At 61.8% G+C, this 219,760-nt stretch carries 180 protein-coding genes, 2 pseudogenes and 2 riboswitches (1 of these 184 cut by a window edge); of the genes and pseudogenes, 98 read left to right on the forward strand and 84 right to left on the reverse strand.

Annotation, left to right across the window (positions count from 1 at the left end; genetic code table 11):
• Nucleotides 1-587 carry the 5' portion of a hypothetical protein gene (locus tag BANT918_RS04250; protein ID WP_233430343.1) on the reverse strand. It extends 241 nt beyond the left edge of the window, so 587 of the gene's 828 nt are visible here — the first part of the coding sequence; the start codon lies at nt 585-587; the stop codon falls past the left edge of the window.
• Between the two features lie 176 nt (nt 588-763).
• Between BANT918_RS04250 and BANT918_RS04255 the strand changes: the two genes are divergently transcribed.
• A complete protein-coding gene (locus tag BANT918_RS04255; protein ID WP_233430344.1) occupies nt 764-1,402 on the forward strand; it encodes a homing endonuclease associated repeat-containing protein in 639 nt (212 codons plus the stop codon).
• Between the two features lie 86 nt (nt 1,403-1,488).
• Here the strand turns inward: BANT918_RS04255 and BANT918_RS04260 are convergent, their stop codons facing one another.
• Nucleotides 1,489-2,658: a pyridoxal phosphate-dependent aminotransferase gene (locus BANT918_RS04260; protein ID WP_101619086.1), complete on the reverse strand. Its 1,170-nt coding sequence runs from the start codon at nt 2,656-2,658 to the stop codon at nt 1,489-1,491.
• A gap of 83 nt (nt 2,659-2,741) precedes the next feature.
• A complete protein-coding gene (locus tag BANT918_RS04265; protein ID WP_101619087.1) occupies nt 2,742-4,196 on the reverse strand; it encodes an NAD(P)/FAD-dependent oxidoreductase in 1,455 nt (484 codons plus the stop codon).
• A gap of 199 nt (nt 4,197-4,395) precedes the next feature.
• Here BANT918_RS04265 and BANT918_RS04270 point away from each other — a divergent pair, with 199 nt between their 5' ends.
• The 3 genes from BANT918_RS04270 (at nt 4,396) to BANT918_RS04280 (ending at nt 7,125) form a co-directional block, all read left to right on the forward strand.
• Nucleotides 4,396-4,851 carry a cupin domain-containing protein gene (locus tag BANT918_RS04270; RefSeq protein ID WP_101619088.1) on the forward strand — a complete coding sequence of 152 codons (456 nt, stop codon included), beginning with the start codon at nt 4,396-4,398 and terminating at the stop codon, nt 4,849-4,851.
• Nucleotides 4,852-4,942: 91 nt separating this feature from the next.
• Nucleotides 4,943-5,734 carry an SDR family oxidoreductase gene (locus BANT918_RS04275; RefSeq protein WP_101619089.1) on the forward strand — a complete coding sequence of 264 codons (792 nt, stop codon included), beginning with the start codon at nt 4,943-4,945 and terminating at the stop codon, nt 5,732-5,734.
• 200 nt (nt 5,735-5,934) lie between these two features.
• Nucleotides 5,935-7,125, forward strand: a complete 1,191-nt coding sequence (locus BANT918_RS04280) for a pyridoxal phosphate-dependent aminotransferase (protein WP_101619090.1) — start codon at nt 5,935-5,937, stop codon at nt 7,123-7,125.
• A 61-nt stretch (nt 7,126-7,186) separates the two neighbouring features.
• On the opposite strand, the gene lgt is transcribed toward BANT918_RS04280, so the two are convergent.
• On the reverse strand, nt 7,187-8,104 hold the full coding sequence (lgt, locus tag BANT918_RS04285) for a prolipoprotein diacylglyceryl transferase (protein ID WP_324761552.1): 918 nt from the start codon (nt 8,102-8,104) through the stop codon (nt 7,187-7,189).
• A 263-nt stretch (nt 8,105-8,367) separates the two neighbouring features.
• Here lgt and BANT918_RS04290 point away from each other — a divergent pair, with 263 nt between their 5' ends.
• The 5 genes from BANT918_RS04290 (at nt 8,368) to BANT918_RS04310 (ending at nt 15,220) form a co-directional block, all read left to right on the forward strand.
• A complete protein-coding gene (locus BANT918_RS04290) occupies nt 8,368-9,288 on the forward strand; it encodes a LysR family transcriptional regulator (protein ID WP_167389376.1) in 921 nt (306 codons plus the stop codon).
• Between the two features lie 121 nt (nt 9,289-9,409).
• Complete coding sequence (locus BANT918_RS04295) at nt 9,410-10,723, forward strand: MFS transporter (RefSeq protein ID WP_233430345.1); 1,314 nt, start codon at nt 9,410-9,412, stop codon at nt 10,721-10,723.
• Nucleotides 10,724-10,896: 173 nt separating this feature from the next.
• Nucleotides 10,897-12,288 carry a M20 family metallo-hydrolase gene (locus tag BANT918_RS04300; protein ID WP_101619092.1) on the forward strand — a complete coding sequence of 464 codons (1,392 nt, stop codon included), beginning with the start codon at nt 10,897-10,899 and terminating at the stop codon, nt 12,286-12,288.
• On the forward strand, nt 12,285-13,859 hold the full coding sequence (locus BANT918_RS04305) for an amidase (RefSeq protein WP_101619093.1): 1,575 nt from the start codon (nt 12,285-12,287) through the stop codon (nt 13,857-13,859). Before BANT918_RS04300 ends, BANT918_RS04305 begins: the two co-directional genes overlap by 4 nt.
• Entirely contained in the window at nt 13,835-15,220 is a 1,386-nt protein-coding gene (locus tag BANT918_RS04310) for an amidase (protein WP_101619094.1), read from the forward strand. The genes BANT918_RS04305 and BANT918_RS04310 overlap by 25 nt, the downstream gene beginning before the upstream one ends.
• Nucleotides 15,221-15,596: 376 nt before the next feature.
• On the opposite strand, the gene BANT918_RS04315 is transcribed toward BANT918_RS04310, so the two are convergent.
• Together BANT918_RS04315 and BANT918_RS04320 are read right to left on the reverse strand one after the other, a co-directional pair.
• Complete coding sequence (locus BANT918_RS04315) at nt 15,597-17,021, reverse strand: purine-cytosine permease family protein (RefSeq protein ID WP_101619095.1); 1,425 nt, start codon at nt 17,019-17,021, stop codon at nt 15,597-15,599.
• A 260-nt stretch (nt 17,022-17,281) separates the two neighbouring features.
• Nucleotides 17,282-17,785 (reverse strand): CaiB/BaiF CoA transferase family protein, encoded by a 504-nt coding sequence (locus BANT918_RS04320; protein ID WP_233430346.1) that lies wholly within the window; start codon nt 17,783-17,785, stop codon nt 17,282-17,284.
• 247 nt (nt 17,786-18,032) lie between these two features.
• On the opposite strand from BANT918_RS04320, the gene hutU reads away from it, so the two are divergent.
• Nucleotides 18,033-19,754, forward strand: a complete 1,722-nt coding sequence (gene hutU / locus BANT918_RS04325; RefSeq protein WP_101619096.1) for a urocanate hydratase — start codon at nt 18,033-18,035, stop codon at nt 19,752-19,754.
• 244 nt (nt 19,755-19,998) lie between these two features.
• Here the strand turns inward: hutU and BANT918_RS04330 are convergent, their stop codons facing one another.
• A complete protein-coding gene (locus BANT918_RS04330; protein WP_101619097.1) occupies nt 19,999-20,877 on the reverse strand; it encodes an SDR family oxidoreductase in 879 nt (292 codons plus the stop codon).
• Between the two features lie 213 nt (nt 20,878-21,090).
• On the opposite strand from BANT918_RS04330, the gene hutI reads away from it, so the two are divergent.
• The 5 genes from hutI (at nt 21,091) to BANT918_RS04355 (ending at nt 27,570) form a co-directional block, all read left to right on the forward strand.
• Nucleotides 21,091-22,392, forward strand: a complete 1,302-nt coding sequence (gene hutI / locus BANT918_RS04335; protein ID WP_418904410.1) for an imidazolonepropionase — start codon at nt 21,091-21,093, stop codon at nt 22,390-22,392.
• A gap of 87 nt (nt 22,393-22,479) precedes the next feature.
• A complete protein-coding gene (hutH, locus tag BANT918_RS04340) occupies nt 22,480-24,165 on the forward strand; it encodes a histidine ammonia-lyase (RefSeq protein WP_101619243.1) in 1,686 nt (561 codons plus the stop codon).
• Between the two features lies 1 nt (nt 24,166).
• The gene (locus tag BANT918_RS04345) at nt 24,167-25,384 is read left to right on the forward strand and encodes an allantoate amidohydrolase (protein ID WP_101619098.1); all 1,218 of its coding nucleotides are present in this window, start codon (nt 24,167-24,169) and stop codon (nt 25,382-25,384) included.
• A complete protein-coding gene (locus tag BANT918_RS04350; protein WP_101619099.1) occupies nt 25,381-26,817 on the forward strand; it encodes an amidohydrolase family protein in 1,437 nt (478 codons plus the stop codon). Before BANT918_RS04345 ends, BANT918_RS04350 begins: the two co-directional genes overlap by 4 nt.
• Before the next feature lie 3 nt (nt 26,818-26,820).
• A complete protein-coding gene (locus BANT918_RS04355) occupies nt 26,821-27,570 on the forward strand; it encodes an IclR family transcriptional regulator (RefSeq protein ID WP_101619100.1) in 750 nt (249 codons plus the stop codon).
• A gap of 362 nt (nt 27,571-27,932) precedes the next feature.
• On the opposite strand, the gene BANT918_RS04360 is transcribed toward BANT918_RS04355, so the two are convergent.
• Nucleotides 27,933-29,588 carry a BCCT family transporter gene (locus BANT918_RS04360; protein ID WP_101619101.1) on the reverse strand — a complete coding sequence of 552 codons (1,656 nt, stop codon included), beginning with the start codon at nt 29,586-29,588 and terminating at the stop codon, nt 27,933-27,935.
• 227 nt (nt 29,589-29,815) lie between these two features.
• Here BANT918_RS04360 and BANT918_RS17325 point away from each other — a divergent pair, with 227 nt between their 5' ends.
• Nucleotides 29,816-29,977 (forward strand): hypothetical protein, encoded by a 162-nt coding sequence (locus tag BANT918_RS17325; RefSeq protein WP_167389377.1) that lies wholly within the window; start codon nt 29,816-29,818, stop codon nt 29,975-29,977.
• 84 nt (nt 29,978-30,061) lie between these two features.
• Here BANT918_RS17325 and BANT918_RS04370 read toward each other — a convergent pair whose 3' ends face one another.
• The 9 genes from BANT918_RS04370 to BANT918_RS04405 form a co-directional block, all read right to left on the reverse strand.
• Nucleotides 30,062-30,427, reverse strand: a complete 366-nt coding sequence (locus tag BANT918_RS04370; RefSeq protein ID WP_101619103.1) for a type II toxin-antitoxin system death-on-curing family toxin — start codon at nt 30,425-30,427, stop codon at nt 30,062-30,064.
• Complete coding sequence (locus tag BANT918_RS04375) at nt 30,424-30,627, reverse strand: CopG family transcriptional regulator (protein WP_101619104.1); 204 nt, start codon at nt 30,625-30,627, stop codon at nt 30,424-30,426. Before BANT918_RS04375 ends, BANT918_RS04370 begins: the two co-directional genes overlap by 4 nt.
• A gap of 82 nt (nt 30,628-30,709) precedes the next feature.
• Nucleotides 30,710-31,090 carry a VOC family protein gene (locus tag BANT918_RS04380; protein WP_101619105.1) on the reverse strand — a complete coding sequence of 127 codons (381 nt, stop codon included), beginning with the start codon at nt 31,088-31,090 and terminating at the stop codon, nt 30,710-30,712.
• A gap of 247 nt (nt 31,091-31,337) precedes the next feature.
• Nucleotides 31,338-31,628 carry a hypothetical protein gene (locus BANT918_RS04385; protein WP_208618007.1) on the reverse strand — a complete coding sequence of 97 codons (291 nt, stop codon included), beginning with the start codon at nt 31,626-31,628 and terminating at the stop codon, nt 31,338-31,340.
• Nucleotides 31,629-31,642: 14 nt separating this feature from the next.
• Complete coding sequence (locus BANT918_RS04390; RefSeq protein ID WP_101619106.1) at nt 31,643-32,164, reverse strand: hypothetical protein; 522 nt, start codon at nt 32,162-32,164, stop codon at nt 31,643-31,645.
• A 108-nt stretch (nt 32,165-32,272) separates the two neighbouring features.
• On the reverse strand, nt 32,273-32,896 hold the full coding sequence (locus tag BANT918_RS04395; protein ID WP_233430347.1) for a class I SAM-dependent methyltransferase: 624 nt from the start codon (nt 32,894-32,896) through the stop codon (nt 32,273-32,275).
• 26 nt (nt 32,897-32,922) lie between these two features.
• Nucleotides 32,923-33,054 carry a hypothetical protein gene (locus tag BANT918_RS17920; RefSeq protein WP_267892065.1) on the reverse strand — a complete coding sequence of 44 codons (132 nt, stop codon included), beginning with the start codon at nt 33,052-33,054 and terminating at the stop codon, nt 32,923-32,925.
• Between the two features lie 182 nt (nt 33,055-33,236).
• Nucleotides 33,237-33,596, reverse strand: coding sequence for a DoxX family protein (locus BANT918_RS04400; protein WP_069599312.1), 360 nt, complete (start codon nt 33,594-33,596; stop codon nt 33,237-33,239).
• Nucleotides 33,593-34,243 carry a TetR/AcrR family transcriptional regulator gene (locus tag BANT918_RS04405; protein WP_101619107.1) on the reverse strand — a complete coding sequence of 217 codons (651 nt, stop codon included), beginning with the start codon at nt 34,241-34,243 and terminating at the stop codon, nt 33,593-33,595. The genes BANT918_RS04400 and BANT918_RS04405 overlap by 4 nt, the downstream gene beginning before the upstream one ends.
• 92 nt (nt 34,244-34,335) lie before the next feature.
• Here BANT918_RS04405 and BANT918_RS04410 point away from each other — a divergent pair, with 92 nt between their 5' ends.
• Nucleotides 34,336-35,595, forward strand: a complete 1,260-nt coding sequence (locus BANT918_RS04410) for an Nramp family divalent metal transporter (RefSeq protein ID WP_083248624.1) — start codon at nt 34,336-34,338, stop codon at nt 35,593-35,595.
• On the opposite strand, the gene BANT918_RS04415 is transcribed toward BANT918_RS04410, so the two are convergent.
• The 7 genes from BANT918_RS04415 to BANT918_RS04440 form a co-directional block, all read right to left on the reverse strand.
• Nucleotides 35,564-36,469, reverse strand: a complete 906-nt coding sequence (locus BANT918_RS04415; protein ID WP_101619108.1) for a metal ABC transporter permease — start codon at nt 36,467-36,469, stop codon at nt 35,564-35,566. The genes BANT918_RS04410 and BANT918_RS04415 overlap by 32 nt on opposite strands.
• Entirely contained in the window at nt 36,466-37,209 is a 744-nt protein-coding gene (locus BANT918_RS04420; protein WP_101619109.1) for a metal ABC transporter ATP-binding protein, read from the reverse strand. The genes BANT918_RS04415 and BANT918_RS04420 overlap by 4 nt, the downstream gene beginning before the upstream one ends.
• Nucleotides 37,206-38,111, reverse strand: coding sequence for a metal ABC transporter substrate-binding protein (locus BANT918_RS04425; RefSeq protein WP_101619244.1), 906 nt, complete (start codon nt 38,109-38,111; stop codon nt 37,206-37,208). Before BANT918_RS04425 ends, BANT918_RS04420 begins: the two co-directional genes overlap by 4 nt.
• 217 nt (nt 38,112-38,328) lie before the next feature.
• Nucleotides 38,329-39,927, reverse strand: a complete 1,599-nt coding sequence (locus tag BANT918_RS04430) for a lipase maturation factor family protein (protein ID WP_101619110.1) — start codon at nt 39,925-39,927, stop codon at nt 38,329-38,331.
• Between the two features lie 176 nt (nt 39,928-40,103).
• Entirely contained in the window at nt 40,104-42,176 is a 2,073-nt protein-coding gene (gene betT, locus BANT918_RS04435) for a choline BCCT transporter BetT (protein ID WP_233430348.1), read from the reverse strand.
• Between the two features lie 6 nt (nt 42,177-42,182).
• A complete protein-coding gene (locus tag BANT918_RS17670) occupies nt 42,183-42,377 on the reverse strand; it encodes a hypothetical protein (protein WP_233430349.1) in 195 nt (64 codons plus the stop codon).
• Nucleotides 42,378-42,562: 185 nt separating this feature from the next.
• Nucleotides 42,563-43,690 carry a hypothetical protein gene (locus tag BANT918_RS04440; protein ID WP_101619111.1) on the reverse strand — a complete coding sequence of 376 codons (1,128 nt, stop codon included), beginning with the start codon at nt 43,688-43,690 and terminating at the stop codon, nt 42,563-42,565.
• A gap of 170 nt (nt 43,691-43,860) precedes the next feature.
• Here BANT918_RS04440 and BANT918_RS04445 point away from each other — a divergent pair, with 170 nt between their 5' ends.
• Nucleotides 43,861-44,586, forward strand: coding sequence for a metal-dependent transcriptional regulator (locus tag BANT918_RS04445; RefSeq protein WP_101619112.1), 726 nt, complete (start codon nt 43,861-43,863; stop codon nt 44,584-44,586).
• A 45-nt stretch (nt 44,587-44,631) separates the two neighbouring features.
• On the opposite strand, the gene BANT918_RS17165 is transcribed toward BANT918_RS04445, so the two are convergent.
• The 3 genes from BANT918_RS17165 to BANT918_RS04455 all read right to left on the reverse strand — a co-directional run bounded on the left by BANT918_RS17165 (nt 44,632) and on the right by BANT918_RS04455 (nt 47,003).
• Complete coding sequence (locus BANT918_RS17165) at nt 44,632-45,054, reverse strand: hypothetical protein (RefSeq protein WP_145996930.1); 423 nt, start codon at nt 45,052-45,054, stop codon at nt 44,632-44,634.
• Between the two features lie 33 nt (nt 45,055-45,087).
• Nucleotides 45,088-45,199, reverse strand: a riboswitch (SAM riboswitch).
• Nucleotides 45,200-45,345: 146 nt separating this feature from the next.
• Nucleotides 45,346-46,470, reverse strand: coding sequence for a TM2 domain-containing protein (locus BANT918_RS04450; RefSeq protein ID WP_233430350.1), 1,125 nt, complete (start codon nt 46,468-46,470; stop codon nt 45,346-45,348).
• 92 nt (nt 46,471-46,562) lie between these two features.
• Nucleotides 46,563-47,003, reverse strand: coding sequence for a hypothetical protein (locus BANT918_RS04455; RefSeq protein ID WP_145998059.1), 441 nt, complete (start codon nt 47,001-47,003; stop codon nt 46,563-46,565).
• A 301-nt stretch (nt 47,004-47,304) separates the two neighbouring features.
• Between BANT918_RS04455 and BANT918_RS04460 the strand changes: the two genes are divergently transcribed.
• From BANT918_RS04460 to BANT918_RS04480, 5 genes are all read left to right on the forward strand, one after another.
• A complete protein-coding gene (locus BANT918_RS04460) occupies nt 47,305-49,245 on the forward strand; it encodes a hypothetical protein (RefSeq protein WP_101619115.1) in 1,941 nt (646 codons plus the stop codon).
• A 1-nt stretch (nt 49,246) separates the two neighbouring features.
• Complete coding sequence (locus BANT918_RS04465; protein WP_101619116.1) at nt 49,247-50,845, forward strand: type I restriction-modification system subunit M; 1,599 nt, start codon at nt 49,247-49,249, stop codon at nt 50,843-50,845.
• Nucleotides 50,842-52,008 carry a restriction endonuclease subunit S gene (locus BANT918_RS04470; RefSeq protein ID WP_208618008.1) on the forward strand — a complete coding sequence of 389 codons (1,167 nt, stop codon included), beginning with the start codon at nt 50,842-50,844 and terminating at the stop codon, nt 52,006-52,008. Before BANT918_RS04465 ends, BANT918_RS04470 begins: the two co-directional genes overlap by 4 nt.
• 150 nt (nt 52,009-52,158) lie before the next feature.
• Nucleotides 52,159-53,982, forward strand: a complete 1,824-nt coding sequence (locus BANT918_RS04475) for an ATP-binding protein (RefSeq protein WP_101619118.1) — start codon at nt 52,159-52,161, stop codon at nt 53,980-53,982.
• Nucleotides 53,979-57,221 carry a type I restriction endonuclease subunit R gene (locus BANT918_RS04480; protein WP_101619119.1) on the forward strand — a complete coding sequence of 1,081 codons (3,243 nt, stop codon included), beginning with the start codon at nt 53,979-53,981 and terminating at the stop codon, nt 57,219-57,221. Before BANT918_RS04475 ends, BANT918_RS04480 begins: the two co-directional genes overlap by 4 nt.
• Nucleotides 57,222-57,309: 88 nt before the next feature.
• Here the strand turns inward: BANT918_RS04480 and BANT918_RS04485 are convergent, their stop codons facing one another.
• The 8 genes from BANT918_RS04485 to BANT918_RS04520 form a co-directional block, all read right to left on the reverse strand.
• Entirely contained in the window at nt 57,310-58,545 is a 1,236-nt protein-coding gene (locus BANT918_RS04485) for a hypothetical protein (protein ID WP_101619120.1), read from the reverse strand.
• Nucleotides 58,546-58,956: 411 nt separating this feature from the next.
• The gene (locus BANT918_RS04490) at nt 58,957-60,459 is read right to left on the reverse strand and encodes an inorganic phosphate transporter (RefSeq protein WP_101619121.1); all 1,503 of its coding nucleotides are present in this window, start codon (nt 60,457-60,459) and stop codon (nt 58,957-58,959) included.
• A gap of 659 nt (nt 60,460-61,118) precedes the next feature.
• On the reverse strand, nt 61,119-61,715 hold the full coding sequence (locus BANT918_RS04495) for an HdeD family acid-resistance protein (protein WP_009883466.1): 597 nt from the start codon (nt 61,713-61,715) through the stop codon (nt 61,119-61,121).
• 47 nt (nt 61,716-61,762) lie between these two features.
• A complete protein-coding gene (locus tag BANT918_RS04500; RefSeq protein ID WP_101619122.1) occupies nt 61,763-62,791 on the reverse strand; it encodes a slipin family protein in 1,029 nt (342 codons plus the stop codon).
• A gap of 104 nt (nt 62,792-62,895) precedes the next feature.
• Nucleotides 62,896-63,702 carry a glutamate racemase gene (locus BANT918_RS04505; RefSeq protein ID WP_101619123.1) on the reverse strand — a complete coding sequence of 269 codons (807 nt, stop codon included), beginning with the start codon at nt 63,700-63,702 and terminating at the stop codon, nt 62,896-62,898.
• Nucleotides 63,699-64,271, reverse strand: coding sequence for an HAD domain-containing protein (locus tag BANT918_RS04510; RefSeq protein ID WP_101619124.1), 573 nt, complete (start codon nt 64,269-64,271; stop codon nt 63,699-63,701). The genes BANT918_RS04505 and BANT918_RS04510 overlap by 4 nt, the downstream gene beginning before the upstream one ends.
• A gap of 244 nt (nt 64,272-64,515) precedes the next feature.
• Nucleotides 64,516-64,914, reverse strand: a complete 399-nt coding sequence (locus tag BANT918_RS04515) for a VOC family protein (protein WP_101619125.1) — start codon at nt 64,912-64,914, stop codon at nt 64,516-64,518.
• Nucleotides 64,915-64,937: 23 nt separating this feature from the next.
• Entirely contained in the window at nt 64,938-65,339 is a 402-nt protein-coding gene (locus BANT918_RS04520) for an acyl-CoA thioesterase (RefSeq protein WP_101619126.1), read from the reverse strand.
• A 247-nt stretch (nt 65,340-65,586) separates the two neighbouring features.
• Between BANT918_RS04520 and BANT918_RS17675 the strand changes: the two are divergent.
• Nucleotides 65,587-66,506, forward strand: a pseudogene (locus BANT918_RS17675) (CoA transferase).
• Between the two features lie 109 nt (nt 66,507-66,615).
• Here the strand turns inward: BANT918_RS17675 and BANT918_RS04530 are convergent.
• The 4 genes from BANT918_RS04530 to BANT918_RS04545 form a co-directional block, all read right to left on the reverse strand.
• The gene (locus BANT918_RS04530) at nt 66,616-67,677 is read right to left on the reverse strand and encodes an electron transfer flavoprotein subunit alpha/FixB family protein (RefSeq protein ID WP_101619127.1); all 1,062 of its coding nucleotides are present in this window, start codon (nt 67,675-67,677) and stop codon (nt 66,616-66,618) included.
• On the reverse strand, nt 67,674-68,462 hold the full coding sequence (locus BANT918_RS04535; protein WP_101619128.1) for an electron transfer flavoprotein subunit beta/FixA family protein: 789 nt from the start codon (nt 68,460-68,462) through the stop codon (nt 67,674-67,676). The genes BANT918_RS04530 and BANT918_RS04535 overlap by 4 nt, the downstream gene beginning before the upstream one ends.
• Before the next feature lie 3 nt (nt 68,463-68,465).
• Entirely contained in the window at nt 68,466-70,979 is a 2,514-nt protein-coding gene (locus BANT918_RS04540) for a GcvT family protein (RefSeq protein WP_101619129.1), read from the reverse strand.
• 115 nt (nt 70,980-71,094) lie between these two features.
• Nucleotides 71,095-71,874, reverse strand: a complete 780-nt coding sequence (locus BANT918_RS04545) for an IclR family transcriptional regulator (RefSeq protein WP_101619130.1) — start codon at nt 71,872-71,874, stop codon at nt 71,095-71,097.
• A gap of 120 nt (nt 71,875-71,994) precedes the next feature.
• On the opposite strand from BANT918_RS04545, the gene BANT918_RS04550 reads away from it, so the two are divergent.
• On the forward strand, nt 71,995-72,744 hold the full coding sequence (locus BANT918_RS04550; RefSeq protein WP_101619131.1) for an IclR family transcriptional regulator: 750 nt from the start codon (nt 71,995-71,997) through the stop codon (nt 72,742-72,744).
• A 47-nt stretch (nt 72,745-72,791) separates the two neighbouring features.
• Here BANT918_RS04550 and BANT918_RS04555 read toward each other — a convergent pair whose 3' ends face one another.
• Both BANT918_RS04555 and BANT918_RS04560 read right to left on the reverse strand, forming a co-directional pair.
• The gene (locus BANT918_RS04555) at nt 72,792-74,378 is read right to left on the reverse strand and encodes an FMN-binding glutamate synthase family protein (protein WP_101619132.1); all 1,587 of its coding nucleotides are present in this window, start codon (nt 74,376-74,378) and stop codon (nt 72,792-72,794) included.
• Between the two features lie 209 nt (nt 74,379-74,587).
• Complete coding sequence (locus BANT918_RS04560; protein ID WP_101619133.1) at nt 74,588-75,451, reverse strand: methylenetetrahydrofolate reductase; 864 nt, start codon at nt 75,449-75,451, stop codon at nt 74,588-74,590.
• A gap of 155 nt (nt 75,452-75,606) precedes the next feature.
• Between BANT918_RS04560 and BANT918_RS04565 the strand changes: the two genes are divergently transcribed.
• Nucleotides 75,607-76,911, forward strand: a complete 1,305-nt coding sequence (locus BANT918_RS04565; protein ID WP_101619134.1) for a glycine cleavage T C-terminal barrel domain-containing protein — start codon at nt 75,607-75,609, stop codon at nt 76,909-76,911.
• Between the two features lie 416 nt (nt 76,912-77,327).
• On the opposite strand, the gene BANT918_RS04570 is transcribed toward BANT918_RS04565, so the two are convergent.
• From BANT918_RS04570 to BANT918_RS04590, 5 genes are all read right to left on the reverse strand, one after another.
• A complete protein-coding gene (locus BANT918_RS04570; protein WP_101619135.1) occupies nt 77,328-78,782 on the reverse strand; it encodes an APC family permease in 1,455 nt (484 codons plus the stop codon).
• A 144-nt stretch (nt 78,783-78,926) separates the two neighbouring features.
• A complete protein-coding gene (locus BANT918_RS04575) occupies nt 78,927-79,223 on the reverse strand; it encodes an antibiotic biosynthesis monooxygenase family protein (RefSeq protein WP_101619136.1) in 297 nt (98 codons plus the stop codon).
• Nucleotides 79,224-79,394: 171 nt separating this feature from the next.
• Nucleotides 79,395-80,645, reverse strand: a complete 1,251-nt coding sequence (gene fmdA, locus BANT918_RS04580) for a formamidase (RefSeq protein ID WP_101619137.1) — start codon at nt 80,643-80,645, stop codon at nt 79,395-79,397.
• A 44-nt stretch (nt 80,646-80,689) separates the two neighbouring features.
• On the reverse strand, nt 80,690-81,022 hold the full coding sequence (locus BANT918_RS04585) for an FmdB family zinc ribbon protein (RefSeq protein WP_101619138.1): 333 nt from the start codon (nt 81,020-81,022) through the stop codon (nt 80,690-80,692).
• A 44-nt stretch (nt 81,023-81,066) separates the two neighbouring features.
• A complete protein-coding gene (locus tag BANT918_RS04590; RefSeq protein ID WP_101619139.1) occupies nt 81,067-82,275 on the reverse strand; it encodes a site-specific DNA-methyltransferase in 1,209 nt (402 codons plus the stop codon).
• 57 nt (nt 82,276-82,332) lie between these two features.
• On the opposite strand from BANT918_RS04590, the gene BANT918_RS04595 reads away from it, so the two are divergent.
• Nucleotides 82,333-83,844, forward strand: a complete 1,512-nt coding sequence (locus BANT918_RS04595) for an FAD-dependent oxidoreductase (RefSeq protein ID WP_233430351.1) — start codon at nt 82,333-82,335, stop codon at nt 83,842-83,844.
• An 85-nt stretch (nt 83,845-83,929) separates the two neighbouring features.
• Here the strand turns inward: BANT918_RS04595 and BANT918_RS04600 are convergent, their stop codons facing one another.
• Entirely contained in the window at nt 83,930-85,381 is a 1,452-nt protein-coding gene (locus BANT918_RS04600; protein WP_101619141.1) for a helix-turn-helix transcriptional regulator, read from the reverse strand.
• 177 nt (nt 85,382-85,558) lie between these two features.
• On the opposite strand from BANT918_RS04600, the gene aceA reads away from it, so the two are divergent.
• Both aceA and aceB read left to right on the forward strand, forming a co-directional pair.
• Nucleotides 85,559-86,869 (forward strand): isocitrate lyase, encoded by a 1,311-nt coding sequence (gene aceA / locus BANT918_RS04605; RefSeq protein WP_101619142.1) that lies wholly within the window; start codon nt 85,559-85,561, stop codon nt 86,867-86,869.
• 261 nt (nt 86,870-87,130) lie between these two features.
• Nucleotides 87,131-88,735, forward strand: a complete 1,605-nt coding sequence (gene aceB, locus BANT918_RS04610; RefSeq protein WP_009883443.1) for a malate synthase A — start codon at nt 87,131-87,133, stop codon at nt 88,733-88,735.
• A 101-nt stretch (nt 88,736-88,836) separates the two neighbouring features.
• Here the strand turns inward: aceB and BANT918_RS04615 are convergent, their stop codons facing one another.
• A complete protein-coding gene (locus BANT918_RS04615) occupies nt 88,837-89,433 on the reverse strand; it encodes a DUF664 domain-containing protein (protein ID WP_096162452.1) in 597 nt (198 codons plus the stop codon).
• Nucleotides 89,434-89,521: 88 nt separating this feature from the next.
• Between BANT918_RS04615 and BANT918_RS04620 the strand changes: the two genes are divergently transcribed.
• Both BANT918_RS04620 and BANT918_RS04625 read left to right on the forward strand, forming a co-directional pair.
• On the forward strand, nt 89,522-90,520 hold the full coding sequence (locus tag BANT918_RS04620; protein ID WP_101619143.1) for a helix-turn-helix transcriptional regulator: 999 nt from the start codon (nt 89,522-89,524) through the stop codon (nt 90,518-90,520).
• Nucleotides 90,521-90,636: 116 nt separating this feature from the next.
• Nucleotides 90,637-91,026 carry a universal stress protein gene (locus BANT918_RS04625; RefSeq protein ID WP_009883440.1) on the forward strand — a complete coding sequence of 130 codons (390 nt, stop codon included), beginning with the start codon at nt 90,637-90,639 and terminating at the stop codon, nt 91,024-91,026.
• Between the two features lie 2 nt (nt 91,027-91,028).
• On the opposite strand, the gene BANT918_RS04630 is transcribed toward BANT918_RS04625, so the two are convergent.
• Nucleotides 91,029-93,959 carry an FAD-binding and (Fe-S)-binding domain-containing protein gene (locus tag BANT918_RS04630; protein WP_101619144.1) on the reverse strand — a complete coding sequence of 977 codons (2,931 nt, stop codon included), beginning with the start codon at nt 93,957-93,959 and terminating at the stop codon, nt 91,029-91,031.
• A 416-nt stretch (nt 93,960-94,375) separates the two neighbouring features.
• Between BANT918_RS04630 and BANT918_RS17330 the strand changes: the two genes are divergently transcribed.
• The 6 genes from BANT918_RS17330 (at nt 94,376) to BANT918_RS04655 (ending at nt 100,164) form a co-directional block, all read left to right on the forward strand.
• Nucleotides 94,376-94,531 carry a hypothetical protein gene (locus BANT918_RS17330; RefSeq protein WP_009883438.1) on the forward strand — a complete coding sequence of 52 codons (156 nt, stop codon included), beginning with the start codon at nt 94,376-94,378 and terminating at the stop codon, nt 94,529-94,531.
• Between the two features lie 441 nt (nt 94,532-94,972).
• Nucleotides 94,973-95,938, forward strand: coding sequence for an inositol monophosphatase family protein (locus BANT918_RS04635; protein WP_096146948.1), 966 nt, complete (start codon nt 94,973-94,975; stop codon nt 95,936-95,938).
• A gap of 160 nt (nt 95,939-96,098) precedes the next feature.
• A complete protein-coding gene (locus BANT918_RS04640; RefSeq protein ID WP_069599351.1) occupies nt 96,099-97,091 on the forward strand; it encodes a siderophore ABC transporter substrate-binding protein in 993 nt (330 codons plus the stop codon).
• Nucleotides 97,092-97,121: 30 nt separating this feature from the next.
• On the forward strand, nt 97,122-98,192 hold the full coding sequence (locus tag BANT918_RS04645; protein ID WP_233430353.1) for an ABC transporter permease: 1,071 nt from the start codon (nt 97,122-97,124) through the stop codon (nt 98,190-98,192).
• An 8-nt stretch (nt 98,193-98,200) separates the two neighbouring features.
• Complete coding sequence (locus BANT918_RS04650) at nt 98,201-99,412, forward strand: iron chelate uptake ABC transporter family permease subunit (RefSeq protein ID WP_233430354.1); 1,212 nt, start codon at nt 98,201-98,203, stop codon at nt 99,410-99,412.
• Nucleotides 99,409-100,164 (forward strand): ABC transporter ATP-binding protein, encoded by a 756-nt coding sequence (locus BANT918_RS04655; protein ID WP_096162449.1) that lies wholly within the window; start codon nt 99,409-99,411, stop codon nt 100,162-100,164. The genes BANT918_RS04650 and BANT918_RS04655 overlap by 4 nt, the downstream gene beginning before the upstream one ends.
• Nucleotides 100,165-100,176: 12 nt before the next feature.
• Here BANT918_RS04655 and BANT918_RS04660 read toward each other — a convergent pair whose 3' ends face one another.
• Nucleotides 100,177-100,668, reverse strand: a complete 492-nt coding sequence (locus BANT918_RS04660) for a hypothetical protein (RefSeq protein WP_009883432.1) — start codon at nt 100,666-100,668, stop codon at nt 100,177-100,179.
• Nucleotides 100,669-100,795: 127 nt separating this feature from the next.
• Between BANT918_RS04660 and BANT918_RS04665 the strand changes: the two genes are divergently transcribed.
• Entirely contained in the window at nt 100,796-102,745 is a 1,950-nt protein-coding gene (locus BANT918_RS04665) for an amidohydrolase (protein ID WP_233430355.1), read from the forward strand.
• 76 nt (nt 102,746-102,821) lie between these two features.
• Nucleotides 102,822-104,135, forward strand: a complete 1,314-nt coding sequence (locus tag BANT918_RS04670; protein ID WP_009883430.1) for an acyltransferase family protein — start codon at nt 102,822-102,824, stop codon at nt 104,133-104,135.
• A gap of 85 nt (nt 104,136-104,220) precedes the next feature.
• Here BANT918_RS04670 and fabG read toward each other — a convergent pair whose 3' ends face one another.
• The 3 genes from fabG to BANT918_RS04685 form a co-directional block, all read right to left on the reverse strand.
• Entirely contained in the window at nt 104,221-105,018 is a 798-nt protein-coding gene (gene fabG / locus BANT918_RS04675) for a 3-oxoacyl-ACP reductase FabG (RefSeq protein ID WP_101619146.1), read from the reverse strand.
• 51 nt (nt 105,019-105,069) lie between these two features.
• Nucleotides 105,070-106,233, reverse strand: coding sequence for an acyl-CoA dehydrogenase family protein (locus BANT918_RS04680; RefSeq protein WP_101619147.1), 1,164 nt, complete (start codon nt 106,231-106,233; stop codon nt 105,070-105,072).
• 73 nt (nt 106,234-106,306) lie between these two features.
• Entirely contained in the window at nt 106,307-107,536 is a 1,230-nt protein-coding gene (locus BANT918_RS04685) for a CaiB/BaiF CoA transferase family protein (RefSeq protein ID WP_101619148.1), read from the reverse strand.
• A gap of 139 nt (nt 107,537-107,675) precedes the next feature.
• On the opposite strand from BANT918_RS04685, the gene BANT918_RS04690 reads away from it, so the two are divergent.
• Nucleotides 107,676-108,575, forward strand: coding sequence for a LysR substrate-binding domain-containing protein (locus tag BANT918_RS04690; protein ID WP_009883426.1), 900 nt, complete (start codon nt 107,676-107,678; stop codon nt 108,573-108,575).
• On the opposite strand, the gene BANT918_RS04695 is transcribed toward BANT918_RS04690, so the two are convergent.
• Complete coding sequence (locus BANT918_RS04695) at nt 108,522-109,097, reverse strand: DUF1990 family protein (RefSeq protein WP_029417090.1); 576 nt, start codon at nt 109,095-109,097, stop codon at nt 108,522-108,524. The genes BANT918_RS04690 and BANT918_RS04695 overlap by 54 nt on opposite strands.
• Before the next feature lie 120 nt (nt 109,098-109,217).
• On the opposite strand from BANT918_RS04695, the gene BANT918_RS04700 reads away from it, so the two are divergent.
• The 10 genes from BANT918_RS04700 (at nt 109,218) to BANT918_RS04745 (ending at nt 122,033) form a co-directional block, all read left to right on the forward strand.
• Complete coding sequence (locus BANT918_RS04700) at nt 109,218-110,018, forward strand: SDR family oxidoreductase (RefSeq protein ID WP_069599355.1); 801 nt, start codon at nt 109,218-109,220, stop codon at nt 110,016-110,018.
• A 304-nt stretch (nt 110,019-110,322) separates the two neighbouring features.
• Nucleotides 110,323-110,444: riboswitch (glycine riboswitch) on the forward strand.
• Between the two features lie 116 nt (nt 110,445-110,560).
• Nucleotides 110,561-113,512 carry an aminomethyl-transferring glycine dehydrogenase gene (gcvP, locus tag BANT918_RS04705; RefSeq protein WP_101619149.1) on the forward strand — a complete coding sequence of 984 codons (2,952 nt, stop codon included), beginning with the start codon at nt 110,561-110,563 and terminating at the stop codon, nt 113,510-113,512.
• A complete protein-coding gene (locus tag BANT918_RS04710) occupies nt 113,512-114,795 on the forward strand; it encodes an aminomethyltransferase family protein (RefSeq protein ID WP_101619150.1) in 1,284 nt (427 codons plus the stop codon). The genes gcvP and BANT918_RS04710 overlap by 1 nt, the downstream gene beginning before the upstream one ends.
• 92 nt (nt 114,796-114,887) lie before the next feature.
• Nucleotides 114,888-115,286 (forward strand): glycine cleavage system protein GcvH, encoded by a 399-nt coding sequence (gene gcvH, locus BANT918_RS04715; RefSeq protein ID WP_009883420.1) that lies wholly within the window; start codon nt 114,888-114,890, stop codon nt 115,284-115,286.
• A 115-nt stretch (nt 115,287-115,401) separates the two neighbouring features.
• Complete coding sequence (locus tag BANT918_RS04720) at nt 115,402-116,880, forward strand: L-serine ammonia-lyase (RefSeq protein ID WP_101619151.1); 1,479 nt, start codon at nt 115,402-115,404, stop codon at nt 116,878-116,880.
• A 641-nt stretch (nt 116,881-117,521) separates the two neighbouring features.
• Nucleotides 117,522-117,944, forward strand: coding sequence for a diaminobutyrate acetyltransferase (gene ectA / locus BANT918_RS04725; protein ID WP_009883418.1), 423 nt, complete (start codon nt 117,522-117,524; stop codon nt 117,942-117,944).
• 167 nt (nt 117,945-118,111) lie between these two features.
• Nucleotides 118,112-119,404, forward strand: a complete 1,293-nt coding sequence (gene ectB / locus BANT918_RS04730) for a diaminobutyrate--2-oxoglutarate transaminase (RefSeq protein ID WP_101619152.1) — start codon at nt 118,112-118,114, stop codon at nt 119,402-119,404.
• Nucleotides 119,405-119,559: 155 nt separating this feature from the next.
• A complete protein-coding gene (locus BANT918_RS04735; RefSeq protein WP_101619153.1) occupies nt 119,560-119,952 on the forward strand; it encodes an ectoine synthase in 393 nt (130 codons plus the stop codon).
• 315 nt (nt 119,953-120,267) lie between these two features.
• The gene (locus BANT918_RS04740; RefSeq protein ID WP_101619154.1) at nt 120,268-120,981 is read left to right on the forward strand and encodes a hypothetical protein; all 714 of its coding nucleotides are present in this window, start codon (nt 120,268-120,270) and stop codon (nt 120,979-120,981) included.
• A 236-nt stretch (nt 120,982-121,217) separates the two neighbouring features.
• The gene (locus BANT918_RS04745; RefSeq protein WP_101619155.1) at nt 121,218-122,033 is read left to right on the forward strand and encodes a glycerophosphodiester phosphodiesterase; all 816 of its coding nucleotides are present in this window, start codon (nt 121,218-121,220) and stop codon (nt 122,031-122,033) included.
• A gap of 6 nt (nt 122,034-122,039) precedes the next feature.
• On the opposite strand, the gene BANT918_RS04750 is transcribed toward BANT918_RS04745, so the two are convergent.
• On the reverse strand, nt 122,040-122,498 hold the full coding sequence (locus tag BANT918_RS04750; protein WP_101619156.1) for a pyridoxamine 5'-phosphate oxidase family protein: 459 nt from the start codon (nt 122,496-122,498) through the stop codon (nt 122,040-122,042).
• Between the two features lie 234 nt (nt 122,499-122,732).
• On the opposite strand from BANT918_RS04750, the gene BANT918_RS04755 reads away from it, so the two are divergent.
• Both BANT918_RS04755 and BANT918_RS04760 read left to right on the forward strand, forming a co-directional pair.
• Nucleotides 122,733-123,521 (forward strand): SDR family NAD(P)-dependent oxidoreductase, encoded by a 789-nt coding sequence (locus BANT918_RS04755; protein ID WP_208618011.1) that lies wholly within the window; start codon nt 122,733-122,735, stop codon nt 123,519-123,521.
• A gap of 54 nt (nt 123,522-123,575) precedes the next feature.
• Entirely contained in the window at nt 123,576-125,927 is a 2,352-nt protein-coding gene (locus BANT918_RS04760) for a thioredoxin domain-containing protein (protein WP_101619158.1), read from the forward strand.
• Between the two features lie 30 nt (nt 125,928-125,957).
• Here BANT918_RS04760 and BANT918_RS04765 read toward each other — a convergent pair whose 3' ends face one another.
• The 3 genes from BANT918_RS04765 to BANT918_RS04775 form a co-directional block, all read right to left on the reverse strand.
• Nucleotides 125,958-127,724 (reverse strand): ABC-ATPase domain-containing protein, encoded by a 1,767-nt coding sequence (locus BANT918_RS04765; protein ID WP_101619159.1) that lies wholly within the window; start codon nt 127,722-127,724, stop codon nt 125,958-125,960.
• A gap of 120 nt (nt 127,725-127,844) precedes the next feature.
• Nucleotides 127,845-128,633, reverse strand: coding sequence for an amidohydrolase family protein (locus BANT918_RS04770; RefSeq protein ID WP_101619247.1), 789 nt, complete (start codon nt 128,631-128,633; stop codon nt 127,845-127,847).
• Nucleotides 128,634-128,881: 248 nt separating this feature from the next.
• Nucleotides 128,882-130,219, reverse strand: coding sequence for a M18 family aminopeptidase (locus BANT918_RS04775; RefSeq protein WP_167389378.1), 1,338 nt, complete (start codon nt 130,217-130,219; stop codon nt 128,882-128,884).
• A 176-nt stretch (nt 130,220-130,395) separates the two neighbouring features.
• Here BANT918_RS04775 and BANT918_RS04780 point away from each other — a divergent pair, with 176 nt between their 5' ends.
• The gene (locus tag BANT918_RS04780; RefSeq protein ID WP_233430356.1) at nt 130,396-131,907 is read left to right on the forward strand and encodes a DUF1684 domain-containing protein; all 1,512 of its coding nucleotides are present in this window, start codon (nt 130,396-130,398) and stop codon (nt 131,905-131,907) included.
• Nucleotides 131,908-132,103: 196 nt separating this feature from the next.
• On the opposite strand, the gene BANT918_RS04785 is transcribed toward BANT918_RS04780, so the two are convergent.
• Complete coding sequence (locus tag BANT918_RS04785; protein WP_101619162.1) at nt 132,104-134,050, reverse strand: M13 family metallopeptidase; 1,947 nt, start codon at nt 134,048-134,050, stop codon at nt 132,104-132,106.
• A gap of 95 nt (nt 134,051-134,145) precedes the next feature.
• Here BANT918_RS04785 and BANT918_RS04790 point away from each other — a divergent pair, with 95 nt between their 5' ends.
• Together BANT918_RS04790 and BANT918_RS04795 are read left to right on the forward strand one after the other, a co-directional pair.
• On the forward strand, nt 134,146-134,661 hold the full coding sequence (locus BANT918_RS04790) for a low molecular weight protein-tyrosine-phosphatase (RefSeq protein ID WP_101619248.1): 516 nt from the start codon (nt 134,146-134,148) through the stop codon (nt 134,659-134,661).
• Between the two features lie 32 nt (nt 134,662-134,693).
• Nucleotides 134,694-135,341, forward strand: coding sequence for a copper resistance CopC family protein (locus BANT918_RS04795; RefSeq protein WP_101619163.1), 648 nt, complete (start codon nt 134,694-134,696; stop codon nt 135,339-135,341).
• Nucleotides 135,342-135,465: 124 nt separating this feature from the next.
• Here the strand turns inward: BANT918_RS04795 and BANT918_RS04800 are convergent, their stop codons facing one another.
• Both BANT918_RS04800 and BANT918_RS04805 read right to left on the reverse strand, forming a co-directional pair.
• Nucleotides 135,466-136,857 (reverse strand): MFS transporter, encoded by a 1,392-nt coding sequence (locus tag BANT918_RS04800; RefSeq protein WP_101619164.1) that lies wholly within the window; start codon nt 136,855-136,857, stop codon nt 135,466-135,468.
• Complete coding sequence (locus BANT918_RS04805) at nt 136,850-137,275, reverse strand: MarR family winged helix-turn-helix transcriptional regulator (RefSeq protein ID WP_009884603.1); 426 nt, start codon at nt 137,273-137,275, stop codon at nt 136,850-136,852. Before BANT918_RS04805 ends, BANT918_RS04800 begins: the two co-directional genes overlap by 8 nt.
• Nucleotides 137,276-137,474: 199 nt before the next feature.
• Between BANT918_RS04805 and BANT918_RS04810 the strand changes: the two genes are divergently transcribed.
• Nucleotides 137,475-138,458 carry an LLM class flavin-dependent oxidoreductase gene (locus BANT918_RS04810; RefSeq protein WP_069599368.1) on the forward strand — a complete coding sequence of 328 codons (984 nt, stop codon included), beginning with the start codon at nt 137,475-137,477 and terminating at the stop codon, nt 138,456-138,458.
• A gap of 28 nt (nt 138,459-138,486) precedes the next feature.
• On the opposite strand, the gene BANT918_RS04815 is transcribed toward BANT918_RS04810, so the two are convergent.
• Nucleotides 138,487-139,356 carry a type IV toxin-antitoxin system AbiEi family antitoxin domain-containing protein gene (locus BANT918_RS04815; protein ID WP_101619165.1) on the reverse strand — a complete coding sequence of 290 codons (870 nt, stop codon included), beginning with the start codon at nt 139,354-139,356 and terminating at the stop codon, nt 138,487-138,489.
• Between the two features lie 24 nt (nt 139,357-139,380).
• Nucleotides 139,381-140,334, reverse strand: a complete 954-nt coding sequence (locus BANT918_RS04820; protein WP_101583884.1) for a LysR family transcriptional regulator — start codon at nt 140,332-140,334, stop codon at nt 139,381-139,383.
• A 77-nt stretch (nt 140,335-140,411) separates the two neighbouring features.
• Between BANT918_RS04820 and BANT918_RS04825 the strand changes: the two genes are divergently transcribed.
• A complete protein-coding gene (locus tag BANT918_RS04825) occupies nt 140,412-142,169 on the forward strand; it encodes an FAD-binding protein (protein ID WP_101619166.1) in 1,758 nt (585 codons plus the stop codon).
• A gap of 55 nt (nt 142,170-142,224) precedes the next feature.
• Here the strand turns inward: BANT918_RS04825 and BANT918_RS04830 are convergent, their stop codons facing one another.
• Together BANT918_RS04830 and BANT918_RS04835 are read right to left on the reverse strand one after the other, a co-directional pair.
• Nucleotides 142,225-142,521, reverse strand: coding sequence for a hypothetical protein (locus BANT918_RS04830; protein WP_096162434.1), 297 nt, complete (start codon nt 142,519-142,521; stop codon nt 142,225-142,227).
• 179 nt (nt 142,522-142,700) lie between these two features.
• Nucleotides 142,701-142,901, reverse strand: coding sequence for a hypothetical protein (locus BANT918_RS04835; RefSeq protein WP_069599371.1), 201 nt, complete (start codon nt 142,899-142,901; stop codon nt 142,701-142,703).
• Between the two features lie 30 nt (nt 142,902-142,931).
• On the opposite strand from BANT918_RS04835, the gene BANT918_RS04840 reads away from it, so the two are divergent.
• The 7 genes from BANT918_RS04840 (at nt 142,932) to BANT918_RS04870 (ending at nt 151,462) form a co-directional block, all read left to right on the forward strand.
• Nucleotides 142,932-143,558, forward strand: a complete 627-nt coding sequence (locus BANT918_RS04840; RefSeq protein ID WP_096162432.1) for a hypothetical protein — start codon at nt 142,932-142,934, stop codon at nt 143,556-143,558.
• Between the two features lie 56 nt (nt 143,559-143,614).
• Complete coding sequence (locus BANT918_RS04845; protein ID WP_096158127.1) at nt 143,615-144,286, forward strand: GntR family transcriptional regulator; 672 nt, start codon at nt 143,615-143,617, stop codon at nt 144,284-144,286.
• Between the two features lie 38 nt (nt 144,287-144,324).
• A complete protein-coding gene (locus BANT918_RS04850; RefSeq protein ID WP_233429392.1) occupies nt 144,325-145,587 on the forward strand; it encodes an MFS transporter in 1,263 nt (420 codons plus the stop codon).
• Between the two features lie 86 nt (nt 145,588-145,673).
• Nucleotides 145,674-147,017: a replication-associated recombination protein A gene (locus tag BANT918_RS04855; protein WP_101619168.1), complete on the forward strand. Its 1,344-nt coding sequence runs from the start codon at nt 145,674-145,676 to the stop codon at nt 147,015-147,017.
• Between the two features lie 88 nt (nt 147,018-147,105).
• A complete protein-coding gene (gene dld / locus BANT918_RS04860) occupies nt 147,106-148,815 on the forward strand; it encodes a D-lactate dehydrogenase (RefSeq protein ID WP_101619169.1) in 1,710 nt (569 codons plus the stop codon).
• An 87-nt stretch (nt 148,816-148,902) separates the two neighbouring features.
• Nucleotides 148,903-150,027 carry an epoxide hydrolase family protein gene (locus BANT918_RS04865; RefSeq protein ID WP_096162427.1) on the forward strand — a complete coding sequence of 375 codons (1,125 nt, stop codon included), beginning with the start codon at nt 148,903-148,905 and terminating at the stop codon, nt 150,025-150,027.
• Between the two features lie 247 nt (nt 150,028-150,274).
• Nucleotides 150,275-151,462: a Cmx/CmrA family chloramphenicol efflux MFS transporter gene (locus BANT918_RS04870; protein ID WP_101619170.1), complete on the forward strand. Its 1,188-nt coding sequence runs from the start codon at nt 150,275-150,277 to the stop codon at nt 151,460-151,462.
• Nucleotides 151,463-151,545: 83 nt separating this feature from the next.
• On the opposite strand, the gene BANT918_RS04875 is transcribed toward BANT918_RS04870, so the two are convergent.
• Entirely contained in the window at nt 151,546-152,784 is a 1,239-nt protein-coding gene (locus BANT918_RS04875; protein WP_101619249.1) for an MFS transporter, read from the reverse strand.
• A gap of 245 nt (nt 152,785-153,029) precedes the next feature.
• On the opposite strand from BANT918_RS04875, the gene BANT918_RS04880 reads away from it, so the two are divergent.
• From BANT918_RS04880 to BANT918_RS04890, 3 genes are all read left to right on the forward strand, one after another.
• The gene (locus tag BANT918_RS04880) at nt 153,030-154,076 is read left to right on the forward strand and encodes an LCP family protein (RefSeq protein WP_101619171.1); all 1,047 of its coding nucleotides are present in this window, start codon (nt 153,030-153,032) and stop codon (nt 154,074-154,076) included.
• Nucleotides 154,077-154,580: 504 nt separating this feature from the next.
• The gene (locus BANT918_RS18055) at nt 154,581-155,630 is read left to right on the forward strand and encodes an RNA-directed DNA polymerase (protein ID WP_418904411.1); all 1,050 of its coding nucleotides are present in this window, start codon (nt 154,581-154,583) and stop codon (nt 155,628-155,630) included.
• Nucleotides 155,618-157,753 carry an RNA-directed DNA polymerase gene (locus BANT918_RS04890; protein ID WP_145996931.1) on the forward strand — a complete coding sequence of 712 codons (2,136 nt, stop codon included), beginning with the start codon at nt 155,618-155,620 and terminating at the stop codon, nt 157,751-157,753. Before BANT918_RS18055 ends, BANT918_RS04890 begins: the two co-directional genes overlap by 13 nt.
• Before the next feature lie 266 nt (nt 157,754-158,019).
• Here BANT918_RS04890 and BANT918_RS04895 read toward each other — a convergent pair whose 3' ends face one another.
• The 3 genes from BANT918_RS04895 to BANT918_RS04905 form a co-directional block, all read right to left on the reverse strand.
• Nucleotides 158,020-158,478, reverse strand: coding sequence for a hypothetical protein (locus BANT918_RS04895; protein WP_101619174.1), 459 nt, complete (start codon nt 158,476-158,478; stop codon nt 158,020-158,022).
• Nucleotides 158,479-158,881: 403 nt separating this feature from the next.
• On the reverse strand, nt 158,882-160,024 hold the full coding sequence (locus tag BANT918_RS04900; protein ID WP_208618012.1) for an MFS transporter: 1,143 nt from the start codon (nt 160,022-160,024) through the stop codon (nt 158,882-158,884).
• Nucleotides 160,025-160,086: 62 nt separating this feature from the next.
• A complete protein-coding gene (locus tag BANT918_RS04905) occupies nt 160,087-160,722 on the reverse strand; it encodes a helix-turn-helix domain-containing protein (RefSeq protein ID WP_101619176.1) in 636 nt (211 codons plus the stop codon).
• A gap of 60 nt (nt 160,723-160,782) precedes the next feature.
• Between BANT918_RS04905 and BANT918_RS04910 the strand changes: the two genes are divergently transcribed.
• Nucleotides 160,783-161,910, forward strand: coding sequence for an aminotransferase (locus BANT918_RS04910; RefSeq protein ID WP_233430357.1), 1,128 nt, complete (start codon nt 160,783-160,785; stop codon nt 161,908-161,910).
• Nucleotides 161,911-162,071: 161 nt separating this feature from the next.
• Entirely contained in the window at nt 162,072-162,404 is a 333-nt protein-coding gene (gene fdxA / locus BANT918_RS04915) for a ferredoxin (RefSeq protein ID WP_009884581.1), read from the forward strand.
• A gap of 28 nt (nt 162,405-162,432) precedes the next feature.
• On the opposite strand, the gene pgm is transcribed toward fdxA, so the two are convergent.
• Nucleotides 162,433-164,073 (reverse strand): phosphoglucomutase (alpha-D-glucose-1,6-bisphosphate-dependent), encoded by a 1,641-nt coding sequence (pgm, locus tag BANT918_RS04920; protein WP_009884580.1) that lies wholly within the window; start codon nt 164,071-164,073, stop codon nt 162,433-162,435.
• A gap of 108 nt (nt 164,074-164,181) precedes the next feature.
• Nucleotides 164,182-164,508, reverse strand: a complete 327-nt coding sequence (locus BANT918_RS04925; protein WP_101619177.1) for a rhodanese-like domain-containing protein — start codon at nt 164,506-164,508, stop codon at nt 164,182-164,184.
• A gap of 227 nt (nt 164,509-164,735) precedes the next feature.
• Between BANT918_RS04925 and BANT918_RS17980 the strand changes: the two genes are divergently transcribed.
• From BANT918_RS17980 to BANT918_RS04955, 6 genes are all read left to right on the forward strand, one after another.
• A complete protein-coding gene (locus tag BANT918_RS17980) occupies nt 164,736-165,530 on the forward strand; it encodes a pyridoxamine 5'-phosphate oxidase family protein (protein ID WP_324761557.1) in 795 nt (264 codons plus the stop codon).
• A gap of 73 nt (nt 165,531-165,603) precedes the next feature.
• The gene (locus tag BANT918_RS04935) at nt 165,604-166,836 is read left to right on the forward strand and encodes an FAD-dependent oxidoreductase (RefSeq protein ID WP_101619179.1); all 1,233 of its coding nucleotides are present in this window, start codon (nt 165,604-165,606) and stop codon (nt 166,834-166,836) included.
• Between the two features lie 76 nt (nt 166,837-166,912).
• Entirely contained in the window at nt 166,913-167,764 is an 852-nt protein-coding gene (locus tag BANT918_RS04940) for an ABC transporter permease (RefSeq protein ID WP_226984360.1), read from the forward strand.
• The gene (locus tag BANT918_RS04945; protein WP_069599379.1) at nt 167,757-168,560 is read left to right on the forward strand and encodes an ABC transporter ATP-binding protein; all 804 of its coding nucleotides are present in this window, start codon (nt 167,757-167,759) and stop codon (nt 168,558-168,560) included. Before BANT918_RS04940 ends, BANT918_RS04945 begins: the two co-directional genes overlap by 8 nt.
• Before the next feature lie 127 nt (nt 168,561-168,687).
• Nucleotides 168,688-168,846, forward strand: coding sequence for an alcohol dehydrogenase catalytic domain-containing protein (locus tag BANT918_RS18060; protein ID WP_009884574.1), 159 nt, complete (start codon nt 168,688-168,690; stop codon nt 168,844-168,846).
• 123 nt (nt 168,847-168,969) lie between these two features.
• Entirely contained in the window at nt 168,970-169,560 is a 591-nt protein-coding gene (locus BANT918_RS04955; RefSeq protein WP_101619180.1) for a zinc-binding dehydrogenase, read from the forward strand.
• A gap of 247 nt (nt 169,561-169,807) precedes the next feature.
• Here the strand turns inward: BANT918_RS04955 and BANT918_RS04960 are convergent, their stop codons facing one another.
• The 4 genes from BANT918_RS04960 to wecC all read right to left on the reverse strand — a co-directional run bounded on the left by BANT918_RS04960 (nt 169,808) and on the right by wecC (nt 176,361).
• On the reverse strand, nt 169,808-171,649 hold the full coding sequence (locus BANT918_RS04960) for a DUF5635 domain-containing protein (RefSeq protein WP_101619181.1): 1,842 nt from the start codon (nt 171,647-171,649) through the stop codon (nt 169,808-169,810).
• 217 nt (nt 171,650-171,866) lie between these two features.
• A complete protein-coding gene (locus tag BANT918_RS04965) occupies nt 171,867-173,864 on the reverse strand; it encodes an acetoacetate--CoA ligase (RefSeq protein WP_101619182.1) in 1,998 nt (665 codons plus the stop codon).
• A gap of 249 nt (nt 173,865-174,113) precedes the next feature.
• The gene (galU, locus tag BANT918_RS04970) at nt 174,114-175,016 is read right to left on the reverse strand and encodes a UTP--glucose-1-phosphate uridylyltransferase GalU (protein ID WP_101619183.1); all 903 of its coding nucleotides are present in this window, start codon (nt 175,014-175,016) and stop codon (nt 174,114-174,116) included.
• 85 nt (nt 175,017-175,101) lie between these two features.
• Nucleotides 175,102-176,361, reverse strand: a complete 1,260-nt coding sequence (wecC, locus tag BANT918_RS04975; RefSeq protein ID WP_101619184.1) for a UDP-N-acetyl-D-mannosamine dehydrogenase — start codon at nt 176,359-176,361, stop codon at nt 175,102-175,104.
• 301 nt (nt 176,362-176,662) lie between these two features.
• Between wecC and wecB the strand changes: the two genes are divergently transcribed.
• The 3 genes from wecB (at nt 176,663) to BANT918_RS04990 (ending at nt 181,457) form a co-directional block, all read left to right on the forward strand.
• The gene (wecB, locus tag BANT918_RS04980; protein ID WP_101619185.1) at nt 176,663-177,829 is read left to right on the forward strand and encodes a non-hydrolyzing UDP-N-acetylglucosamine 2-epimerase; all 1,167 of its coding nucleotides are present in this window, start codon (nt 176,663-176,665) and stop codon (nt 177,827-177,829) included.
• Between the two features lie 155 nt (nt 177,830-177,984).
• Nucleotides 177,985-180,225, forward strand: a complete 2,241-nt coding sequence (locus BANT918_RS04985; RefSeq protein ID WP_101619186.1) for a glycosyltransferase family protein — start codon at nt 177,985-177,987, stop codon at nt 180,223-180,225.
• Nucleotides 180,225-181,457: a glycosyltransferase gene (locus BANT918_RS04990; protein ID WP_101619187.1), complete on the forward strand. Its 1,233-nt coding sequence runs from the start codon at nt 180,225-180,227 to the stop codon at nt 181,455-181,457. Before BANT918_RS04985 ends, BANT918_RS04990 begins: the two co-directional genes overlap by 1 nt.
• Here BANT918_RS04990 and BANT918_RS04995 read toward each other — a convergent pair.
• Complete coding sequence (locus BANT918_RS04995; RefSeq protein ID WP_233430358.1) at nt 181,445-183,337, reverse strand: glycosyltransferase family protein; 1,893 nt, start codon at nt 183,335-183,337, stop codon at nt 181,445-181,447. The genes BANT918_RS04990 and BANT918_RS04995 overlap by 13 nt on opposite strands.
• A 335-nt stretch (nt 183,338-183,672) precedes the next feature.
• Here BANT918_RS04995 and BANT918_RS05000 point away from each other — a divergent pair, with 335 nt between their 5' ends.
• From BANT918_RS05000 to BANT918_RS05055, 14 genes are all read left to right on the forward strand, one after another.
• Nucleotides 183,673-185,610 (forward strand): nucleoside-diphosphate sugar epimerase/dehydratase, encoded by a 1,938-nt coding sequence (locus tag BANT918_RS05000; RefSeq protein WP_167389380.1) that lies wholly within the window; start codon nt 183,673-183,675, stop codon nt 185,608-185,610.
• The gene (locus BANT918_RS05005) at nt 185,610-186,647 is read left to right on the forward strand and encodes an MraY family glycosyltransferase (protein WP_101619189.1); all 1,038 of its coding nucleotides are present in this window, start codon (nt 185,610-185,612) and stop codon (nt 186,645-186,647) included. Before BANT918_RS05000 ends, BANT918_RS05005 begins: the two co-directional genes overlap by 1 nt.
• The gene (locus BANT918_RS05010) at nt 186,644-188,005 is read left to right on the forward strand and encodes a glycosyltransferase family 4 protein (RefSeq protein ID WP_101619190.1); all 1,362 of its coding nucleotides are present in this window, start codon (nt 186,644-186,646) and stop codon (nt 188,003-188,005) included. The genes BANT918_RS05005 and BANT918_RS05010 overlap by 4 nt, the downstream gene beginning before the upstream one ends.
• The gene (locus BANT918_RS05015) at nt 188,002-189,747 is read left to right on the forward strand and encodes a glycosyltransferase family 4 protein (protein ID WP_101619191.1); all 1,746 of its coding nucleotides are present in this window, start codon (nt 188,002-188,004) and stop codon (nt 189,745-189,747) included. The genes BANT918_RS05010 and BANT918_RS05015 overlap by 4 nt, the downstream gene beginning before the upstream one ends.
• Nucleotides 189,744-190,625 (forward strand): ABC transporter permease, encoded by an 882-nt coding sequence (locus BANT918_RS05020; protein ID WP_101619192.1) that lies wholly within the window; start codon nt 189,744-189,746, stop codon nt 190,623-190,625. The genes BANT918_RS05015 and BANT918_RS05020 overlap by 4 nt, the downstream gene beginning before the upstream one ends.
• Complete coding sequence (locus BANT918_RS05025) at nt 190,612-191,919, forward strand: ABC transporter ATP-binding protein (protein ID WP_101619193.1); 1,308 nt, start codon at nt 190,612-190,614, stop codon at nt 191,917-191,919. The genes BANT918_RS05020 and BANT918_RS05025 overlap by 14 nt, the downstream gene beginning before the upstream one ends.
• On the forward strand, nt 191,916-192,797 hold the full coding sequence (locus BANT918_RS05030) for a DUF6270 domain-containing protein (RefSeq protein ID WP_101619194.1): 882 nt from the start codon (nt 191,916-191,918) through the stop codon (nt 192,795-192,797). Before BANT918_RS05025 ends, BANT918_RS05030 begins: the two co-directional genes overlap by 4 nt.
• A 366-nt stretch (nt 192,798-193,163) precedes the next feature.
• Nucleotides 193,164-193,463: a hypothetical protein gene (locus BANT918_RS17170; RefSeq protein WP_145996932.1), complete on the forward strand. Its 300-nt coding sequence runs from the start codon at nt 193,164-193,166 to the stop codon at nt 193,461-193,463.
• On the forward strand, nt 193,463-194,776 hold the full coding sequence (locus tag BANT918_RS17175) for a DUF6270 domain-containing protein (protein WP_145996933.1): 1,314 nt from the start codon (nt 193,463-193,465) through the stop codon (nt 194,774-194,776). Before BANT918_RS17170 ends, BANT918_RS17175 begins: the two co-directional genes overlap by 1 nt.
• A gap of 460 nt (nt 194,777-195,236) precedes the next feature.
• A complete protein-coding gene (locus tag BANT918_RS17180; RefSeq protein WP_145996934.1) occupies nt 195,237-196,751 on the forward strand; it encodes a hypothetical protein in 1,515 nt (504 codons plus the stop codon).
• Between the two features lies 1 nt (nt 196,752).
• On the forward strand, nt 196,753-199,383 hold the full coding sequence (locus tag BANT918_RS05045; protein WP_101619197.1) for a bifunctional glycosyltransferase/CDP-glycerol:glycerophosphate glycerophosphotransferase: 2,631 nt from the start codon (nt 196,753-196,755) through the stop codon (nt 199,381-199,383).
• 200 nt (nt 199,384-199,583) lie between these two features.
• On the forward strand, nt 199,584-200,261 hold the full coding sequence (locus BANT918_RS17185) for a hypothetical protein (RefSeq protein WP_167389381.1): 678 nt from the start codon (nt 199,584-199,586) through the stop codon (nt 200,259-200,261).
• Nucleotides 200,251-201,408 (forward strand): hypothetical protein, encoded by a 1,158-nt coding sequence (locus tag BANT918_RS17190; protein WP_145996936.1) that lies wholly within the window; start codon nt 200,251-200,253, stop codon nt 201,406-201,408. The genes BANT918_RS17185 and BANT918_RS17190 overlap by 11 nt, the downstream gene beginning before the upstream one ends.
• A gap of 478 nt (nt 201,409-201,886) precedes the next feature.
• Nucleotides 201,887-203,278: an IS1380 family transposase gene (locus tag BANT918_RS05055; RefSeq protein WP_101619199.1), complete on the forward strand. Its 1,392-nt coding sequence runs from the start codon at nt 201,887-201,889 to the stop codon at nt 203,276-203,278.
• Nucleotides 203,279-203,454: 176 nt separating this feature from the next.
• Here BANT918_RS05055 and BANT918_RS05060 read toward each other — a convergent pair whose 3' ends face one another.
• The 7 genes from BANT918_RS05060 to BANT918_RS05085 form a co-directional block, all read right to left on the reverse strand.
• The gene (locus BANT918_RS05060; protein ID WP_101619200.1) at nt 203,455-203,916 is read right to left on the reverse strand and encodes a hypothetical protein; all 462 of its coding nucleotides are present in this window, start codon (nt 203,914-203,916) and stop codon (nt 203,455-203,457) included.
• A 526-nt stretch (nt 203,917-204,442) separates the two neighbouring features.
• Entirely contained in the window at nt 204,443-205,621 is a 1,179-nt protein-coding gene (locus BANT918_RS17195; RefSeq protein WP_145996937.1) for a hypothetical protein, read from the reverse strand.
• A gap of 224 nt (nt 205,622-205,845) precedes the next feature.
• Nucleotides 205,846-207,864 carry a CDP-glycerol glycerophosphotransferase family protein gene (locus tag BANT918_RS05065; protein WP_145996938.1) on the reverse strand — a complete coding sequence of 673 codons (2,019 nt, stop codon included), beginning with the start codon at nt 207,862-207,864 and terminating at the stop codon, nt 205,846-205,848.
• Nucleotides 207,865-208,763: 899 nt separating this feature from the next.
• Nucleotides 208,764-209,687 (reverse strand): LCP family protein, encoded by a 924-nt coding sequence (locus tag BANT918_RS05070; protein ID WP_101619202.1) that lies wholly within the window; start codon nt 209,685-209,687, stop codon nt 208,764-208,766.
• A 113-nt stretch (nt 209,688-209,800) separates the two neighbouring features.
• Nucleotides 209,801-210,637 carry a hypothetical protein gene (locus BANT918_RS05075; protein WP_145996939.1) on the reverse strand — a complete coding sequence of 279 codons (837 nt, stop codon included), beginning with the start codon at nt 210,635-210,637 and terminating at the stop codon, nt 209,801-209,803.
• Between the two features lie 244 nt (nt 210,638-210,881).
• Entirely contained in the window at nt 210,882-211,715 is an 834-nt protein-coding gene (locus BANT918_RS17985) for a YceI family protein (RefSeq protein ID WP_101619204.1), read from the reverse strand.
• A 41-nt stretch (nt 211,716-211,756) separates the two neighbouring features.
• A complete protein-coding gene (locus tag BANT918_RS05085; protein WP_009881685.1) occupies nt 211,757-212,938 on the reverse strand; it encodes a YbfB/YjiJ family MFS transporter in 1,182 nt (393 codons plus the stop codon).
• 237 nt (nt 212,939-213,175) lie between these two features.
• Here BANT918_RS05085 and BANT918_RS05090 point away from each other — a divergent pair, with 237 nt between their 5' ends.
• Entirely contained in the window at nt 213,176-214,768 is a 1,593-nt protein-coding gene (locus BANT918_RS05090; protein ID WP_101619205.1) for a hypothetical protein, read from the forward strand.
• 660 nt (nt 214,769-215,428) lie between these two features.
• Here BANT918_RS05090 and BANT918_RS05095 read toward each other — a convergent pair.
• Nucleotides 215,429-215,878, reverse strand: a pseudogene (locus tag BANT918_RS05095) (cation:dicarboxylate symporter family transporter); the annotation flags it as partial.
• A gap of 106 nt (nt 215,879-215,984) precedes the next feature.
• On the opposite strand from BANT918_RS05095, the gene BANT918_RS05100 reads away from it, so the two are divergent.
• The 5 genes from BANT918_RS05100 (at nt 215,985) to BANT918_RS05115 (ending at nt 219,536) form a co-directional block, all read left to right on the forward strand.
• Nucleotides 215,985-216,308 (forward strand): hypothetical protein, encoded by a 324-nt coding sequence (locus BANT918_RS05100; protein WP_193078820.1) that lies wholly within the window; start codon nt 215,985-215,987, stop codon nt 216,306-216,308.
• Nucleotides 216,309-216,473: 165 nt separating this feature from the next.
• Nucleotides 216,474-217,556: a type IV toxin-antitoxin system AbiEi family antitoxin gene (locus BANT918_RS05105; RefSeq protein ID WP_145996940.1), complete on the forward strand. Its 1,083-nt coding sequence runs from the start codon at nt 216,474-216,476 to the stop codon at nt 217,554-217,556.
• 40 nt (nt 217,557-217,596) lie between these two features.
• Nucleotides 217,597-218,397 carry a hypothetical protein gene (locus BANT918_RS05110; protein WP_096161071.1) on the forward strand — a complete coding sequence of 267 codons (801 nt, stop codon included), beginning with the start codon at nt 217,597-217,599 and terminating at the stop codon, nt 218,395-218,397.
• A 168-nt stretch (nt 218,398-218,565) separates the two neighbouring features.
• Nucleotides 218,566-218,709: a hypothetical protein gene (locus tag BANT918_RS17340; RefSeq protein WP_167389382.1), complete on the forward strand. Its 144-nt coding sequence runs from the start codon at nt 218,566-218,568 to the stop codon at nt 218,707-218,709.
• A gap of 419 nt (nt 218,710-219,128) precedes the next feature.
• A complete protein-coding gene (locus tag BANT918_RS05115) occupies nt 219,129-219,536 on the forward strand; it encodes a hypothetical protein (RefSeq protein WP_133066580.1) in 408 nt (135 codons plus the stop codon).
• Nucleotides 219,537-219,760 lie beyond the last annotated feature (224 nt).

A 219,760-nucleotide genomic window follows, 5' to 3' on the forward strand; every position in this document is an offset into this window, starting at 1 on the left:
ACGTCCTTGGGCAGGTCCTCGGGGTTGAGACCGTGGACGACGACGGATGCTCCGCCATTCTTGATGGCATCAGCGGTCTTGTCATCGAGGTCGATGGTGCGCTCGTAGGTGGCTGAGCCACCCTTGATGCCGGCGTGCTCGACATCGACAGCGGCAGCGGCGCTGGTGTCACCGGAGTCCGTCAGAGTCGTGGCGACCTCGCCGTAGGCGGCACCACCTTCGGGGGTGTTGACGATTCCATCGCCGTCCTCGTCAGCCGAGGCGGTGGGGCATGTGCCATTGCCGCCTGCTTTGACGTGGATGTGCTGGACGTGGGGGTACTTCCCGTCCTGGAATGTCTCGGCCAGTCCTTCGACGTGTTCCGTGACCATCGCTTTGTTGCCCTTGAGGGTGATCATGATGTCGCCGGAGGCTCCGCTGTCATTAACCTCGTTGAGATCGGCCTGGTACGTCCAGTTTTCTCCGGAGTCGGTGTTGCCGGCTGTTGCCGCGGCTGCCGGGCCTGCTGCAAGACCGAAGGCGGTCAAGGCGAGGACTGGAGTGAGCATGAGCTTCTTCGCTGTGCGCATGGTGTCTTCCCTTCGCATTTATCTTTGTGTAGACAGTCCCGTTTGGGGCCGTACACAGAGGATTCGTAAGGATTGCCGCAGTGGATGGGTCATTCGCAAAAGTTTTTTTACTGCACCCGAAGACTGGCTGCTTCGCCGCCTCGTTATCGCCTGGAGACACAGAGCTGCAAAGCATCCCACGTAAGATGAAGCCGATGACTGACTCCGGTACCGAGAAATCCCACACCGCATCGCCCGCACTCATCGGGGCGCTGCTCCATCTTGCCGCCAGAGACGCTGAGCTCACACCCGGTGGTTCGGCCGCACCCGTGCTTGGTCCTTCCGATCAGGAGATCCTCGCCGAGGTTGAGGTCGCCCTCCGCAAGCAGACGCAGGACGAGCGAGGTGTGAAGAAGACTCTCGCCGAGGTGGCCGCATCCCTATCGAGCCTGCGGACCACCTCCGCAGACGTGTCTTTGACTGCCGCGAAGTATGAGAAGCAGCGCATGGCATTGCTCACTGAGCTGGGCATCGCCTCAATCAAGGGTGCCAGCGTGTGGCCGCCGACCAGCCAGACCGCTGTGCAGCGCTTCGGCTCTTGGAACGAGGCGCTTAAGGCCGCGGGATTGGCCACGAGTTCGGTTGGCCGTGCACGCGGCCAGCTCCGATTCGATGCCGCGGCGTATGACAAGGCGATCGCCGCATTCATCGCAGACTGCGAATCCCACGGGGTTGGCGCCACGTACAAGGCCTACGGCGAATACGCTTCCGAGCACAAGGGCGAGGTGCCCTCTGCAGCGGCCGTCCGGAAATTCTACGGAAGCTGGAACGCGGCGCTGGCCGCGCTCGGCTGATACCGGCATCTCATGGCTATCTGAACCTGCAAAAGCGCGGCTGCGTACGAGAGCGTATGCGGGTGCAGACGTGACGAGGCCGGACGCTACCGCGACTTGGCAAATGCCTCCAGGCGGTCGCAGGCGGTCTCGATGGTCTCGGTGCCGGCAGCGAAGGTCAGTCGCAGGTAGCCTTCTCCTGCGGGCCCGAACGCCGAGCCGGGAATTGTGGCGAGGTTCTGGTTCTCGAGCAGCGCGATCGCGAGCTCCCAGGAGCTTAAGCCCCACTCCTTGACGTTGACGAAGGCATAGAAGGTCGCTTCGGGGCGGATGACGCTGAGTCCGTCGATGGCGTTGACGCGATCGATGAGGATCTCGCGCCGCTGCGCATACGACTTCACCATCATCTCGACGTCGGTCTGGGGCCCCTCGATCGCGGCGACCGCGGCCTCCTGGACGAATCCCGGCAGGCTCGAGGTCAGGCCCTCCTGGAGCAGAGACATCGGTGCGATGAGGTCCTCGGACCCGATGACGAAACCACAGCGCCAGCCCGTCATCGCGTAGGTCTTCGAGAAGCTGCCGATGGCGAGGAACCGGTCGAAGTCCGGGCGCACCTCGGCGATGGAGGTGAACACGGCATCGTCGAAGACCATCTCGTCATAGACCTCGTCGGAGATGACGGTGAAGCCGTGCTCATCGGCGAGGTCGGCGATCTGCTCGAGCTCGGCCCGATCCATGACAGAGCCCAGAGGATTCGAGGGGCTGTTGATGAGCACGGCTGCTGTGTTGTCACTGATGGCGGCTCGGATGTCATCGGCGCGGAGCTTGAAGTCGTTGTCCTCGCGGACCGGAACCGGGACGGCGACCCCGCCGAGGCGGTGGATCTGGCCCCGATAGTTCGGGAAACTCGGATCGGGGATGATCACTTCTTCGCCAGCTGCGACGGTGACCTCGAGGGCGAAGGTCAGGGCCTCCATGGCGCCGAAGGTGACCATGACGTTCTCCGGGGCGATTCCGCGATCCCAGCGGCCTGAGTGTTTGCGGGCGATTGCGCTGCGCAGTTCGGGCATGCCGGCATTGGCGACATAGCGGGTGTTGTTGTTCTCGATGGCTCGGATGCCTGCGGTCTTGATGTGTTCCGGTGTGTTGAAGTCTGGTTCGCCGACGGTCAGCTTCACCGCATCAGGGAAGTCGAGCACAAGATTGAATATCTTGCGGATGTCTGAGGCCGGATAGTTCTCAGCCACGGGGGAGATGCGGCGGTACTGGCGGGTCATCGTTTTCCTCTCGTATGTCTGTAAATTTCTTCATCGCGCCGGTGGCGGGTGGTGCGCAGCGCGTGTGGTGCGGTGGCGGGTGCCTATTCGTGGAGACCGGCCAAACGAGATCCGAATTGGGCGAGCAGGCTCGTCCTCTTCGCCCCGGTGATACGTTCCCAGTCGTCGGCGATGTTGAAGATCCGGTACATCGAGCGGATGCCCAGCCAGCGGATCGGCTCAGGCTCCCACTGACCGGAGAAGTGGTCATTCCAGGGCAGTGCTGTCAGCGGTGTCGAGGCACCCGAGGCGCGATCGAGCAGAGTCTTCGCCGCCAGGTGTGTGGCAGTGACCCCGTGCCCGGCATAGCCGCGCGCGACACCGATGTGCTGCTCGGCATCGAAGAAGACGCCAGCGCACCAGTCCCGGGTGACCCCGAGCGCGCCCCGCCACGCATGGGCGACCTCGAACTCGAGGTCGGGGAAGAGCGAGGACAGTCGCGTACGCAGCAGTTCGACCACCTCGGCCGGTACCTGGCCGTCGCCGGGCAGACGCGAGCCGAACTCGTAGGGTGCACCGCGTCCGCCCAGCGCGATCCGATCGTCGGCGGTGCGTTGGGCGTAGATGAAGGTGTGCGCCGTGTCGCCCAGGCACTCTCGACCGTCCCAGCCGATGTTCTCCCACGCTTCAGCCGGTAGCGGATCGGTCGCGATCATCGAGGAGAACACCGGGATGACCTGGCGTCCCTCCAGCCCGGGCAGGTCGCCGGTGACCGTGTCCGAATAGCCTTCGAGGCAGACGAAGATCGTGTCCCCGTTGACCGGACCACGGTTCGTCGCCACGACGCCCTTGCTGATGTGGCCCGCCGAGGTGTCTTCGCAGATTCTCACACCCTGAGCCCGGAGCACCTTGGCGAGCCCCTCCACCAGGAGTGCCGGGTCGATGCGGGCGGTGCCGGGAAAGAACAGACTGCCCTGAGCGTTGTCGACGTTGATGCGGGCCCGAGTCTCCTCGGCGTCGAGGAACTGCATGTCCTCCGGGCCGTACCCGAACGTCTCATTGCCCGCGAAGAGCTCGCGCAGCCTCGACATTCCGGCCTCGGACTGCGCGATGTCGATGTGACCACCGCGGACCTGATGGGCGTCGATCTCCCCACGGTCGAGGATCTCGAGGACCTCGTCGATCGAGTCGAAGAGCGCCGATTGGAACGAGCTCACCGATGCCACGCCGTCGAGCCCGGCTGACCCGACGGGGCCGGTGGGATCATCGGTGCGGGCGCGATCGACCGCCTCGACGTACTTGGTCCTGTTGCCCGGCAACAGTGTCGAGAGCCAGCCGCCGTTGCGGCCCGAGGCCCCGTAACCGATGTGCTTGGCTTCAATGATTGTGATCTGCCAGTCGGGGTGGGAGCGTCGCGCACAATAGGCCGACCACAGCCCGGTCATACCGCCGCCGACGATGACGAGATCCTGCTTCTCGGTGGGCAGCGGAGAAGGGGTTGTGGATTCAGCGGGCGACTGGGCCAGCCAGTGTGAGGCCTCACCGTTGAGGTAGGACATTGGACATCTCCTGATCGTGGGTACGCCCCGCTCGTCGGTGGATACGGATGATGAGCGCGTACGAAATCAGTTCTATCTCACGGCCGAGGTGAAGTAAATGGTTGCGGTGGGGCGTATTGCAATGTGAAATCCGCGAGGTGGGGTTCTGATTCCAGTTTCACTGCCGCGCGATGGTATCGGCGCTGGCTACACTGATCCTATGAGCGCAACGGAGCCGATTGACACCCACGAATTCCCTCTCGACCACGAGCCCGTCGAGAACTGGCAGCGACTGGAACCGGCCGCCTCGGCGCAGGAGGATTCGCCGACGGATCGGACACTTAGCGAGACCACCACTGCCTTCGCAGAACTCGGCACCATCGCCGGTGCGGAGTACGGGTTGTGGGAGATGAGCGCCGGAACCATGCGCGATGTCGAAGGTGATGAGGTATTTCTCGTCATCAGCGGCACCGGCCGCATCGAGTTCGACGAGCCGAGCCGAACAGACATCGAACTCGCACCCGGGTCGCTGGTGCGACTCGAGGAGGGGATGAAGACGCGGTGGTACACCGATGACGCCCCGCTGCGGAAGCTCTTCATCGCCCCGGGGGAGGACGGGCGTGTAGCACCGTCGCCGGCCTCCGATGGTCAGCGTGCGCTCCGACAGGACTCCTAGACTGAGAGTGGGCGGGAAGGCCGCCCGAGCTCGCACGCAACAGTGCACAATCGGGCGCTCGCCCCCGAGCGGGCACCCTCGGGGAGGAATCATGGCACGCACAATCGTCGTCACCGGAGCAGCATCGGGAATCGGCGCTGCCACCGCAGAAGTCCTGGAGCAGCAGGGAGACACCGTCATTCGAGTCGACCTCAGAGAAGGCGACGTGACCGGTGACCTCGGAGACCCCGCATCGATCGCACAGGTCGCACAGACGATCGCCGAGATCAGCGGCGGACGAATCGACGGTCTGGTGGCCAACGCCGGCGTTTCGATGCCGAATCCACTCTCACCGAAGATCAACTATCTGGGCACGGTCGCCCTCATCGAAGCCCTGCTCCCACAGCTGACGGCATCCGACGCGCCGCGGATCAGCGTGACCACCTCGGCGGCCACACTGCAGGGCAACGATGAGAGGCTCGTCGATCTCCTCCTCGCCGGAGACGCCGAGGCGGCACTGGCCAGGGGTGCCGAGCTAGCCGAAGCGGGTCCCGAAGCCGGCTATGCGAACTACTCGAGTTCGAAACGGGCCATCTCCCGGTGGATCCGCCGCGTGGCCCCGACCGATGAGTTCGCAGGTGCCGGAATCGGCATCAACGGAGTCGGTCCGGGACAGGTGCGCACAGCGATGACGAAGGAGCTCTTCGACTCGGAGGAGGGACGGAAGCAGGCCGCCTCGGCGATGCCCACTCCATTCAACGGTCCCGCGGATGCCGAGGACATCGGTGCCGTGCACGCCTTCCTCGTCTCTGCTGCGAACTCGCGAATGACCGGGCAGATAATCTTCGTCGACGGAGGCTTCGACGCCCTCCGCCGCGGTGATGACATCTGGACGGCAGTGTGAATTCCATCGTCTGAGGTCTATCGGCTGGGTTGGATCGGGCTCTGCGGCCTGGGCACATCGCTCTGGTGGCGGGCCGAGGTTTCCGCACACTGCTGACATTATGACTCGGCGTGCTCTATCGTGAGGGAAACGATGCGGGTCGTCGGGCCGTCAGATACCGTCGGCCCCGTGCCCCATCCGTCCCGATGAAGGAGCCGACGATGAAGACTGCTCGACGCTTGGAAAAACTGGGCACGGAGACCGCGTTCCGGGTCGCTCAGGCCGCCGCCGATTGGAAGGGCCAGGGCAACCAGGTTTATCCCTTCCACCTCGGCGATCTGAATTTCCCCATGGCCGGTCATATCGTTGAGGCGATGGACAAGGCGATCAGGGATGGCAAGACCGGGTATTGCCCGGGCCCCGGAATTCCTGAACTGCGCGCGACCCTGGCCGAAGACATCGGAACCCGGAGGGGCCTGACGATCGACCCCAGCGAGGTCATCGTCACGACCGGCGGTAAGCCCGTGATCACGAAATTCCTCCAAGCCGTCATGGATCCAGGCGATGGAGTGCTCTACCCCAACCCAGGGTTCCCCATCTACGAATCCCAGATCGAATACCTCGGCGGAACTGCGTTGCCGTACCGGTACGTCCCCACAGATGACGGCTTCGCCATCGACCTCGACCACATGCGAGCCTGCATCGACGACACAACTGTGGCCATCATCTACAACGACCTGCAGAACCCGATCTCGGCCGAATCCACCGATGCCGAACGCGAGGCGATCGCGGCGATCGCGGAAGAGTACGATCTCTGGGTACTCTCCGATGAAGCCTATTTCGAGATGCGCTACAAGGGCCGTTCGAAGTCCATCGCCGCACTTGACGGCATGCGCGAGCGCACGGTCATCCTCTACACCTTCTCGAAGAAGTTCGCGATGACCGGGTCGAGGCTGGGCTGTGCCGTGGCACCACCAGAGATCGCCGAGGCGATTTCGACCATGAACACCAACGACGAATCCTGCACCACCCACTACGTCCAATGGGCAGGCATCGCCGCCCTGCAGGGACCTCAGGACTCCGTCGGACGGATGCTCGAGGTGCTGCGCAAGCGCCGCGACGCCACGTGCTCGATCATCAACTCGATCCCCGGCATGAGCGTGGCGACTCCGGGATCAACCTTCTACGTCTTCCCCGACGTCACCGAGGCGATGGAGTCCAAAGGCATCGCCTCACTGTCTGACTTCTCCACCGAGGCACTCCACACCACCGGAGTCTCCTTCTGCACCCGTGAGCACTTCGGGCGTCGACAGGGCGGTGAGGACCGGCACTACATTCGTCTGGCCTATTCCGGCATCGGTGAGGACGACATCACCGAAGGTCTGGGCAGGCTGCGCGACTGGATCGGGTAGGTCTGAGCAGGTAGTCAGCGGACAGGCACACCCGTCTCGCTCGGCAGCCGTGCAGACCCGGTCAGTCGGTGCGCACGGCTTCCCGGCCGGGGATGAATGGTGACTCCTCCGGTTCCGGGTGTCGCATTTTCTGGACGATGATGATGGCAAGCCCCAGCGCCACAGCCCCGATCGCCGCCCACACATTGGTGCGCAGACCGAGGACCACGAAGCTGGGGTCGAGGCGGATGGACTCCCACACGATACGGCCCGCGCCGTACCAGATGAGGTACATGCCGAAGAGGCGTCCCCACTGGAAGAACAGGTGCCGTCCCAGCCACAGCAGGGCCAAACAGCCCAAGCTGTTCCACACCACTTCGTAGAGGAACGTGGGATGGAAGAGAGTGTCGGCCGGCAGGCCCGCTGGGAAATTCGCGTTGCTCGGGTCGATCTCCAAGCCCCAGGGCAGCGTCGTCGGCAAGCCGAAGAGCTCCTGGTTGAACCAATTGCCGAACCGTCCGCAGGCCTGGGCGAGGATCAGTCCGGGGGCGAGGGCATCGAGGAGTGCTGAGAGCTTGATGTTGAGCCTGCGGCACATGATCAGGGCACCAAGGGTGCCGCCGATCAGCGACCCGAAGATGGCGATCCCGCCCTCCCAGATCGCCCACACCGAGCCGGGTTCGAAGATGTTCCAGGGATTGCGTCCCGGACCGAAGTAATCGGTGTAATGCGTGATGACGTGATAGATCCGTGCGCCGATGATGGCCATCGGGACTGCCAGGGTGGCGATGTCGAGCACCTGCCACTCAGGCACTCCGCGCTTGGTCAGATGGCGATTGGTGAGGATGATGGCGAGGACGATTCCGGTGAGGATGCACAGCGCATAGAAATGGATCGTCAGGGGGCCCAGTTGGAAGCTGGAGACGCTTGGGCTGGGAATCGACGCCAGAACATCGACAGAACTCGTGGGCAGGATCTCGACCGCAGGATTGGCTAGCACGGGCCCAGTCTATTTGCTTGGTGCCCCGATGAGACATTTCGGCGCCGGTGCACCCGCTGGGAGGTGCAGGTGCTGTGCAGCTGAGCGGAGCCGTTGACGCCTATGCAACGGTGACTCGGTTTGCAGACGGCAGCGGCTCGGTTTGCAGGCGGCCGTGACTCGGTTTGCAGACGAGGGGCCCGTCTGCAGACAGGTCCCTCGTCTGCAAAGCGAGTAACCGCGACGAAACAATACTGGGCGCCTGCGGTGAGATGATGATTCCTATGGCACTCGACTTCACTCTCGTCCAACTGGCGTACTTCCAGGAGGTTGCCCGCCGCGAGAGCATGACCGAAGCGTCCAAACGCCTCAACGTCACGCAGTCGGCGATCTCGACGGCGATGGCCCAGCTCGAGCGGACTCTGGGCATCGATCTGTTCATCCGTCAGAAGAACCGCTCTGTTGTGCTCTCACCTGCAGGCAGGCGCTTCCTTGCAGAGGTCAGTCCGTTCCTCGAATCCTCCGATGCGTTGGGCGAGATCGCGCACGGCTTGGCTCATTCGCTGACCGGGAATCTGACGGTCGGCGTCTTCTCCCCGATTGCACCGACTCGACTCCCACTCATCCACGACGAGTTCGAAAAGCAGTATCCGGGCGTCCGGGTCAACTATCTCGAAGCGGACCTGCAGGAACTGCAGCGCGCCGTGACCGTCGGCGAATGCGACATCGCCCTGACCTATACGCTGGGGCTGCCGGACCGGTTCGACTCGTTTCTCATCGACGTCGTCGAACCGCACGCTCTCGTCTCACTCGACCATCGCCTCGGCGGGGGAGGAGGCAAGCCGCAGCCGATCCACCTGCGCGAGCTCGCCGAGGAGAACTACATTCAGCTCGACCTGCCCTTCTCCCGGCAGTACTACGACGAGCTCTTCCGCATCGCCGGCATTGTGCCGAAGCTGCGGCACCGTTTCTCCGGCTATGAGACTGTTCGGTCGTTCGTGGCGATGGGGCACGGGTACTCGCTGCTGAGCCAGAGCGTGTCTTCGGGAACGTACATCGGGTTGAGGACGGTCGACGTGCCGCTGCTCGACGACTTCCCGACCGTCGACCTGTCAATGGTCTGGCCCAAGGAGCTGCGACTGAGCCGGCGTGCGCGGGCGTTCTGCGAACTGACTCGCGAGATCCTCCGCTCTGACGACGTGTGAGGATGCGGACCAGCCGCCTCATAGATTTGATGAATGCTGGATCTAAACAGTATCTGTTGGACTGATGTGACGTAGGCCGCAACAATGGTGTCCACACTGGACGACACAGCGAAGGAGCTTCATGTCCGCGACGCAGGTACAACGGCCCGACAAGGGCATGAGCAAGACCACGAGCATGCAGAAGAAGGTGCTCGTCGGCGGGAGCATCGGCCAATTCGTCGAGTTCTACGACTTCACGCTCTACGGGCTCTCGGCGGTCATCCTCGCCGACTGTTTCTTCCCCGCTGGGGACAAGGTCACCGGACTGCTCGTCATCTTTGCGACCTTCGGCGTCGCCTTCGTCATGCGGCCCCTGGGCGGGCTCTTCTTCGGGGCCCTCGGCGACAAGGTCGGCCGACGCAAGACGCTGACGATCACGATCTTCCTCGTCGGCTGCTGCACCGCGCTCATCGGCATCCTTCCCGGCTTCGATCAGATCGGCTGGTTCGCTCCCATCCTGCTCATCCTCGCCCGCCTGGGTCAGGGATTCTCCGCTGGCGGCGAATCGGTCGGCGGCCCCTCCTTCGTCTACGAGCACGCTCCGGTCGGCAAGCGCGGGCTGTGGATCAACATCACCCTCGCTGCGACCGCACTGCCCTCGGTCTTCGCCGGCGGTCTCATCCTGCTGCTCTCGACCGTGATGAGCGATGCCTCGTTCGACTCCTGGGGCTGGCGGATCCCATTCCTTCTCGCCTTGCCTCTCTCAGCTGTGGGACTCTGGATCCGGTCGCGGACCGATGAGTCCGAACTGTTCAAGAAGACCGCCGCGGAACGCCCTAAGGAATTCAGCCCGATCCGGGAGTCCTTCCGGGAGAACTGGGTGGGGATGCTGCAGGTCTTCTTCGTCCTCGGCCTCACCGCGCTCGGCTTCTACATGCTCTCGGCCTACTTCGTCACCTACATCCAGACCACCGGTGACCTCACGCGTGAACAGTCGCTGCTGACCAACGCCATCGCGATGGCCAGCTACACGATCTTCCTGCCGATCGCCGGAGCCATGGGCGACAGGGTCGGCCGCAAACCGATGCTCATCGCTGGCGCCATCCTCCTGGCGGTCACGTCGATCCCGGCATTCGGGCTGGTCACCAGCGGCAACATGGGTCTGGCCTTCATCGGGCAGACGATCTTCGTCATCTCCCTGTGCTGCTACGGCGGTGGTTGCTACACCTTCTTCTGCGAGCGCTTCTCCACGAAGACCCGCTTCACCTCGGCTGCGATCAGCTACAACATCTCTTACGCGATCCTCGGCGGGACCGCACCGTTCGTCGGCACCTGGCTCGTCGACGTCACCGGTGTGAACACAGCTCCTGGGTTCTACATGACCGCGGCCGCCGTCGTCGTCCTGGTGCTCATCTTCGTCACCCGCCTGCCCGAGACCCGTGGGCGTCTGGGATGAGGCTCGTCTTGCGGACATCGCTACCTCGGTCTGCGGACGAGAAGCCTGTCTGCAAACAGGCTTCTCGTCCGCAAAGCGAGTAGTCGACGCCTCACCAGCCTCAGCCCACCAGCCTCAGCTCACCAGCCCCAGCCCGCGCAGCCTCAGCCCGTAGCCACAGAAAGAGACGCACCATGACCGCACCGACCGCCGCCCCCTCGAACGCGGCCCCCTCGAGCGACCACACCTTCCTCTCCGACTTCCACCACGTCGCCACCATCGGTGCGACGAACAATGACGGCGTCGACCGGCAGACACTGACGTCTGAGGACAAGCAGACCCGTGATTGGATGCGCAGCTGGGCCGAAGGCAATGGCTTCGAGGTCCGCGTCGACGCCATCGGGAACATGTTCGCCTGCCTCGAATTCGTTCCCGACGCCCCCTACGTCCTCATCGGCTCACACCTGGACTCCCAGCCGCTGGGCGGTCGCTTCGACGGCGCCTACGGTGTCATCGCCGCGCTGTTCGCGGCCTTGCGGGTCAAGGAGAACGTCGCCGAATCCGGGCAGACTCCCCGGTTCAACCTCGCAGTGGTCAACTGGTTCAACGAGGAAGGTGGCCGCTTCGCACCCTCGATCATGGGCAGTTCCGTCTACGCGGGCCTGTTCGATCTCGAGGAGATGCTCGCCGTGTGCGACCTGGAGGGAACCTCCGTCGCCGAGGCGCTCGCAGCCATCGGATACAACGGCGCAGACACCCCGCCTGAGGCGATCTCCTACGCGGAGATCCACATCGAACAGGGCCGCATCCTCGAACGCGAGTCCACCCATTTAGGCGTCGTCGAATCCAGCTGGTACACGCAGAAGCTCGACATCGATGTCCTCGGTGAACAGTCCCACACCGGAGCCACGGCGATGGCCGACCGCCACGACGCCCTGGTTGCCGGATCCAAGGTCGTCCTCGCCGTCCACGACATCACAGCCGAATTCGACGACGAAGCGCTCGTGTCCTCCGTCGGTCACCACGTCGTCGAACCGAACTCGCCGATCGTCGTTCCTCGCCGCGTGCACATGGTCGCCGACCTGCGCTCCTCCGACCCAGCTGTCGTGATTGCGGCCCGCGACCTCCTGCGGAAGCAGATCGCCGACATCGCCCGCGCCCACGACATCACGATCAACGTCGAGGACTTCGATATACGCGAGAAGCGCTACTTTCCAGAGGCCGGGGTCGAACTGGCTGAGAAGACCGTGGCCAACGAGGGGCTGTCCATCCGCCGCCTCGAAACCATGGCCGGCCACGACTCTGTGGCGATGAACCATCGAGTCCCGGCCGTCATGATGTTCGTGCCCAGCGTCGACGGCGTCTCCCATTGCGAGCGCGAATTCACCACCGACGAGGACATGGTCCGCGGCTTGGGCGTCCTCACCTCGGTGGCGACCGAACTCGTGGGCGGTGAGCTCGGTGACGAGCGCGACGGTGAAGTGTGGGTCGGCAGATCCGTCGCCGAGGCGCGAGGAGCCTCGACCTCGCAGTCCTCCACGTCGTCGTTCGCGTCATCGTCCGCGTCATCTCAGGTGAACGCATGAGTTCCACATCCAATTCCGCGGGCACTGGCACCTTGGCTGGGTCAGCGTCGAATGAAACCTGGGCCTTGACCGCCACCGAGGCGCTCGCGAAGTTCCGGTCGCAGGAACTTTCCCCGGTCGAGTACCTCAGCGCACTCATCGGCCGCATCACCACCGAGGACGAACGCATCAACGCGGTCACGGAAGTCGTCGAGGAGGCGGTCACCTCGGCGAGGGAAGCGGAGCGCTTCTACGCAAACGCCACGACCGGTGACCTCGCCGAGGCGCTCGCCTCACGGCCGCTGCTCGGACTGCCCGTGATCGCCAAAGAGAAGCACGCGATCGCCGGCCGCACACTCACCCAGGGCCTCGTCCACGAACGCGACACCGTGGCCGCGGCCGATGCCGCAATCATCGGCCGCATCAGAGGCGCCGGAGGATACATCCACGCGCGGGCGACGTCCCCGGAGTTCAGCTGCGCGACGGTCACACACTCGCCGATGTGGGGTGTGACCCGCAACCCGTGGAACACCGAGCTCTCCCCGGGAGGATCCTCGGGTGGCTCGGGCGCGGCCCTGGCCTCGGGCTTCGCACCTTTGGCGACGGCCTCGGACATCGCCGGATCGACGCGACTGCCCGCGGCATTCACCGGCACCGTGGGGTACAAGGCGCCCTATGGTCGGATCCCTGGTGTTCAGCCCTTGGCCGCCGACTGGTACCGCGGGGACGGGCCGATGGCACGCACAGTCGCGGACACTGCGCTGCTGGCCCGAGTCATGGTCGGCACCGACGCCAGCGACCACGCGACGATCGACTCCACCGGATTCCTTGACGGCTTCGACGCCTCCTTGGCTGAAGCGGTCGATGGTGTGAAGGGGAAGCGCATCGCCTTGTGTCTGCGGCTGGGGGACTTCCCTGTCGGGGAGGACATCATCGGCAACACCCGGGCGGTCGCCTCGGCGCTCGAAGCCGCCGGTGCGATCGTCGAGGAGATCGAACTGCCGTGGACGACTGAGCGGATCTTCGAGACGGCCTTCACCCATTTCGGGAACATTCTGGCACCGGCGATGCGGGCCGCGACCCGCGGCCACGAGGACACGCTGGCCGACTACACACTCCAACTGATGACAGACGCCGAGGCGGTCGCCGCCCGGCATACCCAGTACGAGGGACTGAGGATGGAGGCGCAGATCCAGGCGGAGCTCGCGAGGGCAATGGACGGGTTCGATGTGCTCTTGGCACCCACCTCGGCGGTGGCGGGGCTCGAAGCCGACGGCAACTATCTGGGTGGGATCACGATCGATGACAACGGGGTGGGGCGCGATGGCCTTGGCTCCGGCGCTGGACCGGGTTCGGCCGGCGGGACGGATACTGGGGGAGTGCACCTCGAGCACTACTGGCAGGGGCACATGACGATGCCGTTCAACATCTGCAATCGGGTGCCGATCGTCAACGTACCCTCCGGCATGGCTGACTGCGGCATCCCGACAGGACTCCAGGTCATCGCGCATCCCTTCGACGACCGCAGCGCCTTCGACGTCGCGGCCGCAGTGGAGCAGCTGGTGCCGTGGACAGGTCTGGCGCCGGGGTGAACTCAGCCGCGAGCCTCGAACAGACACTCGATGCCGTTGCCGGCACCGGGCGAGACCTCAATGCGGTCACCTCGGTGATGGAGCGTCGGGCACGCGCATTGGTGTTGACGTCCGCCGATCGTGCTGCTGCGGGCACACCGGCACGCAGCCTGGAAGGAATCCCCTTCGCGGTCAAGGACGTCATCGACGTGGCGGGAATACCGACGACGATGGGTTCGAAGGTCAGCAGCGGGCCGGATCCGAGCACCACTGCCCCGGTCGTGTACCTGTTGGAGCAGGCCGGAGCCATGCCTGTGGCGAAGACGAACTGTCAGGAGTACTCATACGGCATCCTCGGCGATGAGAGCGCCTTCGGTAGGGTCGTCAATCCGATCGACATGGCGTTGTGCACCGGGGGCTCGAGCTCCGGGTCAGCAGCGCTGGTCGCTGCCGGGGTGGTGCCGCTGGCCCTGGGCACGGACACCGCGGGCTCGGTGCGCGTGCCCGCAGTGTGTCAGGGCATCATCGGGTTCAAACCCTCGTTCGGCACAGTGCCTATCGAGGGGGTGTTCCCGCTGTCGCCGTCCTTTGACACGGTCGGGCTGCTGGCTCGGGACCTCTCGTTGCTGGCCTCAGCGTTTGCCGCGATCACGACCAACGGTCGAGGCTCCGCAGCTACCGGTCGAGGCTCCGCTGAAGAGGGACCTGGGCCAGAGGAAGTGCAGCCAACGGCAAAGGCCCGGTCAGGTTCGAATACGACGACGGTCGATCTCAGCCTCCTGGACTCAGCCGGTGATTCTGCGAACGGGGCGCGCAGGTGGACCAAGCAGCATCTCTCGGACTGTGCGGTCGCCTCGGCGAGATCTCGCGAACTGACGGAGATCTTCCACCGGTGCACCGAGATCTACGACGTCGTGCGCCGGTACGAGGCCTTTGTGCTGCACAGCCAGCTAGCGGATACTCAGGGCGAGCTCTATCAGCCCGGAGTGTGGGCCAAGATCATGTCGGGGCGGGCCATCACAGACGCCGAATACCACGAGCAGGTGGTGGCGTTGGAAGAACTCCGCGCCTCGGCGGCATCGATCTTCGACGATGTCGACTTCCTCATCACTCCGGCAATCGACTCAGACGTGATCCGCTGGGATGAGATCGGCCCGGATTCTGCCGCACGATTCATGCGTTACTCGATGCCGTTCAACGTATTGGGGTGGCCGGCGGTGACGCTGCCGGTCGGAGCTGTGGCCAACCTGGCCGAGGCGCGAGAGACCCCCGAAACAGAAAATGCATCGACCCGAGCGGCGAAGCCCGAGTCGGTGCAGATCGTCGGCCCTCCGCACAGTGATGAGAGGCTGCTGGAGTTCGTGTCCGGTCTCTGTCCCTGACGGCAGACGTTGCGGCCGACTCGACTACGTGGACTCCGAAGTCTTTGGTGTTGCTGCGATGGTCATCGACTATCTGGTCATCGCGCGTGTGGACGCTGCGCGACAGTCTTCCGTCAGTGGGATAGAACCGTCCTCACCCGCCGAGGCTGACCGACGTCTGCCGATGATGTCAGCGTCCGTGGAGCACACATCTCGTCGCCGTTGCGCTCCATGCACAGTTGAAGTCAGGGTGGGCAGGTTTAAACCTGCCCACCCTGACTTCAACTGTACATCGATGGAACTGAGTTCATTTCGCAGTGCTTCGCAGCGGTGCGGATCCGGGTGCGCATCGGGTTTCCGCTTTACGCACGCAGCGCCCCGCCTGCGCGCTTGAGCCTCAGCGCCGCTGTGCGTCGAGCGCCTCGACGTCGGGGTAGATAGTCTCGCTCGGGGCAACACTGCGGTTGCGGACGAGGAAGTAGTAGAGGAGGAAGGTGACGGCGATGCCGACGATCCACGAGACGTCGGCCCCGCCCAGCTTCTCGACCATCGGCCCGGTGTAGAAGGACTGAGCAAGGAATGGAATCTGAACCACGACGCCGATGCCGTAGGAGGCGAGGGCGCGCCAGTTCCACCTGCCGTACCGACCATCGAGCTTGTAGAAGGCAGGAATGTCGAAACGGTCCTTGGAGATCAGGTAGTAGTCGGTGAGGTTGATGATGCTCCACGGTGTGAACACCATGAGCAGGGCGAGGACGAAGTTCTTGAAGTTCGCGAGGAAGTCTGAGGACGCCACCAGCGCGACGAGCACCGTCAACGTCACGATGCCGATGACGAAGACCGCCCGCGTCCAACGGCGAATATTCGTCTTCTCACCGAAGGTTGTGAGAATGGTCAGCGTGCACATGAAGGCACCGTAGGCATTGAGCGTGTTGACGGTGAGCTTGCCCAACAGGATGACGATGAAGATGAGGAAGGCGAAGATGCCTCCGCCGACGATCTCGCCGACGAAGCCGACCTGGTTCTCGACGAAGGAGTTTCCGGTCTCCGTCATCGCGGCGGCACCGATGAGCGCACCCAGGGTCATCGACCACTGCGAACCGACGACGGAGCCGCCGAATGTGAACCAGAAGGTCTTCGACGACGGAGTCGACCTGGGCAGGTAGCGCGAGTAGTCAGCGACGTAGGGGCCGTAGGTCAGCTGCCAGCCCACTGACAGGGCGATCGCGGACAGGAATGCGGGGAAGGCGAAGGACGAGCCGGAGATGAGTCCGGGAACATCGATCTTCGTGAAGACGCAGTAGGTGATGAACAGGAAGCCCAGCAGACCGGTCACCGAGGAGATGCGGCCGAGCACGTGAATGTATTTGTACCCCAGCAGTGCGACTGCCGCTGTCAGTGCACCGAAGATGACGATCCCCACTGCTGGAGTATCGACACCGATGATGAGGTTGACGGCCTGACCGGACAGCACAGCACCGGTCGAGGCGAAGCCGATGTACATGAGCACGACGAGCACCAGCGGAATGATCGCTCCGATGATGCCGAACTGCGCTCGGGAGGAGATCATCTGCGGCAGGCCCAACTGTGGGCCCTGGGCCGAGTGCAGTGCCATGACGATGCCGCCGATGATGTTGCCGATGATGGCCCATAGAGCATCGGCGCCGAAGACGACGGCGAGAGCCCCATCGACGATCGCAGTGATCTGGGTGTTGGCGCCGAACCACAGCGTGAACTGGGAACGAGGGGTGCCGTGTCGTTCGTTGTCGGGCACCATCTCGATGGATCGTTTTTCGATCCCCGAACTGGACGATCTCGCCATGGGTTTCTCCTTTGAAAGTTGAATCAGTGACAGTGTGGCGCCATCGCACAACTCGTTTCGAGGTTCAGATCACACGTTTCGTCCGATATTTCGGAAATGTTGGGTAGGCGGTGCTTGGGTGACTCAGCGCCGAGGCTGCTCGCCGTGATCGCGCACGCGGGCCCTGCCTCGGCGTCTGGTTGCTCACTTTGCGTGCAAGGACGACTCGGTCTGCAAACGAGAGGCCTGTCTGCAGACGTGCCTCTCGTTCGCAGACCGAGTCATGGCGGGGCGTTGGTGGGGGAGCCGTCGGGGAATCCGGTGGCCGACATGAGGCCGCTCAGCGCCTGGATGACGGTGTCGTAGGCGGGTCGCTTCGCCTGAGTGCCGGTCTGTCCGAAGCCGGAGATCGAGGCGTAGACGACGTCCGGCTTGATCGCTTTCAGGTCCTCGTAGGACAGGCCGAGTTTCGCAGCGACCCCGGGCCGGAAGTTCTCGACGACGACATCGCAGGTGCGGATGAAGTCGAGCAGCTGTGCGTGCGCACTGGGGTCCTTGAGGTCGGCCTCGATCGAGAGCTTGCCACGATTGAGCGAGGTGAAATAGGTCGATCCGGTATCCGTGAAGGGACCCAGATGCCGGGAGTCGTCACCATGGCCGGGCATCTCGATCTTGTACACTTCGGCGCCCTGATCGGAAAGCATGGCCGTGGCATAGGGTCCGGCGAGGACGCGCGAGAAGTCGGCGACCCTGACCCCGTTGAGAAGTTGCTTCGTTGCAGTCATGAGGTCAATCCTCGAGGCGGGTCTGCCCGAAGACAACGGTGTTCCGATGAGATTCGTCCGATATGTCGGATGGTCAATTGTCCGAAATATCGGACAGAACTTGATTCAAAACACTTTCACATTTCTCTTCACGCGTCAGAATGGATCGTGTAGTCAGAGAAGACAGCGCAGGGGCCGATGGTCTCGCGCCACGATCGATCTCCATGGACGATTCTGCTCCATCGGACACGACGACAAGGAGAGCCGTATGACCACCAAGCCAGGCTTCACCCAGCACGACCCCAGCCGCGTGATCCGCGCCGACCGCGGTACCGAGATCACCGCCAAGAGCTGGCAGACCGAAGCCCCCAAGCGCATGCTCATGAACAACCTCGACCCCGAGGTCGCCGAACGTCCCGAAGACCTCGTCGTCTACGGCGGCACAGGCCGTGCGGCGCGCTCCTGGGAGGCCTATGACGCAATCGTGCGCACCCTCGATGACCTCGAGGACGACGAAACCCTCCTCGTCCAGTCCGGCAAGCCGGTCGGCGTCATGCGCACCCACGAATGGGCGCCACGCGTGCTCATCGCCAACTCCAACCTCGTCGGCGACTGGGCCAACTGGGAGCACTTCCGTGAGCTCGAGGCCGAGGGCCTGATGATGTACGGACAGATGACCGCCGGGTCCTGGATCTACATCGCCACTCAGGGCATCCTCCAGGGCACCTACGAGACCTTCGGGGCCATCGCGCAGAAGCGCTATGGCGGCACGCTGGCCGGCACCCTGACCATCACTGGTGGCTGTGGCGGAATGGGTGGAGCCCAGCCACTGTCCGTGACGCTCAACGGAGGTGTCTGCCTCATCATCGATGTCGACAAGACTCGCCTCGATCGTCGCAAGTCCAAGCGCTACCTCGACGAGGTCGAAACCGATCTCGATACCGCACTCGCCAAGGTCATCGAGGCCAAGAAGAACAAGCAGGCCCTGTCGGTCGGGCTCGTCGGCAATGCCGCAGAGATCCTGCCGCTCATCCTCGATCGCGACGAGGCCGCAGAGGTCGACATCGTCACCGACCAGACCTCGGCCCATGACCCGCTGTCCTACCTGCCTATCGGCGTCAGCGTCGATGACTGGCGCGAAGAGGCCGAACAGGATGCGGAGAAGTTCACCATCCGCGCCGAGGAGTCCATGGCCAAGCACGTGCGTGCCATGGTCGAATTCCAGGACCGCGGCGCCGAGGTCTTCGACTACGGCAACTCGATCCGCGATGAAGCCCGCAAGGCCGGCTACGATCGTGCCTTCGAGTTCCCCGGCTTCGTCCCGGCCTATATCCGCCCGCTGTTCTGCGAAGGACTCGGGCCCTTCCGCTGGGTGGCACTGTCCGGCGACCCGAAGGACATTGAGGTCACGGACAAGGCACTCAAGGAGCTCTTCCCGGACAACGAGCACCTGGCCACCTGGCTCGACGCCGCGAACGAATACGTCGAGTTCGAAGGTCTGCCGGCCCGCATCTGCTGGCTCGGATACAAGGAACGCCAGCAGGCCGGTCTGCTGTTCAACCAGCTCGTCGCCGAGGGCAAGATCTCGGCCCCGATCGTCATTGGCCGCGACCACCTCGACTCCGGATCGGTCGCCAGCCCCTACCGTGAGACCGAGTCGATGCTTGACGGCACCGACGCCGTGGCCGACTGGCCGCTGCTCAACGCCATGGTCAACGCCTCATCGGGTGCCACTTGGGTCTCCATCCACCACGGCGGCGGCGTCGGCATCGGCCGTTCCATCCACGCCGGACAGGTCTCCGTGGCCGATGGCACCGAACTGGCTGCCAAGAAGCTCGCCCGGCTGCTCACCAACGACCCGGGAATGGGCGTCATCCGCCACGTCGATGCCGGCTACGACCGTGCTGCCGAGGTCGCCGAAGAGCGTGGCATGCGAGTGCCGATGATCCCGGAACTCGACAAGCGCGACGAGGAGTCCGCAGCACAGTAAGCCCACGGGGTGGCGTGGCTGTTCTGCGGAAAGGCCACGTCCCGTCCGTTGCTGCTCGGTCTGAGTCTGAGTGATCGCGTTTGAACCCGATCACTCAGACTCAGACCGAGCTCTTTCGTCCAGCGGCGACGTGCGTGGTATGGGGCCACCGGTGTCTCGCACCCCAGGGCTCAGGACTCAGGGCACTCAGGGCACTCAGGGCCCAGGACTCAGGACTCAGGGCCCAGGGCTCAGGACCCAGGGCTCAGGAGTCGAGGAAGAGGTCGAGTTGCAGGTCCTCCTCATTCGCCGCCCCACTGTAGACCGAGAGATCAGTGATCCCCTCCTCACGCAGAGCCTCCTCGTCGATGAAGAAGTTGCCCGTCGTCGTGCGGGGATCACGTGTCAGGATCGCCCACGCCGCGTCCGACATGATCCGCGGGCTGCGGCTGCGAGCCATCACCTCTGCCCCGCCTAGGAGATTCGCGATCGCGGCGGTCCCGATCGTGGTCTTGGGCCACAGGCTGTTCGCAGCGATCCCGTCTGCCTTGAGCTCTTCTGCCAGGCCAAGAGTCACGAGCGACATTCCGTACTTCGCCATTGTGTATCCGAGGTGCTGCCCCGCCCACCGCGGGTTGAGGTTGAGTGGTGGGGAGAGCGTGAGGATGTGCGCGGCGCTCGAGGACTTGAGGTGAGGCAGTGCGGTCTTGGCCAGCATGAACGAGCCGCGCGAGTTGATCGACTGCATGAGATCGAACTTCTTCATCGGCAGATCCTGCGTCGACGACAGGTCGATTGCGCTGGCATTGTTGACCACGATGTCGATCCCGCCGAAGGTCTCCGCGGTCTGCGCGACCGCCTCTGCCACGGAAGCATCGTCACGGACATCGCCGATGATCGGCAGGGCTTTGCCGCCAGCGGCCTCGATCTGTTCGGCCGCCGTGTAGACGGTGCCCTCAAGCTTCGGATGCGGCTGTGATGTCTTCGCGAGAATGGCGACGTTGGCCCCATCCGCCGCCGCGCGCAGCGCGATCGCCAGGCCGATTCCGCGGCTGCCGCCGCTCATGATGATTGTGCGTCCGGCCAGTGAGCGTGTGGATTCAGAGGGGGATTCTCCCGCGCCGAGGTGGCTGTCAGTGCTCATCGTTGGTCTCCTTTGTCCGTGGTTCGATGCTGAGGGTGTGTGTTGCAGACTACTCGTCGGGCACATCGTTTGCCTATGCTTCTTCCCGGGCGGGTGCATCGAAGGAGGCCGAGTCGCCGATCACTTACTGTCCGAAATATCGGACAAATTTTGTCGATCTCGGTTCAGCAGCAAGCTCACCCGGTCCATACTGAAACTGAACTACTCTCGACCGTGAAGGACACTCCCTTGCAGCTCATCACCGGGATCAGCGAACTGGTCGTCAATGACCGTGCCGACTTCGGCGCCCTCGGCGTCGTCGAGGACGCCGCCGTGCTCATCGACGAGGGCCGGGTTCTGTGGTCGGGGCCGTCCGCTCAGGCGGACAGCGCTGTGCAGGGCCACCTCGGCGATGCCCGATCAGACTCGTCTGCGACCGCGACCCTCGACGATGATGACATCGAAAACGGCACCCTCACCTCAACCAGAGGTGGGGTCGAGCTCGAGACGATCGATGTGGGCGGCAAGGCCGTCATCCCCGGCTTCGTCGACAGCCACAACCACCTCATCTTCGCCGGCGACCGCTCGGCGGAGTTCGCCGCGCGCATGGCCGGGCAGAAGTATTCGGCCGGTGGCATCGCGACGACCGTCGCCGCCACCCGGGCCGCCAGCGATGAGGAGCTCGAGGCCAACCTCGTCCACCTCCTCGACCAGGCGACCAGGCAGGGCACGACGACCTTCGAGATCAAGTCCGGCTACGGGCTCACTCTCAAGGACGAACTTCGGGCGCTGACGATCATCAACCGGCACACCGAGGAATCGACGCTCATCGCCGCCCACGTGGTCCCACCCGAATACAAGGAGAACCCGGGGGGCTATGTCGACCTCGTCATCGACGAGATCATCCCGGCCGCGACGGGTCACGCCAAATGGATCGACGTGTTCTGCGAGAAGGGGGCCTTCACCGAGGACCAGACCCGGCGCATCATCGAGGCAGGCAAGGCCGCGGGAATGAAGCCGCGACTGCACGCGAACCAGCTCACCGAGGGTGGAGCTCTGCGACTCGGTGCGGAACTCGGCTGTGTCTCCGTCGACCACGCGACCTTCGCCTCGGATGAGGACCTTGCGGCTCTCGCGAAGTCCGAAACCGTGGTCACGCTGCTGCCGAGCATCGAATTCTCCACCCGTCAGCCCTACCCGGATGCGCGCCGCTACGTCGAGGCCGGGGTGCGTCTGGCGATCGCCACGGACTGCAACCCTGGGTCAGGTTTCTCCAACAGCGTCCCCTTCGTCATCGCCATCGCTGTGCGCGACATGCACTTCACGCTCGAGCAGGCCGTCTGGGCGGCAACGGCAGGAGGCGCCAACGCCCTGCAGCGCACCGACGTGGGCCACCTCGGCGCCGGCGCCCGGGCAGACCTCGTCATCCTCGACGCTCCCAGCTACCGCCACCTGGCCTACCGGCCCGGCGTCCAGCTCGTCGAGCGGGTCATTCGCGGCGGCGAGCTCGTCGCCGACAACCGCCCGCGAGGCTGACCCAGCAGGCAGGCTGCCGGCCTCCTGCGTCCCCGCCGTCCAATTTCGCCACACGAACATATGAATCTCTCAACCGAAAGGTCCCAGATGTCAGTCTTCATCGATCTTGATCCCGATACCCTCACCTTCGCCCAGGTCGTCGACGTCGCCCGCCATGACGCGAAGGTCGCCCTCAGCGAGACCACCCTGGCCCGCGTGAACAAGTACCGTGAGGCCATCGACGCTCTTGCCGCCGCGGAGAAGCCCGTCTATGGAGTCTCCACCGGATTCGGGGCACTCGCCCAGCGCCACATCCCCGCCGAGCTGCGCACGCAGCTGCAGAAGTCCCTGATCCGTTCCCACGCGGCCGGCGTCGGCGAACCGGTTGAGCGCGAGGTTGTGCGAGCCCTCATGCTCCTGCGTGCTCGCACCCTGGCCACCGGCCGGGCGGGTGTGCGCGCCGAGGTGCTCCAGACTTACGTCGACCTGCTCAATGCCGGCATCACCCCGGTCGTCCACGAATACGGCTCGCTGGGCTGCTCGGGTGACCTCGCACCACTGTCGGCCTGCGCGCTTGTCGTCATGGGCGAAGGTGTGGCCGCCGGACCTGACGGAGTTGCCGGACCTGCCGACGAAGTCCTGAAGAAGGCCGGCATCACCCCGGTGACCCTGGCCGAGAAGGAAGGACTGGCGCTGGTCAACGGCACCGACGGCATGCTGGGCATGCTCATCATGGCCCTGACCGACCTGGAGAACCTGCTCACCGCCGTCGACGTCTCTGCGGCCATGAGCATCGAGGGACTCTTCGGCACCGACGCGGTCTTCGCCCCGGAGCTCCACTACGCCCTGCGCCCCCACGACGGCCAGTCCGCCGCGGCCGCGAACATGCTCACCGCTCTCAAGGACTCCTCCATCACGGCCAGCCACCGCGACTCCACTCACCTGGTGCAGGACGCGTACTCGATGCGCTGCGCCCCGCAGGTCAACGGCGCCGCCCGAGACGCCGTGGCCTTCGCCACCGGCGTCGCCGAGCGCGAACTGCGTGCGGCCATCGACAACCCCGTCGTCCTCACCAACGGCATGGTCTCCTCCAACGGCAACTTCCACGGCGCACCCTTGGCCCACGCACTGGACTTCCTCGCCATCGTCGCCGCCGATGTCGCCTCGATGTCCGAGCGCCGCACCGACCGGATGATGGACGTGACCCGCAACCAGAACCTCACCCCGTTCCTCGCCGACGACGCCGGCGTCGACTCGGGCCTGATGATCGCCCATTACACGCAGGCCGCGATGGTCTCCGAAGCCAAGCGAGGCGCCAGCCCGGCCTCGGTGGACTCGATTCCGTCCTCAGCGATGCAGGAGGACCACGTCTCCATGGGCTGGTCGGCCGCGCGCAAACTGCGCAAGGTTGTGGACAACCTGGCCAGCGTCATCGGCATCGAGTTCTACGCCGCCTCCCGGGCCTGCGATATGCGCGAGGCCGCCCCTGCGCCGGTCACCGGAGCCGTGATCTCCACAATCCGCGAGACAGTGCCCGGTCCCGGCCCGGACCGCTTCCTGTCCCCTGAGCTCGCCGAGACGATCGCCAAGGTCAAGGACGGCTCCCTGGTCGCTGCCGCAGAGTCGGTCACGCCGATGCAGCACACCGTCACCGAGGCTGCCGGAACCTGGCTGCCAGAAGGCGGATCACCTGCCGTCAACGACCCCGAGTTCACGTCGTTGGGCAACCTCAACGCAGCGGCCGAGGCCTCAGGCACGGACGCTGCCACGACCCATCAGGACGGAGCGAACTGAGATGAGCGACGTCGTCTCCCTCCTGTCCCAGATCGAGGACACCGGCCGTGACACCCGCGGACCCGGATACCAGCGGCCCGGGTTCTCGAACACCGAACGTGAACTGCGTGACTGGTTCCTCGCCGAGGCGGCCCGTCGCGGCCTCGACACCGAGATCGACGCCAACGGCATCACCTGGGCGTGGGCGACGCCGCCCGGTGAGAACGCCGTCGTCACCGGCTCTCATCTGGACTCCGTTCCAGGTGGCGGTGCCTTCGACGGGCCCCTCGGTGTCGCCTCGGCGCTGGCGGCCTTCGACGACCTCAAGGCCTCCGGCGCACTCGAGAGGGCCCAGCGGCCGCTCGCGCTCGCTGTATTCCCCGAGGAGGAGGGCTCACGCTTCGGTGTGGCCTGCCTGGGATCACGTCTGCTCACCGGCGCCATCGACGCGGACCGGGCACTGGGACTCAAGGATGCCAACGGTGACACGTTCGCCGACGTCGCGACGGGCTACGGACTCGACCCGAACCGCATCGGCACCGATCACTCGCGACTGTCGACAGTCGGATCCTTCATCGAACTCCACGTCGAACAGGGCATCGGGCTCATCAACACCGACCAGGCGGTGGCGATCGGATCCTCGATCATCGGCCACGGCCGCTGGCACTTCGCCTTCTCCGGCCAAGGCAACCACGCCGGCACCACCCCGATGAGCCACCGGGCCGACCCGGTCGTCGCCGGCAGCCGTGTCATCGGCGACATTCCGGTCCTCGCCGCCAGCCACGATCAGGCGGTGGCCACCGTCGGCCGCACCCTCATCCACCCGGGCGGGACGAACGTCATCGCCTCGGGCATGAGCTTCTGGCTCGACATCCGTCACGCCGATGACGCCGTCGTGAAGCAGGTGCTTGAGGCGATCTTTCAGCGCGCGCAAGCCCACGCCGGCGACACCGGCGTTGAGGTGTCCATCTCCCAGGAGTCGTACTCACCGACGACCTACTTCACAGCCGAGCTCAACGACCGTCTGCGCACGGCGCTTCCAACCGCACCGCTGCTGCCCTCCGGTGCCGGGCACGACGCGGGCATTCTCGCCCCGCACGTGCCCTCGGCGATGCTCTATGTGCGCAACCCGACCGGCGTCTCCCACGCTCCGGAAGAGGCCTGCGAGGACGAGGACCAGCGCGCTGGAGTCTCCGCCCTGGTGAAGGTTCTCGAAGGGGAACTCGGAGTGGCATCATGAGCACACGTTTCTGGTGCGAATCGGCCTGGGTCGACGGTCAGGTCGCCACAGGCGTCCTGCTCACCGCCGATGAGACAGGCACCCTGACCTCGGTCGAGACCGGAATCGACACCCCGCCCACCATCGCCGAGGTGGTTCCCGGCTTCACTCTGCCCGGTGGAGTCAATGCCCACTCCCACGCCTTCCACCGCATCCTGCGCGGTCGGACCCACGGCGACGGCGGCACCTTCTGGACGTGGCGCGAAGTCATGTACTCCGTGGCAGCCCGGTTGAGCCCGGAGAGCTACGAAACGGTGGCTCGCGCCGTCTTCGCGGAGATGCTCGCCGGCGGATACACCTCGGTGGGCGAATTCCACTACGTCCACCACGCACCCGACGGGACCCCGTACGGTGCATCAGCCGCAGACGATGAATCATCCGCACCTGAGGAGTCGGAACGTCCCCGCGGGGACGCGTCGGTCAGCCTCGATTCAGGTCGCGCCCACGCAATGGAACGGGCGCTGGCACGGGCGGCCGCCTCGGCGGGACTGCGGATCCGACTCCTCGACACCTGCTATCTCACCGGCGGCATCGACACCGATCTCTCCGCTGAACAGGCCCGGTTCGGTGACGGCACCATCGACGGATATATGGACCGTCACGCGGCTCTGTCCGAGGCCTTCGCCACCGAGTTTCCGGTCGAATCTGCTGGTGGCAGCTATGTTCACGTCGGCTCGGCGATTCATTCGATCCGCGCGGTCCCGGCAGCGAACCTGCCCCGCTTCGCAGAACTCGGCGGACCCGTGCACGTGCACCTGTCCGAACAGCCGGCGGAGAATGACGCCAGCCAAGCCGCCTATGGCACGACCCCGACGCAGGTGCTCGCACGTTCGGGGGTCGTTGCTTCGAACCTCTCGGCCGTCCACGCCACGCATCTCAGCGAGGACGACATCGCGACCTTGGGCGGGGCACAGGCCTCGATTGTCATGTGCCCGTGCACGGAAGCAGATCTTGCCGACGGCATCGGCCCGGCACGCGAACTCGCCGACGCCGGAGCGACGATCGCGATCGGCTCCGACCAGCACGTCGTGCTCGACGCGCTGCGCGAGACCCAGGGCCTGGAAGCCGGTGAACGACTCCGCAGCGGCCAACGCGGCCGGTTCTCCCCGGCCGAGCTCATCACCTCGCTGACGGAAGGCGGGGCACGCAGCCTCGAGCTGCCGGTCGGTGAGCTGGCTGTCGGCAAGGCGTGCGACTTCATCGCCATCGACACCCAGACCATGCGCACCTTCGGATCGGTGGGGGAGCAGGCCATCCTCTCGGCCACCTCGGCGGACATCGCCATGACCGTCAGCGGTGCCCAGGTGCGCGTGCGTGACGGCGCGCATACCGCACTCGGGTCGATTGCCGACCTGTACAGGGCTGCGTTCGCGGCCCTCGGGATGGAGGACTGAACCGTGGCTGAGGTTCCGGCACTGCGACGCTCGATCGCGATTCTGCGGCATCTGGCGGCGTCGAACCGTCCGATCTCTGCCGGAGCCCTGGTCAGGTCCTTGGAGATTCCGCGTTCGAGTGCCTACGAACTGCTCACCGTCCTTGAGGAGCTCGGGCTCGTCGTCCGCACCGAGTCCGGCTACGTGCTGGGTGCCGGTGTGCACGAACTGGGAAGCTCCTATCTGCGCACGAACCCGCTGCAGCGGTTGGCGCAGCCCATCGTTCGGCAACTGGCCGACGACACCGCGGCGACGACTCAGCTAGCGGTCATCCGCGGTTGGGAAACCGTGTACCTGCTCAAAGAGCAGTCGCTGAAATCGGTCGCGGTCATCACCGCGACCGGTGTGCGCATGCCCAGCTATCTCACCGCGACCGGGCGGGCGATATTGGCGAATCTGCCCAAGTCAGAGGTTTTGGCGATGTTCCAGTCCGAGTCCGGATTCGTCACCCGCACCGGTCAGGGACCGACGACGGTGAAAGCGCTCAACGCGATCCTGGCTCAGGACCGCCGAGCTGGCTGGGCGATCGAACACGGCGAGGTCACTCCGGGGATCTCAACGATCGCCGCCCCCGTCTACGACGTCCTCTCCCGCCCGATCGCCGCGATCGGCCTCTCGCTCGCTGGTGATGCGCTGAGCGAGGAGACCGACACCGAACCGCTCGTGGACAAGGTCCTCACGGCCGCCGCCGAGGTGACCGCGAAGCTGCGGTGACCTCTCAAACGAGAGCGGCGGGTGCTCGTCCCAGCGCCTCGACATGCCATGTAATCGAGCGGACCAATTAGCGTCGAGAGAGTCAGTTGTAACTGGTTCTCTCGAGATTAAGTGGTCCGCTCGATCAGGCCCGGGTTCCATTCGCTATTCAGAACTCATAACTGGCACCCTCAGTTGTTATGAATCAGAAGTGTTGTTCATAAGAGTAACGACGGCGCTTGATGAGCTCTGTCGCCGTCGAGGTGACCGCCAAGCTGCGGTGACCCTCAAAAAAGAACTAACGAGCGGACCATCGAGCCAGGAGAGAACCAGTGAAAGCTGGTCTCCCGATGCTCAGTGGTCCGCTCGGTGAAACTTGGGGGTCAGAGTCCCAGTGCGCGCCTTTCGCGGGCGACTTCCTCAATCACCTGGTGGTCATTGCGCAATTCCCTGATCAACGCGATGCCGAGGATGATGACGATGATGGTGAAGGGAACCGCCGAGAGCATCGCCGCCTGCTGAAGTGCCTGCAATCCGCCGACGAACAGCAGCACGATGGCACAGGCGCCGGTGAGGAAGCCCCAGGTGGCGATGACCGGGCGGCTCGGGTTGAACGAACCCCGTGAGGACAGCGAACTGAGGACGAAGGTGTTCGAGTCGGCCGAGGAGACGAAGAACAGGATCACCATGATGATGGTGAAGACCGATGTCAGCAGCGACAGCGGCAGTTCGTTGAGAAGACTGAAGAAGGCCGTGTCGAGATTGGACGCAGTTGCCTCACCGATCGTGGCCCCGTCCATGTCCAGCTTCATCGCGGAGCCGCCCATGATGGTGAACCACACGAAGAACACAGCACTGGGGACGAGGAGGACCCCGGCCACGAACTGGCGGATCGTGCGGCCCTTCGAGATCTTGGCCAGGAAGATTCCCACGAACGCGCTCCAGGACAGCCACCAGGCCATCATGAAGTAGGTCCACCCGAGCATCCACTCGCTGTCGGAAGCACTCGATGGCGTCATGAAGCTGAGCTTCAGGAAGTCCCCGGCGAAGGAGCCGACCGAGCGCACGAACAGATTCGCGACGAACCCGCTGGGCCCGGTGATGAAGACGAACAGCCCGAGCAGAGTCGCCATGGTCAGAGTGATCTGCGAGATGTATCTGATGCCGCGGCTGACCCCGGTGAACGCCGATCCGGTGAAGAGCAGGGTGAGCACACCGACGACCACGATCTGCAGCATGATCGTCGTATCGATGCCGAACACCGCATTGAGGCCCTCACCGATCTGAGAGGCGCCGAGGCCCAGCGACGTTGTCGTTCCGAACAGAGTGGCGATGATGGTGAGGATGTCGATGACCTTGCCGACCCAACCGTCGACGAGGCGGCCGAGCACTGGCCGCAGCATTGTGGAGACCAGTGCAGGGCGTCCCTTCCTGTGCGTCGAGTAGCCGATCGCCAGACCGAAGACGCCGAAGATGGCCCAGGCTTGGAAACCCCAGTCGAGGTAGGAGAACTGCATGGCACGCACGGCGGCGTCCATGGTCTCCGGCTGAGCCAGGCCGTGAGGAGGCACCATGAAGTGGGACATCGGTTCGGCCACACCGTAGCTGACCAGGCCGATCCCCATGACTGCGGCGAGGATCATCGCCAGCCAGGACATCGTGGTGAACTCCGGACGGGAATCGGCAGAACCGAGACGGATGCGCCCGAATCGGCTTGCGGCGGACCACACGAGCATGACGATCGCGGCGAAGGGCACCACGAGGTAGATCCAGCCGAAGCTCGATGACACGGCGGTCATCGCCGTGGTCATGATGTCGCCGAGGCTGTCGGGCGACACCGTGGCCCAGATGACGAAGGCGATGACGAACGCCACCGACCAGAAGAAGACGGCGCCGACAGGGTTGTGCCGAGCGGAGTCTGCATCCGGTGCTGCTGCCAGCTGGGTGTCGGTGGTAATTGCCGCGGGGTCAGGCTCCGAATCGGCCTCAGAACCGGGGGCAGGTTCGGGCTCTGGTTCGTGGTTGTCCAGCATCGTCATCGTGGTCTCCAAGCTCGAGTCCGCCTCGGCGGCGGGCAGGAGTCTTCGTCAGGGGGCGGTGGGGGTAGTGCGCAATGGCAAGAAACAGGCTCCGCGAACTGGGGTGTTCGTGGAGCCTCGTAGGTGACGAGTGTATTCGCCTTCGCGTGGAATTGCCGCCTCGTTTCGGCACTTCGATGAAGAGTGTGAGGTATCTCGCTGCAGCCGTAGAAGTTCAGATTTCGAGTGTGAGCTGCCACCTGCTCTTCCTGTGCCCGTCCAGGTTGGGAGAACCGGTGACTCCGCCGCGGAGCAGCCCGGCGATCGAGCGCACACTGGTCGTGGTCCACCGCAAGCGCGGCCCGCTGCCGGCCGTCGCCGAACGCTTCCGGCAGAGTCTGCTGTCGTAGAGCTGGGGCGGCCGAGCGCGACATTGAGCGAGATGTCGCTGAGCGGTACGACTCGTGGGGTAGCGTCCGTCCATGTCCCAGTGGTCAAGCGCGCCAAGTTCTCAATTTCGCCGCGATGTCGGCGGTCTCTATGCCACCACTCGCGACCGAAATGACGAGATCGTAGGCATCGTCATCCGGCGCATCGAATTCGACGCCATTGAGATCGTAGAAGACCGCTGGGCTGAGCCAGCCCAGCCGCTTGTTGCCGTCAACGAGAGGATGATTTCGAACGATCGACTCCAGCAGAACAGCGCCTTTTTCATCTGCGGATGGATAGACCTCAGTCGCCCAAAGAGTGGTCGTGGGCCGATGCGCAGCAGAATCAAGCAGGCCGAGGTCGCGTACCGGTCCGACGTTGAGATCGGCGACTAGTTCGAGGAGATCTTCGGTTCGAAGGTAGACAGTCACTTGCCGAGTCGGTCGAGCAGATCGCCATACCGTTCGCGGGCGCGCTTCGAAGCCTCACTGACCTGTGCCTCGTGGCCTCGTCGCTCGGCCACCTCGTGGATTGCATTGATGACGAGGGCCTGGCGGCTTACCCCGTCCTGTTCGGCGAGGCGAGCCAGGAGCTGCTCGTCGTCCTTGTTCAAACGCAATGTCATTGCCATAAATCTATGATACCAAAGTGGTAGCAGAATTGACGAGGGCGCTTGGTGGAGTCGGCGCTGACCTTGATAGTCGCGCTTGTCCTCAGAAGTATGGCTTCGTGATGAGCTCGAGAAAATGGTCGGCCGGATCGAGGAAATAGACCCCACGCCCGTCATGTCCGGAGTTTGTCTCCTGCAGACGAGTCCGCTGTGGGTCCGCCCAGTAGTCGAGGCTGCGTTCTTGCAACAGTCGGACTGCCCGATCGAAGTGGTCATCCGTGCAGAGAAACGCCATATGCACGGGTGAGAACTCATAGGGAGGTGGCGGTGCCGCGAACTGCAGCATGACTCCGCCGGAGAGCATGATGTTGGCGAAGACTGCCCAGGATTCAGTGTGTTCGGCTTCGAGGATGTCGACGTAGAACTGAGCGGATTCGGCGGGATCGGCGGCGACGATGATGGTGTGGTTGAAGGTTGCTGACATGATGTCCTTTCGCAAATTGGGCCCGACAAGGTGGGGCCGGGGCTGAGGGCCCGACATGATTGCGGGCATAGCGAGCTGGAGCTCGGCGAGGGAGATCTTTTCGAAAGGGGTGGGCCGCGAATATCGTATTCGCGTCCACGGCGACTCAACGGTCGACCGGGTGGCCGATCCGTGAGCGGCTGAGAGCCTGTCCGGTCATGGTCCACAGCCTAATCGACTTGAGGGTCAGTTGCCGGTGCGATCGTGCTCAGGGGCATCGCGAACTAGTGATTGCGAACGTCGAGTACACGATGTGCTCAATCCCGGAAGCTTCCAAAGCCATCGACGGTCGCGCCCCGATCCCTCGCTGAGGCGGGTCGATGATCACGCAGTCCGGTCGTTGGTCGGTAGCCAGGTTCGTCTCGACGAACTCCGGGGCACCGCCGGCGACGAACTCGGCCGTGGCGCCCGGCTGTGAGCCGAAGCCGAGCTCGGCAGCACTGATCTTCGCTGATTCGACAGCCTGCTCGCTGATCTCGCCAGTCGGAACCGTGGCCAAGCTGCGCGATGGCGTCAGGCGACGGTGAAGCTGAGGATCATGAAGATCCCGAAGGAGACGAAGGGTGCCAGTGCGGCGATGGCGATCGCGACGACTCCCTGCGTCCTGGCGCGGCTGGTGGCAACAGACACGATGCCCATGATGAGGCCGGTGACTCCGAGTGCCGCACACAGGACCTGAAGGCCGGCGAGTGCGATTGCGAGATTCTGGTACCAGCTGGGAGTATCGGCGAAGTAGTAGCCGTTCTCGTTCTCCATCGGGCCGATGGTGACGCCGAGGACGATCGAGGCGAGCAGGGACAGTCCTGCGGAGACGATGGTGACGACCAGGGCGACTGTGCCGAGCAGCGGGCGGTTCGCGCCTGCGGGTGAAATCCGGTCGTGATCGGGCTGCACGCCTGGTGAGGTGGGTGCCTGACCGACGGCACTGCTGTGAACGACGCCGTGCACGTGATTTCCCCGCGCTGCGGTGTAGGGCTGCTGTGCGGCCAACTCGTCATCGGTGGGCTGGGGATACGTGAAATCCGGCGAGGTCATGTCTTCGACACTATCCACGCCGGCCACAGCCCGCCCATGCGGCTTGCCTGTGACCGAGGTCGGGAAAACCTGACCATCAGGTGAGGACAGGACTGGCCGAGGGGTTCCCTACCGTTCGGCCGCGATGTGGAATCGCTTCTGGGTCACCGCGATCGGAGAGCTGCGGGCCGCCAGCCGGTCGAGGGCTTCACGATTTCCGGCCACGGTGAATCCGGGGACATCCCAGGGGATGTAGGCGAGGTACTCGATGACTGCCTCGACGTCGGCGAATTCCATCGTGCCGGTCCACTCGTCGGCATCGGTGATGGTGAAGCCATGTGCTTCGAGCCCGTCGATGCACGGTTCGAGTCGGTTCTCCGGCGCCTGCGGTGCGCCGCCGAACCAGTGTCTGAACTCGGAGGCTTCCGTGCCGTCAACCTGCTGGGTGAGGAAGCCGCCGTCGGGTGCGATGACGCGAGCGAGTTCTGCCGGGTCATAGCTCTCATGCCGGTTCATCACGAGGGTGAAGAAATCGTCGGGCCACGGCATGGCCTCCCCGGTCTCGCTGTCGTACTCACGAACCTCGATGCCGTATTCTGCCAGCGCCGAGGTGGCCAGCTCCAAGTTCGGCTTCCACCCTTCACTGGCATGGACCGAGGATCTGCGATTGATGAAGCCTCCAACGGTGCTGACACGTTTGACGACTTCGCTGAGGCGCTCTCCTCCGCCGGTTCCCATGTCGAGGCACGGCATTGACCTCGCCATCGCCTTGGCGCAGGTCAGGTCAAATCCCAGGGTGGTTCGTCGGCGACGAGTCTGGAGCCGAGTGAGGCGAAGTCCCACCCGGTCATCACTGCGGTCTCGTGGATCCAAGCCCATCGGGCGTATCGGTCCTCTGCAGATTCGGTCACACTGCCAATCCTTCCAACTTCACGCCAACCATTCGGCCGCCCTAGCGGTCATTGTGGAGTTGCGTGCGAAAAATCGCCGATCGTCGAACGCAACTCCACAATGAAATCTACCGCAACGGCCCACCCGCCTCCACGGCCGAAGACAAATCTGTCAGGCGCGGGCACCGAGACGATTCTGCGGCTCAGACGAGGAAGCAGAAGACGAGGATGAGGATATTGAGCACGAGCATCCCCAGACAGTTGAGCCAGAAGTCACGGCCCACGTACCCGGCCCGCAGATGGGCGCCGGCGGCGGTGAGGAAGTAGACGATGAGGCCGACGATCGCAGCCAAGCCGAGGCCCGGGATCCAGAAGCCTGCGAGCAACCCGGCGGCCGCGAGAAACTTCACGACCGCGAGCACCCACCACCAATCACGGGGGAGTCCGACTCCGTTGAGGCAGTCGGCGATGACCTTCGGCGGCCAGAACGTCAGGAAGCCGTCGACGATGACGATGAAGGCCATCACCGCCACCGGCCACCAGGGATCGGGGAGCAGGCTCATACGGGTCTCCGCAACTGGGTGTGGAACGCGACGCTGTGCGAGAGGGCTTCGGTCGCCTCGTGCAAACTCATATCGCTGGCCGCCCATCGGAACAGGATGCCGAGGTAGGAGTCATAGAGTGCAGAGGCGCTCGCCAGTGCGTAGGCTTCGCTGATCCCGATCGAGATCAGGCTGGAGGACAGTTCGTCCTGCAGATCGGCCGCCAGGGTGTCGAACACCTGGGGCTTGCCGGCCACCCGCATCAGTGCCGCCGCGTAGTCCCTGGACAGGTCCTCGTGGGCGGCGAAGAATTCGAGAAACGGCAGGAAGATCCCCACCAAGTGGTTCTGCACCGCCGAGGTGGCCGCTGGCTTGGCATCGGTTCGTGCCGATGGTGTCGCCTCCGCGATGGCATGTGCCCGAGCCGGGAGGGTATAGGTCCCGGATTGGAGCGCTGCGATCCATCGGTCGTAGCAGCGGACGAGGAGGACGTCCTTGTCTCCGGCGGCCATCACTCTGCCTACGGACACCTCGGCGCGTTTAGCGATGCCTCTGACTGTTGTGGTCTTGTAGCCGAATTCGAGGAACAGATCGGCAGCGGCAGAGATGATCTTCTCCTCGGTTCTCAGGCGCCGATCCGTCCGTGAGTGAACATGTTCAGTGGGCATAGTCTGATCGTAGGCCTTTCCGTGTTGATTTGCCAGGTTCGGTTATAGGCAGACATGTTGCCCGAGGGCGCAAGTTAATGTACCTTAACTTTATGCACGTCGATCCACCGAACACCGGCACGGCCGCCACTGCTGCGCCCGCGAAGAAGGTCTCCATGTTCTTCCTTCTGGGGCCGGCCTTCGTCGCAGCGATCGCGTACGTCGATCCGGGCAATGTCGCCGCCAATCTCAGCGCGGGTGCCCAGTACGGATATCTGCTCGTGTGGGTCCTCGTCGCGGCCAACCTCATCGCAGTCCTCGTTCAGTATCTGTCGTCGAAACTCGGCCTTGTCTCCGGGCAGTCCCTGCCGAGCCTCCTCGGCGGCAGGCTGCGTCGCAGGTCCCGGCTGGCATATTGGGTGCAGGCGGAGATCGTGGCCATCGCCACCGACATCGCCGAGGTGATCGGCGGCGCCATCGCCCTGAAGATCCTCTTCGACCTGCCGCTCCTCCTGGGCGGAATCATCGTCGGCGTCGTGTCCCTGCTTCTGCTCTCGATCCAGTCCACCCGTGGTCAGCGTCCCTTCGAAACGGTGATCATCACCCTGCTGGCAATCATCGCCATCGGCTTTCTAGCAGGTCTGTTCGTCGGCGATGTGAATTGGGGACAAGCGGCAGGTGGAATCGTGCCCAGACTCGAGGGCACGAACTCGGTGGTGCTGGCCGCCAGCATGTTGGGTGCGACCGTGATGCCGCACGCGATCTACCTGCATTCGGCGTTGTCCGTCGACCGGCACGGCGCGGCGCCGCGTGCTTCGATTCCCCAACTGCTCAAGGCTACCCGGTGGGACGTCGTGGCCTCTCTCGTCATCGCGGGCTCGGTCAATATTGCGATGCTCCTGTTAGCCGCTGCCTCGCTGCGCGGTCAGGACGGGACCGACACGATCGAGGGTGCGCATGCGGTCGTGTCGGCCAACCTCGGCGAGGTTGTGGGTCTGTTCTTCGGCATCGGACTGCTCGCCTCCGGCTTGGCCTCGAGCGCAGTCGGATCCTATGCGGGGGCCTCCATCATGCAGGGGCTGCTGCGAGTCCAGGTCCCGATCGTGTGGCAGAGAGCGGTGACGATGATCCCGGCACTCATCATCTTAGGAATCGGGGCAGATCCGACCTGGTCGCTCGTCCTCAGCCAAGTCGTCCTCAGTCTTGGCATCCCCTTCGCGATGGTTCCCCTGGTCAGGCTGACGATGAACCGAACGGTGATGGGTCACTACGCGAACTCACGGATCATGACGATCGTTGCGATCTTCGCCTCAGGACTCATCATCGCCCTCAACGTCGTGCTCATCGTGCTCCTGGCTCTGGGCATCGACTGAAGTCGGCTTCGACCATCTCCCGTCGCCGCCTGTGCGCGGACAGGCGCCGCCCGATCAGACCGTGGCGGGGGCTGAAGAGGTAGACGAGGACGAAGACGCCACCTTGTGAGAGCACGACCATGCCGCCCGAGGCGGTGTCGATGTAGTAGCTGGCGTAGAGTCCGACCAGCGCACAGACGACCGAAATCGCCGGTGCGATGATCAGCATCCGCTGGAACCGGTCGGTGAGCAGGTAGGCGGTGGCGCCGGGGATGATGAGCATGGCGACGACGAGGACCACTCCGACGGCCTGCAGCGCGACCACGGAGGTCAGCGCGAGCAGACCCAGCAGCAGCGCTCCGAGGATCTTTGGGTTGAGGCCCAGGGCGTGAGCATGCGTGGGGTCGAAGGCGAAGAGGGTGAAATCGCGGTTCTTCGCCGCGAGCACCACCAGAGTGATGACGCCGAGGACGGACACCTGAAGCAGCTCGGAGGAGGAGACGCCGAGGAGGTTGCCGAAGATGATGTGGTTGAGATCCGTGTGTGAGGGAACGACGGAGATGAGCACGAGCCCAAGAGCGAACAGCGTCGTGAAAACGATTCCGATCGCGGCGTCCTCCTTGATCCGGCTCGTATCCCGCACGGCGCCGATGAGCCCGACGGCGAGGAATCCGAAGACCACAGCACCCAAGGCGAACGGAGCCCCGACGACGTAGGCGAGGACGACTCCGGGCAGCACGGCATGCGAAACCGCATCACCCATGAGCGACCAGCCGATGAGGACCAGCCAGCACGAGAGCACGGCGCAGACGATCGATGCGATGAGCGTGGTCGCCAGCGCGCGGAGCATGAAGTCATAGCTCATGGGTTCGAGCAGGAGGTGAACGGCGGTCATGCTGCTGCGCCTCTTTTCATCACGTCGAGACCGAACGCCAACGCGAGATTCTCGGGTCGGAGAACCTCCTGTGGCTCACCCTGGAGCAGAACCCTGCGCATGAGCAGGATCGCTTCGTCGGCCAGGTCCGGCAGGGCGTGCAGGTCGTGGGTGGACACGAGCACCGTGGCGCCGGCGGCGGCAAGTTCCCGAAGCAGGCGGGTGATCGTGGCCTCGGTGCGTTTGTCCACGCCGGCGAAGGGCTCATCGAGGAGGAGGATCGTGGCTCCCTGTGCGATTCCCCGGGCGACGAAGGCGCGCTTCTTCTGTCCGCCCGAGAGCTGACCGATCTGACGGTCGGCGTACTCGGTGAGTTCGACGCGTTCGAGAGCCCGATCGACCGCCTCGCGGTCGGCCCTCCTCCTGATGCGCAGCGGACCCATGTGTCCGTACCGGCCCATCATGACCACCTCCCGCACGGAGAGAGGGAAGTCCCAGTCGACGTCCTCACTCTGCGGAACGTAGCCGAGGATGCCGGCCCGCCGAGCCGAAGCAGTGGATTCGCCGTTGACGGCGACGGTGCCGAAGTCGGGGTCGGCCATGCCCATGATCGCCTTGAACAGCGTCGACTTTCCGGACCCGTTCATGCCGATCAGACCGCAGATCCGGCCCGGTTCGAGGGTGAAGGAAGCACGGTCGAGGGCCAAGACGGGCCCGTAGTGGACGGTCACTTCGTTGACGGCGATGGCGGGGGTGCTCATGAGTTCTCTCCTGTCAGGGCTTCGGTGATCACGGACGCGTCGTGACGGATGAGGTCGAGGTAGGTCGGGACCGGGCCGTCGGCCTCGGAGAGCGAATCGACGTAGAGGGTGCCGCCGAAGTCCGCGTCGGTGGCCTCGACGACCCGGTCCATGGGGGCCGGAGAGACCGTGGATTCGCAGAAGACTGCGGGCACGTCGTTGTCGTCGACGAATTCGATCGCCGAGGTGATCTGACCGGGTGTCGCCTGCGCCTCGGCATTGACCGGCCAGATGTACTTCTCGGTCAGCTCGGCATCTCTGGCGAGGTAGGAGAACGCGCCTTCGCAGGTGACAAGCGCCCGCTTCTTCTGCGGCAGTGCCGACAGGTCTGAGACGAGTTCGTCCTGGACCTCCTGCAGCTGGCCGTTGTAGGCCTCGGCGCGGTCGCTGTAGTCATCGGCGTGATCGGGGTCGAGCTCGCCGAATGCCCGGGCCATGTTCTGTGCGTAGATCTGCACATTGAGCGGACTCATCCAGGCGTGCGGGTTGGGTTTGCCGGCGTACGCGTCCGCGGTGATCGAGAGCTCCTCGACTCCTTCGCTGACGACGGCGTGAGGGACGTCGAGATCGTTGACGAACTGTTCGAACCACTGCTCGAGATTCAGCCCGTTGTCGAGGACGAGGTCAGCCTTCGATGCGCGGCGGATATCGCCTGGGGTGGGCTCGTAGCCGTGGATCTCGGCACCGACCTTGGTGATGGACTCGACCTCGAGGTGGTCACCCGCGACGTTCTCGGCGATGTCGGCGAGGACGGTGAAGGTGGTGAGGACGACCGGCTTCTCTCCACCGTTCGACTCGGTTGCCAAGCTGCTGGTACCGCACGCGCTGAGGCCGAGTACGAGAATGGACGCGGTGAGGGCCATCAGTGGGAGTGTGAGACGGCGGGATCTGAGGTGGGGCAAGGCGGCTCCTGGCACGAAGTCGGGTTCGGCACCAGCACCGGAGCCGAAAAGTTAATGTACATTAACTTTAAGCATTCGCGGGTGGAGTTTCAATTTCCTGCCTGCGCAAGTGTGCAATCGGAGTCAGGGGAGCCCCTGACCGGTTCGGTGGGAACCGCTGCCCGTTTCGGTGGAAACCTCAGTCCTTGCGCAGGGCTGTGGGCTCGACCATGGTGCGAGGATCAGAACGCACCCACCACGGCCGAGGCTGGCCCTCGTTCGCTGCCTGGCGTCGTTCCTCGTCTGTGGCGTAGCGGTAGGTGAAGACCCGCACGCGGATGAGCGCCGGTGCCTGGCCGTCGAAGGGATCCGGGCCCAACAGCTTCCGGATCAGTGGGTCGCCGGAGCCGATGCGTTCGAGCAGCGCGTAGAACCACGACTGCCGGTAGTCGCCGAGGGCGGCGAACCACATCAGCCAGTCCAGGCGCAGATGATAGGGCGCGACGATCGGTGAGCGCCGGGACACGTCACCGGGTTTGCCCTTGAAGACATACGGCCGCCAGCCTCCAGCGGTGTCCGCAGCATCGTCGTCGGCATCCGCATCGTCGTCGGCATCCGCGTGGTCGCTCGCATCAGGGTCGAGAGTGCCCTCGATGATGATCTCGTCCCGGGATTCGGTCATCGAACCGAAGGCACCATAGGCATTGCCCAGCCCCCACCGGTTGAAGCTGGCATTCATCAGCTGGTGCGGCGAGAACAGATTGCGCAGGGCAGGGACGTTGAGTGCGCACTGCCACACGACGAAGACGGCGACGAGGACGGCCCACCACAGGGGGAGAGCCGAGGACGACGTGAGCGCAGCGGGAGACGCGGATGATCCGACCGCCTCGGCGCCGGGCAATCCTGGCAGCCCCCACCCGGGCCACGGGCCGCCGAGAACCCAGCCGAGGAATGAGTCGCTGATCCCGGCAAATGCGAGCAGGATCGTCGCCCAGTTCAGCCAGGCGTAATTGCCGGTGATGACGAGTGCGAGCTGCGTGATGATGATGGCCAGCGCGGCGAAGGACGCGATGGGTTGGGGCAGGAAGAGCAGCCACGGTGCGCTGAGCTGGACGATATGGCTGCCCAGAGTCTCTCCTCGATGCCACCACCCGGGCATCAGGTGCGCACGGCGGCTGAGCGGATTGGGCATGGGCTGGGTCTGATGGTGATAGTCCATGGCGGACAGGTCCCGCCAGGAGCTGTCCCCGCGCATCTTGATCATGCCCGCCCCGAACTCGATGCGGACGACGAAGAACCGCAGGAGAAGGATCATCAGCAGAGGGGGTGCGACCTCGTGGGAGCCGAGGAATCCGACGAGGAAGCCCGCTTCGAGCAGGAGGGACTCCCAGCCGAAGCCGTAGAAGCGCTGTCCGATGCCCACGATCGAGAAGTAGAGCCACCACATCAGCCAGAACACTGGGATCATCGTCCACGCGGGCCCCGCCTGAGGGAGGCCGGCGATGACTGAGACGGCCAGCAGCATGCCGACGCCGCACACGATGCGCAGTCGACGATCGGTGTAGCGGGTGTGTTTCCACCGGAACAGCGTGGGTGCCTGCTTGGCGGTGGTGAGCTCGATGAAGCGCGGGGCTGGGGTCAGTCCGTGTTCGCCCAGCAGGGCGGGGAACTGGTTGAAAGCACTGAGGAAGGCGATGAAGAATAGGACGCCGAATCCGCGCTGGATGACTTCGCGGGCGATCGTGTAGTCCTCGGCTGATAAGAATGACAGCACCGTGGCGATGTCCACGGCGATCACCTCCCGGTTCGTGCGTCAGCGCGGTTCCCAACGGCCCTGCCTCGACTATGGTCCCAAGTACGGTGTCGTGCAATACCTGTCATGAATGCGCCGAGGCTGCCCCGGGGATCGGGGACAGCCTCGTTTGGCCCGGTTCGCCATAGACCGGAATCAGGGCTCGGGCATTGTGCCTTTGATCAAGTACGGTCGTGTACCGGTTCCGATGCCGGTTCCGGGTCGATCTCCTCGACCTCTTCCGCCGAGGTGGGAACAGCTGGAATCGAATCCGTGGCCGGGGGTGCCGGCGGAGTGACCACCGACTGGTACGAGTGCTCGTGGGAGTAGGCGAGGAACGACAGGTGGTTCTCGTAGCGGTCGAGGACGTCGTCGATGATCTGCTGAGAGCTCAGGCCCATCAGGTCGTAGCCTTCGGAGCCGGTCTGTGTGAAGACTTCGATTCGGAAGTACACGTCGTTGCCGCGAGGAGCATTGCGACCACCGAACGACGGGACATTGTGTTCGACCGCCGCGATCTGATACTGGAAGTTGCGCTGCTCGCCCATGTCGACGATGAGGGTGCTTTCCGTGATGCCCGATTCCGGGCCCGGCTCCTGTATCAGCTCGACCGTGTAGTCGAGCTCGCGGAACTCTGCGGCCACCGCTTCCAGGGCAGGTTCGACCACCTCGGAGACGAATCTGTCGACCGACTTCTTAGACGGGTACGAGCGCAGGGTCGCCAAGCGCTGCCGCCACGTCTTCTCCGGCGTCCTGCCGCCATGGACGGCGGTCGTCCGGCGCTTGCGGGTCCTGCCCTCCCGCTCGGCTCTCTCCATGCGCAGGACCTTGGAGAATGAGGCCATGACGAGATAGGCGATGATCGTCACGGGCAGTGCGAAGATCAGCGTCGCGTACTCCATCGTCGTCACTCCGCCGGCCACGAGCATGGCGATGGTCAGCACCGCGGTCACGACCGCCCAGAAGATCCGAAGCCATTTCGCGCCGTCCTCTTCGGGGTTGGGGATCGTGGAGGAGAAGTTCGACATCACCATGGCGCCCGAATTCGCGCTCGTGAGATAGAAGAGCAGCCCCGAGAGCGTCGCCAGCCCGATGAGGAAGGTCGCTCCGGGGAACATCTCGAGAAGGGCATACCAGCCCTGCTCCGGTGAGTCGATGGCGAGCTTCGCGAATTCGGAATTGCCGTCGAAGACCTCCGACAGGGCAGAGTTTCCGAAGATCGTCACGATGATGAAGTCGCAGAGCACCGGGGCGCTGATCGCGGCGATGACGAACTCGCGCAAGGTGCGACCACGGGAGATGCGGGCCAGGAACAGTCCGACGAAGGGACCCCAGGCCAGCCAGAAGGCCCAGAAGAACAAGGTCCACGCGCCCATCCACTCGGAGCCGTCGCTGACGTAGGCGAAGGTCGACAGGGTGCGTTCAGGCAGAGTGAAGATGAACCGGCCGATGTTCTCGACCATGGCGTTGAGCAGGAACGCGGTCTTGCCGGTGACGAGGATGTAGAGCATCATCGCGGCACAGGACCAGAGGTTGAGCTCGGAGACCAGACGGATGCCCTTGTCCACGCCCGAGGTGCAGGCGGCGACCGTCATGATGACGGCGACGAGCACGAGGCCGATCTGGAGGGCGAGTCCTTGGGGCAGTCCGAAAAGCGTCGAGAAGCCGACGTTGAGCAGGACGACGCCGATGCCCATCGAGGTGGCCACACCGAAGACGGTGCCGACGAGGGCGAAGATGTCGATGACGTCACCGGTGGCTCCGCGCACCCGCTTGCCCAGCAGCGGGTAGAGGACCGCACGGATCGACAGGGGCATGCCCCAGCGATAGGCGAAATAGCCCATGGCGATGCCGAGCAGCGAGTACATCGACCAGCCGGCGATGCCGTAGTGGAACATCGTCCACACCACGGCATCCTGAGCGGCGGCCGCGGATTCGGGATCGGCATTGACCGGCTGGAGGAACTGGGTGATCGGTCCCGTCACAGAGTAGAAGAGCATGTCGATGCCCACGCCCGCGGCGAAGAGCATCGCGACCCAGGTGAAGAGATTGTATTGCGGCCTGGAATGGTCGGGCCCCAGCCGGACGGAGCCTTCCTTCGACAAGGCGACCCACAGGACGAAGACGATGACGACGGTGACCGTGACGACATAGAACCAGCCGAGGTTGACCGAGATCCAATCGACAGCGGCCTTCATCGTCGACTGAGCCGTGTCCGGCATGAGCATCGCCCAGATCGAGAAGGCGAGGATCACCGCCGATCAGATGAGGAAGACCTTCCAATTGACGCGGGATCCCCGCTCGTCCGTGAGTTCCGCGGGGCCGCGGCTCATCTCCGTGCTGGAGATCGGAGGGAGCTTCTCGGGGTCGACGTCTCGGGAGGGCCTGTCGGTTCCGCCGAAGAGCTCGCGCTCGACGATCGGCCGCTTCATCTTCTCATCGTTGGGATCCTGCACGCATAACCTCCGGTCGGAAACTCTGGACTCGCCCAAAAGGGCACCGACCAATACTAAACTCTCGGAACTTTGTCAGCGACTCCACCCCCGGTTTTCAGGACGGAGTCGTTACTGTGCGGTAAGTCGTGCAGGGTGCGATTTCCGCTCTGCAGAGGAGTTCGGCGAGGTCAGCCACGGTCGCTGTGTCAGCGGCGAACCTTTCCGGTGCGTGCGAGGAAGGTGATCGCCTCGGCGAAGGCTCGAGACTGTTCGGGGTCTCCGCCGACGACGCGCATGGCCTGACGATCGCGGAAGTGCGCGGTGGTCATGAGGTCATGGCCCACTCGTTCCGATGTGCCTCCGGACAGCTGCCCAGGACTGGCCTGTTCGAGGATGAAGGTCCGATCTGATCCGAGGATCGAGGCACGCACGAACCTCTGATCCGTGGCGATGAGGAGCTGGGGTTCCGGGGTTCTATCGCTTCTGAAGTGCATGAGCAGACGCTCACCGGGTTCGAGCAGATCCACCGGAGGACCACCTCGGCCGGGCCCGCCCTGATTCACCTTGTGTGCACCGAATTTTGTCGCCCGCCTGCGTGCTCGAGGACTTTGATGGGGATGAGCGGCGTCGTATCGGGCGACGCGGACGCGAGCCCACACGTGGGTGCCGATCGAGGCACACAGGCTCAGTGGGAACACCAGAGCGGCTAGGGTCAGGATCCTGTCCGTGGGTCCGTTCGCCATGAAGATGAAGCCGATGGTGAGGCCGATGCCGACGATGAACATGACGATGAGGGATGTGATGGTGATCCCCGGATGGTCGCGGTTGAACGCCTCGGCGATGGCGGCGAACATGAATCCGATGTTCGCAGCGGACCAACATGTAAGGAAGAGTGCGAAGGCGGGCAGCGCCGAAGAGGCGTAGTCGCCCCACATCGTGCCCGGAGTACCCGGAAATTCGGCGAAAGTGTGCCAGAGGAACACCGAGGCCGCGGAAAATGCGGCGAAGACCGGTCCCACGGAAAGGACCTTGTACCAGGGTTGCCGGATGAAGCCAGTGTAGGAGTCGGGAGCCCGTGGGATATGAGAGTCGGCAGCCGCCTTAGCCTTCGAGGGTGTCGAGTCGTCCTCATCGAAGAAGATGATCGCGATGGAGTGGTAGAGACCGAGCAGGCCGAAGCACACCGGGGCGGCATCTTCAGGGTCGAAGTCCCTGAAGTGGCCCGCACGGGGGTCCAAGCCGGCATTCGTCAAAGCGAAGATGATCAGCATGAAGACGGCGAGCGCCACCGCGAAGAGCATCGTCGTGCTGAACTTGTGCGTTCTGAACCTCATACTGTGATTCTTCCATTTCGTTTCGGCACAGGAGGCGAGGGAATGTTCCAGATCTGTGTCGCGACGACGTCTGGCCGGCAGTCCGCCGCACGCCCGGCCCCGCCTCGACCTCGCCTCGACCTCGAATTTGAACCTATTGGCGGTCTCGGCACATCGGATACTCTGATTGCATGCGTGCAGGCGAAGTCTCCGAGGTCAGCCAGGACTACCTCAAAGCGATCTGGTCGGCCCAGGAATGGGGCGGAGAGCCGATGACCGCAACGGAGCTGGCGAACCGCTTCGGCACCACGAAGGCCAACGTCACCGAGGTGCTCAAACGACTCGACGAGCTCGGTCTCATCGTCCGGGTGCCCTACCGCCCGCCCGTTCTCACCCCTGCCGGGGAGAAGGTCGCCCTGTCCATGGTGCGTCGGCACAGGCTGCTCGAGACCTTCCTCGTCGAATCGCTGGGCTATGGCTGGGACGAGGTCCACGACGAGGCGGAGATCCTCGAACATGCGGCCTCTGACCGGCTCGTCGATCGCATCGACGCGTTCCTCGGCCGTCCTCAGGCAGATCCCCACGGTGATCCGATTCCCGATCCCGAGGGGCAGATCGAATCACACGACTCCTCGATCCTCCTCACCGAGGCGGGGCCCGGGTCCTACGAGGTCATCCGGGTCTCGGATGCCGATCCCGCAGTGCTCGCCCACCTCGCCGAGGCGGGGGTCGTCCCGGGTGCCCGGATAGACGTCTTCGATGGGGAAGGCAGTGGGCCGGTACGGGCTGCGGTCGGGGCCGAACCGAACGACATGTGTTGGACCGCAGCGGAGCAGACCGAAGCGGGCCATACCGAGGCGAAGCAGGTTGAGGTGGAGCGCACGGTCGCCTCGGCGGTGTATCTGACGAGGGCCTGACGCCCCAGCCCTGCCCTGATGACCCTGAGGACGAGATCAGGCTGGTCAGCGCGATTTCGCAAATAGGAGCACCAGCTCGGCCGCCGTTCCCGGGGCACATCCGTCATTGAGCACAAGGCGAGGCCACTCGTGCCACAGTTCGGGCTCGAAGGGTGTGCCTGGAACGTAGTTGCGGTAGGCGATTCTGCGATGGTGAGGATGCGATGTGAACGAGACCGGGTCGATTGATCGCAGAACCTGGAAGAGCGAGCGGTATAGGACAGGAGTGAAGCCGCAGGCGCGGGCCTGATCGGCTGTTCTCGCCCAGTCCGGTCCGGCGACCGGGGTGCCGCGTGTCACGGCCTCCGACATCTGTGCCTTGATGCTGGCTCGCAGAGGTTGGGGAGAATGGTGGAGGAGAGCTCGGGCCCATTGGAGGGATTCCTCCGGGGAGAATCCTGGCCAGTTCTCGTTAGTGTCAAGTGACATGACGGCACCCGTTTCTCGGGCGCATCGCGCCCGGATCGAATCTTGCCAGCACCACGTGGTGCTGACCCGTTCTTTCCCTGGGGCACCCGGTCGATGACGGGTTGCCGCGTGGCCGGCCAGGTACCGATAGCCACGACTCGTGAACGTGTGAATGATCCTATCCGACCGCACTGACACAGGGGATCTGCTTGGCGGCTGTCAGGGATGCCTCGGGCTGTTGGGCCCAAGGCTGAACAGTGCACTGGATGCGATCGCTGAGTGCTCAACGATCGCATCCAAGTCAGTGATCGCCTATTTGGTGATCAGGCTCCATTCGCCGTCCGCGTTGACGGTGATTAGCGACGGGCCTTCGGACAGTGGAACGGTTCCTTCATACGTTCCGATCTCATTGATGAGCAGGCCCATCGAGAAGGAGTCGGCATCTTCCTGGACGACGAAGTTGGAATCACCGGCGTGAGTAGCTCTCAGTTGAGCAGCTGTGCCTGCATAGAGGAACGCGTTGTCCCCTGTGCCTGCCGACTCGAGCTCAGGTGCGGCAGAGATGGGAGCGATATCAATGGTCCAATCCCCGTCCGAAGTCACCTGCAGCGTTGAGGCCTCGCTGAAGGCGTTGATGCCGAATGCCGTTGCTCCTTCATACGAGCCGATCTCGTTGACCAAAAGGTCCCCAGTCGACTGATTGGATTCGTCGAGGACATCGATGACGAAGTTGCCACTGCCAGTGTTGTTTGCAATGACGAGTCCAGCGCTCGCCTCGGCTGGAATCGAGATGATCGAATCGCCGGAACCACTCTCGTTGATCTCCTCGAACGTTCCGTACTTGTCGTCGGCCCACGAAGCGGCGTCGACGCTCTCCTCCATAGGCTCAGGTGCTGACTCTTCAGCCACAGCTTCCTCAACTGCAGGCTCTTCCTCTGGTGGAGCATCGTTGGCCGGCTGTTCCTCTGCGACTGGTGGAGTGCTGACATCTGCACCGTTGCTGCCGGCGATGCTTCCTCCGATGATCCCTACTACGAGGAAACCCGCGGTCACGGCGAACGCCATGGTCCGATGCTGTCTGTATCCCGATAGCGGACGTCGGGTCTTGTCCGTGGTTTTGCCCGCCAGTACAACGACGACATCGACGAGCCACCAGATTCCGAAGCCCGCCAGTGTGATGAGCTTAAGGATGCCCGTGCCAACCTTTCCAAGATAGAACCGGTCAACCCCGAAGAAACCGAAGAACCACGCAAACAGCCAAGTCAGGACGAAACTCTTCTCCGATTCCTGATCAGATTTGGGCGGGTACGTTCCGACGTGCTGCATTCCTGGCGGCATCGGCTGGTGCTGCACATGCGGCGCAGGCGTCGAACGAGACTGTCGGTGGCCGGTTGAGTCAGTGGGGCTGCTCCCCGGCTCCTGCTGATCGTGTCTCATGTTTCCTCCTAGTTGGTGAGTGGATGGTGTAGAACCGTACTCATACACCTGCGTGACATGCCGCTGGTCTGCTCGCGTGTGTTTCTGTAGGCCTACGACTCAGGAACGTATTCGAAGATCGCTCCGAGTCCGTCATCGGGGTGGTAGTTCCAAGAAACGGTGAATGAGTCCCAATCCGCAGTCTGTGTCCCATCGAGCGCACGAGTCTGTCCCATTCGTGAACTCACGGAGTCAGGCATTCCCAGGGCGTCGCCGAGGCAGTGCACGTCGGTGATATCCGGGCCGAAGTATTTGCCGGCCCCACTGACGTCGATACTCATCTTGTCGGCGCTGAGAGTGGCACCGTCGACTGAATCGAGTGTGCAGGTTTCGTATGCGTCCGCGATCAGGCCCGCCTTCGCCGCGTGATCGTTAGCGGCGGCAAGTGAGTTGACGCCGACGACTCCTCCGACGAGACCCACTCCGAGCAGGAAGCCAATTGCAATGCCTCCGAGCCCGAACCAAATGTGCTTCCGGGCTCGAGGTGGAGTCACCGGCGACGGAGAGAGCGAAGTGTTGTGGAACTGCTCGGGTTCATGGCCGCCCGGCTGATGCGGCCCACTCTGGTGATACGGATGAGGTGCTGGATCTGAGTTCATCATGACCGTTCTGCTGAGTCGGAGAGTGAAAGGACGAACGCTCGCCGTTCGCTACTGACCCAGTTCAATTCAGATCGAAGGAGTTACGCAACGGAAACACTGTTAAGTGGGCTTAACAGTGAAGCGAGATAGATATGTCTAGGGGCCTGTCTATGATTGAGCTATCGATGGATGCACAATCTGGAGGGGAGGCGCAATGGGCGAAACATTGATGACGATGCAAGATATTGCTGATTTGGCAGGAGTCACCCGACCGGCCGTTTCTCAGTGGCGCAGGCGGACCAAGGTCAGAGGCCGCGATGTTCCCTTTCCTCAGCCTTCGTACGACCCGGGCGGTCGAGAGCTCTTCGAGACCCGAGAAGTCGTCGACTGGCTGCGCAGCACTGGTCGCGGCAATAACGCAGAATTCGCCGAGGACGCGCCTGCTGCAGGAATCCCCGCTGGAGTGACTTTCGACCAGTCTCTGATTCTTCTGTGCCTCAGGGACAACTCGGAAGACGACCTGAGCAATCTGGACGAATCGACATTAGTTGAGATTGCGATGTCCATTGATCCTGCCGACGGCGTAGTGCTGAGCGAAGCGATTGATGGGAACTTTCCCGCCGCTGCTCTGGAGTTCGTCGACGACCTCTATTCGGCTTCGTATGGTGCACCAGACGCTCTCGATCGATTGGAATCGGGGCAGTTGGGGAGAAATCAGGAACGCCGGGGATTCAGTGGCGAATTGGTTGACATCGTCGCCGCCGTCGTCGATGGAATGGTCGCTCATGCCGACCTCTCAACCGGTGGAGTCGAACCGCCCGGTGCTGGAAGGTTCGTCCTCGCATGTGAGGACCTCGATCTTCTTGCCATTGCGCAAAACTTGGCTGGTTTGGACTCGCATGGCAGAACCGATTCCTCTCAGCTGCGTGACTTGCGCCGACGAGCGCTCCTACGAGGATGGCTCGCTCTCGATGTCGATCAGCCGAAGGTGACTGTGACTTCCGTCCATGGATGGGAACGCACCGCGGCTCTTGAACAACTCGATCACGTAGTTCTTGATCTGGAACCCTTCGAATATGCGATCATTGCCGGTTCGGCTGATCTGCTGTGCGACCGGCTCGAAGGCACTGCTGAACGTCATCGATCGGAGTCACTGCGCGGAAGCAGGTCCGCCAATCATGGCCCGTTGGTGGGAGCCCTTCGACTGCCCCGGGGGCTGTGGAAGCATGCTCCACGGCAGAATAGCGGACTGTGGATCCTCAAGGGGCAGGCCGGTATTGCTCGTCCCTGGGTAGCCGATCTGACCGAGACAGAGATCGACTCGGGCGAGCTTGCTGCTGATATCGCAGGTGTGCTCGCAACAAGTTCTGCACCGAACGAGTTGCCTGCCCGCGCCTTTCGCTATGTCAGAGCCCGTGACATTCGGTCGATCCTCAGAGGCGAAGCAGTCGTGCCTCCTGGTACTCGGGCAGTGAGCTTCGCATCCGATCGATATGACTTCATCAATGATGTGCGTGCGGCCTCGATCGAAACTGCCGAAGCGACCGACCTCTTCGACATCTATGTCAACGATCGCCCCGCCTCGGTGGTGGTGGGATCGACGTCGCTGGGAGCAATGATCGAAAGCGGTACGATCACTCGACACAGCGGGAGCCGAATCGACGGCGCGTGGGCCGAGGCCTCCGGCACGGTACCCGTCGTCGATGCCCGAAAGAGCGGCGAAGTTTTCCGGGTCGACGCGTTCGTCGCCGAGAACTCATTTCGCCGCAGCATAAGGACCCTGCCGGGAGACGTCGTCTGCTGTTCGAACCCGCCGACGGCGTGGGTTGATGGCCGCGGAGGTTCACTTGTGTTCACTCCGAACAAGATCCTCAGGCTTGGCGACGATGCTCGTATCGGTCCACACACCTTGGCCGCAGTCATCAACGATGCGAGGTTCAAGGAGTATGCGAATTGGCAGGTTCCGAGCGTCCCGGTCGACCAGGTGGAGGCGGTAGAAGACGCAATGCGGAGATTGAGCGAGTATCGACAACAATTGCAGATGAAGGAACGTGCCGCGATGAAGTTGGGACATGCGCTCTTGAGTGGTGTCGCATCCGGGACGATGGAACTGATGGAGAGCAGCCTTGAGCCGCAGACATCACATGGAAGGTGAAATGGCAACGAAGAAGACCGCCGTCGCTGAGCCGACGACGATGAACGAACTCAAAGCGACCCTGTGGAAGGCGGCAGACCGGCTGAGAGGCTCGCTGAGTGCCAATCAGTACAAAGACGTGATCCTCGGACTCGTCTTCCTCAAATACGTCTCGGACGCCTTCGAAGAAGAGCAGTCCATCCTTCGCGCCGAGTATGAGGCCCAGGGGATTGAAGAGGAGGACATTGCCGAGCTTCTGCTCGACACCGACACCTACGTCGGTGAAGGCATCTTCCTCGTCTCCGAAGCCGCACGGTGGACCTTTCTGGCCGAGAATGCCAAGGGCCGGGCCCCGTCGGGAGCCGAGGCCGGAAGAACCATCGGTGCACTGATCGATGAGGCGATGGACCAGCTGATGAGGGACAATCCGTCTCTCAGGGGAACCCTGCCGCGACTGTACAACAAGGACAATATCGACCAGCGTCGGTTGGGTGAGCTCGTCGACCTGTTCAGCAGCACGCGCTTCTCCCGACAGGGCGAGCACAAGGCTCGCGATCTCATGGGTGAGGTGTACGAGTACTTCCTCGGCGAGTTCGCGCGGGCGGAGGGTAAGCGCGGTGGAGAGTTCTTCACCCCGCGACCGGTGGTGCGCACGATGGTCGAGATCCTCGAACCCTACAGCGGTCGAGTCTATGACCCGTGCTGTGGCTCGGGCGGCATGTTCGTCCAGTCCGAGAAGTTCATCGAGGACAACAACGGCGATCCGCGCGAGATCGCCGTCTATGGGCAGGAATCCATCGAGGAGACCTGGCGGATGGCAAAGATGAACCTCGCGATCAACGGGATCGAGGTCCAGGGCCTCGGAGAGAAGTGGGGCGATACCTTCGCCCGCGATATCCACGCGGACACGCAGATGGACTACGTCCTCGCGAATCCTCCGTTCAACCTCAAGGTCTGGGCGCGCAGCGAGGAGGATCCCCGGTGGACTTTCGGCGTGCCGCCGGAGAAGAACGCGAACTATGCGTGGATTCAGCACATCCTGTCCAAGCTCAATGATTCGGGCAAGGCCGGCGTGGTCATGGCGAATGGGTCGATGTCGTCGAACACCGGTGGCGAGGGCGACATTCGCGCCCAGATTGTCGAGGCGGATCTGGTGTCGTGCATGCTGGCACTGCCGACCCAGTTGTTCCGGTCGACGGGTATTCCGGTGTGTGTCTGGTTCTTCGCGAAGAAGAAGGGGGCCCGAGCCGGCGAAGTGCTGTTCATCGATGCCCGCGACATGGGGCACATGATTTCCCGGGCTGAGCGGTCTTTGTCCAATGAAGACATCGAAAAGATCGCCGGTACCTTCCACGCGTGGATTGATTCTCCTTCCGCCGAGGCGGCCGGGCGTGAGTACGAAGACGTTCCCGGATTCTGCCGCACAGTGCCGTTGGCCGAGATCAAAGAGGCCGGATACGCACTGACGCCTGGGCGGTATGTCGGTGCTGTTCCGGTGGCCGAAGACCTCGAACCGATCGATGAGAAGATCGCGCGGCTCAAAGGCGAATTGTTCGAGGCTTTCGACGAATCGGCCCGGCTGGAGAAGGTCGTCCGCGAGCAGTTGGAGCGTCTGGGATGAGCGAAATGTCAGATCTCTTGTTTAGGGACATCGGTGAGCTGTTCGACGGGCCTCATGCAACCCCGAAGCGCATCGACGAAGGACCTTATTTTCTGAATATCTCTAGTCTCGATGCCGGAAGACTCGACCTGAGCCAATCCGATCATGTATCCGACGAAGAGTTTAAGAAATGGACCAGACGTGTTACCCCGCAAGAAGACGATTTGTTGTTTTCATATGAGACGCGCCTAGGCGAAGCTGCATTGATGCCGGGCGGCGTTGCTGCGTGCCTCGGTCGGCGAATGGCCCTATTGCGTCCTGATCGCGAAAGGATCGTTCCTCGGTTCTTACTCTACTATTATCTCAGTCCGCATTTTCAAGATCTGATTCAGCAGCGACAGATTCAAGGTGCGACAGTGCCAAGGATCGGGCTTGCAACGATGGGCGAATGGCCAATTTCAATCCCGAGCCTAGAAAACCAGCGCGCGATATCTGATGTCCTCGGCGCCCTCGACGACAAAATCGCCGCCAATGAACGTGTATCTTCCACGTTGGATAATCTTATTCGCTTCGAATACTTGTCTCTGAAGGGCGAACCTGTGCCTCTTGGAGGCTTGGCCAAGAACGTCCGTGACCAGGTTAAGCCCGAGGTTGTGGACGGTGAGGCAATCTATCTTGGACTTGAACACCTCCCGCGCGAGCATTTTTGGGTGACAGGCCACGGGAACACAAGCGAAATAACGAGCGCCAAGTCCAGGTTCGAAGAAGGCGATGTGCTCTTTGGGAAGCTGCGCCCTTACTTTCATAAGGTTGTTTCGGCTCCGTTCGGTGGTGTGTGCTCGACTGACGTTTTGGTGATCCGGGCAATGGAATCGGATCTGGCTGGTTTGATTCTTGCCGCGGTTGGAAGTAAAGAAACTGTGGCGGCGGCAGTATCTTCTTCAGAAGGCACGAGGATGCCTCGAACGAGTTGGAAAGATTTGTCAGATACTAGCATCCGCTGGCCCGGCCGCAGTGTGGCCGAAAGCTTCAGCCATGAAGTGCAGCGGCGGGCAGATTTGGCAGCCAAGCTGGGGGCAGAGTCCCGAGCTCTCGCCCGCGCCCGCGACGAGCTGCTCCCGCTCTTGATGTCCGGCAAGATCACAGTGAAGGACGCGGAGAAAGTGGTGAGCGACGTGGTCTGAGTCTTGAGGTGGAGATCCGTAGCTCACCCTTGAGAGCGGAGTTCATCTACGCCTTTTCATCTACTTGGACAACTGGGGTGAGTAGCTTGTCCCAGTTGTCTAAGTAGCTGATACAGTAACGGCCAAGTAGGTTGAACGAGGAGCGGATTCATGGCAGATCCCGCGTTGGTCGAGATGATCGCTCGGCTACGCCGAATCGGTGTCGAGCCCGAGGACGTGGAGGTCAAGGAAGCCGCTGGGGGACTGCCCGGCACCGTTGTCGACAGTCTCAGTGCATTCGCCAACGGCAGTGGTGGCACCCTCCTCTTGGGCCTATCTGAGGCAGACGGTTTCTCCCCGGTCCACGACTTTCACGTCGACAGGGTTCGGGACGCTCTGGCCGATGCCTGTTCGAACAAGGTAGTACCAGCGATCCGATCTGCCATCGAGGTGCTGGAGTTCGACGGTGGAGAGATCATCCGGCTGGTGGTCGACCCCCTCGACCCCAATGAGATGCCGTGTTACGTCAAGAGCCGAGGAGTCTACGGCGGCTCGTATATCCGCAGTGGAGACGGTGACGTCAGGCTCAACCACTATGAAGTGAGCCAGCTGCTGAGCAACACGGAACAACCGCAATTCGACAGAGAGCAAGTTCGAGGCCCAAGCATTGACGATCTGGACCAGGAACTGATCAGCAATGCCCTCGCCCATGCCCGGAACCGCTCTCCTCGCGCCTTCAAGGGACTCGACCGGCTTGCCGCACTCGAGCGCTTGGGAGTGGTGACTCTAGCCGGTACCGCACCAACGATCAGTCTGGCCGGACTCTTGGCATTCGGCACCTATCCGCAGCAGTTCCTCCCCCAACTCTTCATATCCTTCGTCGTAGTACCCGGCAAAGAGATCGGATCGCGTGGACCCTCCGGCGAACGGTTCTACGACAACCTCAGCCTTGACGGCCCATTGCCGCACGTCATAGAAGACGCCATGGACGCTATGCGCAAGCATATGAGCCAGGCAGCGATCATCCGCGGAATCGGCCGCGAAGATCGATTCGACTACCCGATCGAGGCTCTGCGAGAGATCTTCGTCAACGCTGTCCTGCACCGGGACTACAGCCCGGACTCCCGCGGCACTCAAGTTCACATCGAGCTCTATCCAGACAGACTGGTGGTCCGCAGCCCCGGCGGCCTTTTTGGCAACGTGACCGAAGAAGCAATCCGCGTCGGCCGGGCGATGTCGACATCCCGAAATGCACTCTTGGCCAGGCTCATGTCGGACATCACCATCGAGGGAACTCGTGAGACATTGGTCGAGAATCGGGGTTCCGGATTGATCACTGTCATCGATTCGCTCCGCAGAGCAGGCATGTCACCGCCCGAAGTCCAGGCACGCCCCGGAAGCATCACCGTCACCATCAAGAGAGCGGCACTGCTGTCCCCGGAAACGATCCAACGAATCGGTCGATTGGGTTTGGGCCAGCTGTCGGATGCCCACCATCTGGCTTTGGCCATGATGATGAACACAGGACGAACCACCGCCACCATGCTCAAAACCTGGGGAATAGAGACGATCACGGCCCGTGAAGTCCTCCGAGAGCTCGTCGGCGCAGGAGTTGCACGCAAGCGAGGAGGCCGAAGATACGCCTGGTACGAACTCGACGAACCTCCCAGTGACACTGAGGGCATCCTGCCTGGAGTATTCGGAAGCGAAGCCTCCGCGAGAGACCAGGTTGGAGAGACGGCAGATGCAATACGTGCCAGTGAGCGGCCACTGCCGGGTCGGAGCGGGACAGACGTTGAGATGGAGGCGACCAAACAAGCGATCGCCTCCGGAGCCTACACAGCCGCCGACATCAGTGAACGACTCGGCTTGCCCAGAAAGACCGTGAACAGACGGCTGAATTCGCTGATCGATCGCGGAGAGGTCGAACGTACCGGGTCCAGAAACAGCCCCAAACAGAGCTACCGCCTCGTCGGAGAGGAAGAGACACCATGATCACGGAATCAGAGTGGGAAACCTACATCATCGACCGCCTCGGCGATCACGGGTGGGAACACCTGCCCGGTCCGGATATCGTTCCCGGACAGGCTGATGGACGCATGGAATGGGACAGCCTCGTTCTCAAATCTCGGGCGGCGCAGGCGTTGCGCTCACTCAACCCGGGTGTGCCCCCGCGCTACCTTGACGAAGCACTGGGAGAGATCCTGGCAGCCGCCTCGGCGGACCCGGTAGCCGAGAATTTCAGATTCCACGATTACTTGACCAACGGTTATCGGGGGATCTCCTACATCGACGCGGACGGCACCGAACAGAACCCGACGATTCGCCTCTTCAGCCACCGCCCCGAAGACAATACCTACCTCGCCGTCAACCAGGTGACGATCCGCAATCGCGAAATCGAACGCAGATTCGACCTCGTGCTCTACGTCAACGGGTTCCCGCTGGTGATCATGGAGATCAAACGGGCCGGCGATGCGAACATCGGCGAGAAGGAGGCACACTCACAGCTGCAGACCTATCTGCGCGAGTTCCCACATGCATTCACCTGTTGTGTGCTGACCGTTGTCAGTGACGGAGTCAATGCGAAGTACGGGACCCCGTTCACCCCGTTCAATCACTTCTCCCCGTGGAACGTCGATGACGACGGGGCATTGATCGCTCTGGGGCGTGACCGCACGGACACAGGGGCGAGCCTGGGCAGCGAAGTCCTCGTCGATGGCCTGTTCAATCCCGAGCGGTTCGGGCAGATCGTGCGCAATTTCGTGGCCTTCGACGAAGGCGCAGATGGACTGGCCAAACGAGTCGCCAAGCCACACCAGTACTTCGCCGTCACCAAAGCCGTGGGCACGACCGTCGACGCGGTGCGCAGCGACGGTCGAGCCGGAGTCGTCTGGCACACTCAAGGGTCCGGCAAATCCATGGAAATGGAGCTGTACGCGCACCTCGTCGCGATTCGCCCCGAACTGAAGAACCCGACGATCGTCGTTGTCACGGACAGAACCGAACTCGATTCTCAACTGTTCGAGACCTTCGACCGCTCACAGCTTCTGGCGGAGAACCCGGTCAAGATCGGTTCCAGGCAGGAGCTGCGTGATTCGCTCACACATAAGACGACGGGCGGAATCTACTTCAGCACCCTGCAGAAGTTCGGGCGTACCTCGGAAGAACGTGCAGACGGCGTCGACCATCCCGAGCTGAGCAATCGGCGCAACATCATCGTCATCGTCGACGAGGCGCATCGATCGCACTATGACGAACTCGATGGCTTTGCCCGGCACATCCGAGACGCATTGCCCAGAGCTTCGTTCATTGCCTTCACCGGAACCCCGATCTCGTTCTCCGACCGGAACACGCAAGAAGTGTTCGGCGACGTCATCGACACCTACGATCTGTCACGGGCTGTCAGCGACGGGGCCACTGTGCCCGTCGTCTATGAGCCGCGACTGATCGAAATGAACCTCGGCCAGGAGGTGTCTGAAGAGGACCTCAACTCATCGGCAGACGAAGCCACCGCTGGTCTCGACGACGTTGAGCGCACGCGTGTGGAACAATCCGTCGCTGTGATCAACTCGGTCTATGGCAATCACGAACGGCTCCGGCTGCTGGCCGCCGACATCGTCGAGCATTGGGAACAGCGATCGGAGTCGATGCGATCATTTATCGCGTCTCCCGGCAAAGCAATGATTGTCTGCGCGACCCGTGAGATCTGTGCGCGTCTCTACGAAGAGATCATCGCCCTCCGTCCGGAGTGGCACAGCGACGATGTCGACAAGGGGAAGCTCAAGGTCGTCTACTCCTCGAGTTCGGCAGACTCCGGCCTGATCGCCAAACATCGGCGCAGACAGGCGCAGAACAAGACGATCCAGAAGCGCATCAAGGACGTCGATGACGAACTCGAACTCGTCATCGTCAAAGACATGATGCTCACCGGTTTCGACGCTCCGCAGCTGCACACTCTGTACCTGGACAGGCCGTTGAAGAACGCTTTGCTCATGCAGACTCTGGCACGAGTCAACCGGACCTATCGGGGCAAAGCCGACGGACTCATGGTCGCCTACGCTCCGATCGCGGAGAACCTGCGCAATGCGTTGGCCGAATACACCGTTCGTGACCAGGAAACCGAGCCGCTGGGGCGCAACATCGATGACGCGGTGAGAGTCGTCGGAGAATTCCTAGATGCCCTCGACGTGTTCTGCGCCGGTTACGACTGGCGAGCGAAACTCGACGGTAAGCCCGGCAGCCATATCAAGGCCGCACTGGGGCTGACCAACTATCTGCGCGCACCCGCCCACGATGGTGTGAAGCTGCCGCAGGTGCCCCGAGATCTGGGCGAGCAGGCGTCCGACGAGCCCGGCCCGGTGGGCAATCAGCCAGCTGCGCATGAGGCTGAGCCAGCCAGTCTGGCCGAGTCCTATCGCCGGTTGTCCGGAAGTCTGGCACGCGCGTGGGCGTTGGCCCGCGGTGCCGAAACCTTGAAGGGTAGACGGGCCGATGCGCAGTTCTATGAAGAAGTGCGCGTCTGGATGGCCAAATTCGACGCCCAGGAACGGCAGGCCGAGGGCCGCCCGGTCTCCGAGGACGTCGAGCGGATGCTTGCGGGACTGTTGGAGGATTCGACCCATGCGGGCGAAATTGTCGATATCTATGAGGCTGCGGGTTTGCCGAAACCGTCCTTGCTGGAACTGACTCCGGACCTCACGGAACAGGCACAGCAGTCCCCAACTCCTCATTTGGCGATCGAGGCGCTCAGAGATGTACTCACGGACCAGGCGACCCAGCTGACGAAGAACAACTTGGTCAGGCAGAAAGCATTTGCCGAGCGGATCCGTGAGCTGATGAATCGCTACACCAATCAGCAGCTGACATCGGCCGAGGTCATTGCCGAGCTCGTCGAGCTGGCCCGCGAGGTCGCGGAGGAAGGCAATCGAGGTCAGCAGTTCGAGCCTCCTCTGGATTGGAAAGAGCTCGCCTTCTACGACGCCGTGGCTGAGAACGAGTCGGCGGTCCAGGCCCAGGGGCCCGATACCTTGGCAAAAATCGCTCGAGAGTTGGTGCTCATCATGCAACGTGACGTAAAGACCGACTGGACTGTGCGCGACGATGTTCGCGCCAAATTGCGGACTTCGGTCAAACTGTTGCTCATCAGGCACAAATATCCACCGGATCGCAGAAAAGAAGCAATCAAACTGGTCATCGATCAGATGGAGCAGTTGGCGAAAGGGGTGGCGGTGTGATCGACGCGAGCCTCGTGGAACTCAGCTGACGAAGGCGGCTCCTCGAGAACGTGAGAACCGGACTAAGGGCAAGGGTTACTTTCGAGTTTCAACGCCCTCTCCGATGGGCGCGCACTCGATAATCTACGCCGCCCACTCGTCTGTTGTGGCCGCGCACGTCGTGCCGTTCTGAACCCAGGCGGTCCGAGTTTTCGGACACCTTCGAGTGAACTCCTATATCTGCGAGCGAGCTGGGGGTTTTGACACGATAAACCGATGAGATTTGGAAGAGTTCTGCTGAGAACTGATGGGCAACTGCTACATCGTCAGCCAGGATTGACTTCTTAAGCTTGCGATTCTTGTTGAATATGTAAAGAAGTATCAGACCGATTCCTTGTTTGGTGTCGGTTGGGATTTCGATTTTGCTCCGAAGCAACGATCTTTGGAAATTCACCCGATCGACCTCGGCTGATTTGTTCCAGAGGTCTACCACCAGCCCTTTCGGCTGCACTCGAACTTCTAGCTGATCGATCACGGTTCCTGAACTGATACGAATACTTCCAGAAAATCTAACCACCCACCTCTGGTGGACGCTGAGAGCCTCGGCGAGGAAGTAGGTGTCGGCGGAGATGACGCGCCAGTTGGAGATTTCTAGGCGTCTCTTGAGGTTGTCGAAGATATTCGTATCGAATACGACCAGTGCCCCTCCTAGAGATCGTGCTCTGAGCGGAGGAAGAGTAGTTTCGTTGGCGGTGGGTTCGGGAATTTGCTGCCTGTTGGTGGGAGCTGGGCTACTGCTGAGCTTGTTCTGGGGTGGCCTCTTTCGCTTCTTGCGACTAGCGGAATCTCCGTCAATTTTCGGAAGGTTGAGAGCCTTTATCTCGCTGGGGGAGTAGCTTGGGCGGCTGGCGTGAGTTGACGCCGCGTATGGTTGGCCGTTGAGCCATTCTGCGGTGTCCAGCCAGCCGATGTCCCTTAAGACGGCGAGCTGATATGGGCGAGACTTCTTGGTGAGTCTGGCTCTTTGGACTATGCGCTTTCGCGCAGGGGAGCGTTCGCTGTCAGATTTTAAGATTTTGGATGCCGAGATGAGAGTTTCAGTCTGTCGCGACGAGGATTCACTGAGTGGGAGCAGCCTATTGACTACGAAGTCGACCTGGTCTGCCCAAGGGGCTTCTCGTGCAAAAAGTGTAATGCCGCGTAACAGTACCTTTTGCACTCTGCTGTTTCCCAGTGATTCGGCGGCCCGCAGAGTGGGATAGAGCTTCTCCTGGTGGAGTGCATACGCGACCAGACGAGGTAGCCGAAGTTCCAGGTCTGGTCGATGCTTAATGTCGACTGACATCGCTTTGACCTGCGGTATGAGCAATCCATGATGGGACAGGAAGGATTCGACGCTGGAATGCAGGTGTCGTCTGCTGCTGGGACTATCCGCAACGTAATTCAATAATCCTCCCCAGCGAGCTTAATAACCAATCGACGAACTGCGTCTGATGTACAGTTTGCATCACGATGATGAGAAGGTTCAAGGCGGTGAGTTTGAGGCCAGCTTTCGTTAGTTCAATTGGCGGTTATTGCTTTGGCGTCAGTTCCGCAAAGCGAAGGGAAGGTGCGAAAATCAGCGTTTTTATAGACAGCTTGTCGGGGACTGAGCCAACGATCTATTCGGAAGTGTGACAGGCGAGTCGCTCCGGCCGGCTCCGTGTATGGGTCCGCGGCCGGGACGAATCTCAATCCCTCGATTGAATGCGGCGAGTCAGCCGAAGAACGTGCGCAGCGCGAGCACGCTGATGGCGCCGATGCTTGCGGCGGCGGGCAGGGTGATGATCCAGGCCATGGCGATCGGCTTCATCAGCTTCCAGTTCGCCGACCGGTTGACCAGGCCCACGCCGATGATCGCACCGATGAGGATGTGGGTGGAGGAGACGGGCAGTCCGCTGATCGAAGCTGCCATCACGACGGCTGCTGCGGCGAGCTCGGCGGCGAAGCCCGAGGCCGGGTGGATCTCGGTGAGCTTGGTCCCGACTGTGGTGATGACCTTGCGACCGATGAACCACAGGCCGGCGATGAGGGCGATTCCGCAGGTGAGCATGGCGGCTAGGGGAACTGTTGCCTCAGAGCTGATGCTGCCTGTCTTGAGTACGTCGAGGACGGCTGCGAAAGGTCCGATCGCGTTCGCGATGTCGTTGGATCCGTGACTGAAGGCGAACGCGGAGGCCGTGAACACCTGCATCCAGGAGAAGAGAATGTAGGTCGCGCGGGGCACGGTCTGCTTGCGCAGGGTCTTGGCGAAGACGAACACTGCCATCCAGACGGCGAGGCCGATCATCGCCATGATGAGGATTCCGCCGACGGTGCTGACACTCATGTCGAGGTTCTTCAGGCCCTTGAACAGGAGCATCCCGGTGATGATGACGGCACCGCCGGCTGCGATGAGGGGAACCCAGCGCTGCAGTGTGGAGTGCGAGCCGACCGTTGAGTCGGTCGACGTCGCGGCATCGCGCTCGAGGTCCATCTCGGTCTCTGCAGCGTTGCCTTCGCCGCTGGTCCGGGCAAGCATGTGCGGTTTGAGAGTCTGCGACAGTCCATTGCCGAGGACATGCTTCTTGATCGCGCCGTAGATGAGGAAGGCGACGAGTGCGCCGAGTGCTGGGGAGAGGACCCAGGAAATCGCGATCATGCCGACCTCTGACCACTGCACCATGGCGAATCCGCCTGTGCCGGTGACGAAGCCAGTGGCCAGTGAAGCACCGATGATGCCACCGATGATCGAGTGTGTGGTCGAGACCGGCCATCCCATGCGGGTGGCGATCAGCAGCCACACTGCTCCACCGAGCAGGGCCGCCATCATGATGTAGGCGAACTCCATCGGGTCAAGAGCGGCAGCGCCGAGATCGACGATTCCGCTCTTGACGGTGTCGGTGACCTCACCGCCGGCCAGCAGCGCGCCGCTGACCTCGAAGACGGCTGCGACGAGGAGTGCCTGCTTCATTGTCAGGGTGCCAGCGCCCACCGAGGTGCCGAAGGCGTTTGCCACATCGTTGCCGCCGATGTTGAAGGCCATGAATGCGCCGAAGATGACCGTTGTGATGAGCACCATGCGGGGTGCGTCCTGGCCGACATAGCCGAATGACCACAGGGTGAAGGCGATGAGACTGATCGCGAGGAGCAGGCCAAAGGCCAGGTTCCAGCGGCGATCATTGCTGCGGCCGACTGCAGGCGTCGGAGTGAAAGTCTCCGGGGCCAAGACCTGGGTCATGCGTGTCTCCTTGCGAGAATCATGGGGTGTGTTTCCAGCTATGACCCATGATTCGCATCCAGGATGTCCGCAAGGTTAAGCAGAAGGTGAACGGACGGTGAACAAACTTCTCGCGCCCGAGGAACAGTGGATGCATACTCGCGAAAGTGCACTCGGGGTTCACCTGAAGTTCCAGGTCAGATGGTATGCCCTGGCCAGTTACCGCCGGCTCAGCCGTCATGTCCGCTGGGCAGATCTCGGACTGTGATGATGGACACGCAGACACGCAGACACGCAGACACGCAGACACGCAGACACGCAGACACGCAGACACGCGGGCACGCACATCACACACGGGCACGTGCCCCTGGTCGTGACTCTTCAGCTTGGCATCACCGTTGAAGCCTAGGGGCTGGGCTTCGAGCTTCTTCATCGCCCGGTCGGAAAGCGTTCGATGCGGCGAATGTCGAACCAGGGGGCACATTGGGGACTGAGCAGCTACTGCACCGATGCCGGGACCGATCTTCAAGATGGGACCGGGCCATTCAGCGTCGGGGCCTGCCGAATGCCTGCTGAACGCCGAACGGACCACTTGGCGTCGAGGGAGCTCAGTGCAACTGGTCCCTTCGGTGCTAAGTGGTCCGCTCGGCGAAATTTCTGGGGGCCGAGGTGGCCGAACCCTATTCGATGACTTCGCCGCTGATGATGTCGCCGCCGCCGTCCTCCGGTGGCCGGCGGTTCGGGTCATGCTGCAGGTTCTGAGCGGTCTTGTGCAGACGCCTGCCGAGAGCGACCAGGGCGATGCCGACGACGACGATGAAGGTCGCGAGCGTGAAGATGAGCGCTGTGACGCCGGCCTCTGGGGCGAAGAGGAAGAAGGCGCCGAGAATGATGCCGATCACTCCGATGAGTGTCAGTGCCCACCACATCCGCACACCCATGCTGCGAATGAATAGTGAGGCGGTGACGGCGAGGAAGCTGAAGAAGATGACCGCGAACCCGGTCAGTACGGTGACGAAGGCCGCGAAGAACAGGGGGGAGAAGAAGATGAGCGCGCCGAGGAGGATCAGCAGGACAGAACGGGCCACCAAGCTCCCAGTTCGTCCGCCCTTCGGGGCGAGGACGAAGGAGGAAACGGCGATGACGGCCAGCCAGGCGGCGAAGATTCGCACAACCACCTCGGCGCTGGCACCGGGCCAGACCATCATGAGGACACCCACGAGAAAGGCGATGACGCCGTTGACGATGACTGTTCTGCTGGTGCGTTTCAGGTCCATGCCTCAAGCGTAGTCACTCGGTATGGAAGCTCGCTGAGCGCATCAGACTATGCAGGCGCCTTTTCGTCGTTCCCAGCTATGTTCGCCGAGACTGCAGCGCTGCTCTCACTGCCTGGAAGCTTGATCGATGCGGGTAGGTTCATCGTCTCGTTCAGCCTCATCGAATTGGAGAGTGCCCGGACGATTCCGTTGAGATCCTCCAGCGAGGCTTCGGTGTCCTTGGCTCCGAAAGTGGAGCTCAACGAGGCGTTCGCCGCCGAGGCGGTGCTGTCGTTGCCAGACGTCCCCGCGGGGACGTCCTCGGCTGAGGTCGTCGCAGCCGTCGGAGTGTTCCCCTCCAAGAATCGCAGGAGCTCGACGGGGAAGGGCAGGACCAGGGTCGAATTCTTCTCGGCGGAGACTTCGACGATCGTCTGAAGCAGGCGTAGCTGCAGAGCTGCGGGCGTGTCCGCCATTATCTCGGCTGCCTGTGCGAGCTTGTTGGAGGCCTGGAACTCACCGTCGGCGATGATCACGCGTGAACGACGCTCACGTTCGGCTTCGGCCTGGCGCGACATCGAGCGCTTCATCGACTCGGGCAGCGCGACGTCCTTGATTTCGACACGGTCGATGTGGACGCCCCAGTCGACCGCAGGACTGTCGATCATGATCGCCAGACCCTGGTTGAGTTGTTCTCGATTCGTCAGCAGGTCATCGAGTTCGCTCTGACCGATGATCGACCGCAATGATGTCTGTGCCACCTGACTCACGGCCAGGTGATAGTTCTCGACATCGACGATCGCACGGCGGGGATCGACAACCTTGTAATAGATGACGGCATCGACTCGGACGGTGACATTGTCGCGGGTGATCCCGTCCTGAGCGGGGATCGGCATGGTGATGATCTGCAGATTGACCTTCTCCAGCTTGTCGACGAACGGCACGATCGCCGTCATACCTGGATTCTTGTGGTCGTTCGTGACTCGTCCCAGACGGAAGACGACCCCGCGCTCGTACTGTTTGATGACCTTCAGGCTATTGCCAAGCGTGATCAGACCCAGTACAACCAGGCCGAGGACTATATACAGCAAGAACATCGGGACCGCCTCCTTTGACGATTGGCTCTCCTATCCACGCTAGCACCGGATTGGAAATGTTGACCCGTCTTGGTTACAATGCTGAGCCGATTGGCTGGATCCGTTCAGATCTCGGTGAGGGGAGCCGCCGAGGACTCTCGTGCCAGCAGGCGCTTCCCGGCCGGATAGGCATTCAGTGACCGTGGCAGTCGCACGAGCCGACCGGAGGCATACGTGGCGATGACCTCCCCCGTGTCGGGCTGGCCAGGGCCGACCCCGTGGGCATCGATGCCGATTCTGCGCAGAGTCTGCTTCGCCACCGGAATGGGGGAGTCGAAGAGTGTGATCGCGCCGGCCCTGGCGGCCATGATCCGCTCGGCGACCAGGCCGTAGTGGGTGCATCCGAGCACGATCGTCTCCATGCCGGGATCCATCTGGTCCAGGGCCGCGTCGATCGCGGAATCGATCATGGCGATGTCAGCCTCATTGATCGCCTCGGCGAGGCCCGGGCATGCCACTGGCGACACTGCCACCTCGGCGGCGAAGGTGTCGATGAGGTTCTGCTGATAGGCACTGCCCGTTGTTGCCGGGGTCGCCCAGATGGCGAAGTCCTGCCCGGTCCCGGCCGCCATCTTCACCGCGGGCACGGTGCCGATGACGGGGATGTCGGGCTCGTAGCGGGCGCGTACGGTCTCCAGCGCCTGAACCGATGCGGTGTTGCAGGCGATGACGATCGCATCGGGCTCCCATGCGGCGAGCACCGCTGCCGAGTTCAGTGCCCTGGCCTCGAGCGCTTCAGGGCTGAGGCTGCCGTAGGGGGTGAAATCCGGGTCCATGGCCAGGATCAGATCCGCGTGCGGAGCCAGATGGAAGAGTGCATCGGCGGCCCCGAGCAGCCCGAGACCGGAGTCGAGCAGGCCGATACGCGTCATGATTCCTCTTTCGGGTAGGCGAAATCCTTGATCTCCTTCAGGTGCGCCTTCGTCAGGCCCTGCGCGAACTCAGGAGCAATGAGCTTGAGTCTGTTCGCCGAGTAATGCTCGACGAAGTAGTCCCGCGTGGCAGGTGCGGCGAGGTCGTCATCGATCCAGACCGCCCGACCATGCTCGGGCGCTGCGAGCCACTCCTCCATGGCCCGGGCCTTCCACCACAGGTGCGGATCGTTGGCGTACCGGTTGTGGGACTCATCGGGCATCTGAATGACCTCGAAGGAATTGCGCAGACCGAACTTCGGCTCCAGTTCCGTCTTGCACCGCTGGGACCAGGTGGAGAGCCACACTACGTCGACATCGTGGGTTTCGACGAGACGGTCGAAGAACGCGACGACCGCAGGCCTGTAGTGCAGTTCGTAGTGCCAGGCCTGCAGCTTCTTGCGCCCTTCGGTCATGATGCGCAGCTTGGGCACCGGGTATGAGTTGAGCACTCCATCGACGTCGAGGAAGACAGTGACATGCCGAGCCTGCCGACGTGCTGACGTCGGTGAGGGGGATGCAGCTGCCATTGTTCCTTCCTGGGGGAGTCGAGGGTCAGTCCTCTTGCGAGAGCAGAGCGCGACGATCGGCTGCGAGAGCCGAGATCGAGCGCGGATGACCCGCTGGTCTGAGAGCGGAACGGACTGCCCGCTCCGGGGTGATCACCCACGAGTTTACCGCTCGAAACTGAGGAAGGCCGAGCATCCATGTACGAAGTGGCCGCACATCTCGCGTACTCACCCCGGCAGTTGCGGCGGCGGATGTGCCGCGTGCTCAGAGAGAGGCGAAGAGGTCGACCTTGTTGCCATCGGGGTCGGAGACCACGGCGTAGCGCTGACCCCAGAACGCATCCCACGGTTCGTGGACGACGCTCGCGACCGGGGCGGACTCTGCGCCAGCGGAGGTGAGCCGGGCAAATGTCGCATCTACAGCCTCGGCGGTGGAGCAGTCGAAGGCCAAGGACATCTTGTGGCCACCGGTGGGCCACGTCCACTCGGGGTCGATGCTGAGCATGACCTGCTCCGAATCGAGGAGGATGCGCAGGGTGCCGGAAGAGAACTCCGTGTGCGCGGCATCGCGGCCGCCGTCGTTGAGTTCGAGACCGAACGCCGAGTAGAACTGCACGGCTGCGGGCATGTTGGCGGTGATGATGGAGATCGCGTCGAGTTTCATGCCTTCAGGCTATGCGGAGGGCCTCAGCCGGCCTCGGCGAGGTATCCCTCGAGAACGCTGCGAATGTCCTCGGTGATCGGTGTTGGTCGGCCGGTTTCCCGGTCGATGTGGACGAGGATGACGTCGGAGTTGAACACCTTCTGGCCGCTCTGGTCACCACGCGTGTGGACAGTGAACGAGGAGCTGCCGATCCGCTTGACGGTCACCGTCATTGTGAGCTCGGGGCCGTACATGACGGGGAGCAGGTAGTCGATCGACTGGTTGGCGACGAGCATGCCCCCGCCGGTCAGGCTGCCCGCTTCGGTTTCATGGAGCCACCTGATGCGGCACTCCTCGATGAGGGTGATCATGCGCGCGTTGTTCACGTGGCCAAGCATGTCCTGATCGGACCAACGCACCTCTGGGGAATACTCGAATGTCTTCACGGACAACCTTTCGACTCAACTGCTTCGGAGACTCTCCATCTCCGACTCTGGGACGTTACCAGGACGGCAGGGCGGCCCTGATCGCCGGGATCCCTCATGCTCACGAGCGGTCCTGTTTCCTGAGCGGAACTGATCGATCGTTCTATAGTTAAACAGGACTGGTCGACGAAGGGAAATCATGGCAGTGCTCAAAAGCGTGCGCGTTCTCGACCTCGGCGGAATCGGCCCCGGTCCCTTCGCCACAATGATGTTGGCAGATATGGGCGCCGAGGTGATTCGCCTCGATCCGCCCGCAGTTGCAGGTCAGCCGATGAACCCCGTCCTCGACCGGGGCAAAAGCTCGGTCACCGCAGACTTCAAGTCCGAGGCCGGCATCGAACTCGCCCGCTCCTTGGCTGCGAAGTCCGACATCGTCATCGAAGGCTTTCGCCCAGGCGCTGCGGAACGGTTGGGCCTCGGGCGGACGATCTCCACGCGCTCAATCCGGCACTCGTCTACGGCCGCATCACCGGCTATGGCCAAGACGGGCCGAAGGCGCAGAGGGCCGGCCACGACCTGGGCTATATCGCCTCAACGGGACTGCTCAACCAGCTCGCTCGCCCCGAAGGACCGCCACAGTTCCCCGCGAACCTCATCGACGACTTCGGCGGTGGCGACATGCTCCTCGTCGTCGGCGTCGTCGGCGTCCTCACCAGCGCCCGCACCACCGGCATCGACACTGTAGTCGACACCGCCATGATCGACGGCGCGAACCATCTGTATTCGATGATGCACGGCTTCTCCGCGATGGGAATGTGGCGCCACGACGCACGCGGGCGCAACCTCTTGGATTCCGGAACACCGTTCTACGACGTCTATCCCACCGCCGATGACAGGTACGTGTCCGTTGCCTGCATCGAACCGGCAGTCTTCGCCGATTTCCTGGGCACCCTCGGCATCGAGGACCAACTGCCCGAACCGCTGAGCGAGATCGATCATTGGCAGCCGAGGCACTGGTCCATCATGCGACGAGTCTTTGCCGAGGCGCTCGCCTCACGCACCTTGGCCGAACTCGAAGACCGATCCCCACAACTTACACCGCGGCCTCTTCTGCACCGACGAAGCCGGAATCGATCAGCCCACACCGGCACCGAGGTTCGGCCAGGCAACCGCGCCCACCTCAGCTGATGGCGCACCCACCTCAGCTGGCACGGACAGTGCAGACCAGCCTCGGCGGGCTCCGGCCATCGGTTCCGACACCGACGCGGTGATCGCCGAATTGGGCCTGTGAGCGGGATCAACCTCGACGGTTCATGATCTCCTCGTTGACCGCACCCACAACCTCGTGGAGGTCGCCGATGATCGCGTAGTCGGCGCGCTGGACCATTGTCGACTCCTCATCGGTGTTGATCGCGATGATCGTCTTCGCGCCCTCGACGCCGGCCATGTGCTGGACCGCGCCGGAGATTCCGCACGCGATGTAGACATCGGGCGTGATCCGACTGCCGGTCTGACCGACCTGCTCCGCATGCGGCCGCCAGCCCAGACCCGTGACGACACGAGAGACACCCAGTGCCCCGCCGAGGTGGTCGACGAGTTCGAGGACCTCGCCGAAGCCGTTCTCCGAACCGACCCCGCGGCCGGCACCGACAACTGCGCGGGCCTGGGTCAAGCCCGAGGTGTCGGTGTCATCGGCGGTCTCAACCTCGGTGCGCACGACTCGTGTTCGCAGATCTTCGGCCGCGGCCGCTGGTGAGTAGCTGACGATCTCAGGGCTTGTCGGTGTCGTCTCCTGCGGATTGCAGGCGTGACCGGCGATCGTGAGAACCTGCAGGTCACCGCCGAGCTGGAGGCGTTCGAACGCGGCCCCGCCGAGCACCTGCCGCAGCAGACCCCCGTCATCGGCGGCCACGACATTGGCCGCCATCCGCTCCCCGGTCCTCACCGCCACATGCGCCATGAGCTCCATTCCGCGCGGCGTCCCCGACGCCATCATGGTCCCGGTCTCCGGCGCAATGTCGACCAGTGCCTGCGCCCACGCAGCGGCCGAATAGGCCTCAAGGTCAGGGTGCTCAAGGTGATGAATGGTGTCTACCCCGAGGCGGGCCAACTCATCGACGCAGTCGCCGGAGAGCGTCCCGATGACCGCAACCTCCACCCCTCCACGCAAGCCACCACTCCCCGAACTACCTGAGGGCGGCCCAGCAACCTCGCGCGAGGTATCTGGGGCCCCGCCAGGTAGTTGTGTGGGGGTGGTTGCGGCGAGGACGTCCGCGTTCGTGCGGGCGAAGGTGATCGCCTCGGCCGAGGTCAGCTGCACCTGAGCGTTCTCATCGGTTTCGACGTATACGAGAGTCATGACCTGATCACTCCGATCTCTTCCAGAACATCAACCAGGGCGCCGGCAGCATCGGGCCCCTCACCGAGGATGGTGACCGCGCTCGCCGTCTCCGGTGGCAGCTCGAGGCCGATGCGCGGACTTCCGGCACCCGGTTCCGGCGCCACATATTCGGCGATGCGAGCCTTCTTCGCCTTCATCCGCCCGGTGATCGAGGGATAGCGCGGGTCGACGCCGCCCTCCTGAACGGCGATGACGGCGGGCAGATCAAGGGAGAAGACCTCTGTCCCAGCCGGCCCGATCCCATGGGCCTCGATCGCCGCCGAACCGCCAGAACCACCGGTCGCACTCAGCGTCTGGATCCCTGTCAGCACGGGGTATTCGAGGTCGTAGGCCAGGCGGATTCCGACCTGGAAATCACCGGTGTCGGCGGCATCATTGCCCAACAGCACGAGATCAAAGCTCTGCCCCTCCTCGGCGCGGTCGCGAATGACGTCGCCGATGACCTGGGCAATGTCCTCGGGTCCGAAGGCTCCGGGATCCTCGGCTTCGATGAGGATCCCGTCGTTGGCGCCCACGGCCACGGCCGCGCGCAGCTGTTCGACCGCCTCGGCGGGGCCCAGGGTCAGCACCGTGACCTTGCCGCCGGTGGCCGCCGCGGTCTGGATGGCCAGCTCCACCGCGCACTCCTCATGCGCCGAGGTGGTGTGGCCCAGGCCCGAGTCATCGATGTCCGTGCCGGAGTCGTTGAGTGTGATCTGGCCCGAGATGTCGGGGATGCGCTTGATGCAGACGAGGATATTCATCGCCTACCTCCTGATGCTCTCGTTGCTGGGGTCGAAGAGTGGGGTGGCGTCGATCGAGGCCACCGTCACCGGGTAGGACTCCTCCATGTAGACGACGGTGAGCTGGTTGCCCAGGACCGCCTCGGCAGGAGGGAGGAAGGCCATCAGGACGTGCTGTCCCAGGCTCGGAGCGGACCCCGCCGAGGTGACGAAGGCGTGGTGCCCATGCCCATCGACCAGCGGGTCGCCGTCCTGGGACAGGATGGGTTCCCCGCCGAGCATGTAGCGCTTCTCGCCGCTGGCGCTCGTATGATCGTCGACCGTGAGTGAGCAGAGGACGGCTTTCGGGTCCTCCTCGCGGTGGCGCAGGTGGGCATCGCGGCCGACGAAGTTCTGCGACTTCACCTTCGGCCGGGCCATACTGACCTCGATGACGCTGCGTTCGGAGTCGAGTTCGGCACCGAAGGCGCGGTAGCCCTTCTCGATGCGCCCAGTCGTGCCATAGACGCCGAGCCCCACAGGTACGAGTCCGTGCTCGCGTCCGGCCTCGGTGAGGACATCCCAGAGCTTCAGCCCGGATTCCATGGGGACGTAGAGCTCCCAACCCAGATCGCCGACGTAGGAGATGCGGGAGGCCAAGACCGTCAGCGAGCCGATTTCGATGGTCCGCGCCGTGCCGAACTTGAAGCCTTCGTGGCTGACGTCTGCGCTCGTAAGCTGCGAGAGGATGTCCCGTGCCCGTGGCCCCCAGAGTCCGATCGTCGTCCACGAGGAGGTGAGGTCGGCGATCTGGGCACCGGTGACCGGAAGCCGATCGGCGAACCATTTGACGTCGACCATGCCGTGGGCGGCACCCGTGACGACCCGGAACCGGTCGTGAGCCAGGCGCATGATGGTCAGGTCCGAGCGGAACCCGCCAGCCTCATCGAGGACCGGTGTGTAGACCACGCGGCCGATGCTCACATCCATCTGGGCGAGCACGATGGACTGGACGGCATCGAGGGCTGCAGGCCCGAACACATCGAAGATGACGAAGCTTGAGAGGTCTACGAGCCCGGCGCGCTCGCGCAGTGCCAGATGTTCGGCATTGATGATCGGTGACCACCAGCGTGAGTCCCATTCCGCGCTGCGGTCCATGACGCGCTCGCCGAACTCCTCGAGCAGCTTCGCATTCGATTCGTACCATTGCGGGCGTTCCCAGCCGGCGACCTCGAAGAAGACGGCTCCGAGTTCCTTCTCGCGCTCATGCATGGGGGAGAGGCGGACATTGCGGTCGGAGTTCCACTGCTCGCCCGGGTGGACGATGCCGTAGGTCTTGATGAATGCCTCGGAGGTGCGGGCCCTCACGTGTTCGCGAGTGCGCTGGTGCGGGTGGAAGCGGGCGATGTCTGCGCCCTGCACGTCGATGGAGGGCAGGCCGTTCGTCATCCATTCGGCCACGGCCCGGCCCACGCCCGGTCCTTCCTTCACCCACACCGCTGCCGCCGACCACAGGCCTTTGACCTCGGGTGACTCGCCGAGGATGGGGGCACCGTCCGGGGTCAGGGACAGCAGGCCATTGATCGCATAGCGGATCTCGACGTCGGGGTTGGACAGGACCTCGGGCATGAGTTCGAGGGCCTGTTCGAGCTGGGGGTCGAAATCGTCGTCGGTGAAGGGCATCTCTGTGGGAGAGAGCTTCGCGGCCTCGATCGACGGGATCTCGTCTGGTTCGTGGAGGATCGCACGGTGGGCATAGGAGCCGATCTCCATGTCCGATCCGTGCTGGCGTTCGTAGCAGAAGGTGTCCATGTCGCGCACGATGGGAACGGAGATCTCACCCGTCTGCTCGGCCAGCTGCGGGACCGGGCCGACGCTGATCATCTGGTGCACCGCCGGCGTCAGCGGGATCGCGGCGCCGGCCATGGCGGCTATGCGCGGGCTCCAGACTCCGCAGGCGATGAGGATCTTATCGGTCTCGATCGGACCCTTGGTCGTGTGGACGCGTGCGATCGCTCCGTTCTCGACGTCGATGCCAGTCACCTCGGTGTTCGCTGACACCGTGAGGCCACCCGTGCTCTGTGCGGATTCGCGCATCATCGTGCCCGCTCCGACAGAGTCGACGACGCCGACAGTTGGTGTCCAGAAGGCACCGACGATGACGTCAGGGTCGAGGAAGGGGACCTTCTCAACGACCTCTTCGGGGGTGACCAGGTGGGACTCGATGCCCCAGGCCTTCGCCGAGGCCATCCTGCGCCGCAGCTCCTGCATGCGCTCCTGGGTGCGGGCGACCTCGAAGCCACCGGACTGGGTGAAGACGCCCAGGTCTTTGTACTGACGCACGCTGTCGAGGGTGAGGTCGGTGATCTCGCGGGAGTGGTCGACCGGGAAGATGAAGTTCGAGGCGTGCCCGGTCGAGCCGCCCGGGTTGGGCAGCGGACCCTTGTCGACCTGGACGATGTCCCTCCAGCCGAGTTCGGTCAGATGGTGGACGAGGCTGTTGCCGACGATGCCTGCACCGACGACAACGACACTGGCCTGGGTGGGAATGGAAGCCATGTCAGGCTCCTCTCCGAAGGCATCCTCGCCTTCAACGGCACATGTTGCGTACTATGCAACGTGACGCACTATGTGAAACTGGGTGCTCTGATCGTCCCCCGCCCGCCGAGGCGTGTCAAGGGTTTTCGCGCCAGCCGAACCGTGACGAGACGTCGGCGGCCGCAGCCACCAACAGGTCCTGGGCGGCAGCGACCTTTTCGTCGGTGAAGCGGAACCCCGGCCCCGAGGTCGAGATCGAGGCGATGACATCGCCGTGGGCGTTGCGGATGGGTGCGGAGACGGCGGTGAGGCCGATCTCGAGCTCATCGATGACGATCGAGTGCCCGGCGGCGACCACCTCGGCGATTTCGGTGAGCAGGTGGGGGATCGAAGTCACGGTGCGCGGGGTGTAGGTCGGAAGCCTGGGCTCGAGTGCGGTGCGGATGCCGGCCTCGCTCAGGCCCGACAGGAGGACCTTGCCGTTCGATGTCGCGTGCAGGGGGATGCGCTGTCCGACCCAGTTGTGGCTCTGGACGGAGGCGGTGCCCGATACTTGGTCGAGGTAGAGGGCCGCGCCGTCGGAGAGGACTGCGATGTTGATCGTCTCACCGGTGCGTTCGGCCAGGAGTTTCGCGATCGGGCGGGCCTCCTGCACGATGTCGAGGCGTGCGGTGGTGGCTCCGGCGAGGCGGAGGATGCCCAGGCCCAGCCGGTATTTGCCGCGATGCTGGTCCTGTTCGACGAGGCCGCGGGCCTCGAGCGTGGATACGATGCGGGAGGCGGTCGATTTGTGCACGCCGAGTTCGGCGGCGATGTCGGTGACGCCGGCGAGGCCGGTGCGGGCGATGATCTCGAGGATCGTGACCGCGCGGTCGACCGACTGCACAGAACCGGTGTTCGTCTCGCTGTTGCTCATTTCGAAACTGTAGCTCACATGACACAACACGAACAGGGGCCAATCACGTGTGCTGTAGGGTGAATGCCGCCGGAGTGCCACTGGTGCCGCGGCATAATTTCCCCGACGGAGTTGAGCGTTATGACCAATGGGACCCAGTCGATCGATCGTGCGGCAGAGATATTGTCGCTGGTGGTGAAGGCGGATGCCCCGATCTCCTACACCGAGGTGGTGGAGTCGACCCAACTGGCGCGCTCGACGGTCTCACGCCTGCTCTCCGCCCTCGAACGCAACGGGCTGGTCGAACGTGACGGGGGCGGGCAGTATCGCGGAGGTTCCCTGTTCGCGACCTACGCTTCGCGCTTCGATCGCGTCGAGACGCTGGTCACGGCGGCTGATCCCACACTGCAGCGGCTGAGCGAGGAGACCGGTGAGACGGTCAACCTCGCCGTCCCCAGCTCCACGGGTGTCGTGCAGGTCGCGCAGATCGATTCGACCTTCGTCCTCGGCGCTACGAACTGGGTCGATGTGGAGGTGCCGCCGCACTGCTCGGCGCTGGGCAAGATCATGTATGCCTTCGACATCATTCCGGTCCCCTCGGGCCGTCTGGAACGGCGCACCCCGTACACCTTGGGGTCCCGGAAAGAGCTCCTGGACAACCTCGCCGAGGCGCGCGAACGTGGATACGCGATCGTGCACCAAGAGTTCGAAGAGGGCCTCGATGCCCTGGCCGCACCCGTGAACGGCGTCGACGGCCGGGTGATTGCGGCGATCGGAATCTCGGGTCCGACCATGCGCATCGCTGACCACCACGATGAGGTCGGGCGTCTCCTCGTCGACGAAGCGGGCCTGCTCTCCCGCAGCCTCAAGCGCAAGGTCACCCACCGCTGAGTCTGGTGCAGTCGAGGCGCGGGGAAAGTGTCAGGCGCGCCGCTGAGTCACGCGCGCCGGAAGGTGCCTGAGTCGGCACGAGCCCAGTCCGTCGCCCATGACTCCGGCGCCTGTGCCAGCAGCTCTCCCGGCTCCAGCCATTCGTAGAGTTCGGCATATGAGCGATGCTCATTGCGTGCGATATTGCGCTGCAGGAACTCGGGGCGCAGATCTCGTGGGTCGCTGACACCCATGGATGCCATGATCTGGACGGCCTGATCGACGGTCGCTTTCTGGTAGTTCTGTACGCGTTCGCTCTTGTCTCCCACGTGCAGGGCCCGCTGCCGCTTCGGATCCTGTGTCGTCACGCCGACAGGGCACAGGCCGGTATGGCAGATCTGGGCCTGGATGCAACCGACGGCCATCATCATCGCTCGTGCAGAATTCGTGTAGTCGGCCCCTTGCGCCAGGCGTTTGACGATGTCGTTGCCCGCGGCGACCTTGCCGCTGGCCCCGATCCGGATCTGGTCTCGCAGACCGGTTCCCACCAGTGCGTTGTGCACGGTGAGCAGGCCGTCGGTCAGTGGCGTTCCCATATGGTCTTCGAACTCGAGCGGAGCCGCACCGGTTCCGCCTTCGGATCCGTCGACGATGATGAAGTCCGGTGCTGTGCCGACCTCTTTGATGGCCTTGCAGATCGCCAGCACATCGATACGGGAGCCGACGCACAATTTGAAACCAGCCGGCTTCCCGCCCGAGAGTTCACGCATGCGAGCGATGAACTCAATGAGTTCGGTCGGGGTGCTGAAAGCAGAATGGGCCGCGGGGCTGACGCATTTTTCACCCTCCGGGACCCCGCGGGCTCGCGCGATCTCCGCAGTGACCTTGGCCGCCGGCAGGACGCCGCCGATGCCCGGCTTCGCTCCCTGGCTCAGTTTCAGGGACACACATTTGATCTGCTCACGCGAGCTCTGCTGCGCGAACTGGTCCGGATCGAACCGGCCATCGTCGGTGCGTGTGCCGAAGTATCCGGAGCCGACCTCCCAGATCAGATCGCCATTGTTCTCGAGGTGGTAGGGCGAGATGCCGCCTTCGCCGGTGTCATGGGCGAAGCCGCCCATCTCGGCTCCTCGGTTGAGTGCGCGCACGGCATTCGGGGACAGGGCGCCGAAGCTCATCGCTGAGACGTTGAGCAGGGACATGCTGTAGGGCTGTGAGCAGTCGGGACCGCCTACCATGACGCGTGGGGCAGTGCTGGGTGCGGTGACCGGAGCGGTCGAATGGGTGAGGTATTCATAGCCGGCGGCGTTGACATCGCGTTCGGTGCCGAAGGCCTTCTCTCCGTGGATGCCCTTCGATCGTTCGTAGACGATTGAGCGTGTGTCACGGTCGAAGGGGCGACCGTCCCAGTTGCGTTCGATGAAGTACTGCTGGAGTTCTGGTCGCAGGCTCTCGAGCAGGAACCGCAGGTGTCCGACAACCGGATAGTTGCGCAGGATCGCGTGCTTCTTCTGCGTGAGGTCGTAGATCGCGAGAACGATGACGGCGGCGACGAGCGCCCCGATCACCCACCATGCCCACGGTCCGACTGCTGCCGCCCATCCCAGGGCCACCAGAATGCTGAGTGTCGCAGCGATTGCCAGGAAACGTCCCATCGCGATCTCCTCCCGAGCGAAAGATGGAGCCCCGAGTTTCGGGTCACGGTCTCAGCAACGGGCGCCGTTAGTTCTGTGTGGTGATGAGCGGCGTCGGGCAGCATCTCTCTTCCTGCCATCGTATGCCCAGGCCCGGTGAGAACTGTGAGATTCCTCCTGCGAGGCGTGAGTGCGCCGGTGCCAGCCGCGCTCTGGGTGCGCCGGCGAGATCAGCCGTTGCTGATCGTCGCCTCGTCGGTGTGGCCAAGGGCGGCGAGCTGCTTGCGCCTCCAGATCTCAGTGTCCTTGATCTGGTTGAACGTGTAGATGTGCAGTCCGACCACGCCCATGGCCGGATTGTCGAGGGTGGGGGCGAGCTTGTCGAGGAACTTCCGTGGGTTGTAACCGCCGGGTTTGGCCATCCGCGAGAAGGTCGCCGTGTTCTTGCGCAGGAAGCGCGTCGATTCGCCGACACCGATCTTGCCCGCCACTCTTGCGAGCTTTGTCAGCTCCACCTTGCCCGCGATGCCGAGGACGAGCGGCAGCTCGATGCCGCGGGCCCGGACCCGGGCCAGCCAGGTGGCGATCACGCCGGGATCGAAGCACAGGTTCGATACGAGGTGGGTGGCGTAGTCGCGTTTGTCCCACATGGCCTGGACGGTGACGTCGTCGGAGATGAGGGGGTGGGTCTCGGGGTAGGCGCTGACGCCGAGGTGCTGGATCGGTGCCGCCATGCTCGCGAGGTCGACGATGAGGTCGAGTGCACCCGCGTAGCCGCCAGCCGGAGGAGTGGCGTCACCGGCGGGGACGAAGATTCGGTCGATGCCGGCTTGGGCGATGCGGGCGACGATCTCTTCGAGCTCGGTTCTGCTCTGCACCATCCGCGCGGCGATGTGGGGGACCGCTTGGAAGCCGAGTGCCTGCAGCTGCTCCGCAGTGGACAGTGTCGCCTCAAGGGTCAGGCCCGTCGAGGCGGTCACCGTGATCACCCGGCCGGGCGCGACGTATTCGTGGACACGGTCGACGACTCCGGCAGTGGGCAGGATTTCGTACCGTGCGGACTTGAGCAGTGTGCTCAGATTTGCCTGTGACATTCCGGCTCCCTTGAGAGACTCCTTGGAAAGAGGTCGGCGGCCGATGAATCTGGACGGAAACCCTTGCTTCCGCCGACACTTCGATTCTACACTGAATATACCCATAATATGGGAATCGAGTTCTACATTGTAGAACTGTTAGCAGGGGGAACACCATGGACAATAACGTCCCGTCAGTGGATCAAAGCGACAGAGAAGTCCCGATCAACCTACGCCAATCAGGCCCCACCCCAGTTGAGATGCTCATCGACACCAGAGTGCGCAAGTCGCCGTACTGGGAACTGTCCATGCAGCAGGGATGCTGGCGGGCCTCCATCTACAACCGGATGTACCACCCGCGCGGCTATGTGCCGCGCGAAGACGGCGGGATGATGGTCGAGTACCAGTCCCTCGTCAACGACGTGACCTTGTGGAACGTCGCCGTCGAGCGTCAGATTCAGGTCAAGGGTCCCGACGCCGAGGCGTTCGTGAACTTTGTCATCACCCGTGATGCGACCAAGATCCCAGTCATGCGTGCCCGCTACGTGATCCTGTGCAATGAGGCCGGGGGCATTCTCAATGACCCGATCCTGTTGCGTGTGGCGATCGACGAATTCTGGTTCAGCCTCTCCGACACCGACCTCATGCTCTGGCTGCAAGGAGTCAACGTCGGCAGGAAGTTCGATGTCACCATCCAGGAGATCGACGTCTCGCCGGTCCAGGTTCAGGGACCGAAGTCCGTCGATCTCATCTCCGACCTGGTCGGGGAGGAGGGGCGCACGCTGCCCAGCTATGGACTGATGGAGGCCCAGGTGGGCGGGCATGACGTGATCATCTCCCAGACAGGATTCACGGGAGAGAAGGGCTACGAGATCTATCTCAAGGATTCGACCAAGTACGCCGAGGACATGTGGAACGCGGTGCTCGAAGCCGGCGTTGCCCACAATCTCAGGGTCGTTGCTCCCAGCCACCACCGCAGGATCGCCGCCGGCATCCTCTCGTGGGGCCAGGACATGGACTTCGAAACCTACCCATTCCAAGTCAACCTCTCCTACCAGGTGCCGCGGAAGAAGGAGGCCGACTACATCGGAAAGGCCAAGCTCGAGGAAGTCCGCGAGCAGATCGCGGCCGGCACTCCACCGTTCAGGACTCAGCTCGTGGGCTTGCTGGTCGGCGGAAAGCCGATCACGGACTACGCTCCCGACTTCTGGCTGGTCAGCGCCACATCCGGTGGCGACCCAGTCGGGTACGTGACTTCGCCCTGGTACTCGCCGGAACTCGAGGCCAATATCGCGATGGCTCATGTGCCAGTTGAGGGCAGTGCGCTGGGAACCGAGTACTGGGTTCAGCTGCCCGAGCCCTTCGCCGACACCCCGGGTGAACCCGTCCGCGCCGAGGTGGTGGAGATGCCGTTTCGACCAAGCGTCAATCCCAACCAGCGTGAACGTCTGAAGATGCACGGCCTCGACGCCGCCGTCTGAGTCGCGGCAAGCGTCTGGGTCTATGCCGCCTGGTTCCATTCCCCTGGTCCGAGCGCGGTCACTGTGCGATATGCCGGTGGCCGCGCTCGCCTCTGCCCACACCCGCAACTCCAATAGCTCCCCACACCACGACTTCCTCCCCGCACCAAGACTTCCTCCCCGCGGCCGTAATGGCAACCGGTGGTTTCACGCGAGGCACCGGTGGCGACAATTCATACATGTGCACGGGGGTGATGTGCTGCTCACGGTGAGGGGTAGACCACCAGCAGGTGCACCTCGGCGTCAATCCGCACGGCACGATCGTCGATCACAGTCATCAGGCGCAGCCCTCCTGCGATGACGTGCGGCCACCGGAGATGTCTCCGATGGCCGCATTCTCGTCTCAGCCGCTCTTTGTCGGGCCGAGCCTCACCGAGTCACTTCCTGCGCAGGGACTTCACCTTGGCGAGGAGTTCGATTTCTGCGTTGGGTCCTGCCTTGACGCCGGTGGGCAGACGGAACATGAAGAAGACTCCGACTGCCAGCCAGAGGCCGAACATCGCCCAGGACTGCCATGCCAGCTGTGCCGACCAGGGGGTGATCGGCAGATAGAGAACGAACAGCGCCAGGGTGAGCACCGCCGAGATGACTCCGATGACCATGCCGCCGTTGCTCTTGCCGCCGATGCGCAGGGGGCGGTCCATCGCCGGTTCGCGCTTGCGCAGGACGAGGAATCCGATGCTGACGAGGAAGTAGGCGATGACGATGGCGGGTGAGCCTGCGTCGACGATCCAGCCCAGGGCCGCTGCGCCGAGGAATGGAGCCAGCGCCGAGAGAATGCCGATGAAGATGATCGAGTTGACGGGGGTGCGGTAGCGCGGGTGCAGCTTGCCGAACCAGGCGGGGATCATACCGGCCACGGCCATGGCCCACATCAGGCGAGACGAACCCATGAGGAATGCGTTCCAGGAGGTGATGATGCCGGCCAGACCGCCGGCGATGACGAGCTTGCCCCAGAACGCGGAGTTGAACATGGTGGCCAGAGCATCCGCGGTCACGAGGTCATGGGTAGCGAGCTCCGAGGCGGGCATGGCCAGCGACGTCATCCAGATGATGATGATGTAGAACGCGACTGCCATGAGGACGGAGATGACGACGAGCTTGCCGATCTTCGCCGGCGGCAGCTTGATCTCCTCCGCGGACTGCGGAATGACGTCGAAACCGACGAACAGGAAGGGCACGACGGCGACCACTGCGATGAAGCCGGCACCGCCACCGGTGAAGAGCGGTTCGGCATTGGCGGTTTCGCCTCCGACCAGACCACCGGTCAGGAGCAGGAAGGCAACGATGATGAGGAACGAGACCACGAAGGTCTGGACCAGCGAGGCGAGTTTGACGCCGCGGATGTTGATCCAGGAGATGAAGATCGCGGTGATCGTGCCGACGAGAGCCCAGGTGAGGTACACATCGGAGTCGGCAATAGTCCACAGCTTGATGTGCTCGAGGTTCGGGAACAGATAGAGCGCAGTTTTGGGTACTGCGACTGCTTCGAACATGACGACACTGATGTAGCCGCCGGTGATCGCCCACGAGCCGAACAGAGAGACGCGGGGGCCCATCGCCCGGATGAGGTAATTGTGCTCACCGCCGGCGTGCGGTATGGCGGCAACCAGCTCGGAGTAGACCGTGCCGACGAAGCACATGATGACGCCGCCGACGGCGAAGGCGAGGATGGCACCCAGGGTTCCGGCGCCGCTGAGCCACTCACCGGTGAGGACGACCCAGCCGAAGCCGATCATCGCTCCGAACCCGATGAACAGTGCGTCGACCGTTCCGAGTGCCTTGACGAAGCCGTGGCCCCGGTCGGTGGCCACTGATTGCTGTTGAGTCATCGCATGCCTCTCGTGTCCCTGCTATTACTGTTTCGCAGAGTAGCAGTAAAGCGGAGAGTTTCCGGCCAGTAACCTTCGCAGAGATGCCCAGGCGGCTTCGGGTGCTGTCTCGCAGGCGCAGCCGGAGCCCACGAGAGGTCGTTGTCACTCGCCGAGGTCGACTACCTCGAACTCGAGAAGGTTGGCCTGCTCAGAGACCGGCTCCTTGCCGTTGGTTTCGTGTGCGGGCTGGCGTGCCTGCTTCCAGTTCTCGAAGTCTTCGCGGGTGGCCCACTGCGTGTAGACGAAGTACTGGTCACCGCCGGCGACCGGGCGCAGCAGCTGGAAGCCTTCGAAGCCGGGCGAGCCGTCGACGGAGTGCTTGCGTGCCGCGAAGCGCTTCTCGAGCTCACCGCGTGCAGCCTCGGGGACGGTGAGGGTATTGATGGCGACGACGGACATACTGGCTCCTAGAACTGGGGAACGATTATCTGCAGTGCAGTGGTTCACAGACCGACGGTGAAACCGTTCGAGTCTTCTTCGAGGCTACGACCGAAGTCTGGATTCGAGCTGAATTGTCCACATGAGACCACGCCCCGTCTCAGCACCAGGAGATGACAGGGACGACGGCGCTCAGAACGCCGAGTGCGGTGCGCCGATGCCCGGATCGATCTGAGTCGGCCCGTTCGAACTGGGCGAGATATCGACGTCGAACATCGCCGTCGGCAGGTACACGGTGGCGCAGGCGTTGGGAATGTCGACGACACCGGAGAATCTGCCTTCGATCGGTGCCGCGCCGAGCAGCAGATAAGCCTGCTCCGGGCTGTAGCCGAACTTGGACAGGTAGTCGATCGCGTGCAGGCATGCTCGCTGGTAGGCCAGATGGGAGTCGAGGTAGCGCTGCTCGCCGTCAAGCGTCACCGAGGTTCCGGAGAATGCCAGCCATTCGGAATACTGCGGGGCGGAATTGCCAGGTTGGAAGATGGCATTCTCGCTCACCCCATAGGTGTCCATCCCACCCTTGATGAGGTCGACGCTGATGTCGACGAAACCGCCCATTTCGATGCCGCCGCAGAAGGTGATCTCACCGTCGCCCTGGCTGAAGTGGAGATCGCCGACGGAGAAGTTCGCGCCGTCGACGAACACCGGATAGAAGATTCGTGTGCCCTTGGTGAGGTTCTTGATGTCCTGGTTGCCGCCGTTCTCCCGTGGGGGAGCGGTGCGCGCACCTTCGGATGCGACCTGGTTGAAGTCCTCGCCGCTCAGCGAGCCGAGGATCGCACCCTGGGGTTCAGGCGGCAGCGCCAGGGGTGGTTCGCGGTTCGGCTCGGTGGCGATGAGGGCCGCCTCACGGGTGTTCCACTTGCCCAGCAGGTCCTTGCTCGGGGCGGTGCCCATGAGGCCCGGATGGACGATCCCGGTGAAGGAGACACCGGGGACGTGGCGTGATGTCGCCGTCCCGCCGGAGAAGTCCCAGACTGCCTTGTAGGCGTCAGGGAACTGGTCGACGAGGAACGAGCCGCCGTTCTTCTTCGCGAAGATGCCGGTGTAGCCCCAGCCCTGCCCGGCCAGTGGGCCATCCTCCTGCGGGATCGGACCGACATCGAGGATGTCGACGATGAGCAGGTCACCGGGCTTCGCGCCTTCGATCGCCACCGGACCGGACAGAGCGTGGACGATGTCCATCGGTGCGTCGCGGATGTCATCGGCACTGTCATCGTTCTTGATGGCTCCGTCGAACCATTCGCGGCAGTCCAGCCGGAATGATTCCCCCGGTTTCACGTGCACAGCTGCGGGAATGTCCGGGTGCCAGCGGTTGTGACCGGTGATCTCCTGGGCGGTGAAGGGCTGAGTCGAATCGAGTGGAAATACATTGTCCGGCATTGTTCTATCCCTTTCGTGGTCCCTGCCGCCGAAGCCGATCGACCTCAGGCGCGGGGGAGCTTGGCGTGCCGCGGATCCCGACTGACCGGCTGCGAACGGCGACCGGTGGAGGGGATGCGCGAGACGACGGGTGGTGACTCTGCGGTCTTCTTCGTCGCGTCGATGACGCCGAAGACAGTCCCCGACCCGGCGCCGAGGTGGGGGGATGTGAATGCGGAGACGGCCGTTCCCCGGCAGTCGGGGCACGTGATGGATTCCGGTTTCCGGCTCATCGGAAAGACCTGTTCGGTGTCGCCGCAGGTCGTGCATCGGTAGACGTAGGTGGGCACTGGATCACTCTTCTCGAAATCATTGCCGACATTGAGGCCTTGATGCATTCCTACACTGTCACCAGGAAAGACTCAAGGGTGCTGGCGAGAATTCATTCCTCGGCCACGGCGATTTCGGTGAATGTCAGCTCCGGATCGAGACGCCGGGCAGCACGCCGGATCCGCTCCGCAGTGAGCTTGCTGATCTCAGGGAAGCCGGCGTCGGGATCCGCGTCGACCAGGCTGCGCGCATTCGTCGAACGCAGCGGCTCCGGCGTCTGGATGAGGATGAACTGCCGCGCACCTCCGTCACGTCGGTTGGCCTCCATCACCGCCTGCGCCGTCGTACCGGAACCGGCGAAGAAGTCGAGGACGATCGCTTCGGGATCGAAGAACGTCTGCGAGGCCACAAGCGTCTTGACCAGCTCGACGGGCTTCGGATAGCTGAAGATTCCACCCAGACCGAGGTCCTCGAGATCGTTCTGCCCGCCCAGGGCCTTGATGATCGAGTAGAGCTTCGAACTCGCCTTCTCTGCCGGCGTCACCCGCACCACGGCATGCTTGCCGCCACCCCAGGGCTTGAGCATGAACTCGCCCGAGGCCAACTTCGCATCCACCTCGGCGAGCTTCTTCGCTCCTTTGACCTCGAGGATGTCCTCGTACATCAGCCGACGTTCCTGGCCTCGGGCATAGCGGCCGAAACCAGCGCGCAGCACATCGGTTTCGACGAGCATGCGTTTGCCGTCGATGATCTCGAGCTTCGCCGGAGCCTTCTTCTCCGTCAGGAATGCGCCCGCCCGATCAGCGACCTTGGCCCACACGTGGACATAGTCGTGACCGCGGACGAAGGAGGGTGAGTTGCCTCCGCCCTTCGCACGCTGATGGATCAGGGTGCCCTGTGAATTGTCCTCGCCGAAGATCTCATGTCCCAGCAGCTGCGCCCACGCACTCTCACCGTCGTCGAGGTGGATGAAGATCACGCCGTCATCACGCATGAGTTCACGCGCGAGCATCAGCCGCGGCGTCATGAAGTTCAGCCAGCTCGCGTGATCGTGACCATGATCCTTGTACGCCAGCGCATTGCCCGTGTTGTAGGGCGGATCGATGTAGACGACCTTGACCCGTCCCCGATGCGTGGCCAGCAGGCCGGTCAGGCCCGGCAGATTGTCCCCGACGACCAACATATTCTCGGTAGCGCCTGGCACGTAGGTGTCACCGTCGCGCAGGAAGCGCGGACCCTCGCCGAGGCTGCTCTGCTGTTCCAGCGCTCGACCGAGCGCGAAGGAGGCGTCCTTGCCAGTCCAGTTCAGGGCCGTCGACATCCTTCTCCTTCTCCGCGATCGGTGCCGATTCTCTGCGATCGGTGCCAAGATTGCTGTATGAGTATTTCACGAGTGGCCGTGGTCGGTGCCGGGATCGTCGGAGTGGCGCTCGCCAGAGAGATCACCCGCAGACTCCCCACAGCCGAAGTGACCGTCTTCGACAAGGCCAATCGCGTCGCCGCACATCAGAGCGGGCACACGTCCGGAATCGTGGACCCTGCCCTCGACGCGGAGGCCGGATCAGCGGAAGCGAAGCTCGCCCGCCGAGGTGTTGAGCTGCTGGTCCCGTACGTGTCCGAACGCGGCATCCCCTACCGCGAGTGCGGGCAGCTCCTCGTCGCGCAGAACACCGACGAAGCTGACAGGCTCGAGGACATCCTCACCCGCGCCGAAGCGAACCAGGTCCCGGGGGTCCGGCTGCTCGATCGCACGCAGATGCGGGAGGTTGAACCCAACGCCAGGGGCGTCCTCGCTCTGTACTCGCCGCACACCGCCGTCACCGACTTCGTTACCCTGACCGAGGCGCTGGCCTCCGATGTCAGCGCCGCCGGCGGGACATTGCGCCTGAGCACAGAGGTCACCGGAATTGATGTGATGAGCAACGAGGTCCGGGTCCGTACCCGCACAGCCGCGCCAGACCCCAGCGAAGCCGATGTCGAACACGGGGACAATGATGGGCATGAGCCTGCCAGCGCAGACGCTGGCAGCAATCTCGACGATCAGGTGCACGAGGCGCCGCGGACGTATCGCGGCGATGACAGCACAGGTCCGGTCATCGACTTCAGCGAAGGGCTGCGCAATCGCTTCGGCGAGCAGGACTGGTTCAAACAGGTCGAGGACACGATCGGCAACCTCAGCCACCGGTTTTCAAATCCCGCCTCGGGGCGAAGGCCCGCCGAGACCCCCCAGCACCCCACCGGTGACGAAGACTCCGAACTCTTCGATCTCGTCATCGTCTGTGCCGGGCTCCAAGCCGACCGCCTGGCCGTGGCTGCAGGCTTCGACGACGACCCCCGCATCGTCCCCTTCACCAGCGACTACTACCGGGTGGATACCCCCGCAGAGGAGGTCCGAGGCATCATCGGAACCGTCCCGGAACCCGGCTCCCCGTTTTCCGAGAAGACCGTTGTCCCAGCCACCTACGGTGCGCTGACCTTGGGGCCGAACACCTTCGTGTCCCTGGGGCGCGAACGATACGACAGGCACGGATTCGATCTGGGCGATATGGGATCGACCGTCGGCTTCAAAGGATTCTGGAAATTTGCGGCGCAGACGGCCAAGACTGCGGCGCGCGATGTCAGGTCGACCGTGAGCACCTCTGCCTTCGTCGACGGCATTCAGAAGTTCGTCCCCGCCATCGATGCAGCGGCGGTCGAACACGGATTCCGGGGCGTCCGCGCACAGGCCATGAGTGTCAACGGCGACCTGGTCGACGAACTGCGGGTGACCACCCGCGGCAGGCTCACCATGGTCAGGAGCCTCCCGAGGTCAGGGGCCACCTCGGCGCTGGCCGTGGCCGAAGACATCGCCGCTGCGGTCCTTGACGCGCCTAGAGACGCGAACGGCTGACGCGCCCGCCGACCTGGACGGCCAGTGAGGACAGCCGGCCAGCGAAGTCGCTGGCCGACACAAGCGGTGTGAACCGGGAGCTCGCTCAGCCGGAGTGGCGTTCGAGGAACTCGTAGACCTCGGTATCGTCGACGCCCGGGACAGCACCGGGCGGAACGGCCGCCAGCAGGGAGGCGTGCATCTGTGCCGAGGGCAGAGCGTGGTTCTCCCACTTCTCGGCCAGATCTTCCGGTGCCTGCCGACAGCAGGCCGGATCCGGGCAGGCTGATTTGGACCGTATCTGCGACTCTCGTCCCTCGAACCACTTCACGTGGGCGAAGGGGACGCCCACGCTGATGGCGAAGTCACCGCCGGGCAGCACACGGGCGGTGCACCAGAACGAGCCCTCCGGTGTGTCCGTGTACTGGTAGTACGGGCTGAACCTGTCCGCGACCCGGAACACTGTGCGTGAGGTGAATCGTTTGCATGCGAACTGTCCCTCGATGGCGCCGAGCGGGTCCGTGGGGTAGGGCAGACCGTCGTTCGAATACGCCTTGTGGATCGTCCCGGAGCGGTGAACCTTCATGAAGTGGACGGGCAGCCCCAGGTGCTCGGTGGCCAGATTCGTGAACCGGTGGGCGGCCATCTCGTAGCTGACGCCGAACATGTCACGCAGGTGCTCGACCGAGATCTCGCGCTTCCGCTTCTCCTCGACGAGCATCGGCACAGCAGCGCTCTGGGGCAGCAGCACCGCCGCGGCCAGATAGTTCGCCTCGACCCGCTGCTGCAGGAATTCGCTGAAGTCCCTCGGCGAGTCATGGCCGAGAACGTGTGCAGCGAGACTCGTGAGCAGATGGGAGCGTGGGTCTGCGGCAGCGTCGGCGTTGGGCAGGTAGAGACGGTTGTTCGCGGTATCGGAGATCGACCGGGTCGAGTTCGGCAGGTCCGAGACGTAGTGGAGGCTGAAACCCAGCTTCTCCGCGATCAGTGCCGTCTGCCGCTGGGAGACTGTACCGGATTCGTAGTCGGCCAGGCGCAGCAGCTCCGCCGCCTGGGCCTCGAGATCGGCGAAGTAGTTGTTCTTCTCTCGCATCCGCTCGCGCAGTTCCCGGTTGGCCCGGCGAGCCTCCTCCGGAGTCGCGGCCCGGCGTTCGAGGACCTGGCCGAGTTGTCTCTGCAGACCCACGATCGCCTCGAGGGCATCGTGGGGCAGCGACTTGGTCCGCACCTGCGGCAGACCCAACGAGGAGTACATGGGCGAGGCCTGATTGCGTTCGGCTTCAAGCTCGAGAGCCTGCCTGCCGTCGACCGGAGTGGGATCGATGAGCTCGGCGACCTCGGTCTGCAGGGCCTTCGCGATCGCGCTGAGCAGGGTGACAGAAGTTTCTCGCTTGCCGTTCTCGATCGTCGAGATCTGAGAGGCTGCACGACCCACCTTCTCACCCAGCTCGGTGAGCGTGAGTCCATGCTGTTTGCGAAAAAAGCGAATTCTTCTGCCGATACTCAGGGTGTCCGCCTCTTGCTCAGCATCCCTCAGGTCGGTCTCGTTGCTTGTCATTGCGGCTCCCGGTGGCATTGTGGCGTGGTTCACGTGCAGTGGGATTCAGTATGACAGAACAGGGAAATTTCTAAAACCGGAAAACGGGCGATTATTCATCGAAGAAACCTCTATCGACCCCCTTGTGCTCACGGCAGACTGAACTCATCAACCCCGAACGAGTAGGAGTGAATGACAATGACTGACAACACCACGCAGGCCAACTTGCACGATGCTGAGGCCATCCGCCGTGACTGGGCAACCAACGCCCGCTGGTCGGGAGTCGCTCGTGACTACGAGCCCGAGGATGTCGTCAAACTGCGCGGTTCGCTGATCGAAGAGCACACACTGGCTCGCCACGGTGCCGAGCGCCTCTGGAATCAGGTCAGCTCCACCGACATCAAGTCCGGCGACTACGTCAACGCACTGGGTGCGCTGACCGGCAACCAGGCAGTTGAGCAGGTCAAGGCCGGCCTCAACGCCATCTACCTCTCCGGCTGGCAGGTCGCCGCTGACGCGAACGCAGCTGGACAGACCTACCCCGATCAGTCGATCTACCCGGCCAACTCGGTCCCGCAGGTCGTGCGTCGCATCAACAATGCGCTCATGCGTGCCGACCAGATCGAGACCTCGGAAGGTCAGAAGAATGTCGACGACTGGTTCGCCCCGATCGTCGCTGACGCGGAAGCCGGATTCGGCGGCGCGCTCAACGTCTACGAGCTCATGCGTTCGATGATCTCCTCCGGCGCAGCCGGTGTGCACTTCGAGGATCAGCTCGGTTCCGAGAAGAAGTGCGGCCACCTCGGCGGCAAGGTTCTCGTTCCGACCTCGCAGCACATCCGCACCCTCAACGCGGCTCGCCTGGCGGCCGACGTCGAGAACGTGCCCAGCCTCGTCATCGCCCGTACGGACGCTGAGGCCGCCACGCTCATGACCTCGGACATCGACGAGCGCGATCAGCGCTTCGTGACCGGTGAGCGCACCGCAGAGGGCTACTACAAGATCACGAACGGCATCGAAGCAGGCATCGCCCGCGGACTGTCCTTCGCTCCGTACTCGGATCTGCTGTGGATGGAGACCTCCACACCTGACCTCGCGGCCGCCAAGCAGTTCGCGGACGCGATCCATGCGGAGTACCCGGACCAGATGCTGGCCTACAACTGCTCGCCGTCGTTCAACTGGCGCAAGCACCTCGACGATGCCACCATCGCGAAGTTCCAGCGCGAGCTGGGAGCCATGGGCTACAAGTTCCAGTTCATCACCCTGGCCGGCTTCCACGCGCTCAACTACTCGATGTTCGACCTGGCTCACGGCTACGCCCGCGAACAGATGACTGCATACGTCGATCTGCAGGAACGCGAGTTCGCTGCCGAGGACCGCGGCTACACCGCAACCAAGCACCAGCGTGAGGTCGGAACCGGATACTTCGACCTGGTCTCGACCGCGCTGAACCCAGAGTCCTCGACGACAGCTCTGGCCGGTTCGACCGAATCCGCTCAGTTCAGCTGAGCCCGCGGTGACCATCGCGGTCATCGGATGACAGGCACCGGCTCTGCCGGTGGACCGGTCACATAGTACTCGGCGCGGGTCGACAGTGTTTTCACGGGGTTTGCACTGTTGATCCGCGCCGGCACACCGGTCATCTCAACACCAACCACAACCTCGGCGACACAAGCAGCACCACCGAAGCACCGCACCACCGAAGTACCGAAGCACCGCCATCGCACCACACATCAGCAGCACACATTCCGACGGGTGAGGAGAAGCCCCATGTCTCACATCAAAATCAACGCCCCCATCGAACCAGGCTTCGACACAATCCTCTCGGAGTCCGCCCTCAACTTCATCGCGGCACTCCACGATCGCTTCAGCGACCGTTTGGGCAAGCTGCTCGGTGTCCGTGGACGTCAGGCGCAGAGCATCCGGAACGGCACGTTCCCGAGGTTCACCCCCGACACCGCAGGAATCCGGGCCGACACCACCTGGAAGGTCGCCGGCTCGACCGGAGCTCCCGGTCTCGAAGACCGCCGCGTTGAGCTGACCGGCCCCGTCTCCGAACCCGAAGTGATTGCGGCACTGAACTCCCGTGCGAAGGTCTGGCTCGCCGACCTCGAAGACGCGACCAGCCCGACCTGGGCCAACATCATCGGCGGACAGCTCAACCTGTTCAACGCCATCCGCGGCAATCTGCCCGGCGTGAACAACCGCCAGCAGCCCACCATCGGACTGCGCCCCCGCGGCTGGCACCTGCCCGAGAAGCACCTGCTCCATGTTGACGGCCAGGGCAGGGAGACAGAGACCTCGGGCGCCATGGTCGACTTCGGTCTCTACTTCTTCCACAACGCACGCCGACTCGTCGACAGCGGCTCGGGACCCTACTTCTACCTGCCGAAGCTCGAATCCTTCCGCGAAGCACGCCTGTGGAACGAGATCTTCGTCTTCGCTCAGGACTACATGGGTCTGCCGCAGGGAACCATCCGAGCCACGGCACACATCGAGACGATCACCGCTGTGTTCCAGATGGAAGAGATCCTGTGGGAGCTGCGCGACCACTGTGCAGGACTCAACGCGGCCGGCTGGGACTACCTGTTCTCGCTGGTGAAGAACTTCCGCAACTCCCCGGAGTGGGTGCTGCCGGATCGTGAGCACCTGACCATGGGACTGCCGCTGCTGCAGGCATTCGCCGACCGTCTCGTCTCAACCTGCCACCGTCGCGGAGCACACGCGATCGGCACCATGAGCAACCTCATGACCACGCACCCGGACAAGGAATTCGTGGCCTCAGAGATGGTGAAGATGCGCGAAGACAAGGCTCGCGAAGCCTCACGCGGCTTCGACGGCACCTGGGTGGCCGAGCCGGGACTCGTCGATGACGCGCTTGAGGTCTTCGACGCAGCACTCGGCGACAAGCCCAACCAGCTCGACAACCGCCGCGTCGATGCCCACGCCTGCGCCGAGCACATGCTCGACGTGTCGGGACTGGACAAGACGGTCACCGAGGAAGGCGTTCGCCTCAACATCCGCGTGGCCATCGGCTACATGAACGAATGGTTGGGCGGCAACGGCAACGTTGCCCTCGAGAACCTGCTCGAGGACGCCTCGACCGCAGAGATCTCGCGGTCCCAGATCTGGCAGTGGATCCGCCACTCGGTGACCTTGGACAACGGCAAGCAGCTGACCCGCGACCTGGTCGAGCGCTACATGGGCGAGGAGCTCGCAGTCATCGAGCGCCACCCCGCCGACCACTACACCGAAGCGGTTGAGATCTTCCGCAAGAGCGCACTGGGTGAGGACTTCCCCGAATTCCTCACGATGCCCGCCTACTCCGACCACCTGGTCGACAGGGTGTCGAAGGGCGCGGTGTTCTCGGCCTGATCTGAACTCACCGACTACCCGGATGTCGGACAACAGCCACTCGACAGGCTGCGGTCCGACATCCGGGTTTCTCTGTTCTGGCTCAGCTCGAGCGGAAGAGCTCAGCTCCACTCAGCGGGAGGCCACGGCTGGCCGTCGGCCTGGGCATTGAGCTGGTAGGAGATCGCCCCATCGATGGACTCGCGGATGATGTCGGCATGCCCGGCATGACGAGCGATCTCCGTGGTGAGATGGCACAGGATCCACCGGACATTCATGACGAAGTCCTTGGGCATCCAGGGATTGCCCGGCATCGGAACCACGGTGCCCAGATCGGTTCCATTGACTGCGACAGCCTGACGAGCCAACTCGATTTCGGCGATGCGCTTCTCAAAAATCACCACCACCTCGGCGATGTCGAGGTCGGGAACCGCTGAACCATCGAACATTCCATCGAGTCCGAGCCCGTCGTTGATCGTCGGATACTCCTCTTCATCGATGTATCGCTCGGGCTCCTTCACCTGCAGCAGCCACCCGTTGAGGACCTGCGCCGCATGGGCCAGCAGACCCGCGATGCTCAACGGGCTCGTGGTCGGAGTGCTGCGAGCCTGTTCATCGGTGAGGTCGAGGGCCGTGAGCTTGAGCTGCGTGCACTGCTGCTCGAGGTAGGTGAACAGCGCGTCGGCTTCGGTCGTGACTGATGCGGCGAAGAATGCCATGAGAACTCCTGATCGTGTGTCGTCGATCCGGTCATCCCCGGATCACTGATACCAGTGTCTCCAGCAATGCGGACATATAATGTCCGCTATGACCGTTGAATCTCGCCTGCTCTCCCTCTTGGGGATGCTCGCCGCGGGACGGACCTACACCGCGGGTGAGCTGGGCGCACACTTCGGTGTCACCCCACGCTCGGTTCGTCGCGATATCGCGAGCCTGCGGGAACTCGGCTATGTCATCGAATCCCTCCCCGGAGCGACCGGCGGATACCGCGCCCACTCGCGCACAGTCCTGCCTCCACTGCAGCTGCAGACCGGTGAAGCGCTGGCCACGGCCGTCGGTCTGTCCCTGCTCAACGGAGCCGGGCTGAGCACGACTGATGCGGAGTCGGCCACCGCGAAGCTGCGCACAATGCTGCCTCCGGTCATGCACAAGACGATCGGAGACATCAGCACGGCGGTGTCCGTCCTCCCTGGTCACGAACCCGGAGTCGACATGACAGCGGTGATGACGACCACCTCGGCGATCGCGTCGAGAAACGTCCTCACGTTCGCCCATGAGAAACGACGCCCCACCAGATCCGAGACGAGATCCGAGACGACGCAACGCCGGGTGGAGCCGGTGCGCATGGTCGTCCTCGGCGGGCACTGGTACCTCTACGGCTGGGATCTCACCCGCAGCGATTGGCGAGTCTTCCGCCTCGACCGGATGAGTGAGATTCACGAAACGACGTTCGCCTTCGCCCCCAGGGACCATCCCGACGCCGAGGTGGCCGTGAGTTCCGCTGTCACCACCGCTGCGTACCGCCACACGGTGATCCTGGAGGTCGATGCCACCGTGGCCGAGACCAAGGCCTGGTTCCCGACAAGGACAGCGACGATTACGAATTCCGGCGACGGTGCCCGCGTGGAATTCGGGGTCGAGGACCTGGCGTGGGCGGCAGTGATCACGGCAGCGACTCCCGTGGACTTCCGGGTCATCGAGCCACCGGAACTGCTGGATGCACTGCGCGATCTGGGACAGCGGGCGGCCCAAGTGAGCAGAACCGGCAGTACGGAAATGGTGGCAGCCGAACGGAGCGAGCAGTGATGTGCGCCCGGATTCGAAGCACAGCCGGTCTCGGGGTGCGGCGGCGGTGACCGTGGGATGTCCTGTGGATGATACGGGAATGAACGAATCAGGACCGAGCCAATATACTTGTTGTTATGACGATTCTCATTGGCTATCTTCCTGCTCCTGAGGGTGAGGCGGCTCTGCGCGCGGGCTTCGCAGAGGCCAAACTTCGGTCGAGCAATGCTGTCGTGATCAACTCCCAACGACGCGGAGCCAGTGGAACCCCGACCGAGATCGACCAAGACGTCATCGACCGCATCGTCTCTCTCGGCAAGGATTCAGACGTCGAAGTTGAGGTGCTCCAGCCCGACCATGAGGACGACCTGCCGGGAACGCTCAACGAACTCGTCGAAGAGCACGACGCCCAGCTCATCGTCATCGGACTGCGCAAACGCTCGGCGATCGGCAAGTTCATCCTCGGCTCACAGGCACAGCGGATCCTGCTCGAGGCAGAGGTCCCTGTCCTCACTGCCAAGGCCTGAGCTCAGCCCCTCGCTGTATTAGCGGCTGGGTTCGAGACCCAACCCCAGGCGAGCAGCTCCGGCAATGACACGCCCTGGGCGTTGCTGAGGTCGGCGATCTGAGTGCGGCAGGAATAGCCATCGGCGAGAACGACCCGCGTCCGGTCACCATCGCCTTCAACGGCTCCCGTCCCGGCAGCTCCACCAGCCCCAACCGCATTCGGGGTCCGGTCACGCAGTGCCTCCTGCTCGCGCAACGCCGGCAGCAGAGCCACTTCGGCCACGGCGACCGAGGTCTCATAGTGGCCCTCTTCGACGCCGAAGTTTCCGGCCAGACCGCAGCAGCCGCCCAGGAACTTCGAGGCGGCACCGGTTCTGGCCAGGAGTTCCTTGTCTGCGGCGTTGCCGAAGATCGCCGACTGATGACAGTGCGGCTGGACCAGAGCCTCGACCCCGTCCAGGCGCGGAAGTTCGGCGCCGACGCTGAGCAGGTATTGGGCGAAGGTCTGCACACGTGCCGCGACCCGGGCCGAGGCCTCATTCGCCAAGAGCTTCTGCGAATCGTCCTTCAGAGTCGCCAGGCATGAGGGTTCGACCCCGATGATCGGCACATCCCCGGTGGCATCGAGCGCGCTGATCGTCTGACCCAGATTCGCCTTCGCCGCGTCGAGCTGCCCGGTTGAGATCAGCGGCAGGCCACAGCACACGGTCTGGTCGATGACGCGCACGGTGACACCCGCGCGCTCGAGCACGGCCACGGCGGCCTCGAGGATGCGCGGTGCGAAATGATTCGACCACGAATCGGCGAACAGAACGACTTCGCGTGTCTTCGTCCCGGCCCCCACCTCGGCGGGGGTGGAGCCTGAGGTCTTCCACCACTTGCGGAAGGTCGTGGCCGCGAACTGGGGGATGGACCTGCGGACATCGATCCCGGCCATCTTCTTGGCCACGCTCGTCAGCCCAGGCAGCCCCGAGAAACGGTTGATCACCGGCGCCAGGGGAGTGATGGCGCGCGCCAGCTGCGGGAGGAACCCGAGCGAATAGTGCTTCATCGGGCGCAGCCTGCCCTTATAGGACTGGTAGAGAACCTCGGCCTTATACGTGGACATGTCCGTCCCCGTCGGGCACTCGGTGCCGCAGGCCTTGCAGGACAGGCAGAGATCGAGGGCGTCAGCGACCTCGGGGGACTGCCATGAGGAATCGAGGAGATCCCCGGACACCATCTCCTGCAGCACCCTGGCACGACCACGGGTGGAATGCCGTTCATCGCGGGTGGCCTGGTAGGACGGGCACATGACGCCACCGCTGTCGGCGGAATCGGCGCGGCATTTGCCGACACCGGTGCACCGATGCACGGCCGAGGCGAACCCAGCGGACTCACCCTCGTAGCTCATCGCCAAACTGCCGGGCAGCTCCTCCCGCAGCGGCAGCTGGGTCAGTCGCAGCGACTCGGTCAGCGCATCGGGATCGACGATGACACCCGGATTGAGCAGATACTGCGGGTCGAAGAGCTCCTTGACCTCCTTGAACAGATCGAGCACCGCCGGCGGATAGACGAGACGCAGCAGCTCGGACCGAGCCCGACCATCCCCATGCTCACCGGAGACGGACCCGCCGTAGCGGGCCACAAGCTTCGTCGCAGCGACCATGAACGTCCGCATCACCTCCGGACCGTCGGGATCCTCGAGCGGAAAGTCCACCCGCATGTGCAGGCACCCGTCACCGAAGTGCCCGTAGGGAATTCCCCACAGCCCATGCTCGGTGAGCAGTTCCATGAGATCACGCAGGTAGTCGCCGAGGTTGTCCACCGGAACCGCAGAATCCTCCCACCCGGCGTGGGCGTCACGACCATCCGGCGTCCGCGACACGAGACCGGCGCCATCGGCGCGGATCCCCCAGATCTCGGCGGCGGCCTGGGCACCCAGCACGGCAGAGTCCAAGGCAGCAGACTCCCGGATCAGTCGTTTCGTCTCATCCACCAGCTCGGCTTCGTCCTCGCCGGTGAGCTCAACCACGAGCCAGCCGGCGCCCTCGGGCAGACGGGGGACAGCCTCGGCGCCCTTGGTCTCGATGACCCGATCGAGCATGCGCTTGTCGAGGCCCTCGCAGGCCGCAACCGGAAAGCCCTTGAGCAGGGGAGCGTCGTGTGCGGCCGCGACCATGTCCTCATATCCGAGCACCACTGCCGCGGTGTTGTCGGGGTCTTTGACCAGACGCATCTTCGCGGCAAGGACGATGCCCCAGGTGCCTTCGGATCCGGCGAAGGCCCGACGCAGGTCGAAGTCGTTCTCCGGCAGCAGGGATTCGAGTCCATATCCGGAGACCTGGCGAGAGAAGGTGCCCAGATTCGTCCGGATGGTGCCCAGCTGCCCGGCGACGAGTTCGTGCAGGCGCGGGAACGTCTCTGAGGAGTCAATGTCGTCGAGGGTGACGACGGTGCCGTCGACGAGCATGACGACCAGGGCGAGGATGTTGTCGCCGGTGCGACCGTAGCCCAGCGCACGTGGTCCGCAGGCGTTGTTGCCGATCATTCCGCCGATCGTGCAGCGCGTGTGGGTGGAGGGGTCTGGGCCGAAGCGCAGTCCGTGGGGTCGTGCCTGCGCCTGCAGGTGGGCGTGGATGCATCCGGCTTGGACCCAGGCCGACTGTGCGTCGGGGTCGAGTGAGAGGACCTCATTCATATGGCGGGAGAAGTCGAGGATGATGCCTGTGCTGATCGCATTCCCGGCGATCGAGGTGCCGGCCCCGCGGCTGGTGATGGGAACACCCAGTCGACGTGCGACTGCCAGTGTGGATGAGACGTCTGCTTCGTCGTGCGGGAACACGATGGCCTGCGGAACCAGGCGGAACAGGGACGCATCCGAGGTATAGGCGGCACGATCGGTGTCATCGACGCTGAAATCACGCACGCCCGCAGTCCTCAGCTCGGTTGAGAGAACATCGGCGAGGGACATCTCTGTCTCCGCAGACGTTCGACGTGCACCAGTGCTATGAACCGAAGTCGTCATGTTCGCATTGTGCCACTTCACGTATGCCCCGTGTACTCCCCGCGCTCGGCGTGGGACAGTGCCGACTCCGGACAGAGCAGACCGACGTACAGAGGGCAGGAGGGAGCCGGGATGTTATTGAACTGTTATAAAACAGGACCGGGACAGTGCCTTCTCTTCTGTAATTCGGGAATTATTGGATTATTGTCATATGCATGGTATTTAATGGAACTACACCATTAGCTGGCATCGAGCCAGAGTCGTAAGCAAGGGAAGAAACCATGTCGCGTCGAGCCCGTGAATTAACAGTTGACCAGACAGCCTTAGTTGGTGCAGTCCGGAAGGTTTCTCGTCAACGAGCAAAAATCAACACCGATTACGTGATGGCGATTCTTCGTGCCCGTGAAGAGGGTGCGACCTTCGGTTCCATCGCCGAAGCGGCAGGCACCTCATCGCAGGCGGTGCAGGAGATCGTGCGTCGGCATGGGCAGGTCCAGCGCCCCGATGCCGCCAAGTCCGTTCCAGCTCCCGCAAAATAAGGCCAAAAGGGTGCCGTGGAGGCACCCGAGCGCTGCAGGTCGACCGAGGTGGGACAAGCGGCCCGCGCATCACAATGAGGTGATCAGCGCGGGCGCCCACCTCGGGCGTTGAGTCATGTGTGAAGTCATTCGTTTTATCACTATCTGATAACAAGACCTCTTTATTGTGGAAATCATGTGAAGAGCGTGCATGCGACATTAATGGAGCGATTGCACTCGGGTAATGAAGACTCGTTCTGAATGCGAACGAATGTGATCGAAAAGTTTGCTTTCGGATCATCGATTTCTGTTCCCTGCAACGAGGCGCAGTCGGTCGAATTCTCCGTGGCAGTCGACCCTGACAGAGCGCCTGAGCGGCTTAGATACAAGAAGTACACACTCGCATCTGTATTGCAGTGTTGTTACACGAGGCGGTTGGCGAGGGCCGACTAGAGTTGAACCATGAGCTCCGAGACAAACCTTCTGCCCAGTGATGTCAGTGAACTTCCCCTGATCCGGATCGCCTCGGATCTGGCCACGATGGCGTGGGAGCAGATGGTGGCCTGGCGCAGTTCCCTCGGTGCACAGCTTGACGCCTCCGTGGTGGACACGAAGACCTCACCCAATGACCTCGTGACTCTCGCAGATGCGCAGATCGAATCACTGGTCCGCGGCTACCTGACGAAGGTTCGACCCGCTGACATCATGGTCGGCGAAGAGGGCGCCCCAGCGCTGGACCCCACCGGCTTCTTCGACACCCAGCTTCTGAGCCGACTCAACTGCTTTGATCCCGGCAGCAATGATCTGCTCGATATGAGCGACCATGGTCAGCCCCTGGAATGGCACGTCGATCCCATCGACGGCACCGTCAACTATGTGCGCAACATCGAACACTATGCGTTCTCCGTCGGCGTCTGTGAGGCAGGCGAAGACCATGGCCGAGGACTGGGCGAGGAAGGATGGCTCATCGGACTCGTCGCATCCCCTGGGCTGAATGCCACGTGGCTCGGTGCGAAGGGTCAGGGCTCCTACCGCGTCGAGGGACAGCTGTCCGAGGCTCGAGGGTCGACGCTGGCCATCCCCGCTCGACGGCTGTACGGCACACCAGCCGGACTCTCCGGAAGACTGCTGGCAACCGGCTTCGCCTACACCGGGGACAATCGCGGTCCGCAGCTGGCGAAGCTGCTGACCCTCATGGACGGCTACGACGACATTCGTCGCTGCGGATCGGCGGCCATTGACCTGTGCATGCTCGCAGAAGGCAAGGTCAACAGCTATGCCGAACGAGGCCTGGGGATCTATGACTATGCCGGCGGCGGAGTCATTGCCGCCGAGGCCGGCGCTTCTGTGCACCGCGGTGGATCCGGTGGCCCCACGGCTGCCGCAGAATCCGAGCAGGAAGCGCGACGACTCATCGCCTCGATCTGACAGGCCCCTATCTGACAGGTCGATACGGCTGACTACTTCCGCCGTGAATGTGAGAAGAATAATGTTAGATTACTGTCACGTATTGTGTGAAGCTTAGGCTAAGCTAATTCACGGTTCGTATTCATCTGACATCAATGACATCTGCAGGAAGTAGATCACCATGGTTTCGTCTCGCCTCCGTCTCAGCGCCCTGGCCGGCGTGGTCGCACTCGCTCTAGCCGGATGTGGCCAAGCTGCCGCCGAGGACACCGGCGCCGACGCCGATTCGAGCAGCACCATCGACATCGAAGACAACAACGGAACGCAGACCGTGGTGAGTCCTCCCACCTCGGTGGTCGCCACGGACAACCGCACCTTCGAGACCCTGGACGCCTGGGACATCGAACTCAGCGCCGCCGCGGTCTCCCTGATGTCCGAGGACCTCAGCTACACGAAGGACGACTCGGTCCTCGACCTCGGCTCGCACCGCGAACCCGACCTGGAGAAGATCGTCGAGGCCAAGCCGGACCTCGTCATCAATGGCCAGCGATTCGCGCAATTCCACGACGACCTCGCGAAGCTAGCGCCCGAGGCCACGGTGCTCGAGCTCGATCCTCGCGACGGCGAGGACTTCGGATCGGAACTCAAGCGCCAGACGACCGTCCTGGGTGAAGTCTTCGGCAAACAGGACGAGGCGAAGAAGATCATCGACGACTACGACGCCTCGGTGAAACGAGCCAAGGCGGCCTATGACAGCAGTGACACGGCCATGGGCCTCATCACCTCGGCGGGTGACATCGGCTATTCCGCACCCTCGACCGGACGCACCGTCGGACCGGTCTTCGACGCCCTCGGTCTCAGTCCTGCCCTTGAAGTCGAGGCGAGCAGCGAAGATCACCAGGGAGATGACATCTCGGTCGAAGCCATCGCAGACTCCAAACCCGATCTCATGGTCGTCATGGATCGCGATGCCTCATTCGCACCCGAGGAGCGCGATGAAGGCTCGGCGCCCGCTGCCGAAGTCCTCGAGGACTCCGAAGCGCTCAAGGACGTTCCCGCGATCAAGGACGACAAGATCGTCTACTTCCCGCAGGACACCTACCTCAACGAAGGAATTCAGACCTACACCGAGTTCTACAACTCCTTCGCAGACAAGCTCGAAGAGCAGAAGTAGTGATTCCCAGCTGTAATTGAGATCGAGAGTATGACGAGTACACGCAACGGCCCCACCACTCACGGTGGCGACGTCGGCCCGACGGCGACGGATACCGGTGTCTCCACAGGAGGTGGTGCCACCTCGGCGAGGAAGGGCTCTGCCGAGGTGAAGAGCCCGCTGCTGAGCTGGAAGCTCGCGGCGGGCGTCGTCGGTGTCCTGCTGCTGCTCGTCCTCTCCCTGTTGACCGGCGTCTACGACATCTTCGGCGGTGACGGCGGAGCCGAGATGTTCCAGATCACCCGTGTGCCGCGCACCATTGCACTTGTCCTCTCCGGGGCGGCGATGGCGATGTGCGGTCTGGTCATGCAGCTGCTGACGCAGAACCGATTCGTCGAACCGACGACGACGGGCACCACCGAATGGGCCGGGCTGGGCCTCATGCTCACCGTCATCGTCTACCCGGACGCCTCCATCCTGGCCCGAATGATCGGGGCCATCATCGCCGCCTTCATCGGCACACTCGTCTTCTTCCTGTTCCTGCGCCGGGTCTCGCTGAAGTCATCGCTCATCGTGCCCATCATCGGCATCATGCTCGGTGCGGTGGTCGGGGCGATCTCGACCTTCGTTGCCGTCCAGACCGATATGCTCCAGAGCCTGGGCATCTGGTTCGCCGGCAGCTTCACCTCGATCCTGCGCGGACAGTACGAGATACTGTGGGTCGTCGTCATCGTCGTGATCGCGGTCTTCATCGCCGCCGACCGGTTCACCGTGGCCGGTCTGGGCAAAGAAGTCGCGACGAACGTCGGACTCAACTACAACCAGGTCATCCTCATCGGCACCATACTCGTGGCCATCGCCACGGGCGTCGTCACGGTGGTCGTCGGCAGTCTGCCGTTCCTCGGCCTCATCGTCCCCAACATCGTGTCGATGATCCGCGGCGATGACCTGCGCAGCAATCTGCCCTGGGTGTGCCTGCTGGGCATCGCCATCGCCACGATCTGCGACCTCATCGGCCGAGTCATCATTATGCCCTTCGAGCTGCCCGTCTCCGTCATCCTCGGGGTCGTCGGTGCCGCCGTGTTCGTCGGGCTTCTCCTGCGACAGCGGAAGCGGGGCTGAGGCGCACCATGAGCGCAGAGACGACAGAATCCACGACCTCCCCGACGACGAGTCGCTCGGAGCAGGGGAAGACAACCACGTTCTCGAACGCCCCGTCGAAGACGGCGACGCGTGGGACCACGCCGACGAAGCGACGGACCGCGTCGACGAAGCGACGGACCACGCCGACGACGAAGCGACGGACCGCGTCAGCGTTGGCGCCGACCGGAGAACAGCCTCGGCGATCTTCCGGCTCTTTGGGGACTGCCAAGGCCAGGTGGCGTTACTGGTCGATCATGATCGGCCTCATCATCGCCTCGGCGGCCATCGCTCTGGGCCTCCTGGCCTGGGATAATCCGATGCCGATCACCGACGACGGATTCTGGCTCATCGCGCAGCTGCGGATGAAGAACCTCGCCGTCATCGCGATCGTCGCCCTGTGCCAGGCGTTCGCGACCGTGGCGTTTCAGACGGTGACGAACAACCGGATCATCACGCCCTCGATCATGGGCTTCGAATCTCTGTACGTGGCCATCCAGACCGGGGCCATGTACTTCGTCGGGGTCACCGCGATCGTCGACCTCAAGGGGCTGGTGCCCTTCACCGTGCAGCTGCTGCTCATGGTCGGGCTCTCGTTGGCGCTCTACGGGTGGCTGCTCTCGGGCAGGTACGGGAACATTGCGATCATGCTGCTCATCGGCGTCGTCATCGGCGGCGGGCTCGGATCGATCGCGACGTTCATGCAGCGGACCCTGACACCGAGTGAATTCGACGTCCTCGCGGCCCGCCTCTTCGGCTCGGTCTCGAACTCGGACTCCAGCTATCTGCCGGTCTCGATTCCGCTGTGCTTGCTCGCCTGCGCTGCGATCTACTTGATGTCCTCGCGACTCAACGTCCTCGCTCTCGGCCGGGACACAACCAGCAACCTGGGGCTGAATCACAAGTTCGAAATGATGAAGGTCCTCTTCTTCGTCTCGATTCTCATGGCGGTGTCCGTGTCGATGATCGGGCCGATGATCTTCCTCGGCTTCCTGGTCGCAATGCTCGCCTACCAGTTCTCCGACACCTATGACCACAAATACGTGCTGCCGATGGCGGCCCTCCTCGGGTTCGTCGTCCTGGGCGGGGCGTACTTCGTCATGAAGAACCTGTTCTACGCAGAGGGCGTCGTGTCGATCATCATCGAGGTCATCGGCGGCGGCGCATTCCTCATCGTCATCATGAGAAAGGGACGCCTGTGATCACCCTGAACCAGGTCCGCAAGGCCTATGGCAACGACGTCGAGATCGGACCCGTCGACGTGGAGATCCCCGCCGGGGGAGTCACCGCGCTGGTCGGGCCCAACGGTGCCGGAAAGTCGACGCTGCTGACGATGATCGGGCGTCTGCTGGGTATCGACGACGGGGCGATCGAGGTCGCCGGATACGACGTGTCGTCCACAAAGTCGAAGGACCTGGCGAAGATCGTGTCCATCCTGCGCCAGGAGAACCACTTCATCACCCGGCTCACGATCCGCCAGCTCGTCGGATTCGGCCGCTTCCCCTATTCCAAGGGGCGTCTCACGACCGCCGATGAGGAGATCATCTCGCAGGCGATCGACTTCCTCGAACTGGCCGAACTCGAAGATCGGTTCATCGACGAACTCTCCGGTGGTCAGCGACAGCGTGCCTACGTGGCAATGGTCCTGGCCCAGGACACCGACTACGTGCTGCTGGACGAACCGCTGAACAACCTCGACATGAAGCACTCCGTGCAGATGATGGCTCACCTGCGTCGGGCCGCCACCGAAATGGGGCGGACCATCGTCATCGTCCTCCACGACATCAACTTCGCCGGTCACTACGCCGACCACATCTGTGCTGTGAAGACCGGCAGCGTGGTGGAGTTCGGAACGCCTGCGGAGATCATGACCGCCGAGGTGCTCTCCCGCGTATTCGACACCCCGGTCGAGGTCATCGACGGGCCCCGCGGCCGGCTGGCTGTTTACTACTGAAGCGCTGTCGACCTATGAGTGCGGGTTGTCGACGGCAGGCCGGACCCACACCCAGCGGCGAGCCGCCACGATGAGCATGGTGACGAGGCCGAGGATGAGGATCCCGTCGGCGGCGATGTAGAACAGGTGCAAGCTCGACCCGCCGTCGTCGACACCGGCGAGGACAGCATCCGTGCGGTTGTTGAGCAGGGGGCGGATGACGGTGACCTTGATGATGAGGACGGCGATCATGCCGCAGGCCAACCACCGGTACAACCGGCCCACATGGTCTTTGAGCACCGACCACAGCAGGATCACGGCGATGCCGATCTCCACCCAGTTCATGGCCGTGAAGACCAGTCGGCCGATGCCCAGGCCCAGCGGGATCGTGATGCCCGGGGCGGTGAACTTCAGCGGCGCCTCGATCAGCGAGATGCCGATGATGAGACCGAGCCAGATGGCGGGAAGTATGACGCGGGCACCAGCGGAGAGTCGGGTGTCCTGAGAGCTGAAAACATTGGCCATGCCCCGAATTCTACTCCCGGTAGAAAGTGTGCCGTGCGGAAGTGCGGCACCAGGGCCGGCGGGGCGGGGAAGAACTGCCGTGCACACCTGCCGGGAAGAGCGGTCCCTGCGCTCTAGACTGGTGCTCATGCGTCTGTTCTCCAACGCCGTCGTGCGAAGTTTTGACCCCGCCGCCCCTGACACCACCTCGGCGGTCGCACCCGACTCGATCCTCGTCAACGGCGAGAAGATCGTGGCCGTGGGAACCAGGGCTGAACTGCTCGACATCGCCGCCACAGAATCCTCGACGGCGGCAGCGCTCGCCTCGGCGGGTGGAATCGGTGCCACCACGGTGATTCCAGGCCTCGAGATCGAAGAGATCGACTGCGCCGGCCAGGTCATCCTGCCCGGCCTCGTCGACGCCCACATGCACTCCGTCCACTACGCGGACTCCCTGACCGACCTTGATCTTTCCAACGTCCGATCCCTCGCCGAGGCGGTCGAGGCCATCCGTGAACGCGCCAGTCAGATGCCCTTCGGTGAATGGGTGGTCGGGTCCGGGTGGGACCTCAATAAGTGGGATGACCCGCGATACCCCGATCGGCAACTGCTCGACCAGGCCGTGCCCGACCATCCCGTGGCGATGTGGTCGGTCGATCTGCACACGCTTTGGACGAACGCCCATGGGCTCGAGATCGCCGGCATCGATGACCTCACTGCAGATCCGTTCGGCGGGGAGTTCGTGCGCGACGACGAGGGATGGCTGACCGGACTGGTCCGCGAAGACGCCACCGACCTGGTGGCCCGCTACATTCCCGAACCCACGCGTGAGGAACAGGTCGAACGACTCGACCGCACCCAGAAGCTGTTCCTGTCCCAGGGACTGACCGGGATCCATGACTTCGACTCCATCGCCTCGACCCTGGGCTGGTATGACCTGCGCGAAGCCGACCAGCAGCACATTCGAGTCACGAAATACCTGCGCGGACCCGAGGTGCCCTGGGCGATCGAAACCGGATGGCACACCGGCGACGGCGATGACTGGCTGCACCGAGGCGGGCTGAAGCTCTTCTCCGACGGAGCCCTGGGCTCGCACACCAGCCACATGTCCTCACCGTTCCCCGACCCGAACGCACACGATGACGCACACGACAGCGAGCGGGACGTCGAAGCCGAGCAGGACGCCGAAGCAGTGGAGACGACGGACCGTGAGCGGGACGACGCATCCGGGGACCTCGGTGTCTCCGCAGAAGCATCCGAGCAGGAGTACTACACATACCCCGGATCACTGCCCGAAGAGGCACTGAGCACCGAGGCGGTCGACGCCAACTACGGGATCGCCCAGATGTCAGAGGACGACCTCTTCGACAACGCCAGGCTCGCCACCGAGGCCGGCATCTCGGTGGCCATCCACGCCATCGGCGACCAGGCCAACCACCACGTGCTCAACGTCTTCGAACGCCTCCGCGAAACCACGAAAGACGCCGAGGAGCGCTTCGAGCGACCCCTGCGTCACCGGGTCGAACACGCCCAGTTCATCCAACCGGACGATGTCGCCCGATTCGCCGAACTCGACGTCATCGCCTCCATGCAGCCACGCCACTGCATCTCTGATCTGCACCTGCTCCACCTCATCGACGAATCGGCCCAGCTCGCCGCCTACGCCTGGCCCGACCTGCTGAGCGCGGGAGCGCATGTGGCCTTCGGCTCCGACGGTCCGGTCGAACCAGCCAATCCCTTCGCCGCGATCTATGCGGCGATGACCAGGGCCAACATCTCCGGAGATACGACGACGAGCTTCCAACCTCGGCGGCGGCTCTCTGTCACGGAAGCCATTCGGCAGCACACCTTCGGCCCCGCGTACGCGGCAGGACTCGATGATCGCCGAGGTTATCTGGCACCGGGCATGGACGCTGACTTCATCGTCGTCGACACCGACCCCTGCACCGCCGAGGGTCTGACGGAGCTGACCACGCTCGACCACGACGGGCTGCTCGGCTATGAGTCCGAGGAAGCGCTCTTCGCCCACGCCGAGGCGATCCGTGACACCACGGTCGCACTGACCGTGGTCGGCGGCCAGGTGAAGTACCAGGCCTGACCTGCCGCGCACCCGCCGACCGTTGCGTTGCGACGGCCCACCCCTCATCTCGTCCTGCCGATAAGGATCCTTACGCATGCCTCGTTCGTTCATGGCTCAGGCACAGAAGATCGATGCCGCCACCCCCGCTTCCCGCAACCGCGAGGTCGACTTCCTCCGTGCTGCTGCGATCACCGTCGTCGTGCTGGGACACTGGACGATCATCGCGGTCAGCTCCACCGGAGGCATCGAACCGCATGGACTCCTCGATGAAGCCCGCTGGACTCACCCGCTGACATGGGTGTTCCAGGTGATGCCGATCTTCTTCCTCGTGGGCGGCTACTCCAACGCACTGTCCTGGCGTTCGGCCAGGAGGAATAACACCGGCTACGCCGAATGGCTGCGGGCTCGCCTGCGCCGTTTGGGACTGCCGCTGATCCCACTGCTGCTCGTCTGGCTGGTCACCTGCATCATCGCCCTGAGCGCCGGCGCCGAGCCGGCCGCGGTGCAGTTGGCTTCACAGATGGCGCTGGTGCCCACTTGGTTCCTGGCCGCCTACCTGCTCGTCGCCATCGTCGCCCCACCCTGCCTGATGCTGTGGGAGAAGTGGGGTTGGTGGTCGATCATCCTCGGCATCGCCGCGGCCGGAATCATCGACCTCATCAGCATCACCACTGGCAGCATCCTGGCCGGCTACCCCAACTATCTCCTCGTCTGGGCCAGCTTCCACCAGTTCGGCTACGCGTGGCTTGATGGCAGACTCTCGAGCCTGAAACGCTGCCTGCTGCTCTTCGCCATCGGTGCGATCGGGCTCGGACTCCTCGTCGGCTTCGGCCCCTACCCGGTCTCGATGATCACCGCCGGTACCGATGCGATCTCCAACTCGGCCCCGACCCGGGTGACCATGGCGTTCCTCGGAATGGCACAGGCAGGAATCGTGCTCATGCTGCAACGCCCGCTGGCGGCACTGCTGCGCAGCCCCGGACTGTGGATGCTCACCGTTCTGGTGAACCAGCGGATCATGACCTGGTTCCTGTGGCATCTCACCGCGCTGACGGCACTGGCCCAAGTGCTCCTGGCACTCGACGCCGAGGCACTTCTGCCCACCCCGCTGACCGGTGTGTGGTGGCTGACCCGTCCGCTGTGGTGCCTGGGGCTGCTCGCGATCACCGGCCTCCTCGTGGTGATCTTCGGCCGGTTCGAGACACCGCAGCCTGATGATCGCCCAGCACCGAAAATTTGGATGCCGATCCTCGCCGCCGCATCGATCTGTGCGGGACTGGCGATCATGGCAGACGTGGGAATGGTCGACGCCAACGGTGTGACCTGGATCTGGCCGCTGCTGCCGTTGGCGGGCATGCTCGTCTTCGGTGTGGTCAAACTCCCACGTACATTCTCCCGCCGAGGTTGACCCCACACAGCGAAGAGCCGACGTCCCCGCGGGGACGTCGGCTCACCTCGGCGCCGGTGATCTGCTGATCAGTGACGCGCGACGATCAGATGTGGCGACCGCCGGAGATCTCGGTGACGGTGCCGGTGAGGTAGCTGGAGAGGCCGGAGGCCAGGAACAGCACTACCGAGGCGACCTCTTCGGGCTCACCGGGACGGCCCAGGGGGATCTCGGCGAGCTTCGAGTCGATGGCGTGCTGGGGCATGGCCGCGGTCATCGCGGTGTTGATGAAACCGGGCTGGATCGCATTGATGCGGATGCCCTTGAATGCGACCTCCTTGGCCACGGCCTTCGTCATGCCGACGATGCCTGCCTTCGCCGCCGAGTAGTTCGACTGGCCGAGCATGCCGACCTTGCCGCTGATGGAGGAGACGTTGATGATGGCGCCGCCGCGGTCCTGTTCGCGCATGAGACCGGTGGCGACCTTGAGTCCGTTCCAGGTTCCGCGCAGGTGGACGGAGATGACGTCGTCGAACTCCTTCTCGGTCATCTTGCGGATCGTGGCGTCGCGGGTGATGCCGGCGTTGTTGACCCAGATGTCGGCGCCGCCGAAGGTCTGCGTTGCCGCCTCGGCGAGTTTCTCGGTGTTCTCCAGAGAGGCCACATTGCACACGACTCCGGCGGCAGACTCTGCGCCGCCGAGTTCGTCGACGGCCGCCTGCAGGCTCTCTTCATTCATGTCGCCGAGCACGACCTTCGCTCCGGAGTTCACGAGGGTGCGGGCCATGGCCAGGCCGAGTCCCTGGGCGCCGCCGGTGACGACGGCGACCTTGCCGGTGAGCAGGCCGGGGATCTCGGAGATGCCCTGGGTGGTGGAGGCGGTGGTGGCTGGTGCGTCGGTCATCAGGTCCTTCTTTCCTTGCATGAGGATGTGTCTTCTCAGCGTGTAGACGAGTTACAGGTTGAACTGTGGTTTGTGGGCGCCCTTGAGCAGCTGTCGGGCAACGACGACGCGCTGGACTTCCGAGGTGCCCTCATAGATGCGGAAGAGACGAGCGTGACGGTAGAAGCGCTCGACGGCGGACTCGCGCATGTAGCCTGTTCCGCCCTGGATCTGGACACCCTTATCGGCGATGCGACCCAGCGCCTCGGAGGCGAAGAGCTTGGCCGAGCTGGGGCCCAGCTTCCGGTCCTCTTCGCTGTCCCAGCGTTTCGCGGCAGCGAGGACCAGGGCCTTGGCGGCGGCGGTTTCGGTGTACATATCGGCGAGCATGGCCTGGACCAGCTGGAACCGGGCGATGGGCTCTCCGCCCTGTTTCGCCTCGGCGGCGTAGTTCACGGACTCATCGAGGATGCGGGTGGCCTGACCCACGCAGATCGCGGCGATGTGCAGGCGACCCTTGTTCAGGGAGGCCATCGCGGCGTAGAAGCCCTTCTCCTCCTCGCCGCCGATGAGGTTCGCGGCGGGGATGCGGACGTCGTCGAAGAAGATCTCCGAGGTCCACGCTCCGGCCTGTCCCATTTTGTTGTCATGTGTTCCGACAGTGACGCCGGCCGTCTTCGTCGGGACGAGGAAGACGGAGATGCCCTTCGAGCCCTTCGCATTCGGGTCGGTGCGGGCGAAGACCATGAGCACATCGGAGGACTCGGCGCTGGTGATGAAGCGCTTGCTGCCGTTGATGACGTAGTCGTCGCCCTCACGCACGGCGCGGGTGCGCATGCCCGAGGGGTCGGACCCGGCCTCAGATTCGGTGAGAGCGAATGAGGCCACGACCTCGCCGGAGGTCAGCTTCGGCAGCCACTGGCTCTTCTGCTCATCTGTGCCGTAGTTGACGAGCACCTGCCCGGCGATGCCGTTGTTCGTGCCGAAGACGGACCGGAAGGCCGGTGTGGTGTAGCCGAGCTCCATCGCCAGCTGCGCGTCCTGTTCGGCATTCATGCCCAGGCCGCCGTATTCCTCGGGCAGCGCCCAACCGAAGAGTCCCATCTCTGCGGATTCCTTGATGATCGTCTCCGGGATGGCGTCGTTGGCCTCGATGTCGAGTTCGATGGGCACGACCTTCTCGCGGACGAATTCGCGGACGATCGAGAGGACGTCGTCGAGTTCCGAGGTATCCATTCTTCGTTCTCCTTGTGGTTGAGGTGATGTCTGTGTGGTCGCCGAGGTGGCTGCCGGGTTTCGCCGAGGTGGTCTAGAGGCTGTCGAGCCAGGCTCGGACCCGATCGGAGTCGGCCCCTAGTTCTGGCGGGGCGAGGTCGTAGGAGACCTCGGACTTCGACAGGGTGATCGGATTGCGGATCGTGGGGATGACGCGCTCGCCGCCGCCGGTGTCGACGATGGGTTCGAGGCCGAGGTCCTTTGCGCGTTCGACTCCCTGGGCGATGGAGTTGATCGGTGCGCAGGGCAGGCCGACGGCAGTGAGTTTCTCGAACCACTTCTGAGCCGTGTGGGCTTGGAGGGCCTCGAGAAGTTCGGGTTCGAGCTGGTCGCGATTGGCGTTGCGGGTCTTGGCCTTGGCGAAGCGTTCGTCCTCGGCGAGGTCCGGCCGTCCCAATGCGGTGGCGAGCTTGGCGAACTGACCGTCATTGGCTGCAGCCACGATGAGTTCGCCGTCCTTGGTCGCCATCGGCTGGTAGGGGTAGAGACTCGGGTGGGCGTTGCCCATGCGGGTCGGCGTCACACCCGCCGCTGCGTAGGCGCCCGACTGGTTGGCTAGGCCGGACATCGCTGAGGACATGAGATTGGTCTGGACCAGCTGGCCCTCGCCGGTGAGGTTCTTGTGCTGGATCGCGGCCATGATGCCGATCGTCGTGTGCAGGCCGGTGATGACGTCGAAGATCGCGACACCGGCGCGGAAGGGCGAGCCATCCGGGTCGCCGGTGACGCTCATGAATCCGGACATCGCCTGGACGAGCAGGTCGTAGCCGGGCAGGGCATTGTGGGCGCCGAAACCGGTGACCGAGGCGTAGATGACCTCGGCATTGGTCTCTGACACCGAGTCGTAGTCGAGGCCGAACTTCTTCAGCCCACCGGGTTTGAAGTTCTCAACAATGATGTCGGCCCGGGCGGCGAGCCTCTGGGCCACGGCGAGGTCATCAGCGTCAGAGAAGTCGAGGACGATGTCGTATTTGTTGCGGTTGATCGACAGATAGTAGGTGGCATCGTCATCGCGGACCGGGGGTGCCCAGTGCCTCGTGTCGTCGCCACTCGGGCCCTCGACCTTGATGACGGTGGCGCCGAGGTCGGCGAGCATCATCGTCGAATACGGGCCAGCGAGGACTCGAGAGAAGTCGACGACGAGCTGACCGCTCAAGGGACCATTGCCGGTGCGGGGGAGGAAGCCGGCGATGGACTCGGCCCGATCGCCTGCGGTCTTGCCCTGATCCGTTGGTGCCTGGCTCGTGGCTGTCTCGCCATTCATCGATGAACGCTCCCGGTGATTCTGCTCGTCTCTGAGGTTTCTCAGAGTGTTTCACCCCACAATATAGCAATGTGAGCAATAATGAGAAGCAATTGTTATCGGAATTGATATTTAAGAGGACGGCGGAGGAGATCGGAACATGATGGATATTCAGCAGGTGCGTGCCTTTCTCGCCGTCGCCGAGGAACTGCACTTCGGTCGCGCCGCCGAGCGACTGGGAGTGCTCCAGCCCCCGCTGAGTCGCACGATCCGGGCGCTCGAGGACGAGCTCGGGGTCTCGCTGTTCCAGCGCACGACCCGGAATGTGAAACTCTCCCCGGAGGGCGAGGCGCTGATCGAACCTGCCCGGAAAATGCTCGAATACCAGAGCCTTGCCGTCGATTCCGTCCAGCGGGCGGCGTCGGGGGAGACCGGGCGCATCAGCTTCGGCTTCGCCAGATCCTCCTCGCGTGCTCTGGCTGCGGCACTGGTGGCAGCCTCGCGGAGGCGGAATCCGGGAATCGTCTTCAGCCTCGAGTCCAATGTCTTCGCCGAGGAGGGGCTGGCCCGACTCGTCGACGGAACCCTCGACCTCGCACTGGTCAGATGGGACAAACAGCCGCCGGGAGTGACGGGACGAACGGTCATGATCGAACGCCTGTGCGCAGCTCTGCCCGAAGACCATCGGCTGGCAGGGCGCTCCTCCCTGCGTGTCGACGAACTCGCCGACGAAGACTTCATCACACTGCCCGCCCATCCCAGTTCGACGCTGCGCGAGAACACGCTGCGATTGTGCCACGATGCCGGCTTCACGCCTCGCGTGGCGCAGGTGGCCCCGGACTCGCAGACGATTGGAGCCCTCGTCGCCGCAGGGTTGGGGATCTCAATCACCTTCGACTCGGTCTCGGCGAATACGCGTGAGGCCGGAACCGTGGCCGTGCCGCTCGACATCGAGCAGGAACCTTCGACGCTGTACCTGGCGCACCGAACCGACCATGGGAAGACGTCACTGGATGCGGTGCTGGCCCTCGCCGAGGATGTGCTGCCGACCGTGGAGTGAACTGGGCCCAGGCGAGGGGAGCCGCTGCAGCATCCGCTTCAGTCCGGTCGCATAGCGTGCGGCCATCATCTTCTGCGCCGCGACCGACAGTGGGGCAAAGGCCTTCAGCAGCGGATGCCCGGGAACCGATTCGGACGTGATGGTGACGCGCAGGCGGTCGTCCGAACTGACCGTCACAAGAAAGGTCTGTTCCCCGGACTCCAGGTGACCCGGCAGAGTGCGATAGACGAAGCCCGCCGCTCGTTGAAACTGCCGTTCCTCGTCAGTCACTTCGGTGTCGATGACCTCGACGACTTCGCACGGGCCGACCGGAACCGAAAGCTCGCGACCGCGCAGGCGCACCGCTCGACGCGGCCAGACCGGGTTGAGCCAGAGATCGACGATCTGACCGACATGCGCTCGCCGCACCGGACGCGCAATGACTCCGGCAGATTCCTGGAGCTTCCACGTCAGAATCGCCTCCCGCGCCAAGGGAAACAGCTCGGCAGATCCGAGATCGAGGGTGTGCTCCAAACGGTTCATCCGCGAACTCCTTCTGCTTTCCGTCGACTTCTCCTTGTGATCCTCGCCTGCTCCTGCCTACGATACAAATACCGCACTGAGCGAACGCTCGGTTTCCTTCACGAACGACGGAGTTCCCACATGACAGAGCACGCCACCACGGACGCCCAGGCTCACTTCGGCAAGCGCTTCGCCGGCCAGGTCGCACTGATCACCGGTGCCAGCCGCGGCATCGGCCTCGGCATCGCCCAGCGGCTGCAGGCCGAGGGTGCCACCGTCGTCCTCACCGCACGTAAGCCCGAGGCCCTCGCCGAGGCGGTCGCGCAGTTCCCCGAAGGCACCGCGCTGGCCGTCGCCGGGAAGTCGGACGATCCCGAGCACCGGGCAGAGGTCTATGACACGATCGCGGAGAAGTTCGGTCGCCTCGACGTGTTGGTCACCAACGTCGGCATCAACCCCGTCTACGGTCCGCTCATCGACCTCGACCTCGACGCGGCCCGCAAGATCCTCGACGTCAACGTCCTCGGCACGCTCGCCTGGGTCCAGGAAGCCGTCCACCACGAGAAGCTGAACTTCCGTGAGAACAAGGGACGCGTCGTGAGCATCTCCTCCGTCGCAGGGGAGCGGCCGAGCCCGGGTATCTCCTTCTACGGCATCTCGAAGGCGGCGGTCTCGCACCTGACTAAGTCGCTGGCCGTCGAGCTCGGCCCGGACATCAGGGTCAACGCCGTCGCCCCAGCCGTGGTGAAGACGGACTTTGCCACCGCGCTCTATGAAGGCAGGGAAGAAGAGGTCTCCTCTGCTTACCCGGTCAAGCGCCTCGGAACTCCCGAAGACATCGCCGCTGCCGTGGCCTACCTCGCGTCCTCCGACGCGGATTGGATCACCGCGCAGGTTCTCACCGCCGATGGGGGAGTCATCACCGCCGGAGGCAATGCCTGACCTGGTGCCCTGACCTGTTGCCAGGCAGCCAACGCGACGCGAGATTCTGGGGAAGCAGAACGTCGATTTTCGTCGGGCGGTCGTCCCCTTCGCGACAGTGAGGAACTTTCAGTGTGATTCCGGACCGCTTTTTCACACTGAAAGTTCCTCAATCCGTCTCGCCCCATGCCCCGCATACTCGTCGGTCACCGAGTCCCATCACGGTGTTTGTCCGCCGTGATCGCAGACACTAGACTTGGCCCCATAAGTTCATAGCCACACCGGCTATAGGAATATAGCCACACACAATTGAATACTGCCGTTAAGACATGACGTGGGAGAGCTGCTCAACTGTCGCAACCACCAGTTGCCCGAACAGTCCGAAGCAGCGCCGTAGGTGCAATTCCCTCCCCGGGAAACTCTCAGGCCCAGTACCACCGATTGCAGGCATATCTGAAGGACCGCCACCGCGCTCGCGCGCTGTCAGTCTGACAGAACGGGGAGGACCACCACTGCTCAGTGCGTCCTCCATAGGCGGGCGCGACACCGACCCGAGGACGGCAATGACCAGTTCACTCGCCCACACAAGTTCACTCGCGCACACCACAGCGCCCACCGGAGACACGGAACGCCCCTTCTCCGACCGGCACATCGGCCCCCGCGCCGACGACACCCAGGCCATGCTGGTCGAACTCGGCTACGACTCCCTCGAAGCGCTCTCCAGCGCAGCCGTCCCAGAATCCATTCAGATCGACGGACTCGACCTGCCCACCGGTCGCTCCGAAGCCGAGGTCCTCGATGACCTCCGCGCGATCGCCGGTCAGAACATCATGCGCACGCAGATGATCGGCCAGGGCTACTACGACACGATCACCCCGGCCGTCATCCGCCGCAACCTGGTCGAGAACCCCGCCTGGTACACCGCCTACACCCCGTACCAGCCCGAGATCTCCCAGGGTCGCCTCGAGGCTCTGCTCAACTTCCAGCAGGTCGTCCAGGATCTCACCGGCCTCGACATCGCCAACGCCTCCCTCCTCGACGAGGCCACCGCCGTCGCCGAGGCGGTCCTGCTGATGCGTCGGGCCGTGAAGAAGGGGACAACCGTCGTCCTCGACTCCGAACTCCACCCGCAGACCATCGCCGTCGTCCGTGCCCGCGCGAAGGCCATGGACTTCCGCGTCACCGTCGCTGACCTGGCCAAAGGCCTCGTGGGCGAAGACATCTTCGGCATCGTCTGCGCCCAGCCCGGCACCACCGGCGTCATCCGCGACTTCACCGAAGCCGTCGACGGCGCCCATGACCGCGGCGCCCTCGTCACCTTCGACGCCGACCTGCTGGCCCTGACCCTGCTCAAGGATCCCGCCTCCCAGGGCGCCGACATCTCCGTGGGCTCGGCCCAGCGCTTCGGTGTTCCCCTGTTCTTCGGCGGACCCCACGCCGGCTTCATGGCTGTGAAGTCCGGTCTCCAGCGTCAGCTGCCCGGCCGCCTCGTCGGTGTCTCCAAGGACGCCCAGGGCAAGCCCGGTTACCGTCTGGCCCTGCAGACCCGTGAACAGCACATCCGCCGCCAGAAGGCCACGTCCAACATCTGCACCGCGCAGGCTCTGCTGGCCAACGTCGCATCGATGTACGCCGTCTACCACGGCCCCGTCGGCCTGACCCGCATCGCCTCCCGCATCCACCGCCTGGCCCAGGCCTTCGCGACCGCTGCGGACACCGCCCCCGGCGCCGAGGTGGTCACCCGTGAGTTCTTCGACACCGTGGCCATCCGCGTCGCCGACGCAGAAGCCGCCCGAGTCGTGTCCGAACGTGCCGGCTTCAACATCCGCGTCATCGACGACTCCACCATCGGCGTCTCCTTCGGCGAATCCCACTCGGTCGCCGATGCCAACGGACTGCTCGAAGCTCTGGGCATCATCGCCCGGGTCGATGAAGCGAACTTCGAAGCCGCCTCGGCGGGCACATTCGGAGCCAACCACGTGCCCACCCCGGCCTTCGACGAGAAGTTCCACCGCACCACCGAGTTCCTCACCCACCCGATCTTCAGCGCACACGGCTCCGAGACCTCGATGATGCGCTACCTGCGCACCCTGGCCGACCGTGACCTGGCACTGGACCGGACGATGATCCCGCTGGGCTCGTGCACGATGAAGCTCAACGCCGCGGCAGAGATGGAACCCATCACCTGGCCCGAGTTCGCCTCCATCCACCCCTTCGCCCCGGCCGAGCAGACCCACGGCTGGCGCACCCTCATCACCCGCCTGGAGAACTCGCTCGTCGAGGTCACCGGCTACGACCGCGTGTCACTGCAGCCCAACGCCGGCTCCCAGGGTGAGCTGGCAGGACTGCTCGCGATCCGCAACTTCCACGTCGCCAACGGCGACACCGACCGCGACGTGGTCCTCATCCCGCAGTCAGCCCACGGCACCAACGCCGCCTCGGCAGTCCTGGCCGGTCTCAAGGTCCAGGTCATCGCGACCGCCGAAGACGGATCGGTCGACATCGCCGACCTCGCCGCGAAGATCGAGAAGAACGCGGACAAGCTCGCCGCGATCATGATCACCTACCCGTCGACCAACGGAATCTTCGAGTCCGAGGTCCGTGACGTCTGCGAGAAGATCCACGCAGCCGGCGGCCAGGTCTACGTCGACGGTGCGAACCTCAACGCCATGGTCGGACTCGCCAAGCCCGGCGAATTCGGCGGCGACGTCTCACACCTCAACCTGCACAAGACCTTCTGCATCCCTCACGGCGGCGGCGGACCCGGAGTCGGACCTGTCGCAGTGCGCGAACACCTCGCTCCTTACCTGCCCGGCGATCCCACCTCGGCGGAACTCGTTGCGGGTAAGGAAGACGCTCACGAACTGCCGATCTCGGCCTCGATGTTCGGCTCCGCCGGCGTCCTGCCGATCAGCTTCGCCTATCTCGAACTCATGGGCGGCGACGGTCTGCGTGAGGCCTCCCGTGCCGCACTTCTGGGCGCGAACTACCTGGCGTCCAAGCTCCACGACGTGTTCCCCATCCTCTACTCGGGTGAGCACGGACTCGTCGGCCACGAGACGATCCTCGACCTGCGTGAGCTGACCGCGAAGTCCGGCGTCACCGCCGAGGATGTGGCCAAGCGCCTCATCGACTTCGGCTTCCACGCCCCGACCCTGGCGTTCCCGGTTCCAGGGACCCTCATGGTCGAACCGACCGAGTCCGAGGACAAGGCCGAACTCGACCGCTTCATCGAAGCCATGCGCACCATCCGCGCAGAGATCGATGCCATCGGCGACACCTACTCCTACGAGGAGTCACCGCTGGCCGGTGCCCCGCACCCGGCCACCGCGGTGATGGATGACTGGGACGCCAAGTACTCCCGCGAGACTGCCGTTTTCCCAGTCAAGGGGCTGCGCCAGACCAAGTACTTCCCACCGGTGAGCCGGATTGACGGTGCCTACGGCGACCGCAACCTGGTGTGCAGCTGCCCACCGCCAGAGGCCTTCGAAGACAATGAGGAAGAAGACGACTGATGAGTACTGAGAATTCGCCGCGGGAGACCCCGCTGCACGATATCCATGCCCAGCTGGGCGCATCCTTCACCGACTTCGGCGGCTGGGACATGCCGCTGAAGTACGGGTCCGAACTGGCTGAGCACCGTGCCGTGCGCGAAGCCGCAGGCATCTTCGACCTCTCCCACATGGGCGAAGTCCGCCTCACCGGCTCCGACGCTGCGGCATTCCTCGACTACGCGCTCGTGGCGAAGTACTCGAAGATGAAGATCGGCAAGGCCAAGTACGGTGTGCTCGTCAACGAGGCAGGCTACCTCCTCGATGACCTCATCACCTACCGGATCGGAGACGAAGAGTTCCTCATCGTCCCCAACGCCTCGAACACTCCGACCGTGGTCGCAGCATTGAAGGAACGGCTGCAGGCCTTTCTGCGTGACGAGTCCCCGGGCGCCGATGCCAAACTCTTCGACGAGTCCGACGTCACCGCTCTCATCGCCGTGCAGGGGCCGAACTCAGAGGCCATCATCCTCCGCGCCCTCGACGAGGGTGCACACGGGGAATTCGGGCCAGCGACCACCTCGGCGGATGGATCATCGGCCAACGATGCAGCCGTCGACGGATCCGCGAATGATTCCGCGGTGAACTCGACCGGAATCACCGTCGGCGAGGCGGTCCGGGAGCTGAAGTACTACGCGTGGATGCCGCTGACGATCGCGGGCATCGACATGATGCTGGCGCGCACCGGCTACACCGGCGAAGACGGCTTCGAGCTCTACATTCCCAACATCGCCGCGCCGCGTCTGTGGGAGACCCTGACGACTGCTGGTGCCGACTACGGCCTCGTGCCCTGCGGCCTGGCCTCGCGTGACTCGCTGCGCTTGGAAGCGGGTATGCCGCTCTACGGCAACGAACTCAGCCTCGAGACTTCGCCCTTCGACGTCGGACTCGGCCGCATGATCGGGTTCACAACGAAGGAGAACTTCGCCGCCCGCGACGCGTTGGCCAAGCTGGGGGAGACCGAGCCTCCGCGGGTGCTCGTCGGACTCACCTCCGCGGGTCGTCGTGCCGCACGATCCGGGGCGAGCGTCTTCGCCTCGGCAGACGAGGTCGGCGCCGAAGGCAGCAGCTCCGTCGGCACCATCACCTCCGGACAGCCCTCGCCGACGTTGGGACACCCCATCGCGTTGGCGTTCCTCGACCGCGGACTCGCCGACCCCGGCACGCCCGTATTCGTGGACATCCGCGGCAAGGCACACGAGTTCTCCGTGACCGAGCTGCCGTTCTACAAGCGCGGCGAGAACTGATCCGTCGATCCTGATGCTGTTGCCCCCGGTGGCTCGTACACTGGGGGCACCTGCTCACCAACTAGCTGTCAATTAAGCAGAAAAGGACAATCATGGCTGAATTGCCCCCGCTCCCACAGAACTTCACCTACTCCGCTGAGCACGAGTGGATCAACGCCGGAGCCGACGCCATTGTCGGCAACACGGTGAAGATCGGCATCACCGCAGTCGCCGCTGACGCCCTCGGCGAGGTCGTCTACGTGGACCTGCCTGAGGTCGGCGACACCGTCACCGCCGGCGAGACCTGTGGCGAGGTCGAATCGACCAAGTCGGTCTCCGACCTCTACTGCCCGGTCACCGGCGAGGTCACCGCCATCAACGAGGCCGCCACGGACAACCCCGGCGTGCTCAACTCCGACCCCTACGGCGACGGCTGGCTGTTCGAAGTCAACGTCACCGAACTGGGCGAAGTGATGGACGCAGCAGGCTACGCAGAGGCCAACTCCCTCTGACACACCCTCCGACCGATGGGACCGACCACGGCTGGAGTCATCCGGCCTGACTGGGCCGGAACGACCCGGCCCGGTCGGTCCCATCGATCACCCGAAAAGAATCGGAGTATCTTCCATGCCATTGAGCGTCTTCGATCTCTTTACCGTCGGCATCGGCCCGTCGAGTTCCCACACCGTCGGCCCGATGCGAGCGGCATCGAGCTTCCTCACACTTCTGGGCGACAAGCTGGGATCCGTTGCAAGCATCAAGGTTGATGTCTTCGGATCCCTCGCCGCCACCGGTGCCGGACACGGCACCTTCGACGCGATCCTGATCGGCCTGGAAGGCTGTGCACCCGACGCTGTCGAAGCCAATGAACTCACCGCCCGCCGGACCCGTATGTCCGAAACCGGGACGATCCTCCTCGGCGACGCAGTCGGGCACGGCGTCGAGATCGCCTTCACCGAGGACGACATGGTCAAGCGTCCCCTGACCATCAAGCCTCGCCACACGAACGCCATGACCATCACAGCCTTCGACGCCGAAGGCCAGACCCTGGCCGAAGAGACCTACTATTCCGTCGGCGGCGGCTTCGTCACCTCCGAGACCGAGTTCCTGGAGAAGGAGCAGGCCGCCGAGGTTGTTGCTGAGTCGGGAGAGGACGACACCAGCGAGTTCGCCGTTGCCGATGCTGTCGTCGACGCCGAGCTGCAGTCCTACAGCGAAGAGCTGCCCTATCCGTTCCACTCGGCCGTCGAACTCCTGCAGCGCTGCAAGGAAAGCGACATGTCGATCGCCGAGATCATGCTCGCCAACGAGAAGTCGATGCGCGATGAGGACGAGATCCGTCACGGCCTCCTCCACATCTACTCCGTGATGGAAGAGTGCGCTTCGGCGTCCCTGGACCGCTCGGGCTACCTGCCGGGCGGGCTCAAGGTGCGCAGGCGCGCCCACGACTGGTACCTCAAGTTCAAGGCCGAGGATCCCGACCGCGACCCCGGCTACTACCTGGAGTGGGTCAATCTCATCGCCATGGCCGTCAACGAGGAGAACGCCTCGGGCGGACGCGTCGTCACCGCCCCGACGAACGGCGCTGCCGGCATCATCCCCGCAGTCCTCCACTATGCGCTCAACTACGTGGATTCCGTGGTCAAGGGCGGCGAGGCTGCCAAGCACGCGGCGATCGTGGACTTCGTGCTCACCTCGGCGGCGGTGGGTGTCCTCTATAAGGAGAGAGCATCCATCTCCGGCGCCGAGGTGGGCTGCCAGGGCGAGGTCGGATCCGCCTCCTCGATGGCTGCCGGGGGACTGGCCGCGATCATGGGCGGCACCCCGGAGCAGATCGAGAACGCCGCCGAGATCGCCATGGAGCACAACCTGGGCCTGACCTGCGACCCGATCTCCGGGCTCGTGCAGGTCCCCTGCATCGAACGCAACGCGATCGCGGCAGGCAAGGCCATCAACGCCTCCCGGATGGCCCTGTGGGGCGATGGCCAGCACAGGGTCAGCCTCGACGAGGTGATCGAGACGATGCGCCAGACAGGTGCGGACATGAGCTCGAAGTACAAGGAGACAGCGCAGGGCGGCCTCGCCGTCAACGTCGTCGAATGCTGAGGTAGCCCGCGGGGCTGTCGTATGGGCGGCCCTTCCAGCGTCCTCGAGGCTGCCGCGCTAGGTTTTCACCCTCCGGTGCCGTCGAAACCCCGCCTGCGCGTCGAAACATCGCTGTGGGCATAGGGGCTTCGACACGCAGGCGCTGTCTCGGTGAAAAGTCGCTTCCTGCTGCCTGTTTCAGCTGCGTGAGAGGCCGGTATCTGACACCCGCTGCCCTCGCCCGCATCCATGCATTGCCCTATCCAGCAACCCTCCCTGCCTTTCCCGCCGTCCAGCCGGATGGCTGTCTCCGGCACCCCGAATAGTCATCCGGAAGTCATGCCCCGAGGTGGCGTCGAAACGTGGAACAACCGTGGAACCGCTGTTCCAAAAGTGCTGAAATGTAACGAAACGATAACGAAGCTCTACCCCGGAATGAGCGCGGAAGAGCGCCCTGGCGCATCCCAGAGATGCCATGGGGAAACCCCGGTTCGTGACGTCGGGAACACGCGCGGGAATCACCACTGAATGGGGCGTGAATCACCGGTTTTCGAGTTGACGCTCATCCTCAGGTCGTTAGGTTTGAAGGCGTGAGAAACGCAGTCGCTGAACCTCAAACAGAAACCGATGTCCGTGTTCCAACTATGGAAGACGGTCAACACATGTGGAGACTGGCTAAAGATTCGGCCGTTCTCGACCTGAACTCCTCGTACTCCTACATTCTGTGGTGCCGAGACTTCTCGGCCACCTCGACGATCGCGCGAATCGGCGGAGAGCCCGCCGGGTTCGTCACCGGCTACACCCGCCCGGATCGGCCTAACACGCTGATGATCTGGCAGGTCGCAGTCTCGTCGGACTTCCGCGGACACGGATTGGCGAAGACCATGCTCAACGAGCTGGCCGATCGCACCAATGCGCTCCGCCTGGAGACGACGATCACCGATGACAACGACGCTTCAAACCGTCTGTTCCAGTCATTCGCTGAGCAGCGTGACGCTAATTGCGAACGAAGCGCGCTGATCACTCCGGATCTGTACCCGGACGGTCACGACACAGAATACCTGTACGAGATCGCACCACTGTGATGCACCGCTGAAAAGCCTGGTGCCACCTGGCGTCCGAGGGATCAACTGATTCCGTCTGAGGGTGCCGACCGGCGACAGCCGTACCCGATGTTGATCGGTCGCGGCCACCGCCTAGGCGCTTGCTCACGAGGCAAGTGCGTAATCCAGAAGTCGAAAGGACTCAAGTGATGACCGAAAACTCTAAGACCACGAAGCCCGACATCTTTGAAACCCGCGAATCAGAGGTGCGAGGATACTCGCGCTCCTGGCCCGCCACCTTTGCCAAGGCACAGGGTGCGAAGCAGTGGGGCGAAGACGGCAAGGAATTCATCGATTTCTTCTCCGGCGCCGGAGCACTCAACTACGGGCACAACAACCCCGTCGTGATGAACCCTCTCATCGAGTACCTCCAGTCGGGTGCAGTCCTGCACTCGCTGGACATGAAGACACCGGCCAAGCGTGAGTTCCTCGAGACCTTCCAGGACCTCATCCTCAAGCCCCGCGGACTCGACTACACCGTGATGTTCCCCGGACCAACGGGAACAAACACCGTCGAGGCTGCCCTCAAGCTGGCGCGCAAGGTCACCGGTCGTCAGCACATGCTGTCCTTCACCAACGCATTCCACGGCATGACCCTGGGTTCGCTGTCGGTGACCGGTAACTCGATGAAGCGCGAAGGCGCAGGCATCCCGCTGACCAACAGCTCGAAGATTCCCTATGACGATTACTTCGACGGCGAGATCCCTGACTTCCTGTGGCTCGAGAAGGTCCTCGAAGACTCCGGCTCAGGCGTCGACAAGCCGGCCGCTGTCATCGTTGAGACTGTGCAGGGCGAAGGCGGCCTCCGCGCCGCTCGTGCCGAATGGCTGCGCGAGCTGTCGAAGCTGACCAAGAAGCACGACATCCTGCTCATCGTCGATGACGTCCAGGCCGGCTGTGGCCGCACCGGTTCGTTCTTCAGCTTCGAAGAGGCTGGCATCGAGCCCGACATCGTCTGCCTGTCGAAGTCGATCTCCGGTTCGGGTCTGCCGATGGCACTGACCCTGTTCCGTCCTGAGCTCGACGTCTGGGAGGCCGGCGAGCACAACGGAACCTTCCGCGGAAACAACCCCGCATTCGTCACGGCGACCGCCGCGATCAAGAACTTCTGGGCCGACAACACGTTCCAGAACGAATTGGCCGACACGATCGCCGCACTGCACCAGCGCCTCGACTCGATCGTGGAGAAGGCAGAGGGAGCATCCATCCGTGGACGCGGACTCCTCGCCGGACTGCACTTCGAGGATGACGAGGTCGCCGGAAAGATCGCAGCGTACGCATTCGACAACGGACTGCTCCTCGAGACCTCCGGTCCGAAGGATGAGGTCACGAAGATCATGCCTCCGCTGACTATCTCCTCGCACGATCTGGAGCAGGGCCTCGACATCATCGAGGCCGCTGTGCTGAAGTTCGCTCCGGCCGCAGAAACTGCGGCGGTCTGAGCCTGCTCCCAGCTGAGCGCGAGAGCCTGAAAAACAGAGCTTCGGTTCGCCGAGACTCAATCATGAAACTTGTATGACGCGTTGCCGGTGGATCTCTCGACTTTTCGACTGATGCACCGGCAACCCGTCTGATAGACCACTCGAAAGGACCACGAATGTACGTAGTCAACCGCGATGACCTCAATGACACCGACCGCGACATCAAGTCGGAGACCTGGCGCAGCCGCCGCATGGTGCTGGGCAAGGAACGCGTCGGATTCTCGCTCCACGACACCGTGATCTACGCCGGCACCACCTCGACCTTTCACTACCAGAACCACGTCGAAGCCGTGTACTGCGTGCAGGGCAAAGGCACTCTGACCGACCTGGAGACCGGCAAGGAATACCCACTGTCCGATGGCACCATGTACCTGCTCGACGGTCATGAGAAGCACACCGTCGTGGCTGAAGAAGAGCTGCGCATGGCCTGCGTGTTCAACCCGCCGGTCACCGGTCGTGAGACCCACGACGAGAACGGCGTCTACCCGCTCATCGTCGAAGAGGACTGAAGTCCTCCCCCTGAGCTGAAGAGCTCTACTCGCCGAGGTTGCCCGCTGTCTGATCGGTGACCGACGCATCGTCCGGCCTCTGGACACCATGACTGGTGGTCACGGAATCGAGGAAGATCCGCAATCTGCGGGTTTCACCGAGGTTCCGCGACCACCAGTTTTTTTGCATGCAGCTGCTGGTGCGTGATCAGACTTCAGCTGTGATATTATTCGGCTTATTGACACTTCAAGTATCGTAACGATGCCTGCCGACTGACACTTTCCAAGACTCCGACTCTGGCATCCCTCTGTTCAATTCCACTATCTGGAGTCTCCATGAAGTTCATCAGGCGTGCCCTCGTCTCAGCTATTGCCGCTGTGGCACTTATTGTCGGTCCAGCTGTTTCCGCTGAGGCGGCTGGCACCTCGTTCGATGTTACGAAGCTGTCGGCTGACAACGTCGTCGTCTCCGCCTGGGACTGCAAGAAGACGAATGTCTCCATGAAACATAAGAAGTCGAAGGTGGACGACTGGGACGTCGAGACCAAAATCTATGGAAAGCACGGGCTCTCAGACTGGGCGGACTTCTCGTCATATGGCGGCAGCACGAAGGACCGCATCTCCATCTGCCCGACGTCTGATGGGCTCGGAAAGTACACCCTCGGTCCGTCCGAGATTTCTGCCTACTACTACGGGGGCTATGACTACGACGAATACGGTGAGGTCGAGCGCGCCGACCACACCAAGGGCAGCTTCTACGTCCGCGGAAAGTCCTATGCTTCGCTCGCAGCCAAGCGCAGCGGCAAAACCGTCACTCTGACGTCGAAGACGAAGGTCTACAATCCCGAGAAGTACGACAAGGTCAGCTACAGCCCGAAAGTGAAGTTCCAGGTAAAGTCCGGGAGCAAATGGAAGACCATCAAGACGGTGACCGCAAAGAAGGGCAAGGCCACGTACAAGGTCAAGACGACGAGCAAGAAGACCTACCGCGTGACCTTCAGCCAGGTGAGCTGGGCGACCGGAGCCACCTCGAAATCTGCCAAGAGGTGACCTCGAAGTCCTCAATGAGGTAGGTGCTCATAGGCGCAGACCGAGGCAGAACGGCCCGAGCAGCTCTCAGACGCCTTGGGCCGTTCTCATATTCCGGGCCTTCCCAGGCAGCATTCACGCTCTGTCTACTCGCGCATCACTGGCTCCTGGCCCACGAAGTCTAGTGTGAGCCGCATTGGACTGCAGCTTCGGCTGCTCGCCGCCATCGTGAGCTGTCATCCCCGGAGGAGCCCGACATGCCGATCACACTGATAAATGACTCCGCCGCGGAGGTCACGCACGCTCGTGTTCCACCGCTGGTCGTCGCTCACCGAGGGGCGTCCGTGCAGCATCCCGAGAATACGATCCCTGCCTTCGTCGCCGGAATCGACCAGGGTGCAGACATGATCGAGACCGACGTGCACCTGAACCGGGACGGCGATCTCATCGTCATCCACGACGACACCTTCGACCGCACCACGAACGTCCGCACGCTCCACCCTGACCGTGCCGAGATCAGCGTGAGTGGCATGACGACGGCAGAGATCGCTGCCCTGGACGCGGGCAGCTGGAAGGGGGCATCCTTCGCCGGGGTCACCGTCCCTCACCTCGCGGAAGTGCTGGATCTGGTGCACACAACCCGCACCGGTCTGCTCCTCGAAGTCAAGCAACCCGCCCGGTACCCTGGAATCGCCGAGGCTATTGCCGAGTCCCTGAGATCCGTGCCCGGATATCTTGAGCGGGCTCTGGCCGCAGCACTGCTCGTCGTCCAGTCCGCAGACTGGAGCTTCGTCCGCGAGTTCCACGAGCTGGCGCCGGAGATTCCCGTCGGGATACTGGGTCGACCCAGCCTGGCCGAGGTGCGCGAATTCGCCACCTGGGCCGATCAGATCAACTCCGAGTACACCGCGGTCGATCCGATCTATCTGGACTTCGTCCACGAGCTCGGAATGTCGAGCCTGGTCTGGACCGTCGACAGTGTCGACGACATGGAGAAGGCCATCGACCTCGGAGCTGATGGCATCATCACCAACCTGCCCGATCGTCTCGTGCAGTTGGTTGAGGAGATCTGAGTCCGGTCATTCCCGCGGTGCGCGCGCCACGTGACTCAGCGGGGTCTCCCAGGCGGCGGAATCCGTCACTGGGAAGCGCCTGCCAGACACATCCTCGGCGGTGATCCGGATGAAGCGGTTCTTTGCTCCGGGCTGCCAGGGGAACACATCGAGGGCGACGGTCTCCCGCAGTTCATCCGGGTCGTTGATCACCTTCGCCTGGCCCTTGAGTACGACGCTCCAGGCGGTGTCGGTCTCGGGTTCGTACCCGTCGACCTCGAACGCCGTCGCCGGGTGCTCGCAGATGGCGTCGACCTTCGTTCCCTCTCCGGAGCGGAAGACGATCGCCGAGTGCTCGACGGCGTAGTTGACGGGGAAGATGTCGGGTCCGTCTGGGCCGATGACTGCCAGGCACCCGATCGTCGTACTGCGGAGATATTCCCAGCAGTCGTTGATGTCCAAGATCATGTTCGACTTCGCGTCCATCTCTCTTCCTCTCCTCGGGGCGGAAGGATGCCACGTGAGCGGGGCATCGCCATCACCAGGTTCTACGAAGTGTAGATTAAAGCGGCTCACAAGGGAACGATGAGCCACAGTCTGGTCTCTGCCATCTCAGCAACGTCCGCCGCACAGCACATCTTCAGCCATCCAGTGAGACCATCGAGAGACAACACGATTTGAGATCACGATTGAAGAGTACGGAGGAGACAGCTTATGCGTATGCCTGACAAAGTGGTCGTGATCACCGGTGGCGCCAGCGGAATAGGCCTGGCGGCGGCACATCGCTTCGCCGCCGAAGGCGCGTCCGTCGTCATCGGCGATTTGGACGAGAAGCACGCCCAGGCCGCGGCCCAGGAGATCACCGACGCTGGTGGAACCGCGATCGGGGTCGCCGTGAATGTGCTTGAGGAAGCATCGATTGCCGCACTCATCGCCCGGGCTGTCGATGAGTTCGGCAGCCTGCACGTACTGTGCAATCACGTCGGGGGCAGCAATCCGCGCAAGGACCTGGACCTGCTGCGGATGGACATGGATGAGTTCGACAAAACCATGGCCCTGAACGTGCGCAGCACGGTGCTCGGGTCCCGATTGGCGCTGCCGCACATGATCGAAGCCGGCGGCGGGTCCATCATCAACACCGCATCGGTCGGCGGGCTCTCAGGGGACTATCTGCAATCCGCCTACGGCACCGCCAAGGCGGCGGTGATCCGTCTGACCCAGTACATCGCTACGCAGTACGGCCCCCAGATGGTGCGCTGCAACGCGGTGGCACCGGGCGCCATCTCCACCCCGGCACTGCGGGACAATCTCTCCGAGGACGAGATCGAGGCCATCAAGGGGCACAATGCGCTCCCATTCCTCGGCGAAGCGGAGGACATCGCCAATACGATGCTCTTCTTGGCCTCGGACGAGTCCCGCTACCTGACCGGTCAGCTCCTCGTCGTCGACGGGGGCATGAGCAGTCACAGCTCCATTGCTGAAGACCGTCGAGGCTTCATGCCCAATTGAGGATGCCCGCAGCCGCGAACATGATGCAGCTACCCCGCGTTTGGAGTAACACCGATGACGAATCGACTGAAGAGCACGACCAGCCCCTACCTGCGCCAGCATTCCGAGAATCCGGTTGACTGGTGGCCCTGGAGCAAAGAGGCCCTCGCCGAGGCGGCCCGCCGAGACGTGCCACTGCTGATCTCGATCGGTTACTCCACATGCCATTGGTGCCACGTCATGGCCCACGAATCCTTCGAGGACGAGGCCATTGCGCGCGTCATCAATGAGAACTTCCTCCCGATCAAGATCGACCGCGAAGAGCTGCCGGACATCGACGCCTATTACATGAACGCCCTCCAGGCGATGCGCGGCCAGGGCGGGTGGCCGATGACGATCTTCGCTACCCCCAAGGGCAGTCCCTTCTATGCCGGGACGTACTTCCCGCCGGCACCGCGGGGGAACCTGCCTGCGTTCACGCAGGTGCTCGGCGCCGTGTCACAGTCGTGGACGGATCGCCGCGCCGAGGTGAACGAGATGACCCAGCGCATGGATCGTGGGCTGGCCGATATGGCCAGCGCCGTCTCTGACGCACTGCCTGCCGAAGCCGCATCCGAACTGCTCAGCGCCGAGGAACTCGACTCGGCAGCCGAGTCCCTGCTCGACTCCTACGACCCGGCGTGGGGTGGGTTCGGCAAGGCACCGAAGTTCCCACCGCTGATGAACCTCATGCAGCTCCTGGCCACGTTCGTACGCTTGGGTGGGACCACCTCGGCGAGGGAGAAGGCACTTGGGCCTGACATGGTCGACCGGTTGGGCGCAGACGGGCACCTTGAAGGCGAACTCGTCCTCGACTGCCTCATCGCGGCCCGCAGCACCTTCGCGCGGATCGCCAGCGGCGGCATGCGTGACCAGGTGCGCGGCGGCATCGCCCGCTACAGCGTCGACCGGCAGTGGTTCGTGCCGCACTTCGAGAAGATGGCCTACGACAATGCGCTCTACCTGCGCGCCGTCGTCGTGTGGGCGAAGGTCGAACGCGCCCTCAACCCGGATTCGAAGTGGCTGGCGCTGGCCGAACGCGAAGTCACCGACACCGCGAACTTCCTCACCGCGGACATGTCCGATGGTGACCGCTTCATCGCAGCGCTCGACGCTGACTCACTCAATGCTGAGGGAGTGATGGAGGAAGGCGCCGCGTACGTCGTCACACCCGAGGAGTTCGCCGAGGTGGGGGAGGACGGCCTGCTGCAGCTCGTCGATTCGCCCGCCGCCGGAGAGCTCTCCGGTTCCGTCGTCGCCGCCATCCGCATCATCGACTGGCTGGGCATGGACGATGTGCCCTTCGACGAGGAGCACCCGGCCCCGTGGACCACCTCGGCGACGGTCGCACAGCAGGACAGACTCAGAGAACTGCTGGCTCAGCGACCCCAGCCCGCACGGGACGAGAAGACGATCACCGAATGGAATTCGCTGGCGATCACGGCACTGGCCGAAGCAGCGCTGTACACCGGTGGTGTCGACGAGGCGGGTGCTGGTGCTGGTGAGCCCGGCGTGGGGCGCACCGGAGTAAGTGGCACCGGCGATTCCGCAGTCGCCGATTCGGCGGTGAACTGGGGGAGTGCGGCGATGCATCTGTGGGACGCGATGCTGGCACGCTTCGGCGACTCCGCTGCAGGCAGTGACCGCGACTCGGACGTGAGCGCCGATAGTTCCAGCGCCAGTTCGGATACGGGGCTCCATGTCCGCCGCAGCTTCACCGGTGACAGGCCGGGACCAGGCCAAGCCGGACTCGCTGACTGGGCACAGTTCATCACCGCCGGCATCACGGTCAGCCAACTGCCGGACGCATCGGTGCAGGTGAGCGATCTGATGTCTGCGAGCGCGACGATGTTCACAGACTTCACCGCCGAGGGCGAAACGCTCGAGGTCTTCGACTACATGGGCGACGAGATCCTGGGTGTGAGAGCTTCCGACCCGGTGGACAACACAGTGCCCTCCGGCAGATCCGCCGCAGCAGAAGTCGCACTCCTGCTCGCGGAGATCGGTGTGGAGGGCAGCTCTGAGGCTGGTTCGACGGGCACCGCTCCGGCTGAAGGCTTGAGCACAAGCGGGCTTCTGGATCTGCGCGACCGTCTGCTCGGCGTCTATCGGGCGCTCGCCGGTCGAGCTCCTCGCGGCTGTGGCCACGCGCTGTGGCAGTCAGAACGGGCACTCAACCCGGTTCGCGTCGCCACCCGTGATGCTGCGCTGTCCAGTATCGCGGCCAGGCATCCGGCGGTCGCGCTGATCACTCGTTCAACTGGCGTTCCAGCCGAAAGCGGTGGCGAGGTCGAGGTGCCCGACGGCACTGCCATCGTCTGCCGGGGAACGCAGTGCTCGCTGCCTGTGACCACGGTTGAGGAGCTGATAGGACTGCTGGATACCTGAGGCACCTCCGCAGTCGAACAGGTGCTCGCTTCAGTCGACGAGGTGCAGTCCCCGGAAGCGGTTGAGGGCGGCCGCGATCTCCTGCGGGCGGGGTCGGGCGACGTGTCCCGGGTGGTCGCGGTTGCCGGTCAGACCGTCGACCCCCTGCGCATCGAGCATGTCTTCGACCTCCGCCAGAGCCTCGGTGAGTGAGACCCGGTCGTCGAAGATCTCTGACATGTATTCGAGTGCCTCGGCGATGCCCGTGGTCTGCTGTGGGTCGACGATTTGGGAGACGGCGGACAGGTCGATGAAGGCCTTGCCGAACTGGACCTGGCCCAACCCTTTCGCCTTCGCTGACTTCGTCTTCGAGCTGGGACGCAGTGCCTTCGCCGTCGGGATTCGGGGCTGTGGGGTGGTGAATACCTCTCCAGCCGTTTCGGCAGCCGCTTCGGCCGGGTTGCGCGGTGCACTCACGTCCGAATCGTCCCCCACCTCGGCGCTGTCCGGCTCGACACTGCCGGTCAGGTCCGCAGCGCTCACACCGACGAGTTCATGCGCTGTCTCGGTGACCTCCTGAGGCACGTAGGCGTCGAGGGCGATGACATGGTCTGCGACCTCGAAGAACGCACTCGAACCACCGGCGACCAGCACTGTGGACACGCCTCGGCGGGTGAAAAGCGGCCGGATGCGGTCGACGAACGGGGTGATGGGTTCGCGGTCGGCCGGGATCAGCGCCCGCATCCGATCGTCGCGGATCATGAAGTTCGTCGCCGAGGTGTCCTCGTCGATGAGCAGCGAACGTGCACCGACCTCCACGGCCTCAACGAGGTTGGCCGCCTGTGACGTGGACCCGCTCGCGTTCGTGGAGGTGAAAGCTCGTGTGTCAGTGCCGGATGGCAGATTGTTGATGAAGGGTGAGATGTCGTCGCCGGTGACGGCGCGACCGTCCTCGGCCCGGATGGAGGTGGCACTGGGTTCCGTGATGACCCATTCCCGGCCGTCGCCTGCGATATGCGGGTAGACGCCGCGCTCGAGAGCGCGCAGAATCGTCGACTTCCCGTGATAGCCGCCGCCGACGATGACTGTGACGCCACGCGGGATCGCCATGCCTGTGAGACTGCGTCCGCTCGAGAGCGTGACGGTGTGCTCGAGTGATGCCGGGCTGCTGAAGGCCACGGCGCTGGAATCCATCGGCAGATCCGAATCGCCGGAGCGCCTCGGCAGGATCGCACCGTTGCCGATGAACGCGAGGAGGCCTTCCTCGCCGAGGCGGTTGCGCAGTTCCAGCTGATCTCGGTGGAGCTGAACATGCTCGCGCAGATCGTCGCCGGAGAGATTTGAGTGGACGAACATCGCCTGGGCTAGCTCGGGGACATCGCGGGTGAGGATGTCGGCAGCCTGGTGCCCCAGGATGCGTCTGCCGCGAGCCGGGAGATTGACGAGCAGACGCGCCTCGAGTCCCTCGTCATCGATGACGACATTGGTGCGCTCAAGCACCTCCTGGCCCGGGCGTCCGAGGATGATCGCGCGCCGGTCATTGCGGTGCAGGAACGAATCGCCGACGCGGAAGAGGAAATCAGAGGCCGCGATGCGATCCGTGCGTTCGGTGGTGATATCAGTGGGGAACCCCGCCTCGGCGCGGTTGATCCTGATCCGGACCTTCGACGGCGATGCGAAAGGGTCAACCTGGACCCGGTCGATGAACACGGTGACCGGCCCGAACTCGTAGCTGCCACGGATCTGCTTGTAGTTTCCGTAGCTGCGGCCATCGAGGCTGTGCAGGGTGGAGGCGAGATTCGATCGTTGGGAGTTCATGCGTGGAATGCTACTTGATCGAGGTCAGCAGAGGCCAAGACAGGACCCGCCGTCCCGCGCTTCGCCAGGGCCGGTCGCCTCGGATCCATTTCGCGAACCAGGCTGTCGTTGGCTCCGAGATCAGCCGCGTTCGCGCCCCAGATAGTACGCGGCGGCGTTGTCCCAGAACACGGCGGTGAGTTCCTCAGATGACAGGGTGTCACGGATGATGTCGAAGTCCGCGTTCTCGAACGGTCGGGGTGCCCTGGTGGAGGGCAGATCGGTTCCCACCATGAGTGCTGAAGGATCGACGTCGACGATAGCTCGCATCGCGGCGGCAGCATCGAGTTCGATGCGGCCGAAACCTGTCGCCTTCACCTTCACGCCTTGTTCAACCAGCTTCAGCAGGGCGGGCAGTCCGTCGCTGTGCATGCCGAAATGGTCAATGCTCACGGCAGGCAGCCCGGCGATGCGATGACTGAGGTCTTCATCGATGGTGCGGGCATCGACGTAGAGCTCCGAGTGCCACCCAGCGAGATCATGGACCCGTCGGGCCATATGGTCAAGATCGACCAGGGCTGCGGATCCGCCTCGAGCGACGTTGAAGCGCAGTGCTTTCACGCCGTTACGGTCGAGCTCGAGGATGCGATCGTCGGACGTGTCGGCTGGAAGCTGAGTGACGCCGACGAAATCGGGGCCAAGAGTACTCAAGGCGTCGACCAGGAAACACTGATCGAACCCTTGGAACGATCCAGAGACCACTGCTCCACCGGCAATGCCCAGGCCACCGGCAATGCGCAGGCCACCGACGCGCATCAGATAGTCCTCGACCGTGAAGGGGTCGGGCAGGTAGCCGTTGTTCTCGACCAGAGGATGTTTCGGATCGATGATGTGCAGGTGCGCGTCGAAGACCGGGGTCGCAGAAACCATGGCCTCCACCTCTCCTCGTGTTCGGCAAGTCACGTTTCATTTCAATGAATGGCGCCACGGCAGCCGCAACGTTCACCTTCTGCTAAGCGGTCCTGTCGGAAGTCTCGCCCCGACCGTTCTGGCGGCAGCTGCCTCCTCGGTTGAGCCCCGTAAGTTCGCCGAAAGGGATCGGTCGAAGTTTCATAGCCCACCTTCAAAGCGGGGCTATGAAACTTCGATCGGTCAGCAACCGCGAGCGACCCCAGCGATCACCCCTGCAGGAACGCCTTCGCCGCGGCGCCAAGGGACACCACGTCGTCGATGGCGACCATTTCGCGGGCCGAGTGCATCGAATACAGTGCCGGCCCCACATCGACGGTGGTCATGCCCAGGCGGGTCGCGGTCAGCGGGCCGATCGTCGACCCACAGGGCATCGCGTTGTTGGACACGAAGTTCTGGTATTCGACCCCGGCCGCCGTGCACGCCTGTGACCACGCGGCGGTGCCCACAGCATCCGTGGCATAGCGCTGCTGGGCGTTGAGTTTCAGCAGCGGACCGCAGCCGAGGCGGGGGCGCACATGAGGATCGTGGCGTTCCGGATAGTTCGGGTGGGCGGCATGCCCCGCGTCGGAGGACACACAGATCGACGACGCGAGTGCAGCCAAGTAGTCGCTGCGCGTTGACTCCGGGAACAGGGAGGCGATGATGCGTTCGGTGACGTCGGCGAGGAACGGCCCGCAGGCACCGGAGCGTGAGTTCGATCCGATCTCCTCATGATCGAACCCGGCGAAGAGTGCAATGGAATCCAGTGAACGCGCGTCGACATCGACCAGGGCGTTGACGCCGGCGTGGACGGACAGCAGGTTGTCCAACCTCGGCGAGGCGAAGAACTCCTCCTGGGCACCGAAGAGGCCGGGGGACTGAACAGGGATCGTGTAGACGTCGTGTCCCACGACCTGCTCAGGATCCACCTCGGCGGAGGCGGCGAGGATCTCGATGACATCGGCTTCAGCCAGGTCTGCCAGACCGATGATCGGAGTGGTGTGGCGTTGCTTGTCCAGCGTCAGCCCCTCGTTGACCTGGCGGTCGAGGTGGATGGCCAGCTGCGGGATGCGCGCGATGGGCGGGGTCTGCGCGAGGACGACGGAACCGTCTGCGAGGCTGAGCTGCCCGGCCAGCGCCAGTTCCCGGTCAAGCCACGAGTTGAGCAGCGGCCCGCCGTAGATCTCGACGCCGATCTGGCGGGTGCCCTCGGCGGTGAACTCCTCGCCCGGTTTGAGCTTGAAGGCTGGGGAATCCGTGTGAGAACCGAACACGCGGAAGCCTGGAATCGCCCCGGATGGTCCACCCGAGTCAACATCGGAGGCACCAGCTTTGCTAGCTGGAGTCCGCCATGCGATGATCGCACCGTCGCGAATGACATAGTGGCCCTGACCAGGCTCGAGTGACCATTTCTTCCGCTCGTCGAGTCGGAGGAAACCTGCGGACTCCAATCGTGCGGCCGCCGTCGCGGTGGCATGATAGGAGCTGGGAGAAGAATTGATGAAGTCTCTCAGATCGACTGCGACCTGGGTTTTCGTACGTGATGTCACGGGCGATGTACTCATTTTCACAGCCTATCGTTTGCGGTAGCTTTGGCCACAAGGGCATTGGGCCTCGAGTCTGCGTCGACACGGCAGCGGGTGAGGGGCTGGTGCCGCGGGAGCCATCGACTGCTCGGGCTTCATTGTTCAACGCCCGAGAACCAGCGCCGAAAAGCAACACGATGCAAGGAGTGTTCGAAGTGAACCAGTTCGTGACCGAATGGAACACATGGCGGGATTCTAGGAACTCGGCACTGGCGACTCCTTTCGGCTGGCTGAGCGTGTCCGGTCTGCACTGGCTCGACGAAACCACGACGTGGCCCGACGCCCCAGGAACCTTCAGAGTCGACGACGGCTGGGTCAGCGTGACCTTGGAACCCGGGACCAAAGCCGGTCCTGCTGCTGCGACCTTCGACCTCATGAGCAAGTCCGCCGAGGCGGGCCCGAACCCCGACGAAGCGTCTCCCTCCAGCTCGGCCTCGGTGCCCAGTGACACCACGATTCTGCCGAAGATCCCAGAGATCTCCGGTCCCGAGGTGCGAGTCAAAGAAAACGGGTTCAGCGCGAAGCTGCCCACCAATGGGTCCCTCCAATGGTTCACTGTCGGCAATGTGCTCTACGAACTCATCGACCGTTCTGGTCGGATCGGAATTCGGGTGCGTGATGCCAAGTCGCCGCTGCTGGGCAAGTTCTTCGAGGTGCCCGTCTTCGACCCGGACCCCAGCTTCGTGTTCCTCGCCAAGTTCACTCCCTTCGAGACGCCGGAGGTGCACGCGATCAGCACGGCGCAAGACGACCTGAACGTGGAGACTGCGGCAGTCGGAACCGTGTCCTTCACCAGCGAAGCCGGCGAGGTGAGGCTTCTGGCCACAGGCAACCCCGCCAGCGGGCTGCAGCTCGACTTCCACGACTCCACGAATGGCGTCTCCACACCCGCGTGGAGAACCCTGGACTTGGGCATCCCGAACCATGACGGCTCACTGGTCGTCGATTTCAACCGGGCCGTCAACTACCCATTCGCGTTCACCGCCTTCGCCACCTGCCCGGCACCGGTTGAGGGCAACGTCGTTCCCTTCGACGTCACCGCGGGAGAGCGCACCCCACCGTTCTACTTCTCCGAGGCCGGCATCAACGTGCCATTCCTGTTCTACGTGTGGTGGGACGAGGAAAGCGCCAAGGTGACCCGGCCGTGGTACGCCCGCTTCGGGGTCGACACCACACTTATCAACCCGAACCACGACGACGTTGCACAATCGCTGGTCGGCTTCGACGGCGTCGCCATGTCCGGAGGGGACCTCGCCCCACTGACTCGCAAGGCGAGGTCGCACCTGGTCAAGGTCGCGACAGAGGCACTGACCTCCCGCATCCCCGTGATCGGCATCGGCGCCTATGCCGAGTTCGTCGTCCGAGCACAGCGCGAACTGCGCGAATCCGAGGGGTACGCCGACGGCATCGAGCAGGAGTACTCGGGCACCGATGGCAAGCTGCTCATCGTGATGAACAATGAGCTGATGCCGCAGCGCGCCGGATTCGACGTTGTCCACACCGATGCCAGCGGCCTCCTCTACGTCGAGATGCCTTATGACATCCCACTGGAATCAGACTTCTCCGAGGTCGACGAGTTCGAGGCCGCGATGCACGCGGATGCCCCGATCAACAGCTGGGAAGAATTCGACTACCGCATGGTCTGCCTCATCCGCCAGCACCGCTGAGCCGAGGGAGAGCCCCTGAGAGAGTACAGGGTTGCTTGTGCTCGCACTCTCCCACAACTACCTGACGGCGGCCCAGCAACCTCGCGCAAGGTTGCTGGGCCGCCGTCAGGTAGTTTTAGTGGGACAGCCCAGCTAGCCAGCAAATCCAGCTAGCCAGCCTGGCCGCCAGTCCGCTTCATCAAGCCTCTACCAGGCTCTACCAGATGGTGACGCGCTCCTCGGGAGCCAGGTACATGCCGTCGGATTCTGTGACGCCGTAGGTGTCGTGGAAGGCGGTCATGTTCTTCACGACCTGGTTGCAGCGGAACTCCTCCGGTGCGTGCGGGTCGATGCTCAGCCGTCGCACGCGCTCCTCGGTGCGCATCTTCGCCCGCCAGGCCTTCGCCCAGGCCTCGAAGAAGGTTGCAGCTTCATCCGACGAGGGCTCCCGTTCAAGCTCCAGCTCAAGTGCCTTCCAGCCGATGGACAGTCCGCCGAGGTCTCCGATGTTCTCACCCACGGTCAGCGCGCCGTTGACGTGCTGCGCTTCGTCCAGACCGGCGGGAACAAGTGCCTCGTACTGGGCGATGAGGGCGTTGGTGCGTTCCTCGAAGCGCTCCCGATCCTCGGCCGTCCACCAGTCGACGAGGTTGCCGTCGCCGTCATAGCGTGAGCCCTGATCGTCGAAGCCGTGCCCGATCTCGTGGCCGATGACCGCGCCGATGGCACCGAAGTTCGCCGCCACATCACCGGCGGCGTCGAAGAACGGTGGCTGCAGGATCGCGGCCGGGAAGACGATCTCGTTCATCACCGGGTGGTAGTAGGCGTTGACGGTCTGCGGCGTCATCAGCCATTCGGTGCGGTCGATCTCCTTGCCGATGCGCTTGATCTGACGCGCATGCTCGGCGCGGGCGCAGCGGCGGACGTTGCCGACCAGATCGGAGGAGTCGATCGCGGCCGGGTACTCGCGCCACACCTCGGGGTAGCCGACCTTCGGCGTGAACTTCGAGAGCTTGACCAGGGCCTTCTGCTTCGTCTCCTCACTCATCCAGTCGAGCTCGTTGATCGACTTGTCGTAGGCCTTGATGAGCATCTCGACGAGGTGGTCGATGGCGTCCTTGGCCTCCGGTGGGAACTCCTGGGCCACGTAGAGCTTGCCCACTGCCTCGCCGAGGAGGCCCTGCACCAGTCCGACACCGCGCTTCCAGCGCTCCCGCAGGGCAGGGGTGCCCGAGAGGGTGCGGGCGTTGAAGTCGAAGTTCTCCTCGACGATCTCATCGGTCAGCAGCGAGGCTGTGGCGGAGAGGACGCAGAAGCGCAGCCAGATCTTGATGGTCTCGATGTCGGTGCGCTCCCACTCCTCGGCCATGCCGGTGACGAAGGAGGGCTGGCCGATGACCAGGTAGGTCAGCTCGTCGTCGGCATCGGCGGTCAGGGTGGAGAACCAGGAGTCGAAGTCGAAGCCTGGACCCAGTTTGCGCAGCTCATCAAGGGTGACCTTGTTGTAGGTCTTCTCCGCGTCGCGGCAGGCGACCCGGTCCCAATGGTGGCGGGCCAGGGAGGTTTCGAACGCCATCACCTTGGCGGCCACCTCGGCGTCGGAGATGTTGCTCCTGGTGCCGATCCCACCGAGGGCGGACATCTTCTTCACGTGCTCGACGAACTTCACGCGCACCTCGGCGTGGTCGTCGTTGAAGTAGTAGTCCTCGTCGGGCAGGGAGATCCCGGCCTGGTCGAGGTAGAGGGCGTAGATGTCGGAGTCCTTCGCATCTGCGGTGACGTAGCCGCCGAGCACGCCGCCGATGCCTTCGACCTCGAGGCGACCGAGCAGATTCGCCAGCTCCGACTTGTCCTCGGCCGCGTCGATGGCGGCGAAGGAGGAATCGAGGGGGCTGACTCCGAGCGAGTTGATCTGCTCGAGATCCATGAACGAGGAGTACACGTCGGCGACCTTCTGGCCTTCGCTGCCCGGCTCCTGCGGAGCGTCGGTCACGGCGGTGATGATGTCGCGGACCTTGGTCTCAGCGGTGTCGAAGAGCTCGCGCATCGCGCCGTCGCCGGCACGGTCGTCGGGGATGGTGAACGAGTCGATCCATTCGCCGTTGGTGTGGCGGAACAGATCGTCCTGAGGGCGCGCCGGAGCGTGAGATGCAACAGATGTCATGGTGCAACAGTATCGTGATCAACAGGCACAATGGTCAGGAGTCACCGGGGCGAATGTGGCCCGATGGCCCGCCCCAGTTCGACGAGGAGGAACGTATGAGTCTCGCATCCGTGGTGTTCGTGTGCACGGGCAATATCTGTCGTTCGGTCACGGCCGAGCGTGTGCTCCAGCATCACCTGGCCCGCGCCGGCGTCGAGGCGGTCGTGGACTCGGCCGGCATCAGTGATGAGGAGGCCGGCAACCCCATCGACCCCACCCAGGCTCGGGTGCTGAGAACCGCCGGTTACCGCACCGAGGCTCATGTCGCCCGCCAGATCACTCCCGAACGGTTGGCCGAGCGAGACGTGGCGATCGCGATGACCCGCAGGCATTACCGCGCCCTGCAGAAGCTCATCGAAGACCTCCCCGCCGAGGTGGCCCCGAAGCTGCGTATGCTGCGCGAATTCGATCCGCGGGTGGTTGGGGAAGAGACCGCCGATGCCCCGGCACCGGACGTCGCCGACCCGTGGGCGGGGCAAATGAAGGATTTCGAAGAAACTGTTGAGACAATAGAGGTGTCCGTGCCGGGAATCACAGACTATCTGCACTCTTTGGCCGAGCAGACTCGGTGATACTGAAGGTATTCGTTGAAGGAGAATTTCACATGACTCGAACCACGTGGTCCGCTCTCAAGCTCGGCTTCGCCGCACTGCTGGTGGCTGCCTTGAGTGTCTTTGCATTCGCCCCGGCCAGTGCCCACGACCAGCTCGTCTCCTCGACGCCTGAGGATGGATCGAAGCTCGATCAGCAGCCGGAATGGATCGAAATGACCTTCTCCGGTGACATCCAAGAGGTCGGTTCAGAGGTCAAGGTCGTCACCGATGGCACGGATGTCTCTGCCGGTGAGCTCACCGTTGACGGCAAGAAACTCAGCTCGGCTCTGCCCGACAATCTCAAGCCCGGCGACTACACGGTCACCTGGCGCGTGGTCTCCCAGGACGGCCACCCGATCTCCGGTGACTTCGACTTCACCATCGCCGATGCCGAAGGCGCCGGCGGCTCGGTCGAAGAATCCTCACAGGCCGGACTCGGCGGCGGAGTCGTCGACGAGCCGGGCAAGAACACCGAGGAGCGTGGCGAGATCGGCGAGTCGACCGGCAGCGACTCCGGCATGTCGACCCCGATGATCGTACTGCTGGGCGTCGGCGGACTGGCCATCATCGTCATCGTCGTCCTCCTCATGCGCCGTAAGGCCCAGGGTCTGCCCGGCACCAAGAACGACGACTCGGGAGACGGTCCGAAGCGCGACTGAGTTTGTGACGTGATGCGTGCAGGGCACGTAATCCACAGAGCGGGGCCCCGGGAGTGATGAACTTCCGGGGCCCCGCTCTGTGCTGGTAGTGCGGCGTGGACGCGCTGGCCTGGCCGCGCGTGCGTCAGGCGGCTGTACGGTTGCCGCGCGCTCGGTCGGCGAGCAGGCCGATGAGCACCGCGACACACCCGATCGCTGAAATCGCGAGGGCCAGGAAGATGCCGTCCGCGTTCGGATGGCCATCTGCACCCAGGTGTGCGGCCAGCACCGCCCCGGAGATCGCGCTGCCGAAGGAACCGCCGACGGTGCGCAGCACCTGATTGAAGCTGACCGCACTGCCCAATTCCTCAGTTGCGACCGTGCGGGCGATGAGCGCTGGCATGGCGGCATAGGTGGTGCCGACACCCATCCCGACGACGAACATTCCGATCAGGATTTCCCAGAGCTCGGTGTGAGCGAAGAGGAGCAGCACCGATGACGCGGTGACCAGAGTTGCGCCCAGCGGCAGCAGGGTCGTCATCTGAATCCGCTTCGTCAGATGTCGAACAAGACGGTTGGCGAGGAAGCTGCCGACAGAGAACGGAAGCATCACGAAGCCGGCCCAGAACACCGGCAGGGAGACACCGTAGCCGGTCTCACTCGGCGCCTGCGCGATGATGCTGCCGATCGAGAGCACCATGTACATCACTGTGCCGAGGGTGATGGCCGTGAGGTTCGCGACGAGTGCGTCCGGGCTGCGGAGGACCCGAAGGTTGATGAGCGGATGCTTGACCCTCAGCTCCAGCAGGACCCAGATCGTGAGCAGGACGAGCGCGACCGCGAAGCAGCTCAGGGTCGCCGGGGTCGCCCACCCCCAGGTCTCTCCTTCGCTGACTCCGAGCAGCAGTGTCGCGAGTCCGAAGGCGAGCACTGTCGCACCGGGGACGTCGAAGCGGACACGCGGTGCCTGGGTGTCTGGTCCCGATGGGACGGCGACGATCACGACGATCATGGCTGTGGCGACGAAGAGCGCTGCGAACCAGAACGCGAACTGATAGTCCAGCGATCCCGCGATAAGTCCCGTCAGGGGATACCCGATGCCCATTCCCGTCGACACGGTCACCGACAAGCTGGCGATGCCGCGCGTGCTCTTCTCCACAGGCAGATACCGGCGGGCAAGTGCGATCGTCATGGGCACGATGCCGTAGCTCAGTCCCTGCAGCGCGCGCCCGATGAGGAAGACCGCAAAGTTGTTGGCAAGAGCGGCGACCACCGAACCGACCAGGATGATGGTGAGAGCGCCGACGAGGAGTCTCTTCTTATGCGGGCCATCGCTGAGGCGGCCCATCACCGGGGTGACGATCGCGCCGACGAGCAGGTTGATCGTGAGCATCCATTGTGCGGCGCTGATCGAGACATGGAATTCTGTCGAGATCGTCGGTACGAGGAGCATGCCCAGCGAGCTGACGACCGCCGTCGACAGTGCCGCATAGACGAGCGCGGGAAGCAGTCGACCGCCTGGTTGAGGCTCACTCATCCACGGACTCCTGCATGAGTTTGCGCAGCACGGGAACTGCCGCCGACAGTGTCGCACGCTCGGAGGCATCGAGATGTTCGACAAGCGCGTCGGCGAACCACCGAGTACCGGCCTCATGTTCGCTCTCGAGAGCGCTGCGCCCCGTCTCGGTGATTTGGACGCGGACCTTGCGACGGTCGACGTCGTCTCGTGCCCGGGTGACATAGGACAGCTCTTCCAGCTCGCGCAGTGCCACGGCGACCGCCTGCGGAGTGATCCGCTCTGCTACTGAGAGTTCGGATGCCGTGGCCGGTCCCCGTTCGTTCAGGTGAGTGAGGATGCCGGACTTCCCTCGGGAGGTCGTCCGTTCCGCGTAGAAGCGGCGGATGAGCGGACGGAGCGCGCTGCGGAACTCGGCAGCAAGGTTCGGATCGGGCATTACCTCATTGTACAAACAAATTGATCAATCTACTTGCCTATTCCGGAGTGAACGGTCACAGAGGCACGGGAAGCGCTAAGCCGCACGGACCAGCAACGTGACTACAACGGGACAGCAGAGTCGGAATAGAACTACGTCGAGCCGCTGTTGTCCCTGGTAACTGATCTTTCTACTTTCTCGAACGAAGGGCCGCATCGCTTTGTCCGTTCCACTGAATATTCTCGACCTCGTCCCCATCCGCGAAGGATCTACCGCCAGCGAAGCCATCGACACCTCGATGCAGGCCGCACGCCTGGCCGATGAGCTCGGCTACAGCCGTCTGTGGTTCGCCGAGCACCACAACACCATGGGACTGGCCGCGAGCGCGACGGCGCTGCTGATCTCCCAAGCCGCGTCGGTGACCGAGAAGATCCGTGTGGGGTCAGGCGGAGTGATGCTGCCCAACCATGCACCGCTCATGGTCGCCGAGCAGTACGGAACACTGGCCAACATTCACGGCGATCGCATCGATCTGGGGTTGGGCCGCGCGCCTGGCACCGATGGAATGACAGCGCAGGCGCTCAGCCGTTCCTCGGCTGAACCGCAGTCGTTTGCCCAGAACATCTATGACATGCAGGGCTGGTTCAGCTCCGAGGGCAAGGCTCACACGATGCCGATCGAATCCGCTGTTTCTGTCGGAACCGAGGTCCCCATCTGGGTGCTGGGGTCGACGACGAACGGTGCCGCGATCGCCGGTCAGCTGGGGCTGCCGTTCTCGCTGGCCTCACACTTCGCACCCGACCAGATCGATGCCGCGATCCGCGTCTACCGCGAATCCTTCACCACCGAGGCTCCCACCGCACAGATCGACAAGCCCTACGTCATGGCTGGGATCAATGTGCTGGTGGCCGAGACAGACGAAGAGGCTGAGCGCGAGTTCACGACAGTGAAGCAGATGTTTGCCGACATCGGCCGCGGTCGCCGCCGTCATCTCCAGCCGCCCGTCGACCCGAGTGAACTCGCCGGTGGCGGTGAGAGCCCGATGCTTCGAATCAGCGCGGTCGGTTCACCTGAGACCGCAACCCGTCAACTGTCGGAGTTCGTCGAGCGCACCGGCGCCGACGAGCTCATCACCGTCACCTACGCCTACGAACCTGCAACGGCCGAGCGTTCCCTCAAGCTGCTCGCTGACGCCTGGTTCTGAAGCGGTTCGAAACTGGCGGTCTCAACCATCAGCGATCCCCTCGTTGGGCACCCTTCGGATTGTCGAGGGGTGCCTGTGCCAGGGGACGGAATTCCTCCAGGCTCGCCTGTTTCGCAATGTCGGCCATCGCTTTTTTGAAGGCTGGTGATGATGGCGGATTCAGCACTAGGTGGGGCAGTTGCGGGCGGAATGAGTCCATCAGCGGTTTGAGCGGACCAGAGAGCATTGAAGCTACAACGCTGCGTTCGAACTCGACGGAGTCCGACATAAGAAACCGAACGAAGTCTGATCCGTTCTCGTAGCCATTTCGGTGGGCAAGGGGATCGAGGAGTGCACGCAGCCGGTCAAAGTCGACCTTGCCGAATGTAGTGTCTCCGAACGCGTCGGCGACTAGCGAGAGATCTTCGTGAGAGTCAATGAGATCTGCGATCGTTCTCTCTATCGTTGTGCACGGCAGACCCTCAACTATGGTGATGTCGTCGCTGGTGATCGCGCGTCGCCGGAGACGAACGTCTTCCCTCCTCGTTCGCTTTCGCGAAGTCGACACGAATTCAATCTTGTCGGGAATGAGCTGTCCGATGCCCCACAGTTCTGCGGCAGACCGATGAGTGACTGTGAATCCTGCTGGATCGTCCTCCATGCGTTCGAACGCGAAGCGATGGGGGTCAAGTGACAGCCAGGCCGCTTTAAGTGCTGAATTTTTCCCGAACGCACCCTCGGCGGTGGCGTACACACCATGAGCGAGGCGCTCAATCACACCCTGACCGGCGAGACGACTGAGCGTCAGTCTGGACACGCCCCGACGCAGGGCCTGCTGTGTTGTCAGCATGCCACCTTGCTCGGACGCGAGATCCAGCGCTACAGTTACCATCTTGGACATACACCAATTGTATCTCATATAGATACTTTCGGTGCATATGCCTCACTCCACCAGCCGCACATGCGCAGCCAGACCGGCATCCTCTTCGGCCAGTACCCTCGCGGTCGAGAGGATCGTTGTCTCCATCGCCGAGGCGGCCCTGGTCGGCCGTACGTCCGCTCGGGTGGCGAGGCTGACCGTGCGTGACAGGCTCGGCTCCAGCAGCTGTGCCGAGGTCAGCCGGGGGCGGTCGACGAGGACCATGGCCGGGACGATCGCGACCCCGAGTCCGCGTTCGACGAAGCGCAGCACTGCGTCCATCTCGGCTCCCTCGACGACGATGTTCGGCGCCAGGCCCGCAGCATCGAAAGCCGCCGAGGTGGCTTCGCGCAGATCGTATCCGTGATGGAACAGCACCTGGGGGAGTGCGGCAACGTCCCCCAGAGTCACCGTGTCACCGGGCAGAAACTCAGCACCGCCCCGAGGTGACTCTGCCGCGGCGATGACCACCAGGTCCTCACTGAGCACCCCCTGCATCCGCAGCCGCGGCATCTGCGCACTCGGAGAGTGTGTTCGTGTGATCAAGGCAAGGTCGAGTTCCCCGGCGCCCAGCGCCTCGATGAGTTCCCGCGAGCCTTTCTCCACGAGCTCGAGCTCGACCCCGGGATGCTCATGATGGAAACCGCTGATCGCCTCGGCGACCAAGCTGACGCACAGCGTCGGGGTCGCACCCAGGCGGATGCGACCCTTGCGCAGTCCGGCGAGCTCATCCATGTCACGGCGGACCGCCTCGGCGTCGGCGAGCATTCGTCGGGCGCTCGGCAGTAGAGTCTCGCCCGCGGCGGTGAGACTGATGTGTCCATGGGCGCGATGGAAGAGCTCGGAGCCGAGCTCCTTCTCCAGCGTCGAAATCTGCCGACTCAGCGACGGTTGTGCCAGGTGAAGTGTGGCGGCGGCCTTCGTGAAATGACCGGTGTTGGCGACCTCGACGAAGCTCGCGAGCTGTTCCAAATTCATACCCATAGCGTATCGCTATCGAGTTGAGCGAAACAATGCATTGGACGCATGAAGTGTCCGAGCCTAGCGTGGAATACATGAACTCCACACAGGGAAATGCCCACGCACACGAACACACGATCTCCACCTCGGTGCTGGTCATCGGCACCGGCGGATCCGGCCTGCGCGCCTCGATCGAGGTCGCCGAATCCGGCACCGACGTCCTCGCCGTCGGCAAGCGACCCAAGGACGACGCGCACACCTCGCTGGCCGCCGGCGGCATCAACGCGGCCCTGGCCACGATGGACCCCGACGACTCCTGGCAGCAGCACGCAGCCGACACGATCAAGGAATCCTATGACCTCGCCAACCCCCGCACCGTCGAAATCGTCACCCAGGGAGCCGAACAGGGAATCGCTGACCTGGAGCGATACGGAATGGACTTCGCGAAGGAGGACGACGGTCGGATCTCGCAGCGCTTCTTCGGCGCCCACACCTGGCGTCGCACCGCTTTCGCCGGCGATTACACGGGACTTGAAATCCAGCGCACCCTCATTCATCGTGCCGAGGCCCTGAACGTCCCCATCCTCGACCGCGTCTACATCACCAAACTCCTCGTCGCCGATGGCCGCGTCTTCGGTGCCTTCGGCTTCGACATCGTCGACGGCTCCCGGTACCGCATCCATGCCGACGCGGTCATCCTCGCCGCCGGCGGGCACAACCGGATCTGGCGCCGCACCTCGTCTCGCCGCGACGAGAACACCGGCGACTCCTTCCGACTGGCCGTCGAAGCCGGAGCTCGCCTGCGCGACGCCGAACTCGTCCAGTTCCACCCCTCGGGCATCATCGAACCCGAGAATGCCGCCGGAACCCTGGTCTCCGAGGCTGCCCGCGGTGAGGGCGGCATCCTGCGCAACGGACTGGGGGAGCGGTTCATGGAACGCTACGACCCCGAACGCATGGAACTCTCCACCCGCGACCGCGTGGCCCTGGCCGCCTACACCGAGATCGCAGAGGGCCGCGGCACCGAAAACGGCGGTGTCTGGCTCGACGTCTCTCACCTGCCGCGCGAGACCATCATGAACCGCCTGCCGCGCGTGTTCCAGACGATGATGGAGACGCAGATGCTCGACATCACCCAGTCACCGATCGAGATCGCCCCGACCGCGCACTACTCGATGGGCGGGGTGTGGGTCGACCCAGTCGAGCACAGCACCGACGTCGAGGGACTGTGGGCCATCGGCGAGGCCTCGTCCGGGCTGCACGGGGCCAACCGCCTCGGCGGCAATTCCCTCATCGAGCTCCTCGTCTTCGGTCGTATCGTCGGCCAGTCCGCCATCGCGTACTCGTCTGATCTGGGTGCGCAGGTGCGGTCGCAGTCTGCCATCGCCGAGGCGCGGGCTGAGATCGATGATCTCCTGTCCTCCGAAGGGACGGAGAACGTCCGCGCCCTGCAGCGCGAGATCCGCAACCTCATGACCGAGCACGCCGGCGTCGTCCGTGACGAGGCCGGGCTGCTGGCAGGACTCGAGAAGCTTGCGTCGATCGAGGCGCGCATGAGCGAGGTGGGCATCCACCCCGACATCGCCGGCTACTCCGACCTCTCGCATGCCTTCGATCTCAAGTCTTCGGCACTGGCGGCCCGAGCGACGCTGGAATGCGCGCTTGAGCGTCGCGAGACCCGCGGCTGCCACAACCGCAGCGATTACCCCGAGCAGGATGAGAAGCTGCAGGTCAACCTCGTCTGGTCACCTTCGACCGGGGTTGTGAAGGAGAGCATCCCGGCAGTCGATCCCGAGGTCGCCGAGCTCATGCGCCACGAGGAGATCAGCCAGGTCGGCAAGCTCGTGGAGTGAAGCAGCAGTGGAGTGAGACGGCGTTCCTCGGGCCGCGAGCTCACCGCCAGAGCTGTCAGGCGGTGAGCTCGCGCTTCCAATCCCCGACAAGGCTGATCAGGGTGAAACCTGTGAGGAAGGCCGGGAAAGTGGCTAAGAGCCCGAGCCCAACGATCTCAAGGTTGGTGTCGGCGGTGTCTCTGACGAGAAGAGCTCCGGTCACCGCCAGTGCAGTGGCTCCCCACGCGGTTCCCACGACCGCGCCCGGAACTCGAGGCAATGCCTTCGACAGCATTCCGGTGATGAGGCTGAGGGTGATGGCGCTCCAGATAACTGATTCCACGTTGATCACACCACCGAATGCCCAGCTCATGGGTGCCCGGAAATCTCCTCTGCAATTGTGCTCGACGTTGAGCGCGGAATAGCGCCGAGGACTACAATAACTGACAAGGATCGTTGAGTAAAAAATGTCTCGCATTCTGTATTGACTGCGTTACCGGTATTACCGGCGTTGTCCACAGTGCCTACGAGTTCCGAGTTCTTGAACGACACCTAGACCATGATGTCGAGACAGGCCAGGATCGTCTCATCGGCGAGCACATCGACGGAGACGACCCTGCCATATGCGAACCGGAACCAGTAGATTGCCCGAGGAGCGCCATCGCTCGACACTGAATAGTCCGTGACCGCACCGCTCGATGTCTGATCCTCCGACGAGCCTTCCCAGCGCAGGTCTTCGCTCTGGCCGCCCATGCGAGGGAAGTCGCCGAGGTGTTCCGGTCGATGGCAGCGAGCGCGCCGGATAATCTGAACCTGTGGCTGGAGCTCCTCAGTTTCCCCGGCGCCGATCCGATGGTAGCGATCGACTCAACCTGCATCGGATCCGACGCTGAGGCCCGCAGCCTGATGCGCGCGAGCGATGCATTGCCGACACCGCTCTCTGACACTCGCGCACCGATGAGCGTTGCGGATCTGGGAACCATCACCGCCGAACCGACCGACCCTGTTCCCGGCAGCTCCCGCGCGGAGCTGCTCACCTCACTCGACGACTCAGCCCTCGACGCACTGCTCGAGACGCCCATCGATCCGCTGCTATCGGTGCAGGTCAGGCACCTCGGCGGGGCGCTCGCGCGAGCAACCGACAATCCGCACGGGGCATTGAGTGAACAGTTCAGTGTCTACATGTTCGGACTGCCCGCCACCGAGGAGGCCGCTGAGCCCATCACGAAGAAGCAGGCAGATCTGGCGCGGACTCTGCCGACGACCGGACGCAAGCCCGTGACGTTTCTCAACCCTAGCGAGAGCCTCGCGGATGCACTGCCCGAAGAATTGCTGCTGCGGCTGCGCCGGCTCAAGAATGAGCGGGACCCGGCCGGGATCTTCCGCGGGAACTTCAGCACCTTCGGGTGATAGGTGCATCGATGACTGATGCATCTATCAATGTATGCATCTGATAGAGTGGAGCAATGAAAGACCTGCTGACGCTCCCGTGGGAGACCACCGACGATGCTTCCCCGATCGCTGCGCGGATGGCTGCGTGGGCCGCCCGCGAGATCATCGAGCAGCGCTACGAGCCCGGCCAACTCCTCACCGAGGCTGAGCTCGCCGAGGCTCAGAGGGCCAGTCGCACACCGGCTCGGGAGGCGATGCTCCAACTCGAGCGCTGGAGGCTGGTCCGGCTCGTGCCGAAGAAGGGCGCGATCGTGACCACGGTGACCCGGCAGGAGCGCCGCGACCTGCTTGCGGTGCGCGCCATGTTCGAAACCGACGCCGTCCAGGCATTCACTCTCGACAGCGACTTCGCGCCGCTGGCGGCAGACCTGCGCACGCTCCTCGATCGGCAGCAGAAGGCTCTGGATGCCAGTCATCCACTCGACTTCGCCAGTGCCGACTACGCCTTCCACTCCCGCATCATCCGCAGCGGCGGCAACAGCATTGTCGAGGAGATGCTGACCACGATGGGCCCGCGCTTGGCCCGCCTGACCTACCAAGTGGTCATCGATCAGCCCAGTTCGCTGCACACCCTCTTCGACGAGCATGCCGAGCTCACCGATCTCGCAGAACGCGGTGAGGCCAAGGATTTCGGAAAGGTCGTGCGCGAGCACATTCAGTCCTCCCACTTCCCCGAGAACCAGTGACATCGGAAACCGCAGCACTCAACCCAGAATCGCCAGCAATGACTTCAGAACCCGCAACTGAAACAGCAGACCACCAGATCGCAACGACAATCTCTCACTCCGCAACAACAGTGCCCCAACGCAGAGCTTGGCTTCGCGTCGTCCCCGCAATGTTCCTGCTCGCCTGGGGCGGCAACCACTTCACCCCGCTCGTGCACATGTACGAAGAGGACGGCGGCTACGCGGTCTGGCAGGCGAACCTCCTTCTGGGCATGTACGTCGGGGGACTGATACCGGGACTCCTGGTCGCCTCGGCGCTCTCGGATCGCCGAGGACGCAAGCCGATCCTCGTTGCCGGTATGATCGCCGCAATCGTTGGCAGCGTCCTTCTGGGGCTCGGCTTCGATCTCTTCTGGCTGCTGTGCGTGGGCCGCGTACTCGCCGGGATCGGCGTGGGAGTGGCCATGTCGGTGGGCACGAGCTGGATCAAGGAACTCTCGTCACCACCGTTTGACCACAAGGCCGGAATCACCGCCGGCGCTCGCCGCCCGGCATTGACACTGACTGTGGGATTCGCCATCGGTGCCGCGGTCACCGGCTGCCTGGCGCAGTGGGGACCGATGCCCGAAACGATTCCCTACGCGGTCCACGGGCTGCTGTCCGTCGTGGCGCTGTTCATCGTGTTCACCGCGCCAGAGACCCTGACGAAGGAACGCCGGTCGGCTCAGCACTGGTGGCGGGGCCTGCGGATACCGCTGGTCGGCCATCGCACCTTCATCCGCCTCATCATCCCAGCCGCACCGTGGGTCTTCGCCGCCGCAGGCGTTGCCTATGCGGTCATGCCCGCTCTGGTCCAGGAGGAGTTGGGGGAGTGGACGACCCTGTTCGCGACCGTGCTGACCGTCGTCACCCTGGGCGCCGGCGCACTGGTGCAGAACCTCGTCCCACGCATCAACAGGTGGACGGGCGGACGTGCGCTGGTCGTCGGACTCACGCTCATGACACTCGGCATGGGCCTTGCAGTCGTCGCGGCGCTCGCAGCTGATCCGATCATGGCCTTCGTCGTCGCCATCGTCCTCGGCATCGCCTACGGCATCTGCGTGGTGGCAGGACTCGTCATCGTCCAGGCCATCGCGGAACCGAAGGACCTCGCAGGAATCACCGGCGTCTACTATTCGCTGGCCTACTCCGGATTCCTGCTGCCCACGGTGCTCGCCGCCCTGCTGCCCGTCATGCCCTACAGCATCTCGCTTGGAGCAGTCGCAGTGATCTGTCTGCTCAGCCTCTCCGTAGTGTCGCTGGCGTCGAGGGCTCGCGCTTAACGCCCTTGCGTCCCTCGCGACAGACAGCGGCGCGAACACCATTCGATCAGCCGCGGCAATTAGGCTATGAGAATGGAGGTGACAGTGTGAGCCAAGAACCGCCGTCATTGTTTGAGCCTGACGATGTGGGCCGCCCGCTGGCTGATCGACTGCGCCCGGAGTCCCTTGAAGATGTCATCGGGCAAGATCATCTTCTTGGCGACGACGCACCGATTGGGCGGATGGTCGCCGAGCGCAGACTGGTTTCGATGGTGCTGTGGGGGCCGCCGGGCTGTGGGAAGACAACCATTGCGCGACTGCTGGCCGAACGCACCAACTTAGTCTTCGAGTCGGTCTCAGCCACATTCTCCGGCGTCGCCGAACTCCGCAAAGTCTTCCAAGCAGCAGCCAAACGACGCGAGATCGGTCAGGGCACAATGCTGTTCGTCGACGAGATCCACCGCTTCAACCGCGCCCAGCAGGATTCTTTCCTCCCCTACGTAGAAGACGGCACGGTCGTACTCGTCGGCGCGACCACGGAGAACCCCAGCTTCGAGCTCAACTCCGCACTGCTCTCCCGCTGCCAGGTATTCGTCCTCAAACGCCTCGACGAGGAGGCGCTGACCACGCTCATCAAACGAGCAGAGGAAACCACTGAGAGAGAACTGCCGCTTGATGCGCAGGCACGACATGCCCTGGTGGCAATGGCCGATGGCGACGGTCGCTACCTGCTCAACCTCATCGAGCAGCTCCAAACCGTCAGCGGGACTCTCGACACCTCCGGTCTAGTCGATCTTGTCCAACAGCGTGCGCCGATCTACGACAAGGCGCAAGAGGGGCATTACAACCTCATCTCCGCGCTGCATAAGTCAATGCGCGGCTCAGATCCCGACGCGTCACTGTACTGGTTGGCGCGCATGCTCGAGGGTGGGGAAGATCCCCTCTATATCGCCCGACGGCTGGTCAGATTCGCCAACGAAGACATCGCGATTGCCGACCCGCAAGCCATCCAGCAAGCGCTGGCGGCATGGGACGTGTTCGAACGTCTGGGCTCCCCAGAGGGGGAACTCGCCATCGCCCAAGCCGTCGTCTATCTCGCAACCGCACCGAAGTCCATCGCCGTCTACCGTGGATTCAACGCCGCGAAGAAGCTCGCGAAACAGACCGGGTCTCTCATGCCACCAGCAAATATTCTCAACGCCCCGACGAAGCTGATGAAGAACCTCGGCTACGGGGAGGGTTACGAGTATGACCCGGACAGGCCGGGGGGCTTTTCCGGTGCGAACTACTTTCCCGAGGGCATGGAACCGGAGAAGGTGTACCGACCCACCAGCAACGGTTACGAGCACATCATCGCGAAGCGTCTGACCGAGTGGGATCGGATGCGTGCTGAAAAACGTCAGCACGAAGGTCGCGCCGACAATGACCCGTCAGACGATGGGGACACATGAACAAATAACGGATGGGCGCAGGCGCCATTCCATCCGCAGGCTTGTAGAGTGAACAACGTTCGCATCGATGCAAGAGGAGCTATCAACAATGTTCGGACGACAGCGTCAGCACCAATCACAGGCGGTCAGCGCCTTCATCGACATCATGGGCAGTCGTCATGTGCTCACCTCCGCCCGGGCGACGGAGCCCTTCGCCAAAGGCAATCGCTTCGGCGGCGGCAGTGTGCTCGCGGTCCTCAAGCCGGGCAGCCTTGTCGATATGTGGCGGGCTCTGCAGGTCTGCGTCGATCACGATCTCATCGTCATCCCACAGTCGGCGAACACCGGCCTGACCGGAGGTTCGGGTCCCGGCGATCAGGACTACGATCGTGAGATCATCATCATCTCCACCCTGCGCATCAACCAGATCCATCTCATCAACGATGCTCGTGAGGCCGTGTGTCTGGCCGGATCCACGCTGTACGAACTCGATGACAAGTTGGCACTTCACGGGCGTGAACCCCACTCGGTGATCGGTTCGTCCTCAATCGGTGCTTCGGTCGTCGGCGGCATCGCGAACAACTCCGGCGGCAGTCAGATTCGCAAGGGCCCGGCCTTCACGAAGCACGCGATCTTCGCCCGGGTCGATGACGAGGGCAAGGTCGAACTCGTCAATCACCTGGGCATCAGCCTCGGCGATGATCCGGCCCATATCCTCGACAGACTCCAACGCGGCGAATGGGACGAAGCCGATGTCACGCCGCCCCCGGAAGACAGTCTCGATACCGAATACAGCGAGCACGTCCGCGAAATCACCGATTCTCCTGCCCGCTACAACGCCAACCCGAAGTTCCTCCACGAGGCGTCAGGGTCGGCCGGTAAACTCATGGTCTTCGCCGTGCGCACGCGGACCTTCCCCAAGCAGAAGGATTCGACGACCTTCTACGTGGGCACCAACAGCCCCGCCGAGCTCGAGGCCCTGCGCCGGGCGATCCTGACTTCGGACATGCCGCTGCCGATCTCCGGTGAGTACATGGGACGGCCCTCCTTCGACCTTGCCGAGAAGTACGGCAAGGACACGTTCGTCTCCGTCAAGCACGCCGGCAGCCGCGAACAGATCAAGCTCTTCGCGTTGAAGAACTGGGCGAACGGGGTGTTCGCGAAGCTGCCCTTCTTCGGACAGACCGTTGCCGATTCCATTGCGCAGGGTGCCTTCAGCTTGCTGCCGCAGCAGCTGCCGGACCGCATGCTTGAGTACCGCGATCGCTTTGAACACCATCTGCTCCTCGTCGTCAGCGGCGACCAGAAGCAGAGGACCGAGGAGTTCCTCACGACCTTCTTCGCCGAGGTGGGGCATGACGGTGACTTCTTCATCTGCACTGCCGATGAAGCTCAGTCCGCCATGCTCCACCGCTTCGGTGCCGCCAGTGCCGCCACACGCTACTTCAATCTCCACCGTGACGAGTCCTCGGAGATGATCACCTTCGACGTTGCGCTGACACGCGATGACGAGGATTGGCTCGAGGTGCTGCCAACGGAGATCTCAGACCAGCTGCACATCAGTTCCTATTACGGCCACTTCTTCTGCCACGTCCTCCATCAGGACCATGTGGCGAAGAAGGGTGTTGACCCGGTGGCGTTGAAAAAGCAGATGATGGCGCTGCTCGAGGAACGTGGAGCCGCCGTGCCCGCCGAGCACAACTACGGTCGCCTCTACCAGGTGCCGCCGGAGATGGAAGCCCACTTCAAGGAACTCGACCCCTGCAATGTCTTCAACCCGGGCGTCGGTGAGACCTCGCCGCACAAGAACTGGGGATGACCCTCTGGATGTGAACATTTCGCTTGGTCAGCACCGTCGATATCCAGTCGGCTCAGGATGGATTCGTCACCGGAGTACTGTTTGACCATGACGCGCACACCGGTGATCGAAGTGCATCAGCGAGACTTAGACGATCTGCGGCATCGTCTGCGCCACACCCGCTGGTCTCCGGCCTGGCCCAGTCACGGGTGGAGCGCCGGAACGGACGTGGCGGAACTCCAGAGGCTGTGCAGCTACTGGGCTGACGGTTTCGACTGGTACGCCCAACAGCGAACCATCAACGAACTGCCATGGAGGACCTCAACGATCTCCGGTAGTCCAATCCGCTATCTGCGATTCGATGCGGAGGTCTCCGGTGCCCTCCCGCTCATTCTGACGAATGGCTGGCCGAGCACTGCGCTCGAGCTTGTCGAGTGCGCCAGACGCTTAGCAGAGCCCACGCAATACGGCGGCGAAGCTGCGGACGCATTCACCGTGATCATTCCCGCGCTTCCCGGTTTTCCCTTCTCTCCGCAGCGGCCGGGCCATGACGAACAGAACCACGAGCTCTGGCACACACTGATGCACGAAGAACTCGGATTCGAACGCTACGCCGCCCATGGTGGAGACCTCGGAGCTGGCATCACATCGAGGCTGGCCCAGTCGCATCCGGAGGCGCTGGTGGGCATCCATCTGCTTGCCGTGGCCGCTCCAGCAGACCTTGATTCGAGGACACTGACGACGGCTGAACAAGAATTTGTGGAGGCAGAGCAGGAGTGGGAGGCCGATGAAGGTGCTTACCAGCATCAGCAGCAGACTCGTCCGCTCACGCTGGCTCCAGGCTTGGCCGATTCTCCAACTGGACTGCTCGCTTGGATTCTGGAGAAGTACCGATCGTGGAGCGACTGCGATGGCGATCTGTCCTCGAGGTTCACCGATGACTTCCTGCTCACACAGGCTTCGCTGTATTGGTTCACCAATACGATCGCGAGCTCATTCCGTCCCTACTGGGAGTTCGCCACCGGATGGACCGAGCGAGTCGATTCAGTCTCCGCTCCTACCGCGGTGGCTGTGTTCCCACACGACCTCGCCCAACCACCACGCAGTTGGGCTGAACGCACGTACAACGTTGTCCGATATTCCACGATGCCACGGGGCGGTCATTTTGCGCCTCACGAAGAACCTGAGCTGCTGACGGCAGATATTCGCGACTTCCTCCGTCCTCTGCGCTAGCTGTTGCCGACCAGAAGGCTGGTGCCGTTTCTGGGTGGTGGCGCAGACGGGTACGATGAGCCGTATGGCGAGTCCTGAATCAGACACTCAGGGGCTTTCGGTCACGCCGTCAGCCCCTCACCTCCGCTGAGCCTCTGCTCCTGTTGCTGTCCGCGCTGCTCGCAGCACGACATCCGGGTGTCCTTTGGGCGCTGACCGCGGTGACGAGACGTTCTCTTGTTCGTACTCTCGCTTCGGAGCTATCTCGATGCCTTTCGCTCTCTATCTTCTTGCCCTGGTGGTCTTCGCCATGGGTACTTCCGAATTCATGCTCGCTGGCCTCGTGCCCGACATCTCAACATACTTCGCCGTTTCCGTGGGGACCGCTGGTCTCCTGACATCGGCATTCGCCGCGGGGATGGTGATCGGCGCACCGGTGATGGCTGCGTTCACTCGTCGCCTCCCCGTGAAAGCGACACTCTTGGGCTGCGTACTCGTGTTTGCGCTGTCACATATCGTCGGTGCACTCACGCCGGACTTCACTGTTCTGTTCATCACGCGTGTGATCGCGGCTATCGTCAATGCAGGCTTCTTGGCGGTCGCGCTGGGCGCGGCGACGAAACTCGTGGCACCCGATGCCAAAGGCCGGGCCGTGGCGGTTCTGCTGGCGGGTACCACTGTCGCGACCGTCGCCGGCGTTCCCGCGGGTGCACTGCTGGGTACGGCACTCGGCTGGCAGTCGACGTTCTGGGCGATCGCTCTTCTCTGTGTCCCCGCAGCGATCGGCATTGCCGCAGGCTTCACCACTCGAACCGACGACTCGTCAAGGGAAGAGCCGCCCTCGCCCTCGCCCTCGCTGCGGGCGGAGCTGGCGCAGCTGACCTCCCCGCGCCTTGTCCTGACGATGCTGCTTGCTGCCCTGGTCAATGCCGGGACCTTCGCCACGCTGACCTTCCTCGCGCCGATCGTCACAGACACCGCCGGTTTGAGCCAATGGTGGGTGTCGGTGGCTCTTGTGCTCTTCGGCGTCGGCTCCTTCTTCGGTGTCACCGCTGCGGGACGACTCTCCGATGCTCGACCCCGAATCGTCATCGTGGTGGGCGGCAGCGTTCTTGTGCTCGGGTGGGTCGCGTTGGCGCTCTTCGCGACGAATCCCGCTGCCCTGCTCGGGCTCGTTTTCACTCAGGGCGTGTTGGGGTTCGCTGTCGGGAGCACGCTGATCACGCGAGTGCTCTATGCGGCGCCGGGTGCGCCCACCATGGCTGGTTCTTACGCGACAGCGGCACTCAACGTGGGTGCAGCAACCGGTCCCGTCCTCGCCGCTGCCGCACTCAGCGTGAGGCCTGGCGCGCTCGGGCCTGTGTGGGTGGCCGTCATCGTGACCACAGCCGCATTGCTGCTCGCCGTCGCCCTTCTTCGGCGGATCGCACCCGCCGAGGGGGAAGTCGTGAAGTGACGCACGCAGACTCGCCGTTGACGGTCGAAGGCCGGTGCCGACTCGCACACCTCGGGCTGACTCGCCGGACGATCATCGCGAGACTACTCCTCGATGTTCACCCGCCGGAGGTCCCGGGCTGACCTGACCTCGTGACTCGACCGCTTCGGGTTGAGCAGTTTGAGCAGCGACAGCGCCAAGAGAGCACCGACGATGGCGCAGCCGGCCGGCAGCAGCATCGCCGTCTTCGCATTCGAGGCGTCGATGATGTTGCCGGCGAGGGCCGATCCGAAGGCGACGCCGAAGCCCAGGGAGGTACCCAGCCAGGCGAAGGCCTCGGTCAGGCGCCTCGGCGGTGCCAGCGCTTCGATGACGGAGTTCGCGCCGATGAGGCTCGGGGCGATCGTGAAGCCGACGATGAACAGGATGATCGTGTAGGAGACCATTCCCTGGGCCAGCATCATCGAACACGCGCCGATGGCCAGCAGGGCAACGGTGACGCCGAAACGGTGATGGGTTGCAGAGTTCCAGTTCCTCGACCCGTAGAGCGCACCGGCGATGAGTGAGCCCAGGGCGAAGGCGCTGAGCAGGATGCCGGCCAGGGACTTCACACCCTGCTCGTCGGCGAAGGCCACGGCGATGACGTCGATGGCGCCGAAGTTCACACCCAGGAACACATTGACGATGATGATCGTGAAGATCCCCGGATTGGAGAACACGTGCCCGCGAGCCTCTGTGGTGCGTTCGATCGGCGGGGGCTCGGTCGACTTTTGGATGTAGAGCAGAGCCGAGCCGATCCCGGCGGTGAGCATCGAGAGGATGATGCCTGCCGGGGGGAACACGGCAGTGGCGAGCACGGTGGCGACGACGGGGCCGGTGACGAAGAGCAGCTCATCGGCGACGGACTCCCAGGAGAAGGCGGTCTGCAGCTTTTTCGGCGAATCCACGATGTGTGACCAGCGCGAACGCACCAGCGACCCGACGGAGCCGACAGTGGCACCGCCGATTCCGGCGAAGACGAAGATGAGGCCCACCCACCAGTCTGCGTAGACGGAGACGATGAGCATCGAAAGCGCCACGAGGTGGGTGATGACGATGGGCACCATGACGGTGGCTTGGCCACGACGGTCGACAAGGCGCGCGATCCCGGGGCCGGCAAGAGCTTGGACGATCATGTACACGGCGGCGACGATGCCTGCCAGACCATAGGAGCCGCTGACGCCCTGGATGAACAGAACGATTCCCAGGCCCAGAACTGCGATGGGCATACGTGCAACAAGACCGGCCAAGGAGAACTTGAGAGCACCGGGAAGAGACAGAATTTCCCGATAGTTGTTGAACACCAGCAAAGTCTACCTAGCGCATGAAGCGTCCACTATACGGATACGACGTTGTTACCGGTGAGTCGAGTCACCTCGGCGACGGTCATTCGAGTCGCAGGCGAGCGATCAACCCAGGTCACAGGCAAGACACACCCGCGCACCGGGGCAAGGTGTCCGGGGGAATGTAACAAAAGCTATATAATTGCTGATATTGCAATCCTCTCCCGCCGGCACCCACGCCGCATTGACTGAAACCCGGAGTGCCGATGTCAGACCACAGCAGTTTCGATGATCTGTTCGACAGCCAGGAAGAGCGACCTCAGCGACCCCGCCGCAAGAAGAAGGTGTGGCGCAAGATCCTTGTCGCTCTGCTGGTGATCGTCATCCTCGGCGTGCTCGGTGTAGGCCTCTACCTGTGGAACGTGGGTCGGACCTTCGACAACAACGCGAACAAGCTCACCGACGAGCAGATCTTCGGTACGGAGCGTCCTGACGATCAGAAGGAAGACGGCGGCACGAATATCCTGCTGCTGGGCTCCGATGAGCCGATGGACCAGGTCGACGTCAATGACTCCCGCGGTCTGCGCTCGGACACGATCATGGTCATGCACATCCCGGAGTCCGGATCCAACGTCCAGGTCATGTCGATCCCGCGTGACAGCTGGGTCGACATCGAAGGCCATGGCAAGGCCAAGATCAACTCGGCACTCTCAACCGGTGGCCTGCCCCTGGCCGTGTCGACGATCTCGGACTTCATCGGCACGGAACTCGACCACGTCGCGATCATCGACTTCGAGGGCTTCAAGGCACTGACCGACAGCCTCGGCGGAGTGACCGTGAACTCCGAGCAGGCGTTTGAGAAGAACGGCTACACCTTCACCAAGGGAGAGAACGTCCTCGACGGCGACGAGGCGCTGACCTTCGTGCGCGAACGCAAGTCCTTCCAGGACGGTGACTTCCAGCGCGCCCGCAACCAGCAGGCCTTCATCCGGGGACTGACCAACGAGATTATCTCCGCCGACACCCTGTCGAACCCGAAGAAGATCCAGGACATGGTCAAGAACTTCTCCCCGTACATGTACGTCGACTCCGGTCTCGACGCCCAGTACATCTCCGCCACGGCCTTCGCCATGCGCGACGTCCGCCCCGGCGACATCGAGTTCTTCACCTCCCCAACCGCGGGAGTCGGCACCTCGAGTGACGGTCAGTCGATCGTCAACGTCGACGAAGAGGAACTGAAGAAGGTCCAGGACGCCTACAAGAACGACACTCTCGATGAGTACGTGCAGAACGCCCCGGAGTCGCACCTGTAAACTACTACGGATATCGATAGGGGCTACATAACAGGCTTACCGTTAGCCTTAGTTCGTATTGCAGACGAGTATTGATTAGCACCGGAAGTGAAATACGGTCGAGAGAGGTAACGAGCTAGTTCAATGAATACAGCGCTCCCGACGTCCAAAGACATGCGACAGATCTACTTCAAGCAACAGCGAAAGAAGAATATACTTCCGCAACACGCGGTATTGACCGCGGAGCTAAACGACGAAGTTAGAACCACTCGAGAAGTACTAGAGAAAACGACCGATCCACGACTAACGGTAGTCCTCGAAAAACAGCTACGTCTGCTACTGGAGGAGAAGCGAAAAACAGAGGAAGCATATTTCGATAGGCAAGCAGCCCGTGTCACAGATTATATATTAAATCAACCCAGTAGGATACGCCTGGCCCGAGGAAATGACTCGGATCGAGAAATAACGACTCTAAATAAGCGACGTTCAACTGTAACCCTCTTTGATCGCTATGTAGCAAAAGTTATGAGTCGTTCATTTAGTGTACGAAGTCACGGACGGGATTATATAATACAGAACGTATTAAATACCTTGCGAATGACGAATGGTTCGAGCGAGGCCACGCGCTCCCTAGTCCGAATCGACATTCGGAACTTTTTTCAGGAGATTGACCACGAAATCTTGAAAAAGAAGATCAATTCGAATCATGGTGTTCCACGCTTTGCATCGAAACATGTGAATTCCCTGCTCGACGCATACGAGCGCCTATATGAAAGGAAGGCAGGGCTCCCACAGGGAGTACCTTGCTCATCCGTCCTTTCGGAAATCTATCTAGAACCGCTAGACGAACGATTGAAGCAGCATCCGAATATAATCCTATATGTACGTTACGTCGACGATATTCTAATAATAGCCGACGGTGACACGGCGGGCGCAATAGATAAGGCGGTTGACAGTGAGCTTTCGCAGTTGCGGCTCGTTCGAAATCATCAGAAGTGCGATTCGATTGCTTATCCGTCACATGGAAATAAGCCGGCTGATATCACCTATTTAGGTTACCAATTCAAATTTTCCGGACGCACCGGTCAATTGATTGGAATTGACATATCTAAGTCTAAGCGAGATAGATATATAGGTGCCGCGAATAATTTACGTAAGTACGCAGGAAATGGCGTTTGTTGGAATAATGCCAATAATGTCGATCTATTCATTTCTGCATACCAATATTTGGTTGAACCGCACTATTCCAGCGGAGACAGAGATTCCATCCGGATACTATCGGGTCTTGCCTTCAGCGCAAGGTATGTGTTAAAAGTTAATTCGGATCTGAAGCATATCAAGGAGATCTTTCACGCAATTAGAGTCGGGCTGAACCCCATCTTAGGCACAATATTGAAAGCTAAATCGGGGAATCCAGGTTGCCCGTGTTGCGCCAGGCCCGTTCTTCGAGTTGATGATTTAAGATTCATCTTGAATAGACCCTATCGTCCGGCCAAAATTCTTCGGATGAAAGCCAGGCCTCACGTGGATGGCGTATTGCGCGACCAGGCTAGGGAGCTATTGTGGAACTCCTGAGGGGTGGCGCGTCGAGGCTGCGGGCTTTGGCGACTGAATGCCTTCCATTTGAACTGCCGTTGGAAGCTAGTCGACCTTGGCTCTATCAGTGGTTTGATTCTAAGATTGTGAGACTCAGTGGATATAAGGCGACGGTAGTCACCAGCAGCCGAAAGGATTTACTGCTGGTGGCGCTTCTCGGTTCGGGCGGCCGGCTTCCGGTTTTCGCTTCAGGCGGACATCTGATTAGGATTCCGATTTCTGGAGAGGGGATAGCCAAGAAGTGGCGAGCACCCGCCACCTTCTTGGTCAGACGTAATCAATTGAAAACCCGCAGGCTTGAGCTTCTTTCGCTCGGATCGCAGCTTGCGATCGCTTTCGTTTACGCAAACCACAGAGATTCACTACTCTATTATGGTAGTAGAAGTCACTCTGCGTTGAGATTTCCATCGCGGATCACATCTCCGGGGAAGCACCTGAGTTCCAAGTTTAAGGTAGCTGGAAAAGGTCAGGAGACGTCAATTGAAACCCGTGCAAGGGTATTGGGTACGTATAATTCGTTCTTTGCTTATGAGCGGTACGCATTTATTGGCGAATTCTACGACTCCAAAAGGTGGCATGCGCTCGAGGGCCATTGGAGATTTCTAAGGCGTCTAGACGTTTCCAATTGTTTTGGCAGTATCTACACTCATTCGTTTTCGTGGGCTACCAGTACCGACGCTCACAGCAAGGCGCATTTGGGCGGACTTCCCAAATTTGGCGATGCTGATTTGGGGCGTGTGTTCGATAAAGTGATGCAGGCTTCGAATTGGGGCGAGACTCACGGTATTTGTGTAGGACCTGAGTCGTCTAGGGTTTTCGCCGAGATTATCTTTCAAAAACTGGACTTGATTATTCGGCAGAGACTTCACAATACGGGTCTATCCGGTAGAGATTATGAGATCCTAAGGTATGTGGATGACTTTTTCGTGTTTGTGAGGGAGGAGCCGGATCTTGACCGTGTGACTGCGGTGATTAGTTCCGTATTGGAAGAAAGCGGATTTACACTTAATAGTTCGAAAACTAAAGACTATACAACGCCTTTTACTACTGCCATTTCTGAGCGCAAGGCGTCTCTGAAGATTTTTCTCAAGCACGCGCTTCCTTTTGACGGGTCCTTGCCTGGGTATGATATTAGAGAGATTGGCGTTCAGCTTCGTTCGACTATGATCAGCTCCGACAGCGATGCTCAGGCTATCGGTGCAGCGTTGACGCAGGTTGAACGACGATTGAGAAAGTTTTTAAAGCAAAGAGCTTCAAAGTGTGCCGATTATGAGGAGGCGCAGGAGCTCCTATCGTATGTGTGGAGTTTTGCGCACAGTATGCTTTACCTCTATTTGGCAAATCCCTCTGTTTCTTCTTCAATGAAATTGATTCGGACTTTGAGGGATGTGCGAAGGGCGTCCATGTTGTGTTCACAATTGACACCTCGTAGTCGATCGATGATTGATCTCGAATCATCTGAGTCTTTGCATTTTGCCGTAACCCGGGCTATTGGTCGTTTACTATTTACCTCAGGGGCCGAGATTGAAATTTGTCAGTTTCTTTCGTTGGCCTCTGCCAGTGACTTGGAAATGGCCTCAGGCGATAGTGTTTTGGCTGATTTGTGCAATCTTCTTCGCGAATATCTAACGTCCAATCGGGCTCCGAAATCTAATCAGGCGGGCCTCTTTTTATTGCTCTCGACTATGAAATATTTCTTAGCTCGGGATCGATCTGATCCAGCCCAAGTCGATCAGTTGCTAGCTGTATGTTCCGATTTCTCGGATCTTCTATTCGACGGTCAGTTCTTGCCACCTCGGTCAGTCGTGAGTCATGCGTCTCAGGAATTGTTGCTGCTTGCGTTGCTAGAGTGTCCATTTATCGATGAGGCTAGGAAATTTGCGCTTTTGAACAAGGGGTGGGTGTTGGCAACGCTGAGGGACCAGTTCGACTTTACAGGTGATCCGCTTCGCTCGGCGCGCCGGTTCTTGAAGCGTTGTATAGCTGATGAAGGGCTCGCACGTCGTGGCGTGGTTTCGTTGCCTACTCTGGGCGCTTTTGTGTGGGATGACGACTATTTTGACGACATGCTTTACGAAAAGGAGCCGCAGTTCGTATACTGAAGTTGGCTGTGTACTCTCTATGTCTCGGCATTGGAGAGAATATCGGAGGGTTGTCCTTTCGGAACATTGCGTTCAGCTCACACAATGAAAATTGGGGCGACCCACCTTTCGTTTGACATCGTCGTGTACAGGTGATGTCAAACGAAAGGCCCAATAGGTTCGGTCCTTGGTATCAAATTCGGGTTTGTATTGAAGCAAAATGCACAGGCCATTGTTGCCGGCGGGGCGCAATGCCCAGCTTCGCACCCGTATCGGGTGATGTCGCCTCAGCTGCCGAACTGGACCTTGTGGACTCCGTGAGGTGCGCCCCACTCGCCGCCGTTCGACACTTCGTCATTGGAGACACCGACGGACATCGTCTCGCCGGTGACGGTGTTCTCATAGGTCGAATAGATGGTCCCTGCGGCTCCGTCGCCGCCGGTCCTGACCCAGTGGGTCGCATCCTCGTTGCCGTGCTCGTTCAGAGCCTCGACGACCTGCGGTGAGGCAAAGGCTTCGACCCGGTCGGCGTTGTCTGCGCCCCAGGCTCTGACGAGCTCATCGGCGTAGATGCCGGTGTCGGTGGGAAAGTGAACCGATTGCGGTGCGGCGTCGGCAGCTGTGCTCGTACCCTCTGCGGGTGCGGGGGCTGCCAGTGCGGGGCCACTGGCCAGGCCGATTCCTGCGAGGCTGGCGACCGCGGCGATTCCCAGAGCTGCTGCGTGATTGCGGATGGTGGTCTTCATCGTGTTGATCCTTCTTCTTCGAGGGGCGTCTTCTGTCGGAGTTGCCACCGGATGGGTGACACATCAGCGACGCGGCCCAGTATTGCCGCCGCGCTTGAAGTCAGAACCACAGCGGCTGGGAGGAGGCTCGGAGCGTGTAACAGCTTGGAGACGAGCTGTCGGCAGTTCTGCGGCGGTGACTGACACAGGCCAGGGCAAAGGCTCTCACACCACAACATCTCTTGCCTGATAGCTGGGTGCGAGGAAGTCCTGGGCAGAGTCGACCCGACCGTGACGAACGGTTGTTGCCGAGCACCGTTTGCTACGTTTTCGACAGAACAGTGAAACCCGATCGTGACCGGACCTCGCCGAGGTTGCCCGCCGTCCCCGTCGACCGCGCAGACCTGCACGTGGTCCCCGCCGGTTACCCCAAAGGCACTTCCCGTCGGTTTCGCTGTCCTCGCGTGAAGTAGACCGCAGCCAGCACTGTCGCGATGACAAGCAGACCGAGAGCTCCGATGAGAGCTGCCGTCAGCCCGAGTAAGGCGAGAAGTCCGCTGGTGGCCATGATGCCCAGGGCATTCGTCGTCCGCAGCAGTGCGAACATCTCCGCTCGACGTTCCTCCGGTGCAAGGCTGTCGAGTGCGAGCAGATAGAAGGTGTCGAGCATCGGCAGGAACCATCCGACGATGAGGGCACCGGCAAGTGTCAGCGCAATATGCCCATCGATGAGGAGCAGGGAGAAGGCGAGCGTGGTGATGGCGAAGAAGGTTGTGACCTTCCACCGCCCGGGCATGCGGTTGCGGATGCTCACCCAGACTCCGCCGAGGACCGAGCCGATGCACATCGCCAGGGCAAACAGGAAGGCCCAGGCCGGGCTGAGCCCGAACGACAGTGCGAAGGACACCGCTCCCACCTCGATTCCCGCAATGGAGGCTCCGGTCGCGCCGGAGGCGAACAGCCAGATCCAGACCGCACCCGGCACCGGAGCTCGACGTCCCGAACCCGACACAGCCGCAGGCGTCGACCGGGCCTCGGGGGTGGCGGGGATGAGCAGCATCGGCCCCGCGCCGAGGGCGGTGACAACAGCCATCGCCGCGACGGGTGACCAGGCGCCGAGTAGGGATGCCAGCACTGGTGAGGTGGCGAAGGCGACCTCGTTGAGGGTGGCAGCGATTCCCAAGGCGCGTGGCATTCCCGAGAGCTCGACGAGGTGGTCTAGCAGTGTTCGCATGTAACCGTAGGCCGCACCATTGACCAGACCGGCCACGACGACGGCGACGACGAGGTAGCCGAACGGTGCCGAGGCAGCGGCCAGGATCGTCACCGCGAGCAGCCCGAGCGTCCGGAAGGCGATGAGTGTGCGCAGGTAGCCGACGCTGCCGAACCGGTAGCCCAGGCGAGTGATGGGCACCGAGCCGAGGAACTGTGCCGCCGTCATCGCAAAGACCAAGCCGGCACCTGACTCGGCGGACCCGGTCAGCGGCAGTGCGAGGAGGGCGAAGGCAATGGGTGCCGCCGCCTGCGGAACACCGAAGGTCCCGTAGCCGATCTGCCAGCACAGCACGTTGACGCGCGAACGCGACGAACCGCCCTCGCCTTGCGATGTATCAGCCCCGGGTCGCCTCATCAGGCACCGATGACCACGCGGATGAAGTCGACCGAGGCCTCCTGACCTGCCGTGTAGGAGTAGTCCCGGTCGGTGGAGATTCGTGTCGACTTTCCCGCGGAGAGCGTCAGGGATTCGTCGTTGAGTTCGAGGACGAGTTCCCCGGACAGAACGTGGAGGATCTCCTCGGTGCCGGCACGGTCGGCTTCAGCCTGATACCGCACACTTGGCCCCAGATGCCACCGCCACAGCTCGGTGCCGGGAACGGAAGATGCGCCGAGGATGTACGCGGTGCTGTCGCGCGGACCCTCCCAAGCCAGGGTGTGATCGGTGCTGGGATCTGAATGTTCGGTGCTGCCGAGGGCCGCAGACCGTCCCGGTTCTGATGGCGAGGGCGTCGAGCTGCCGGGTCCCGACGCGGCAGCATCGCTCAGGGCCAGATCGGCGAAGCTCACATCGAGGGCATGGGCGATGCGGTCGATGGTGGCCAGACTCGGGTTCGCCTGGGCCAGCTCGATCTGAGTGAGCATACGTCGGCTCAGCGCAGCCTCGTTCGCCAGCCTTTGGATGGTCCACCCCCGCACCTTGCGACGGCTACGGACCCGGTGTCCGACGCGATCGAGGAAGGTCTGGATGCGCGGGCTCTTCATTGACATGATGAGTACTATATTGCACTCTAAATCTGAGCACTATATTTCTCGAACGAAGGAAGCCAGTTGGTACAGATCGAAGCGTTCGCTGTCGAGCAGTGGATGAATGCCTACGAAGATTGGTGCCGCTTCAACTTGGCCGAGACCTGCGTGCGATCGTTGACCCTGAACGAACTCGTCGACCTCACCGGGGACCGGTCGGCCTTCTGGGAGGCGCTTGGCCAGACGCAGCTGACGTACGGGCCCATCATCGGCAGCCCCCGACTGCGAGAGCTCGTGGCCGAACTCTACGAACACAAGAGCGCCGACGATGTGATGATCACACATGGCGCGATCGGCGCTAATTCTCTGGTCTACTCCGCCCTAGTTGAACGCGGCGACCATGTCGTCACTGTGGTCCCCACATATCAGCAGCATTACTCGATCCCGGAGAGCATGGGCGCCGAGGTGGACCTCGTCCACCTGCGAGCAGACGATGGCTGGCTGCCGCGCCTTGCTGACATCGCTGCCGCAGTGACGTCGGAGACGAAGCTGATTGCGCTGAACAATCCGAATAACCCCACAGGTGCGCTGATTCCCCGCGACCGTATGGAGGCCATCGTCGACATTGCCCGTGAGGTCGGGGCCTGGGTGGTCTGCGACGAGGTCTACCGCGGAGTCGATCAGGACGGCGACGGGTTCTCTGCGTCAATCGTCGACCTCTACGAGAGGGGCATCTCCACAGGAAGCATGTCGAAACCGTATGCGCTGGCAGGTCTGCGGTTGGGATGGATCGTCGGACCTCGCGACTTCCTGGAATCTGTTGGGACCCACCGCGACTACACCACGATCAGCGTCGGCCGCATCGACGACGCGCTCGCCGTCGTGGCCCTGGAGAACCGAGACACAATCCTCGCCCAGTCGCGAGCGATCACCCGGGAGAACCTGGCCGTCCTCGACGACTGGGTCGCCTCACGGGAGGACGTCAGCTATGTGAAGCCGCAGTCTGGCACCACATCACTCATTCGTTACACTGCGGACATCGACTCCTACGACTTCTGCCGTCGGCTCCTCGACGAACACGGAGTCATGTTCACTCCCGGCGATGCTTTCGACATCTCACGCACTTTCCGCGTCGGCTTCGCCGACGACACGGAGACGTTGAGGTCTGGGCTGGCGCTGACCGGAGACTTCCTCGACGGTCTCGGGAAATAAGCAGGGCATCATCATTGCCTCGCCGAGGTGGTTCTTCGTTCTCGTCGGACGTGATCCGGGCCATATGAAGACTGGGGTCGAGGCCCTAGAGTGGGCTCTGAGATTCATCCCATTCGTCACTTGGAGGAAGTGGACGATCCGAGCAGAGAGCGGAGGCCCGCATGACCTACGTGATCGCGCAGCCGTGCATCGATGTCAAGGACAAGTCGTGTGTCGACGAATGTCCTGTCGATTGCATCTACGAAGGTGAACGCAGTCTCTACATCCATCCCGACGAATGCATCGACTGCGGTGCCTGCGAACCGGTCTGCCCCGTCGAGGCGATCTTCTATGAAGACGATGTCCCGGAGGAATGGGCGGACTACTACACCTATAACGTGGACTTCTTCGACGAGCTCGGTTCGCCGGGAGGCGCTGCAGCCCTGGGCAACACCGGCCGGGACCACCCAGCCATCGCCGCCCTGCCGCCTCAGAATCAGGACGTCGAGCTGTAACCAGCTGGTGGCTGGGAGCCGCTTCGGGCTACTCCAGCACCCCATCCACCAATGTCCGAGCGTCGTGCTGGACGGCCCGCAGATGGTCCTCATCGCGCAGAGACTCGGCGTAGATCTTGTACACGTCCTCCGTGCCGGAGGGTCGCACCGCGAACCAGGAGTTCTCGGTCGTGACCTTGAGCCCGCCGATGGGTGCGTTGTTTCCCGGCGCCGAGGTGAGTGTTGAGGTCACCGGTTCACCGCCGACGGTCTTCGCCTTCACCTGGGAGGCGTCGAGTGCTCCCAGTTTCGCCTTCTGCTCCCGGGTGGCCGGGGCGTCCTGGCGGGCGTAGGCGCTGGTGCCGAAGTTCGCAGCCAGTCCCGCATAGCGCTGGGATGGAGTCTGTCCGGTCTTCGCGGTCATCTCAGCGGCCAGCAGAGCCATGATGATGCCGTCCTTGTCAGTCGACCAGACCTTGCCGTTGCGACGCAGGAACGATGCGCCAGCAGATTCCTCACCGCCGAAGGCCAGTGTCGAATCGAGGAGTCCGGGGACGAACCATTTGAACCCGACGGGAACCTCGAACAGTCGCCGATCATGGGCGGCGACGATTCGGTCGACGATCGAAGAGGTGACCAGCGTCTTGCCGATGCCGGCGCTGGAGGACCATTCGGGTCGGTTGTCGAGCAGGTAGTCGATGGCAGTCGCCAGATAGTGGTTGGGGTTCATCAGCCCGGCGTCGGGAGTGACGATGCCGTGGCGGTCGGCATCGGCGTCATTGCCCGTGGCGATGTCGAAGTCGTTGCGGGAGGCGATGAGCCCGGCCATGGCGTAGGGCGAGGAGCAGTCCATGCGGATGTTCTCGTCCCAGTCCAGGGTCATGAATGACCAGGTGGGGTCGATCTCGGGGTGGACGACGGTGAGATTGAGATCGAAGTCCTCGGCAATCGCGGCCCAGTAGTCGACGCTGGCTCCGCCCAAGGGGTCGGCGCCGATGTGGATGTCGGAGCTGCGGATGACGTCGAGGTCGATGACCGACTCGAGGTCCTCGGTGTAGTTGGAGATGAAGTCGAAGTTCTCGGTGTTCTCCAGGTGGAAGGCCCGCTGGAACCCGGTGCGTGGAATCTTCTCCCATCCTGCTTCGAGGTAGGAGTTCGCGCGTTCGGCGATCCACGTCGTTGTCTCTGAGCCGGCCGGGCCGCCGTGCGGTGGGTTGTATTTGATGCCGCCGTCGGAGGGCGGGTTGTGGCTGGGGGTCACGATGATGCCGTCGGCCTGCGCATCCGTTGCGGTCTTGCCCGCGTTGAAACCCAGAATCGCGTGGGAGAGCACCGGCGTGGGAGTGAAGCCGTCACGCTCATCGATGAGTGCGGGCACCTCAGCCGCGGCGAGGACTTCGAGGACGGTGAGGAAAGCGGGTTCGCTCAGCGCGTGGGTGTCACGGCCTAGGAAGATGGGCCCGTGGATGCCCTGTTTCTTCCGGAAGTCGACGATGGCGGCGGTGATCGCTGCGATGTGGGCTTCGTTGAATGCGCGGTTGAAGCTTGACCCGCGGTGTCCCGAGGTCCCGAAGCTCACAGCCTGCGCGGGCACGGAGGAATCGGGGACGAGATCGTAATAGGAATCAAGCAGTGCAGAGATATCGACGAGATCCCTGTCCTGGGCCAGCTGGCCGGCGCGAGTAGTCATAGAACTACTGTGCCAAACACCGACGGCCTCGCACAGTTGTGTCCACGGAGTTCTTGCATCGTGGACGGTGAGGGGTCCGATCTGCCTGACCTCAGACGGCGTGAACCGTCACATCACCCACGGCTCCTCGCCGTTTTCGGACACGATCGGCTTGCCGTGGTCGAGGTTCCAGGATCCCATGCCGCCGGTGACGTTATAGGCGTCGAAGCCGTTGTTCGTCAGCCAGGCGACTGCGCGGTGGGAGCGTCCGCCGGTGCGGCAGATGACGTACATGTCGTCATCGAGGGGGAGATCGTCGAGCCGGGTGGGCAGTTCGCCCAGCGGCACGTGCAGTGCGCCCTCGATGTGCCCGGCCTCCCACTCGTCGTCCTCACGAACGTCGATGATGGCAGCGCCTTCGGGGATCTTTGTCACGGAGACTGATTCTTCATCCATGCTCACAGTCTAGGCATGAGCACATTCGCCGTGCATCCCGCGACCGTCGACAGCCTCGTAGAGCACAGCACCCAGTCCTATTGACACCGCGCGGCCACGTATCTGACCTGAGGTGAATCAGTGTCTGATGGTTGCCTGACAAACCTGGAAACTTCTCTACGCCCTCTTCTGTTGTCGGCGGCCCCGTGTGAGACTTGGGTCAAGAATCGTCTGTGAAGGGAATGTTGATGAGCAGCAGAGACATAAGCAACGAATCCACCGGCGAGAAGAAGGCACGCGATGCCGCGGCGAAGCTCGACGAGGCGACCGAGCCACTGGGAGGCACCTCCGAAGTCGATTCGCAGGCGCAGGTCGGCTACACCGAAGAGAACGTCGAAGACCGTGCCCAAGATACGGCCGCTGACATCGGTGTGACCCTTCATCGCAACCCCGACGGCTCACATACGGCCGTCGATGAAAGCGCTGTGAAGGCTGCTGAGAGAGACGCCGACGAGAGCCCAGCCGCAAAGGGCAACGCGACGCAGAGAGCGGGCGCAGGCGCTGACACTGGGTCCCTCGAGCAGAAAGACGTCGTGAAGATCCTCCGCGACAGCGGCTATGTGATGCTCACGACCGCCCTCGACGACGGCAAGCTGCTCGCCCACCCGATGGTGCCCCAAGAGGTCACCGACGACGGTGACGTGTGGTTCTTCATCGGTCTGCAGGGCGACCAAGCAACAGCACTGCTGCAGAATCCGCAAGTCAATATCGCCGTCTCCGAGGCGGGCAACTGGCTCTCGGTGGCCGGTCGGGTCGACTTCGTCGATGATCAGGCCAAGCTCGCTAAGCTCTGGAACAAGGAAGCTGCCACCTGGTTCGACGGCGGCCTGACCGACCCGGAGCTCGGTCTGATCAAGGTCACCGGAGAGTCCGCACAGCACTGGGGTCTCAAAGGCGGCAAGGTCGCTGGCTTGGCCCAGATCGTCAAAGCTAAGGTCACGGGACAGCGCACCGGGGGAGGCAGCAGCACCACAGAACTCTGAGCCTAGGCCGCACTGACCACTGCCGCGTCTCATCTCACACCACACTTCGCAGCTTGCGGTCTAGCATGGAGACATGGCAAAGACGATCGTCATCATCGGTGCAGGGCTGGCCGGAACCACCGCCGCCCGGGAGCTCAGCGAACGCGGTCAGGCGGTCACACTCGTCGACCCGGCCGCGGGGGAGACCAGCGAACGGCCCCCACTGTCGAAGCACCTCTTCGACGACTCCAGGTACCACCTGCCCTTCCATCTCGAGGCAAGTGACCTCATCACCTTCGTCCGTGACAAGGCCACAGAGATCACCCTCGCCGAGGCGGCGGCCCACTCCCAGCAGGCCAGTCCCACCGTAGACACCCCAGTAGCCGGCACCGTCCACTTGGCGTCGGGGGAGACTCTGGACTTCACCCACTGCATCCTCGCTACGGGCATGGAGGCGAACCGACCGGAGATCCCCGGATACCCGGATGCACTGCCCGTGTACAACCTGGCCGAGGCGGAGTGGATCCGTGAGTTCGTAGCCGAGTCCGATGGGCCACTGAACGTCGGAGTCCTCGGCTCCGGATACTTAGGCATGGAAGTGGCCACCTCGGCGGTCGCGGCTGGTCATGAGGCGACCATATATCTGCGCGGCGATGAGCCCCTGCGCAAGCAGCTCTCGGAGCCCGTGCGCACGGCCCTGTTTGAGAAGCACAAAGAAGCCGGCGTGAAGTTCGTGGCGCACACCAGCAGCCCGGACGACATCCCGGCAGATACTCACAACCTGTTCGTCACCAGCGTCGGTGCTCGCCCGGCTCTGATTCCCATCGATGGCGTTCGACCCGCCGAGGCGTGGGAGGTGAATGAGAAATTGGCAACATCTCACGCCGGAGTCTGGGCTGCGGGTGATTGCGCACTCATCACCGACGGAGCCTTCGCCCTCGACCACCCGTGGGCATGTGAGCCCGTGGCTGAGAGCCACGGCAAGTACCTTGCCGAACTGCTCAGCTCCGACGACGGCGGCACCGGCGAACCCTGGTCGGATATCCCGTGGCACTGGAGTTTCCAAGGCCCAGAAAAAGTCTTCACTGCAGGTCTGACCAGCCCCGATGCCACAGATACGCTCATCAGGCACGATCCCAGCGGCAAGAAATTCCAGGTCTTCCATTTCGACGGATCAGCCCCAGACGCACAGCTCGTTGGTGTCGAGACGCTCAACTGGCCTCCTCTGCAAGCCGCGGCTCGTCGCGTACTAGCGGGTAATAACATTCCGACGAGGGCTCAGATCGAGGACCCCGATTTCAACTTCAAGGCTCATAGCCGACTGTGAGAATCGGCCACCCTCATCACGTAGACTTCCTGTGTTCGCCCCCAGTCGCCGACGAGAGAAACTTCTGTTCATGGATATGGCTAAGCTAGCTGAGGAGCACGGGCTCGAAAGAGTCGGCGGGCGGCCGTCACTGCCCGAGTACATTAAGCAGCTGATCACTCGCAGCGACTTCACCTACACTCTCGCCAAATACCGGATGCAGAGTGAGAACGAACGCAACCGCCTCGGTATGCTCTGGGTGTTGCTGCGACCAGCGTTCTCAGCCCTGATCTACGGCACGGTCTTCGGGTACATCATGAAGGGCGCCACAGCGCGACCCGACGACTTCGCACCCTTCGTCATCATCGGCGTCTTCGTCCTCGAGTTCTTCAACACCTCGATGAACGGTGGTGCGAAGTCGATCATCTCGAACGCATCCCTTGTGCAATCCCTGCCGTTCCCGCGCATCGTGCTGCCGATCGCCACGGTGTTTCAGAATCTCCTCAACTTCATCCCCACATTCATCTTCATGGCACTCCTTGTCATGCTTTGGGGAGCGCGGCCTAGCTGGGACTGGTTCCTCTTCATCCCGCTGGTCATACTGTTCTGGATCTTCAATCAAGGCGTGGCATTCATCTTCGCTCGGGCCACGGTCCACTTCCGTGATCTCTCCCAGGTCACTCCCTTCATTTCGCGCATGATCTTCTACACCTCTGGTGTGTTCTTCGACCTCAAGGTCATGGTCGAAAAGATCAATCCCGCACTGCAGCCCTTCGCCGATTGGCAGCCACTGAACAATGTGCTGTCAATCGCTCGCGGCATCCTCATGAAGGACGGAGTCATTCCCTACGACTACTTCTGGCACCTTGCCATCTGGGCTTTCGGTATTTTCATCATCGGCTTCGTCTTCTTCTGGCAGGCCGAGGAAAGGTTCGGTCGCGATGAGTGAGACGGAAGAACCGGAAACGTTCGATACAGGCAACCTTCCTGACGTAACGAGGAACAACCCGCCCGTCGTGGTCTGCGACAACGTCCACGTCCGTTACAAGACCTTGGCTACGGGCAAGAAGCTCAAGCTCGGCAGCAAAGACGTGATGACGAAGCGGCGCGGTCTCCGAGAGGTCCATGCTCTCAAGGGCGTCAGCTTCGTCGCCCACAAAAACGAATCCATCGGCATCATCGGCAGCAACGGCTCCGGCAAATCCACGCTCATGCGTTCGATCACGGGCCTAACGCCCACCTCGGAGGGTGCGATCTACGCGACCTCGAGGCCGAACCTCCTCGGCGTCGGAGCAGCGTTGATCCCTGACCTCTCCGGTGCACGCAACATTGTTCTCGGCTCCCTGGCTCTCGGGCTCACCCGCGCCGAGGTGGAGGAGAGGTTCGACGATATCGTCGAGTTCACCGGACTGAGCGATTTCATCGATCTGCCGATGCGAACGTATTCCTCGGGAATGTCCCAGAGGCTGAAGTTCGCCATCGCGACTTCAGTCCAGCACGAGATCCTCATCGTCGATGAGGCGCTCAACGTCGGTGACAAGAAGTTCCGCGACCGGTCCGAGGGCCGAATCCGTGCGATCCGAGAGAACGCCGGTACGGTCTTCCTCGTCTCCCACTCGATGCGCACGATCAAAGACACCTGCAACCGTGCGTTGTGGATCGAGCAGGGTGTCCTGCGCGCAGACGGTCCGGCTCTTGAAGTCATCAGGGAATACCAGGCCTTCACGAAGGCTCAGAAGGACTGATCGCGAAAGCGACCAAAGGACTGCTGTCACGCGCGGTCACCTTGTGAGACGCGCTCGTTCATCGCCTGGCAAATAGGGCATCGCGCGCATCATCCAGGGCATTTCCGCCGGTGGAGAGTTCGGTTCGGTGAAGGCCAGCGAGGTCAACCACGTCGACCTCTTCGTCCGGTCCGGGGGCTTTCCCACTCCGGTGTCGTTCCCTTTCGTCATCGGCCGTGATCTCGTGGGTACCCTCGTCGCCATCGGGGAAACAGCCGAGAACTTCAGGTCGGGCGATCGAGTGTGATCCAACAGCCTCGGCTATGAGGGTCGCCAAGGCACGTTCGCCGAATTCGTCGTTGCACCGGTCGAACGGCTTTACCCTCTTCCCGAAGGCCTCGACCCTGCCGAGGCGGCCCCTGTCCTGCACGTGGCAGGAACCGCCTCTATCGGACTCGTCCGAGAGGCGGCGCTGCGACCGGGGGAGACTATCGTGGTCGGCTCGGCCAGTGGGGCAGTGGGCACAGCGATCGTCCGACTCGCGGCAGTCATGGGTGCCCGTGTCATCGCCGGTGGCTCAACCGGAGACGAACATTGGGTGAGCGACTGCGGAGCCGACCTTGTCATCGATAAGCATGCCCCTGACTACTACATGCAAGTCGAGCGGGCTGCCCCGCGCGGCGTCGACGTGTGGTGGGATGCCAGCGGCGACGATGACTTCGAAAAGTCAGTTCCCCTGCTCGCGCACGGTGCGCGGGTGATCGTGATGGCCGGAATGCAATCCTCGCCGAGGGTGCCTATCAACCAGCTCTACACCCGCGATGCCAGCGTGCTCGGGTTCGCGATCAGCAACGCCTCGGCCGCGGACCTCGCCGAGGCGGCGAAGGTGATCAACCAGATGCTGGCAACTGGGCGTCTGAAAGGTCGAGTGGGTGCGACGTTCCACCTCGCTGAGGCGGCCGACGCCCACCGCGCCCTCGAAGCCGGGGGAGTTTACGGCCGACTCCTCATCGTGCCGTGACGTTCGGCACTAGGCCAGTGTGACTACCCCGCAGAAACGAAGGGACCGACCCTGTACGTGAACGGGAACCCACTGAAGGCATATCGCGAGAGGTCCAATAGCCAAATGGAAAGTCTTTTGAGGTAGGGCGGTCTAGTTTTCCTTTACGACATCCCGTAAAGAAAAAGTAGACATCGTAGAATCGATTCGCTTCCAATTCGTGGCTCCGCCCGTTGAAAGGCAGGCTACGTAGCTCGGTCCATCCTGCTCATACTCTGCTGTCGGATTCACTGTACAGACCGTAGGCGTTGACTGGCTGGAGATAGTGAGCATTCCTGCCGGTAGCATCCCCGCGGACTAGGCGCCCATCCTGTACGAGTCGATCCAGCGCACCTCTCGCTCCGGCTAGTGTCAGTCCTGTCAATTTGGAGTAGTCGCCGGATGAAATTCGATCTTGAACCTCAAACCATTGGCTAACAACTTCGGAAGCTGCATCCCCTCCTGGAGTGATGAACCAGAGGACTCGCTGGCGTTGCAACATCTTGCGGTCGGCGGTCTGTCCTCCCACGATGCGGCGAGCTTCGTTCGAAAGTGTCCACACATTCTTCAGCGGAGATATCAGAGGCTGCCCATCAACTACACATCTGTGTGCAATCTCGAGGGCCTCTGCGGCTTCTTCGGTTGTACGTTGCAATATCTTAGACATGCGCTTCACCGTTGTGAACGGATTTCTCAACAGCGTGTAAACAATGAGCGCGATTTGGACGTCGCGTTGCCTGGCCGCTGGCTGAATCTTCGAAGTCAACCGAATGATCGGCAATAGTGGCTGTCCACCCGCGAGGCGAACTCGAACTCGAGGTCCAGGCTCTTCAACAAGCAGTGGTGGTCGGTGTCCGATAGTGACCATTTCTCGGTACATTCTGTCTACCCCGACTCCTTGCTTATCGACCAGGCCAAGTGCACGGGAGGCATCTGCCAGCGCGGGGTATCGACTGAACCGCTGGGTCAACACGTTGTCTGCTGAAATTCCGCCGACAAAACCCCCTGGAGATATGACCGTCAGTGACGCATCGGCTTCAATCCAGGTCGCCGTCGTTGGCTCCTGCCGATTCCAGTCGCGATGGACGACTCCGTTGAGGACTGCTTCTCGGGCAGACCGCGTCGGCAACTGCCTAAGCGCGCGTTCCGAAAATTCACCAGGGAGCGTAACCCTGTCGTTAGCGGCATCCAGAAGTGCTTCGACCCGCTCAATTTGTTCGAGGAGACTTAGGCCTTCGTAGGCTGAATCGGAGGCAAGGATATCTCCGCCTTCGACATCGAGTCGGGTCCACGTAAGCCACGCGCGCGGAGCAGGGCAGAAGAGAATCGCTCCCGCCTCGGTTAGGTAGCCGTCAACGCTGAGCACGCCAATCCGGCGTAACATGTCGGCGGGAGCAGCCGTAGCCAGGTCAGTCTGAGCGTCATCGGATCCGTCGCGCCTCGCCAAGTAATCCCGGGCGACTGCAACGGCCGCTGGCTTCACGCTATCTAGGGTGAATGCTGTGAGCCGAGCCATAGAGTCCCAACCGCTGCGATCTTGTCGACGGGCCCACCACTCACCGCGATCTACGGGGACGGAGGAATCGCCCACTCTCCAGCGGATTCGTCCGCCTGTATCGTCCACAGGCTCGCGTGCCTCGGCCACATAGATAACTAGCAGCCGAATTCCTTGCTCTATACGTTCTTCGATCTCGGGAGCGACTTCGACTCGTCTGTAAATCTGTTGACGTAACCATTCGATGTCTAGGTCTGTACCGAGAAGATCGCCAGAGCGGTCTTCAACTCCGATGATCAATGCTCCGCCACCAGGGGTGTTCGCCATGGAGGCAACTTCATTCGCGAGCTGATCAGCGGCTTTCGTGTTTTCCGGTGTACCAGGAAGTAGACGCCCGGCGGCACCTCGGCGTCCGGCTTCTTCTTTGAAATCCACTCGCTGCCGTTCGGCGCTGTCAGGCAAGGTACCGTTTCGCAACGAGTTGAGGCATTCATCCACCTCTTCGCGAGACCGTGCGCGGTCCCTCATCAGTTCTGTTCCTGGCTCAAACGAAAACTCATTCTGCGGTTGACTCATAACTTTTACTTTACACTACCCGCTAAAGAGAAAGTTTGTTGTAGAAGAGCCCGGAGCTTTCGCTTTACCAGCCGTGAAGCGGAGTGGTTTTAGTTCTCCCGGCGGTTTTAGATTCAGACCGGTCGACCACGCGATGAGAGCTGAATAAGCTCGAAGTCGATAAGCGGCGCCCCGGTTGTTCGTCGCTTATCGTTCACCCTTCACTGTAAGAGGTCTCTCACCCCTCGCTAGCTGCGCCGTCTTTACCAGCCGCAAACTGCGCGAAGTACTCCAGCGCCTCGAACGAGTCCACGGCGTCCGGGGTTGCCACCTTCTCCAGTGGATGCCCCTGGATGAGACGCTTGACCGGCACTTCGAGCTTCTTGCCCGTCTTGGTGTGCGGGACGGCGGGCACGGCGATGATGTCATCGGGCACGTGTCGAGGTGAGGCCTTTTCCTTCAGATCCCGGGCGATCCGCTTCCGCAAGCTATCATCAAGCGAAACTCCCTCAGCCAATACAACGAACAACGGCATCCAGTACCCGCCGTCGGGCTGCTCGGCACCGATGACCAGGGACTCGGCCACCTCGGGGATGCCATCGACGACGTCGTAGATGTCGGCACTGCCCAGGCGCACTCCCTGCCGATTGAGGGTGGCGTCCGAGCGGCCGGAGATGATGACGCTGCCGCGGTCGGTGATGGTGATCCAGTCGCCGTGGCGCCAGACTCCGGGGAACATCGAGAAGTACGTGTCGCGGTAGCGCTCACCGTCCGGATCGTTCCAGAACTTCACCGGCATCGACGGCATCGGGGCGGTGATGACCATCTCCCCGACCTCGCCAATTAAAGGCTGCCCCGAGTCATCCCAGGACTCCAACGCCACACCGAGCACCGGCCGCGAGAGCTCGCCAGCCCAGATCGGACAGTTCGGAGCGGACCCGGCGAAGCCGCTGACGACGTCCGTGCCGCCGCTCGTCGAGGCCAGCTGCACGCGCTCGCCCACGGCATCGCGCACCCACGGGAAGCAGTGGGCGGGCACCGGGGCACCGGTGGCACCGATCGTCCGCAGCGCAGAGAGGTCGAATTCGGTGCCGGGTTCGATCCCGGCCTTCATCCCGGCCAGGAAGATCCCGGGACTGACCCCGAGCACATTCGCCTCCGTGTCCGCGGCGATCTCCCACAGCCGGCCCGGCCCCGGATAGAGGGGACTGCCGTCGAAGCACACCGTGGTCGCACCGCCCACCAGCGCCGAGGCGACGAGGTTCCACATCATCCAGTTCGTATTCGTGTACCAGAAGAACCGGTCACCGGGGCGAATGTCGAGGTGGAGACCCAGCAGACGCAGATGATCGATGACGACCCCGCCGTGGCTGTGCACGATCCCCTTGGGAATCCCCGTCGTGCCCGAGGAATACAGCACCCACAGCGGGGTATCGAAATCGACGCGCGCGAACTCGGGTTCGACATCCCCGGAAGCGACATCGTCCCAGGTGGTGAGGTTCGTGATCCGCCCGTGTTCATCGATGAATTCCTCGCCGAGGTTGCCCACCCCGACCACGGCCCGCAGGCTCGGCATCCGGTTGGCCAGATCCGCGACCTGGTCGCGGCGGTCGAAAGCCTGCCCGTTCCACAGGTATCCGTCGGCGGCGAAGAGCACCTTCGGTTCGAGCTGGCCGAGTTTCGTCCCGGCACCTTCGGCCGCGTAGTCCTGGGCGCAGGCGGACCAGATGGCTCCGACGGAAGCGGTCGCGAGGAACGCGATGAGGGTGTGGTGGGTGTTCGGGAGGTAGCCGACGACACGGTCGCCTTGTTCGACTCCTTGCTCACGCAGCCAGGCGGCGACGGATCCAACTTGGCGACGCAGCTCGCGCCAGGTGGTTTCGGTGCGCTCGCCGGATTCTTTGATGGTGATGATGGCCGGTTCGTCAGCGAGAGTGTCGTCGAGGCCGGCCCGCAGTGCGTGTTCGGCGTAGTTGAGCCGGGTCCCGGGGAACCAGGTGGCCCCGGGCATGGACCGATCGGCGAGGACTTCTGTGTAGGGCTCGTCGGCGATGACGTCGAAGAAGTCCCAGACCGCACCCCAGAATCCGTCGAGGTCGCTGACCGACCAGTTCCACAGATCGTCATAGTCGGCCATTGTTTGGTCGGTGCGCTGATTCGCGAAGTCGATGAAGTCAGCGATCTGCGGTCGCGGGGTCTGGTCGGGGTCGGGAAGCCAGATCGGTTCAGCGGTCAATTCTTCTCCTCAGCACTTCGGTGTACGGCAACGGGCGAGGTCTTCACCAGCACGAATGAGATGCACTCAGTCTGCAGTGGAGACGTTGAGTCCACCTTACGCCGCTGACTCTGCTGCCTTTGTCGGCTGTCCATAACGCAACTGCGCCGCTGAGAACTCTCAGCGGCGCAGTCGATAGGAAGGTGGTTTGAGGTTCAGCCCCACACGCCACGGGTGTCGTGGACGATCTTCTGTGCGAGCAGAGCCTGCTCAGTCCAGTGTCGGCACGAACTCGCGCAGCCACGCCTTGAGGTCGTCGCCGAGGTCCTCCCGATCGCAGGCAATCTGCATGACAGCTTTGAGGTAATCGAGCTTGTCGCCCGTGTCGTAGCGGGCACCCTTGAACACGACCCCGTAGACGCCATTCCCGTCCGCGTTTCCGGCGAGCTCTTGGAGGGCGTCGGTGAGCTGGATTTCGTTGCCGCGTCCCGGCTTCGTGGTCTCGAGGACATCGAAGACCTCTGGCGCCAGCACGTAACGGCCGATGACGGCCAGATTCGAGGGGGCGTCCTCGGTGGCAGGCTTTTCCACCAGGTTATTGATTTTGACAACCTCATCGTCCGAGGTGGTCTCGACTGCGGCGCAGCCGTAGAGGTGGATTGCTTCGCTGGGGACTTCCATAAGCGCGACGACACTGCCGCCGGTCTTCTCGGCAACCTCGATCATCTTCGGCAGGATGGGGTTACGTTCGTCAATGAGGTCATCGCCGAGGAGGACGGCGAACGGCTCGTTGCCGACGTGCTGGCGTCCCTTGAGCACGGCATGGCCGAGGCCCTTCGGATCGCCTTGCCGCACGTAGTGGATGTCGGCGAGATCTGTCGAATGCTGAACAGCGGCGAGCTTCTTCTCATCGCCTTTCTGAGCCAGCGCGTCTTCCAGGCCGTCCACACGGTCGAAATGGTCCTCGAGCGGCCGCTTGTTGCGCCCAGTGATCATAACGACGTCTCGAAGACCAGCTTCTGTCGCCTCTTCAACGACGTACTGGATTGCCGGCTTGTCGACGACGGGGAGCATCTCTTTGGGGGTGGCCTTCGTGGCGGGGAGGAACCGAGTTCCTAAGCCGGCGACGGGGATCACGGCTTTGCGCACTCTATCGTTTTGTTCGACATTCATAGACTGATGTTATCGAATACCGAATGTAGTCCTAAAACGGAATGAGGAGTCGGTGATGTAACTGAACTTTCCGCCCACTGGGTATTCAGCCCCACACCCCGCGCGTATCGTGAACGATCTTCTGCGTCAGCAGCGTTCGGTCGATGCGCGTGAACTCATTGTGGTCGACGAGCAGCAGCACGATATCGGCAGCGCGAATGGCTTCGTTCACCTCAGTGAGACTGACGTTGTCGCGCTCTTCGAGTTCCGCGGGCAGGCTGTCGATGTTGGGCTCCACTGCCATGATTTTGGCTTCCGGGAGTGCATCGGCGAGCTGCCCGACGATCTGCCGGGCCGGGCTCTCCCGCAGGTCATCGATGTTCGGCTTGAACGCCAGGCCAAGCGCTGCGATCTGCACGTCCTGAATGCGACGGGCCTGGGGGAGGAGCTTGTCGAGCACATATCCGGGCTTCGAGTCGTTGACCTCACGTGCGGTGCGGATAAGTGACGACTGCTCGGGCGCAGTGGAGACGATGAACCACGGGTCGACCGCAATGCAGTGGCCGCCGACTCCGGGGCCGGGCTGCAGGATGTTGACTCGAGGGTGGTGGTTCGCAAGCTTGATGAGCTCCCACACGTTGATGTCGAGACCGTCGGAAATCACCGACAGCTCGTTGGCGAAGGCGATGTTGACGTCGCGATAAGCGTTCTCGGTCAGCTTCGCCATCTCCGCAGTGCGAGCGTCAGTCATGAGGAACTCGCCCTCACAGAACAGTTCGTACAGGTCACGAGCACGTTCGCCGGCATTTCCGTTGAGGGTGCCGACGATGCGATCGTTCGTCCTCAGCTCGATCATGATCCGGCCGGGCAGAACGCGCTCAGGGCAGTGCGCGAAGTAGACGGTCTGTGCGCTGCCGGGTTTGAGAGTGAGATCCGGGCGAGCATTGATGATCGTCTCGGCCAGGAACTCCGTTGCTCCGGGAGGCGAGGTCGATTCGAGGATGATGAGCTCATTGCCCTCGAGCAGGGGAGCGATCTGCTTGCCCGCGGTCTCGATGTAGGAGAGATCAGGTTCGTGCCCGTCCTTGAACGGCGTCGGCACCGCGACGATGTAGTTGTCCGCGTGCGGGGTCTCGGTCGTGGCCCGCAGATAACCCTGAGAGACGACACCGGCCACCGTCGTCGCCATGTCCGGCTCGACGAAAGGAACCTGACCGGCGTTGATCGTAGCCACGGCATCGGCGTTGATATCGACCCCGACGACCTCTGCGCCCGAACTGGCCAGAACAGCTGCTGTCGGAAGACCGATATAACCGAGGCCGATGACGGCGACCGAGGGGCGTTGAGAGGTGGCGGTGGGCGGCATGTGTGCGATGCTCCAAACTGAAGATGAACGACTTCTGATGTTACCCGAGGCTGAGCCGGAACAACTTCACCACAGTGACTCATGAAATGACCCCTGGCGTGACTTTGTCAACAACTTTGGGTGAACGAGTTGCAAAAGTTTGCAATTGCCGACAATTGCAACCGGGCTGTCATGATGTGATTGACCCAGTCGGTATGTCCAAGTGCCACAGAACTGCATACCATTACCCACATCGGAATTGATGCGAGAACCCTGCCTCGCCGAGGCGGCCCCCGTGGTTCTCCCGACCAGGAGTTCGTGCGTGACCCCAACTGTCCTCACCGTTTTCGGCACCAGGCCGGAAGCCATCAAGGTGGCCCCACTCATCCGGGCAATCGAATCAAGTACGACCCTGCGCTCCCGCACCGTCGTCACAGCCCAGCATCGTGAGATGCTCGACCAGGTCAATGACCTGTTCGGCATCACCCCGGACGTGGACCTCAACATTATGTCCCAGGGACAGACTCTCAACGGGATCGCCTCCCGTGTCATCGGGGAACTCGACACCGTGCTGGAAAGTGAGGCGCCCGACGCCGTGCTCGTCCAAGGCGATACGACCACAGTCATGGGCGCCTCCATCGCCGCCTTCAACCGCAGCATCCCGATCATCCACCTCGAGGCCGGACTGCGCTCGGGTAACCTGCTCAGTCCCTTCCCCGAGGAGGCCAACAGGAAACTGACCAGTCAGATCTCTGCCCTCCACCTGGCTCCGACTCCCCGATCCCGTGACAATCTGGTGGCCGAAGGAATCATTCCTGCCGACGTCGTCACCACTGGCAATACGGTCATCGACGCCCTCCACCTGGCCGTCGACATGAATGTCGCCCCCGCTGATCCGGTCGTCGCCGACTATGTCGCCTCTGACCGCCCGAAACTTCTCGTGACGACCCACCGTCGGGAGAATCTCGGCTCGTCCATGGAGAACATCGGAGACGCGCTGGCCGAACTGGCCGCTGCCCGACCCGAACTGGTCATCCTGCTCCCAGCCCACCGCAACCCGCTCGTGCGCGAGGCCGTTCTTCCCCGAGTCGAGAAGTTCGACAACGTGCTCGTCACCGAACCGCTGTCCTACGGCGAGTTCACCACTGTTATGGCCGCCTCAGACGTGATCCTTACCGATTCCGGCGGAATCCAGGAAGAGGCACCGAGCCTCGGCAAACCCGTGCTCGTGATGCGTGAGAATACCGAGCGCCCTGAAGCCGTCACGGCCGGATCGGTCAGGCTCGTCGGAACTGACAGGCTTGCAATCGTCTCCGAAGTGTCGCGGCTCTTCGACGACTCGTTTGCCTACGGTTCGATGGCTCGCGCCGTCAACCCCTATGGCGATGGTCGAGCCGCAGAGCGGTCAGTTGCCGCAATCGCGGAGCTGCTCGGTGTCGGCACTAGGATTGATGACTTTGCCGCTGAGCCGGACAACGTCGAAGTGTGAGCTGCCGACAGATTGCCTCGCGGGTGAGGAAACGGCTGACATCGGCGCTCCGCTAAGCGAGCACAGGCCAGAAATACTTACCTGTTAACCGAACGACGCTTCGCCTTCATCCGACGTTTTCAAACAGTTAAGGGACGGCGAAGATGATGTAAAGTATGTCCTTTTCCAAGATGCAGCGTGCAAGCCGCGCGAATATTGCGGCGGCAGCGATTGCGATCATCCTGATAGTCGGCGGCCTGCTTGCAACGGTGTTCTTCAGCGAACCCCTGTACCTATTCAATGCGCTAGGACTCGGCGCTGTTGTCATTGTCCTGCTGTTTGCATCCGAACGGGTCGCCATCAACATTCGGAATGCTGTTGCACAGAGCGAACTGAATACGCGGAAATTGGCAAGCGAATGCTCAGCGGCGCTTGCACACTTGGACATTCGGGGGCGCCGGATGGAGCGCGTTCTCAACGATACGGCCGGATCTGCTGGGAGAAGCTCTCCGATCATTCGCCGAATCGACGCTTCTGTCAATGGACTCAGATCCGACTTCAATAGCACTGCGCGTGCGCTGACGGGCGGGGCCGACCCCGTCACAATTGCCGCACTCAACCCAGGAAAGTTGGAAGCCCACGCGACGGGGAGTGCGCCTATTTCTTTCCCTAATGCCCCGGAAACCGATCGACTCCCAACATTTCCTGCAATAACAGTATTGATGATCGCGGATGAGTTTACTCTCAAAGCATTTGCTCACGAGTGGAATGTCGTTACCGCGACACCCGACGACTGGATGCAAGTCATTCATGCCGAACGACCTCAATTCGTGTTTGTCGAAAGCGCATGGGAAGGCAACGGCGGAAGCTGGAAGTACCACCTCGTTGGATCCTCGGCTCCACGACAAGCTGTCCGAGACCTGACGGGATACTGCCGCGAACAGGGAATCCATACTCTCTTCTGGAATAAGGAGGATCCCCCACATTTCGAAGACTTCCTGGACACCGCTTCACTGTTTGACTTTGTATTCACGACGGACGGAGACAAGATCCCCGAGTATGTCTCACGCCTGGGCCATGACAGGGTGCATCTGCTCCCATTCGCCGCCCAGCCGGCGATTCACAATCCGAAACGTGTGCGTGGAGTTGACAGAGATCGCTCGATCGTATTCGGAGGGATGTACTTCCGGGACAAGTATGCAGAACGTCGGCAGCAGCTTGACGTCCTGCTTCCCGCGGCCGAGAAATTGGGTTTGGATATCTACTCTCGCAACTCAGGAGACGAGGAACGATACAGATTCCCTGAGCGATTTGCGGCATCTGTCAGACCTGGCATTCCGTACCAGCAGATGATTTCGGCTTACCACGGTTACAAAGTCGTCATCAACGTCAATTCAGTTGTGAACTCGAGTTCGATGTGCGCCAGGCGTGTATTCGAAGCAACCGCGTGCGGAGCAGCAGTAGTTACGACACCTACAGCCGCGATCGACAGATTCTTTGACGACGATTTGCTGACGCTGATCGAAGACGAATCGACGGCTCACGACCGGATGCGGGCACTTATCCGCTCCGACGAACTTCGAGAGCGCCGAGTGCACCGCGCACAGCGACGCATCTGGGAGAACGACACATATACGCATCGGGCCCGTCAGGTGATGGAACTCCTCAACCTGGATGCCACAGAAGTATCGATGCGTTGTTCGATCGTCGTGTGCACCAACCGTCCCCATAACTTACCCCTGATCATCGGAAACTTCTTACGTCAGAATCGGGCCGAGCAAATCGGATCGATTGAGCTGGTCGTTGTCACACACGGCTTCAATGTGAAAGAAGAGTTGCTCAAATCTGTCCTCGATGACGTTTCTGAACGTCAGGACTGCGGTCGGGAACCGGGGCCCATAGTCGTGATCGAGGCCGATCAGCAAGCTAGTCTGGGCGAGTTGCTCAACACCGGGTTCGACGAAGCCTCCGGCGAATTCGCATTCCGCATGGACGATGACGACTATTACGGAGCGAACTATGTTCGCGACCAACTCAACGCAATTCTGTACAGTGGCGCCGACTTGGTGGGAAAGGCCGAAACCTACATGTACTTCGAGGAAGAAGATGCGACCTTCCTTACATTTCCTGGGAAAGCGCATCGTGAGACTGACTTCGTTCGGGGTGCAACGTTTGCAGGACGTCGGAAGACTTTCAGCGAAACCAGGTTTCAAGAAAAACACACGGGCGAAGACTCCGACTTCATCACCAGGCTGAGGAAGTCTGGAGGGACGATCTACAGTTCGGACCGATTCAACTATGTCGTCAACCGCCACGCGGACAAAACCCGTCACACCTGGGCAGCTGCGGACGCACATCTGATGGGAACTGGCGAGATGAAGTTCATGGGCAGCGACCCCCAGCAGATTGAGGTGTGATGGAAAGCAAGAACAGAGTCTGCATCGTCGGAGTCACCAGGTTCTCGCTGCTGCTGCCCGGTGCCACACAATGGAACCTGTCGGCTCAAACGGAGACGCTTGAGTCGTATCGGGAGCGACTCTACGATCCGGAGCGTTTGGACGCTCGGTTGAAGATTTTCACGCAATTGTCCTTGCCGCAGCTGGCCAAAGGTTCACGAGGATCGGATTACCGCCATATTGTGCAGCACTCAAGCAGTCTGCCATCGCACTACCAAGTGCGACTGCGCGAACTGTCACAGCAGTACGACTTTCTGGAAATCGTGTGTAGCGATGAGAAGCACGTCCACGATCAGTCAGTCTCGGCCGCATTCCGTGAGATCGTCCCGGAACAGGACCGGAAGTATACGAGCTTCGCTTGGTTCCGGCTAGACGATGACGACATCGTCTCTGATCGATATTTCGACAGAATCGTGCCGTACGTGGAGTCCGAGTCGCCGGGCCGTGTGGTCAGTTTGGGGCTGGGATACTCAATGATCTATTCGAACGGGCAGCTGTGGGACTTGAGGCGGGACTACAGGCCTAAGAACTCCATCGGGCAGCTTTATATCTGCGCCTTCGACGAATCGAGCGATCGGCTCATCGAGCCGCCCAGGGGTGACCATTCGATTATTGACCAATTTGCTCCTACCTTGCTTGATTCCCGGCAGCCTTCGTTCATTACAGTCGTCCATCCGATGCAGGACGGCCGCGCCCACTTGGATCCGGACCAAGCGTTGGCAGCGGTGGAGAAGGAACAAGGCAATAAGCCAATTGTCGCTGTGGAAGGTCTCGAGGCCGAGTTTTCTCAGGTTCGTGAGTCGGATATCGTCGCGGATTTTCCGTTGGCACCGGTAATGAAGGAACAAAGCTTGTCTGTAGAACCGATCCGAGAGAGCGTAGGCGGTAACGGTGATCTGGTTGTTGAAGCACAGGTGACGGCCGCGGAAGTCCAGACAGAAGGCAGGGTCATCTTGGGGACACGATTCGCGCCGGGAACCCGACCACCCGCAACTGGGCGTTGGGTGGAAGTAGATCGCGACACGCTTGCCGTCGGTTTTGTGGTTAACGCACCAAAGATGAAGTTTCGTGCTCATCTTCTCGGCGTCCCTGCTGCCAGCGAGCTTGTGGAGATGTCCGTTTGGGTCTCTCGGAGCTTCGAGGGCAGCGTCGATTTGGACGATCTTCAAGTCGGAATGCGTCAGAAACAGTAGTGGTCGGGAGCGTATCCGAATGCGTGGACGTCGCCGTTGGCCAACAGGTGGCTGTCGTCGACGCTCCACGTGTGGGCATGGTCGCCGCGGACCTGGACGAAGTTGAACCTGTCCGCTGAGTAGATCCGGGCTCCGGAGGCGATGAGCCTCTGCTGGAGCTCGGTGTCCTCGCCGAGGGTGCGCTCGGCAAACGGATTGTCCACCAGCGTCGACCGCCGCGTCATCAACGTCGGACCCATGACGAGATCGGTGAACCGATGCTCCCGTTCGGGGAACCGGCAGATGACGATGTCGCGTGCGCGGATATGCAGGTAATGGGCCTGCTTGCCGACGAGATCCGCATCCGAATAGCGCAGCGCGGCCAGCTGATCGCCGAGGTAGTGCGCCCCATAGACGTCATCATCGTCCATCTTCGCAATGACCTCCCCGGACGCGGCCTCGACTCCCCGGTTGAGGCAGACACCCAAGGGCCGGCTGGAGCCCACCTGAACGATCTGCAGGTGTTCGATGCCCGCGCTCGCCGCCCGGGCCCGCAGATCCGCGGGCACCTCGAAACCGTGCGCAACGAGCACGAGTTCCTTGTCCGCATGCAGCTGAGCGGCATGCGTGGTCAACACCTCGCCGAGGTGGTCCGGCCGATTCGTCGACACGACCGCTGACACCGAGGTCGGGAACGGCCGCGCATACTCGAGTCCTAAGGAATCCATCACCGTCATCGCCCGGTGCGTGTACGTGTGCTCGGCCCAGATGCGCCGCTGCGCCAGATGCACACTGCGGTCCCGCAGTTCAGGACTGCGCACATAGGCACGCAGCGTCCACTCGGCCTCTTCCTTCGTCTCCGGCTGCGGCACTTCATCGGTCGGGAAGAACTCCCGGGTTGCAGCACTTGGCGTCGTGACGACGGGGGTCCCAGCGGCCGTGATCTCGAAGATCCGCCTGGCGCACATGCTGGGGGAGCCGGTCACGGAGTTGACGTTGAGGAAGACCTTGAAGTGCTTATAAGCGGTGAGCAGGTTCCGGTAGGGCAACGATCCCACGACTCTCTCGGCCAGGGCACCGGGGAACTGGTAGCGTTCGTCATTGCCGAGGAAGCGGGAGAAGATCTCCAGCCCGTGCTGCATCCGGCCCGAGACGGCCTCGGCGGCGCCGAGCAGCAGATCCATCTGTTCCCGACGTTCGGGGTACTTGTGCGCGAAGTACATGCCGGCGAAGGCGATGTCACGAGCGGCGACATTGCGCGAGGGCCGGGACGGATTGTGGATTGCCGGTTGGGCCGCGAACGGCAGAGCCGCGACACGGTCATGGCCGAGCCTCGACTGATACTCAGGCACCAGCCGGATGTCACTGGTGAACACGACATCGCAGAGTCCGGCCAACGGCAGGAAGTCTTCGAAGTGTGGGGGATCCTCTTTGTTCCAGAAGACCGTCGGAATACCGCGGCGGCGGCACGCGGTGAGGAGGTCGGTGACCTCAGTGCTCGGGCCGGACGGGCCTGTGAGCTTGAACTTCCACTGCCCGGCATTGCCGTTCCATGCCGATTCGACAAAGACGAAGTCGAGGCCGTCGAGCTCCGTCGCCCACCCGGTCGGCGACAGAGCCCGGGTCGACCATTCGAAACCGAAGCTTTCGGCCGAGAACTCATCGAGGATGACCCCGACCTGGAGCTGATCGAAGATAGGAGCGCGCTGCGACAGCGGCAGAGGCGGGAACAGCTCGGCGAGGACTTCAGCCGACAGGCTGCCGGTGCCCACCGCGGCCGAGGTCTCCGCAGCACCTTGAGAGACGGTCCGGCGGCGACGCCATTTCGTCACCTGTGAGACACCGCCCTTGCGCAGATGCCACAGAGCGGTCCTCAGAGTGCGAAGCGGTGTTCGGGGCACGGTGTCGAGTCCTCCAAGCGGTGGCGGGAACGGTGCGAAGCAGCGGGCGACAGCCCACCCGAACGGTGCAAGAGTCCTTGTTAGAAGCTCGATTCGTGCCGAGTGAGTGACAGCGTCGAGACGTGTCGAATGCAACCAATTCTTAATGTGCGCAGCGTTCATTCTGAATGAAACCTGTAAATCCCAATAGTACAATCGGGACGTTGTAGAAGACTCCATGCAGGTCGAAGTGGTGCTGATCACCAGCACGGCAGACCAGCAGGAGCGGCCATATGAAAGCGGACGAAAAGAGGACAGTGGGAAGCAACTCAGGGCCCATTCCCTCACGGACCCCAATGAGACGGCACGGCAGAGCCATGGCGCTCTCCCTCATCGATGGTCTCGTCTTCGCATTCCTCGTCGTATCGATGACACTCGTGAGGTACGACTTCCATGCATCTCTCGTCAACGTGCCGGGAATGCTCGTCTGTTCGGCGGTCGGTCTGATCGTCTTTCTCATCGGCGGGCCTCTGGCAATCTACCGCGGTCGCTACCGACGTGGTTCGACCGATCAGTTCGCCGCAATCGTGGGAACGGTTGCCCTGGGTGTCGGCATCATGTGGGTGGCCGAATTCGCCTTCGCCAGTCGACTGCTCATCCCGACCAGCGTCCCCATTACGGCGGGAGCGCTCATGGTCGTGGTCAAGAGCCTCGAGAACTGGATTCGTCGCAACTTGAGGCAACGCAGCCTCACCACGTCCGGTGCATCCCGGCCCACAATCGTCGTCGGCGCGGGAAACCAGGGCATGCTCGCCCTCGATATGATCGCTCAGGACACGCACAACGAATTCGTTGCTGTCGGCATCCTCGACGACGACCCTGCAAAGCGGCATCTGCGCTACAACGGAATCCGCGTACTCGGACCGATCGCCGACATCGCCACCCATGTCGATCGCACCGGAGCCGGGGCCGTGATCATTGCGATCGCTGACCTGCCGCCCGAAGAGCTCTCCCGTATCGCGTCGAATCTCGAATCCCGGCCGGTCGAGATCAAGATCATGCCGAAACTCTCGGACTCCGCGTTGGCCCGTCCCGAACCGGACGCGCATGACGTCGCCGACCTGCGTCACCGCAGCTTCCGGGATGTCAGCCTCGAAGACCTCATCGGACGCAAACCGATCTCAACGAATATCGACGACATCGCCTCGGCGATCACCGGCAAGGTCGTGCTCGTCACCGGTGCAGGCGGTTCCATCGGCTCACAGCTGTGCCGTCAGGTCGCCCGGTTCGATCCGGCCCGACTCATCATGACCGACCGGGACGAATCCGGCCTGCACGCCACTGAGCTCGGTCTTGAGGGATCGGCCCTTCTGACCAGTGATGACCTCGTCCTCGGAGACCTGCGAGATCCGGCATTCATCGATGCCCTCGTCGCCGAGGCGAAGCCGGACATCATCTTCCACGCTGCGGCTCTCAAACACCTGACTTTCCTTGAGCGCTTCCCGGAACAGGCGGTGCGCACGAACGTCGGAGCCAGCCTCGACCTGCTCAACGCTGCAGTGGCTCACGACGTCGATGCCTTCGTCCACATCTCCACCGACAAAGCCGCCGGTGCGACCTCGGTGCTGGGGCGGACGAAGTTCTCCATCGAACGGGCGATCGCCTCTGTGGCCGCGGCAACCGGACGACGTTATATGTCGGTGCGGTTCGGCAATGTGCTCGGATCCCGGGGGTCCGTACTCGAGACGTTTGTGGCCCAGGTGGCGGCCGGTGACCCCGTCACAGTCACCGACCCGGAGGTCACCCGATACTTCATGACCGCCGATGAGGCCTGTGAACTCGTCCTTCAAGCCGCAGCGATCGGCGGCCCCGGAGAGACCTTGGTCCTCGACATGGGCGAACCGATCCGCATCGCCGCCCTTGCCAAGAGAGTGATCGCACTGTCAGGTCGCAGTGATGCGCAGATCGTCTACACGGGCCTGCGCCCGGGGGAGAAGCTGACTGAAGCCCTTCTGTCGCCCGGGGAGGTCGACAGCCGCCCCAACCATCCGCTGATCACTCAGGTGCCGATCGCTCCGATCGATCTGGAGAAACTCGGTGCCCTGGTCGCCGAATCACGTGACCCACAGGTCTTCACTCACAGGTCGGGCCTCGACGAGCACCTGACGCGTCTCCTCGACTCCGAGACGGCACCGACCACCGGTGACGCGACGGAGGCCATCGAGCCGGCAGCGACAACATCAAGAACCCCCGAGCCAGACGCAGACCCCCATGACACCGGAGTCGGCCTCTGATGGCTCTGCAGTCGCTGGTGATCCTGGTAGTGGCCGCGGTGGTCACGGTTCTCAGCGCCCTCATCGCCTTTCCGCTGCTGCGCCGAGCGGGCGTCGTCGATGTCCCTTCTCATCGCTCCTCGCATACGCTGTCGACCGTACGCGGCGGGGGAATCGCCATCGGCTGCGGCATCACCGTGGCCACGATTCTGGCCATGGTGTGGACCGTCAGCGAAGACGGCGTCTTCGGCCTCGGCGGGATCCTCCTTCCGGTCGGTTTCCTGGTCCTGACCTGGTGCTATTCGGCCATCGGGATGAGCGACGATCTCGACTCCCTGCGCCCCGCCGGGCGGCTGATCGGACAGGTGATCCTGGCTCTGCTGTTCAGCGCGATCATCGCCATGTTCTCAACACAGGGAATCGCTCACGTCATCGCCTTCGCGGTCATCGGCGTGACCACTGTCAACGCCGTGAACTTCGTCGACGGACTCAACGGCTATGTCACCGAGTGGACCATCGTCACTGCCGGATGGTTCGCCTTCGTCAGCTCCTGGGTGGGAGAGAACGACATTGCACTGCTTGCTCTGGCGCTGGCCGGCGCTGCTGTCGGGTTTCTCCCGTTCAACCTCGGTCGGGCCAAGGCGTTCCTCGGAGACACGGGAAGCTACGGAATCGGAGCGGCCGTCTTCGCTCTCGCGGTCTGGCTGTTCGTCCAAGGCGTCCCGATCGTCGTCATCATCGCACCGATGATCTTCGTCTTCTTCGACGTCGGACTCACTTTGGTCCTACGGCTCTTCCGGGGAGAGAATATTCTCTTGCCTCATCGTGAACATATCTACCAGCGGATCCAGCAGGCGGGCTGGCCACACAGCTCCGTTTCGCTCTTCCACGCCGCATTGAGCGTCCTCGCCTGCATCATGGCCGTCCCGACTCTCATCAGCGGAAATACAGCGACAACGTACCCGGCCCATGTGTTCTGGGTCGGATTGCTCGCCCTTTATGCGCTGCTGCCGCTGTGGCTGCGGCGACGGGCTCTGAAGGAGGCGATGACCGCATGAGAATCGTTCTGCTCAGCCACTATTACTATCCCGAGGTCGGTGCACCGCAGCGGCGGTGGCGGATCCTCGTCGACCACCTGCGCGCTGCCGGACACGATGTCATCACGGTGGCACCGCATCCCCACTACCCGTATTCCGACCGCAGCGGGTTCTTCGGATCGAAGGTCGGGCGGGGGCGTCGTCGAGTCGACGTGCGCCTCGGCGGCACCTGGGACACCGGCGTCGACGGTGAGCGGATCCTTCGCGTGCCGTACCTGCACAGCGGATCGTCGATGGCTCGTCAGCTGCTCGATCAGACGGTATCGGCGACGGGTGCGATGTCGGCGGTCATTGACCGGCTGCGGGGCAGAATGCGTCCCGACGTTATCGTCTCCACGACTCCGGCACTGCCGTTTCTGCTGGCAGGCGACACCCTGTCGCGGCTGCTGCGAGTGCCGCATGTCGCTGAAGTGCGCGATGCGTGGCCGGACCTCATTTCGGAAATGAACCTGGTGACGGGAGCTGTTGGGAAGTATCTTCCCGGGACGCTGACGCGCGGCCTCGAGCATCGACTGCTGCCGGACCTGCTCACTCGTGCCCAACGGCGTGCGGCGGTCGTCGTCGTCACCACGGAAGGTTTCAAACGTCGCCTGGAACAACGTGGAGTGACCGCAGAGGTCGTTCGCAGCGGAGTCTCACCGGCGGAGTTGGAAGGCGCATCCGGCCTGACCGCCACGGGTGCGATCCCCCTCGTCCCTGTCGCAGAGGAGACGGGCAACGCTGGCGACGCCGTCAAGGGCAGGACTCCTGCCGACTGTCGAGGGCTCAACCTGCTGTACGTGGGCACTGTCGGGCGATCCCAGGATCTCAGCACCTCGATTCGAGCGTTGGCCCGCACCGAAGGTGTGCGACTGCGCATCGTCGGCGGCGGCGTCGATACCGGCGAGCTCAAAACCACAGCCGCAGCGTATGGGGTGCCGGTGGAATTCCATCCCCAGATCGCAGGCGCCGAACTCGCGGCCCACTGGGAATGGGCAGATGCCGGACTGGTCAGCCTCAGCTGCCTCGATTCCTATGAATGCACAGTCCCGTCGAAGCTCTATTCGTTGATGGCCCGTCGAATTCCGGTCCTCGGAGTCGTCGCCGGTGAGGCCGCCGACATCATCACACAGACCGAAGCGGGAGAAGTCGCGGTTCCCGGTGATGTCGATTCCGTGGCCGCGGCAATGTCGAGGATGCGAGAACGAGTCGAAGCCGGTGAGGAGTTCGGATCGAATCCGCCTACAGGTGAGAACCCGCGCGACTGGGTGATTCGACACGCTTCGGCAGCCGCAATGGGGCGCACTTACGAACGCGTCCTCGAGCAGGTGGTCTCGTGAACCTGCGCTTCCTCGCCCGGCAGCTGACGAACGTCCTTGTGACGACTCTCGGACACATCAACGACGACCGCGTGTTCTTCGGCATGCAGTTGGCACGTCGCCTGCCGGGCCCTGCCTCGCGTTTCGTCGGACACGCGCTCGGGCGCTTGCCGGGCGACGCCAGTCGGGCGGCATCTGCGTGGCTGCTCGGACAAGAGACGGTGGCGAAGTCATTGGTCGCCGGATCTGTCTCGCCCTCGCGCCTTCTCGGCGAAATCGCACTCAATCTGGGACTCCTCGACGAAGCCGAATCGATCGCCGCTGCTGTCCCCGGTGCCCGCGCACTGAGCTCACGTATCGAGTGGACCAAGGGACACATCGACGAAGCCATCGCAGTCCTGCCAGACGGCGCACGCCGGACACGACTGCTCGATGAGCGACAGTCTCTGCAGCCTCAATGGTGGCCGGAGGTGTCGAGCCATGTCACAGCTCGTCGTGTACGCGGCAATGCGGAGCTTGATCGAGTTCAGCATCCGACGGCGCTGCATGTGCTGACGAACTCTTTGCCGCATACCCGCTCCGGTTATGCGTACCGGTCACATGCCATCCTCACCACTCTGCGGGACGCTGGCCATCAAACGGCCGCGATCACACGCCCGTCGTATCCCGTGACCATCGGACGACTGAGCCAGGCACCGGTCGAAGTCGTCGACGGAGTCGAATACATCCGTGACGTGCCGCTGAGGCTACGACCCACGCCATCCGAGCGGCTGAGCGAGCAGGCGAATCACATCGCTGCTGAAGCGCACGGACGTGGCGCTGAGATCCTCCACACGACAACGCACTACGTCAACGGCCTGGCTGCTGGAGCGGCGGCGGCTGCAGCGGGCCTGCCGTGGGTCTACGAAGTCCGCGGTGTCCTGGAAGAGACATGGGCGGCTGCCGGCGGCAGCCTGGAAGAGCGTTCTGCTCGCAGGGACAGCCAGCGGTTCGCGCTCATGCGGGCCAAGGAGATCGAAGTCGCATCGGCTGCCGACGCCGTCATCACTCTGGGCGAGACGATGCGTGAGCACCTGATCGCCGGGGGAGTACCGGCAGAAACCATCACACTCATTCCGAATTCGGTCTCCGAAGCCGTCGTCGACACCGACGTCACCCGCACACCGGCCGAAGTGAGAAGAAGCCTCGGCCTGCCCGATGACGGGGTGTGGGTCGGAACGGCGGCGTCGATCGTCGGCTATGAGGGCCTCGACGACCTCGTCGATGCCGTCATCCTGGCCCGGAGCAAAGGCACGGACCTGCGGCTGCTGATCGCCGGCGACGGTGTCGCTCTGCCGGAACTACGGGAACGTGCAGCACCGCTGGGGGAGAACGCAGTCTTCACCGGACGGGTCTCTCAAGCCCAGGCAATTGAGTACCAACTCGCCCTCGATGCGATCGTCGTGCCGCGCAAGGACGAACCGGTCTGTCGTTTGGTCACTCCGATCAAACCGATCGAAGCGATGGGTCTTGCGCGGCCAGTTGTCATCTCCGACCTGCCGGCACTGCGTGAACTGGTTCCGGACAGCGCAGGTTTGTGGACACCGCCGGAGAGCCCGCAGAAAATCGCGGAACTGCTGTCCGAGCTCGCCTCCGATGACACGGCACGGGCAAGATTCGGGGACAATGGACGAGCGCATGTTCTTGCAACACGCAGGTGGAAGGAAATCGGACGACGATATGGGCAGGTCTATTCTCAACTCGTGGGGAGTGATGTGCGATGAGTGAGACGAAGAATCCTTTGGGCCTGGTCTCGATTCCGTCTGTGTCCAGTGAGGGCTTGGTCCCTGTCGGCCGCCGTGTCGGACTGCGCAGCTACCTGTCGGCATTGTGGGAACGGCGCCATTTCATCATTGCCGAGTCTCGGGCAAAGATGAGCGGTTCCACCCGCCAGAACTTGTTGGGATACGGCTGGCTGTTCATCAACCCGTTGCTGTCGGTGATGGCCTTCTGGTTCATTTTCGGATTCATCTTGAACACTCAGAAGAGCGTCGACAACTTCATCGGCTACCTCGTCATCGGAGTGTTCTTCTTCCAGTACACAAGCCGATCAGTCACCGGTGGGACCGGATCCATCCGCGCCGGAGCATCGATGATCAAAGGCTTCCAGTTTCCGCGGGCAGCATTGCCGATCTCCACAGTGGTGCGGAACTTCCTGGACTTCATCCCGAGCGTAGGGGTGATGGTTCTGCTTCTCATCGCCCTCCCACCTATGGAGTTGGTCACGTGGAGAATCGTGCTGGTCGTGCCGGTGGTCATCCTACAGACGATCTTCAATGTGGGGATCGCATGTCTGTTGGCTCGTATCGGGCACAAAATCCCTGACATCGTGAACCTCATGTCCATCCTCAGCCGGTTCTGGCTGTACGGCTCCGGAGTATTCTTCGTCATTGATGACAAACTGGCTGGCCAACCAGAATTGCTTGCGATCATGCGGGCGAATCCTATGTATTCCTATCTAGAGCTCACCCGCAATTCGCTCCTTTACGGTGTCGATTCCCCTTGGTGGATGTGGGCATCAGCCATTGTTTGGGCATTCGGAATGCTGATCATCGGGTTCTTGTACTTCTGGCGTGGGGAGGAGAGCTATGGTCGACTCTGAGCCGCAGGCCCCCAATATCATCGCGGAGAACGTCCAAGTCAGGTATACCGTCAATTCGAACGATCCCGGACTCAGGTCCAAAGGACTGCGCCGCATAGCCGATGCTGCGGTCGGACGCAGAGGACAGACCACCGTCCGCGCACTGCGGGGCGTCAATTTCGTCGCTCGGGAGGGCGAAATGGTCGGAATCGTCGGAGCCAATGGTTCCGGAAAGTCCACATTCCTCCGAAACGTTGCGGGAGTCGAGCAGCCAGATCGCGGACGAATCCTTGTCCGTTACCAGCCGTTGCTTCTGGGAGTCAGTGCTGCTCTTCAGCCGTCTCTGTCGGGAAGTGAAAACGTCCGCCTCGGCTGCTTGGCCATGGGTCTGACTCCAGACGAGGCTGCCGACGCGTATGAACGTGTAGTGGAACTGTCTGCATTGGGTGCCGCTATTCATCGACCTATGGGCACCTACTCGTCTGGCATGGGTGCGCGCCTCCGTTTCGCTATCGCTCTTGCCGCCCGGCCGAAGATCCTGCTCATCGACGAAGCACTGTCAACGGGAGACGCGACTTTCGCCGAGCGCAGCGAACGCGCAATGGACGAACTATTGGCAGAAGCCGGAACCGTATTGTTAGTGAACCACGCAGCCAAGGTAATTCAGGAACTCTGCACGCGTGCTGTGTGGATGCATCGTGGCGAGGTACTCATGAACGGCCCCGCCGAGGCTGTCGCCGAAAAATACCGCTGGTGGGCGTGGAACGTTGCCAAAGGCAAGGAAGACATCGCCGACAAGCTCCTCGCCGACGTGGTGAGCAATGCGGTCAAAGAGGAGATCAACATCCTCGAACCCGAGCTCATCCAGAACCCCATCCCCCGCCATGCATCACGCCGGCCCAAGAAGAAGACTGCCCCGGCTCGCCATGTCAAGAGACAGCAAACGGTCGACGAAGTCGAAGAGACGCCGACTCCGATGCTGGCCGCCGCCGAGGAGCAGGTCTGGCCGAAATCCTTCGCTGCCGAGATGCCGAAGGCCAAGTTCCCAGCGTTGCCCAAACCTGCTTCTCAAGCGGTGAGTGCCCCACCGATCTCCGATGCCCCGCCGCTGCGACTGAACCCGAGTAAGAAGCGGGTCGTACTGCGAGCAGCGAATCCAGACGACCGTGCCTCATCGGTCGCCGCCGCCGATGACTTCACCGGCCGCAGACTCGCTTCTCGCGCGCGCAAGATCGCCGACGAACGATACGAGGAGCGGCAACGCGTGCGGCAGGAAGAAGATGCGCCTGCCATCCACCAGGATTCGGGCCGATGAAGATCGCAATCTTCGGTTCCTGCGTGAGCCGTGATACGGCGGAGTTCATGCCTGAAGCTGAGGTCGTGGCTTACGTGGCCAGGCACTCGGTGACGAGCCTGGAGTCACCCCATGGGACATCTGGAATCGATCTCAGCGACTTGACCTCCGCCTTCCAGAAACGAATGGTCACCAGTGACCTCAAGGGGAGCGGCATTGAGAGGATCGTCAAGAATGCAGGCGATCTGGACGTCGTGCTCCTCGACTTGGTCGATGAACGTCGAGGATTCTGGAAGTTCCCCGACGGCACGACCATGACGAACTCGATCGAGGTGGAGTCCTGCGGCGCAGCTCGGACGGCACGTCGTGAAGGGGCTCGACTGATCGAATTCGGCACCGATGAGCACTTCACACGCTGGAGCACAGGCTTCGCGACGCTCATCCAGGACCTCAAAGCCGCGGAGCTATGGGAGAAGACCATTCTCCTCGACATCGAATGGGCCGGAGCCGTCGACGGAGCCCAGCATCCACAGAACGACAGCTTCGTCAGCCTTGGCCGCCGCTGGAGGCGTCTCCAGCGTGGTTCACGTGAGGCGGGCAGAGAGCTCTCGAGGGGCCGCGGTCTCGCAGGTGCATGGCAACGCATGCGAAACGTCAAACCGACCGAGGCTGAGGAGTATGCAGATCGAGCTCTTTCAGCCAACAGCGACTACATCCGGTATCGTGGAGAGGCACGATCGCTAGCAGCGTCGTCAGTGGTGAGAGAAAGCCGCGAGGTCCGAATCGACAAAGACCATAAGTGGGGACCTCAACCGTTCCACTATCGGCACGCCGATTATCAGTCGATCGTCGACAGCATACGGCAGCAGGTGAAGAAGAACGGTGGTAAGGCCATGTAAGTGGACGTCAGTAAAAAGTAGAATTTTGGCATCTGTGGCACGCTGAGGTGCGAGGAAACATTTAAGGCCAGAATTCCGCTCGAGAGCCAGCTCTCTTTCGAACAAATACTGACGGCCGGAACTAGGAACCGTCAAGAGGGATTTAAGAGACCCCGCCGCATGACTCCAGAAAAGTTGAAGTTCATTACTTGGTCCGCAGGCAAGCTTACCCTAAAGGAGTGAGTTTAATATTGACAAATGACTACGCACAATTCGCTGAGACGACAGGTGGCGGACTCCCTGTAACCAGCGTTGAACGACTCCGGAAAATATGGTAATCGCATTATGTCATCTTTGCACCCCGAAATGAGTAAAATACAGTCCGAAATGTTTGAAGTACAATTGCAAGAGAATGGACTTTTGCATTTCTACGGATACGCTGTGGTGCTGGGACTTTCCAGTCATTCGTACGGGCTGACAAAAAATCAACTTCTATTATCGAATGAGGATCCTGGAGGAGAAGATCATTGGTACCCAGTCGCCACGCTGAGTGATCCGAGCCTCAACACAAAAATTGGACAAAATGACAAAATCGATTACTCACATGGTGCAATAACGACTCTGAGCGAAGCTGGTATTGACTTATCAACTCTACCCCCGGTCGGTATACAACAGGATTTAGCCTAATGCGAGCTGAAGGCGAATTCGAGCAGCTCTCGTTAAAAGCACCAATCCACGAACAGTGGACTCTCTCTGCCAATTCACTCATTGGATCTACCTCGGATGGGAAGCAGTGGACACTTTATAAAATTCCGTTGCCAGGACGCGCGATATCCGATGCGTATTTCAAACTATCGGAACTAGAAGTCATAGAGAAACGGCTCTATTTGCAAGGATACTTTGTACCCCACGGAAAAGACTTCGCGACTTGGAATTCGATAGACTATTCGCTCTCACTAATTCCGGAAAACGCAATTGGACCCCGAACATCAATAAGACTGGCAAACGGCGACAGACCAAATGCGCGGGAGCTAACCGGTGAAAGATGGAGAGACCAATCGAAAGCCTATTTTGCGACTTTCGGATATGGTGGGATCGATTTGACGAGCGTTGTCCCCGGTCAATACGAATTGTGGATCTCTGGCCGGGCTGGAGACGATGTATTCTGCCGGCCTCTGCGCCGCACTTTGAACGTGAGCAACAATTCAGATCAGAATCAGGCCTTGCTGCCGGAGGTCAGTATCATCGGTTCCTGCGTGACAAGGGATAATTTCAATAGTTCTATATCTCCGTATTGGAAGTCGCTCTGGCGATTGAATGATACCTTTTATCAGTCGTCAATCGTGTCGCTGATGTCAGATACTGTCGACGTGCCTGAAAGCTTCGTGGACGGGTTAAATAAGCATGACAGAGAAGTGGTAAGTCGCGACTTTTCAAAATCATTTCTTAATGAGCTTGCTCAAACCCCACCGGACATCCTTATTCTGGATCTATTTGCAGACACTCGTTTCGGAGTAATAGAGGTGGGAGGTTCATGGGCTACCAACAATGAATGGAAACTGCCAAATGCAGTGGGATACGAGTCTCTTAAAGATAACAGGAGGGTCAGCGGAAGTGTCAACGAAGATGAGTTTATAATACTGTTCACAGAAGGCTGTGTAAAACTCAAAGAGTTTATAGCGGAAAATATTCCCAATACTAGAATATGCCTAAATTCCGCCAGAAACACCTATATCCACCGGGGCGTCAACACGGAAGGTGGAAAGTTCTCCCGAGGCGAAATAATTAGACTCAATAAACTCTGGGATATACTAGACGATAAATTTGTCAGTACTTTTAATCCGGTAGTTCTGGACAGCATGCCGCTTGGAATACAAGCCGACTCATATCACCAATGGGGTCCGGGTCCGGTGCATTATGAGGAACGTTATTACTCAAACTTTCACGCCAGTCTTAGGAAACAATTGGGTATGGATGCGTGCTTTGAGTTGGGCCACTAATGACTGAGCAGTCGAACAATGCCATACCGAATCAACGATCTACACATTGGATATTCGGCAATCGCGAGTTTAGGAGGGGAGAATTGTGTCGAACCAAATCTTGAAGGAGGCACTTTCAGTATTTGCCGACGAGGAATGGGCAGATGGGTTACGGTTGCTTGAATCACATTCAGCTCGGTTGGTGAAATCGACCGACATACCTTCTGACGACCTCAATAACGCCTGGGCGCTAGCGCACGAATCGGCTAGCTGCGGGAACACCGACGTTGCGGCTGCGCTCTTTGGCTACTGCTGTCCGTATATGACCACAATCTCGGTCTCCGACTTGAAAACAATGTGTATGTCTGGAGCAGCCGCTGACGCTCTGAGAATTTGCGCGGACGCGAGTCTCGACTTCGGAACGAGATTTGTCGGAACTGCGTATGCTTTGAACTCACTTGGACGTCTAGATGAGTTCATAGTGCGTAATTACTCAAAAATCGTGCAATTGATCAAGAACTATCTCGATGCTTCATTGGCAGAAGGAGAGCTTATCGTTCAGTTTGTACTTCTATCAAGAGGACTGATGGTTAACCCTGATGTCATAGATCCGGGTACAAACATTTCCCACCCCATTCGGGCTTGGTTAGCATACTTGAAAGGCGCGATGCGACCTGCAGATATGCTGGTCGAGTTGAAGGGATGCGAACCGGATTTTTCTTGGCTCCCTGCGTTGAAAGCAATGCACTTGATCCGCCGATGCATCGTCAGCGTAGAACAACTCATAGAATTGCGGACTGATTCAGGAGCCAATATAGGAGATTTCGATTCCACATATGGTCTAGAGAGTTCGCCACATCAGGGCTTGTGCCAACTTCTGGACGACTTGACTGACGTAGATTTTCACATCCAGGCTCAACGGCTACCGGAATTGATTACACAAGGTCCGTCTTCTTCCAGCAGAGATGCCACCTCCGTAGAGGAAGCAGAGTTTCCTATAAATCGGTTCTATAGCTATGCATACACGACCGTCAATGATCTATTCTCGCAGAATGTAGTAACGAATGTTTCGAACCTTGAACGCGAATTGAAATACCACGTGAATCAGTTTGGTTATAATTCGCCTTTGGCGATATGCCTTCGACAATTGATGGTCCTGGCCCTTCTTAAGACGGGGCATACTTCCCGAGCCGGATCCGAAGCTCGATTGCTGTTGGCGGATGGTAATCAACGAAATTGTCTCAACTATCTGTTGTCCATGGTGCAAGCTTTCCATCGATTGAGCCGGAGAAATTTAGTCTGGGAGCTTCCTTCGACTAACGCGTCCAAGGACAACCGCATCGATAGCTTGCTTGTAGTTGAAGGTCTCTTACGCGACATAAAAGAGATCGAGGTCTCAGCTCCGGTTGGCGAGGGAGCCTTTCCCGTTGAACGTCTGCTGCCAATCGTATCGATATATCGAGATATAGTGAACGCTTTACGAGATTCTACTGTTCCGGCAGTAGTCTCCAGGATCGGATCGGCTTGCGATGAGTTGATAAGGGCAAAGTATCGTGATCGCGAGGCCATCTTTCGGCTTCGTTTCACCCAAGCACTCCTCCTCGAGTCTTTAGGACGAATTGAGCACGCCCAGCGAGTTCTATCGTATGTACATAGTCGGGCCCAAAAGTTGAATTTGAGTGCGAATCTGGAATCGTGGGCGAGGGTTTCACTTGTTCGAGTGCTGCTGGCGATGGGTCGGCTCGAGGACGCGAACCGGCTCGTTGATCATGTTGACCTGACTGGTGACGACGCTCTGGTAGAACTCTATGCCAAGAGCCTGGTGCTTCACCGCCAAGGTGCGATAACTGAAGCAAAACTGTATAGTGAGTCGTTTTCTAACGGCAAGCCGGATCGCGATGACTACTTGGTGTTGCGACTTGCCGCATACGATGATGACGACGCAACGGAAGAGGTTGGCGCGATTATGATTTCGCCTTCTCTAGAAACGAATTAATATGAAACCTACATTTAGTCTTATAGTCGCTATTTACAATGTCGAGGATTATATCTCTGCATTCTTGCAATCCTTGGATTCCCAGATCTATTCTATAAACGATATTGAGATTGTCGCCGTTAATGATGGATCGACTGACAGTTCTAAAGCGATATTTGAATCTTGGATGAGCGGGCGCGCCAACGTAACGCTTATTAACCAAGAGAATCTGGGAGCCGCGGCCGCTCGTTCAGTAGCGCTGGAGATAGTTACCGGCGATTGGGTCACCGTGGCCGATCCCGATGATATACTCGATCCTGCCTACTTCTCGTCCGTCCTCGATTTTATTGAGCGCGACAAAAATAGCTTGAGCTCTATTCTTTCGACTCGCGTTTATATTCTCAACGACGAGACTGGGGAATATAAGGACAGTCATCCATTGGCTCAGAAATTTCGATCGGGTGAGCGCATTGCAGATCTTGCTGAGGAGCCTGAAGCTTTCCAGCTAGGTGCTACCGCTTTCTTCCAGCTGGGCCATCTTCGCGAAAATTCCTTGAACTATAATCCTAATATTAGGCCGACCTTTGAAGACGCTCACCTAATTGGTCGCTATTTAAATACCTTCGAACATCCAATGGTTGGTTTGGTGTCGCGGGCCGTCTATTACTATCGTAAACGCAGTGCACAAAATTCTCTGGTCCAATCTAGTTGGAATTCAACCGATCGGTTTTTGAATACGCCTAGTTTGGGCTATTTGGACATGCTAAAGAACATTTCGGTTGGTGGTATCGCGCCGGTTTGGGCGCAGTATATGGTTCTCTACGATCTCCTTTGGTATTTCAAAGAGGATCGGAATATGGTTTCTAAGGTAGCATGGATCGACATCGATACTCGGAACGAGTTTCTGAGACTGCTTGCCCAAATTATGGAATTTATCGAGCCCCGAACGATCGAGGAGTTCAGTTGCAATCCACACCCTTGGGCTCTTCGCGAGGCTCTTCGTCTGTACTGTGCAAACTCAAAGCAGGAGAGAGTGGCACTCTATGAATGGAGGCCTGATGTCTATGGACGAGCGAAACTAACATTTCTGTATTCCGGTAGCAGGCCGCATGTTGAATTCTATGCCGACGGTGTAGTAAGACCGCCCATTGAACATGATTATACTGTCCATAACTATTTTGGCCAGAGATTTCTGGTAGAAGAGAGTTTGACTCTAGATGGTCGAGAGGTCGCAGTTTTTTGTGACGGGTTACTGATCACTCCGCGAAAGTTTTCCAATCCTAAATGGCCGCGACCTTCTAAAGCTTCCGTCGATAGGCTGAAACCCTATGTCGGGCCCTCTCGCAAAAAGCGCGGCAAGCAGCAGGCTTCAAAAGCCATTGCCCGCATCCGAGTCAATTCTCTGACCACCAATCGTTCCAGAGCTCAAGTGGTATTGGTTAAGGCCATAAACAATGGGACAAGGTTGGCCAGCCGTTTACTCCCAGATGCTGCTAAGAAACAAATTGCTAGCATCGTTGATGATGCAACCAGTCCGAAGAAAGCTGGCAAATATGCAGATGCTTGGCTGATCATGGATCGCCCGGATAAAGCCGATGACAATGGTGAACATCTGTATAGATATCTGGCGACTACTCGTCCTGATATTAATGCCTTCTTCGTATTGTCGAGGGATTCGGTAGATTGGTCGCGTCTCGCTGCTGAGGGCTTCCGATTGTTGGAGTATAGGTCTGCTGAACTCTACTCGGCAGCTATGAACGCAAGTTTTAGAATATCGTCTGACGCTACTGCTGACGTAATGTATCCGGCTCCTCGCGAGTTGTTTGGCCCTCCAAAGGGCAAATTCGTCTTTCTGCAGCATGGTGTTACAAAAGATGATCTTTCTCGCTGGTTGAACCCCAAGCAGATCGATCTCTTGATTACTGCGAGTTACGAGGAGCACCAGTCTTTTGTTGGGCCTGATTCGCCGTACAAGATTCGCGCTAACAATGTTGCTCTTACTGGCTTTGCGCGTTATGACAGATTGACAGAGATAGCGGATTGCTCATCGTCTGAAACTATCCTCATCATGCCTACTTGGCGTGCGAGCATACGGGACGAGTTGATTGGCTATCCGATTGAGAGCCGGCAAGCTGCATTCTCGCGGACGGATTATGGTCGCACTTGGCTCGAGCTGCTCAATTCCGAGAATCTCAAGCTGCTTGCGCAATCTACCGGTTACACCGTTGAATTTGTAGTTCATCCATCGCTGAGTAAGCTTTTGCCAGACCTTGATCTGCCAGCTCATGTGACTAGGGTCGATCTGGGAACCTGTTCTTTTCAGGAGACGTTGGCGAAGGCTGCCGTTTTCGTCACTGACTATTCGTCAGTCGCATTCGATGCTGCGTACATCGACGTTCCCTCGGTGTATTTTCATTTTGATAGTGAGTCTGTATTTGGGGGTGGACATAACTATCGTAAGGGGTATTACGACTATTCGAGATCTGGGTTCGGCCCAATTGGATTCGATGTTGAAACAGCTGTCGACGCGGTTCGGACGATGTTGACGGATGTTTCTGAGCGTGAACGGTATCTGGAACGTGCTATAGATACCTTCGTTTCACGAGATGCGCGGAACAGGGAACGCATCGTATCAGCGATTGAAAAGTTGTAATCTGCGTAATTTCTTGGATCGTTTTAATGACTTACTAACTGTGGAGTGGTTTGACAGATATGACAAGGGTTTGCTGCTACTGGGAAGGGAATCGCCCTCCTGAGTACCTGATGTGGTGCGTTTCGACGTGGCTTCGTTATGTTTCAATCGATGACATCGTTGTTGTTAATCAGTCGAACGTCCATCGTATATTTGATGGATTGATTGACGTCGATGCGTTCCGTCGATTTAGTTTTGCTAAACAGTCTGATGTTGTCTCTGCGGCTTGGCTTAGTGAGTTCGGTGGGTGTTTCTTAGATGTAGACACAGTTATGGTTAACAATCGGGCATTATTTTTTCTTGATGTTTCTGAGGAAGGGGATTCGTTCGTCTACTTTGGAGATTCGAATAGGGGTGGTGTCCATATTGGCGCTTTATCCGGTTCACGAGGTTCATCTATCGCTTCGGCGTGGTTGTCTGGCGCGCTAGAAAGGTTGACTCGTTGGGAGGATGATAGGTCCTGGGCTTATCTGGGCAATGCCGTACTTGAGCCTTTAATTCGCGCGCAGGAATATGCTGGTCTATCGCGATGCGTAGATGTCCGAACTAATCTTGCGACCCCAGAACTATTGTTGGAGAATTATTATTCTGGTATGGACCGGCGGCAGCTTTACGAACTATTTTGGTTCTCCGATATGGCATCCGTTGCAGCGCCAGTTTCCTGGGCGGACTGTGGCGGGATCATTTCATTACATAACTCCTGGACCCCGGAATCATTTGCAAGATTGGAAGGCCATGATTTGGAGAACGTGGATAATCGCCTGGGTGCGATTTTACGTGAACATGGTGATCGATCGGCGTTGAGTAAGTTGGAGGCGAAGTTCTATTATGGCTCGTGACCTTGTGGTCGAGGATCCGCATTTCATTAATTGTGATTTGGATTCTCTCCGATGGCGGGATACTGAGTGGTTTTCGATTGAGGGCATACGTATTCGAGCGCCTCGTGAGGATCCTGGGAGCGCTGTTGTCGTTCTTGGTTCTCAAGGAAGTTTCGATGCGTCTGCGATCGAGAACGTTCAGGGGTGGTTTTTAGGTCTTGACGGGGGAAGCGACGGCGTTGACGTCCATCAGCTATCAGCGGTGATTTCGCGGCTTGGTGTCGAACCGAGTTACGTGTTGATTTTTGTTGCCTGTGTGGACTGGCAGTTGGTCAGCGCTTTGCGTAAATTGCGTCCAGAGATGTTTGTTGTCTATTTTGACAATCTTCCGCCTGCTCAAATGTCCAACCGATCCAACGAGAATTCGCAAGGGGAATCTGAGATCAGAGAGTTGGTTCGGTACGTTCATAGCAGCCCATTGTTGGAACGCAACACTGCGATTCTCCTGCATGACAGTGTTCATTCTTCTGTTTGTTCGCCGCGCATCGTCTACTTTCCGTCGCACCTTTCGCAGTCCGGTGCGGTTGGCGGTAACCGGCGGCTTATCTCTCTGCTTTCAGGAGCTGTGGCTACGCTGCGAGGCCAGGGTGACCCGGCCGTCTACTTACGGTCATTGTTTTGCCATCGGGGATTCCCGCCCAGCGAACAATGGCTGGTGGACGCGGCAGGAGAATCCAGTATTGCTCGTACTTCGGGTGTGCGTCTATCGCTTGAGGCAGCTGGGTTGCGGTTGTATGGATTCGATGTGAGGCAGACGCGGCTTGCCCACAGTTGGTCAGCTCGCTACCACGAGTTCAAGGTGTGGAACGGGGAGATTGAAATACTGTCGGAACGGTTGGGAGCGTTGCGGCGCGAAATACTAGATACGTTACCAGTGCACGTGGATTCTGTTACTAATTCTTTCGGTGCGTTCTCGTTCCGAGACGCCGAGCCGTTGGATCTTGAAAGTCTTGGTCCTGGTTCTTACGTGTTACAACTTGTGGACGAGGTCGGCGATGACCTTCTGCCGAAGTGTCATAGGACGTACGGTGCGATGAGAGTGAACTTGTCTGGAAGATCCTACGAGCTGCTAGACGAGTTGAGCCACATTGGGCTGTTGGTTTCTTAATACGCTCACATACCGAACGCCGCTCGAGGTCCGTTTTGCATGGATCAATCAGTCCGCGACAGAACCCACGGCTGCTTGGGAAACCAGGAAAATGAGCCTCAACGTAGCCAGGGGCTTGATAATTAAGCTGAGCTAGGACGATTCTTGTGCGGGGGTAGTCGCCTTGCACTGAGGGTGATCGAGCCCGGTGGCGACGACTAGACACGAGTACTGGATGGGCAGAATTCGTGGCTACCTATGGGCTGTTCTGCTGGCCACCAGTGGGCATTCTTTGTGGCCGCGTACGGGCAGTTCCTGCTGGCCGTTGACCTGAGTTGCACAACTTTAGCCTTGATCCACCGATGTAAATAGCCGGATCAAGCCGCGCGTGGAATGGAAATGCCCCTCCTGAGCTGGGAAAATGGTGATGTTCTAAGTCAACATTCCCGGCCAAGAAAGGGGCACCTCTCAGGTGCTATTCAATCACACACCCGCGGCTGTGTCTCATTCCTTCGATGATGAGAACCTCACCGCGACCACCGGGCTGGTCCCGATCATGGGCCTCGCCCAGAAAGCCGGCCTGCCAGACCTCGCCGACGACAGGTTGACCGTGTCGACCACCGGAGCTGATAAAGGCGCGAACCCAGCCGCGAAACTCGCCACCCTCGTCGGCGGAATTGCCGCCGGGGCTGACTCGATCGATGACATGAACCTTCTCCGCCACGGCGGCATGACACACCTCTTCGATCGTGTCTACGCGCCCTCGACCCTGGGTTCGTTCCTGCGCTCGTTCGCCTTCGGCCACGTCCGGCAACTCGACGCGATCTCCTCCCGCTTCCTGACCAACCTCAACGAGCACACACCGCTGCTACCAGCCAGCGAAGACACTGGACAAGCGATGGTGTTCGTCGATGTCGACGACACCGTCATCGATGTCCACTCCGCGTCGAAGCAGGGAGCTGGATTCGGCTACCAAGGCAGTCGTGGCCTCAACGCACTGTTGGCGACCGCATCGACGGGCGACTCCGGCCAGATCATCGTCGGCCAGCGCCTGCGCAAGGGCTCAACCTCGTCAGCCCGGGGTGCTGACAAGTTCGTCGCCGACGCTCTGGCCACCACGACCCGAATCAACTCCGGCCTCCCAGCCCTGGTCAGGGCTGATTCGGCGTACTACTCCTCGACTGTGACCAAAGCCGCCCGGGATGCCGGGGCTGAAGTATCGATCACGGTCCGCATGGACAAGAAGGTCAAAGCAGCGATCGGAACAATCAGCGACGGCGCATGGACTGGCATCGAATACCCCGAAGCGATCTACGACGAAGAGACCAGGGCCTGGATTTCGAAGGCCGAAGTCGCCGAGGTCCCGTTCACCGCATTCACCTCGAAGAAGAAGTCCCTGCACGCCGCCGGCCGCTTGGTGGTCCGCCGCATCCCTGAACTCAACGAGACCAAACGCACTGCCGGGCAGGACCCATTGTTCGACTTGTTCCGCTATCACGCGTTCTTCACCACGGTGGACAAAGACCGTTTCGACACCGTCGCTGCTGATCACATCCACCGCAAGCACGCGATCATCGAGCAGATCAATGCGGAGTTGAAGAACGGTGCCCTGGCGCATATGCCCTCTGGGGTGTTCAACGCCAACGCCGCCTGGGTAGCAGTCGCAGCGATCACACACAACCTGCTGCGGGCTGCTGCCGGACTCATCGGTGGCAGGATGAGCAAAGTGCGCGCTCAGACGCTGCGGACACGGATCATCGGCATCCCGGCCCGGATTGCTCACCGGGCCAGGAAGCTGATTGTGCACCTGCCGAGACGGTGGCCGTGGGCGACGGAATTCGCACGACTCTGGCACGCGGCTCTGAGCCCACCTACACGATCATTGTCCTGACCGATTCGCTCCTGCTCGAGCACGACGCCGCAGGGTCTGGAGGAGACCCCGGGGAATCATCTATGTGGAAGAGACCGGTGAGAGACCGGGACACTACTTCCTGCCCTCGCACCGCGTTCGCACTCGAATCCGAGTGAGCCCCTTGCCATCAAGCGAATCGGTGGATCAAGGTTTAGTTACCCGCCGCTGAGGTCCGAATCTACGATTTTTCCAGCACCTTGAGCATGTTCTCTACAGTTTTGGGTACTTCCGGTGTGAACGTGTAGGGAAGGTGCATTCGGTAGCACCTGTGGACTGAAGGGACTGATGCAAGGAGAGGTGGGTTCGACCAGCCGTGCCAAAACGAGGCGGAAGAACGCGTTGTCATTGATCACGTCGGCGAAACCGAGTCTCTTCCACGACTCGGTGATGGCGTCGATGAGGACCGATGACCGTGATCCCACAACGGTTCGCGCTCGTGGCGGTGCAGCAGTATCGGCGGGTAAGCCCAATTCGAGTTCGAGTTGTTCCGCTGCCCCGTAGTCGGTGAGCTTCTCGTCGCCGGCGGCGAGCAGGGCTGTCAGTTCTGCCTCGGTGTGAGCGGATCCGAGGTGTTCAAGAACGGTGACTTTACCGCGGTGTTTGCGCACGATTTGCACGGCTGTGGCCCCGGAGGCAGTGGTGACTTTCCGTAGACGAGGCGACATAACCCCATCGTAGACAGCCGATTAGTGTCCCACCAACACGATTGCTGACCCTATGACCAGCACAAACAAAAGCAGAATCGCGAAATCAGAGCCCAATTGTGAAAGTCATGGCCAGTCGGCTGAGCGACGCTCGGTTTTAGATCACGGGAAGCTCCGGTTCGAATAATCGTCATGAGGTAGCAAATCCTCGAATATCAGTCTGGCCATGTGAGTCGACAACGACGCGTCTGAGCCTCGGCCCCTGCCGCGGCGGCACTCTTACATGCCCGGGTACGACGACATGCGATCCGGGAAAATATAGTTCTGCCTCTTGACTATTGGGCCCACATATCTGTGTCCCACCAACAAGACATCTGACCTCATGACCAGCGCAAATGCAAACAGAATCGCGAAATCAGCGTCTAGCTGTGGAAGTCAGGTCCTACTGGCCGTTGGTATGCTGGTGGGCAATTCAGGTAAAGCGTCACCACCGGGCTGTTTACCGTTGAGTATGCGGCGTCACGCCGTGGCTAGCGATACCTAATTCTGAATTAAAGCTTCTAGCTCCCAGAACACGATTGGGTAGGGCGAAGTTTTTAGCTACTCGTTGACGTCCGTTTGTATATTTTACAAAGGGCAGCCGGTGCTCTGAGAGATTGAGAAGATAGCGCATTCGCTCATAACTTATTTCAAGAAACCATTGTGTCTCAGTCGTTGAATAGTTCCAGTCATGATCTATGCGAAGTTGGAACCCCAAGAAGTCGTCATCCGAAAATGCTCGCAGCTCGTTGACTGGTGGCCCAGGGCGGGCGCTGCAAATTCCAAGGCTATATCGAAGTAATGTATCGATGGTAGCTTCGCCAACAGACCACGTTCGATCTTGGGCATTCGCGAAATCAATTATCACCAAATTCCGTTGTGAGGTGAGGACGGATCCTAGAAGATCCGATGAGAGTGCATCGCTGTCTACAGAGGTAGCAACAAGGAAATCTACAGGGGCGTGCAAGGGCTGTCCGAAATCTACCTTTGAATTGCCTTCCATGCCGGGTAGTCCGGCTAAAGTTACAGGCGCGTACTTCTGCAACGATGTTCCGTCGATATTCCCGCACAATAGTATAGACGATGATGTTTGAAACCGCTTCCTTAACTCAACCAAGACTGAATAATTTGAATTGTCAGCCAGCCAGGTAATAGTTTCGGCCGCCAAATTATAATGATTAAGTAGATCTTTGATGAAAGATTGATACTTTGCGACGGCGTCCACCGATGTCAATTCGGAAAACGCTGAAGAATCGTCTGTGCGGGGTTGAACCGCGAGAACCAGACTTTCGTGCAATTCTACATCAGCAATTCGAGCGAGATGGGTTATTGGATACCGGACATCGTTCTCAAAACTGTTCACCTGTGAAAATGTAACCACGATGCGTTTCGGATCGATGGTGTTGCCTCGTACCGCAAAATACACGCCTCGGCGATGTCTTATCTTGTGATGGTTATCGTAGGCGCGTTGGGCAGTTGTCGAATATTGATACTTCGAAATGCGTGTTTGCTGAATGGGCCCGTTATCGAGAAGGCTCTCGAGCTCCACTTTGGATAACAGGCGGTTCACCACAGGCTTCTCGCTGCGTGTCGAACCTGAAACTACGGGGGCCGATTCACTGTCAACTTCCTTCTGCACCGTCTTCCCCGGTGAGAAACCATTTGTAGTAAGATAAACCGCTCCGCGCGGGGCGCGCTCGGTTGATAGAGCGGCTAGCAATCCATAATGTCCCCTAGACTCGATTGCCCTCACTATGTTCAGTGAAAATGGCAACCTCAACGAGGACTGTATTAGGGGACGCACAGCCGAGGAGAAGCATAGTGATAATGCAATTTTGCGAATGAGACACCATGGACGTTTCATCATAACTTGATCACTCGGCGCATGATTGCCTGGCAAATATCTTTACGGTCGACCGTTCCGAAGAAGCTATCGATAGAGGCTTTATAAGCGACACGATCAAATTTATACGCTTCATTAATAATGTAGGAAACAATCGCTTCGACTTTAGTGAACACGGGCCCAAGGCCTAACGCTTCGTAGTTTAAACGCCTATTGTACACCTGGGACCTGTAAAAGTCCTCTGAATCCTGTTGGTAAAAAGCAATGGGTACTCCCGCGAAAGCAGCGTCTAGTGCTACTGAGCTGTAATCGCTAAATACGAATTCACTATTTTCTATTATATTCTGGTAGTTCTCATAACTAATCTGAATGTCACTGCTAGTGTGAAAGCTTTTCGATTTGCCTTGAAGATTGGGATGTAGCTTTATCTTTAGGACTGTCTCAGTCGACCGCAAATACTGTCGCAAGCGTTCGTTGTGAATAAGTTCATTGATCTGTTTTGCTGTTCGAGTTTTGGAAAAATCGTCGTCCGATAATCCGTGGTCTTTAAAATTCCATGTTGGCATGTAACTTATTTGATTGGAACGAACGTCCTTTTTGCGGAGACTTTGTAGGCGTGGCATGCCGCTTGCAAGCGTTTCAACCGGGGCTATGGTTCGTAAATATTGGGTTTCCATCTCGCCTGTTGATACTATAAGATCAAAATAATTTGAAGCTAGCCAGGCGGTCATGTCGTTCAATTGTATGCCGTGTTGCAGATAAACAAACCTTGAATTGGAGAAGTCCTTTCCGAATCTGTTTATATTCATAAGTTGGGATGAAATAACAACATCGGATTCGAGAAGTATTTGGTCAAATTTTGGAGAATAAAAGTTGACTAAATTGAAGCCCTGCTTGAGTAGCCTGTTCCAATCCGGCGATGATTCATTTAATGCAAAATAGAGATTAGTGTAGTCGGGCATTTTCTCCGCGATGAATCGGTATAGATGCTCCGCGTTGTCGTCAGCTTCGGTGGGCCGGTCGAAAAGAAGTATTGTTGAGCGGTTTGTGATCGGCCGCCGATAGAAATCGTATTCTCTTGGAGATGAACTACGGTTTCGCAGTGACTTTGGTCTGTATTCCCGGTATATGTATGTTGATGCATCTCTTGTTCGTACTGTGTTGATTAATGCGGAAGGGGGTGACAATTCTAGCGGTGAAGTTGAAATGCGTGTGTACAGATCATGATCTGTCAGTACTTTTGTCAGGTGTTCAGTCGAGTCGGGATTGGCTAGTGTTTGTACCCACATCGATTCGATAGGATGATGTTGCTTTGCTAGCTCGATCAGCGGCGTTAAGTTGTAATGTTTAATTAGCCGCCCCATCTCTTCAAGGCTCAGGTTCCCTTTGGATCTTTGGCGTAGTCTTCGTAGGGCTAATATTAGCAGGCGGAGTATTCCTCGTCTTAGCTCAAGAGAAGAATCAGTTGCTATCGGCAGTATTTGATTCTCCGAGCCCCGCAACTTCATTCCACTCGAATTGATCATGGGATTATTGGATGTGTAGGCCTCACCTGTAGGTTGAGTGTGGAGAATGTTCCAATAAAGTCTATAGGTCAGATAAAGTGTCGATTTGTCTATTCTTGTGGTTATCGCACGTAATTTTCTAAGCTCATCTACATCAAAGAGCTTTCCGTAAATGCTTAAGTCTCGATAATAGTCGTATTCCGTTTGCCGCGCTGCCCACGAAGGGTTATTAGGTAGTGTGGTGGTGAAGGTATATGGCTCAACCAGTTTTGCGCCTGTGGCGCGAGCAGTTTGAATCAGGTTTGGGAATAACCGGGCAGACCAGTTGTGGCCCTCTTTTATGAAAATTGCGTATTGTGTATCGATACTTGTGATCTGTTCCCAGAGATGTTTATGTGAGAGAGCTCTTTCTGCATAACGTATGGTTGCCGTATGCTGACTACCAAGTTCGGCTTTGATTCTATCTACTATCGTAGGAGTATCTTTGGTATCTTGGTCTACGAACCTTCGTGCACCTTCTACGACGATGGTCACGCTTGGGAGAGTGGACTGCACGGACGGGCCTCATTTTGCTTATATCGCGTGTTCGTTGACTCATTGAATATATCGCTTATGGAGGCTTGGCGCTAAGGGAAACGCTCGTCTTGCGTTTTCGCACACGTTTCGCTGAGCCCTTCAATTTCTAGACAAAGGACTGCATGGGCGGGCGCGTTCTGCAAAACACCGTCGGCGCGCACCCGGATTATCTGGCTATGCCAGTTCTGCTGGCGAGGTGTCCGGCGCTGAGGGTATTGCGGGATATCGGCATACGCGATTCAAGGATGGCTTCCTAGGTCAGGCGTCCAGGGCGTGAAAGAGCAGCCGGGGGCAATCTTCACTTCACGAGATGAGCAGGCCGTGTTCGTTTTTTGTAGCCACGCTGCTAGGCTTGTCTTGGCCCAGTTGGCGGCGTCGCTGGGGTAGATACTCGTGGGACGGTCTGAAGTGCTCGTACGCATCGAAGAGCTGGTTCAGGTGCCTCCGTGTTGCGAGCTCCTGTCATCGGTGGTGGCAATTGGCGTCAGGGACACCGTGTGGATGCCTACTGAGGCTGTCGGTAAGGGCTTCGCGGTTGTTCGAGTCCTGGGTTTACGGAGCTTAATTCGCCAAGCGATGGATACGCGAACTCAAGCTTGCAGTCGGTGAGAGACGCGGATCGACATACTCGAGATGCTGCGCGAGAACTGCCTGTCTTCCAAGTGCTTATGTCTATGACGACGCGCACGTTATCGGTACCTTCAAAAAAGGCAGAGAATGCTCCCGCTTTGTGCGCAGTCGGTTAGGTATTTCTTCGCGGAGAATTGATGCAACAGTTTGAAGAGCTGGCAACCGCACGGTGGAGACTTGAAAGTCTCCGGCCAGACGACGGAGCCTTCGGATGAATCTTGCAGATTTCAGTACCCCAAAGACTCGAGGTAGCGGAAGAAGTCTGCGAGGTCGTTGCTGGCCAACGTATTCTTCAGCGGAGGCATCGCCTCGGGATCAAAATCAATGATGACCGTGCCGTCATCCTCGCGACGTGAGTTCGTGGGCACGGTGACCACTGCGATGTCATCCGTCTGCAAGGTGCGGAGGCCGCTGGCGATCTTGACGAGCTCACTCGTGGTCAGCTCGGCGTTGTGCTGAATTCCTGAAGCGAAATGTCCGAGCACAGCCGCGCCCTTGTTCGGGTGCTTGACCAAGCCGCCCGACTTCAGCCCCTGGACGAGTGCGCGCACGACCGCACGCTGGTTGCGGGTTCGCGTCTGGCCGGCATCATCGACGGGGTCCGCTGCGGTGAAGATCGACGATGTCGCTCCGTCGAGGTTGTTCGTCCCCTCGACGAAGTCGGTACCGCCAGCGCTGAACGCAACGCGGCTGTAGACCTGCAGACCGCCGAGTTCGTCGATGACGCGACCGAGCGCGTCCGATTCCAGCTGTGCAATGTGATCGATGCGGGTGCCGAGGAACTCCTCAACCATGGCGACGACAACCGCCCACCCGCCCTCGTCGGCAATGGCCGCGAAGGTCTGACCGGCCTCGATCTGAGCGGAGGGGTTGAGAACGAGAGCTGCGGCGAAATCGCCGGCGGAGGGAACATGGATGACCGCGAAGATGTCACCTTGGCTCGATGACTGTTCGGCCGCCTCGGCGGGGTTTTCGGGATTCGTCACCCGAAGCATCAGGGTGCGGGAGTCGTCCGCAGTTGGACGGATGTCTGCGGGCGGGAAGGCAGCCTCGGTGGGAATGGTCTTCGATGCGTCGTCGAACTCGGCGCGGGCGGAGTTGAGGTCCTTGAGAGAACCGATGGCGGAAACCATCTTCGTCAGCTTGGCCATGGCAGTCCTACTTCCTCTGTCCGGTCATTTGGTGCTGGTCTCAATAGTAGCCGCGGGTGAGAGCGGCTCGTGTACCGATCTCACCCGCGGGATACGTAGAGCGAGAGGAGCTTTCAGCGCTCTCCACCGTGCCAACTGCAAGTCCCTTGGCCGGACGAATTGGAAACGGTGCCATCGTTGCACTGAGTTGGTCCGCCAGAGTTCCCCTCATACTCGTTGTACGGGCCCGGGTATGGGTAGTCGGGGCCGGAACTGCCGTACTCGGGTGCTTCGTCCTCGAACGCGTCTGAACTGTCATACGGGTCGGGAGCGTCTGGCACCGTTGGATCTGACCTGTCGGACTCCGGCGGTGTATCGAAATCGTACCGAGTGATGAACAGCTGATTGTCGTAGTAGTCCGAGAAGTCCGCAGCCGACAAATTGGTGGGTCCGATGGTATTGACCGTTTCCAGAAAAGCCAAAGAGATCAGCTGTGCTTCCGAGCCGTACCTTTCGAAGTTCGTGCCGTAATCGTCGATGCCACACCAGAATGAACCGTTCACCATGAAGACGAAGGTTTCGAGCAGAAGACCAGAGCGAGGATCGTCGGCGAGGGTGTCGGCAGACCTCGGGCCATAGACACGAGTGCTGCCAGCCTCAGAATACGAGTCGCATTCCTTGTCTGCGACCGACAGCCATTCATCTGGTTCTACGTCAATTCCATAGCGAAAGGCGAGCACTTCGCCGTAGTAGATGAGCTGTTCGTCCTCCGCCGAGTATGGGTCCAGATCCTCAGACACCGCCTCGGGCGCTGGTTCGTCAACGGCTGCCGGATTGACCTCCTCGATGGGGTCAGCGGAGGATCCGGTCGAATCACCGGTCTGCGGTGGCTTCTCGACTGTAGAGCAACCCGAAAGAGCGACGAGGGCAAAAACTAAGACCAGCGCGACAAAGGCGCGTCTTATATTCACTTGCCACAGCAAGGACCTCAACAGAGGTGAGCGATGCTTCACGGGACCCCGATTCGATTCTGACCGAAGCAGACGACTTATCGTAACTGGTTACTCGTGAGCGAGAATGCCTCTGGCCGGGGTGGAGGGCAACGGTTATCAATTCGTTGGAATGAGGGTTCCTGCGGTGCCGGTACTTTGCGCATTCCACCCACAAACACCTAGACCGAGCAGCTTGTCGCTGCTCGGTCGAGGTGTTCTGGTTTCAGCGGAGGCCGAAGAGTTTGCCGAGGCCGCCTCCGGACGGCTGAGAGTCCGACTGCTTGACCTCAGGTGCTTTCTCGGCCGGTCTCTCTGCTGGAGTTTCGGCGGGCTTGACCGGCGGCGGGGGAGGGAACTCCTCGGCGGCAGGTTCTGCCTTCGGGTCCACCGATGCTGCGCTTTCGGGAGCCTTCGGCACGGGAGGGGCAGGCTCGTCAGCGGCTGGGGTCGGGGTCACCGACTCCGGCGCTTCCGGCTGCGGGGCTGCGGTGTCGGCTTTCGGAGCCGGGGTCGCCTCGGTGACGGGTTCCGGGGCCTCGGCGGGGGCCTCGTTCTCATCGGTGGTCCTGGACGAATCGGCGGGGGCCGCCTCGGCGACGTTCTTGATCAGGGAGAGCTCGAACTCGAGCGTGATCTTGTCGCTGACGAGTACGCCACCGGAATCGAGCTTCGTATTCCAGGTCACGCCCCAGTCCTTACGGTCGATGCGGCGCGAGCCCTCGAGGCCGGCGCGCAGGTTGCCGAAGGGATCGGACTCGACGCCGATGAGCTCGAGCGGGATGGACACGGTCTTCGTCATGTCACGGATCGTCAGATCACCGGTGACGATATAGGAGCTCTCGTCCACCTCGTCGATGGCGGAGGAGACGAAGCGGATCTCCGGGTAGGCGTCGACGTCGAAGAAGTCGGCCGAGCGCAGGTGGGTGTCCCGGTCCGCGCTGCGGGTGTCGACGCTCGCGGTCTGGATGATGACTTCGGCATTCGAGTCGGCGAGATCCTCGGCGATGTCGGCGAAGCCGGAGACATCATTGAACGCTCCGCGCACACGCGAGACCATGGCGGGGGTGGGGTGACAACGGCGTCGCGGAATGAGTCGTGTCAGCGGTCGACGTTGCCGGTGACGACACCGACCAAGGTCAACGCCATGGCAATGGCCAAAGCGATCGCTGATGCGATGAAAGCAACGGCGATGTGCTCGCTCAGGGCCGCCGCGACGATGGCCGGTCCCACGATCTGACCGATGCTGTACCAGGACGTCAGCTTCGCCGAGGCGTTCGTGACACCCATCTGTGTGCCGATGCCGATCGTCATCATGACCACCCCTATGAAGGTGAAGCCGAAGAGGGCAGCGGCGATGATCAGCACGAACGGAGTGGAGCCGAAGACCGCGAGCAGGGCGCCGAAGACCTGGAGGCAGTAGCAGAGCGTCAACGCCTTGACCGTGCCGATGCGGGCCGCGACGGCCGACCACGTCAGGGGAGACGCTGCCGTGGCGATCCCGGCGATGAGCCACGTCGAGGCGGCCGCCGTCGCTCCGAAGACGGGACCGGCGAGCACGACGAGGTAGGTGCCGATGATGATGTAGCCGCCGCCTTGGAAAAAGTAGCCGGTGGAGAGGAGGGCCATGGCTCGGCGACGGTTGGCCTCGAAGGGAGTGGGCGTATCGGTGGATTCGTCGGTGGTGGTCGGTTCAGCCGCCTCGGCCGGGGTGTGCTGGGGGATCCGGGCGGGGATCGGCCAGGTCCAGGCGAGTACGGAGAAGATCGCGGATACGGCCGCGCAGATGAGCCACAGCTGCCGCCAATCGGCGATGCTGCCGGCGGCGAGCACGATGGCTCCGGAGACGAGGATGCCGAAGCCGACTCCGCCGTAGGAGATGCCGCCGTCGCGCGGTTTTCGGGAGTTCGCGGGAATCCGTTGGGTCACGCAGACGAAGATCAGCCCCGAGGCGATGCCGGCGATCGTGCGGATGCCGCCCTGCCAGATGAGGTTCGGGGTCAGAGCGACCGCGGCGAGACCCACCGTGGAGACGATGAGGCTGAGCCGGTAGACGAAGCGATTGGGTTCGACCCAACCTTGAGCGATGACGAGGGTGCCGATGAAGTAGCCGACGTAGTTCAGCGTCGCGATCCATGCGCCGGGAGCCGAACTCCAGTACAGGGCCGCGACCATGAGCGGCAGTGCCGGAGTGTAGAAGAACCGGCCCATGCCCATCGCCACCGAGAGGCCAAGCGCCCCGCGAACCGGGGTGAGAGCGGGCCTGGCGATGCTTTCGGGCATGGCGGTTCCTCTCCTCGGGTGGGCTCAGGTGGCGTGATCTCCACCACTACGATGCCATGGTCTGGAGGCGGCCGCCTCGGCAGGTGGGGATTCGGACAACCTCTGTGTATTGGTGGGCTGGGCGGGTGGTGTCTCGGTCTCCGTGGTTTCTCAGTGCGACTGTGGAAGTTGTTGATTCTGCGGAGACAGGGCAGAGTTATTGTCGTGGGCATCAGGCGGAGTATTCAAGGTGGCGTCGTGGCGCTCGCCCTCGTTCTGTCGGGGTGTTCGTGGTCTGATTCGGACGGTACGTCGTCCTCGAGCCAGTCCCCGAAACCGAGCCCCACTCCGACCGAGTTCGAGCAGACTTTTGCCGGCGACGTGTCCGGTGAGGACGCGGTTGTCTCGGCGACCACCGACCGAACGGGCCCGAGTCTCACGGCAGACAATGTCGGAGTCTCTTTCGAAGCGACCGACCTCGCTGATCCCAGGCTCGACCCGGCGCAGTCCAACCTCGACGAGCAGCTGAAATCCCTCGGTTCGCCGGCGCTGCGGTTCGGCGGCAATGCCCTCGATCGAAGAACGTTCTGGACGTCAAAAGGTGAGAAAGCGAAACATGGCGAGAAGGTCACCATCACCCCGGATGACCTCAAGCGGTTGAAGAAACTCGTCGACATCACCGGCTCGTCCGTCACCATCGGCATCCCCTTAGGTACCTACGATCCGGGACGAGGAGCGGACATGGCCGCGCACGCGGTCGACATCCTCGGCGATTCTCTTGTCGGTCTGGCAATCGGCAACGAACCGAACGGGTACACCGTCAAGGATGTGCCCAGCGGTGCCGTGCGCGGCAAGGGCTGGAATAAGGACAAGTACGTCAAACAGCTTGAGGCGTATGCGAAGACCATCCATGCAAAGCGGCCCGATGCGCCGATCATCGGTCCCGATGTCTACGACGGGGCATGGATGGAGGCTTTTGCCAGCTCCGGGGTCAAGCATAAGAAGGCGATTTCGCAGCATTGGTATCAGCTCTACGAATGCGATTCGGCTCAGGTTCCGGGGCGGGGGCCGCAGGCGGCGAACCTCATCGATCCCTTGGCGAAGAAGGCGGCGAAGAAGAATCTCGGCATCGGCAAGTCGAAGGCTGACGCTGCGGATTTGCCGCTGTGGCTCGAGGAGACCGGGCCGACGAGCTGCCCGGGCACGAACGACACGTCACTGACGAACGCGTCAGCGTTGTGGGCAGCCGATTACACGTTGTATGCGGCGACGCTCGGGGTCGAGCGGATGGCCATGCACTCGATGCTCGGGGCGTGCAATGGGGGAGCGCCGATGTCGCTCATCTGCGATCCGGCCGATCACGGGGACCGGTCGAACGCGTTTCAGGTGAGGCCGAATATGTTGGGGCTGCGGCTGTTGGTGCCGAGCCTCGGCGGGGAGTTTACGAAGACTTCGGTGTCTGGCGGCGGGAACATGAGCGCCTACACCGTGGTCAAGGACGACGGCAAGACTCTGGTGACGACGGTGATCAACGCGAACGATGCGGCCTCGGTGGGTGGGAATCCCGTGACGCTGTCGGTGCCTTCGGAGTTCAGTGTGTCGTCGGCTTCGCAGGTGTTCGGGGAGTCGAACGACGTGAAGAGCGCTACTCAGGTGGTGCCGGCTAATCCGCTGACGGATGATGTGCCGTTCAGTGGGGATGGGGCGGGGGCTTCGGCGTCGGCTGGGGCTAGTCCGTCGGGTGGTTCCAGCTCGCCGCAGGCCACTGGCGGCATGGGTGACGACGGAAAGCTGCGGATCGATCTTGCCGGGAGTTCGATGACCGTGTTTGTGATGTCCAAGAGAGAATAACTGAGCAGCGGGGCGGAGCCGAAAGAGGCCGTAATCATGTCCAGCTCACTGTAGATGTGATGCCCTGTCTTCCTGTCTGAAGGCAGGGCATCACATCAAGAAGCAAGTTGCTCAGTGAACCTCAGCCGTTTCACTCTTGTCGGTTTCGGTGATCAGGAGACGTTTGGCGTCATCTGGGGGTGATTGTGAACGTAGGCAGTCGGTCAAAACCACGGTGGAAGCTTACTTAAGTTTTGTCAGCTGTTGGAGAGCTAAGCAAGAAGAGTTCAACGCAGCAGGGCAAAAATGCTGGTCAGCGCCTCGGCCCCTTTCTTAGATGCGTCGCTGAGCGCTTCCAAATAAGTAAGAGAGCGGCTGCGGCCACAAGCGTGCGATCGCGACTAAGGTTGTGGCGCCACAAGATCTTACGGTGTTCTGCCAAGCTACGAGTTATGCATGTGCGTTGATGTAGGTGACTTCCTGTTTGAAGCGCCGAGCTGACAGGAGGCGATCTGACCTCGGCGACTTACGACGTTGCTCGGATCCGCGCTTCCGTGGACCTCTGCCTCGCGGAAACGGCAGGGCCGCCTCGTCGAGGGGAGATGAAACACCACGGGTGCCGACCTCCTCACGATGAGGATATCGGCACCCGTGGTGGTGTAGCTAAGGAACGTTCGAAGATCAGCTCACGGACGCCTTCGCCTTCTCGCCCTGGTCATCCCAGGCACCGGGAGCCGGGGCGCCGTGAGCATCCGGCTCGAGTGAAAGCTCATCGAAGGGGCTGGAGCCGTTGAGTGCCGCACGTGCCTGATCGAGGTCGATCTCGCGGGTCCACTTGCCGATGAGCAGGGTGGCCACGGCGTTGCCGGTGAAGTTCGTCAGGGCACGGCACTCGGACATGAACTTATCGATGCCGACGATGACGCCCATGCCGTCGAGGAGTTCGGGTCGGTGTGATTGCAGTCCCGCGGCCAGTGTTGCCAGTCCCGCACCGGAGACACCGGCGGCACCCTTCGAAGCGATGATCATGAACACCAGCAGCGAGATCTGCTCGCCCAGGCTCATCGGCATGCCCATGGCGCTGGAGACGAACAGCGAGGCCATGGTCAGGTAGATGGCGGTGCCGTAGAGCCGGTCGAATGAGTTCCAAACGCGTCCGAACATGCCCGGGCTGCGACTGCTCGTGCCCAGCCTCGGCGGGGATTTCACTCGGAGTGCGGTCAAGGGCGGCGGGAACATGACCGCCTACATCTTTGTAAAGAACGACGGCCGCACCCTGGTGACGACGGTGATCAACGCCAACGAAGCCGATTCGGTGGGTGGCAATCCGGTGACGTTAACGATGCCTGATGGTTTTTCTGTCGATTCGGCCTCGCAGGTCTATGGACCCTCGAATGACGTCAAGAATGCCACTCAGGTCGCGCCGACGAATCCGTTGCCTGGTGAGGTTCCGTTCAGTGGGGCGGGGCGTCGGGATCTGCTGGTGCGAGTGCGTCCTCTGCCCCGACCGACGGGGCGGGGGATAGTACGTTGCGGATCGACCTGGCTGGGAGCTCGGTGACGGTGTTCGTGATGAGTAAGAGAAGTGAATGCCACTAGATTTTGAGGGTGGCAAGCAGGCGGTTGGTGCCGCGATGAGGAGAGTGTCGCCGACGGCAGTGTCGTTGTCTACGAAGCGCACACAGTACATGTTCAAAAATTCTCTACGTTCAAGTATTATGAACATGTGAATGATTTGAACGTTGGTCGTGGCCACGGAGCCGTGCACGGCGAAGCCATTGCCGCGAACGAACTGACCGAACGTATAGTCGAGCGGATCTTGGCGCTGCACCCGGATATTGTGGCGGCCACTAACGTCGTGCGCGAGACATTCGAGGCCGATGTAGAACTCACCGTCCCGACTCGGGACGGGCCGCGCGACGTTGTGGTGGAGATTTCATGGGGCACGCAAGGTGGCCTGGCCCGCAGATACCGGCACATGAGGAGCCGGGTGGGTGGACCTGTGGTGTTGGGTCTGCCCTACGTGGACACAAGGACGGCGAGACGCCTGCGTGCAGAGGGGATACCGTTTATAGACGCGAGTGGCAATGCCTGGATCGATCTGCCCGGGTTCTACGTCGAGGTCGACGGACGCAGGCCGGTGATGGAAGGGCCTGACCGACGCCGCGCAGGGATCGGCGAGCTTTCGGTTGCAGGATTGCGGGTCGCGTTCGTCGTCCTTATCGATCCGAGCTTGCTCCTTCAGCCGGTGCGAAAGGTTGCGCAAGCGGCTCGGGTATCGACGGGCAGCGCACAGGCCGCCCTTGTATCAATGGCAGAAAGCGGACTGATAGTCCGCGGACGGGCCGGACGGTTGAAGGATCCGGAGGCTCTCGCCCGAACTTGGCTTTCAGGGTACTGGTCCCGACTTCTGCCTAAGCTCAAGGAGGAAACCGTGTTCGGACCCAAACCGGAATGGTGGACCGAGGGGGGCGGCGACTCGACTGTGATCAGGGGCCGAGTCAGCGGAGATGCGGCGCTCGCTGCGCTGACCGACCGAATCGTCCCCACGACGACGATCGTCTACGGTGAGCCATCGTGGCTGGATGTGCGCAGGCGAGCCCGACTGAGTGCGGCGGGAACGGGCAGCCGGGTCATCCTTCGGGAGCGATTCTGGGACCCTGAAGTGCTCGCGGAAGCTCTCGGGGAATCTGCGACGGTTCCGCCGTTGCTCGTCTATGCCGACTGCAGGGCGAGTGCTGATCCTCGAGTTCGGGAGATCGCGGATGAGCTCGACCACCTGCCTGTCGTTCAAGGGGCACAGCGGTGACTACGAGATTGCTCTGTGGCGGCACCTCCGGAGGTGAGCGGTGACATACGACATGTCGGAATTTGCATTGACCAACCGCGAGTGGCACGTCATGGACTTCGCCGTCAGCCGATTCCCTGACGCGTTCCTCCTCGGTTCTTATGCGCGAGACCTTCACACGCACGGGTTGGCATGTCTGCCGCTGGGGCGGCGAACGGTCGATGCCGATTTCGCGGTGGAGGTAGCGACTGAGGGCAACTTCTCCGAGCTCGTCGAAGGCCTCACACCGTTGAGCGGCACTGGCCTGTGCTTCACAGTCGACGGCTTCCAGCTCGACCTCATCCCATTCGGCGGAATTGAGTCCGAAGGAATCATCGAGCCGCAAAAAGGTGTGACGCTCGACGTTACGGGAATGAGGGAGGCCCACGAACACACAGTGAGGTTCGCGCTGCGGGACGAGCTCGTCGTGCGGTGCCCTGACCTCACTGCGCTCATCGTTCTCAAGGTCATTGCCTGGGACTATCGACAGACCAGTACCACTAAAGACGGAGAGGATCTCGATCTTCTACTCCAGGCGACCTCTTCGGGAGAATATGAAGAGGAAGTCTGGGCTGACGAAGAATCAGGGGATCTGGTCGGGTGGCAGCCGCATTGCATCGGGCCGTTCCGTGTCGGCAGACGCGTGCCTGAGCGATATGCGCCCGACGTCGTCGCCCGCATACGGAAAATAGTAGATGGAGACTCTGCGGAAGCTATCGTCGCCAGCTTGCAGATCCAGCCTCATTTCGAGGAGCTCGCGCGTGAACGGATTCTTGCATTCGCCTCGGGGATCGATCACGCACTCGAAGGTCGAGATAGCTAACGAACCCAAGGCAGTGGGGATGTTGCCGCCGACAGGTTGGCACCTTGGAAGCTGCCCACTCGCGGTCAGATCTGTGTCTAGAGCCCCATAGACCATTCTGGCGAAGGAATCGTCCTTGCGCCGGTCGACGAGTCCACGCTGATCACCTGCGTTTCGCAGGACCCCACATTGTGGCGCCTTGCCGGGTGGGACTCTCCGCATCTGGGGTTGTCGGATGCTGCTCTCGTCTACTGGGATGTGCTCGCCAGCGCAGACGTCGACAGCGCTGAACCTGCCGAGCGCGTCGATCGCCTCCTTGCGACAGGACCTTGAAGGCCGAGGCAGGGAGGCCCACTGGAATACGTGTGCACGCCCTCAGCATCTCCGATGCCCTTGGCTACCGTGGCCGATGCCATGGCTGGTGCCAGCGACCACTGGATCGTCGGTGGACACATGGTGCGCCTGTTGCTACACGTTTTTCCGGCAGTATGTTGTGCTTGAGCGTAGCTACCGCACTGCCCTATTTATGAAGAGCCAGATGAGTCCCATGCGTGGAGCTGCAGGTGACACCGACAGCTACTCGCCCGCTACCGAGGTCGCTGACATCACCACGATGATGGATCTCGCCGGTCCTTGGGGCCATCTGCTTAGGCCACTCGTTCGGCTCGCTTTGGACATTGGCGTACTCGCGGCAACATGGATTGGTGGAGGCACTCACCGCAGCTATGGGCCGCCCTCGCCACACAGGGCCAGTGGCTGGCGATCGTCTGCCCGGCCGCGATGAGATCATCGACTGTAACGAACTCGATGGCAAAATTGAGCACGCCATGATCAATTTCGTCGGAGTGCCAGCGGAGGCGCTACCTTCTATTCGCAAAATGCCGGTCCGGGGCAACGCCGTGCTACTTTCTCCTACTTGGGTGCTCCAACTACGCGAGATCGATGCGCGGGGTTACGACATTATCGGCTTTGCCAAGACTGCAGTTCCGACTCACCTGATCCCGGGAACAGCGACCACGGGTTTCCTTGCGCAGCTGGTCCACGCGCTGGCACAGGTCACCACCGATGCTGTGGGTGCCGACCACTCTGCCCAGTTGCCCGTTCACGGTGACTTGGCCCTCTCAGTTTGGGATGGAATCGCGGCACCCACCGTAGGTTGAGGAGTTGAAATGTGTAAATACGGGAAGGGGACGAGTTGATCCACTGAAAAGACTGTGTTGGCCATGGGGCTTGAAGCCTGAAAGTCGCACGCTGTCAGGGTGAGTCCCATAGAGTGGTGGCATTCCCACCAGGGACTTTACCCCCAAAAATGTGAAGAACCATCGTGGGATCCCGCTAGTAGTTCCGCCAAGAACCTCACGAAAGGCATCCCACGATGGCTGAC

This window comes from Brevibacterium antiquum CNRZ 918, from assembly GCF_900169145.1.
Classification (GTDB): domain Bacteria; phylum Actinomycetota; class Actinomycetes; order Actinomycetales; family Brevibacteriaceae; genus Brevibacterium; species Brevibacterium koreense.

Bases quoted from the DNA above. Each gene is read 5' to 3' on its own strand.
- fabG (WP_101619146.1), bottom strand. From the start codon at position 105,018: ATGACCGACGCACCAGCCACCACCGCCTCCACCACCCAGGGCATCTCC.
- aceB (WP_009883443.1), top strand. From the start codon at position 87,131: ATGTCTCACATCAAAATCAACGCCCCCATCGAACCAGGCTTCGACACA.
- BANT918_RS04600 (WP_101619141.1), bottom strand. From the start codon at position 85,381: ATGACAAGCAACGAGACCGACCTGAGGGATGCTGAGCAAGAGGCGGAC.
- BANT918_RS04695 (WP_029417090.1), bottom strand. From the start codon at position 109,097: ATGAACCGTTTGGAGCACACCCTCGATCTCGGATCTGCCGAGCTGTTT.
- BANT918_RS04405 (WP_101619107.1), bottom strand. From the start codon at position 34,243: ATGCCCACTGAACATGTTCACTCACGGACGGATCGGCGCCTGAGAACC.
- BANT918_RS04395 (WP_233430347.1), bottom strand. From the start codon at position 32,896: ATGCCGTGCCTCGACATGGGAACCGGCGGAGGAGAGCGCCTCAGCGAA.
- BANT918_RS17165 (WP_145996930.1), bottom strand. From the start codon at position 45,054: ATGTCACTTGACACTAACGAGAACTGGCCAGGATTCTCCCCGGAGGAA.
- BANT918_RS04535 (WP_101619128.1), bottom strand. From the start codon at position 68,462: ATGAATATCCTCGTCTGCATCAAGCGCATCCCCGACATCTCGGGCCAG.
- BANT918_RS04265 (WP_101619087.1), bottom strand. From the start codon at position 4,196: ATGTCCTACCTCAACGGTGAGGCCTCACACTGGCTGGCCCAGTCGCCC.
- BANT918_RS04945 (WP_069599379.1), top strand. From the start codon at position 167,757: ATGAGTGAGACGGAAGAACCGGAAACGTTCGATACAGGCAACCTTCCT.
- BANT918_RS04380 (WP_101619105.1), bottom strand. From the start codon at position 31,090: ATGTCAGCAACCTTCAACCACACCATCATCGTCGCCGCCGATCCCGCC.
- BANT918_RS04895 (WP_101619174.1), bottom strand. From the start codon at position 158,478: ATGAAGACCACCATCCGCAATCACGCAGCAGCTCTGGGAATCGCCGCG.
- BANT918_RS04990 (WP_101619187.1), top strand. From the start codon at position 180,225: ATGGAAAGCAAGAACAGAGTCTGCATCGTCGGAGTCACCAGGTTCTCG.
- BANT918_RS04425 (WP_101619244.1), bottom strand. From the start codon at position 38,111: ATGGCCCTCACCGCGTCCATTCTCGTACTCGGCCTCAGCGCGTGCGGT.
- BANT918_RS04315 (WP_101619095.1), bottom strand. From the start codon at position 17,021: ATGGCGAGATCGTCCAGTTCGGGGATCGAAAAACGATCCATCGAGATG.
- BANT918_RS04625 (WP_009883440.1), top strand. From the start codon at position 90,637: ATGACGATTCTCATTGGCTATCTTCCTGCTCCTGAGGGTGAGGCGGCT.
- BANT918_RS04255 (WP_233430344.1), top strand. From the start codon at position 764: ATGACTGACTCCGGTACCGAGAAATCCCACACCGCATCGCCCGCACTC.
- BANT918_RS04565 (WP_101619134.1), top strand. From the start codon at position 75,607: ATGGACAATAACGTCCCGTCAGTGGATCAAAGCGACAGAGAAGTCCCG.
- BANT918_RS04460 (WP_101619115.1), top strand. From the start codon at position 47,305: ATGGGCGAAACATTGATGACGATGCAAGATATTGCTGATTTGGCAGGA.
- BANT918_RS04500 (WP_101619122.1), bottom strand. From the start codon at position 62,791: ATGTTCTTGCTGTATATAGTCCTCGGCCTGGTTGTACTGGGTCTGATC.
- galU (WP_101619183.1), bottom strand. From the start codon at position 175,016: ATGAATGTCGAACAAAACGATAGAGTGCGCAAAGCCGTGATCCCCGTC.
- BANT918_RS04805 (WP_009884603.1), bottom strand. From the start codon at position 137,275: ATGCCCGATCCGAACCTTGCTGCCGAGTTCCGCAGCGCGCTCCGTCCG.
- wecC (WP_101619184.1), bottom strand. From the start codon at position 176,361: ATGCCGCCCACCGCCACCTCTCAACGCCCCTCGGTCGCCGTCATCGGC.
- BANT918_RS04835 (WP_069599371.1), bottom strand. From the start codon at position 142,901: ATGGGCGGCCAGAGCGAAGACCTGCGCTGGGAAGGCTCGTCGGAGGAT.
- BANT918_RS17980 (WP_324761557.1), top strand. From the start codon at position 164,736: ATGAGCAGCAGAGACATAAGCAACGAATCCACCGGCGAGAAGAAGGCA.
- BANT918_RS04445 (WP_101619112.1), top strand. From the start codon at position 43,861: ATGCGTGCAGGCGAAGTCTCCGAGGTCAGCCAGGACTACCTCAAAGCG.
- BANT918_RS04410 (WP_083248624.1), top strand. From the start codon at position 34,336: ATGCACGTCGATCCACCGAACACCGGCACGGCCGCCACTGCTGCGCCC.
- BANT918_RS04765 (WP_101619159.1), bottom strand. From the start codon at position 127,724: ATGAACTCCCAACGATCGAATCTCGCCTCCACCCTGCACAGCCTCGAT.
- BANT918_RS04800 (WP_101619164.1), bottom strand. From the start codon at position 136,857: ATGAGTGAGCCTCAACCAGGCGGTCGACTGCTTCCCGCGCTCGTCTAT.
- ectA (WP_009883418.1), top strand. From the start codon at position 117,522: ATGTGGAGACTGGCTAAAGATTCGGCCGTTCTCGACCTGAACTCCTCG.
- BANT918_RS04515 (WP_101619125.1), bottom strand. From the start codon at position 64,914: ATGAAACTCGACGCGATCTCCATCATCACCGCCAACATGCCCGCAGCC.
- BANT918_RS17985 (WP_101619204.1), bottom strand. From the start codon at position 211,715: ATGGTCTCGCGTGTGCGCGGAGCGTTCAATGATGTCTCCGGCTTCGCC.
- BANT918_RS04550 (WP_101619131.1), top strand. From the start codon at position 71,995: ATGACCAATGGGACCCAGTCGATCGATCGTGCGGCAGAGATATTGTCG.
- BANT918_RS04570 (WP_101619135.1), bottom strand. From the start codon at position 78,782: ATGACTCAACAGCAATCAGTGGCCACCGACCGGGGCCACGGCTTCGTC.
- BANT918_RS04720 (WP_101619151.1), top strand. From the start codon at position 115,402: ATGCCATTGAGCGTCTTCGATCTCTTTACCGTCGGCATCGGCCCGTCG.
- BANT918_RS04770 (WP_101619247.1), bottom strand. From the start codon at position 128,633: ATGGTTTCTGCGACCCCGGTCTTCGACGCGCACCTGCACATCATCGAT.
- dld (WP_101619169.1), top strand. From the start codon at position 147,106: ATGTTCGGACGACAGCGTCAGCACCAATCACAGGCGGTCAGCGCCTTC.
- BANT918_RS04345 (WP_101619098.1), top strand. From the start codon at position 24,167: ATGAGCGACGTCGTCTCCCTCCTGTCCCAGATCGAGGACACCGGCCGT.
- BANT918_RS05085 (WP_009881685.1), bottom strand. From the start codon at position 212,938: ATGCCCGAAAGCATCGCCAGGCCCGCTCTCACCCCGGTTCGCGGGGCG.
- BANT918_RS04545 (WP_101619130.1), bottom strand. From the start codon at position 71,874: ATGAGCAACAGCGAGACGAACACCGGTTCTGTGCAGTCGGTCGACCGC.
- pgm (WP_009884580.1), bottom strand. From the start codon at position 164,073: ATGACTACTCGCGCCGGCCAGCTGGCCCAGGACAGGGATCTCGTCGAT.
- BANT918_RS04415 (WP_101619108.1), bottom strand. From the start codon at position 36,469: ATGACCGCCGTTCACCTCCTGCTCGAACCCATGAGCTATGACTTCATG.
- BANT918_RS04440 (WP_101619111.1), bottom strand. From the start codon at position 43,690: ATGAGGTTCAGAACGCACAAGTTCAGCACGACGATGCTCTTCGCGGTG.
- hutH (WP_101619243.1), top strand. From the start codon at position 22,480: ATGTCAGTCTTCATCGATCTTGATCCCGATACCCTCACCTTCGCCCAG.
- BANT918_RS04760 (WP_101619158.1), top strand. From the start codon at position 123,576: ATGACGAATCGACTGAAGAGCACGACCAGCCCCTACCTGCGCCAGCAT.
- BANT918_RS04660 (WP_009883432.1), bottom strand. From the start codon at position 100,668: ATGGCCAATGTTTTCAGCTCTCAGGACACCCGACTCTCCGCTGGTGCC.
- BANT918_RS04925 (WP_101619177.1), bottom strand. From the start codon at position 164,508: ATGGATGAAGAATCAGTCTCCGTGACAAAGATCCCCGAAGGCGCTGCC.
- BANT918_RS04270 (WP_101619088.1), top strand. From the start codon at position 4,396: ATGAGCGCAACGGAGCCGATTGACACCCACGAATTCCCTCTCGACCAC.
- BANT918_RS04375 (WP_101619104.1), bottom strand. From the start codon at position 30,627: ATGGCAATGACATTGCGTTTGAACAAGGACGACGAGCAGCTCCTGGCT.
- BANT918_RS04360 (WP_101619101.1), bottom strand. From the start codon at position 29,588: ATGACGATGCTGGACAACCACGAACCAGAGCCCGAACCTGCCCCCGGT.
- BANT918_RS04740 (WP_101619154.1), top strand. From the start codon at position 120,268: ATGAAGTTCATCAGGCGTGCCCTCGTCTCAGCTATTGCCGCTGTGGCA.
- BANT918_RS04960 (WP_101619181.1), bottom strand. From the start codon at position 171,649: ATGAGTCAACCGCAGAATGAGTTTTCGTTTGAGCCAGGAACAGAACTG.
- BANT918_RS05000 (WP_167389380.1), top strand. From the start codon at position 183,673: ATGAGACGGCACGGCAGAGCCATGGCGCTCTCCCTCATCGATGGTCTC.
- BANT918_RS04670 (WP_009883430.1), top strand. From the start codon at position 102,822: ATGCCTCGTTCGTTCATGGCTCAGGCACAGAAGATCGATGCCGCCACC.
- BANT918_RS04870 (WP_101619170.1), top strand. From the start codon at position 150,275: ATGCCTTTCGCTCTCTATCTTCTTGCCCTGGTGGTCTTCGCCATGGGT.
- BANT918_RS04615 (WP_096162452.1), bottom strand. From the start codon at position 89,433: ATGGCATTCTTCGCCGCATCAGTCACGACCGAAGCCGACGCGCTGTTC.
- BANT918_RS04640 (WP_069599351.1), top strand. From the start codon at position 96,099: ATGGTTTCGTCTCGCCTCCGTCTCAGCGCCCTGGCCGGCGTGGTCGCA.
- BANT918_RS04700 (WP_069599355.1), top strand. From the start codon at position 109,218: ATGACAGAGCACGCCACCACGGACGCCCAGGCTCACTTCGGCAAGCGC.
- BANT918_RS04540 (WP_101619129.1), bottom strand. From the start codon at position 70,979: ATGGCTTCCATTCCCACCCAGGCCAGTGTCGTTGTCGTCGGTGCAGGC.
- BANT918_RS04280 (WP_101619090.1), top strand. From the start codon at position 5,935: ATGAAGACTGCTCGACGCTTGGAAAAACTGGGCACGGAGACCGCGTTC.
- BANT918_RS04290 (WP_167389376.1), top strand. From the start codon at position 8,368: ATGGCACTCGACTTCACTCTCGTCCAACTGGCGTACTTCCAGGAGGTT.
- BANT918_RS04475 (WP_101619118.1), top strand. From the start codon at position 52,159: ATGGCAGATCCCGCGTTGGTCGAGATGATCGCTCGGCTACGCCGAATC.
- BANT918_RS04400 (WP_069599312.1), bottom strand. From the start codon at position 33,596: ATGAGCCTGCTCCCCGATCCCTGGTGGCCGGTGGCGGTGATGGCCTTC.
- BANT918_RS04865 (WP_096162427.1), top strand. From the start codon at position 148,903: ATGACGCGCACACCGGTGATCGAAGTGCATCAGCGAGACTTAGACGAT.
- BANT918_RS04555 (WP_101619132.1), bottom strand. From the start codon at position 74,378: ATGGGACGTTTCCTGGCAATCGCTGCGACACTCAGCATTCTGGTGGCC.
- hutU (WP_101619096.1), top strand. From the start codon at position 18,033: ATGACCACCAAGCCAGGCTTCACCCAGCACGACCCCAGCCGCGTGATC.
- BANT918_RS04630 (WP_101619144.1), bottom strand. From the start codon at position 93,959: ATGTCCCTCGCCGATGTTCTCTCAACCGAGCTGAGGACTGCGGGCGTG.
- BANT918_RS04560 (WP_101619133.1), bottom strand. From the start codon at position 75,451: ATGTCACAGGCAAATCTGAGCACACTGCTCAAGTCCGCACGGTACGAA.
- BANT918_RS05010 (WP_101619190.1), top strand. From the start codon at position 186,644: ATGAGAATCGTTCTGCTCAGCCACTATTACTATCCCGAGGTCGGTGCA.
- BANT918_RS04650 (WP_233430354.1), top strand. From the start codon at position 98,201: ATGAGCGCAGAGACGACAGAATCCACGACCTCCCCGACGACGAGTCGC.
- BANT918_RS04830 (WP_096162434.1), bottom strand. From the start codon at position 142,521: ATGAGCTGGGCATTCGGTGGTGTGATCAACGTGGAATCAGTTATCTGG.
- BANT918_RS04495 (WP_009883466.1), bottom strand. From the start codon at position 61,715: ATGGACCTGAAACGCACCAGCAGAACAGTCATCGTCAACGGCGTCATC.
- BANT918_RS04710 (WP_101619150.1), top strand. From the start codon at position 113,512: ATGAGTACTGAGAATTCGCCGCGGGAGACCCCGCTGCACGATATCCAT.
- BANT918_RS05005 (WP_101619189.1), top strand. From the start codon at position 185,610: ATGGCTCTGCAGTCGCTGGTGATCCTGGTAGTGGCCGCGGTGGTCACG.
- BANT918_RS04745 (WP_101619155.1), top strand. From the start codon at position 121,218: ATGCCGATCACACTGATAAATGACTCCGCCGCGGAGGTCACGCACGCT.
- BANT918_RS04575 (WP_101619136.1), bottom strand. From the start codon at position 79,223: ATGTCCGTCGTCGCCATCAATACCCTCACCGTCCCCGAGGCTGCACGC.
- BANT918_RS04735 (WP_101619153.1), top strand. From the start codon at position 119,560: ATGTACGTAGTCAACCGCGATGACCTCAATGACACCGACCGCGACATC.
- BANT918_RS04880 (WP_101619171.1), top strand. From the start codon at position 153,030: ATGTCAGACCACAGCAGTTTCGATGATCTGTTCGACAGCCAGGAAGAG.
- BANT918_RS04510 (WP_101619124.1), bottom strand. From the start codon at position 64,271: ATGGCAGCTGCATCCCCCTCACCGACGTCAGCACGTCGGCAGGCTCGG.
- BANT918_RS04530 (WP_101619127.1), bottom strand. From the start codon at position 67,677: ATGACTCTCGTATACGTCGAAACCGATGAGAACGCTCAGGTGCAGCTG.
- BANT918_RS18055 (WP_418904411.1), top strand. From the start codon at position 154,581: ATGAGTCGTTCATTTAGTGTACGAAGTCACGGACGGGATTATATAATA.
- BANT918_RS04665 (WP_233430355.1), top strand. From the start codon at position 100,796: ATGCGTCTGTTCTCCAACGCCGTCGTGCGAAGTTTTGACCCCGCCGCC.
- fdxA (WP_009884581.1), top strand. From the start codon at position 162,072: ATGACCTACGTGATCGCGCAGCCGTGCATCGATGTCAAGGACAAGTCG.
- BANT918_RS04785 (WP_101619162.1), bottom strand. From the start codon at position 134,050: ATGACATCTGTTGCATCTCACGCTCCGGCGCGCCCTCAGGACGATCTG.
- BANT918_RS05020 (WP_101619192.1), top strand. From the start codon at position 189,744: ATGAGTGAGACGAAGAATCCTTTGGGCCTGGTCTCGATTCCGTCTGTG.
- BANT918_RS04350 (WP_101619099.1), top strand. From the start codon at position 25,381: ATGAGCACACGTTTCTGGTGCGAATCGGCCTGGGTCGACGGTCAGGTC.
- BANT918_RS04850 (WP_233429392.1), top strand. From the start codon at position 144,325: ATGACTTCAGAACCCGCAACTGAAACAGCAGACCACCAGATCGCAACG.
- BANT918_RS04840 (WP_096162432.1), top strand. From the start codon at position 142,932: ATGGCAGCGAGCGCGCCGGATAATCTGAACCTGTGGCTGGAGCTCCTC.
- BANT918_RS04635 (WP_096146948.1), top strand. From the start codon at position 94,973: ATGAGCTCCGAGACAAACCTTCTGCCCAGTGATGTCAGTGAACTTCCC.
- BANT918_RS04295 (WP_233430345.1), top strand. From the start codon at position 9,410: ATGTCCGCGACGCAGGTACAACGGCCCGACAAGGGCATGAGCAAGACC.
- BANT918_RS05045 (WP_101619197.1), top strand. From the start codon at position 196,753: ATGAAACCTACATTTAGTCTTATAGTCGCTATTTACAATGTCGAGGAT.
- BANT918_RS17190 (WP_145996936.1), top strand. From the start codon at position 200,251: ATGGCTCGTGACCTTGTGGTCGAGGATCCGCATTTCATTAATTGTGAT.
- BANT918_RS04260 (WP_101619086.1), bottom strand. From the start codon at position 2,658: ATGACCCGCCAGTACCGCCGCATCTCCCCCGTGGCTGAGAACTATCCG.
- aceA (WP_101619142.1), top strand. From the start codon at position 85,559: ATGACTGACAACACCACGCAGGCCAACTTGCACGATGCTGAGGCCATC.
- BANT918_RS04590 (WP_101619139.1), bottom strand. From the start codon at position 82,275: ATGTCGACGGCCCTGAACTGGACTGGCAAGGACGCCTCCTTCGCGCTC.
- BANT918_RS04390 (WP_101619106.1), bottom strand. From the start codon at position 32,164: ATGACCTCGCCGGATTTCACGTATCCCCAGCCCACCGATGACGAGTTG.
- BANT918_RS17170 (WP_145996932.1), top strand. From the start codon at position 193,164: ATGTTTGAAGTACAATTGCAAGAGAATGGACTTTTGCATTTCTACGGA.
- BANT918_RS04795 (WP_101619163.1), top strand. From the start codon at position 134,694: ATGACTCGAACCACGTGGTCCGCTCTCAAGCTCGGCTTCGCCGCACTG.
- BANT918_RS05100 (WP_193078820.1), top strand. From the start codon at position 215,985: ATGACCGCCTACATCTTTGTAAAGAACGACGGCCGCACCCTGGTGACG.
- BANT918_RS04595 (WP_233430351.1), top strand. From the start codon at position 82,333: ATGAGTATTTCACGAGTGGCCGTGGTCGGTGCCGGGATCGTCGGAGTG.
- BANT918_RS04845 (WP_096158127.1), top strand. From the start codon at position 143,615: ATGAAAGACCTGCTGACGCTCCCGTGGGAGACCACCGACGATGCTTCC.
- gcvP (WP_101619149.1), top strand. From the start codon at position 110,561: ATGACCAGTTCACTCGCCCACACAAGTTCACTCGCGCACACCACAGCG.
- BANT918_RS04825 (WP_101619166.1), top strand. From the start codon at position 140,412: ATGAACTCCACACAGGGAAATGCCCACGCACACGAACACACGATCTCC.
- BANT918_RS04320 (WP_233430346.1), bottom strand. From the start codon at position 17,785: ATGACTGCAACGAAGCAACTTCTCAACGGGGTCAGGGTCGCCGACTTC.
- BANT918_RS04450 (WP_233430350.1), bottom strand. From the start codon at position 46,470: ATGAGACACGATCAGCAGGAGCCGGGGAGCAGCCCCACTGACTCAACC.
- BANT918_RS04935 (WP_101619179.1), top strand. From the start codon at position 165,604: ATGGCAAAGACGATCGTCATCATCGGTGCAGGGCTGGCCGGAACCACC.
- BANT918_RS04645 (WP_233430353.1), top strand. From the start codon at position 97,122: ATGACGAGTACACGCAACGGCCCCACCACTCACGGTGGCGACGTCGGC.
- BANT918_RS04480 (WP_101619119.1), top strand. From the start codon at position 53,979: ATGATCACGGAATCAGAGTGGGAAACCTACATCATCGACCGCCTCGGC.
- BANT918_RS17175 (WP_145996933.1), top strand. From the start codon at position 193,463: ATGCGAGCTGAAGGCGAATTCGAGCAGCTCTCGTTAAAAGCACCAATC.
- fmdA (WP_101619137.1), bottom strand. From the start codon at position 80,645: ATGCCGGACAATGTATTTCCACTCGATTCGACTCAGCCCTTCACCGCC.
- BANT918_RS17330 (WP_009883438.1), top strand. From the start codon at position 94,376: ATGGCGATTCTTCGTGCCCGTGAAGAGGGTGCGACCTTCGGTTCCATC.
- BANT918_RS04620 (WP_101619143.1), top strand. From the start codon at position 89,522: ATGACCGTTGAATCTCGCCTGCTCTCCCTCTTGGGGATGCTCGCCGCG.
- BANT918_RS04470 (WP_208618008.1), top strand. From the start codon at position 50,842: ATGAGCGAAATGTCAGATCTCTTGTTTAGGGACATCGGTGAGCTGTTC.
- BANT918_RS04820 (WP_101583884.1), bottom strand. From the start codon at position 140,334: ATGAATTTGGAACAGCTCGCGAGCTTCGTCGAGGTCGCCAACACCGGT.
- BANT918_RS04420 (WP_101619109.1), bottom strand. From the start codon at position 37,209: ATGAGCACCCCCGCCATCGCCGTCAACGAAGTGACCGTCCACTACGGG.
- BANT918_RS04330 (WP_101619097.1), bottom strand. From the start codon at position 20,877: ATGAGCACTGACAGCCACCTCGGCGCGGGAGAATCCCCCTCTGAATCC.
- BANT918_RS04680 (WP_101619147.1), bottom strand. From the start codon at position 106,233: ATGGATACCTCGGAACTCGACGACGTCCTCTCGATCGTCCGCGAATTC.
- BANT918_RS04790 (WP_101619248.1), top strand. From the start codon at position 134,146: ATGAGTCTCGCATCCGTGGTGTTCGTGTGCACGGGCAATATCTGTCGT.
- BANT918_RS04690 (WP_009883426.1), top strand. From the start codon at position 107,676: ATGATGGATATTCAGCAGGTGCGTGCCTTTCTCGCCGTCGCCGAGGAA.
- BANT918_RS04585 (WP_101619138.1), bottom strand. From the start codon at position 81,022: ATGCATCAAGGCCTCAATGTCGGCAATGATTTCGAGAAGAGTGATCCA.
- BANT918_RS04815 (WP_101619165.1), bottom strand. From the start codon at position 139,356: ATGAGATACAATTGGTGTATGTCCAAGATGGTAACTGTAGCGCTGGAT.
- gcvH (WP_009883420.1), top strand. From the start codon at position 114,888: ATGGCTGAATTGCCCCCGCTCCCACAGAACTTCACCTACTCCGCTGAG.
- BANT918_RS04685 (WP_101619148.1), bottom strand. From the start codon at position 107,536: ATGAATGGCGAGACAGCCACGAGCCAGGCACCAACGGATCAGGGCAAG.
- BANT918_RS04300 (WP_101619092.1), top strand. From the start codon at position 10,897: ATGACCGCACCGACCGCCGCCCCCTCGAACGCGGCCCCCTCGAGCGAC.
- BANT918_RS04905 (WP_101619176.1), bottom strand. From the start codon at position 160,722: ATGTCAATGAAGAGCCCGCGCATCCAGACCTTCCTCGATCGCGTCGGA.
- BANT918_RS05030 (WP_101619194.1), top strand. From the start codon at position 191,916: ATGAAGATCGCAATCTTCGGTTCCTGCGTGAGCCGTGATACGGCGGAG.
- BANT918_RS04505 (WP_101619123.1), bottom strand. From the start codon at position 63,702: ATGACGCGTATCGGCCTGCTCGACTCCGGTCTCGGGCTGCTCGGGGCC.
- BANT918_RS04305 (WP_101619093.1), top strand. From the start codon at position 12,285: ATGAGTTCCACATCCAATTCCGCGGGCACTGGCACCTTGGCTGGGTCA.
- BANT918_RS04750 (WP_101619156.1), bottom strand. From the start codon at position 122,498: ATGGACGCGAAGTCGAACATGATCTTGGACATCAACGACTGCTGGGAA.
- BANT918_RS04485 (WP_101619120.1), bottom strand. From the start codon at position 58,545: ATGTCAGTCGACATTAAGCATCGACCAGACCTGGAACTTCGGCTACCT.
- BANT918_RS05025 (WP_101619193.1), top strand. From the start codon at position 190,612: ATGGTCGACTCTGAGCCGCAGGCCCCCAATATCATCGCGGAGAACGTC.
- BANT918_RS05070 (WP_101619202.1), bottom strand. From the start codon at position 209,687: ATGGCCAAGCTGACGAAGATGGTTTCCGCCATCGGTTCTCTCAAGGAC.
- BANT918_RS04490 (WP_101619121.1), bottom strand. From the start codon at position 60,459: ATGACCCAGGTCTTGGCCCCGGAGACTTTCACTCCGACGCCTGCAGTC.
- ectB (WP_101619152.1), top strand. From the start codon at position 118,112: ATGACCGAAAACTCTAAGACCACGAAGCCCGACATCTTTGAAACCCGC.
- BANT918_RS04940 (WP_226984360.1), top strand. From the start codon at position 166,913: ATGGCTAAGCTAGCTGAGGAGCACGGGCTCGAAAGAGTCGGCGGGCGG.
- BANT918_RS04755 (WP_208618011.1), top strand. From the start codon at position 122,733: ATGCCTGACAAAGTGGTCGTGATCACCGGTGGCGCCAGCGGAATAGGC.
- BANT918_RS04275 (WP_101619089.1), top strand. From the start codon at position 4,943: ATGGCACGCACAATCGTCGTCACCGGAGCAGCATCGGGAATCGGCGCT.
- BANT918_RS04775 (WP_167389378.1), bottom strand. From the start codon at position 130,219: ATGAGTACATCGCCCGTGACATCACGTACGAAAACCCAGGTCGCAGTC.
- BANT918_RS04985 (WP_101619186.1), top strand. From the start codon at position 177,985: ATGTCCTTTTCCAAGATGCAGCGTGCAAGCCGCGCGAATATTGCGGCG.
- BANT918_RS04465 (WP_101619116.1), top strand. From the start codon at position 49,247: ATGGCAACGAAGAAGACCGCCGTCGCTGAGCCGACGACGATGAACGAA.